Below are 202,903 nucleotides of genomic sequence, written 5' to 3' on the forward strand. Positions count from 1 at the left end.
CCAGACGATTGGATAGAAGTGATAAAGAACTTTAGGCGGCAATATGGTCACTTTGCTGGCAGCGAATACGCGTTGCGGCAATGCGCAAACGACCACGGGCAGTGTTGGCATAAAGGCGTCGGTTAACACACCAAGTAAATACATACCCCAACAGCTTTAGGCTGGCATTGTCATGCCTGCAATTCGACAATTGTGAGTAAATCGGGCATGGGTTACCTTACAAAAAATCAGTTCGAGAAAAACACTAAAACAGAGACCAAGAGAGGGCAGTTAGTAACCAATTGACTCAAGACATTTAGCCGTCTAAATTATGTGGGTGTCTAAAATTAGGTTGTCCCAAAAGTAGTTGTCTAAAATGGCGACGAAGGAGCAAAAGGTAACTGTTTTTTGTCCTTGTTGATTTGCTTAGGCATCAGAGCCTTCCGCTCGTTTTATCGATGACGGTACAATTAATTTATGCATTGGCTCCACGAACAACATATATAACTTACCAAAAAAATTATGAACATGCACTACGGTCGAAATTGAAACTAGATGGGCTTTACCTATCTGAGTATACACGGAAACTTTTACATCTAAGTGTTTATCCGAGTCACCTAATATAATTTCGCTATCACTTAAAAAAAGTAAAGTGAATATTCCAACCCTATCACCAACTTGATATTCATTAATTAATTTATTAGCGTCTAAGTCTCCTAAGTGGCCAATATTTTTTAACCCAAACATTGATACTATTTTATTTCTGCTTGCCATTAAAAAGTTAACCCAAGCAGGTATTTGAGCTGCGTGATCTAACCAAATTTGAAGTGCTACTCGATATTCTTTACTCGAATAAAAAGAATAAGAGTCTGAATAGTAAGAGCCTTTCAGGCTTTTAAATACTTCACTATTTATTGGGACGCTTACTTTCTTAACAGGAAACACAATACTCAAATACTCCGTTGATGCCTCAACGCCAACCTAAATCGCAGCTTACTGGTGCAGGTTTTTGCGCCTTTTGTTTTGCAAAAAATGCGACAGTAAAAGCTGTCGGATTTTAGGTTCTTATTATGTTGCAGGTTGACCACTGCTTTCAAGTACGGGGCTGTAAATACCCCAAATAGCAAATGGAACTAACAATAATGACAACACAAAAAGACAAATTAGTAATTTCATCGACTTACTACTTTTACCTTTACTGACTTTATAAAGAATAAAGGCTGAAATTAAGCCCAATATTCCCCAGTAGCGATAAGTGCCAATTAAGACATAAGTTTGAATTGGCAACTCAGCTTCAAAAGAGTCAAATATTCTTTCGAATTGCTGAATAACTAGAAAAGCTCCATACGCAAACAAACCAAAATAAAGCGTTGAAACAGTAGCTGCTATTATTTGAAAATTACTCTTAATCTGATTCATGAACTCCATCTCCTTGTGCAACATAACAGCATACTATCCAGATTCCGCGATAATCTCGAAATCCAAACGTAAAATTAAAACAAACTCTAAACCTAAAGTCACATTATAACAATGATTTAAAACAAAATTCAGAACAAAACTTCAATAATACTCCCGTGGAGAAATTGCCAGCGGGTTTATTGAGAACGCTGTGCCTGATACACACAGTAAAGACAAATTAACTTGTTTAGTTTCAATGAAATAAAAATAGGCTTCGAGATTGTCAGGAATTATTCTGTCGTGATAATCCCGTAAAGTGTGATAAACCTGCGACACTTCATTACGCCTGTGCAAGTAACCAGTTTACGAAAAGCAAGCTAGAAACTTAAAGTCCTAAATCCTGAGCCCTAAGTCAGAAGTTTGCCATGATTACCTTTGAACTTTCGCGAGCTGCAATACGCTACCAAACCTTACGCTACTAACACCTTACGAGAGAGCTCCCATAAGGTGTTAGTTAAGATTTTACAGCCTAGGGAGTCCTATTACTGAGAACTAAGGAAAAATCTAGAGTATTAATAACTCCATCGCCGTTGACATCGGCACTTGCACAGCTTGGGTTAGTGGCGATATTTTTTCTAAAACATGCTCTGACAGCCATAAAGTCATTCATATCTACGACGTTATCGCCGTTAACATCATAGGGATTTGGGCTAGCACCTCCGGCCTCCAGTTGTTCGATCTTAACTTCGATGCCATCGAGTAGGGTGTTGTAATAAATAAGAGCCTGCTCGAGTAAATTAAGATTGAGCCCCTCGACTGTCAATGCGTCGTTATTTGCCATAGCCGTTGCAACATGGCGTAACTGTCGTAACAAACCAGCGCGACCAAGTGAAATCATATTATCTTCGGCAGCACTATGAATGCCTAAGGCGACACCGTTGGTAAAAGAAGGATTACCAGTGTCAGTACCCAATAGCAGCGCAGGTTTTTCTGTGAATCCGGTTAATTGTGGGCAGGTGAAATCACAGTTATATACATCGGGCAACACGGGATCGATCAAGCAGGTGTTCGTCTCGGGTGCTGGTAAAAGTACAGCGGCACCAAAGGGGGTAACTCCTACGATTGCTGATTGATCAGGCACCGCAGCAAAAAGGAAAGGCAGCGTTTCATTTGGAACACCGGCACCTGAACAATCATAAAGTGGGGCGGTGCCATCACTGAAAATCAAGTCTGTATCAACGGTCGATTTTACTTCAATACTGAGGTAATGAGCCCCATGATTAGCCGATGCATTGGCAGCAACGTTCCAGCTTTGTCCAAGCTGATCGTTAACCGTCAAATCAGTAAAGCGAATTCGGGTATTATTTTCCTTTAATTTGAGACTGTGGTTATTAAAGGATTCGCCATTAACGCAATCGAAGCCGACGCACGCATTTGCAGTTACTGGAGCACAAGTAAACTCACAAACAGTGCCAACACAGCTAGCAATAATAGGCGCAGGAATAACGATGGGGTCTCCTGCTGGGATCAAACCTACAGATTGACTTGGGTCCAGTGGAAAAAATTGCAATGTCGGTGCACTACAATCATAGGCAGGCACAGTGCCATCACTGGTACCAGCCAAAATCAAGTCATCTAAAATCACCTGATCAGCATTACTATTGAACGCGGCTAAAAAACCGATTATCAGCCACAAGTTTATTCTTTTTTTCATGACAATATCTCTACAGTTAAATATGCCTAAGAATTATGGAATTAAATTATCGACGCGAGTGGTTAAATTATCAATGCGTGTACCGATCAGGTTTAATTTTGTTTGAAAATCAACCTGCATCTGATCTAACTGGCTCTTGTTGACAGCGTCGGTGGCGTTGGTGCCATTTGCTACGTGAACAATTTTTCTCTCGATCCCTGGAGCGCCGACAGAGACAGCGTTAGGCTCAATAGCTGAATTTGCCCCCAGCCCAATACCACCAGATTCAGTGGCAGGCAGACTAAGTACTGTGGCACCGTTACCGAACTTAACCACAAAGCGGCTGACATCGTTGACATCGTCTTCAACGCCGGCGCTCCAATCGCTACTGGGAAAACTGGATGTCGAACTGGTATCTTCAAACCTGATCATTGGCGTGTCTGATTTTAGTTTGAGGGTGTCAAACCCAAATTCTTCACCATTGCTACAACCAGCCCCTACGCACTGAGAGCCATCGACGATTAGGTCGTCGAGAATGACCTGGTCTGCAGCAGTGCTAAAGCTAAAAATAAGTGGAAGAATTGCAGCGGTATAGATAAGCTTTTTAAAATGTTTCATTTTATACGTATTCCTATGTCGAAGGGGCAGTTGCACCCCCATAATTAAATTCCCCTGACGCTAATAAGCAGCTAAATATCGCAGATACCCTATTAGGATATTAAAGCGATTACTGCTGTACTCATTAATTCCTTAAAGCGTTTGATTCATCTACTTATTGTTGTCAAGTTTCACTTAAGTTTGTCTGTCATTTATCATGATAAATGACGGATTTTTAATTCAATTATTCTTTCTTTGTCTCGTTAAGCTAATGCCAGCGACTCCTAGCAGGAATAGGGAAAATATTGTCGGCTCGGGTATCCCCGTTGGGTCTCTGACTGTGACCGTGCCTAGCAGTAAAGTTTCAGGCAGGGGAGCTCCCATAAATGCGGTAGCTGCTGTGCCAAATGGCGAGCCTGAGGCTAAAATATCACTGGTTCCTGCCATTAGGGCGGTGAAATCAAGCGAAAAAATGGCTGTAGGTAAGCCGGGTGAGATGCTGAACAGAGACATTAGTTCTATTAAGCCAATAGCGCCACTGCCGGCGCCAAAACCTGGTGCAACGGTAGGTGGGAATACTCCCGCGCCGCCTGGTATTAAAGAAGGTGCTGCGAATGTAAAGAAATCGAAAGTAGATGGGCTGTTGACAGCTAAGGTTGGCAGCCAGGTAGCGCCAATTGGCCCAGCGCCAAGTACAGCTCCCGCATGATTATAAAAGGTCTCTATAAGCAAGGTATCGAAAGTAGCAGGTGAGACTACAAGTCCGTCATCTGCTATCAATACTTCGATGGTGAATGTTGCCCCGGTAGTGACACTAAGTGTGCTCTGAATTCCTGCTGTCGAAGGGTCAAGGTCAACTGATATTATTGGCGATGCTGCTAACGGTAGTGCAGCCAAGGACAATAAGCAGCTTGCTATTAATGCCCTTAATTTAGTTTTAGATCTATTCATTTGTCGTTCTCCCAAAATTAAAATGTTGGGCTCATCGAGTAACTTCTTATTATACGTATAGGCCCAGTGATATCTTGCGAACACAACTAAAGTAGTGCTGATACAACTTTAGCATTGCAAGTACAACTTAAGTGCTGCATATATTGTGCCTACAACCAATATCAATGACTTACACTATGTTTGTTGTTGGTTAAATTATGAGGTGTAAAATAAACTGACATGGATTATAGGACGGTTTAAAAAACAGCTTCATGAGCTTTAATTGTATTGAAATATAAGGATTTTTTAGCGACCTAGCTCTGGACTCGCGCTATGAACGAGTAATATTAAATAGTGCTATGCAAATAATGTTTAACGACAAGCAACACAACCAATAAACACTGCTTATTCCTTGATGGCCGCAGCGTATCGCGTGCTAATAATTACCTCCATTAATCACTCGCTGAGTGATTTGGCTGAAATATTGAACAAGTGTAATCATAGGGCCTCGGCTTTTACGATTGTTTCACTCATGCTGCCACCCCAGTTGTAAATATTTTTGACGTTGGCTTGGCAACGTAGATATTTGCCCCGTTCAATCAGCTCTGAGCAAGAAATATCAAGACTTTCAACTATAATTAATAGGATTCAATCCTGCCTAAGAGCTGATGTGCGATGAAACTAATTCCGCTGTTGATGTCATTATTCTTTTTCCTTGGGGGGTTGGTTTGGGGTAAAGAACTTTCATTTGTTACCCATCCTTTAAGCCCCTTTGTATATCAAGATAATGGCAAGTTAGCTGGTGTTGCGGTTGATCTAGTGCGGTTAATGATGAAAGAGCATAATTACCAGCCATCATTTGTGCTGATGCCATTTCCCCGCGTATTACGCCTAGTGCAAACCCAAACTGATATGGTAGGGTTTATTGTCGCTAGAACTCCAGAACGTGAAGATACTGTAAAATGGGTCGGGCCATTAATTAGTTCGGGCGTATATCTATATAAACGCAAGGGGCATAAAATTTCACAAACGACACTGTCTGAACTTAACGGCAAATACACGATTGGTGTCGCAAAAAGTAATGCCGACCATGCGTATTTAACCAAGTTGAATTTCGAAACAATTTACCCAGTTAGTCACCAGTTGCAAACGCTTAAGATGTTACTGCGAGGGCGGGTAGATCTGATCCCTGTCAGTGAGTTAGTGCTGCCAGCGATGGCTGAAAAAGCAGATATAGATATCAGCGGCATTGAACGTACTTCAATTAAATTATATGACTCTGTTCTGTATTTGGCCTTTTCAAGTAACGTTGACCAAGCCGAGATAGAAAATTGGCAACTTGCCCTTGATAAGTTAAAAGTAACGGGGAAATATCAGAGAATTATCGACAAATATATTTTAAATGACGAGCACACAAAACAATCAACCAAAAGTAAAAATCACGATTAGCACGGTTAGTTACATCGTTTTTAGGGAAATATCAGCGCATACCTAGGCTGTAACGCTTTAACTATTTAGTGTTAGGCCAAGTAAGGGACATAAATCATCGTGACTTTATAGCTTACATCCCAGACACCCGTGGCAGCTTAGGCTAAGTTATCGCTGACAATCTACATCATTACTTAAAATAAGAGCAACAGTAATCTGTCACGCTATGTATCTGTACCTTAAAAGTTTCGTTGGCGGGGACATTAAACGATTGCCCTGCAACAATCTCCTGCCACTTATCTTCACCAGGTAGCAAAACGGTTAGCTTACCCGCTAAGATCTCCATTATCTCTGCTTCAGCAGTGTTAAATTCGTAACTACCTGGCATCATAATACCTAATGTTTTGATGCTCGAATCAGCAAACGTTACGGTTCGGCTAGTTACATGGCCGTCAAAGTAGAAGTTTGCTTTTTTAACTAAGGTTATGTTGTTAAATGTCGACATAAATATTGTTCCTTACTATCAATATAAGCTTAAGTATTCGGTTGTCTAAGTGAAAAGTAGTTAACTACTTTTCCCCTAATTACCTCCCCCCTAATTGTTGCGCCCGGACAAATGCGGCGTTGACGGCGCCACCGACCATAGGAATAAGCCCAGCGTCTGAAAAATAGTTCAACGCGCTTTCGGTGGTGCCTCCTGGCGATGTTATTTGCTGTCTCAGGTGCGACAAACTATTGTCTGAGCTAATGGCGAGTTGAGCTGCACCCAGCGCCGTTTGGCAAGTAAGTCGGTGCGCCTCTTCTTCAGAGAACCCCAGCTCAATTGCCGCTTTAATCATGCCTTCCATCATTAATAAGAAATAAGCAGGGCCACTACCCGATATTGCGGTAATAGCATTGATGCTTTCTTCTTGTGTTACTTCAATACAATCGCCGCAAGACTGGGCGACAGCCATTGCCTGAATCTTTTGCTCGGGGCTGGTATTTTCGTTGGCAAATAACCCCGACATTCCGTAACTAATCATCGCAGGCATGTTTGGCATTAAACGCACCACGGCGCTATTTCCACCTAATTTATTAACCAGTTGAGCGACTGTTACTCCAGCCGCAATAGAGATAAATAGTTTGCCTTGGCTATCACAGTGTTCAGCAATATCTTTAATAACAAGATCGATGACTTGTGGTTTAACAGCGAGAATTACAATGTCTGATTTTTGCACTGCTTCAGCACTGTTGTTGGTGGTTAACACACCAAAGTCAGTATTGAGTCGGGTGGTCGTTTGGGTTGATGGATCTGAAACAATGATGCTGGCGGGCGTCTGACCTTTGGCAATCAGCCCACCAATCATTGCGCTGGCCATGTTACCGCCACCAATAAAGGCAACTGTTGGTAATGTATTACTCATAATATGCCCCGCTAGAATGTTGTAATAACGGTTACACCTGGAATGCCAGGTTGGTCCATGGTGGTCAGTGCATCGATAGACTGCTCAAGGCTAATGGTGCGGCCAAGCAGTTTTTCGGGTTGTAACTTTCCTGACAGCATCATGGCTAACATCGCGTCGTAACGATGCGCTTGCATGCCGTGGCTGCCTATTATTTCTAACTCGTTACCAATCACTTTATCCATCGGGATACGAGGGTTGGCATGATCGGCTAATAACAAGCCAACTTGAATATGCTTGCCACGCTTCCTTAGGCTATTGATTGAATTGACACAGGTCAGCGGGTGGCCTAACGCATCTAAAGATACATGCGCGCCACCGCGAGTAATTTCATGGATTGCTTCGGGAACACTCGCGACATTATTAGCATTAATAGTCGCGACAGCCCCTAACGAGCGCGCTAGCGCAAGTGTGTCGTCTGAAATGTCAATCGCAATTACGTTGGCGCCAATTGCATTAGCAATCATCACGGCAGACAAACCAACCCCGCCACAACCATGGATGGTTACCCATTGACCGGCAGATACCTTGCCTTGGTCAACAATGGCGCGAAACGAGGTAACAAAGCGACAACCCAAACTAGCAGCCGTGGTAAAGTCTAAATCTTGGGGCAGGGTAACTAAGTTAACATCAGCGTGATCAATGGCTACATATTCGGCAAATGATCCCCAATGGGTAAAACCTGGCTGAGTTTGGTCACCACACACCTGATGATTACCAGTATTACACTCAAAGCAAGAGCCACAGCCACTGATAAAAGGAACGGTAACACGGTCGCCTATTTTAAAACGGCTAACGTCGCTACCGATTGCTTCAATAATGCCAGCAAACTCATGGCCAGGAACATGCGGAAGTTCAATGCCTGAATCATGGCCCATCCAGCCGTGCCAGTCGCTGCGACAAACACCGGTAGCCTTAACTTTTATAACCACACCGTGTGATTGTGGGGTCGGATCTGCAACCGTCATGATTTTGGGTGTTTGGGTGAAATTTTCGTAAACTACAGCTTTCATAATGTCAGTGCCTTTAATGTTAGTAATGAATTTACATTAACGAATATCGTACTATTGTGCCTTGGAATTACATTGCTATTTTCAACAGTAATTGTCAGGCATCAGAAATAATCCCCTCAAAGTTGGCTAAATAATGAAATATTCCTGCGGTTAGGCGATAACCACGGTGAGATAAGCTCCGGCAGTAGTTGTATGTCTTCGATTTGGCGTAGCCCCTTAATTTGAAATGAGCTTGCATTGGCGATTGAAACCGCACAAGATTGAAATATAATTTCGATTTTTTACAACAAGTGAGCAGATACCGCCTATGAGTGAGTTAAGCAAGGTAGATATTGATATTTTGGAACGTTTGCAACGAGATGGTCGGCTGACAAATGCCAAGCTTGCCACCGAGCTGTCTTTAAGTGAAACACCTTGCTGGCGCCGGGTTAAAAAACTAGAAGATCAAGGTTATATTGAAAGTTATCAGGCCAATCTTGACCGACGTAAACTGGGTTATGGTGTTATGGCCTTTGTTCAGCTCACTTATATTGAGCATGACGAAGAGACAACCAAAAATTTTGAACAGGTTATTCTTAACTGCGGTAATGTTTTGTCGTGCCACAATACGACGGGCGAAGCCGACTTCTTGTTGCAGGTGGTTGCCAAAGATCTCGATGATTACAGTCGATTTGTTGATCAAGTATTAAGAAAGCTAAGCGGTATTTCAGCAATAAGGTCCAGTATCTCGTTAAGGGAACTAAAATCATCTAGCCGATTGCCTCTGGACTAGTTGCCAGCGATTATAACTAAGCGCAATGTTTGTGGTGAAGAGATCGGAGTGTGAACTTTGCCCCAATCGTTATCATTTGGCGGCACCATTAATTTTAATATCAGTACTACTAGCACCAGCGCCACTGTCGCCTAGTCGCGCGATCAATACTGAGCAACCTTACTTTTGATTATTGCTTATTATATTCTCCCAACTTCAATCAACTTCAAGCTTATGCCTAATTTATAATAGTTGACATCATTGGCTGTCATTGTGCTAATGTATTGTTCTTTAATGTATTTGTTGGTGTGCGTTAAGCGCTGAAATGAAAGTCTAGCTTCGGCTTTGAACTAACTAATGTAAAAAACACCTAGGACCTAATCCGATTTTTGCGTCAAGCTAAAAGCACTGATATGGTGTTACAGATTATTTTTTGAAATCTTTTAAATCTTATAAGGAATATATTTTGATGGATTATAATAAAAATTCAAACTCCATAGCACTGGTTGCTGTCATTGCAGCAGTTACTTCCTTTACTACAATGTCTGCGTTTGCTGCGACTCACCCAGTAACCGGTGAAGCGCTAGCTGCAGATCAAAGTTATAACTACCGCTTACTCGATGGGATCCCCAGCCTTGACCCACAGTTAGTTGAAGCTGTTGAAAGCTCGGTCATCGTAAGAGATCTTTTCGAAGGTCTGTTAAACCAAGATGAACTGGGCAACAATGTGCCTGGCGTCGCGCTGCGGTACGATGTTTCTGATGATAAAAAAACCTATACTTTTCATCTAAGAAAATCTAATTGGTCAAATGGTGAGCCAGTCACCGCGCACGACTTTGTCTATGCGTGGCAGCGTGCTGTCGATCCGGCTACCGCCTCTCCTTATGCGTGGTATATGGAAATGATGGCGATTAAGAATGGTGCCGCGATCATCAAAAAGGGTATGTCACCCAAGAAGTTAGGGGTTGAGGCTGTTGATGATTATACGTTCAAAGTAAGCTTAGAAGCTCCGCTGCCTTATTTCCCGAGCATGGTAACGCATACCACTACGTTCCCTTCACCTAAGGCGGCGGTTGAAAAATTTGGCAAAGACTGGACCCGTCCAGGCAACATCGTCTCAAACGGTGCCTACGTGTTAACGCAATGGACCTTAAAAGAAAAAAATGTGCGCGAGCGCAATACTAACTACTGGAACAACGACCAGACCATTTTAAATAAAGTCACGGCATTGGTGATCAATGATGAAAACCAGGCGCTGATCCGTTTTAAAGCGGGCGATATCGATAAAACAGAGATCCCCGCAGGTCAGTATCCCGCCATGAAAAAGTCTCACCCAGACGAAGCTTACTCTTTCCCACGTTTATGTAATTATTATTACACCTTCAATTTATCGGACTCTGGCCCTGCAGCGTTTAAAGATGTACGAGTTAGAAAAGCGCTGTCGTATGCACTCGATCGCAATATCATCGTTAAAAACGTGCTCAAAGGCGGGCAATTCCCTGCCTATACTTTCACCCCAGGAGCAACAGCGGGCTTTGAAATACCACAAGTAAAATACGCTAATTGGACCCAGAAACAGCGTGACGCTAAGGCCGTAGAGCTGTTAGCTGCTGCTGGATACAGCAAAGCTAATCCGCTTGAGTTTGACATGTTGTACAATACAGACGAAGCACACAAGAAAGTCGCCACGGTTATTTCACAAATGTGGAAACAGAAATTAGGGGTTAAAGCGGTGCTGGCCAATCAAGAGTGGAAAACATTCTTAGAGACCCGTAAAAAGCAAGCGTTCCAACTGGCTCGCGGTGCTTGGTGTGGTGATTACAACGAAGCTTCTACCTTCCTCGACTTAATGACCACTCAAGCGGGCTACAACCATGGCAAGTGGCTCAACAAAGAAGTCGATAGTTTAATGAGCGCGGCTAAAACCAGTGCTACGCCTAATGTAAACTACACCAAAGTAGAGCAGTTGATGGCCGACGAAATGCCGGTTATTCCCGTATATCACTACACCGGTATTTACATGATCAGAAATACCTTAAAGGGCTGGCCGACCAAAAACGTTCAACAAACTATTTATAGCCGGACCTTCTACAAAACGGCCAAATAGAACTTGTTAAAGACTTCGCCCGCAACCGGGCTAAGTCTTTTCGCCATCGCATTTTATGTTTACTAGGTGCTTATCTTGTCTCTATTTTAGTCTTGTGACATCACAACTCAACAATGTTAACGATTGCGACAAGGTAGTTCGCGTTTTTGAGTGATATTGAAGGTTATTTCACATGTTTAGTTTTATTATCCGGCGCAGCTTGTCGTCGATACCAACGATTTTAATTTTAATTGTTATTTCATTTGCCTTAATGCGCTTATCACCAGGCAGTCCATTTTCGACCGATCGGGGCCTACCGCCCGAAGTGCTGGCCAATTTAGAAGCTAAATACGGGCTAAATTTACCTTGGTTTGAACAATTATTTATCTACCTTAAAGGCATAATAATTGATTTCGATTTTGGTCCTTCCTTTAAGTACAAAGACCGATCAGTCAATGATATTTTGGCCCAGGGCTTTCCCGTTACTTTAACTTACGGGATTTGGTCCTTTGTGGTGGCGGTTGCCGTGGGGATCCCACTCGGAATAGCCGCCGCAGTGCGACACAATACTAAGCTTGATTATGCGGCCGTTGGCTTCTCGATTGGCGCGCAAGTTTTACCCAACTTTGTGATGGCGCCTATTTTGGTGATTATCTTCACCCTATGGCTTAATTGGTTACCCGGTGGCGGTTGGAACGGCGGCCAATGGCAGTATGTGATTATGCCAGTTATCGCGTTATCAACCAGCTATATGGCTAGCATTGCACGTATCACTCGTTCTTCGATGTTAGAGGTATTACATGCCAATTATATTCGCACCGCCAAAGCGAAGGGTCTGCCAATGCGCAGCATTATCTTGCGTCATGCACTTAAACCAGCGCTGCTGCCGGTTGTTTCTTATTTAGGGCCAGCTTTCGTCTATATGATCACCGGCTCAGTTATCATTGATATTTATTTCAGTACTGGGGGCATGGGGCAGTTTTTTGTCGATGCTGCACTGAACCGCGATTACTCACTACTGATGGGGGTCACTATTGTGTTTGGCGTGATGACCATTTTGTTTAATACCTTGGTAGATATTACATACGCTTGGCTCGATCCCAAGATTAGACTCTAAGAGAAAGATTAAAATGCTAGTAAACAATAAGAAAATTTCAGGGGTGGTTGAAGCTAGTGCTCACTCTAACCCGATTAAAGGGCGCTCACAGTGGCAAGATGCAATGCGCCGCTTCAAACGTAACAAAGCCGCTTTAATCAGCGTTTTTGTATTAGCCGCGATGATTATAATTTCATTTGTTGGCCCGGCGTTCAGTCAGTGGGACTATGAAACTATCGACTGGAGCCTAATCGGCAATGCCGCTGAAATGGGCGCACCGCAAATTGAAAACGGCCACTTTTTTGGCACCGATGATTTAGGTCGAGATATGTTTTCTCGGGTAATGCAGGGCACGCAAATTTCATTGATGGTGGGCATTATTGGGACCGTAGTAGCGGTGTTGGTCGGGGTGCTTTATGGCGCGACGGCGGGTTACTTTGGTGGTCGTATCGACAATATAATGATGCGTTTTGTCGATATTCTAATGTCTATTCCTTATATGTTCATCCTCATTATTTTATTTGTGATGTTCGGGCGTTCAGTTTACATCCTCTTTATTGGCTTGGGGCTGTTCTCTTGGATGGATATGGCACGGATTGTCCGCGGGCAAACATTGACCCTAAAACACAAAGAGTTTATTGAAGCGGCGGTCGCTGCTGGGGTTTCAGATTTCAAGATAATAGTTCGTCATATCGTGCCAAATTTACTCGGCATTGTGGTGGTTTATACCTCGTTAATGATCCCAAACCTTATCTTATTAGAGAGTTTTATCTCTTTTCTAGGCCTGGGTATTCAGGAGCCTTTAACTTCTTGGGGGGCGCTGATCAGCGATGGTGCTAAAACCATCCAGTACGGTACTCTTTGGCAACTGGCATTTCCGTTGGGCTTCTTTATTACCGGCCTATTTTGTTTCTTCTTTATTGGCGATGGACTGCGTGATGCATTCGATCCTAAAGATCGCTAGGACAAGTATCATGACACTAATCACTAAACCCAGTACTACACCCAATATCACACCCAGTATTACATCGAGCATTAAACCTATTTTTAGGGTCGAAAACCTAAAAATAAGTTTTACGACTCCAGACGGTGACGTTGAAGCCGTTAAAGGGGTCAGTTTTAAGATTAATCCCGGGGAATGTGTTGGCATTGTCGGCGAAAGTGGATCGGGTAAAAGTCAGACCTTTATGGCCGCCATGGGTTTGTTGGCTAGAAATGGCTCGGCCACTGGCAAGATCATTTTTGAAGATCACAACTTGTTGGCATTGAGTACCGAACAACTAAACCTCGTGCGCGGCAAAAACATGTCGATGATTTTTCAAGATCCGTTGACATCGCTGACCCCGCATTTAACCATTTTAGAGCAAATGCGAGAAGTCACTGCGTTACATATGGATTTGAGTCGCGCCGAGACAGATAAGGTTTGTGTTGAGTGGATCGACCGAGTGCGAATAGCTGAAGGTAAACGCCGGTTAAATCAATATCCACACGAGCTTTCAGGAGGAATGCGCCAACGGGTGATGATTGCAATGTCGATGCTGTGTAGCCCGTCACTACTGATTGCCGATGAGCCAACCACGGCGTTAGATGTTACCGTGCAGGCAGAAATTCTCGACTTAATGGACGAACTCAAACGTGAAAAGGGCACGGCCATTGCCTTAATCACGCATGATATGGGCGTAGTAGCACGGATGTGCGACCGTTTGCACGTAATGCGCCATGGTCAGTACGTTGAAGAGGGGCAAGCGGAAGATATTTTCTATCGCCCTCAGCATGATTACACCAAGATGTTACTCGATTCAATGCCGCGCATTGATAATCCTGAACAGACTTCTCACCACAAATTACGACCTATCGCCGACGATGTGAGCGGTGCTGATTTTCTAAAAGTAGATAATCTTAAAGTGCACTTTAACATTAAAGTGGGCGGTAGTATTTGGCCTAAAACGTTGCCGTTAAAGGCCGTAGACGGGGTTAGCTTCGAATTGCGCCCCGGTGAAACACTGGGCATAGTGGGCGAGAGTGGCTGCGGTAAATCGACCTTGGCCCGCGCCGTGTTACAGCTTATTCCACCGACAGCAGGCACTGTGGCTTGGTTGGGCAAACCATTAAGTGGCTTAAATAAACATGAGTTAAAAGACAAACGCAAAGATTTGCAAATAGTGTTCCAAGATCCCCTCGCGAGCTTAGATCCCCGCATGACTATTTCCGATTCTATTATGGAGCCACTGCTGACCTTTGCCAGTGACATGTCACGCACCGCAATGAAAGAGACGGTAATGACGATGATGGATCGAGTAGGCTTAGATCGTAATATGATTAACCGCTATCCCCACGAATTATCCGGCGGGCAGAATCAGCGGGTAGGTATTGCCCGCGCCATGATCATGAAACCTAAGTTAGTGATTTGTGACGAGGCTGTATCGGCACTGGATGTTTCAGTACAAGCACAAATTATTGAATTGTTGATGGACTTACAGCAGGAATTTAAACTATCAATTTTGTTTATCTCGCACGACTTAGCCGTGGTACGTGAAGTATCACACCGTATTATGGTGCTCTATTTGGGCAGGGTGGTCGAACTGGCACCGAGCAAAACCATTTACGCCAATCCCGTGCATCCTTATACCAAACAGCTAATTTCGGCGGTGCCGGTTCCCGACCCAAAAATAGAGCGGGCTCGCAAGTCGATTAAAATTCCGGGTGAGCTTCCCTCGCCAATGGATCCGACGGCGCAACTCAAATTTTTGCCATCTAAATTGGCAGGTGCGACAGGTTACCAACCTAAGTTGCTTGAACACAGCCCTGGGCATTTTGTCGCCGAGCACGATCTATTGGAAGTGCTATTAGCAGTGGACTAATGCATTATCACTCAGATATTGATACATATTACGTAAACTCGCGGTGAATATATCCGTATACGCTCAATTTTTCGTCCATGAAAAATACGGTTTACTCCACATGCACCGATATCTGACAAACACAGGCGTTATACTTTAAACGCTGTTATCGCGAGACAATATTGTGCGATTACCAGCATAAAAAAGCGAAGCTCATTTGAGCTTCGCTTTTTATTTTTACTAGGGCCGTAGCGGTGCATAGCAGCTTAAGTAACTAAACTAGCACTGACATTACTTAAGGTTTTTAAGCGCAGTAACAACAGCTGATGGTTCTTGGCGTGCGGTGTAATCAGCATCTACAAACGCAGTGGCAATTGTACCGTCTTGAGCGATAACAAAGGTTGCTGCCAATGGCAGATCGAACTGACCCGCACCATTGTGTTTTTCGACTTCGATCCCAAAAGATAAGTAAATTGAACGTAACTCTTCAGGCAGAGAAAAAACGATGCCAAGGCTTTTAGCATACTGAGAATTTACGTCAGACAGCACTTCAAACTTTAAGGCATTTTTTTCTGTTGTAGACAATGATGCATCGGGTAATTCAGGGGTGATCGCCACCAATGTTGCATTTTCAGCGGCGATATTAGCAAGCTGATCTTGATAAGCCTTTAACTCCAAATTGCAATACGGACACCATCCACCACGATAAAAAGTCACCACAACAGGGCCTTTGGCCAATAAGTCGCTTAGGTTTACCGTTACGCCATTTTGGTTAGGCAGTGAGAATGTTGGCAGCTGTTCAGCAACTTTTGGCGCTTTATCGACCATGCCTGACTCTGCTAAATTTTTAGTTGCTAACTTCATTAGCTCTTGCACATTGGCGGGTGCTTTTTTGACAAAACCCGCTTTGTAATCGACGATTTGATCTTGTAATGACATAGAAAAACCTTAAAGAATGAATGGGTGTAATTAACTTGAATGTTCATTCAAACAGAACTTGAATGATCATTCAAGTGTTTTTTAATATTGTTTCAATAGTTGCTGTAGCATCAATTACACAAAATTTATGGTCTTGTTGTGCGAAGATAATATTAATTTAGACAAGGCGCTCGATTGATTTCGACCTGAATGTCGACATTAGCTTATGGCTGAGTGTCATTAGAATAATGCAGGAGCAATTATCGAGCAGCTTATTATCAAGAGGCTTATTGCCGAGTAATAGCTAGTTATTAGAAATGAGATAAACGCCGATTAATGGGATTGGTATAACAATGCTGAAGTCGTTATACTTTAGCGAAATGTATTGAACGATAATCAAAGGGTAAAAGAGTTGCTATGGCAAGAGCGCAGTTTGATAAAGAGCAGGTATTGGAAAATGCTGCCAACGCTTTTTGGCGCTTAGGTTATAACGCCACGTCAATGCAAACAGTGTTTGAACAAACGGGCTTAAAACCCGGTAGTATTTATTTGGCATTTGGCAATAAAGAAGGGCTATTCAAAGAGTCTTTAAATTTTTATACCCTGCAATCATTAGAAAAATTAGAATCTACCCTAACTGAGCACCCGACGGTTGAAGAAGCGATTCGACATATACTAATCAGCTTTATTGATGAGTCGTGCCAATCTTCCTACTGCAGCTGCTTCTTAGTTAAAAGTCAGCTAGAGCTGAGCGAACATCAAGCAGAACTTAAAAGTTATGTTTCTGAGCGGCTGCGTAAAGTGGAGTCGCTTTACTGCAAGCACCTGTCAAAGACCAATACCGCAAGTGAAGCCCAAGCAAAGGCTAGCAGTGTCATGTTACATATTTTTGGGATTCGAGTTTACGGCTACCATCGCCATTCGCGAGATCAATTAATAGCCGCGTTACGGCTAGGCCTACCTTGGTTAGCGTGGCCGGCTGATCATTAAATAGTTCTACTTTAAACATATACCTAGCTATCAATAGTCTGTCAGTACTTTTAGCTTATTAAGGTTTAAGGTTTAAGGTTTAAGGTTTAAGGTTTAAGGTAAATTTAAATCATTTCGTTTTATCAAATAATCCTCATTTAATACGCATGAGTCTCAACCGGATATTAACTTGGTAACATTGATAGAAGTAGGGCACTGAGCATTGTTTTAATGAATTGGCCGCTCGAAATTAACCGATCATAATATTGAGAGAGAGAATTTTTAGCAGATTCAATAGGTTATTAAACAGGTTATTCTGTAAGCTATTCAGTAGATTAAGTAGTCTTGTAAAAGAAGGGACTATATCTGGCATAGCCCCTTTAGTTAACAGCCCCGTCAGTCTTGCTTGGTCTTTGTTACTAGTCAGTCAGTTTTTCCAATAAAGCGATTATTTCTGCTTTTAAGTCGAAATCTGGAATTCTTTTACTGCATTTTTTCGCCTTAGTCAAAGAAGCTATTGCACCTGTTTTATCACCCATTTCAAGTTTAAGAGACGCGGTTGAAAAACCAATAGATGACTGAAAGTCTGTTGATTTAATGGCGTCAGCTTTAAGTAGCGCCTTGTCGTAGATGGCGATGGCTAATGTAAGATCTTCAGTAAAATCGGCAAGTGTTTCCCACTGTACAGGATGGTCTTTATCACTATTTTCATGCTCTTCACACACTGCTTTTAAATCATTGTAGTGATTGTCAAACAAGGCTTGATCTTTTTTCTGCACTGCGTTCATTAAGCTTTCAGCTAAGGTATGTACGCGTTTGTAGACTTTTGTGTTCATTGGGTACTCAATTAGGTGTTATAAAAATATAACGAGATTATAATCTTTTTAGGGCAACTAAACAGGTTGTTTGTCATGTAATAACACCAGCGTTGGTTATTCCAGCGAATTGCTTAAGTAAAAGACTCTGTTTGCCGTTAATTTAAGATTAACAGCCTTACTATTGCGCATTCAGCCTATAAAACCTTACTTTTTAATCGGTATGCGAATTTCTTACTGAACACCTGAAGGGACAAACCCGCCAGCCAAGGTCGCTGGCGGTTTATAAAACGTTAGCTTTTAGCGAGAACAGTTGGTTGAGTGATCAAACGATCGATCATCTTTTTAATTGCGACCATTTGTGGAGCCTCCTTGGAATAATACTCATCACCGGTTATTTTTTGGCTACTATAGCCCCAAAAATCCCAGCATCCATTGGGGTTTAGTGGGGTAATCGATTTTTTTACTTGGGGAAATAGCACAATAATGTTGTTAGTGTCGGCTACTTCTAGATAACCAGTCCCTTCAACATAGCCTGTTTTTAGTTGTGAAATACCTTGTTTGCAGCCATGTACAGCGACATGAATTTTACACTGGTCAGTACGACAGTTATTCGGAATATATACAAAAGCCTTATCGTCCATGCTGATTGCTTGATCAAAAAACTCGCTTTGATCAAACTCGATTAATTCACCCGTTAATGTTTGGGCTGCTGGCTTTTGAGCGCCATAAATATGGCTAAGAATATTTTTAGCCTGTGGAATATCACAATTATTAATATAAGGAGGGTTGGTTCTATCGCATTGAGTATCTTGAGTGTTAGTGGTGATGAAGGCGTGGCCGGCATCCGTTGTTTTGTTGTATAAGATCTGGGCTTTGTCTAGCCCGAGCAGACCATAAAATTGCTCGGTAGTGTTGACCACCTTGGTTATAACGGTTTGATCACTGCTGCCAGAGAAAATGTAAACCTTGTCATTCGTTAGGTTGATTAATGGGTCAATAACGCCTGATTTTGCTTTATCATTGGCTACTTTGACTAAGTAATCACTGTTAGGCAACAGGTAGCTCCAGCAAAAAAAACTCGGGATGTATTCGCAAGGATTCATGCAAGTGGTCGTTGCTTTGGTAAGGTTAGCTAAAGTGTTTATGTCTCCTGCACAGTGCCAGGGCCCGCCTGCAACAATGCCTGCACCGACTAAACTTTTAGAGTAGGCAATGTGGAATTGAGCGGCCATAAAAGCCCCTGATGACAATCCAGAAATAGACGTTTGATTTGGCAAAGCATTCAGTGCGGGCAACTCTGCTTGTTGTTGTGTTGTAATCGCAAAAGCGGTTGAGCTAAGTGAAATGAGTAAGAGTGCGACGATAAGTTTTAGTTGTTTTAACATGGGTGCGTCCTAGCAATTGTAACGATAGTAATCGTTATAGTCTTTGGTTTTAGCTCTTCGAAACAGCCCTTAAAAATATCCTTTTGATAGAGTGCTTCGATAGAGCCCTTGGTTTTAGTACTTAGGCTTATGCTTAGTACTTGGAGTTAGTACTTGGGCTTAGTCCGTGGATAATAGCTACCACATGATGAAAAAACACCGCGACAAATTTAAGTAATAATCTTAAGTGATAATTTAAAATGCTAGTTTTAAATAACTATTATTAAATAATAGTTTTGTCGTGACGTCCCTAATCTATGCCGTAACCTGCCTAGAAATAATACAATAATATCGTGAGCTAAGTAAGCAATCTATTGTTAGATATTAGTCTAATGCTAACGATAATCATTATCGTTAGCCCTGTTGTTGGTGGATGGAAAAATACGATGCTGTTATTAATCTTGATTTTTCACCTGATATTTTTATGGATTATCATTTGTTGTGTTATCTATTATGTTCGATTTATCAATTTGTTGTGTAACTTTGTTACGGCGTGGAGTGGTGGGGTTACTAGGTGTTTTTGAATAATTTGATTTGTAACTTTAAAAAGCAAACTAAATTAAAGTTTGACAAACGGTAATGATAATGATTATTATTACCGTGCGTTTCAAGGAACGTATCTCCTGACAAAGACTGTTGATTATCTATTGCGATTAACTTTCAATGTTTGAACAAATGGGAATTTGTTCAGTGCTTGGCAATAACCAAAAATCTATCATTTTAGGTTATTAACAAGTACACACGACTATTGCTCACATTGCTATTTTAAGGCCGCATTTTGCGGCCTCTTTTTTTGCCTATTATTTAGTTTTAGTGTCAATACCATTGTCACTATTATGACGAGCTATTACTCAATGCGAATTAATTCGCGAGAATTAAACTCAACCGGGTCGCCATCAATTTGACCTTCTACATGCACGTCAATTTCGCCGCCAAAAGGCGTAAGAGATACGTCTGTTATCACCCAATCTAAACGATCATTATTATCTTCGTCAATTTCTGAAAATACGATAGCGCCAGCGATATTTATCTCCCAGGTGAAAGCGTCTCCGTCGTTTGGATCGTCAAAGAACAATTGGCCTTGCCCTGACGTATTAAATTCGATTTTAGTGACCTATTCAACGTCGCCATCAAAGATAAACACTTTATTTTGCAGGAAGTCAGTGCTGATTACGGTTGTATTAAGTACGTCGATCACGCCATTAAAGTGCGCTTTAGCTGACTCTGTTGTGACAATATTGCCTGCGCCAATTAGGCGGATAACGTTTGCGTCTTGAACGAAATCATCGATTGGCTGGTCGAAATTGAAGTCTTCCCCCATATCGGCGTCGGCCTCTGTATGCGCCCGCGCTAAAATTTGGATGCCGTCAGTTAAATCGCCTACTTCGTCTAACGATTGCAACAGTTTAAGGATATTAACAACTTTTCGGTTGTTAATATCATCGCTGCCTGCGAGTTCAAATGGTGTAATAAACGTTGCAGCAGGCACAGGATCAAACTTAACATGGCCAATGCTAAAGGTGATGGTTTCACCAGCTAAATAATTGAACTTACCATCGTCGTCTGTAACTCGATCTTTGATCGACTCGGTTTGATACTGAAGATTGCCAACCGGACTGTCTATGATAAATCCGCTGGTATTTTGTCCTGAACTTTTCGCGGTGGTTGAATCATCGGAGCCGCCACATGAAACAAGCTATAGTCCCGCTAAGAGCCTTATATCAATCGAGTATTTAAATAAGTTCAAATTAATATTTGACAAACGCTAATGGTAATGATTATTATTACTGCGCGTTTCAAGGGACGTATCTCCTGACAAAGAAGGTTGATAATCTAGTGATATCAACTTTCAATGTTTGAACAAATGGGAATTTGTTCAGTACTTGGCGATAACCAAGATTTTTATCGGTTTTGTTTATTAAAGGGTACACACGACTATTGCTCACATTGCTATTTTTAAGGCCGCATTTTGCGGCCTATTTTTTTGCCAAAATTTTATCGGGGTAACTTTTATTGTCTTAATGTTTATTACGCATCGGCTGTCTAAAGAACTAAATCTCTAACGACAGTATTTTATTACTTTTAATCCAGTATCGTAATTTACTCGCAAGTTTAGGAAAGCAACTGTCGAGTCGCTGAACCTCCCTAAGTAACTCATTTTGAAGGCTTGGGTTAAATTGATCGTTAACCACAATGCCAATTAACAATGACTTGGAATTATTGAGCTTTTTTAGGGTATTACTTAGCGCTGTGTTAGTGGTTTTTCCGGCTAATACGGTTAATAGTGTGCCATCACAGGCACTTGAGATATATTCAGGGGGTAGGTTAGCACCATTATTGAGACTCATTGGTGAGGTATCGATAAGGACGTTGTCATAATCTTTTAGCCATTGTTCGATGTGAGTTTGCAGCACCCCAGGCTCACGCAATCCTAGTACTAACTTTCGTTCAACGGGCACGGTAATTACCGCTATTTTGTCGTTAATATTACCGTGCTGTAGCGTCGTTGGCAGTGGTAAAACTTTGCTTGAGTGCTCAATGGCATTGGGTTTACTTAATCGGCTTAAATCTGGATTGTAAATATTTAAGTCAACCACAAGAGTTGTTCTAGCGGCTAGGGCGTTTCGCTTTGCTAGTCCGATGATGACCGAGCTAACACCTTCGCCAGGCGAGGTTGAAACCACTGCTAATGATTTGATTCCTCGGGCTAACGTTGCGTTATAAATATGCTCTAATTCAATATAATGCTCCGGAATGTCGATCATGATTTCTCCTTTATAGCAAACCGAGTAACGCGGCTAACGACACCAACTCGAAGAGATCGCGCAGTCCTGAACGCGCCTTAGATAAGCGGCTTTGGCGTTGATCTGGCACATAAATAGTGTCACCTACTCGAATGACCGGCAGCGCGTCAAAGTCGGCAGTTCTTGCAAATTTAGCGAGGTTGAATTCCTGAGCTTGGTTGCGACAGCATGAAAGGTTAACCACCGTTATTTTCTCGATATAGGCGTTACTGTTGGTGCCGCCAGCTTGCGCTAGCAAGTCAAGAATAGTCATGTTATCGCTATAGGTATAACGCCCAGGGTTGTTAACCGCACCTAATACACGGACCGTCATTTCTTTTGATTTGTCTAACCAGTTACGGTCGAGTTCGGGAAAATAAATAGTGTCGCCGGTAGTGATTTTTGGCAATAAGTTTTCGTCTCCCGTTTCAAAATAAAGCGCTAAGTTTAGCTTAGTGACTTTGGCGTATTTACCGTTACGGTGGCTGATACGAATATTGCGGATATCGGCTGCGGCCGTTGGTCCGTCGGCTGCCGCTAGTATGTCGAGAAAATTCATTTTATTAGTAAACATATAACGCCCGGGTGCGCCCACTTGACCAAAAACGTAAATTGATTTTTCAGCAGATTGTCTTACCCATTGTGCTTTGTTGTCACTCGGGTCGCTTGGCAAGTCATGAATGCGAATGGTCGCGCCACCGCGGATCACAGGTAAACTAGATTCATTTTTTCCTTGTTCAATAAAGCTGTCTAAATCAAAAGTATATTGTCTTATGCTGCCTTGAAGATCGCGCGATATAATGTCGATGTTAGCGGTGTCTGCCCGCGAAGTTGGACCGCCGACATGGGCCAGAATATCAAGTAATGACATTTCGTCGGCCCATTCATAGCGACCGGGGCGCACGACTTCACCAATAACCCGTACCGCGCGATTAGGAGAAATATTTAACCATGACTTTTCGTTCATGTCAGTTTTTTCAGGCACAAAAATCGCGTCACCCGCAACAATTCTAGGCAGTGACTTTGAACTGGTTCCATGAGTATAACCAGTGAGATCGAACGATTTAACCTGACCATTGGCTTTTATTATTTTGATCTGGCGTGACTCGGCAAATCGCGTTGGGCCACCCGCGTTAGCCAGAATATCCATAAAGGTGATATCTGATTTTCCTTCGTATGCACCGGGTTTAAATACTTCTCCCATCACATAAACGACATTAGCCCCGGTTTTAATTTGCTCTTCTTGGCGTGGTACAAAGATAGTGGTACCGGGATTGATTTCAGGAAGCAGTGTAATGTCGCCGCTATCGAGGTAGTTTTTTAAATTAAATATGCGTGGCTGACCATTAGTGATCACTCGGATGTGTTCAACACCGGCATAACGGGTGACACCGCCAGCTTTCATCAAAAACTCAATTAAATTTGTGTCTTTGTTAAATGAAAAACTGCCTTGTTGGTGAACTTCGCCAAACACTTTTATCGCCAGCCGATCGGCAGCGTCACCACCTGCGGCCATTTTAGTGGGATCAAACTCAACTTCTATATTGCCAATCATTGGTGAGGCCGGTACAAACAGCGTATCTAATGAGCTAAGGGGCGGTAAAATTGTATGGTCACCGCTGTCGAGGTACTTTTTATAGTTAAACCGTTGGGTGTTGTTTTTGCGGCGCAATTGCAGTTTGTCTAGTTGCGCGCCTGATCTAATGCCACCTGCGGCGAGCAAGGCCATTTGAACATTGGCGGCGGCAGGTAAAAACACCTTACCTGGTTTTTTAACATAACCCATCACATTAATGATTAGCCGCTTTTTGGCAACAAAGACATTAAAACCAGTCATATCTTTAAACACTGGCTTTAATGCCTCGCTTAGCAATTTTTTTAGCGCTATTTCTTGGTGTCCTGCCACTTGAACTATGCCGACTTCTGGCAGATTGATTGCGCCATCAATACCGACGGTAAAGTCTTTATTAAGCGTTGTTTCGCCCGGCAGTGAAATATGAATTTGATCGCCTAATTGAATATGATAGTTGGTATTAGCCTGCATTATTGGGGCATACAACAACAATAACGGCAATATAATTAGATATTTAAGCATGGGGAATACTCCTTATTGTGGCTCGTTCGTGCGCTCAATTAGTTCAACCGTGACTCGGCGGTTGATTAAACGGATCTCTGATTGATTACCAGCAACCAAAGGCTCGTTGCTGCCTAACGTTGCAATGTCGATTCGGTCTTTGTTGATGCCCATAATTTGGATGTAACGGCCTACTTGTTCGGCGCGCTGACGTGAAAGAGTAAGGTTGTCAGCATCATTACCGGTATTGTCGGCATGACCGGTTATTAGTAATCGGTAATCGGTTAACTTTTTAATTAACTCGACCGCCTGACTAAGCCTTATCACGAACTTAGGGTTGAGCGAATATGACCCGATCGCAAACTGATTATCGATATTAAGCAGGCTGGCGATCTTTCTACCGATCTCGCCCGGATTAGTTAATGGTGTTGTTGCAGCTAAAGTGCATGCTTGGTGCTCATTAACATATTGCAGCTGGCGCCCTAACCGAGTTAACAGTCGACGTTGAATAATAATGTCGTTTGCGGCATCAAACAGTAAGCCGCTTTTTATTTCATTGCCAATGCGCAGCTCGCGAGTTTTGGCCTGAACCACGGTGGCAGGAAAACACAACTCAGCGCCTTCTAATACCAAAATGTCTAAATGTTGGGTTAATAACGTATAATCAAACCTTAAACCATGCTCTTGACCCAGCGGCTGATCGGCTGCCACTACATAACGCTGTGCTTGAGCATGACCGCCAAGAGTTGAAATTAAGTTTGCGCATCCTTGAGTCAATGTCAGGCTCATCACGCTGGCTATAATTAGGCACGGTTTCATCATTAACCCTCATTTATTTCGTTAAATGGCTGGTCTGGTTCGGTCGACCAAGTGACTGACATGTTGAGGTGGATCCGCAACATTTTGATTAATGTTTTAGGTTGGCCATGAACGCCAATCAATGACAATGAATAACCACGATTGCGCATTCGTTTGTAGAGAAAAACAATCGCACCAATGCCCGATGAATCAATAAGATCAACATGATGTAGGTCTAACACCATTTGTGGAATTTGTGATTGTTCTAAAGAATCAAATTTGCCCTGAATAGTTTTCACGCCTTGGGCATCCATGTCACCAAAGAAAGTAACGATCAGTTCACGGTTTTGAGCGAGGTGCGTTTGTAATATCATAAGAATTACCTTTAAAGTGAAGAGACGCTAAGGTAATTGCAGAATTTGAGCCAACAATATAACTATCTAAACTAAATTAAATATCAATATGTTAGCGTGGTTATGTTTGCCGGTTGGTAGTTTTTATATTTTAGTTTGTTCGATCGTCGTAATTTGCGATGCAAGATAAAACTAGCAGGGCAAGCGGATATCGATTTAGATATCGACACATAGTAGGTAAATTCGCGGTCAATACAGCTGTACACGCTGTATTGACCGCCGACAAAAAGACGGTTTATTCCAGATGCACCGATATCTTGACCAATATCGGTGTTCTATTTAAAACGCGCTTGCCGTGATACAACTATTGTCGTGATACCGCTACTGCCCGCGACCAGTTATCATCACCACGAATGTTTTTAACATGATGTGAGTGTCCATTTTGAGCCATGCAATGATTGTAAACAAAGATAAGGCGTAACTGTGATCGTAAGCGAGTTTTGTCCGAACATCGTCGATACAGGTATCGTAGCCTTGGTTAATCTGCGCTAGTCCAGTTATACCCGGTTGGATCATGAATGTGCGTTCGGCAAAGAACGGAATTTCGTCTTCAAGTTTTTGATAAAACTCAGGACGCTCTGGCCGAGGGCCAACAATCGACATGTCGCCTCGCAACACATTAATGAGCTGCGGTAATTCATCTAATCTGGCTTTTCTTAAAAAACGGCCTAAAGCAGTAACTCTAACATCGTTGGTCGTTGCCAGAACCGCGCCACTGCTTTGTTCTGCATTCTCAACCATGGTTCTGAACTTGTACATGATAAAAAACTCGACATAATTCGGAGTTGCCAAGCCTATCCGTTGCTGGCAATAAAAAATGTTTCCTCGGGTACTTACCTTAATTGCGCATGCAATAAGGAGCATTAAGGGCAGGCATATAAGTAACAAGCTACCGGCCAAAATCAGATCGATTAGCCGCTTAAAAAACCTAATTTTTGGATTAAATGTTGCTGTCTTTGCAGGCTTAACTGTTTGATTGAATAAAGAGTCAGTAGTTTGTCCTATTATTGACTTTACTGTGTCACTGGTCATGTTTTTTCCCCTAAAAAAATCGATTAATGACGACAATCGTCGTAACAAATGTATTGAATACAACCGATTAAATTGGCGGTATAACCACTAACTAGATAATAAATGGTTTGCCAAATTTTATTCGGATGGGCAGGTTTGACTAGGCGGAAAAGCAGCACTGAGCCATAAATAGAGCTTTGAGACAAAGCGGCTAAGGTAAAGAATATATGAGTGTCGATCAGCATGATGCTGCCAAGCCATGCTTCAATCAAAATCAATGGCATCACAACGCGCAGCGCTTTGCCTGAGGCAAACGCAAAAGCAACCCCTTTATATTTAGGTAACAGCATCGATTTAAAACGAATGAGTTGTTGCAGGTTACCCGCTGCGATGCGGCGTCTGCGGTTTAAATCCATTTGAGATGTTGCACGTTCTAATTCTATCGCATTAATGGCAGCGACATATGTCGCCCGATACCCTTGCTCAACAACCGCCATTGCAATGACAAAATCATCGTTAATGGTGTTGGCCGCCAAAGGCACAAATAGTTCGCGTCTAAATAGATAAAATGCACCATGGGCACCGATGATTGAAGATATCTTCGCCTCACATTGCTTGATGTCACTTTGATACTGCCAGTAGGTTTGTTCGCCATTTGAACCGGGGTTTGCCAGTTGGTAATGGCCGGTCACTAGGCCAACGTTTTGGTCGGTAAATGCGTAATTTGCCTGAGTTAATGCATCAATTGAAATGAGCGCAGAGACATCGCTTAACGCGATAATTTTCTGTGATATTTTCGGCAAAATATCATTAATAACCGCAACTTTTCCGCGGTTGTGTTTAAATTCGATAATCTTGATGTTTACCGCGTCGCAGCCAGGTTCTTTGATGGTTTCACGGGCTATTTTTGCGGTATTATCAGTGCAGCCATCGCACGCAATAATGACTGTTAACAAATGGCTCGGGTAGTCTAGGATCGCCAGGTTACGTATTTTGTCGGCAATGTATTGTTGCTCGTTAAAAGCGGGTATCACCATCGCAATACTGGCCAGCGTTGGCTCGGTGTCGGTCACCGTTAACGAGTCTTTGGATGGAAATGCTTGGTTGGTTAAAAGGCTGGACTTGGCCAGAATTTTTAGCAGCAGTGGATACCCCAGATGATGGTAAACAATCAACAACATGCAGCCTATGGTTAGGATAGTGAACATAATTTCCTCCTTATCTATTTATCAGGCTAACGTTCAATACAACTCTCAATGCCGTCCATGAGCGAGAGTTATGAACAAATGAGTTTGGTATACGCATTGGCCATTCCTTGGACGTTACGGTATTGAGCAATAAATTCGCGCGGGTTGGTTTGTCTGCGGCGCGATAGCATTATTTCAATCGCGCTAACAAGCTGTTCTACATTGTCTCGTTCGACTAACAAACCCGTCGTTTGGCAAATTGCTTCGGCGCAGCCACCAACATTGGTGATTAAGGCTGGGATGCCACAAGCTTGTGCTTCCATCGGTGACAGGGGCAAGCCTTCTTGTCGTGAGGGCAGGCAAAATAGATCTAGTGATTGGTAAAAATTGAGCATATTGTCGAGCGGGCCAAGGAAATGCACTTGCTGCTCAAGATTTAGTTTAGCGACCTGCTGTTTGAGTAACGCTTCGCAACTGCCACCACCGGCTATCGCCAAATGCACGCTTGAAGAGAATTGACTGATCGCACTAATTAATAAGTCTTGGCCTTTGATCGACTCGAGCCGACCAGCATTGCCAATAAGCACCACACCGGTTGGTAAATTCAGTTGGCTGCGGGCATTATTTCGATTGCCAGGCACAAATTTATCGGTGTCGATACCGTTGTGGATCAGGGTTATGTCATGATGATTTAAATATTGTCTAATCTTTTTTGCCACCGCAAACGCGTCGGCAACGACAATAGGTTTTACCAAGCGCAGCAACAATTTCTGTAACGAGCGTTGTTTAAAATTGTTGAGGTGCCACGCGTCGTGTTCGGTATGAATTCGTTTGCTAATATTAGCGAGTCTGGCTGCGATACCCCCATAGAGCAATGGACCAATATGGTGAGTATGAACAGCAGATACCCGGTGCTGTTTAAATAACAGGGATAACTGCCAAATAACTAACGAGCTAAACCCCGGGCGTTTATTTAAAAAAACCAACTGACTGCTGACGTTAGCTAGGCTAGGCCAGCGTGCAATTGCTTCTTCTTTAGTACCTTCAAGGCTAAATATCACGGTTTTAAAGGGTTGATGTTTCATTAGCGCTAACACCATTGTTTCAATACCGCCAGGGCGTAAATGTTGGACAACTTGAGCAACAATCTTGTCGTTTTGATTTTGCATGGTGTTTCTCCTTACGTTAGTGGCGGGATCCGGCTAATAACAGGTACTGATGACAAACGTTCAAGCTGGTCACGACGAAAAATTCGGTTATCGGTCAAGGCAATTAACGTCGCCAGTCCTGACCCCAATAGCATGCCAGCAACTAGGCCCGCGATGACATAGAGCAGCAAAGGGTAATTGCTTGGCCCGGCAGGGGTGTAAGGAAGGTCTATAATTTTAATCCGTTTATTTTGTTCAAAAACCCCTAAAGCTCTGGTCATTTGTGCCATTTCAAATCGATGTAACAGTTCTTCATATAATTGCTGCTTAACGTCTAAATCGCGTTCTAGTTTGCTAAATTGCTGCTGGTTAGCACCGAAGTTGGTAGCCGTTTGCTCAAATTTGGTTATCATCGTGGTTAAAGATATTATTTCTTCAGATAAAAAATCGAGCTTGGAACGGGCATCTTGCAGTTTTTCAAGTTGGGTAATTAATAACGGCTGCGAAGTGGCCCCTTTAGTGACGGACATTGAACTGGCGATGTCCCAAAGTTGGTCTGAATTCAAAGCCTGCTGCTTGTGGTTAAGTAATTGTTGACGTTCTCGTTCTAAACTCTTTAGTTCGCGTAATGTCGCTTGAACTTTTGAATGTTTAGTGGTATATCGGGCTTTGAGCAGTGCTAAATCGCCACGTAATTGAATTATTTTTTCTTCAATTTTACCAATAATCGGGTTGGTTTTTGATAGTTGGATATTCAGTCCGCCGAGACTTTTTTTGACCCCTGACCTTTGGGCTTTTTTCTTGGCTAAATCTAACTTTAGTTTCGCAATTCTACTGATGTTGGCACTGTGCAGTTGCGGTAAGTTTCTGGCGTGCAGGTCTTTAAATTTGGCTAATGCTTGTTCGGCAAGGTGCAGCGCTTGTTGGCGTTGTTTGAGGTATTTTTCCAAAAATATCGCAGAATCTTCCATGCTAGAACGCTCAGGAGCCAGTAGTTGCTCGATAAAATGGCTACTGACTGTTGTTAGCATTTGTTTCATGCCATCGGCTGAACCAGCGGTGTAGTCAATCCTAATAAGATCTTTACCGACCATGGTCATCGACAGCCCGTTTGATAACCGGTCGATGGTACGCTGATATTCTTGAGCCGATGAATTGTCATCGATTAACTGTTGCTCGCGCGCAACAGCGCCGAGAATATGGCGTGAATGCAACAAGGTTTGCAAGGAGTCTAATCGTTCTTTAAGCATCGGTGACACGGCAAAGTCTTCTAAAAATGGATTCATTTTCGCCGTTTCTTGAATCAGCATGCTGGTATGTGATTGATATTGTTTGGCAGTAGTTAAGCCAATGGTTAAACCGACCAAAGGCAAGATGATAAGTGGCGTAACGATTAAATATCGGCGGCGCCATGCTGCAATAAAGATATACAGCAGTTGGTAAGATAAGTCGTTCATAAGTCATCCACCAAGTTGGCGACTTGGGCGGCACGAATTTCCCAGGTTTGATTGATTACGGCTTGGCGCTTTAGAGGATCGAACCCTTGAACGTCACGGGCTCGTTGCAATGCAGCGACCATTTGTTGCGAGTTGGTAACCACGTCAATTAATTGTTGATAAGGGATCAGTGCCGGAAATGGGGTGCTAACTATTGGCCGGCCCGCCGCTAAATATTCCCGTAATTTAAACGGGTTACAGGCTAGTATTTGGCTGTTTATTTGAAATGGCAGTAATGAGACCGTCCAGTGCTGACTGTAACTCGCGAGCTGGTTATGCGGCTTGCTTGAGATAAAGTAAACATTTTTATATTGACATAATACACTGACATCGACTGTGATAGCGCCAACAAATACAAAGTTCCAATCGGGTAATTGGCTGATGGTTTGTTGCAATAATTCCAAATCGATCCAACCAGCGATACTGCCATAGAAACCCGCTGTTGGTTTGTCGTTTTGTGGTAAATCGGTGGCGCGTAACGTTGGCTGTGAAAATAAGTTAAAGTCGACCCCGTGTTCAACGGTTACGACAGTTTTTTGATCAAATTTTACCTTGTGAGAAAATTTAGCGCGTAGGACCTCACTGGCGGTTAAGATTAAGTCGGCGCAATCGGCTAATTGCTGCTCGCGCTGGTTAACGGTGTCGTGATCAACCCCTGCAAGCGCATTAAAATCATCACAGCAGTAATAGACAACGGCGGACTCTGAGAGCTTGCCGACGATATCGACCGCGGTCGGTAATGAAATCCATAATATTGGCGCATTTAACTGCGCCTGCTTGATCGCATGAGTGACTTGGTAAGCGAGTATTTTCGCACTGACATAGCGGGTTATGGCAGCGCGTGGGGCTGGAATGGCTGTGGGATTGATCACCATAAATTGAGGATCAGCATGATGAGTGGATTGATTATCGGTGCGCTCTTGTGCGCTGCATAATACGGCCTTAACTTTGTGCCACATGCGTTTGATGTCATGCCAGCAAAATGTTGGTTGACGCAGACCGATTGAATTGACCCAAATGATTTTGCGATTTCGAGCTAAATGTTTGATCAGTTGCTGCGTGCTGCTGGGCAATGCGCCCCAATCTTCACCGAAAACGACTAAGTCCTTAGCCGTTTTTATAGTAGAGTCTTTAGCTGTTTTTCTATTAGAGTCTTTAACTGTTTTGATAGTAGAGTCGTTAACCGTTTCGATAGGTAAGTCGTTAACCGAGATGTTACTAAGGCCTTTATTACTTTTGTAATAACTCATACTCTTAGCTCCCTAATTACCCGCGCAGGAATGCCAGCCGCAAGCACCCCGGCAGGAATGTCTTTGGTTACGACGCTTGACGCAGCAATGATACTGCCTTTGCCAATTGTCACGCCTGCCATTACAGATACGCCAGTTGCTAACCAAACATCGTCTTCAAGCACAATATTGCCCACTTGGTTGTCTGTTTCAGGCAAGCCTTGAGCGCGTGATTTCGCGTTAATGGGGTGGCCTGGGTAGCCAGCTAAAAATGCTCGGCCTGCAATTCTGACATTATTACCAATGAAAATATGATCGCCGACCGCAATGGTGGTCATCCAGCCGATATCAACATTGTCACCCACGGTTAGGGTTGCTGCTGTTGGGTGAGCCGCGCGGCCGGTGATGGTGGTTTGGCCTGATATTCGACACCGTTCACCAAGGCACACATTTAGTGGACCGGCCATGTAAGGCAAACCACCATAAAGATAAAGTTGCTGACCACAGTGCTTTATTTGACTTTTAAATAGTGGAGTCCAATAAAATACTCGAACCAAATAACCCAAGCTATGACTTACTAGCTGGTGGATAGCGAACAACACTTGGTAAGGAAATTTTGGCAGTGGTAAATCACCGCAGCGCCATATTTTAAGGGTGTTAAAAATACGTTTGACTACCGGTACATTACTGGTTTTTAACCATTGCTTTGTTTGTGCGATAATTGTGAGGTTCATTGGGTTAATCCGCTAGATAATTTCTTATTACATAGCAGTAATGGTGCCAACAATTTTATTGTTAATTATCAGTTTGTTATTGGTTGGTTGGTGTGGGGAGGCTTGAGAGGTTACTTTTAATATGCAAAATGAATTGCATATTGCTATTTTTTCGCTAAATCAACCCAGCGGGCGACCGCCAGAATGAGCGCGGCCAAGATATAAATCGGCCAAGTAAAACCTTGGGTTAAAAATGTACCCGCGACCACCGTGCCAAGAAGCCCAGCAAAAACGGCATTGGCTGTCGCGGTAATCACCGCAGGCGCTTGCGCCATTTTCTCGAGCGAGATGACGCTATTAAATGCCATGCGCATCAGCATAATGATAATGGTGACAAAGACCAGTAAGCCAACAATACCTGTTTCTGCCAAAATTCCGAACCAAGTGCTGTGAACCGCATGATTTAAACCGTCCCAATGTGCACTATAGTAAAAGTAATTTGAATAAAAATTGTCGATGCCGACCCCGGTCAATGGATTATGTAACGCCATACCCCATGCGGCTTCCCAGGCGAATAGCCGCCCTTGTGCGGATGCGTCCATACCATCTTCAGCTGAGCCACCTGAGGAACGATCCGAGATCCCGGCAACCACATATAGCAGTAACCCTGCAGTTAAGCCGATGATCACAAAAAGCAGCCGATTATTGAGTTTGCGATAAAGAAATACGCCAAACACTGCAATAATTCCTAATAGTCCACCGCGACTTTGAGTAGCAAGCACCGCGAAAAATAAAATCGGGACACTAAATATACCTAACCAACGTTGCCAACGTGCTAACTTGGCAGTGGTCATTAGACTCGTCGCAAATGCTGCAGGAAACATTAATACTAATGCCAAATCATTGGGGTCGCCCAATACTGAGCCTAAGGCACGACCAATAGTGACTCTGGTTTCCTCGACGAGCCCAATGCCATTGGCTTTATTACTCAGTGCAACCAAGCTGACCAGACAACCTGAAACGGTTAATAGCGTGCACGCCAGCGAAAAGTCGCGACTGGTTCGTGTTAACCACGTTATGGCATAGGTCATTAAGGCAATTTTCCAGTAAATTCCCTTAAAATATTCGATCGCGACACCGCGGTTGCTGGCCATAACAACCCCGAGGGTCACCAGCATAAAAAAAACGCTAATTAGGATTAATTCACGGTTCCACCACATCTTAACTTTTTGGGTTATCCCTATATGCCAGGCTAAGCCAACAATTGATCCTAAAGAAAGCATGAGTGGGATTTTTAAGGAATAGAGCGCTGGAAACACCTCATGAATACGAAAAAATGAAAAGATCACGAACAGCAGTACCATTTCAAATGGCAGCGACAGCACTAATATTATCGCGATTGGAAATAAAGCAATGATAGGCGCCAGTATTGGGTGCGGAAATCGCCACCATGCAGCCGCTAACAAGGTACAAAGGCATATCGCTAAATAAAAATAATAGCGGTTACTGTTAGCTTCGTCAGATCTTAATTTAGGTTCGACAGACATTGGCTTAGCTAAAGGTTTTGTTAAGCGATAACAAATCGCGCTTAATGGTCGTGATTAATCCGCCAGCTAACAGCGTCAGCGAAATTAACCACGCGTTTAACGTTAACGGGATGAATTGGCTTAACCCTATTAAGCCCAGTGCTAGGCTAATAACAATCGCCAGTTTCAAGCTATCGTAGGGTAATGGTAAATTACGTTGGCTGGCGATATAAAACAATATGGCCTTGGATAAATAGGCAACATTTAGCGCAATAACCACCGCCCAAACCCCCCAATGTACAATGCCATTGTACATAATGGTGAGGCCAATAAATGCACTGACCAGATTAACAAGCAGTTGTTGGTAAGTCGATTTACCACAAAAACAGCCGATATTTACCAGTTCGGCAATTTCCCTAAAAGCCATGGCAAGCACTAGCCATAAAACATAGTTGATCGCTTGATGATATTCAGGCGCCAGCAGCCAATAAATAAGAAATGGCGCCATAAATGACACCACCACGGCAATAGCCATCACTACGATAATGCCAATCATAATGTAATGAGCTGCTTTGGCGATGCCTAGACGTTGCTTTAATATGGCGAATCTTTTAGGCAGCCACCACATCCCAAAAGGCTGCACTAACAGTACTGTCGCCAAAGCAAATTTTGCGGCAATGCCATATATCGCGACATCTGTTAGCGAACTTTGGGCAGCAAGTAACCAGCGGTCAAATCCGGCCAATGAAAATGCAATTAAACCACTGCCGATAATTGGCAGGCTGTAGCGAAGATAATATGTGAACTGTCTGAGGTTACAAGCGAATCCTACGTCTTTTAACATCATGCTTGATAAAATCAATGCTTGAAGACTTGCCGCAATTAAGCAAGCGACTAATACGCCGTTGACACCATGTTGCATTTGTAAAAAGAGCAATATTAATAGCGCTTGAACAACTGTTCTTGAGCAGGTGGCCCAAAAGAATAATAGGACTCGTTCTTGCATTCGAAACCATGCTAACGGAATAGCTACTGCGCCCTCCAGAGAAACAATAATGAGTACTAAACGCAGTTGCTCCACTGAAATGTCGACCGAAATGTTGGCAATAATGCTGGGGGCAACTTGCCAGCCAATGGCAAGGGAAATAGCACCTATAATGAGCGCTAAACTTAAGATGCTGGCAGCACTTTGCTTATTTTCATTAAGATCTTTACTGGCTCCTGCGTAGCGAAACAAGGTACTTTCGAGCCCCAAACCGACTAAAATACTGCAGATAATAGCAATGCTGGTTAATAATTCGAGCTGACCAAATTGGACTGGGCGTAAGTAATAGGCGGTGATTGGCAACATGATTAATGAAACACTTTTCATTAACGCTATGCTCAGTCCATAAATAATTGACTGCTGTACTGCTGTCGGCAATAAGCGGCTTAGTTTACTGAGCATTATTACTCTCCTGTGATTAGTTGGCTGATTTAGTTACAAAACCTTTTTAGCTATTGTTCTACAACTTTTTTTAACACCAGACGGGTCAACTTTTGGTACAACTTGTCAGCTTGATATTGCTTGGAAATTTGCTGACCGTTACTGCCTAACTGCTTAACTTTGTTAATATCACCGCTTAGTGATAACACTATGTTGACCAGATCTTTGACATCATGAGCTTGGTACTTAAGGCAATTTAAACCGTGGGTTAGGGTTTGATCCCAGTGAGCATTGTCCATCGGAATTATTACGCAATGTCCTGCCGCTAACGCTTCAAGAATCGATAATCCAAAAGGCTCATTGGTACTGGTTGAAATGAAAATATTGCAACTAGCCCGGATGGCATCAAGTTGCTCAGGCTGTTCGTGCCAATATAATTTGGGGACTTTAATCGGTGCTTGGCAGATGGCCTGAGTTGTGGCTAACGGTCGAATATAACAGATCTCAGTAATTGGTCGGTACTGACGTGGGATTGCGGCAATAGCTTGGACGAAAAAATCTAAACCTTTCCATTTTAACAACGAGGCTGCCCATAAAATTCGTGGGGTGTGGTATTGGCATTGTGTTGGCCAAGCGCTGTCGAGTAAACCGTTGTGAAGCTCTTGATAGGTATTACTGCTTAACAAAAATAATATTTGCTGTGGGTCGAGTTGTTTGATTAAACACTGTTTTATCGATGGCAAAGTACTTTTAAGGTAAAACACATGACTTGCTCTGGTTAAACAACGAGCGATGGTATTTGAACAGGCGACTGGGCCGTGAATTAACTGCATTATTTCAAATTTAAGCAGCAGTTGGCTTAAATATAGTGACAAGTCTACCCCTGGTCCTGACGCGCCGACGGCGATGTTGATTGGGCCATAGCGTAATCGGGCCATCAGGATATTGAGGGCCAAAATGAAGTGACGTAAAAAATACCATAACCCTTGTTCCTTCGCCGATAACCAAGGCATCTCATAAAGATCGAGAAATTGATACTGACGATCCCAGCACGATTTGTCTTTGGTGATAATGGTTATTTTTATCCCCGGTTGGGCTAATGTTGCGAGAAAAGTATTGGTGGCTACTTTAGAGCCTCCAGCAAAGGCAATGGCATCGATTACTACAATATGTTTGGACGCTTTCATAGAGTTTCCTTAAGTTATGCCAATCCGCATTGATTATTGAGCTGTTATGCTGGATAAATTTATCGAATACTGCTCTTACGATCCTCTCACTAGCTCGCTATTGAGAGGGTCTCAGCTTGAGCAATGTGTGATTTTCTCAACATGATCCCCCTCCAACGCGGATTGGTATCAGTTATGCTTGTGGCGTTGACCGACAAGTCTGCTCATTAAAAATTGGCTAATACTGGTTAATAAAGCTGTTGCTGACCAATGGCTGTGCCAACGCAAGGCGTGACGCTTGTTACTTAGCATCGTTTGGTACACCGACTCGATAGCCTTGACGTTTTTTTCGATTAAAAATAATTGCTCGACTCGTTTTTTAGCCGCTGCGCCCAGTTGGGTACAAAAGGCGGGCTGCAAGTAGAGTAATTCGATTGCTTGGGCTATATGAAGTGGCGCGCGCGGAGGTACCAACAAGCCGCTGTGATTATGGGCGACTACTTCGGGGATACCGTCAACTGCAGGGGCTATCACCGGAATTTGCTGCAACCCAGCTTCTGCTAATACCAGGCCGAAAACTTCCTCAATGGCACCACTAACAAATAAATTAATGCCGCTTTGCAGTAATTGCGGAATATCGGCGCGTTCGCCGAGCATAAAAACGTGGTCGCTGAGATTGGCTAGCGTTATTTGTTGCGCCAATTGCTCCCGACAAGGGCCATCGCCGACAATCACTAATTTAGCCGGTACGCCTTGCTGGCGGACCGATGCTAACGCAGTAATTAGTAAATCCATGCCTTTGCGTTCAATCAATGAGCCGACTGTCATCAGCACAAAATCGTCGCTGGCAAGGCCGAGTAATTGCCGGATATCGTGCGGGTCATTAATAACAAACCGCTGCTGGTCAATGCCATTGGGCACCACACTTATCCGCGCCGTCGCCAGAGAGTCGGCCAGATATTGATCGGCGACAGCATGACTAACGGCGAGTAATTTCGACACATGATGCAGGCCAAACGTTAAACGTTCGCGCAGTGGATAGCGGCAATGCAAATGTGCAATTAGTGGTATCTTGGTTATTCTGGCAACGATATTAAGCCACTGGCAAGGCGCGCCGCTGTTGCTATGGATCAGCGAAATCTGATGGCGGCGTATTAATTGAGTGCCTTGGCTAATTAAGTTGAAAAAACCCTTAAAATCATAATGTGGCGTTCTAGCACCAAATAATAATGGAAAAAATTGACAGGTGACGTCTATCTGTAATTGCTGAACTTGCTCAGCCATCAGCTGGCTATTACACCAAACAATCGGGGTGAATTTTTCACGGTCAAGATGGTTAAGCAAGTCTAATAAACAGCGTTCGCTGCCTCGAATCCAGTCACTGCCATAATGGACAAATAAAATGGTTGTTTTGCGATTATTCGACACCATGACTTTGCTCCTTGTTGGCGTTAAGTATTAACGTGTTGGAGGAATTGTTGTTGCGCAAAGCTTTGTTATAACAAGAGATAATTATTGGCATTGCAGCGATATCGCTAAAGTTGACAATCACTCGCTTTCTGGCGCTGCGAGAACGTGCAAATTTGCACTTTAGTGAACTGCTAAGCCATTGAGAAATAGCATGGCGCAACCGAGGTAAATCGCCAGCTGGCGCTAACCAGCCGTTGTCAGTATTGATTAGCCGATCAAGCGAACCCACATTAAACGCACAAACCGGAATACCATGGGCCATCGCTTCGAGCGCCGCGAGCGGTAAACCTTCTTGACGAGATGGCATCACCAATAAGCCGATATGCTGCCATTGCTGATCCATATTGCTTTGATGACCATGAAAGACCAGATTATTGCCCGCTTGCTGTTCTAGCTCGTTGCGCATAGGGCCGTCACCGTAAACATGAAACAGTCGTTGGGTAAAACAAGTTGATAGTTGTAGAAATAGGTCGGGGCCTTTTTCATAACTAAGCCGGCCAACAAAGGCAATTTGTTCGCCAGGGAATGCTTGTTGCTCGATAGCGACAAAGTTGTCTACTACGGTGCATCTATGCTTAAGCCGAGTATTGATTGGACTGCTCACGGCAATCAAGGCATGTGACAGACAAGAACTGATGCGATCGGCAAAGTCATAAAGTGCCAACTTACCACTTAAAATTTCGCCTGCGTGAAAGGTACTTACCAAAGTGGTTGCACATAATAAACTCGCCAGTCGGGCATAAATGCCAGCTTTATAACCGTGGGTATGGACCAGCAGGGGTTGTTGCTGTTTAAACGCCTTAATCAGTGATACCAACCCAAACTTGAGTACCCTAAAACTAATGTTGTGCTGTTGCAGCAAGGGCATAATAGGGTGGGAGCCATAATCGGATAAAAATACCACTTCGACCAACATTTTATGCTTGGCTAAGCTTCTGGCTAACTGTAAAACATGGGTTTCTATGCCGCCAAATTTACTGCTATCGAGTAGTAGCCATATTTTTCCATCGGTCGTCATCTTTTTATACTCACATTAATCGATTGATACTTAGACTTAGCAAACATGATGCCAAAAGTATTAATGATATTATTCAGTTGGTTATGTTTAATGCCTGCAAACTTAGCCACGTTATTTTTAATTAGCATTGCAAAATGCAACCAAGGGTGAGTTATTTGAAAGTACTAGACAAGGCGATGATAATTCGCCAATAATCTACTAACGGTTTTTTATTAATGGATTAAATGAGGAAGCATGATGAAAGCAATACAGCAACTTTTAATCGCGACACTGCTTGGCCTAACTGGTAGCACTCAGGCGCTAGAGAAATCCACTTACCAAATCATTCTCGATGCCGACTTTAGCGGCACCAAGGTCTCATCGGTATCGATTGAGCGTGGTATTCGCACTGCATTGGCCGAGCACAATAATAGAGCTGGTGGCTTTGGGTTTGAATTAGTGCGAAAAAATCATCATGGCAGCACCCCTCGCAGTAAAAAGAATCTGCAACAGGTGCTTAAAAATCCGCAAGCATTAGCTGTGTTCTCAGGTCTGCATTCACCGCCATTGTTGGCCAATAGAAGCTTTATCAATAACAACCAAATATTACTGCTCGACCCGTGGGCTGCTGCAAGTCCGATAACGCGAGGAAAAGATCCCCAAAACTGGATCTTTAGATTATCGGTTGATGACGCTAAAGCAGGTTATGTTATTGCAAATTCGGCGATAAAAGAGGGGTTTAAAAAACCTTATCTGTTGTTAGAAAAAACTGGCTGGGGCAAAGCGAACAATAAAACCATGGTTAAGGCCTTAAAAGAATTGGGGATTGAACCGGTCGGGGTTTCTTGGTTTAACTGGGGGCTTGGTATTCATGGCGCCAAAATAAACCTGCGTAATATCCATAACTCTGGTGCGGATGTCATATTTTTAGTCGCTAACGCCGCCGAGGGCAAAACATTCGCCGATGCTATTTTAGCGCTTGAGCCCGAAATTAGGTTGCCAATCCGTAGTCATTGGGGCATTACCGGTGGCGATTTTGTCAATCATATCGACGACTTTTTAAAAGCGCCGCAGTATTTACAGTTTATTCAGACTAAATTTTCATTTATTTCTCAATCGCCATCACCATTAGCGGTTGAGGTGCTTGAACGCGCGCAGGGCTTATTTAGTGACATTAAAGGGCCGTCAGATATCAAAGCTCAGACTGGTTTTGTCCATGCCTACGATTTAACAAAAATATTGATTAGTGCCATTAATCAAGCGCAATTAACCGGTGAGGTCGTTGCTGACCGACGGGCGATTCATCAGGCATTAGAGAATTTAAAAAATCCGGTAGACGGATTGATAAAGACCTATAAACGACCTTTTTCCCCAGTAACAGCGTCGAATCAAGATGGTCATGAGGCGTTATCGCAACCTGACTATTTAATGGGGTATTATGGCCTCAATAATGACGTTATTTTGATAAAATAAGCGCGTGTAAAGATGAAAAAAATCAATATATCCTACGCATTAGCACGATTTGTATTCATCAGTTTGCTGATCTTAGGCTTATTAAGCACCGTGTTGGTGATTAATCGGGTGATAGATTCAATGCAAAGGCAGCAAGAACAGCTGGTTGAAGGAGAAACTAGTGCTATTAGTGATACTTTTTTGCTGTTTCTTAATCAGCATATGGCGGTATTAAAAGATCAGGCAGCGGGGCCTGTGATTATTCAAAGCCTAATGCAGCCAGAGGAAAATCGCGGTATTATTATTGATCATCTTGCGTCGTTAACTATGCTGGGGCAAAAATACCAGCAGAGTTTACTCGATTTTTCGGGTGATATTGTTTACATCACTCAGTCATCGCTTACCGGTGCATGGCAACAACAAGCTTGGGTCGAATTGATTTTAGCAGGCCAGTTAAATCAACATATTTCGGTCACACAGATTGACCACGCCCATTATTGGTTATTGGCGGCTCCTGTCGCTTATAACAACCAGGTTGAAGGTATTGTCATTACCTTTATTCCGATTGCTGATATTGCCAGTCATTTAAGTTTTGCTAATTATTCGAATAATCTTGGTTTGAGCTTATTGAGAAATAAGCAAATATTGTTAACCGTAGGTGAGGCAATTGAAGGGCGTAAGCATAATATACAATGGCCCGATACCGGTATTTCGTTACAGTTTACGGTTAATGAATCGGCGATAAATAACGAGGTTTATGAAATTGTTATTGAGCTTATTTCGTTGATTGTCTTTTCAATTTTAGTGTCGACCGCGATCGCTTATTTCTATGGCAGCAAGTTATTTGTGCGGCCGTTAAAGTTGCTATCGCTGGCGACCGATAATATATCGCAAGACAATAGCTATGAAAATCTTAATGAGCAATTAGAAATATCTGAATTTTCTAATCTTTTTCATAATTTCAATACCATGGCTAAGCAAGTGAAAAGTCGTGAAACTGAGTTGCGAGACTCATTTGTTGAGTTGTCTAAGGTGCATGAAGACTTGCGGCTGAGTCAGGCTCAGGTGATTCAATCTGAAAAATTAGCCAGCTTAGGGGTGCTGTCAGCTGGGGTTGCGCATGAAATTAATAATCCTATTTCTTATATCAAATGTAATCTTGAGGTATTGCAAGATTATCTAGAACAGGTCGAGCAATTTATTAACGAAATATCGAATCACAGTAGTGTCGATCCAGATAAGTTTGAGCAACTATTAGTTAAATATGACATCAAGTATATTCTAAGTGATGTAACGCAATTAACGTCGTCGGGCATTGAAGGGGTTGAGCGGGTTGCTACTATCGTGCAAGGGCTAAAAACCTTTGCCCGTAAAGATCTGCCCGATCCACAAATCATTAATATTAATGAAGGCATTGAGGCGACTCTGATTGTGGTTGAAAATGAGTTGAAATATGTTGCCGATATCAAGATAGAGTTGGGGATGTTACCTGACATTGAAGGGTATCCTGGGCAAATTAATCAGGTGATCTTAAATCTGTTGGTTAATGCGAGTCAGGCGATTAATGAGCGCGGCGAAATCACCATTCGCAGCTTCGTTAGCGGGTCACACATTGTGGTTGAAGTTGAAGATACTGGCATGGGCATGGAGAAGGATCAATTAGATCAAATATTTACCCCGTTTTATACCACCAAAGCGCCAGGCCAAGGAACTGGGCTTGGTTTAGCGATTAGCTATAGTATTATTGAACGCCATCACGGTTATATTAGTGTGCGTTCTGAGATTGATCAGGGCAGCTGTTTTTCGATATATCTACCGATTAGCCAACCGGAAGCTTAGGCAGTCTCAAAGACTGCTGGTGGTACGGTCCGTTGGTAGTATGGTCTATTGTTCCCAGCTTTGTTTTTTTCGGTAAATTGTTGAGGGACTCACCTCTAACAAGGCAGCTGCTTGTGGCACGTTGCCTTGGCAGTAAGATATAGCCTGTTCAATCGCCAGTTTTTCAACTAACCACAGCGGGGAAATACCATGACTTGTTGGTAACGGGTGGTCTTGCTGCTCTGCTAGACGGTGTTCTGGTTGCTGATGTGCTGGCTGAAAGTGCTCTGGTTGATGTCGTTGCGGCAGCTGTTGATCGTAGCTCGGCGCTTGGTAGGGCGACTTTGTCTCGCGCAACGCCGCCAACATTTGCTGGTTCTCTAGCGTGCAAATGGTGGTCGATAAGGCATTAATGATCATTTGCGAGTTGATTTTAAGCCCATTATTTAAAATGATAATACCGTGAATAACATTCTCTAGCTGGCGCACATTACCAGGCCACTGATATTGATCTATTATTTTTTGACAGCCTTTAGAAAATCCTAAAAAATCCTTTTTTTCGATGGCCGAATATTTTTTTAAGTAATGGCGCGCAATTAACAGCTTGTCGCTGCCGCGGTCTCTTAACGCTGGCAAACTAAAAGTAATAATGTTGAGTCGATAAAATAAGTCTTCGCGAAATTCGCCATTAACTACCGCATCACGTATCGAGTTTGAGGATGCCGAGATCAGTTTAGCGTGAAATTTTTCAACTTTAGTGCTGCCCAACGGGATAAACTCGCGCTCTTGCACCACTCGTAATAACTTTGCTTGCAATGGTTTTGATAAAGTGGTGATTTCGTCTAAAAACAAGGTGCCATTTTTAGCCGCTGCCAATACTCCTTCGTGAGCGGTTGCGGCACCGGTAAATGCGCCTCTGACATGACCAAATAATTGCGACTCCATCAGTTCTTCGGTGAAGTTAGCGCAATTAACGGCAAGAAAGGGTTGCTGTTGATGAAAACCCTCTTCATGGCAAGCTTTCGCGACCAGTTCTTTGCCCGTTCCTGTTTCACCGGTAATAAATATCGGGGCGTTGGAGCTTGCTGCCTGCTCAATGCTGGTAAATAACGTCTTCATCGCGGGATCACCCGCAAGCATTGAATGGAAAGTAACAGGGCTAAGGTCTAACTGCTGCTGTTGCGTTCTATTGATTGCGTTTTCATCGGGCAGGGTCGCGAGTGCTTTGTTAACGATGAATTTTAATTCCTGATTATCCCAAGGCTTGCTGATGTAGCGGTCGATAGCGCCGGAGTTAAACCCGCTTGATACATTTTTAAAATCTTGATAGGCCGATAAAATGATTCTTATTGACTGTGGCCATAACGCCTGTATTTTACTCAGCAATTCACAACCTGCCAACTCGGGCATTTGTTGATCAGATATCACGACGGTAGGAGGGGTTTGTTGACAAAATTCGAGTGCAGCAATCGGCGATTGATAGCTTACGATGGTTGCATTAACGCCTCTTAATGTCCTTTTTAATGCGTCGAGCACGTTTTTATCATCATCTACCAGTAATAATACCGGTGGCTGTTGTGCCTCGAACGATGGTGAGCCTAGCATAAAAAACCTCCTGTTAATTTGCCTTCATCTCTAGTCTAAACGATTAAGTAAGGTGAATAAACAAAATATTAACGACGGATTTTTATTATTAATTCAAGCAGCAGTCGTTGATTATCTGTCGTAGAAGTTATTCAAACCGTTATTTTGTATGTTATAAATAGATTAAACCGTTACGATTGATAACTAGGGAATGCTATGAATAAAACATCGCTATTAATCTTGGATGATGAACCGGAAGTGTTAAATGCACTAAGAAGAATACTTAGAACCCAGTTCGAGTTATTTTTGTTTAGTGAACCGGTTAAGGCGTTAGAGTTTTATCGTGAGAATCCTGTGCCATTAGTCTTGTCTGACATGCGCATGCCGGTGATGGATGGTGCAACTTTTTTGACCCTAATTTCAAAGATAAACCCGCGTAGTCGGCGGTTTTTATTGACTGGACATTCGGATATCGACCTTACTGTGGCCGCTGTAAACGATGGGAAAATTAGTCATTATTTTGCAAAACCCTGGGACAACAAAGATTTAATCAGCCAATTGCATGCGGCAGAAAAATCTTATCAAGATGAAATTAAGTCACTGCGCTTATTAAAAGTTAATCATATAAAAAATGTTGAACTTAGTCAGAAAAATGCGTCGATGGTGGCTGATGTTAACAAGCAACAACGCCAGCTGCTGCGCTTGAAGAAAAATTTTAATGTCTTCATTGAAATTTACGCCGACAGCATTGCAATGCATACCCAAGATCGCACAGGCCATAATTATCGGGTTGGCGCTCAGGCGCGTTACTTAGCGTTAAAAATTGGTTGCGATCCGCTTACCGCCTATCAAATTTATGTGGCTGGCTTATTGTACGAAACAGGAAAACTAGCGCTGCCGCAGCAGGTACTCGAACAGCCTTATGATCAGCTGTCGCCGCATCAACAGACCAGCCTAAATCATTTTTTTGAACAGTCTGTCACCATGCTGTCCAAGATCAGCCAATTAGTTGATGTTGTGAAAATCATAAAACACATAGCTCAACCATTTAATAATTTAACCGAACCAAATCACAGCGCCGAATCGGTGCCACTGGGATCGAAAATATTAGCGGTTGTTATCGCATTTGATAACTTAGTGCTTGGTCGACAAACTAAGGCGCATATTTCGGTTGAACGTGCCAAGCAACTTATCGCGGCCCAAGTGAATAACACGTTGGATAAGACCGTCGTTGAGCTGTTTCTTAAGATGATGGCTGTGCTGCCTGCCACTGAAGATGAGTTTTTGGAGTTTGCCGCCGATTTGACGGGGTTAGGCACCGACTGGGTCTTAACCAAAGATCTGGAAAATAGTAAACATGGCATCTTATTAACGCAAGGCACGGTATTAAAGCAAGGTTATATTGATAAGTTATCAAAAGTAGCGAATGAGCAAGAGCAGCCTTTGCTATTATTTATTCGAAAACCTGCCGCCGTCGTGGAATCTGACATCGCTTAATGTTATCAAAGACGCGCCGTTGGCACAGGCGCGTCTTTGATTGCTTGGTTTACGACTTGTTAATACTGAGAGGGATCGTGATACCCCGAAAAACTAATACCGGCGAGTTTTGCCATTTCGTGGTGCCAAGTTGCTAGGTCATTTTTGTTAAAATCACTGAGCCGGTGGTGACCGCAAGCGCGTGCCATCACCTGCATGAGTTCGGTTGATGCGAGAAAAAAATTCTTCAATTTAAGCGCCGCATCATCGACATTAAGCCGTTGTCTTAATTCTGGGTTTTGCGTCGCAATGCCCGCCGGGCAATTGTTGGTGTTGCACATGCGGGCACCCACACAGCCAATGGCTTGCATCGCACTATTGGAAATTGCCACGCCGTCAGCTCCTAGCGCCAGTGCTTTAACGAAATCAATTGGGGTGCGCAGGCCGCCGGTAATAATTAAAGTCACTTGGCCTGAGACCCCTTGTTGATCTAAGTAACGTCTGGCACGGGCGAGTGCGGGAATGGTCGGCACACTGATATGATCTCTAAATATTTCAGGCGCTGCCCCAGTGCCACCGCCACGACCATCTAAAATGATATAATCGGCGCTTGCCTCAAGCGCAAATGCAATGTCTTGTTCAATATGATTAGCACTTAGTTTAAAGCCAATCGGTACGCCGCCACTGATTTTTCGAACTTTGTCGGCAAAGGCTTTAAAATCGCTCGCGCTGTGTAAATCGACAAAAGTTGGCGGTGATACGGCGGCGGTGCCTGGGGTTAATCCGCGGACCTCTGAAATTAAACCAATATTTTTATTGGCGGGCAAATGGCCACCTGTACCCGTTTTAGCGCCTTGACCACCTTTAAAATGAAAGGCCTGAATGTTTTTCATCAGTTGATCCTTATAACCAAATTTTGCACTGGCAAGTTCATAGAAATAACGAGAGTTACTTTGATGCTCTTGCGCTAACATGCCGCCTTCACCAGAGCAAATGCCGGTACCAGCCAGCTGTGCCCCACGGGCTAAGGCGATTTTGGCTTCTTGTGATAACGCGCCAAAACTCATGTCAGAGACAAATAATGGAATGTCGAGATGCAGTGGTTTTTCTGCATTGGGGCCGATAATTAGTTCGGTAGTAACCCGTTGATCTTCTTGTAGTGGTTTGGTGGCCATCTGCGCCACCATGACTTGGATGTCGTCCCAGTGGGGCAATAAGTTTCGAGGCACGCCCATTGAAGTCATGGGGCCATGGTGACCGACTTTAGTTAGGCCATTGTTAGCTAATTCATGAATATAAGCTACAGTAGGCTCTTCAATGGTGGGGCTGGCTACGGGCATTTTACTGGCCTGAACCTCAATGCCAGGGCCTTCTTTTCCGACTTGTTCACCCGTGAATTTTTTATGGCTGCCATCGCAAAAAGGTATATTATTACTGTGTTTGCAGGCACATAAATAGGCGGTGCCATTATCATCGGCGGTGAATTGTTTTGGGGTAAAGCTGGTACCTGTGTGCGAGCCGTCACAAAATGGTTGTGACGCCGATTTACCGCAGCTACAGAAGTAATATTGATCGCCTTTTATCAGGTCAACCGCGATAGGTTTATTGTCTGCTATTATTGGATTGCTCATTTCATTACCTTTTATTAGTAATAATCAACCCACAAAACTTACACCGCATGTACACGACATCTACACCACATATGGGTTACATTATTTTTGAACTTTATTATTATTTAAGATTAAGTATACGACTAAATTTTTTGTCTGCTTAACTTACGATTTAGGACGTAACTGTTGTTTATTTTCGGCTCCTGTTGCTGAGTAAATTCGGTGGTTATTCTTAAGGTATTAGTTGACGTGCGCTACTTTGGCACGTCTATAATTAACACTTCAGCATCTGTTAACGCGATAATACCAAGCTGCTGTTGGGCTGTTATCTCGGCGCCATCGCCTTGTTCTAACACAACACGTTGCTGATTATCTATTAGCTCAATGCTGCCTTGCGACGCCAACACATAAGCCTGATCTGTTATTTTATGGTTTATTGTTGCGCCACTTTTAAGCTTGCCACCAAAAATTCGTGCCTGTTGGTGAATAAACAATGCTTGGTCTTTGTCTTCACTAAAGCCCGACACCAATAATGGCAAATGCTCCGTATTTTGTTGCTGCGGGAACGCCTTGCTGTCCCACCTGGGTTTGACATTGTACTTGTTCGGTTCAATCCAAATTTGATATAAGGTTAATGGTTCTTTACTTAAGTTATATTCAGAATGGGTGATGCCGCTGCCAGCACTCATTACTTGCACTTCACCTGCTGGCGTTATGCCTTTGTTGCCTTGGTTGTCCTGATGCGCTATTTCACCGGTACGAACAAAGGTAATTATTTCCATATTTTGATGCGAGTGTGGCGCAAAGCCCTGACCAGCTGCAACCCAATCATCGTTAATCACCCGTAATGTCCCAAAGTCCATTCTGCGAGGGTTGTAGTAATGAGCAAAGCTAAAGTGGTGATTGGCTTTAAGCCAGCCATGATTTGCTTTACCTAATTGCCCAAACGGATAGTGTTTTATCATGATTGGCTCCTGTTTGACTCAATGACTGCAAGTTGCGCTCGGTTATGCGGGGCATTAAAATTATGGCTTGGGCCGCGCGGTACAATTAAGGTTGGGTTGATGGTGCTATGGCTCGCGTAATAATGAATTTTACTATAGTCCAAATCAACCGTTTGGGCGACGCCCTTGATTTGATAGAGCTCGCGCACATAGTTACTAATGTGGTGAAACTCACGTAGCTGGTTGCGATTACACTTAAAGTGGCCATGATATATTGCATCAAAGCGAATTAAGGTGGTAAATAATCGCCAATCGGCTTCGGTTATTTTATCACCGACCAAATATCTGCTCGTTCCTAGCAACTGCTCTAACCAGTCTAGACTTGAGAAGAGCGCTTCAAAGGCTTCGTTATATGCTAATTGACTGGTCGCAAAACCTGCCCGATAAACCCCATTGTTAATTGAGTGGTAAACTTTATCGTTTATTTTATCGATATCTGCTTGCAGATTTTCCGGGTAATAATCATCACGATTGTTGGTGAGCTGATTAAACGCGCTGTTAAATATTCGAATAATGTCACTGGATTCATTATTGACTATTGTTTGCGTTTTTTTGTCCCACAGCACGGGTACTGTTACTCGCCCTTGATAATCAGGGGCAGCTTTAAGATATAGCTGATATAGATAATCTTGCTGATACAGCGGGTCGCCATGTTCGCCGAACTGCCAGCCATTTTCGAGCATTTCAGGTTGCACGACACTGACCGAAATAACATCTTCGAGCTGCTTTAAACGTCTAAATATTAAAGTACGATGGGCCCATGGACAGGCTAATGATACATACAGGTGGTAGCGCCCAGCCTCAACGGGATAACGACTGTTTTTGTCACTTGAAATTTGGTGTCTAAAGCGACTGTCTTGACGTTCAAACTGACCATTAGTCTGATCGCTATCGTACCACTGGTCGACCCATTGGCCATTGATAATTAATCCCATGTTATACCTCGCTTTAAACTGTGATGGCTGAGCGCCTAAAGTTAGACGCTAGCTTAAATTGTCGTATGGTTACTGTTTTAACTTGCTTGCAACTAGGTTATCGATTGAAAACTTACCGCCACCTTGAACCGCTAACGCCGCTGTTATCGCGAGTAATGCCAGCGCAAACTCAAAACCGTTGTTGCTCATAAATAGGCCGTTAGAAATGTGGGTACTAAAGATAGCAACAATCATGGTTACTGCTAATACGACAGCGGTAGGGCGTGTGAGCAAACCGACAATCAGTAATAAACCACCAAAAAATTCAGCGCTGCCAGCCATTAAAGCCATTAAGTAACCGGGTGCTAAACCAATAGATTCCATCCATTGGCCAGTGCCATCTAAGCCGTAACCGCCAAACCAAGAAAATAATTTTTGGCTGCCGTGAGCGGTGAAAATAATACCGGCGATTAATCGTAGCGGTAGGGTTGCGCTGCTGTCAGTTGAAGTTAGGATGTTTTTAAGAGTTGATATATTCATAGGTTGCTCGCTTTAATTGGGTTAAGAATGATGTTGTTTCGATATGCAGCTATTGTATTGCACACTTGTTATTGGAATAACCCATGATTTTTGTTTAGTATGTTCAAAATATTTGAACAATTAATGGTGAAGATATGCTCAGCTCTCCTATTACCCTTGAAGCGCTATTAGTGCTCGACGCAATCGACAGTCGCGGCAGTTTTGCCGCGGCGGCCGCGCAGTTAAATAAAGTGCCATCAGCACTGTCCTATATTGTGCAGAAATTAGAACAGCAGCTCTCTGTTACTTTGTTCGTGCGACAGGGACGCCGCTCGGTATTAACCCCTGCTGGGCGGCATTTGTTGGTCGAAGGGCGCAAAGTACTGGGTGCTATGAGCAAAATTACTGAACAAACTCAAACGATAGCGCATGGCTGGGAGCCGAAAATAAGAATTGGTTATGATTCGATCATTGACGTTGATCAGTTGTTACCGGTGTTGGCGCAGTTTTTAAATCAACACCCCAATATTGAAATTGATCTGAGTGAAGAAGTCATGAACGGTGCTTGGGAGGCGCTGAATGACGATCGGGTCGATTTACTGGTTGGCGGGCCTTCACCGGTACCTAATCAACAGGGCATCAGAACAGAACCCTATTGTCAGCTCAGTGAAACGTTAATAGTACCTGCGGGCCATCAGCTAGCTAGCTTGGCACAACCGATTAGCCATAACGAAATTGAAGATTATCGCACAGTTATCGTTCATGATTCTGCTCAGCATGAGGCGCCTTGGTCCATTAATGTTATTGAGCAAAGCAGACACTTCTACGTTGGCACGGTGCACGATAAAATTAAAGCAATTATCGCGGGCATTGGCATTGGTTTTTTACCGATAGCACGAGTGGAAACTTACCTTAAAGATGGCCGTTTAGTTGCCTTAGAGGTGCAAGAAACTAGGCAGCCGTTTTCCACGTTTATTGCTTGGAAGTTAGTTAACCGTGGCAAAGGACTGCAACGATTACGGCAGATGATATTAGCGCATCAAGCGGCTTTAATGGCTATTGATGACTAACCAGTTAAGCACGCTGTTAAATCAATAATTGAGTGGTAGGAAATGTTTCCAGAATATAGATCCGAGAGTGTTGAGCAGAGCAGAGCAAAGAGTATAGCTATGGCCACATAGTTGTGGTTATTCAATATCTTTTGCTAATATCAACGTCGATACTATATCAATCATGAGCAATCATGATCAATCATGTAAGTACTCGCGCGCGCACTTACATCTCGCGCGAACTTACAATAGTACTGTGCGTTAGTCATTACCCCAGCCGACTATTTATCAGCGGGGTTATTTTAATATAAAGAGGTCTAGTTAACTTATGATTAAATTTATTCCACTTGGCATTGTATTTCTTTCTGCTGCCTTTTTTATCGACGCTAAGCAAGATTTGGTCAGTTATCAAAGTTCGTATTCTGTCCAAGAGACGGCTAACCGGTTCGAGGCTATCGCCAAAAGCAAAGGCATCACTATTTTTGCTCGAATTGATCATCAAAAAAATGCGGCTGGCATCAATTTAGCGTTAAGACCAACCCAGTTAATTATTTTTGGTAACCCTAAAATTGGTACACCATTGATGCTGTGCGCTCAAAATATCGCGATTGACCTGCCGCAAAAAATCTTAATAAAAGAAGACGAAAGCAGCAACGTTTGGCTGTCTTATAATAACCCAGCTTACCTCAAGCAACGCCACAATATTAATGGTTGCGATGGTGTGTTAACAAAAGTCACTGCAGTGCTTAAGAAATTAGCCACAGCGACGGTTGCCAAGTAACGGTTCGGGTTAGCCAAATTAGCTTGGATTAGACCTTAACAATAGCTTTGCCGGTGTTTTTACCTTCAAACAGGCCTGCTAGTGTTTGTGGTAGCTGCTCGAAACCATCAACGATGGTGGTTTTGAATTCGATTTCGCCCGCGGCGACCCATGGCGCAACGTGACTGACCATTTCGTTCATGCGATGGCTGTAGTCGCGCGCTAAAACCCCAGTGATAGTGGCGCGTTTATATAACATGTGGTGTAAGAATCTTGGGCCAAGTTCCGGGGTATCTAAGCCGCCATCATATTGTGAAATTTGACCACAAATTACCACGCGAGCGCGTAGGTTAAGGCTGACCATTACGGCATCGGTGATCAATCCGCCGACGTTATCAAAGTAAACATCGACCCCACCAAGTTCGGTTAATCGCTGTGCCAGTGCCGCGGCATCGGCAAAGTCTTTGTAGTTTAAACTATGGTGCACGCCTAAGTTAGTTAGCCACTGACACTTTTGTTCAGTCCCCGCCAATGCAATGACCTTACAACCACTTTTTAGTGCAAATTGAGCAACTAATGACCCTACCGCGCCAGCGGCGCCAGATACCACAACCGTTTCACCAGCGCGAGGTTTACCCGCTTCCATTAGGCCAAACCAAGCCGTGCGACCGGGCATGCCTAACACGCCGAGAGCGGTAGTTAAGTCAAACGTATCTGATTCAATTTTTTGAATTTCGCTGCCATGAACTTTGGCATGCGTTTGCCAACCGGTATAACCCACCACATAGTCGCCAAGGGCAAATGCACTGTTGTTAGTTTCGATAATTCTCGAAACGGTAGCAGCGCCTTGAGCCGTGTTTAGTGGGTGAGGCTGCTCCCAAGTAGGTTTGGCTGCTTGTTGAATACGCATGTAGGGATCAACAGAAATGTAGGTAGTTTCTAACAGCACTTCATTATCACTAAGCTCTGGTGAAAATTCTGTTTGCTGTAATTGATAATGTTCAGGGCCAACCCGGCCCTGTGGGCGCTCGGTATAGATCCATTGTTTTAGTTGATAACTGCTCATTTCGGTTGCTCGACAAATGTAATTGTCACTATTGTGCCGCGCCGAGACCGCGAAATAAATCGATTAGTAGTTAACAACCAGTTCCTTTTTGGATATGATTTGGCTTGTTTTAGGTTCTGGTGGTAATTGATGGCGGATATAAAAAATGGATATTGAAGATTTACGTAAATTTATTTTAGTGGCACAGCGTAACAATTTACAGCTGGCCGCCAAAGAGTTACATCAGACCGCTGGCGCATTGTCCAAGGTAATAAAACGCTTAGAGCAGCGGTTAAACACCCAGCTATTTGACCGAACCGGGCGTAATATTGTGCTAAACAGTCACGGCGAAAAATTCCGTCAATACGCGAAAAGCATTGTGCATGAGGCTGATCAGGCACTAAGTGAATTTGGCGGCAGAAAAAATACGTTTAAAGTCAATATTGCTGGCCCTTCGGTTTTGATTCAACACTGGTTACCGAAAATTATCGACAAACTGGATCAAAAAAAGCTCGAAATTGCGATTAACGTTAAATGGGAAAGCGAAGCAGTTAATTTATTGGCTAGCGGTAACGCGCATTTGGCATTGGTGACCGACACGGCACTTGAGCGCAGTAATCAACTGGGTGATTACCACAGTATTGCATTGGGCTCGACCCTGTTTAAAGTTGTGGCCAGTGCCAAGCATCCGTTATTGGTCAAGCAGCCGTTGGCTCGAGTTAGTCGTGAGCAACTGCTTGAATATCCGTTTGCCTGTCCTAGTGTGTCGCCATTTTGTGGGATCAGCCGCGGCATTAGTTCTGACGGTTGGCGTGATGACAAAATTGCTCGCACCATAGGTTTTCGTTGTAATGATTTTGGTGTCTTAATGTCGCTGGTGCAGCAAGGCCGTGCATTGGCCTATGTGCCTGACTTTATTGCACAGCAATATGATTTAACCGTGATTGACGTTGCCGATTGCGATTATTCTTGCCAAGAAAACATAAAATTAGTGTACCAACCTAGCTTGGCCGATGGCTGGCTTAACCAGTTGATTGCTAATTTTAATTAACTCTGAAAACGTTGCCTAAAGGCGCTCGGTGTTAAACCCATTGTGCGCACGAACAGTTTGCGGCAGCCGCTAACATCTTCATAACCTACCTGATGGGCAATTGATTCAAATGAGCTTTGGCTGGTCTCTAACAAATCACAGGCTTTTTGGATCCGCAATTTTTGGAGGTATTGATTGGGTTTTAATTGGGTGGCTTTGACAAAACGGCGTAAAAAAGTTCGTTCACTTAAATGATGCTGCTTGGCCAAATCGGCAATGGTTATGGTTTGGGTATATGTGCTTTGCAAGTGACGTTGTGCGGTTAAAATAATTACATCGCCATGATTTAAGATTGGACTAAATTGCTGATAAAACCGCTGTTCTCTGGTGCCAGTATCAACCACTAAATGTTTTCCCAATTGGCGCATCACACTCGATTGGCTAAATACCGTGACTAACTCCAAGCCTAAATCTAACCATGACATCATGCCGCCAGCGGTGATCAGATCGATGTCATTGACGATAATTTTGTCAATGGTTAAGTCGACCGCCGGGAATTGTTGCGCAAAGGTATTCGCCAAGCCCCAATGGGTGGTGGCAGGTTTATGGTTAAGCAAGTTGGTGGCAGCCACAATAAAAGTGCCAGCACAGGCACTGGCGATAATAGCGCCGTTAGCATGGTGGTGTCGTAGTGCATTTAGTAACAACTCAGGGGGCTGGAGATAAAAATCACTGGCATTGCTTGGCGGTAAAATGATTGCGTTATAATCAATGTTTTTACTTTCTGCCAACGAATTAACCGAGTGTTTATGGCACCTAAATTGATAATCTAAGCCTTGCTCAAGACAAATGGCGCTGGCCATCTCGAACATTTCTTCTAATCCATACACCGCCGATTGCAAACTGCGCGGGTAGTTGATAATCGCAATATCTCGGATCATATTTAGTCTCAACTTAATAATTTACAGGCTTGTCTGTTTTGGCCTTTATAATGTCATTTTGGTCACTATTGGGGCAAGTGATTTGTGCAGATAATAGCGGGGTAAATAAAAATCACCTTAAGTTCAGCCTAATTTGGAGTATGTTATGAATAAAAAAGCACTGTTGGTTATCGACTTACAAAATGATTATTTTAGTGACGGAAAATTCCCACTTTATAATACCGAGCAAACACTCATCGAGGTTAAGCGTGCAATAGCACTAGCGCATACCAATAACGTTGCGGTTATTCATGTGCAGCATATCGCGGACGCTGCGATGGGGCTTGCGCCATTCTTTAACCAAGGTACTCAAGGGGCTGATATTCATCCTGATATTTTGGCCGCAGCGCCCAATGCTCCGATTGTTGTTAAGTCTTTTGCCGACAGTTTCGAGCAAACGACGCTCAGCGAAGAGCTGGCTAAACTTGGCTGTAATGAGCTAGTGTTGTGCGGCATGATGACTCAAAACTGTATTACGCATACGGCGATATCAAAAGCAGCCGAGTCTTTTGATGTTTCAGTATTAAGTGATGCGACGACCACGACCGATCAAATGATCCATAATATTGCGCTGCATGGCTTGTCGACTCGCGTAAGCTTAACGAGCGCAGAGCATGCGTTGAGTTAATTTAGTTTGGGCTAGTCAGCTTTGGCTAGTCCTAAGTTTCTAAAAGCTAGCCCTTAGTATCTAAAGGGCATCCGTAGTAACTAAACTAGCTGGCGAGATTTACTCTACCACCACACCTAACCGATTTTATGAGATTGTGACCAAATGCGTAAGTCATCTAATAGCCCGAGCGCGGTTTTGCCAAAGTCGGTCAATTCATAGGTGACAGCAATAGGGCGCTCGCTAATCACTTTTCGTATTACCATGCCTTCTGCTTCTAATTCTTTAAGCCGCTGATCGACCATTTTCTTGCTCGCGCCACCTAACATTCGGGTTAAATCATTAAATCGAACCGGCTCATCTTTTAGGTGATAAATGATCGAACCTTTCCACTTGCCGCCAATTAGGCGCATGCCTTTTTCGATAGCACAGGGCTCAGTACAGGCATTTAAAACTTTTTTACGACCTTTACTGTCTGTTTCTACGGTGCTTTTCACTTTTTATCTCCAATATTAAACCAGGTTACTAAAAGTATACTGATTGATTATATTTCACAGGTAACTAAAATATACCACAAGCTCGAGTTGAGCGAAATATTTTTTGTTTTATTACTATCTGTGGAGATACCCATGAGCAACGTTTTAATTATTAACGCCCACCAATTTTACGAATTTTCACCAGGCAAGCTAAATGCCACCCTAGTAGACCAAGCAGCAACCATGCTAGCTGTCAAAGGGCATACGACGCGTATCGTTACGATGTCGGAGACTGTTGATGTTGAACAGGAACTGGCTAATCACCAATGGGCCGATATTATCTTGTTACAATCACCAAGTAATTGGATGGGTGTGCCATGGTCATTTAAAAAATATATCGATGAGGTATATACTGCGGGTATGGGCGGTGCTCTATGTGTTGGCGATGGTCGTAACGAGCAAGAACCACAGAAAAACTACGGCACTGGCGGCACCATGACTGGCAAAAAATATATGCTGTCACTGACCTTTAATGCGCCAGCACAAGCCTTTAACGATGAGCAAGAATTTTTTGAAGGCAACAGTGTTGATGACCTAATGTTGCCAACGCATATGAACTTCAAGTTCTTTGGCATGCAGCCGCTTGACACTTTTGTTTGTTTTGATGTGATGAAAAATGCCGATGTTGAAAGTGACTTTAAGCGATTTGAAGCGCACATTAACGCCAACTTTTAGGAGCAACAGATGATTGCACCACTTAGCTATACCAACAAACTGCAGCCAGGCAGTGATTTTCCTGCATTAACTGTCAACTTGTTATCGGGTGAAACCGCGACATTAGGCCAGCCAAAACAAGGGGCCGATTGGCAATTAGTGGTGGTTTATCGTGGCGCCCATTGCCCGATGTGCACACGTTACCTTAATCAAGTAGAGCAATTTAAAGCCGATTTGTTGGCAATTGGGATCGATGTTTTGGCGGTATCGGCCGATAGTAAAGCGCAGTTACTTGAGCATAAAACCCAGTTGAATGTCAGTTTTCCGTTAGCTTATGGTTTGAGCGAGCAACAAATGGCGACATTGGGCCTTTATATGTCCGATCCGCGCTCAGCACAAGAAACGGATCACCGATTCCCAGAACCTGCGATGTTTGTGGTTAATCGCGCGGGGCAGATCCAAGTGATAGACATTTCGAACAACCCTTTTGTCAGGCCTGAGCTGCAAACCTTAGTAAATGGTCTTGGTTGGATTAGAAACCCTGCCAATAATTATCCCGTGCGCGGCATGCATAAGTTAGGGTAACTATGAAAAATCTATTAGTGGCAGGCCTGGCAATGTTGGCAAGTCATGTCGCATTAGCGGATCAAACCGCTGCCGTGCCAGCTCACTAGGCATCACCGGATATTTATCAAGTATTATTGGAAAATGAACAAGTTTTGGTGCTTAAGATGACGTTGCAACCAGGGCAACAAGATAACTGGCATCGGCATCACGGCGAAACCGTTTATTTTGAACAGGGCGGCCGCGTTGAGATAACCACGCAAACTGGCGAAGTATTAGCGTTAGAGATAGCCGACGGATATGTGATGTGGCACGACCAATGGCAGCATCAGGTGACTAATACCGGTGATACGGTGTTAACAGCGCTGATTGTGGAACAAAAACAACTAAAGGCAAAGACTAAAAGTTAACGGCGCTTAGCACGTCCAATAGCGACTAAATTCACCGCAGCACAAAGTGATGTCTCAAGCTACAGCATCACTTTGTTAACATCTTTGTATTTATACGCTTGCACCCAAATCGGTTGGTTCCCAGTAAGGTCTGTTAAGCTTGCAATAGAACATGGATTTGTTGCTATGTAGATTTCCCAGCTGTTAGATTGACAACTAACAGCAACTGGCGTGATCTAGGTTCATGATAGTATTGAATATGTCTGGAGTGTTCGGGGCAGCCGCAGCGCTATAGTTAGCCAAATAAGCACGAAAAATACAAATCTAGCCAAATCAAATGGCCGAAAAAGAGTTTGGCCATCGTCAGTTTTATCAGTATTGGCGATCTCGCTATTCCAATAGCAATCTTATTCCAGCACAGGTATGATAAAATAATACCCCTAAATAGAGTTATTCTTAATGACAGATAATTTAGAGAAGACCGCATCAGAGCTACAGGAACGACGTCGTTCATTACGCTTAGATATGGAAAGTGAATTAGTTGCTATTTCACTCAAAAATGCCAGCGGTATAGTTAAAACGAAGCTGGTTGATTGTGATAATATCAGTCAAACTGGGCTTTCGTATATTAATGATGAGCCAATAGCGATTGGTGAAATAGTTGAGGTTCAAACTAATCCCAAAGATCAATCTTGCCCAACCCTAAGAGCGACGGTATTACGCTGCGATGTTCAGCAATCAGGTTGGTATAACATAGGCTTGTTCTTTCAAATTTGCGATGAAAAAACGGAGTCAATATGATATTGCTAGTAGGTGGAGAAAAAGGTGGTAGCGGGAAGAGCTGTTTGGCACAAAACTTAGCGGTGTATTTTTCACTTCATCGTGAGGCTAGTGTATTAATGGTTGATTGTGACCCCCAACGTACCACATCAGATTGGATTCAGGCGCGTAATACTGACGAGAGTCTACCGCAGATCAACTGTATTCAATTATATGGCAAGATCCGCAATGACTTGCTGAGCCTCGCGAACAATTATGACTATTTGATTGTTGATTGTGGTGGCCAAGATAATCTTGCGCTACGTGCCGCAATGTCGGTTGCCGATCAAGTACTAATTCCATTACGCCCTAAACGACGAGACGTTAAAACCGTACCACATATGGAAGATATCTTATCGACGTGTAAGATGGTCAACCCTAAGATGAATGCCTCTTTTGTGATGACTCAATGTCCATCACTGCCAAACCAAGCCAACCGAATCATAGAAGCGAAAGAAGTCTGCAGATCTTATGGGATCAATGTATTAGACGCCATCACCTATAGTCGTAACATTTATGACGATAGTGAAGAAGATGGTAAGTCGGTAATGGAAATAGATCCAAAAGGAAAAGCAGCCCTAGAAATTATTGCTATTGCGAAAGAGCTGTTGGCGATGAAACCGGATGATCGTTATGAGTTTAGCTGATCTAAAAAAGAAGCAAGGCAAGCGGCCACACAAGAAGCTGAGTGTAGAAGAGTTTATCGAAGATGCCACGGCCTATAGCCAAGGGAAATCGGTACTCTCTAATTCCACCAAGCGATTAGTCATACAACATAAGCGCAAACAAGCAGTTAAATCGACGCGCTTTAAGCATGCGACTTTTTCGTTGAGCAACGAGTGTATTGTTCAGCTCAATCAGCTTACTCAAGAAACAGGCATCAATAAATCAAAGCTAATTAGATTGTTAGTTGATAGTGTCGACGCCGAGAGTATTAACTCGCTGACAATAGATGAAGCGGACCATACTTGTGATCCATTAGACAAGAAATAGTGTTTACCTTGCTAAAGTAAGAGTGAAAAGAAGCTGTATTTCAGAACCACCGATAGGGGGCTATGATACATCTGACGGACTCTATCTAAGCGACTACCGTTAAAACATTAAGTTGTTGAATGGTATCAATAGCGCTAACTATTAGGTCTTGCGGCACTATCGTTAGTGAATTTGAAATTCTCCCTCCTAAGTTTGATAATGACACATCAATATCGCCGTGCATTCTGCGAGCTGCTGCTCCGGCAATGGGTAGACCAAGTCTTAACCCCGCTCTTGCTGCTGGTACTTTATGCTAAACACGCGAATGGGATTAAATAAGTTAGCTGTTAACAGCTGCAACACGATAACCATGTTGCGGCTTTTTTGTTGTAACCATTAACCATTAACCATTAACCATTAACCATTAACCATTAACCATTAACCATTAACCATTAACCATTAACCATTATCGATTAGCCGACTAGCCGATTAAGTGATTTAAGGCTATTAATCCATTAAATCACTAATGAATCGATGTTGATTCATCGGCTATAAAATAAAGGGGCTTCCCTAATGCTGTGGGCGAAACAATGAGTATCCGCGTCGTTACAGCTCGAATAATACGTCGGTTCTAACAATATATTTGGTGCCGCTCAGGATAGGTTGTGAGCTGTGCAAGCAATGCATCGGATGCTGGCCATGGGGAAATGCTAACACACTGCCTTTGGGCGTTCTGATGTTCACTTTTTTGACATCAGCGGTTAATCTCGCCGGTAAGCTCGGATTGTCCTTGTGGACCCAAAACTGGGTTTCGCCGCCGTCAAAGTCATCAGTCAAAAAGATTAAAAACGTCATTTCGCTCCAGCGATCATCATAAGCTTGACCCACTAACTTACGATTAATAACGCGGCTGCCTGGCCATGAACCGTCACTGTGTGGCTTAAAAAAATCTCCGGCTTGGTAGCGATAAAATCTAAATCGGGCGTTAAGGCCTAAAGCTTGTCGTCCTTGAAAATTGTCGTCACCCAGTAAAAACAATGCCGCGACTCGTTGCCAAATTAACTCATCGGTTACTGGGTCAACTACCATGGTGACATTGTCGTTATGGCGGACATTTCGTGGCAGTGAAACGGGGGCGTCGGGCAAATAACCAAGCGATTCGGTTAGTGCCACTAAGCGCTCACATTCTGCGGCTGATAACACATTAAGCAATTGAAATGCGCCAGGTACTTGCGGCAAGTCTTTGCGCGTTACTTCATTTGTATGACTGGTGGCCAACTCAATGGGATTGCTAGTTGTTGGAGTCCAAGTTGGTAAACTTGGGTTTTCGGCGCCGGGTTCTCTTGCAACCACATAAAATGGTGCCGCGTTGGTTTCACTAGCAACACTCATTTGGTTAATACCTTAACTTGGGCAAATTGCCGGTGACCTTCCACTGAACCGCGGTAACCAAAACCACTTTGCTTGGCGCCAACCCATGGACTGTCACCCTCGCCACCAACGCCTTGGTTTACGCCAACCATGCCTGCTTCAAGTTGATTGGCAACATCGAGGGCACCTTGCTGACCAAATACGACTGCGCCTAAACCATATTCGGAATCATTAGCGCGGCTAATCGCTTGATCAATATCACTGAATCGGGCAATCGCGACGACTGGGCCAAAGGTTTCTTGCTGTTCGATCAACATCTGTGGCGTAATATCTGAGATGACCGTTGGGTGAATAAAAGGTGATTGTGCCGCGCCGCCTGTTAATAATTTGGCACCTTTGTCGAGCGCATCACTGATATGCAATTTAACTTGGTCATATTGGCGGGCATTGACCAAAGGACCAATGTTGGCACTGGCATCATCCCAGGCGCCGGTTCGGTATCTGTTGGCGATAGCGACCACAGTGGCTTCAAAGCGATCAGCAATTTTTTCATCAACATAAACGCGTTCGGTTGCGACACACATTTGTCCGGCGTTTTCAAAACTGCAACCGACGGCAAAACCTGCAGCGGCTTCAATATCGGCATTGGCCATCACGATCATTGGGTCATTACCGCCTAGCTCCATGATTAAGCGTTTCAACCCTGAGCTGGCGCGGGCCATAATATCTTTACCAGCGATGCGAGAACCGGTAAAGGCGACTAAATTGACATCGGATTCAACCAACTTTTGGCCCAGTTCTTTACGTCCATGCACGATTTGTAGCAGGTTATGTGGTAAATTCTCGTTTAAAGCAGCGACCATTTCGTCGGCCACTAACGGTGTTTCTTCTGACGGTTTAAATACCACGGCGTTACCAGCGACCAAGGCTGGAATAATTAAGTTTGCGGCCATCGCCAACGGGTAGTTCCACGGCGAGATGACAGCGGCAACACCTAAGGGTAAATAATGAATTTGGGTCCGGTTGCTGGTATTGGTCGGTTTTAAGGCTAAAGCAACGCCTTGTGCAATATATTCAGCGCTATGGATAACGCCGGATACTTCGCCCATTGAACGATTGCCGTCTTTACCCATTTCCATGCTGATTAGTTTGGCTAAATCGCGGTGCATCGGCGCTAAAGATTCAAAGGCATTGGCAACAATTTGTGCGCGTTGCTCGACAGGTGTCTTGCGCCATTGTTGGAAAGCGAGCCGCGAATTTGCCACTATTGCTGTTAAGTCTTGTGACTTGGTCATGGTTACTTGCCCGATCAATTGACCGTTGCTAGGGTTGGTTGAACTTATATAATTTGTCATTGGCTCGCCATTGTGTGATCAGTTAATTGATCAAATTGGTATTAAAGTTAACAGTGCCAAATAAATGCAAGTTTGGTACTTATATCGGCAGAGAGTAAATCAAATTAGCGACAAAATAAAACAATCAATCGTTGTTATAGTTACAATAAATTTTGGTATCATAGGTGAAATAATATAAAGCAAGGGCAGGGCGATGGCAGGTATTAATCGGCTCGACATTAAACAGCTTCGGGTATTACAACTGTTATTGCAAGAGCGTAATTTGTCGAAAGTAGCTAAGCAGATGGGCCTAACTCAGCAAGCAATTAGTGAGCAATTACGAAAAATTCGTAATTCCTTTGATGACGACATGTTTATCCGAACCAACAATGGGGTTATTCCGACCGCATTTGCGCAAGCGATGGAAAATCAAGTTAATGATATCCTCAATCAGATTGATGATTTGATCAGTCCTAAATGCTTCGATCCCTCTACTGTCGATACTACGTTGCAAATAAGTGCAACTGATTATGCTTTAATCACGGTGTTGCCGTTATTGCTCAATAGAATCAGTGCGCAAGCGCCAAAACTCAAAGTGGTGATCAGGGGATTCGAGACTGACAACTTAAGCCAGCTGATGGTGACAGGTGATCTCGATTTGGTAATTACTTTTCCCGAGTTTATTCCACCGAATTACCCGAATATGCTGCTATTTAAGGATCACCACGTGTGTGTGACGGGGCTAAATTCGCCTTACTCGGGCAAGCGATATACGCTGAGTGAGCTGGCAATATTACCACAAATTATTGTGTCGCCATCACGCGCTAACCTTAAAGGCTCTCACGATGCCTGGTTTGCTAGCATGGGGTTAAGTCGCAATATTGTGATGTCAGTTCCTAGTTTTGCCGCCGCTGCACCTATTATTGAGGCGACCAATAGTGTGTGTTTTTTACCGTCGCGGTTATTGCCCGACCCACGAGTAGTAGCGCTCGACATCGCTGAGCAGCCACCGAGTTTTGACGTGATTGTCGCGTGGCATGCCCGTTCAAGCAATAACCCGTTACATCTGTGGTTGTTAGGTTTGTTTGAGCAAATTTTTGCTAATGAAATACCGCAATAGTCAATGACGATAAAAATAGCGCGGTCGGTTGCAGATAGTGCGTTGTAGGCTCGAGAATTTCAGCCAAATAGAGTATGCTACTGATCATTGTCTTTGTTGTATTTGTTGTCGTTGTTTATGCCGATTGAAGTAAAAAATATCCCCGTTGTCGAAATTACATGTGCCAATTGTCAGGCATGTTGTTGCAGTGCTGAAGTCATGATTATGTCAGAAACAGGCGTGCCTAGTCGGCATATTTATGTGGATGAGAACGGCAGTGAGTCGATGTTGCGGTTAGACGATGGTTGGTGCTCAGCCTTAGATCGGGATACCTTAATGTGTTCTATTTATGAAAATAGACCTTGGATTTGCCGCGAGTTTGAAATGGGATCTTATGAGTGTGCCGATGAACGCAATGAAAAAATGTAGCCATTTATTAATGCCGACAACACTATTTATTGGTTGTCGAGCCTGACCTATTATTTAGAATTAAATCCTAATGTGTAGATCCTAGCAGCAGCGCAGCCCTGCTGCATTGACAACCACAGCCAGTTATTAGGCTAGCATCCCAAAATACGTAGTGAGCGCGAATTAATAGCGCTATTGATTACAATCGTTCTCTGATTATCAGTGCCCTCACACATGGGTTAAGTTGGTTTGCTATTAAACAAACCAACTTAACCCAGCCTCATTACAACAACTTAATGGTTACTTCAATATTGCCACGAGTGGCATTAGAGTAAGGGCAGACTTGGTGAGCAGCATCGACTAAAGCCTGTGCCTGTGTTTTATCCATATCGCCTAAAGAAATATTTAACTGTGCTGCGATGCCAAATCCGTTCTCGATCGGGCCAATACTGACCTTGGCGTTAACAGAGGTATCTGCAGGTAGTTTGATGCTCATTTTACCAGCGACAACTTGCATTGCGCCAATGAAACAGGCTGCATAACCTGCGCCAAATAGTTGCTCAGGATTAGTGCCTTCACCACCTAAGCCACCGAGTCCAACCGGGGTCGACAGTTTTACATCTAGGTTGTTATCATCTGATTGCGCGCTGCCTTGGCGACCGCCTGTTGAGGTGACATCTGCTGTATATAGAACACTTTGTAGTTTATTCATTGTTTATCTCTAGTAAGTTAGTTTGTATGCAAACTATGTTAAGTTTATTTATCTGTCCTTGCAAGTACTTTGTGTGCAAAGTATAATTGAGCTCAAATATAGGAGAGAAAATGAACAGCGATCACTTGCTACTTGAGGCGCAAATTTGCCATCGGGTTTATGTATTATCAAATGCCATAACCAGAGCTTATAGACCATTATTGAACGAGTTAGATATTACTTATCCGCAATATGTAGTGATGATGGCGCTGTGGGAGTTTGATGACATTGTGATTAATCAACTGTTGGAAAAAACCTTGATTGATCCCGGCGCGATGAGCTTGATATTGAAGAAGCTTCAAGCAAAAGAGCTATTAACGCTTAATAGTTCACCGACTGATAAAAGAATTAAAGTAGTACGGCTAACACCACAAGGGCAATCACTCAAGCAGCGAGCACTTGATATTCCCGCACAATTAAAATGTCGCGCGCCATCGTTAACCGATGAGGAAATTAGCACGTTTACCCGCTTAGCAGACAAACTCAATAGCGACTTGTTGGGTGATTAAACATCGTGTCAGATAAAATAATTATTGGTTTATTTTACCTGACAATACGGCTTACTAACTGGCTCAATATTTAGCAGCGGGGTACATGGCGCTCCCTTACGCGTAAATAATAAAGCCATCATGGCTAGGCACGATATTGCGCCTAGCAATAGTCAGAGTTGTACTTAGTCAGAGTTATACCTTATGAGGTCCTGAAATTTGCTCCATTAATTGGTTATTCCACTGCCCCTCAACTTTAACGTGAGCGGCAGCGCCCAGCAGAATAGCTTCGGTAAGGTTATGATTTACATAGGCGTAAGTGCCAGGTTGACGAAAGGTGTACATTGCCGCAGCGGCACTACCACCGGCAACAAACCATGTTTCAAGATTGGTCATTGGTTTATTGGCAAATGATCCTCGCTCCCAAACTAAATCGCCATGTCCGCCAATTAGGTGAGGGCGTGTATCACGATTGGCTTGTGAATGAATAAATAGTACGGTTTCGCCAACATTTGCGGTCATCGAATTTTCGCCAGTGATCGCGCCTTTAGCACCATTAAAGACAATATGGGTTGGCACCAAGCCTTTCATCACTTGCATTGTGTCATTAAAACCGGCGAGTGCGCTATCGTAGTGCTTATAGTTGCCCTTGTTATCTTGCGGAATATAGAAGTCCTGTTCACCGATATAATAGGCTTTATCATAAGGTGCTGAGTTACCTATTTCATCAGTTAAGCCTTCACGCGGTAAGACCATCATGGCCCCATTCATGCCAGATACCACATGCCATGGGATCATCATGCCACCTGGGGCACAGTGATAAACAAAAACACCGGCTTTGATACAACGGAACCGCACCGTTGCTTCTTCACCAGGATTAACGTGAGTTAGGTCGCCCGCCCCCATTGCCCCAGTTGCTGAATGCAGATCAATATTATGCATCAACGAATTAGATTTAGGATTTACTAACGTAAGTTCCAAATAATCATATTGATGCACCACAATCATTGGGCCAGGCACCGAGCCGTTAAAAGTCATCGCCCACGTTTTAACCCCAGGCTCTAGCTCAATAAGTTTTTCTTCAATCACTAAACGAACCTTAACCACCTTTGGCTTGCCCTTGGCAATTTGGTCGTGTTTAGGCAGTAAAGGAGGTTGAACCATTTGTTGCTCGATAACATCGAGTTGGTTCGCTTTATATTTCATCAAATCATCGTTTGATTTACTCGCTGACTTTTTAGTTTGAGCTGTTGCTGGGGCAGAAATCATGCTGGCGACCGCAGCAGCGGTTGCTGTTACTGCCGCGCCTTTGAAAAGTTTACGGCGGTCGATATTTATTTTAGGTTGGATAGACATAGTTAATCACTCTCTTGTTATATTTTCTAATTTAGATACAGCGGTCAAACATACGATAAAGATTGTGTTGCTGATCTATGTCGACAATGTAAGCACCTTGGCGCAATAGACTGTAAGTTCGATGCTGCCTGCTACGACTGATTGCTCAATTCCAATCAGGCCTGTATTAAATTAGTTGCTAATGAATGTAATCAAAACTCAGTAACTGCCTTGATGTAATTAACTTTATTCCTTATTCAGTGACATCAAATTGACAAAAATCAACCAATTGCGGCGCTGGTTGGGCTCAAGCCAAGGGTTTGCTTTTAATTCATTTAATTCAATAGCTTAAATGTGTTTGTGTTTTTTGCTGACAAATCTATTTAACCAAAGTTTGTTTCAAATCAACTATGACAAATTTGGATGTTGTTTTTGTTTATTGGCGGCAAACAGCTGTCGTGTAATTCTACTCTGGCGTTAGGTTAGCTAAATAATCAGGTGGTATCTTGGGGGGACTTTAGGTATGGAATTACGATGAAACAGTCAGGTGAGTCTTGTGATTACGATGGAGGAACGAGGATCAAAATTGAAGCACAGTTATTAAATCATCCCGCTATATAAATTATCTAGCCGCAATAACGGTCAATAAGTAAATAATCAGCAGTGCCACAACTCTAGTATTTTATGACAGTGTCGCAACACTAGTTTATGACAGTACCACAGGGCTAGTAACAGCGTTGTTGGCTAAATTTATCGGTTAGCAGCCAATATGCAGGCTGCTCTTATCAGTCTAAATGCTTTGCCCTAAAATGCCATTCACCTTGGGCCATATCATTTTTTATCGCCTGTTTTATTGAGCTATCAATTTCAGGAGAGTCAAGCGCGTAAAGGCCACAAAACGAAAATGCTTTTTTTAAGTTGATCGTCAGTCCTAAATACTCATAAACCACCCGAGTACAGCTCGGCATGCGCTCGCCGCTGCCACTGACGCCAATTTTTAAGCCCCTTAATTGTGAAATACGGTTTTTAAAGGTAGGAAACAGGATCGTTTGAGAAATTTCATGGGCTGTTAGCGATTCGTAATCAACCATAAAAATCCGGTCGACCAAAAAATTAACCATGCCTAAATAAATGCCATGATATGCCTTTTTGTGCGGTGGTTCGACAATGCGTTCGGTTCGCTGGTAATAGACCTTTCCGCCTTTTTTTTCAAAACATACTAGGGTTCTCAGAATTTTACCAGGATGGGCCAGAGACATGTAATATTCAAAATAATAACCGAGGTATTTATCAAGTTCACTGGTACTCGATTGTTCTAATTTTAGTAAATGGCTAGTCTCATGCGCCGTTGTTGTTTGATCATGCTGCGGGCGCGGCCTTACTTCAATTAATAATTTAAATTGACTGTGAGGCATCATAATTTCGAACTCTTCAACCCCGAAAAATTCACAAATTCGTAGCATGGTATTGGCGCTTGGCTTATGCCTGCCATTGAGATAGCGATTAAATTGGGCGCGATTAATTTCTAAGCGGCGGCACACTTGGGCAATTGATTTATAGTAATTGCACAGTAGCTGCAGGTTATTGGAAAAATTTGAATTGATTGGCACCGATTTTCCTAGGTCACGAGTGAGTTGAGCATTCAACAAATAGCGCCATCATACGTTTGTTAGCTTGTTTAAACAATGATCCGAAAGATGCGTAACGACGCATAAAGCGCATCAACTAGCACCAATGTAAGCTAGAGTGTCAAATCGTGGTTACCTAACAATTTTGTTTTAATAGCACCAATATTTAGAGCACTAATAAACAAGGGTAACAGCAATGAAGACGCGTATTGAGCACGATTTACTTGGCACCATGGAACTATCTAACAATCTTTGGTATGGCATTCAAACACAGCGCGCGGTAGATAATTTTTCTATAACCGGCACCCCAATTGGCCACTATCCTGAATTGATTCAAGGTCTAGCAATGGTTAAAGCGGCGGCGGCTCATGCTAATGAACAACTTGGTTTGTTACCATCAGACAAGGCGCAGGCGATTGAGGCTGTTTGTGGCGAGATCATCGCTGGCAACTACCATCAAGCATTTGTGGTGGATGTTATTCAAGGTGGGGCAGGCACGTCGACCAATATGAATGCCAATGAAGTGATTGCAAATTTAGCCTTGGTCAAACTAGGCTATAACAAAGGCCAGTACCAGTATTTACACCCAAATGATGATGTCAATCGCTGTCAATCAACCAATGACGCTTACCCGACAGCTGCTCGCGTTGGCATTCAATTGGCGGGCGATACGTTATTAGCCGCGATTAAACAATTAAAAATTGCCTTTGAACAAAAGTCGTTTGAGTTTGCACCAGTGATAAAAATGGCCAGAACTCAGCTCCAAGATGCCGTGCCAATGTCGCTTGGGCAAGAGTTTAAAGCCTTTGCAGTCACAATTGGTGAGGAGCTTAGCCGGATAGAAGAAGCGGGTAAATTACTTTGTGAAGTTAACTTAGGCGGTACTGCAATAGGTACCGGCATTAACAGCCATAAAGATTACGGCACTCTTGCTATTGCCCATTTAGCAAAGCTGTCAAATAAACCAGTGGTGCAGGCGGGTAACTTAGTTGAAGCGACTTCAGACATGGGCGCGTTTGTTTATTACTCGGGTATTTTAAAACGCCTAGCGGTTAAATTGAGTAAAATTTGTAATGACTTACGCTTGTTGTCTAGTGGACCACGCACCGGTTTTGGTGAAATATCTTTGCCAGCAGTACAACCGGGATCAAGCATTATGCCGGGTAAAGTTAATCCGGTTATTCCTGAAGCGGTTAATCAAACAGCGTATCAAGTGATTGGTAATGATTTAGCGGTAACCTTAGCAGCAGAAGCGGGGCAGCTTCAGCTTAACGCAATGGAACCTTTAATCATTTATAACCTACTTAATTCAATAAAAATGATGACTTCAAGCTGTAATATGCTTAACGAAAAATGTATTACTGGCATTACGGCCAATGTAAGTCGTTGCCAAGAACATGTCACTAATAGCATTGGCACCATCACAGCGTTAGTGCCAGTGCTTGGTTATAGCAATGCCTCAGCCATTGCGTCGCAAGCGCTGAGAGAAAATAAAACGATTAGTGAGTTGGTCCTGAGCCATGGCTACTTAAACCAAGAACAATTAGACACCTTATTAAATCCTCTCGCTATGCTTGAGGTCGGCTAATGACTACCAAACAGCCTAAAATATTATTGCTTTACACGGGTGGTACTGTGGGTATGGAGCCTTCACCTGAGGGTTATGTGCCGATGGCTAACTTTGATAACTTACTTAAAGACCGGCTCGAAGACAAGCTAGTGGCGCAAGTGAATCCGCAGTTACCAAAATATGATTTTGTTAGTCTTGATGTCTTGATTGATAGTGCTAATTTAGTGCCACAAAACTGGACTGGCTTAGGTCAAAGATTGTTGGATAACTGGGACCAATATGATGGTTTTGTGGTGTTACATGGTACTGATACCATGGCTTATACAGCATCTGCATTATCTTTTATGTTTCAGGGGTTAACCAAAGCGATTGTGGTAACCGGTTCGCAGATCCCGTTAGCGGTCGGTGGCAGTGATGCCTTAGGTAATATCGAGCAGGCCATGTTATTAGCGGCGTCGAACGAATTGCCAGAAGTGTGCATTTGTTTTAACGGCAGCATTTTACGTGGCAATAGAAGTTCGAAGTTTAAGGCAACGGAGTTCGATGCGTTTAATTCGCCCAATTACCCGAATCTTGGGCAAGTAACCAAACAAATTAGTCTGAAGAATGATTTGCTCCTTAAAACTGAGCCGCGCTCGTTTTTAGTGCCAAAATTCAAATGCAATGCGGTGTTGGTATTACAAGTTTATCCGGGAATTTCAACTTTAATTCTTGACTCTATTTTTGCTCATAATGAGTTTAAAGCGGTGATCATTCAAACTTACGGGATGGGCAATACCCCGAGCATGGACAGCTCTTTAATTAGATTGTTAGAACAAGCTTATCAGCAAGATATCGTGGTATTAAATATCACCCAATGTGTGATTGGTAGTGTTAATCAAGGGATTTATTCAACCGGCGAAACAATGAATAAATTAGGTGTCGTTGCCGGACGAGATATGACATTAGAAGCAGCTTTTGCGAAATTACATTTTCTAATTGCCTCGGGTTTAACGCCAAGTCATGTTCGAAGAGAACTCAGCGTTAATCTGTGTGGTGAATTTAGTTGATCACTCACGCCATTTTGTTCAATAAGGTGGCGTAGATATTTGATGGTGAAATTGCTTATCTTGATGATGTTTATGTAAGATTTTGGTCGAAATTAATGTTTTAAATTCGGGCTTACACTGTGCAGGGCTGATGGTATTGACGCTACGGGACAAATTACTGTGAATTTTTGATCCGCACTGCGGTTGAGAACATTGATTGTCCTGCTGTTTTTACATTCGTTTTTCAGTGACATGTTAAAGTAATTTTTTTTTGTGCCGATAGACTTATAAGGAACGATAATTACATTTTTTTGGGGATTTTAGATGGAACTTTTATCAGCCAGCCAAGCTAGTGTTGGTGCTACCACCCGTGTGCAATCGCAAGTCCAGCCAGCCGAAGAGCAAACAAACGCACAGCAACAGACATCGGCTGGTGTTACTGTCTCGATATCCCAAGCGGGGCGAGAAAAGCAAGAGAGTGAGCAGGAACAAACTATAGCTGAGGTGAATAAAAAAGCCAGCGAGCAGCTGCAACAAGGCAGCGTAAAAGCGGATAAAAAAGAGCAGACTCCAGTAGAGAAAATAGAACAACGTATTGAGGAAGTGAAACAAAAAATCCAAGAACTCAATAAACAAATCCAGGCATTACGCGGCAATGACAGTGAGCAAGCGCAACAAGAACTAAAATTGCTTGAGGGGCAAATGCAGGGGTTATTAAGTGAGTTAAACGGTTTGGTGGAGCAAAAACTCGAATTAGAGAAACAATAAAAGCGTTAAACTGAACGGTGGCGCTACTTTAGCTGTTTCTCACATTGACTGGGCGTTTGGTTGAATTTGTATAAGACTGACAGTAATTGGTTGATATAGATCGCACCGCGACTGACTTTGTTTGTCCCCTTATCATATGATAAAGCCACTATAACTTTTTCTGACGACACCAGCGTTATTTTATAACCCCACTTTGTCAATGATGACTTCGGCTTAGCTTATATTTGTTGAGTCTATTTTGTCTTTGCTTTGGATAAACTGATGCAACCTTTGGAGCAGATAATCTATTACCTGGATCGCGTCAGAATCGGTACTAAGGGTTAATATATAGCTAAAAACTTCATCGTATATACAGCGTCCGGTCGCATTTTCGCGTGATAGAAAACGGGTGATTTCTCGTTGCCAGTGTGTAACATCATTGATAAAAGTTTCACCAGTAAGGCTAAGCAGTTGCTCTGGCAACACAAAATTAGGGACCTGAATTGCAATGGATCTTTTTGTCTTGATGAGTTGTTCAATGGTGAGATGCTGTGCGACTGGTTTTTCTAATATATTGTCGGCGCCGGTTAAAATACAAAAATCTAAAAGCGAGTTAACCGAACTTGCAGTGTAAGCATAAATTGTTGTTGCGGTATTAAGCCCAAATAACCGGCATCGAGTGATGAAATCATATCCTTGCTCACCGTCAAACAGTTTCAAATCAACCAAGATCAAACTAAAGCTGGTGGCCTTGGCTGCTGACATTGCATCATGAATATTATCAGTAACTAGAATGGTGTAATCAAGGCCAGCCATTTGGCGAATTGGCAAGGTATTGCTTGGGGTATCGTCTAGTAATAAGACATTACCCTGATAATGATGTTGGTTAGGCAAGTCACCAATAAGTTGTCTAATAATGTCAGGGGTTAGCTGAGTTATATTTGATTGTTCATACTGTGGTAGCGTTTCAAAAGCTGTTGGATTAGACAGCTCGATTAATTTGACGTCTGACTGTGAGGCAACTTCCTTTACCTGAGTACTAAAGCGGTTGAATGTACCGTGGCTAACGATTAAATCGTAGCTCGGTTGTTCGAGGCTCAGGTGTTCTAAAAAACTGTATTCATCGACAAAAGAATCAATAAAAGTACCGTCGCCGCAAGATTGTGACAATGCGAGCCGGATCGGGCTTTTGTTGCCGATAAATGCGATGCTAGCACCAGTAATTTCAGCAATTTTTTCGTTGGTGTTTTTAGTTTGGCATTGCATTCTTACTTCAAAAATGGAACCTTGCGGGATCGCATCATAGACATTAATTGAGGCACCAAGCGCGTTGCATATATTACATACAATATGCAGGCCTAAACCTATGCCCTCATACTCTTTGTTCTCATCAAGACAACCGCGCTCAAAGGCATTAAATATTTTTTCCTTAGTGTCTTGTGCTATTCCTTTGCCATAATCGCGGACTGTTAGGCTTAAATTGTCTGTTCTAGCAGGATCTACCGTAATGTCTAAATGAATGAAATTGCCGCCATATTTCATTGCATTGGTCAGTAAATTGATACAAATTTGCTTGATCCGAAGAGGATCAGTTAAACACTCTAATTGAGCCGTGTTGTATGTTAATACCATATCACGCGCATTAGAATTATGTGAAGTCGCTATATCGATAGCTTCTTGTGCAACGACACTTAAATTACACCAGGTTTTGTTGACACTGAAACTGCCGCTGTCACTTTTAGCCAATTCGATAAAATCGTCTAAAAACGAGCTTAAAAGTTGTTTGTTTTTAGTGATTTTTGAGCCGTGAATTTTCAGTTTTTGTGGATCGGCTACTTTAGTGAGCAGGGCATAAAGCGACGTCAGCGGGGTTTTGATTTCGTGGCAAAGGTCAGCCACAAATAAGCTTTTTCCGGCGCGTTGTTGTTTAATTCTTTGTGCTAACGCATCTTGTTCGTGGTTTAAATTGGTGATTGCTGCATTGAGCTTATTATTTTCGAGTTTAAGACTGTTATATTTATCGGTTAACTCACTTTTATGCTTGTTTAATCCGCTGAGCGATCCCATTAAACGGTTGCGTTGTTGATCCAGAGTATTGAATTGGCGTTCGTGGGCGTTAGTGAGAGATTTTCGGTTTAACATATATAAAACGAAGTATGTGAGAAGCATCAACAGTGCCCACAAGTAAATGGGATTGATTAACTCGATATTTTTAAAGGTTATTGTCACACTTAGGTTATCTTGTTTAACTTCACCAAACGCCCACAGATCTGTTTCTGGTTTTATCACGATTGACAGGGTGGTCTGTTGTTGCAGATCTGTGTTTAGCTCGGCCGCCTGCGGCTTGTTAAACATTAATACCGTGCCAAACTTGTCTGTTACTTGCCACAAGTCAATAGTTTGAATACTGTGTAATTCCAGCGTGTTTTTAAGGCCGTTAAGATCTTGATATGTTGCGTAAGCAAGGGTCTGTAATATAATATTTTTATTGGTTTCTAACACGGAACCTTGCTGCTGGCGCCATTTTTCGTGGGCCAAGAGAATAACGATAAGCCCGGTTACAAAAAAAACAATCAGTAAACTATGGTATTTAAAATTTTTCAACTTTACCTCGTTAGAGTCTAAAAAATAAACAAACTAAATATATAATTGACTTTTATTACTTCTGCACTAAAATGCAATTTTTATCACAAAGTTGTATCAATGTATTTAATTTCTTTGGCTTATGTTACATTTTTTTCACTAAGCCAACTAAAGTGTTCAATCTTTAAACTAAGCTGTACTTTTGTTGTGTTAGTAGCACTGTTGTGGTTAGAAGGCGCAATAGCGTGGCAAATCCCAGTTATTGTACTGTTATTAAACGGGTTTTATTTTCTAACAAGTGAAACTAGTTACTTTAAGAATCAATATGTAACCATTTTAACTGATAGTGTCGTCTTTTTCACTGCGGCCGCCTTATTTTTACACCTGATCCCAGGATTTAACAATGTATTGGTCATTGATAACTTGAGTATTGGCGCTACCAGTTCAATTCCTTATTCAATGTATATTAATTACGATAAAGCATTAGCTGGGTTAATCGTTTTGTTACATGTTGCAAAAAATAAGCAAGTGATCGGCAATGTTAGCTCACATTCACTTATTTTTACGTTATTGGCCGCGTTTAGCATTGTGGCATTGGCATGTTTTAGTTTGAATTTAGCGTTTGATCCTAAATGGCTCGGCAACGCCTCAATACTGTTTGTATTGGTGAAATCCTTTTCGACGGCTTTTGCCGAAGAAATAGTTTTTAGAGGTATGATTCAAGCTAAATTGGCCCAATGGTTTTCGCCAACATCGGGCTGGATATTAGCGTCGTTGTTCTTTGGCGCGGTACATGCAGGGGCTGGCACTAGTTATATGTTAACGGCGTTTGGTGCTGGGCTGATGTATGGTTATATTTTTAAAAAATACCAAAGTATTTTATTAGCGAGCTTATGCCATTGTTTAGTGAATATTATTCACTTTAGTTTATTAACCTATCCGATGTAGAAATTCCATGAAAAAAATAATAATAGCTCAACTGGCTTTAGCGGTAAGTGTTAATCTGCAAGCGCAAGATTTATGGCAGGATGTAGAACAAAGCGATGCGGGCCCGATATTTGAAAAGAGTGTGCTTGATAACCCGGTGCCGGTGTCGGTTATCACCGCTGAGGATATTGCAGCTTTTGGTATTGAATCGATAGTTGATGCTATTGCGTTATTTCCTGGCGTATCAATGGCACGTAATGAATATTTTGAGATTTCGTTTGGCTATCATGAACTGTCACCTATATCGCCTCGGCGGATGTTGGTATTGATTGATAATACAACGGTATTACAATCGGGGCTGGGCAGTGTGTCGTGGTGGAATTTACCGATTTCTATTGATGATGTTGAGACAATTGAATTGACCAGGGCCCCTGATGCCACTAATTATGGTTCTAATTCATTTAACGGCACCCTTCATATCAAAACTAAGCGCAAAACTGAGCGGCGCATTGCCTCAGCTAAATATTACATTGATGGGTTGAGCGAGCGGTATACAGCACGGTATCAAGATAAGTTTGGTGATTCTTTAGTTGCTGTGACTGCGAGTAAACTGCAGTCAACTGGTTTTAACAATTTTAGCGATGATAGTGACAATACCGCTATTTCTTTATCGTACGATTACTCAAAGCAAGCTCTCGGATTGGGTGCGACCTTTAAACGTTCGCAAGGAACAAAACAGGGGCGCGCTGGTGAATACTCAGCAATGCCAGGTAAAACCAGTCAAGACATCACCCTATACGGTTTGTCGGCCGAGTATGCATTGAATAAGCAGCATAAAGTTCAACTATCTGTCAATATTAGTCAATGGCATCAATATGAAGAGCTAAATATAGTTTTTCCGTTGGTGGTATTGTCACCTGCCTTAGGTGATTTGTACGCATTAGATAGTCAAACTGCAACCGCTATTGTTTATAATGGTTATCGCCCAAGTGCCGATTATCGTTATTACTCATTATACCAAACCGTACTGCAAGAAGGAGCCGCTACGGGCTTGTTTGCTGGTGAAGTTTATAAAATGAACGTGCCAGTTGAGGTCGATGAACAACGGAAATCACTGCAGGCTTCTTATTATTTTGACAATGATACTTGGGCTTGGTCTTTAGGGTATAGCGTAGTCAAAGACACCATTTTCTCTCCGGTCTACTCACTTGATTTTAACCGACATCACTTAACCACTCGGCAGGCATTTTCCAGTGTCTCTTACTCAGTAGGTGATACGACCCTGTCGAGCAGTTTTATGAATGAAACGACTTCGTTGCTCACTGAAAAAAAGAACAATCAGGCGCGGATCTCTGGTTTGCACCGAATCGGAGATTCATCATCGATTCGAGCTAGTGCTTCTTATTCGTTCCGTCGCCCAAGTTTATGGGAACAAGAGGGTGGTTTTCGTTACTTTGTTGATGTTGAAGAAAATGATTATGATATCGAATCAGGTATCTGGTTTCAGGGGAAAACATCTCCTGGTGGATTAAAACATGAACAAAATACTTACGCTGAACTAGGTTTTCATTACGCCAGTTTAGTCGCGCGGACCGAGTTTGACCTTAGTCTGTTTTTCTCTCGTTATGAGGGACTAATTGTCGAAGAAAAGACCGTTGAGGTGTTTAACCCCCAGAATAAGCATTTTGTTGATTTATATGGCGTTGAAGCTGAACTTACCACGAAAGTTGCGGGTCATAACTTCAAAGTTTTTGCCAGTATCGCTGACAGTACAGTCAAGCAAGGCCCGGCTGTTATTGATCAATCTCGTGGCTTTTCATTAGAAAATGCCGGTTTTACACCGCAATTAAAACTTAATCTTTTACATTCATATCAAGTCAACGACTTGTTAAGCCTTAATTCTGAAGTTGGCATTACTCACGGTGTTTCTGATCTCAATAGCCATTTCGTTAAAATTGGTTTTTCTAAAGCCCTAAAAATATGTGGTCAAAGCCAAATAAAGACGGCAGGTTTTGTACGATATACCGACCAATTACTTATTGGTTCGCCATATATAAGAGGGCTGATTAAGTCGTCGAATAATCTAACGCTTGGTGGGTCGGTTAAAATTAGCTTTTAAGGAAAAAAGCGCATGAGGTTGATGTATATTTTAGTGTTTTTCAGCAGTATCACCTTCGCTAACAATCAGGTATTTGATGTTAGTGAAGGTAAAACAATTCAAAAAGTTATTATTGGTTACCTTAAAGTTAATGCGAAATTAATGATGCAGCGTAGCGGTATTAATGACTTAAAGGTGGTGCCTTGTCACTATGATAATACTGTTAAAGTCATTCGAATTTGTGCTGAACATCACTTAAATAAACATCGAAATGGTATGTTGGTTTATAGTGTGCAACTACCGAGTTACGCTTACTTAATTAGTAAAGTATTACCCAAAGTAAAGCGGGTCTTAGTCATTAACCAGTCACACAGTCAATTATCAGCTATTTTAAATGGCTTAGATATCATGACGACGTCAATCGATCAGGGCGATATGCGCAGCTTGGTCAAAGCAATGGACTTACCGGGACATTTTGACGCGGTGGTATTGGGAGTCAACCATGGTTTAACTAAAGAGCAATTGACCGCTAGTCTAACTTTTTTTGCGAAGCAGCGGTTGATTGTGTTTAGTGCTGACCCGACATATTTATCTTTAGGGGCCACTATTGCCATTGCGCCATCACAAGATGAAATATTAGCGTCTTTTACTGGTATGCTGCAGTTTTACAAGCTAACCGGGTTGCTAAAAAATACGCCACCAGTATGTGTTGGATCAGTTAGAGTCAATAAACGAGCGGCCAGAGCCTTGAACTTAGATCTGTCATCATCGAGATTAGCCACGTTGCACCAGCAAATAAATACGGCTTGCCAATAGCTATTATCTAGGCGTTAATTAGCAGCCGTTGCTGATAACTTCGTAGGTTGGAGGCGTTGACAAATTTTGTGCTTGGGTATATTTAACAAAGCAATTACCGGACTTAACGTTGTTATCATCGTTCCAGTCGTAGCCAATATAGGTGTAATCAATGCCTTCTTCTTCAATAGAGAACTCACTTGGGATATCTATTCGTTTGTAAATATCAGTATTGTCTAAATAGCGATACTTAAGCCTGACATCGACCCCATTTAGATCGTAAATACCGTCTCGATCCATATCAATATCGATCAAATCGTCCCTATTTGTTACACCGCGCGCTGAATAGCTGGGCATATAAGATTTTAATCTTAGCAAGTCGTTAGCCGACTTTATTGACGTTGATAATTGAGTCAATACGCTTATTCTGGCGTCGCTCGATAAATTAATAAATTTTGGAACGGCAGCAACCGCTAATAGGCCAATAATTTCAGTCTATTAGTGTATTAGTATGTTTTAAACTAGGGAATGAGCTCCTTAAGTTGATGCGAGCCCCATTTACTAACGTATCGAATGTACTACCGTATCCGAATGTACTACAACGGTAGTGGCTTAGCATATAAATAGCCTTGCGCGTATGGGCATGCGAGTTCGATAAGTATGCTCGCTATCTCTTGTGTTTCTACACCTTCGGCGATAACACCGAGGCTTAATGCCTTACCTAAGGCGATAATGGCAGTACACAGTGCGAGATCTTCTTTAGAAGTTAATATATTTTGGGTAATTGATTTATCAATTTTTATTGTTGCCATTGGAAAAGCGCGTAAATAAGAGATAGATGAATGGCCAATGCCAAAGTCATCGACAGAAAAGGTGAATCCTAATGCGGCTAATTTTTGCAGCCTATTTATGGTTGTTGTTGATACCACTAAAGGCTTGCGCTCTGTCAGTTCAAAGGTTATTTGTTGCGCTATATTAGGCGTCGCTTTGAGATGTTTGATGACGAGTTCGCTAAAATCGTCAGTTTCAAACTGGTTTGCTGAGACATTGATTGAAAGGTGACGATCATCGATTCCTTGTTCTGACCACAGTTTAAGCTGCAGACAGGCGTGTTGGAAAACCCAATCGCCTATTTGTAGAATTAAACTGCTCTCTTCAGCGATTTCAATAAATTCTTCGGTATTGCGAAAGCCCCCTTGATGGTCCGGCCACCTTAGCAACGCTTCATAGGAACTGATTTTGGTCGTTGCTAATGAAACAATGGGTTGATAATACAACAGCAATAGGTTGTTATTAATCGCATCATTGAGTTCGACTTCCAATTGATGCTTAGTGATAGCCTCTTGATGTAATTGTTGATTATAAAAACTATACGTGTTGCGGCCGAGTGATTTAGCCTGATACATCGCTCTATCACTATGGTCTATTAATTCATTGGCTTTTTTCGTATCATCGGGATAAATGGCAATGCCAGCGCTGGTTGTCACTGAGACTGATTTACTATCGATTTGAATCGGTGCTTGGAAAAGTGCCATGATATTTTCGATTAACATCACGAAGTCAGAGTTGCTTTTTACATCTTTTAATAATAACGAAAATTCATCACCGCCAATCCTTGCCACGATGTCTGAACTGCGAGTCGAGTGCTTTAGTCGACGGGCAATCTTGGTTAATAGTTGGTCGCCAGCTGGGTGGCCATAATGATCATTAATGAATTTGAAATTGTCTAAATCCAAGGTGACCAGTGCAAATTTATTGCCTGAACGCTCACTGTGATGGATAGATTTAATCAGTAATTCATTAAATATACTGCGATTATATAAGCCAGTTAAACCATCAAAATGCGCCAGCTTAGCCAATTTAGTTTCATAATCTTTACTTTTTAACGAATAGCGAAATGTTCTTTCAAGCAAGTGCGGAGTTAGTTCGCTTTTTATTAAATAATCATCGGCCCCTTTCTCCATTGCATCGAGATCAGTTTGGTAATCATTGACACCAGATAACATGACAATGGGTGGAGCTGTTTCATAGCGTTGCTTTATTTCGACAATTAATTCTAAGCCAAGCTCAGCACCTAAATGATTGTCTAAGAAATAAAAATCGAATTGCTCCGAGGCAATTTTTTGTTGCGCCGACTTGAAATCTTCAGCCCAATCAATAGCGCCAATATCACCAACCGTCTCGACTAAAAGTTCTTTTAATAAGATGTAATCATCTTCGTCATCTTCAATGATTAGAATGCTAAAATTCGAATATTTACCCATATTTATCAGTTACTCTTTTGGTAGCGAGACTAAATGAAACCAATAGTCAGTCACGGACTTGACCATGTCGACTAAGCTTTCAAACGACACTGGTTTCATAATAAAAGAGTTAACCCCCATGTCGTAAGTTCGTGCAATATCAGCTTCTGCTTTCGAGGTAGTCAACACAATGATTGGAATAGAGCGAAATCTTTCATGTTGCTTAATTTTAGCTAATACTTCTCGCCCATCCATTATTGGCATGTTCAAATCCAACAGAATTAATCCTGGCAATGGCTGATCAACCAAGTGGCTATATTTCCCCTCACGGTTTAAATACTGAAATAGCTCTTTACCATTATTGGTAAAGTCTATCGGATTACCTAAGCGGGCTTCCTCTAAAGCATCACTGACCAATAATTGGTCGTCGGGATCATCATCACACATGTGTATTCTTATTGGGGCTACTTTGTCACTCATTATATTGCTCCGATACAATTATGCTTCGAACAGCAAGATAAAGGATGTGCCTTTATCTAATACCGATTCCACGTAAATTTTACCATTGTGCTTTTCAACAATTCGTTTACAAATAGCTAGGCCAATGCCGGTGCCCTGGTATTGGCTACGGCCATGTAAACGCTGAAATATTTCAAATATTTTTTCAGCGTATTGTTGTTCAAAACCAATACCATTATCTTGCACTGTGATTTGCCAGTACTGGATCTTATCCCTTACTATCTGTTGGCTGGTGACGTTAATAATGGGTGGTTGGTTGGGCTTGGAAAACTTAAGTCCATTGGATAATAGGTTTAAAAAAACCTGATATAACTTGTTATGCTCACCTGAGATCGTGGGTAAGTGGCCGATGTTTATCTGCGCTGATTTTTCATCAATACTGATGTGCAAATCGTCAATAGCAGTTTTTAACACTTCATTAAGGTCGGTCTGTTTAAGAATGTAATCGTCACTACCGACCTGAGAGAATCTCAACAAGTCATCGATTAAGCTGCGCATTCGGGTTGCCGAATTTTGCATTCTGTTGATGTAGTCGACGGATTTCTCGTCATCACTATGCTCAATACGCTTATGCAGGCGGTCGCCAAATGCTTGAATTTTACGCAGCGGTTCTTGTAAATCATGCGAGGCGATGTAGGCGAATTTTTCTAATTCGGCATTCGATTGGGTTAATTGGTTATTAATTTTGTCTAACTCAAATGCCTTAGTGTTCAGTGTCTGGTGGGCTGCCATTAATTGTTCATGATGACGTTTTTGATTTTTATAGGTTTGCACATAGTCTAATACCAGCCCAACCAAGGGGATTACGTAAGCAATGATTTTTAAAAAATGAGCGATATTAAAATCGCTATCAAATAGTCGTTGCGAGCCAAAAGCCATGTGCAATTCGACCGCTACTTCGGGCAAGGCACTCAATAATAACGCGGTCGCAAAAATACTCGGGTAACGTTTGGCAAAGAGGGGATAAACAACTAAGCCAGCCAGTAAAAACAATACCAACGGCACTATGTCATAAGGACGGCGAATAATGGCGTCAGGAAATTGAGTTTGCGGTAAGTTATGGCTGGTTGCAGAAAAGTAAATCAGTAAATAGCCGATTGATGCAAAGATCAGGCTGGTTATAACAATAAACTGAAGGCCACTTTGAGGCTTTATTTTTCTTCCCGATAAAAAAACCCCAACCCCAGCAATCATAATAATTGCATTGAAAACTCTGGATAGGGCCCACGTAAACGGGATTAAATCGGTATTTGGGGCTACAGCACTGATTAACCTTGTTGCGGCTAGGGTGTGAAAAGCGTCCATCGCACCAGCGCAAAATAAAGCGACCCCAATCACAGGTGTCGTTATATCGTTAGTGATTGAGTAATGACAAAAAGCCAATAGCACGACGAAGATTGCAGCACTAAATGCTGTCCATTCAAGCAGAGCATGAGTAAAGCCGCCTGATAAACGATAAAACATCTCATCAGTTGTTATCTGGCTAAGTTCTGGCGCTTGACTAGAGGTAGCAACGGCAACTGAATTGCCAAAATCGATGCCGAGTAACTGTAACAGGAAAGGAACAATACAAAGCGCAATAACGGCGAACACGATAGTGCTTGGTAACCGAAATTGTTCTTCAATAGAAAATAGTTTAATCATACTAAAGGGGCTTTTAGTGATGAACAGTACTAATTAAGTATAATGCACGATATTATATTTGGGAGTCTATTTATTGCGCGTTGATGTCGGTGCATAGTCAGTAGTAATGATTAACTTCTAACGCACTAATAAATATAATATTCAATAGTACGATTTTATTGATCAATGTGGCGCGAACCTTTGGTGCGCTAAAGATATTCAGTAGATGATTAGCAAATACAGCGCACTCATTAGCGCGAGATTAATTGAGTGATTGATTGAATGAGTACTTTGACCGTTTGGTAATAATGAACACCGAATGACCTAAATATCGTTGCTGCATAAAAGCAGTAGACGCTAGGCAATAATCCCGTGATAGTGACGCCAATGCTTAATATTGCTAGTGAAGTTCTGGTAGCCCATCTATGGATATGAGGTTGTTTTTAATTAGTTGTCAGTACAATTTGGAACTTGCAGCGGTGATTGTCAGACAACACCCAAATAAGCGCATAACAATCTAGAGTAGCGCGCTACTCTAGATTGTTTGAGTGCTACTGCTCTCCTAAGAAATCCCCACTTTGGTGTGCCCACAGCTGAGCATAAACCCCTTTTTTAGCAAGCAGTTGTGCGTGGCTTCCTTGTTCTATAATTTGTCCCTTATCAATGACGACTAAACGATCCATAGCGGCAATTGTCGATAAGCGGTGAGCGATAGCAATTACAGTTTTGTTTTGCATTAACTGCTCTAAATGTTGCTGGATAGCGGCTTCGACTTCAGAGTCTAGTGCCGATGTCGCCTCATCTAATAGTAATATTGGCGCATCTTTCAATAGTACCCTAGCAATAGCAATGCGTTGACGTTGACCACCGGAGAGTTTAATTCCGCGTTCACCTACTTGCGCGTTATAGCCTAAGCCGCCGTTGTTATCGTCAAGCTCTTGGATAAAATCATGCGCTTGCGCTTGGATACACGCTTGGCGCATTTCCTCTTCACTGGCATCGGGGCGACCGTAAATAATATTGTCTCTTACGCTTCGGTGCAGCAGTGAGGTATCTTGTGTCACCATACCTATTTGGGCGCGCAAGCTCTCTTGTGTGACGCTTTTAATGTCGGTGTCATCGATGAGTATTTGACCAGATCCTAAATCGTAAAAGCGCATTAACAAATTTATTAAGGTAGATTTACCCGCGCCAGATCGGCCAACAAGGCCTACTTTCTCGCCAGCTTTGATCTGCAAGTTAAGATTGGTAATGAGCGGTAGTTGCTCACTAAAGTTAAAATTAACCTGATTGAATTCAATTTTACCTTGTCCGACGACAAGCGGTTGGGCATTTTCATTATCTTTTACTGAGTGAGGTTTTGATAGGCTGTTCATGCCATCGATCACAGTGCCGATATTTTCAAACAGCGAGCTCATCTCCCACATGATCCACTGCGACATGCCGTTTAAACGCAATGACAAACTAACGGCGATTGCGATGCCCCCAGCTGAAACAGCTCCGTCTAGCCATAAATAGATTGATAAAGCACAGACATTAAAAACTAAAATCAGGTTATTGTATTGGACAAAAAAACCGAGTTTGGTCACCAATCGCATTTGCATGTAGACGGTTTCTAAAAAACTTTGCATGCTGTTTTTTGCGTAAGCTTCTTCACGATCAGTATGCGAGAAGAGTTTAACCGTCGCTATGTTGGTATAACTATCAACCACTGCGCCGGTCATTTCTGCACGTGCATCAGCCTGTTTGGTCGACACTTTTTTTAATTGTGGAATATAGTGCAACTGAATGAAAATGTAACACGCTAACCATAGGCATAATGGGATTAAGAATAGGGTATCGCCTTGTGCGATTAAAAACAAAAGTGAGACGAAGTAGACAATAATATAGACAAATACATCGAGTAACTTGGTGGAAGCTTCACGAATCGACAAGGACGTTTGCATTACCTTGGTGGCGAGCCGGCCGGCAAAATCATCTTGATAAAATGCCATGCTTTGCTTGAGAAGATAGCGATGCATGCTCCAGCGAATAGCCATTGGGTAATTACCCAAAATTGTTTGATGTATCAATGCTGTGTGTAACAAAATAATGCAGGGCATACCGATTAATACCAGTAAACCCATCATGAGAAAATAGCTGCCGTGCTCTTCAAGCAACGCTTGGTCGGGTTTGCCACTCAGCCAGTCGACTAATTCGCCCATAAAGCTAAAAAGATAAACTTCACCCATGGCTAAAATGGCGGTCATTAATGACATCATAATTAGGTACTTTTCAATACCTTTATTATAGTGTCTGAAAAAAGCAAATAAGGTGTTAGGCGGTTGCGAAATAGAAGTCTGTGGAAATGGCTTGATGAGACTCTCAAAAAAATTAAACATGCTAGTCCTAGATAAATAACAAATAAAATACAGAGTAAGGGCAGCAGTTTATCACCGAATGTGAGGTGCTGTAACTGTTCTAATGATTGCTTTTAAAACTTGGGTCAAGAAAGCTGGAATAAAGTGCTTTAGCGCTGCGATTTTATAAATTTCTGATTTTAATGTGGTAGATAGGGGGTCTCAAAGGCCAGTATAGAATTGAGCCAATTTTCACTCGCCTATTGATCTTATCCACTAACGCGTTCCAAATGTTTGGTCTAGATACCAAGCAATCTAAAAAATACGCACTAACAAGTGTGAATCTAGCATCTGTGCAGGGGTTGAGCTTTTAAGCTAATGGAGTTGTGTACATTGAGCTTAACTCTAAAGGTACATAGCCACTAAATAGGCTAACAGAACTAAGCCAATATAATTCAGTATATTAGTGTATTGTTTAAGCTCGCCGAGTACCAAGACTAAATTGAGTAAGGACTAAAATGATCCGTAAAAGCTACCCGATAAACAGCACAACAATGTCACCTGTTAATAACCTGATAGATTTTCGCAGTGATACTGTGACTCGGCCCAGCAGTGAGATGCGTGCCGTGATGGCCAATGCCCCGGTTGGCGATGATGTTTATGGTGAAGATCCGACCGTTATTGCGTTGCAAGAGAAGGTCGCGACCTTGCTTAATAAAGAAGCGAGCTTGTTTGTACCATCGGGCACCATGAGCAACCTTATTGCCACGATGGCACATTGCCAGCGCGGCCAAGAGATTATTATCGGCGACCAATACCATATCGCCAGTCACGAAGCGGGCGGGGCGTCGGTACTGGGCAGTATCGTGTTGCAACAAATATCAACGACGGCCAAAGGGTATATCAGTGCAGCGCAGGTTGAACAGGCTATTCGACCTAATGATCCACACTTTGCCGTTAGCCGCTTAGTTTGTCTTGAGAATACCGTGTCGGGTTTTGTCCAGCCGCAAGCCGAGCTTGACAATATTTGCACCCTAGCGCGCGATAACAAACTACAAGTTCATTTGGACGGCGCGAGATTAATGCATGCGGTGGTGCAATCGGGCGTGAGTGCCGCTGATTTATGTGCCAATGTTGACTCGGTATCTTTATGCTTGTCCAAAGGGTTAGGCGCGCCAGCAGGATCGGTACTTAGTGGTAGCAAGGAATTTATTGATAGGGCGATTCGCTTAAGGAAAATGCTTGGCGGGGGCATGCGCCAAGCTGGCATCATCGCAGCGGCAGGTATTTATGCGTTGGACAATAATATTGCACGCTTGCAACAAGATCATCAGTTAACGGGTTATTTTGCCAAGTCATTACAACAAATGGATCAAGTAGAGGTCGATTTAAGTGCGGTGGAAACTAATATGATCTTCCCGACTTTTTCACACGCGCAGGGCGCTAATCGTGGCCAAGATTTAGCAAGTTATCTACAACTACATGGCATAAATATTGGTAATGCAGTCAACCGTCGCTTAGTTGTTCATTTAGATATTAGTAAACGAGATATTGATCAGACACTCGCGTTAATCAACTCATATTACGCAGACTAGTTTATTTTTACGGTTACTATAATCTAGTTAAAATATTGACTGTTCAATTAACCGTCTAGGGAGTCATATGGCCGCACTGTTATTAAAAAATATTAAAACTTTGCTGCTAGGGATATCTGCGGTTGGTTGTGTCTCGACTGTACCGCCAATTCCACAGTCAATAGTACCGCCAAAAGCACAGAAAAGTGCGAAAATACCAGCGCCACTTAACTATATGCCATGCACAGGGCCGTGGTTTTCTGCTGTTAACCACCACTTAGCTGTCTTAGACCAGCAAGGCCATGGTCCTGATAATGGTTCGGCCGAATGGCGCTCGGTGGTTGAATTTAAGCTTGAACTTAAGGACAAGCCAAATAGACCCGAACTATTGTCTAACTTATTGTCGAATGCATGGTGTGATTATATTCAAACAGTGCTTAAAGGGTAATGGATGGGCGTTAATTAGTGCTAGCGGGTACTAGCGAAATTTTGAGCTATATTTAATCACGTTAGCAGCTTTAGTTTTTGATTATTAAGTTGTTTAACATCGTTGAATTTAAACTAAATACTTAAGTTACTGGGTGGTTAACATTAAAGATCGCTCAACACTTGAGGTTAGCATGATAAAACATCAAAAAGATTAATATGCAAGCGCAATATACCGCACCAATTACCCCTAAAACCCTGTTAGCTCCGTCTGAATTCAGTCAATTTAGACGGATGAATCGGCGCTGGTACCTGCTACTGAATTTAATACTAATCGCAATTATTGTCACGGTTGCCGTGGCAATGAACGATAAAATAGTTGATTTAGCGATGTTTATTGGTGGGTTACTCTTCGTTTACTGCGTGCCTTTAGGGATTTTAGTGGCCAAAAATAATGGAATGTATTTTTATGGGTAATATTAATGATCCTATCGACGCCAGTATTAGGATTTGTATTGTCGCACGTGTTAATGACTCGGCTTGGTTTTAAAAATGAATGGCTTTAAAAATGAATGGCTATAGGCAGCATAATATCAATTACATCTATGGTGTTGGTTTAACGCCCATGTTCAAATAGATAACAATTAGGGAGAAGCTAATGGCTGGTGGATGGTCCCGTGATGGCGCGGTGCAAGACCAAATTGATGCAAGTGTTGCTGATGCGGTCAAATTAGCGCGCAGTCGACTTCATCAAGGAGAAAGCTGCAGCCATTGCCTTGAGTGTGATTGCGTTATTCCACTTGCCCGGCGTGACGCTATCGTAGGCATTGAACTTTGTGTCTCTTGTCAGACAGCGCTAGAGTCAGAGCAGGCTGTTACCAGTGGCATTAACCGCCGTGGCAGCAAAGATAGCCAATTAAGGTAGCATATCAGGGTGTTGATGGAGTTATTCGATTAAGAAAGCCAATTAACATAGTTAGCAAACTGATTGTTTAGAATAATAATGGATAAATTTTAAAGGAATAAACTGTGTTTAAACAATTAGGTCAAAGAATAATGGGAGTTAGGGATGGTTTATCAACGGTAGATAATCACCCAATTGGTAAAACGGTATTAATGATTGTGCTGTTGCTCGATTTGTTTATCTTAATCTCGATATTTGACGGCTTAGCTGATCATACTCAGCAATTAGGCAGTCCTTATCAACAGATCCCGATGTCTTGTCGCAATATTTTGATCGCACAGCAGTGGCATAGTGACAATAGACTACAGCGGACCGCTAACATCATTGCGGGATATAATCGCAGTTATTCACCTAACAATGATTTAGCCAAGATTGAGCAATTACATCCCATTTGCCAGCGCATTGCGCTACCACTGCAATTAATTGATAAAAATGAAGCGCTGGTGGTTCAATTAAACGCTTGGCTCGAGCTTAGAGAGAAAAGTGACCAAGTTACCCTTGAACTATCACGTTTTCGCGGCGCTTATGACACCTCACTGCTAGAAAAAATTGCCGAGATAGAGCATAACATCAGTGATCAAAATATGTTCAAGAAAAAAGTCGCGCAACTAACGAGCCAAATTAACAGCTTAGCCAGCCAACAATCACTCGCGCAGGATGCGCTAAACTCGCACCAATTGATCCGTCAACTATTTAGTGCCATTGTTGCTATTGATCAGCCACAACGGCAACTGTTGATAACGGAGGTCGATCAATTAACCTTTTGGTTTCCGGTCAAACGTTTGGCGATGGAAATGTTGTTTTTATTACCTTTGATGCTGTTGTTTTATTGGTGGCACCACCAGAGCACAAAGGCTGAACGGCCGTATCAAAGCCTTGTATCATCACACTTGTTGGTGATTGTTTTTATTCCTGTTATTTTTAAAGTGTCAGAATTAGTTTACGACATTGTGCCTAAAAAACTGCTAAGACAGGTTTTTGAATTACTCGAAAGCTTAAACTTGGTGGCAATTTGGCATTACTTAATGATGGTAGTCGCGATAGTTACGGCGTTAATCCTGATTTATGTGATGCAAAAGAAGATCTTTTCACCAGAAAAACTCAGTCAAAAACGGATTGCGAAGGGCTTGTGTCAAGATTGTGGAATAGGTATTGCTACTACAAATCTTGCCTGTTCTAGTTGTGGATTCAAACAATTTAGACAATGCCAACATTGTGATAGCAATACCTACGTTAAAGGTAAGTTTTGCCGCGCCTGTGGCCGGGATTAATAACAATAGCGGCAGTGGCTTTATCGACTTGATTAATATTTGTACGCCAAGAGGGTTTTTTGTTGATAAATTATGGGATTTCCCTTTTTTATCATTGACTAAACTAAAGTAGCGCCATAAAATACTAGCGTTGTTAAGGCAGTCTCTTGCATAACAGATTGCATAACAACAGGTAATTATTTGGGGCTATAGCTCAGCTGGGAGAGCGCTTCGCTGGCAGCGAAGAGGTCTGCGGTTCGATCCCGCATAGCTCCACCAAATAATTTACCTGTGTGTCCCCTTCGTCTAGTGGCCTAGGACACCGCCCTTTCACGGCGGTAACAGGGGTTCGAAACCCCTAGGGGACGCCAACATTTCTTTGGTTTAAACACCTATCTAGAAAATCTTAACTATTCACAATCTTAATACCCTATTCAAAAACTAAAATAGCTGACGGATTCATTGCCACTGTTGCCACACTTTGTGTTAATTTTACTGTTAGTATTTGATGCCAGTAATGACCGGGGTGAACTCGCTTTATTATTGCTTTTATATCAATAAACGAGGAACATCTATGGAACAATTTCAAATTATAGGTTTTGTACTTATAGCAACGCTACTAGTCATTTCACCAGGCCCTAATGGCTTGCTTATTGCAAAAACGGTTGCAACTAGCGGTAAAAAAGCCGGTTTTGCTAATATCGCAGGTTTTTTGGCGGCTTTTTATCTGCACGGAAGCTTGTCTGTGTTGGGGATTTCGGTATTGTTAACCAAATCTGCTGACGCATTTATGGTGGTCAAAGTCCTAGGCGCTGTATATTTAGGCTGGATTGGGGTTAAATCTTTGCTTAGTGCGTTTCGTACGACTGACAATCAACAAGTAACACTCACAAAAAATAGCAGTCAAAGCGTGATCAAATCATTTAGCGAGGGTTTGTTAACCAATGCCTTGAACCCTAAGGTATCTATGTTTTATTTGGCTGCTTTTCCTCAGTTTATCCCAGTAGGTCAGCACAGCGTAACTTATGCGTTTGTGTTAGTGAGCTTGCATGCCTTGATTAATGTTATGTGGTTTTCTTCGATGGTGGTTTTATTCTCACGGTTTAAAACTATTGGTCAGAGCCATACCGCCCAGCGGATCCTTAAAACAATAACAGGCTTGGCCTTTATTGGCTTTGGTGGGAAATTGTTAGCATTAGAGTCCAAATAACTAAAACCTGAGATTGGTGTTAATTCAAATATCAATTCAGGTTCGTCATTGGCATAAAAAAGGCTGTTCACTTGCGTGAACAGCCTTTTTTGATCGGTCATTAAATCGCTGTTTAAACAACGATTTATCCGAGCCTCAGATTACTTAACGCGCATGCCTGGTTGTGCGCCTTCTTCTGGGTTTAATATCCACAGCTCTTCACCGCCAGGGCCTGCGGCTAATACCATGCCTTCTGACATGCCAAAGCGCATTTTACGGGGTGCTAAGTTAGCGACCATCACGGTTAACTTGCCTTCAAGTTGTTCCGGTTGATAGGCTGATTTTATGCCTGCGAACACCTGACGACTTTCGCCACCTAAGTCTAACTCTAGGCGTAACAACTTATCTGCGCCCTTAACGTGTTCAGCTTTGATTATTTTGACGATGCGAAGATCGATTTTAGCAAAATCTTCAAAGCTGATGGTATCGCTGATTGGATCTTTAGCGAGCGGTGAGTTTGGATCTAATACCGGAACCTGAACCGCTGGTGTTGCCAATAGGTTGTCTTTTGAGTCTTCAACCATTGCGTTTACTTTGTCCATATCAACACGTTGCATCATGGCTTTAAACTTGTTGATTTTGTGGCTTGTCAACGGCTGGCTCACACCTTGCCACGTTAGTTCGTGATTTAGGAATGCTTCAACTTGCTGAGCCAATTCTGGCACAATCGGCTTAAGGTAAGTCATTAGGATTTTAAATAAATTAATACCCAGAGAACAAACTTGCTGCACTTCATTGCTGTTTGCCGGATCTTTAACTAATTGCCACGGTTCTTTATCTGCAATGTATTGGTTAGCTTTATCAGCGAGCGCCATAATAATGCGGATTGCTTTGCTAAAGTCACGGTTCTCAAAATGGGTGGCAATGTCTGATTCTGCCGCGATAAATTCAGCGATTAGTTCAGGCTCGCTAATTTCACTGGCCATTTCGCCGTCAAATTTCTTGACGATAAAACCGGCACAGCGGCTGGCGATATTAATGACCTTGCCCACTAAGTCTGCATTAACACGTTGTGCAAAATCTTCTAGGTTTAAATCTAGATCGTCAATTTTACTGGTTAATTTAGCACCGTAATAATAACGCAAGTATTCAGGGTTTAAATGCTCTAAGTAAGTGCGTGCCTTAATAAAGGTGCCCTTAGATTTAGACATTTTTGCGCCATTGACCGTCACGAAACCGTGAGCGAATACACTGGTTGGTTTACGGAAACCAGCGCCTTCAAGCATCGCTGGCCAAAACAAGCTATGGAAGTAGATAATGTCTTTGCCAATGAAGTGATATAACTCAGCGGTTGAATCTTTGTTCCAAAAGCTGTCGAAATCAATTTCAGGTCTTTTATTACATAGGTTTTTAAAGCTGCCCATGTAACCAATTGGCGCATCAAGCCACACGTAGAAAAACTTGTCGGTAGTACCTGGAATATTAAAGCCAAAATACGGCGCATCGCGACTGATATCCCAGTCACGTAAACCGTCTTCAAACCACTCGGCCAATTTGTTGGCCATCTCTGTTTGCAATGAACCACTGCGAGTCCATTCTTTGAGCATTTGTTCAAATTTTGGCAATTGGAAGAAATAATGCTCAGACTCTTTTAGCACTGGGGTGGCACCCGACACGACAGAACGTGGGTTTTTTAGCTCAGTTGGGCTGTAAGTAGCGCCACAAGCATCACAGTTGTCGCCATTTTGGTCTTCGCTACCACAACTTGGGCAGTCACCTTTGACGAAACGATCGGGTAAAAACATCTGTTTTTCGGGATCAAAAAGCTGCTCAATTACCTTGGTAGAAATTGAGCCACCGTCTTTCAATTTATTATAAATAAGCTCGGCGTAATGGCGGTTTTCGTCAGAGTGCGTTGAGTGGAAATTATCAAAACCGACCCCAAATTCAGAAAAATCTTGTTGGTGTTCTTTATTAACTTGATCAATCATTTGCTCTGGAGTTACGCCAAGCTGTTGAGCTTTAAGCATAATTGGTGTGCCATGCGCGTCATCAGCACAAACGTAATAACATTCGTGACCACGCATTTTTTGAAATCTTACCCAGATATCAGTTTGGATATATTCAAGCATATGTCCCAAGTGAATTGGGCCATTGGCATAAGGGAGCGCACTAGTTACTAAGATTTTTCTAGTGTTGTTTGCAATTTTCGTCACCGTGAAATACGCCTTTCGATAAAATTTTAGATAGTAAATTGGCGCTTATCTTAAACTAAAAGGAAATTAAGTTCACTGAAAATGGGTCTTGAAGCAGGTTTTTTTATATAAGAAATGATAGAAGTTAGGTACAATAGCGCCCAGATTAACGGGCGAGTCAGTTGGAGCATTCATGGGTCTGTTTGGAAAACGCGATAAAACACTGGTAAATGATATAAAACAACGCTTAGCCAAGGAAAATTTCCCAGGCACAAGTACCGCATTATTGGCGTTGTGTGATGTCGTTGATGCCAGTGTTAAAAAAGATACGTTACGCATTAATTTGACGATGAGTATCGCGTGTAAAGACCATTTGGCACTGTTAAATCAACGTTTAACACAAGTGTTAAGCGATGTGTGTCATTTTAGTCAACTTGAATTAGCGATGACGACTGACATTAAACAACTCAATCGCAGCGATAAACTCGTTGGAGTCAAACAAATCATCTTGGTGGCCTCAGGAAAAGGCGGGGTTGGCAAGTCGACGACCTCGGTCAATCTGGCACTGGCTTTGGCAAGTGCTGGCGCGACGGTTGGTTTGCTTGATGCCGATGTTTTTGGTCCTTCAATTCCAATGATGTTAAATGGTGTTGGCATTAAACCGCAAAGTCATGATGGCAAGTTAATGGAGCCCGTTGAACTGGGCGGCCTATTTACGATGTCGTTAGGCTTTTTGGTTGATGCTGACGACGCAGCAGTGTGGCGTGGTCCGATGGCGTCGCGTGCTGTGGCTCAGCTGATGTTTGAAACCAATTGGCCAAATCTTGATTACCTCGTGGTTGATATGCCACCGGGTACTGGCGATATTCAGTTAACAATGACCCAGCAAGTGCCGGTGTCAGGGGCTATTATTGTGACGACACCGCAAAACGTTGCGCTGGCCGATGCCCAAAAAGGCATTGCGATGTTTAACAAAGTAAATACGCCGGTGTTAGGGGTGATTGAAAACATGAGCTATCACCAGTGCCAGCAATGTGGTCATCAAGAACATATCTTTGGTCAAGACGGTGGACAAAAAATGGCGGCGGCAAATAAGGTGACGTTGTTGGGGCATATTCCACTGCAAAGCCAAATTCGTTCAAACATTGATATAGGTCAGCCAAGTGTCCTGAGTGAGCCAAACTCTGATACGTCCGTTATGTATAAAAATATTGCGCTTAATGTCGCTATTGCTCTCAATAAAACTGATTTATCAATCCCATCGATTGTATTAAATCAGCAATAACAGTTCTAGGAAAACCATGAAAGATTGTATATTTATTGCCATTGTCGGCGCTTCAGCGTCTGGCAAAAGTTTATTAGCTCGTACTATTGTTGAAGAGCTAATAGATGAAGTGGGCAGCGATGAAATTGGCGTAATCAATGAAGATTATTATTACCGTAGCCAAGATCACTTGTCGATGGATGAGCGCGTTAAAACCAATTACGATCACCCAAGTTCGCTAGAGCATGAATTATTGCTTGAACAATTGTCATTGTTGCAACAGGGCGCTAGCGTTGAATTACCACAATACTGCTACAACACACATACACGATTGACTGAAACTAAGGCAATGGGTTCGAAACGCGTGATTGTGCTTGAGGGTATTTTATTGTTAACCAACCCTGAGTTACGTAAGTTTTTTCATGCGTCGATCTACATGGATGCACCACTTGATATCTGTTTAATCCGCCGTTTATTACGTGACGTTGAAGAACGTGGCCGTACCATGGATTCAGTACTTGATCAGTATCAGGCGACTGTACGCCCAATGTTTCGCCAATTTATTGAACCATCAAAGCAATATGCCGATATTATCGTGCCGCGCGGTGGCAAAAATCGCATTGCGATTGAAATGCTTAAATCAGAAATTAATCGTTTATTAAAACGCTAATAGAATACTAAAAGGATCCCCGTTAATGCGTCTGAGTGATGTCGATATAAAAAAACATTTACTGGAAGGTAAAATTAAAATTGTTCCCGCGCCCGATCCACTCAGTATTTGTGGGGTAACGGTAGATATCCGTTTGGGTAACAAATTTCGAGTATTTGAAGGTCATAATGCCCCTTTTATCGACATTAGTGGCCCTAAGGCCGAGGTTCAAAAAGCACTCGATAAAGTAATGAGTGACGAAATTGTGTTAGAAAACGATGATCCTTTCATTTTACATCCGGGTGAATTAGCTTTGGCCATGACGATGGAATCGGTGACCCTGCCGGACAATATTGTCGGTTGGCTCGACGGCCGTTCTTCATTGGCACGCCTTGGTTTAATGGTTCATGTTACCGCACATCGGATTGATCCTGGCTGGTCTGGCAATATCGTTTTGGAATTCATCAATGCCGGCAAGCTACCGCTGGCGTTGCGTGCTGGCATGCCAATTGGTGCGCTTAATTTTGAAACCTTGTCTAGCTCTGCTGAGTTTCCTTATAACAAGCGGGCCAACGCTAAATACAAAGATCAAACTGGCGCGGTTGCAAGCCGGATAGGTGACGACTAATCATGAGTCAAGGAAGTGTCACGACATGGATTAATGGTCAAGCGGGCAATCAAGTGGCGGTTACTGACCGCGGCTTAAACTACGGTGATGGTATTTTTACCACCATCTTAGTGACCCAAGGCCAATGTCAAGATCTTGTTGCCCATCTGGCGCGGTTGCAACAAGGCCTCAAACTGCTCAATATCGCTACTGTTGATTACGTGGCATTAGCAGCTCAATTAACCGAGATTGCCAAAGCACAAGCAATGGCGGTGATCAAAGTATTGATTTCTCGTGGCCAAGGCACTCGCGGTTATAGCTGTGTTGGCTGTGATACGCCGTTAGTGGTCGTTACCACGAGTGATTACCCCGCGCATTATCACACGCTACGTCAGCAAGGGATAAGTTTGGGTGTAAGTACAATAGCACTGGGGCTTAATCCACTGCTTGCTGGTATTAAACATCTTAATCGCTTAGAGCAAGTATTGGTGCGCCAGCAGATTGATGACAGTGATTATCAAGATGCCGTGGTGCTCGACTGTCAAGGCTTTATCGTAGAAACTGGCATTGCCAATATCTTTTGGGTTAAAGACAATGTTGTATATAGCCCGAGTCTTGAGTTGGCAGGCGTTAAAGGCATAATGCGCGCTAAGGTCATCACTTGGTTGACCGAGGCCGGTTACCAAGTCGACACTGATCGTTACCGCTTATCGAGTATCATGAGCGCTGATGAAGTATTTATTACCAACTGTTTAATGACAGTGGTCCGAGTTAATAACATTGAACAGACGCACTTTGATCAGCGCGAGATCTTTGAGCTGATTGAGGCAAAACTACAACATGACTGAGACAGTAAGCGAGTCACTACCACCTATGCAAGCTCAAAACGACGCTAACACGGACAATACACCACCGATTAAGTCTCAGGTTAAATCTAAGTGGCGTTGGTTGACGCGAATTGTACGATTAATGGTGGTCTTATTGGTACTGGGTATGTTGGCAGCCGGTGGCGGGGCGTGGTGGTTACTGCAGTGGTTTAATGCGCCAATTACCCAGCTGCAGTCGCAACAGTTTAATGTGGTTAAAGGCGACACCGTCGCCAGCGTAAGCCGACGAATTCAGCGAGCGGGGCAATTTCCGGTGGTTTGGCCAATGCGCTTATTGGTGCTAAAAGAACCTCAGTTAGCCAAATTACGTGTTGGTACTTTCCAGCTTGACGCTAGCTTGAGTCCGCGGGCGCTATTTACTGAATTAACCAGCGGCAAAGAAATTCAATTTTCAGTCACTTTTGTTGAAGGCACCACCTTTAAACAGTGGCAACAGCAACTTAAAAATGCTCCACAGCTAAACTTTTCGGCTGAGCAAATTAGCCAGTTTAAACAACAGCAAAGTAAAAAACATTCCTACTTTGTGAAGGGTTACGATAATAGTGCAATAGAAGGGCGCTTATACCCAGATACCTACAGTTATACGGTGGGGGCGTCAGCAAGTTCCATTTTAAACCAAGCGGCTAACAAGCTCGAGCAAGAATTAGCAATAGCTTGGAAACAACGTGCTAAGGGACTGCCTTTTACCACGCCTTATCAAGCGTTAATCTTGGCCTCGATCATTGAAAAAGAAACCGGTACCAGCAGTGAACGCAGTACTATTGCTTCGGTCTTTATTAATCGAATCAACAGAAAAATGCGCTTGCAAACGGATCCTACAGTGATCTATGGCGTTGGAATAGATTATCGTGGCGATATCACTCGGGCCCATCTGCGTCATAAAAACCCATACAATACCTATGTGATCAACGGACTGCCGCCGACCCCTATTGCGATGCCTGGTCGGGCTGCAATTTGGGCTGCGCTGCACCCTGAAACTACTAAATATCTTTACTTTGTTGCCCAAGGAGATGGTAGTCACTATTTCTCACGCTCTTTGCGCGAACATAACAAGGCGGTAAGACGTTACTTACGCTCGCAAAGGAATAAATAATCTCTGATGGCTAAATTTATCGTAATTGAAGGCCTAGAAGGCGCCGGAAAATCTACCGCAATTGCAACAATCAAACAAACGTTGACCGATCACCACATTAGTGATTTTGTGGCAACGCGTGAACCCGGTGGTACGCCTTTGGCCGAAGCAATGCGTTGTTTGGTTAAGGAATCACATCCGACTGAAGAATTAACCCAAATCAGCGAATTGTTAATAATGTATGCCGCACGCAGCCAATTGGTGGAAGGGGTGATTAAACCAGCACTGGCTAATGGCCAATGGGTTGTTGGCGATCGCCATGACTTATCGTCACAAGCTTATCAAGGCGGTGGGCGTGAATTAGCATCGGTGATAGCACCGATAAAGCAGGTAGTGTTGGGGGATTTTAAACCTGACCTAACGATTTATCTCGATATTGATCCTAAGTTAGGATTGTCACGGGCCCGTGCTCGTGGTGAGCTTGATCGGATCGAACAAAACGCTTTATCATTTTTTGAACGTGCACGCGCAGTCTACCTTGAGCACGCGGCCAATGATGAAACGATTATGACGGTTGACGCCTCGCAGAGTTTGGACCAAGTACAGCAAGACATTAAAATCATCGTTAGTCAGTTTATCGAGCGTAACCTTTAATCATGTCACAATTGTCACAAAGCAGCGGTTTGTACCCGTGGTTAAAACCACTTTATCAACAGTTAACCAGCGGGTTTACTGCGGGTAAATTACACCATGCCATGTTAATTCATGGCGTTAGTGGCCTTGGCAAGCGACAACTGAGCCAGTATTTAGCGCAATTTTTTCAATGTCGCAGTCCGCAAGCACATAACAGCTGTGGCCAATGCCAAAGCTGTCTGTTGCATAGCGCAGCCACTCACCCTGATTGTTACTTTATTGAGACAGCCGCGGACAAATCGTCCATTAGTATTGAACAGATCCGAAAAGTTCAAGCGTCAATTATCAATACCGGCTTAACCAATCCCATTCGGGTGGTGGTGATTAATGACGCGCATCAAATGACCACGTCGGCGGCTAATGCTTTATTAAAGGTATTAGAAGAGCCACCAAAACATGTCTATTTCGTGCTTACTTGCTCGCAACGTAGTTTGTTACCAGCAACAGTAATTAGTCGCTGTTTGGCGCTTAATGCAGCAAGTGCGCCAGCAGAAAAGTTAGCCAGTTGGGTCAGCCAACAAGCGGGACTGACGTTAACCGCCAATCAGCTGGCTTTATTTAGTTACTCCCCCCTTGATGCACTCGCTGGGGTAACCAATGGGCAACTGGCCTATATTGAGCAGCTACGCTTGGCGGTGATTGACGTTATTCTGGCAAATAGTGGTGTAACGACAGCACTTTATCCGTTAATTGATGTGGTGAAAACCAGTGATGTCAGCGCCGAACGCAGTTTAACCTTAATCCATTTGTTGCTGATCGATTGCGTCAAAATTGCCAGTGGTCTTAGCAGTAAAACTGCGTTTGAATTAACAGCGGCCGATCGGCATGCAATAAGCCTGTTGTCACCACAGCGTTTATTGGGCTTTGAACAATCGCTCAATCAACTCAAGCAATTGTGTGTAAGTCAGCCAAGTACAAATAAAGTATTACAACTGCAACGTCTTATAGTAGAATTTATGGTTGAACCTTAATATAAAGGATTGTTGATGTTAGAGTTAGTTGCAGAATATGAAAACGTAAACCAGTTATATCGCGCTTACATGCCTTTTGTGACTCATGGTGGTGTTTTCATATCTACACGCGTTGAAATTAATATTGGCGAGCCAGTTAAAGTGGCGCTAACACTACCTGATGACCTAGAACCAACGGTATTTGAGTCTAAAGTTGTGTGGCTAAATCCGGCGGGTGTGCAAGGGGCAAGGCCGATTGGTGTCGGTGTCAGTTTACCCAGTGATAATATCAAAATTAAAACGCTGATTGAGCAAGTATTAAATACCAAACTCAACGCGGTTGAAATTACAGCAACAATGTAATCGCTATAATTACCGCTTACATTTACTGCTTATCAGCACCAGAACCCCTCGACACAACAATCTCCGTATCTTTTTATCAAGCTGGCATTGGTTTTGACCAAGGCGGGTTTTACAAGTTTAGGTAGTCGCGATCGCAATGGCGCCGCGCTAAAAAATTATTATGCTTATAGATTCACATTGTCACCTTGACCGCCTCGATTTATCGCTTTATGACGGTAAACTATCGAACGTAATTGCAAATGCTAGTGCCAACGATGTTAGCGAAATGCTTTGTGTCAGCGTGACGTTACAAACCTTTAGCGCGATGCTCGAGACCATTAAACCTTTCCCGTCAGTATATGCAAGTTGCGGCCAGCATCCGCTTAATCAAGAAGATGGCTTTAATATTGAGTTATTACGACAACTGGCCAACGATCCACGAGTGATCGCAATTGGTGAAACAGGACTTGATAACTTCTATGCCCCACAAACCCATGATATCCAACGCGCGAGCTTTATTGATCATGTTACGGTCGCAAACGAGCTCAATAAACCACTAATCATCCATACCCGTGATGCGCGTGATGAAACCATCGCGATCTTAAAAGAAGGCCAAGCAGACAAAGTCGGCGGGGTATTACATTGCTTTACCGAAAGTTTAGCCATGGCCGAACAAGCGATGGACATGGGTTTTTATATTTCGATTTCTGGCATTGTAACCTTTAACAATGCGGGTGAATTACGCGAGGTGGTTAAAGCCTTACCGTTAGAGCGACTATTGGTTGAAACTGATTCTCCGTATTTGGCGCCGGCACCACATCGCGGCAAGCAAAATCAGCCAGCCTATGTGCGTGACGTCGCCCAATTCATTGCCGATTTAAAACAAGTGAGCTTAGAAGAGCTGGCCGAAGTAACCAGCAATAACTTTAGAAAATTATTTTTAGCGAAATAAGCGCAGCAGGATAACGCGCTTGTTCGCACGCTAATCTCGAATGATTTGACTAAAAAGTTTAAACCCACTTGCATTACTGTACGACTATACAGTAAAATCGGTTTATAATGACTAACGGAGCATTGCTATGATCGAAATAGAATATATTGTTAAAGACCACAAAGGGGTAGAAAAATTGCGTACCGCAGATAAAAAAGCCGCCGATGCCTATGACAAAGCCTTAGATAATGCTGACATTTTACAGCAGTTATTTCGCCATGATCAGGTTTTACCGTCTTTATCTGATGATGATTTAGAAAGCCTAACAGTCTACCTTGCACTAAATGCTAAAAATGTTGAACGAGCGCTCAAGGGTAAAGAGCCTGAGTACGATAGCGCAGATGAGACCAGCAACGTTGCTGAGATTGCTGCAGTTAGCTAATAATTAAATTGAAACCATTAAAATGAATGAACAACAGAGCGACTTGACAGCCCCGACCATCATTAAGCAGTGCCAAAAATGGGTCGAGTCGGTGATTATCCGATTTAATATTTGCCCCTTTGCCAAAGCTGAAATTGAACAGCAAACTGTCGATTACCATGTCGTAAAACAGGGCTCGCTTGAGAGCTACGTTAGTGCGTTGCTTGAGCAATGCCAGCGACTTGATCAACAATCAGAGATATCGACTTCATTGGTGATTTACCCCGATCCTGAACTTGATTTCGACAGTTACCTTGAATTGCTTATGATCAGTGAACATGTGATGGCTGATGCCGGATATGACGGTATTTACCAACTGGCCAGTTTTCACCCTGATTATTGTTTTGAACAAGCAGATCAAGATGATGCCGCCAATTATACCAACCGGGCGCCATACCCTATATTGCATTTAATTCGCGAAGATCACATCACCAAGGTGCTAGCCGACTTCTTAAAACCAGAGCAGATCCCGCAACGTAACATCGACTTTACCCGCCGCAAAGGGCTAGAGCAGATGACCGCAGCGCTGGCGCAGTGTTACAAGGTATAAACATCTAGTCACTTACTTAGCTAGCTCGGCACTTATTTCATCTCTGGGCTCGTTAGGTATCAAAATTCGCTATTGAGTATGACTTTTATAAATCGATAGCGTAAAATCTGCCAATTATTTTGACGATCAGTTATTCACAATAAAATATTGTGGTTTAAATTTTAGGGAATTTGTATGAAAGCTCAATTAGTCCAAATGTTCACCATGCAGGACAAGCTAAATGCTGCCATTAATCCGTCTTGGATTACCGATGACAGCCAAGACTGGTTTTGTGCTGTATTGGTTGAGGGCAGCGAAATGATCGATCATTACGGCTGGAAATGGTGGAAACATCAAACGCCTGATCTTGATCAAGTAAAATTAGAGCTGGTTGATATTTGGCATTTTCTAATGAGTGCTGAAATTAAGCAGCAATCAGGTGCAACTACTGCTGCCTCAATTGACGCTGCAGCGGCTAAATGGCAACTGGTATTTGAACAAGCAACAGACAAACAAGCTTTCTTAGCCTTGGCTAAGCAGCTAGTTGGTAAGTCGGCGTTGGGTGAGATCCCATATCAGGAATTCTGCGCGCTGATGACCAGTGTCGATTTTGACTTTTCTGACCTGTACAAATGGTATATCGGTAAAAATGTTTTAAACTATTTCCGTCAAGATCATGGTTACAAAGACGGTAGTTACCTTAAAGTATGGCAAGGTCGTGAAGATAACGAGTACTTGGCCGATGCGTTAAGCGAACTTGATTGTGATGAGCAACTTGGTGATAAAATTTACCAATACCTCGCACAAGCTTACCCACAATAATAACCACGAATAGCGATTATATAAGATAGCGGGGTTGCCAATATCCTAATCCAGTGATAAAAAAGTTAACGCTTATTACTGTTTTAGGATCCCGCATGTTAGATTTACTCCCCGATTTATGTGACAACTTTCCCAGCCAAGTTAAATTATTCCAACCTATTTTTAAGTCCTATGGTGGCCGAACCATTTTTAGTGGCGAGATAGTGACGGTTAAATGTTTTGAAGATAACTCCTTAGTAAAAGAACTGGTTAATCAACCGGGTCATGGCCGCGTTATGGTCGTTGATGGGGGCGGATCGCTGCGTAAAGCTTTATTAGGCGATATGTTGGCTGCTGCAGCAGTAGATAATGATTGGGCAGGCTTGGTTATTTTTGGGGTGATCCGTGATGTCGGCACGATTGCGACTTTAGATCTTGGTGTTCAGGCCTTGGGCACTTGCCCGGTTAAAACCGCAAAGCTTGGGGTTGGCCAGCTCAATGTCGAGCTTGAATTTGCTGGGCAAGTGATAAAGCCGGGGCAGTATGTCTATGCAGATCTCAATGGGGTTTTAGTATCAGAGAAAGCGTTAAGTCTTTATTAGCCGATATTAATAGTATTGGCCTTGTTGTATTAAAGTGTTGCCATTTGAGCAGCAAGTCGCCGTAAATCCTTCCATGGAGGCTCTGGCGCAGCATCCATGCTGCACAAGCTTGCTTTATCAAACACCAACACTTTCAATGTATTACGAAGCTAGTTACATTTAAGATGAACTGAGCCGATATTATTGGAGCTCACAAGGATTAATCGATGGTTAATTGCAAACCAGCTTGCTCGGCAAGCGCGACGATATTATTAAATCCTAGGGTTGCGTATGTCAGTGGATCAGCAATCGCAGGATCTTGCTCAGCTTCTACCACTAACCAACCGCTGTATTCCAATTTGCTCAGCGCTGCAAAGATCGCATTATAGTCAATGCCACCATCGCCAGTTACGGTAAATACACCATTTAATACTGAATCTAAGAAGCTTAGATTACGATTTTTAGCGTCTTTTAACACCGCTAGTCTCACGTCTTTAGTGTGGACATGCGCGATGCGTGAACCGTGTTTTTCGATAGTGGCTAATGGATCGCCGCCAGCATAAATAAGGTGACCACTGTCGAGCAGTAAACCCAGCGAATTGCCAGTGTGCTGCATGAGCAAGTCAATTTCATCGCTCGTTTCAACCACGGTGCCCATATGGTGGTGATAAGCAAGGCGCACGCCCTGACTTAAGCAATAGTCAGCTACCTGAGTTAAACGTTGGCCGAACTCTTGCCATTGATCCGCTGCCAGCTTCGGTCGTTGAGTTAACGGCGTATCTTGTTCACCATGAATAGCACCAGTGACTTCGCAATATACCATTACTGTTGAGCCGCCTTGTTTGAGCAGCTGCAAATGATCTTCAATCGCGACTAGTTCTTCTTCAACACTGCGCTCAAGCAACTGACCACTAAACCAACCAGAAATTAATGCCAAATCATGTTCAGCTAACACGGCATTAAGCTGTTCGCTTTGGCGTGGAAATTTGTTACCAAGTTCAAAACCAGCAAAACCCGCTTGGCGGCCTTCGCTTAGGCACTGTTCTAATGGAGTATCGGCACCTAACGACGGTAAATCATCATTGGTCCAGGTTAGGGGATTGATCCCAACGCGTACTGTCATAATATGTTTTCCAGATCAGGTGATGGTAGCGGCACATGACCGCTATCATCAAAAATTAATAAGGTTGATTGTTTTTATGCTGTTGGTAATTCTGTTGTTGCGTTGCTACTTTGTCACTAACAGATACTTCTGGAATAGCAACATCCCACCATGAGTCACCATTATCGGTCAGAATATAAGGGTCGGTATCAATCGCAATTAGGTAGCTGCGATCTGCTGACTTAGCTCGCTTAATTGCTTGTTCTAATTGCGCGATTGAACTAACCGATTCAGCGAGCGCGCCCATTGCTTTAGCGTGCGCGGCGAAATCGAGTTTTGGTGCGCCTTGTTCAGCGGTATAGCAATCTTCTAACAAGTTATTGAAAGGTTCATTGCCCGTTTCCATTTGCAGACGATTAATACAGCCATAGCCACGATTGTCGAGTGCGATGATGATAATTTTTTGACCCATCATGACTGATGTCGCAATTTCAGAGTTCATCATCATGTACGAACCGTCACCAACGACAACGAAAACGTCACGATCTGGACTGGCCATTTTAACCCCAAGACCACCGGCTATTTCATAACCCATGCAAGAGAAGCCATATTCGACATGGTAACTTTTACTGTCATCACAACGCCATAGACGGTGCAATTCGCCCGGTAAACCACCGGCGGCGCATACCACGACATCACGTGGATCCGATTGACGTTTAACCGCGCCTAATACCTGAGCGTCACTTGGTAGCAGGGCATCAGAAGTGGCGGTAGCCACTTCATAAACGCCACGCCACAGTTGATTAACGTGATCAATTCGCTCGCTCCACTGTGGCGCTGACTCCCAGCCCTTTAACCCCGCTGAAAGTTGCTGCAATGCAGTTTTTGCATCGGCTTGCAGTGGCATTGCATTGTGCTTGTTGGCGTCAAACTGGCCAACATTAATTTGAACCAACTTATTTGGTTTATCGTTAATAAAGGTTCGTGATTGGGTGGTGAAATCTTGTAATCTAGAACCAATAGCGATAATTAAATCAGCTTCTGCAGCCAACGTATTGGCTGCCTGACTACCTGTAACACCGATGCCGCCAACAGCATAAGGGTTGGTCCAATTAAGACTACCTTTGCCAGCCTGAGTTTCGGCAACGGGGATTTTATGGGTCGTTGCAAATTCTGCCAACACCTCGGTGGCCAGTGAGTACTGAACACCACCGCCTGCGATAATCAGTGGTTTGGTCGATTGACGTAATAAAGCAATAACTTGCTCGAGTTCAACGGCGTCAATACCAGGACGACGAATGCGATGAACACGTTTTTCAAACATCTCAACCGGATAATCAAATGCCATCGCCTGAACATCTTGCGGCATTGCTAAGGTAACCGGGCCACAATTTACAGGATCGAGTAACGTCTGCATCACCACTGGTAAGCTATTGATTAACTGCTCAGGGCGATTAATGCGATCGAAATAACGGCTGACTGGCTTAAAACAATCATTGACCGAAACTGTCGGGTCGCCAAAACATTCGATCTGCTGCAATACCGGATCAGGCGTGCGGTTGGCAAATGTATCACCCGGTACAAATAACACCGGTAAACGATTTACATGCGCTAAGCCTGCTGCGGTTACCATATTGGTGGCACCTGGGCCGATTGATGTCGTACACATCATCATTTTCTGGCGGTTATGCTGTTTGGCAAATGCAATGGCAGCATGGGCCATACCTTGTTCGTTGTGCGCTCGGTATGTTGGGAAGGTTTCACGTTCCTGATATAATGCCTCACCAAGACCTGCAACATTACCATGGCCAAAGATTGCAAAAGCGCCGCTGAAAATTGCATCAACTTGGCCATCTGTTGCTAAGTACTGCTGTTGCAAGTACTTAATTAACGCTTGAGCGGCTGTTAAACGTATAGTCGTCATCGTACTTCCTTCCTTATGCTTTACGGTTGTGCCAAGCATTAACCAGGCGCAAATAATTGTGCTTCACTTGAGCAATAAACTCATTGTCATCGATATCGCCTTTGAGCCAATCTTTACTTGGGCTACTGAAAATTGAGCGACCCACTGCGAAACCCTTGCAAATTGGGAAGTCAGCGCTGGCTTTAAATGCCGCTTCAAGCTCGCTTAATGGCGCGTCTAATCCCAGTAATATCACACCACGACAGTGCGGAGCACGCTGCTCGATTAGATTTGTTATGTGTTGCCATGCCGAAGTGGTTGGCGCTGGTAATTTCCACCAATCGGGTTGAACACCTAAATTATAAAAGCGTTCCATGCCAAGCAATACGGTGCTGTCGTCTTGCGACATGTCTGCTGGCGGAATAATTTCAAGTAATAACTCATGACCACTAATACAACACGCTTTATATAATTCAATCACTTGGCGTTCTTGTGCTAAGCGCAGGTTGATTTCGTCTGCAGGGTGAAAGAACACTAAACATTTAACAATGTGTTCTTTAGGCCAGCTTTTAAGACGGCTACCAATTGAACGACCACCTTCAAGTTCGATTGGACGTGAACTAGGCTGTTCAACCGGGCGACCGATCCACCAATTGCGACCCGTAACTTGGTTAAGCGCATCTTGACCGTACGTATCATCGATAAGTACACCGGCTTGGTAGTTATTAAAATCAGCACTTTGTGAGCCTTGTGTTGCGGCCGTTACTAAAAGCTGTTTTAGTTTACTGATCCGGGTAGGATCTGCATTAACTTCGCGTGCCATATCATAAAATTGCTTACGATGATCAAAGGCTAAAATACACAGTTCATCCCAGCGGGCAGGTGTTCTAGTGGTCACGCGATGCAAGTGATTAAGCTCAGGGTCTAAATCAGGGCGGGCAATCGTATGCTGACGTGCTAGATAATTGTCTAATTCTTCAGCTGATGGAATAGCCGGTGCACAGCCATGGCGTGATACGACCAAGGCACCACAAGCGTTGGCATAAGCACAACATTTTTCGTAACTTTCATCACGTAACCAACCACGTAAGAAGCCACTTAAAAATGCATCGCCAGCGCCAAGCACATTAAGTACATCGACTTGCACGCCGTAGGTTGTATGCCCTTCATCTAGCGTATCAGGAATAGCAGCATCGAATACCGAACAACCTAATGCGCCACGTTTAACGACTATTTCAGCATTACTTATTTCACGAATTTTTCGTAAACAGGCAATGGTATCGGTACTGCCAGCCGCGATATGAATTTCTTCTTCAGTACCAACAATTAAGTCACATAAAGGTAAAATTGACAATAAATGCTGGGTAACCGAGTCGTTAGATACGAAGCGGTTATCACCTTCGCCTAAGCCAGTTAAGCCCCAAAGTACCGGGCGATAATCGATATCTAAAATGACCTTAGTACCTGCAGCTCTGGCGTATTCAATTGCTTTTAAGCTGGTTGCATTGGTTTGCTCGGTCGAAAAATGAGTACCGGTAATGAGTAATGATTTGCTTGATGCAATATATTCAGGGCTAAAATCGCTGGCATCAACCGCCATGTCAGCACAGTCATTACGATAAAATAATAACGGAAAGCTGTCGTTATCTTTAATCGACAACAAAACCAGACCCGTTAAGCGCTTAGGATCTGTTACCACGTGGCTAACATCACAGCCTACGCGTGCTAATTCTTCGCGCACGAAGTTACCCATCTGCTCGTCACCAACGCGCGTTAACATCGCTGATTTTAAACCCAAGCGCGCGGTACCAAATGCAATATTGCCTGACGAACCACCTAATGATTTGCTAAACGATGAAATATCTTCAAGTTTACTGCCTATTTGTTCACCATAAAGGTCAACAGCGGCACGGCCCAGACAAATGACATCTAAATGTTTTTCAGTTTGCATAAAATATAAATTCCTTCTGAGATTTAATTAAGCGTTCACAAATCAATTAGTAAGCTTTGATCGTCAACTGAACTAACTATTCACGTTATCGCAATCATAGAATGTGTATTCCAGAAAAGCAACGTTTAGAATGTATATATTTGGTTAGGGGATTGTTTAATTTATCATTAAGGCCTAATTGTGCAGCGCCTGTGACGCTCAACAACACATTATCACGGCGATTGTTTTAACGCGAAATAATTAAATTATTCGTATAAACAATTAGTTGTAGTAGTGAGTGCTAGGGTGTAAATAAAAAAGTTAATGGCTGTCGAATTGTATTTTGATTAATAACGCGATGCCAAAAACATCGCGATAAATTGGAATATAGTCGCTTAATATATTTAAGCGTCGGTTATTTTATTGCAAAAATGGGTCTGAGCGGGCCGAATCATCGTCGTTTAAGATGCGACGTTCGCACAATCAATTTACCCGGCGCAATATATTTATCGTGATCTTGCTCGTCATTTTCGAGTCGACGAATAGCTTCAGCGGCCAATTGTGCGATGGGTTGCTGATAGGTCGAAAGGTTGTAGCTAGTCGACGCGCCAAGCTCGATACCATCGAAACCGACAATGGCGATATCAACTGGCTGCTCACAGTGACGAATCGCGTCAATTGAACCTACCGCAAGATTATCATTTTCACAAAACATCGCGTCAATCGTTGAGCCATGATCTGAACTTGTCAGATGATTAGTTAAGGTGTCGAAACCCGCTTGGCGTTGATAAGAACCAGCGTGTAATACCAAATCAAGCTGAAAACCATGGCGGGTAAGACCATCTCTAAAGCCGTCAATGCGTTCTAAATGCGTCGAGTCACTTGGCGGGCCTTGCATATAAGCAAATGTTTGGTGTCCCTGGCGTACTAACAATTCGGCAATTTCTTTGCCGCCTCGATAATCATCGGTATTGACCACTTGAATGCCGGCAATACCACTGTCGCGATACAACACGATGAGTGGGATATGACGAAGGTCTTTGACGGTATGGACAAAAGCTTCTGGCAGGTTTGCGCCCAAAAAAATCACCCCATCAACCTGAAACTGATCAGCGAGCATTAACGCAGCATCATAGCTGTGATCAGCATTGATATTAATCAGCATGGTTATGTAACCTTTACGCTGAAGCTGACTCGTGACTTCATTTAGCACCAACAGTATGTTGGGATTAGTAAACTCATCAACCACTAAACCAACAATGTTAGAACGCTTTTGGGTCAGGCTACGGGCAAGTAGGTTAGGGCGATAACCGAGTTCTTGTGCGGCTTTTTTTACCCGCTTTAGACTTGCAGGCGAGATTGATGCCCCCGAGGTAAAAGCACGCGACACTGTCCATTTTGAAACCCCAGCAAGCAGTGCAACATCGCTAGCAGTGACCTTGTTAGCACTCTTTGCGGGCATGGTATTTACTGCATTCGTTACATTTGTGGTATTGGTTTTTTTAGCCATAAAGTTGTTTATTACTTGCCGTTTTACTGAGTTGTTTTCTATTCTAATTGCAATTAACACTAAATACATCTTTTTATTGTTTATGCTCCCGGTTGCAAGCTATTTAAGCTTAGGTAGCGTTAGCAATGATCGTAATCGTTATAAATATTAAGCTTAATAAATAAGATGATTTTGTTGCTACGAACAAGGAACTTAGAGAACGCCATATTATTGTATTTATCTTAGTATCAGTGGCTTGTAGGTGTGTCTTGTTTTTAAGTGTCTAGATAATAAGCACGTTGATGTGGGTCTTAGCCACAGATTAAAGGCTAATTTATTTTCTAAATATTAGATTGACACATTGTGCACCCGAGTGCATTATTAGCTCAAATTGCAACCGGGTGCATAAAAATTACAACCAATAAAAGTATAAACTTTGTGGTTTTAACCAGCTGAATATAAGGCATTTGTTCAAGGTTGGTAACAGAAATGGTCAACATGGCATTGGCTGGCATTACACCATTAGTTTGTGACGGTGTACGTAGTCAAAAACTAAAACATAAAGCAATCACGTTAGATAACACTAAGGAAAGAAATGAACACAATTAATAATTCAACCCAACCATTTACACTGGCGGTTTGTGCCGAAATGATTTTTCGTGATTATCCAGTTTTAGAGCGCATTAAACGTCTAGATCAACTTGGATTCGAAGTCGAAATCTGGGATTGGACTAAGCATGATATTAAAGCGCTGGCGGGTAGCGGTGCTACTTTCTCGTCAATGACAGGTTACGTCACCGGAACACTCGCCGATGATGCAGGTGCCGATGAACTGTTACGGACAGCGAAACTGTCAATTCCAGTTGCCAAAGAGTTGGCTATTCCTCGGTTGAACCTGCACGGAACTGGATTGGACAATAAGGGGTTACCTGTGCAGCCAATGCATGAAATGACTGGTGCGATGTGGATAAAGGCAAACGATACGCTTAATCGACTCGCTGATTTTGCTGAAAAACACGATGTAACATTTGTACTTGAAAACCTCAATACTGCTGTTGATCACCCTGGAGTACCGTTTGCTAAAGCACAAGATACGCTGGATTTAGTGGCGGGCGTTAATCGACCACAAATTCGGATGATGCTTGACTTATATCATGCTCAGATTGGCGAAGGTAATCTGATTGAGTTAATCGCGCGTTGTGCCCCGTATATCGGCGAAATTCAAGTGGCTGATGTACCTGGTCGCTGCGAACCTGGTACCGGTGAAATCAATTACCCAGCAATAGCGAAAGCACTGTTTGACGTTGGTTACCGCGGCAATATCGGCCTGGAAGGTTGGGCATCTGGTGATGATGAACAAGCGTTAACGCGTTTCCGTAATGCATTCACTTTATCTAATACGTTATAAAACTAGATTTATTAATAACGCCTGACGACAAAGTTTGGCAATAAAGTCTAGTCATCAAATATAGCAATAAAAAAACAATAAAAATTATTGAATTGGAGAACTCATGAACACTAAAAAAATCATCAATGTTGGCTTAATCGGAGCTGGACGCATTGGTTCATTCCATGCTGAAACCATTGCTCGTCGCTTAGTCCAGGCTAATCTAGCGGCAATAGCTGACCCTTCACCGGGCGCGGCACAAGCACTCGCACAAAAATTAAATTGCCCGATAGCAACTACCGATCCAATGGAATTGCTGAGTAATCCAGACATTGATGCGGTGATTATTGCAACGCCAGCACGTTTTCATACCAATTTAGTCAAAGCAGCTGCTGAAGCTGGCAAAGCCGTGTTCTGTGAAAAGCCAATGGCGCTGACACTCGAAGAGGCAGACAGTGCGATTGAAGCGGTTGAAAAAGCCGGTGTTATTTTACAAGTCGGTTTCAACCGCCGTTGGGATCAATCTTTTGCCGAAGGTTATGCCGCGATTGTTGATGGTAAAATTGGCACACCGCAGTTACTGCGCTCGGTAACGCGCGATCCGGGTCCCTTTAATGGCGACCCCGCAAAAATTCCAAATTGGACCATTTTTTATGAAACGCTGATCCATGATTTCGACACCTTATTATGGTTAAACCGTGGTGCCAAGCCAATTGAAGTACATGCGATGGCTGATGCGCTGATCCGTCCTGACTTTAAAGAGCAGGGCCACTTAGATACCGCTGTGGTGACTGTACGTTTCGACAATGGTGCTATTGCGGTCGCTGAAGCAAATTTCAGTGCACTTTATGGTTATGACATTAGAGGAGAAGCATTTGGCTCTAAAGGCATGGTTAAAATGGGCGATGTACGTCGTTCAAGCATGACCCTCTATAATGCCGAAGGGGTTTCAAATGATACATGGCGTTTAGACGCTGATCATTTCATCGGCGCGTACACGGCGCAGTTGGCTAATTTTGTTGACTCGGTAGGTGGTACTCAAGACAAAGGTGCAACGGGTGCAGATGCGAAAGCGGCGCTTGAAATTGCGTTAGCGTGTATTGAGTCAGTAAAAAGTGGACAAACAGTTCGCCTAGGTTAACAGATCGATTTTTAGTAAAAGTTATAACGTGTATATAATAATCACAATAAAGGAAGACTAAAATGAAAACTAAAATCAAAATCAAAACTAAAATTAACACCACAATGAAAAAAGTCCTGCCTGCATTACTTACTACAATGATCACAGCAAGCCCAGTAATGGCAGATGAGTTAAGAATTGGGGTTGCGATGGCAACCTTTGATGATAACTTTATGACCTTGCTGCGAACCGGTATTTCAAAGTATGGTAAAGAAGCTGGAATTGAATTACAGATAGAAGACGGTAAAAATGAGGTTGGCACCCAGTTTAACCAAGTGCAGAATTTTATTGCTTCAGAGGTCGACGCAATCATTGTTAGCCCGGTAGACACCGATGCGACTGTTTCTATCAGTGAATCTGCTGCCGCTGCTAATATTCCATTGGTATATCTAAATCGTCAGCCGATTAATGTCGATTTCTTACCGGATAATCAGGCCTTTATCGCGTCTAATGAGGTTGATTCTGGCACAATGCAAACTAAAGAAGTTTGTCGATTACTAAAAGGTAAAGGCAATATCTTGGTATTGATGGGCGCTTTAACCGATCAATCTGGCCTGCAACGTACTAAAGATATTCACGATGTAATCGCATTGCCAGAATGTTCTGGGATGAAAATTGTTGGTGAAGAAAGTGCTAAATGGCAACGGACCCAAGCCAGTAATATCATGACCAACTGGTTGTCATCTGGCGTCCAGTTCGATGCTGTTATCGCCAATAACGATGAAATGGCGATTGGCGCAATTCAGGCCATTAAAGCGACTGGCCGTAGCATGGACGATGTGATTATTGCTGGGATTGATGCAACAGCAGATGCTTTAGCGGCAATGAAAGCGGGTGACCTTGACGTAACAGTATTTCAAGATGCAGCAGGTCAGGGCGCTGGCGCTGTTGATGCCGCGATTAAGCTTGCTACGGGTAAAGCGGTTGACCAAAAAGTGTGGATCCCGTTTGAGCTTGTTACGCCAAGCAATTACAAAAGCTACTTGAATAAAAACTAATTAGCGATATTTATTGGTTAAACAACCTAGGTGCTAAGCTCGTCTTGGCGCCTATTAAAGCACCATGCATAGCAACAAGCTACTGAGAGTAAGGTGGCTGTAATCTAAGATCTTTTTGAACGTTCACTAAATGCTAAATCTTAAATACTCTCTTAAAATACTCTCTAAAAATACATTCTAAAAATACTTTTTTAAAACACATTGTTAAAACATTTTGTTAAAACATTTTGTTAAATCTTGTTGTTAACCTCATTTCGCCAAGCCATTGTTATTTTACCTGCTTACATCACAATTAATGCTCAAATTTAGCGCTAACTTGTCAGTCTTAACAGGCTGTTGTGGCGTGAATTACCCGACTACATGTGGATCAATTATTGATTCTACTACGCTATTTTTTCTGCTTGTTGAATATAACAAACAAAAAACAAGCCAATAAAATTTAATTCAGAATATTAATTCCATGTGTTGATTCTCTGGGTTTTATATTCTATATTGATGGTGAGAGATAAAGTTAGGGCCTCAATTATGGTCGGTAAAACAGTCAGTAGTATGCTTATACACCACGCATTAAAAATTGTTTTATGACCTGTTGTCGGCGCTAAATTTTTTAGTATGGCACGAATATTAGGTATGTAATTAACTTTCAATAATAATCAAAATAGAGGAAGACTAGCATGAAAAAATTGATCCCAGCATTGCTTACTACATTAATAACTACCACTCCAGTAATGGCTGAAGAGTTAAGAATTGGTGTAGCGATGGCTACTTTTGATGATAATTTTATGACATTACTGCGAACCGGCATTTCACAATATGCTAAAGAAGCGGGTATCGAGCTGCAGATAGAAGACGGTAAAAACGAGGTTGGTACTCAGTTTAATCAAGTCCAAAACTTTGTTGCCTCAGAGGTCGATGCAATTATTGTCAGCGCCGTAGATACTGATGCTACTGTTTCTATTAGTGAATCCGCTGCAGCGGCTAATATTCCGTTAGTTTATTTAAATCGTCAGCCAATCAATGTCGATTTCCTACCTGATAACCAAGCCTTTATCGCGTCTAATGAAGTTGATTCGGGCACAATGCAAACTAAAGAAGTCTGTCGATTACTAAAAGGTAAAGGCAATATTTTAGTCTTAATGGGCGCTTTAACCGATCAAACTGGCCTGCAACGTACTAAAGATATTCACGATGTCATCGCATTACCAGAATGTTCTGGGATGAAAATTGTTGGTGAAGAAAGTGCTAAATGGCAACGGACCGAAGCGAACAATATCATGACCAACTGGTTGTCATCTGGCGTGCAATTCGATGCTGTTATCGCCAACAACGATGAAATGGCGATTGGCGCAATTCAGGCCATTAAAGCAACTGGCCGTAGCATGGATGATGTGATTATTGCAGGTGTTGATGCGACGGCTGATGCATTAGCGGCAATGAAAGCCGGTGATCTTGACGTTACTGTATTCCAAGACGCTGCTGGGCAAGGCTCTGGTGCTGTTGATGCTGCAATTAAGCTAGCAATGGGCAAAGCGGTTGACCAAAAGGTTTGGATCCCGTTTGAACTTGTCACGCCAGGTAATTACACAAGTTACCTAAATAGAAACTAAATCTATAATAATGCTTATACCACGAGATACAGAGTAATAGCCCTGTATCTCGTGTGCCCCTTCATTGCCGTTTTATCTTGCTTATGTTAACTCAAACTCGATTCTTTTACTTGTCGATCATTTATAGCAAAAACGCGAGCCCTTATCCGCAAGCACTAATATACGACAGCATTACGCCTAGCTAAATTAATCCCAGAATAACTAGCAGTCATACTAGCCGTGTCCTAATAACAGCCGACTAACATGTTGAGTTTTGTGCTGTTAAACCTTTATCCAGTATTAAGATTAACTCACTTGGCAAATTTGCAAGAAGGCATCCGCTTTGAGCGAGGCGCCACCAATTAAGCCACCATCAATATCATTTTGAGACAACAAATCGTGCGCGTTGTTGGCATTGACACTGCCCCCGTATAGAATCTGCAAGCCGTTGGCAATATCAGGACTATGCTTGGCTAGTTGGGCACGGATTTGCGCGTGCACTTGCTGAGCTTGTTCTGGGGTGGCTGTTTTGCCGGTACCGATAGCCCAAACTGGCTCATAAGCAATGACGGCATCGGCAAATCGAGCTGCACCAACGCGATCAATGATGACCTGTATTTGGCTTGATACTACAGCTTGTGTTGCACCAGCCTCGTACTGCGCTAGTGTTTCGCCGACACATAACACGGGGATTAATCCAGCATCGAGCGCCGCTTTAAACTTAGCGGCAACTTGTTCATTGTCTTCTAACAAGATGCTACGACGTTCACTATGTCCGACCAGTACATAGCTGCATTCTAAGTCTGTTAACATAGTGGTTGAAATTTCTCCGGTATATGCACCCGCCTTAGCAGCACATACATTCTGAGCACCAATTTTTATCTTGCTCGATGACAATTGCTGACTGACTTGGCTTAAATAAGTGAAAGGCGGACAAACCACCACATCGACATGCTCCATCTTGCTCGTTTCGTTGAGTAGTTGACTTAACAGCGCGCTATTTTGGGTCAAGCAGCCATTCATTTTCCAGTTACCAATAATTAAACGCTGTCGCATTAGCTATATTCCTTTTGGCCAAATATTTCGGTACGGCCTTGATAAATGGCATTAGTGGCGAGTTGTTGCTCGATGCGTAATAAACGATTGTATTTGGCGACCCGATCGGAGCGGGATAACGAACCTGTTTTAATTTGCCCCGCGCACGTTGCTACGGCTAAATCTGCAATGGTGGTATCTTCAGTTTCACCTGAACGGTGTGATATGATCACCGCATAACCTGCATCTTGCGCCATCCTGATCGCCGCAAAGGTTTCGGTTAAGGTACCAATTTGGTTAAATTTAATTAACACGCTATTAGCTATGTTTTGATCTATGCCTTGTTTGAGTATTTTTGTGTTGGTGACAAAAAGATCATCCCCGACTAACTGAATTTCATCACCTAATTTTTGGGTTAAAATATCCCATCCTTGCCAATCATTTTCATCCATGCCATCTTCAATCGAGACAATAGGATACTTTTCGCACAGCTGAGCTAAATAGTCAGTAAAAGCGGTTGAATCGTAGCTTTTACCTTCCCCTGCCAACACATATTTTCCGTCGCGGTAAAATTCGCTGGCGGCACAATCTAATGCGAGCGTAAAGTCTTTGCCTAATTGATATCCCGCTTGCTCGACGGCTGCTTTAATTACAATCAGCGCCTCTTCGTTCGATGCGAGATCTGGTGCAAAGCCACCTTCATCGCCCACAGCGGTGTTTAATCCTCGAGTTCTAAGCACATTTCTTAACTGATGAAATACCTCGGCACCCATGCGCAGTGCTTCGTTAAAGCTGGTCGCACCGACCGGTTGAATCATAAACTCTTGAATATCGATGTTGTTGTCGGCATGCTCGCCACCGTTGATGATATTCATCATGGGTAAGGGCAGGGATAGTTGATTATCGTTGCCGTATAGATTGGCCAGATGTTGATAAAGCGGCAGTTCGGTGGTTAATGCGGCCGCTTTGGCAACGGCCAGTGATACCGCAATAATGGCATTGGCCCCTAACGTCGCTTTATTATCGGTGCCATCAAGTTCAATCATCGTTTGATCGATAGCTTGTTGATTTAAAGGATCCATGCCTTGCAGTTTTGCATTTATGATGCCATTGATGAATGCTACTGCATTTAATACACCTTTGCCATTATAGCGTGAAGCATCGCCATCTCGAAGTTCTAGCGCTTCTCGAGAGCCTGTGGATGCACCTGATGGCGCGCAAGCCGTCCCCATAATGCCAGACTTGAGCAATACGTCGGCTTGAACGGTCGGATTACCACGTGAATCTAATATTTCTCTGGCAATAATTTGATTAATTGTATCCATGTAGATTTCCCATATTTAAGGTTATTTTTAATAAACTTCGTACTGAACCTGTTCTGTAATTCTGGTCCTGTTAATAACTCGTTTGCTTACGGTTTATTCGGGCCGACGCTTAAGTTGTTTTATTTAGGTATTAGTGGCATCACATTGAGCACTATTTGTTGTTCTGTTAAACAAATAGCACTGCTTTTTTATTGCTGATGGATATTTTTTGGAATGAAAGTGGAATATATGTTTATATAATGACGCATATGGAATAAATTTTCCATTTATAAGTTGATTGAATATTTAGTCTGACTTTATATATTCGGTTGTGAACTGTTACGTGACCACTATTAAGTTAGATAGTACTGCCAAGCTTTGACTGTAAAGCTGTGATTAGCCTATGAAATACCAACAAAAGGAGCTTTAACAAGCTCTAATTACAAAGAAAGGTTATTAGTGTTGTTTAAATGGCTATTTTGTTTCACTTGCGCTTGATAAACTAAGATAAAAGTTTGATTTATGAGAACTACCTCACCTTTTTGTCCCTGTTTGTGGCTGCAAAAGTGGTTGACAAAGAGCTTTATAAAGTACAGAGTGGAATTATAATTCCATTTGAGGTTTATTTGGAAGTAAAATTCCATGTCGAGTTGGCAGATACAGGAAAGTAGCTAGGATTAGCTGCAATTTTAGTAAGTTCGTGACAGCTAGCTCGATAAATCAAATCGCCAGCACGGGGTTTGGCTTCATTAACTAATTTAGGGTCCGTCAATACTCATTTTTTAGGATAAAGAACTGAGCGTAATAGACAATTATTCTAATTTTGTTACAGGTTTTATGATGGCTGAATAATTCTCAATTTAGCAGCTATTAATGTTAGCACGTATGTAAATGACATTTTCAAGCTTAAGAAATTAAAGTTATTCAAGATCAAAGGTTAAACAAAAAAGTTTTAAGCGCTTCGGATTAATGATTCCTGTAATTTTTACAGTAATTTGAAGTGAAATAGAATCTTAATTTATTAACGCTTAAATGGGAGGTTACATCATGATTAGCGGATCGGAAGTGCAAGCGATGTCAAAAAATACAGATAAGCCCTATGAGTATGTGCTTGAAATTGTCAATGCACGCAAGGAATTTCCGGGGGTGGTGGCTTTAGATGATATCTGTTTGAAAGTACGCCCTGGCACCGTACATGCGCTTATGGGCGAAAATGGTGCCGGAAAATCTACTTTGATGAAAGTAATCGCCGGAATCTATCAACCTGATGCCGGCGAAATAAAACTGCGGGGTGAAACGGTTACTATGTTGACGCCACTGGACGCTCAAAATGCGGGTGTCGCGATGATTCATCAAGAATTATTACTAATGAACTCAATGACCGTGGCCGAAAATATTTGGATCCGCCGCGAGCCCGTTAACCGCTTTGGGCTAATCGATCATGCTGTGATGCGTCAACAAACGGTTGATTTATTTCAACTGCTTAATATTAAGCTAGATCCTGATGCTGAAATCTGTGAGCTCTCAGTTGCCAATCGACAAATGGTCGAAATTGCCAAAGCGGTGTCTTTTAATGCTGACGTTTTGATTATGGATGAACCAACGTCGGCCATTACAGAAGCTGAAGTTGGCCATTTATTTGAAATAATCCGCGATCTTCGCCAACAAGGCATCGGCATAATCTACATTACGCATAAGATGGATGAACTATACGAAATAGCTGATGAATTCTCAGTGTTTCGTGACGGTCATTACATAGGGACTTACGCTTCATCAGAGGTAACCCGAGATGAAATCATTAAAATGATGGTGGGTCGTGAAATAACCCAAATGTTCCCTAAAGAAGAGGTTGAGCTGGGGGATACGTTAATCTCGGTTAAAAATTTGTCATTAGAAGGCAAGTTTCATGATATTAGCTTCGATGTCCGTGCTGGGGAAATATTTGGTATCGCGGGATTAGTTGGTTCGGGTCGCTCTAATGTTGCTGAAACAATTTTTGGTGTTACTCAGGCTACCTCAGGCACGATAGAAATTGCCGGCGAGCAGGTCAATATTACTGCCTCTCATGACGCCATTGCGCTTGGTATGGCATTTTTGACTGAAGATCGTAAGGAAACAGGCTGCTTTTTAGCACTTAATATTCAGGAAAATGCTCAACTTGCTGCCATTCACGATAACTATGTGACAGGGGCTGGTTTTGTTAAAGAAAAAGAACTTGAAGAAATGTGCGAACAGCTGTGCAAAACCCTACGGGTTAAAACGCCTAATATGTGGGAATGCATCGAAAATTTGTCCGGTGGTAATCAACAAAAAGTTTTGATTGCGCGTTGGTTACTGACCAACCCAAGGATCCTTATTCTTGACGAGCCAACCCGCGGCATTGATGTGGGTGCCAAAGCTGAAATTCACGGTTTAATTACTCAATTAGCCCATAAAGGCGTTGCCGTGATTATGATTTCTTCAGAACTGCCTGAAGTGCTGGGAATGAGTGACCGCGTTATGGTTATGCATGACGGTCATATGACCGGAATTCTTGATCGCGCAGATGCCACACCACAAAAAGTGATGGACTTGGCAGCCCAGTAGTAACCAATCGCTGTGTTATCACGACGATTATAAAAATAATATTAGAAAAATAAATTGGCTAAGTTAGCTACAAGACTAATTGGCCTTAATATTGATGTGGTTTAAAAGCACTTGTGTGCTGATAAATCCAACTTTGAGATGAATTATAATGACTATAAATACGGAAAATTTAACCATAGCTCCCGATCTACCGGACCAAGCAGCGGTCAGAAAAAAACGTTACCCACCTGAAGTTAACATCTTATTAGTATTAGTAGGCATCGCAGCATTATTTGAACTATTAGGCTGGTTTATCGTTGGTCAAAGTTTCCTTGCTAATACCAGCAGACTGCAAATTATTATTCTCCAGGTTTCAATCATTGGTATTATCGCTGTTGGGGTAACTCAGGTCATAATTACTGGCGGTATCGATTTGTCGTCTGGCTCTGTGGTCGCGATGAGTGCGATGATTGCTGCGACTTTTGCACAAGACGCTAATTGGCCTAAGATTATTAGTCCAGCATTGGTTGATTTACCTTTCGTTGTTCCATTAATTGTTGGTTTGGTTGTTGGCACGGCGGCTGGATTTATTAACGGTTGGTTTATCGCTCGCACTAATATTCCACCATTTATAGCAACATTGGGCATGATGCTATCGGCTCGTGGTGTCGCGCGCTGGTATACTGATGGTAGCCCGGTTTCTGGTTTTACTGAAAGTTTTGCGATGATTGGCAATGGTATGAACCGGTGGGCGCCAGTGGTTATTTTTCTTGTTGTTGCGGTCGTCTTTCATATTGTGATGCGTTATACCCGCTTTGGTAAATTTACCTATGCAATAGGCTCTAACCCACAAGCGGCCAAGGTCTCTGGTATTAATATTGGCGCTCATTTAATCAAAGTTTATATGATCGCTGGTTTGCTTGCTGGTTTGGCAGCAATGGTAGCGATAGCTCGGATTAAGACTGCCCAGGCAGGTATGGGCATGATGTACGAGCTTGACGCTATTGCGGCAGCTGTAATTGGTGGTGTATCGTTATCTGGTGGCCGAGGCAGTATTCTGGGTACAGTCATTGGAGCATTGATTTTGGGCATTATGTTATCAGGATTCACCTTTTTACGAATTGATGCCTATTATCAAGACATCATTAAGGGCGCGATTATTGTCTTAGCGGTAGTTGTTGATCAACATCGCCAAAGCAAAAGAGGTAAAGGTGCATAATTAGCGCAGCTGGTTTAGATTGTGATAAAAAGGGGCAGTAATACTGCTCCTTTTTAGTTAAAGAGAATACTTTCATTACGAGCGCTAACGGCTACTACGATATACAGTGACTTGTGGTGGGAACTCGTTTACCAAGATAAGAAAAAAACACCAATCTATCCTGATTATTAGTAATACCAATTGGTATAATATATTTCACGATTAAAGTATAAGCTCAAGCTTAAAGAGAATAACTGATGAAACAACAAGATATTATATTTTTTGAACCGTTATGGCGCCGAATCGCAGTAACCGCATTTTGTCTGCTATGGTCAGTGTTTGAATGGTTAAATGACGAATCATTTTGGGGAATGATTAGCGGAGGATTTGCGATATATTGTTACTGGTCATTCTTTAGAGATGGCATTGATCAAGACCAAGTTAACGCTTCACGCCCTGAGGATTGAATCAACTCAATAAAGGTGAACCACGCTTTTTTAATGCGTTGAGGTATTTCACTTCATCATAGGGTTTTCGGTCTTTCCAGCATCGGTAAACTATCCTGATCCATTTGAACGCTAAAGCCCTTACTGCAGCCTGATGTGAGGAGCCTGATTCGCGTTTTTTTTGATAAAAAATGTTGGCCCAATAAGAACTGTAAATTGAATGGGCTGCCCATTCAACAAAGGTTTGACGTAAAAATTTTGAGCATTGCCAACGCCAGTGAACCCAACATTTATTGCCGCTGCGTTCTGTGACTGGTGCAATACCAGAGTATTGCTGTACCTCGTTAGCAGAAGAAAATCGATCCCGTTGTTCACCAAAGGCTACGAGTAAACGCGCAGCATAGCAAACACCTGCCCCAGGTAAATTTTCAAACAAATTAGCATCTGGTAATATTTTCATTAACTCTGCAATCTTTTTATCAAAACATTTTATGTGTTTCATTAGAATGGAAATTATTTCCACTAAAGCCAAAACAATCATGGAATGTGTCTCAATTACAGCTTCATCATCGGTTAATGGTAATGCGCTTTTAACCTCATTGATGCGCTCTTTAACTTTATTATGGCTACGGATATGGTTGTCATTAAAAAAGGATTTTAACGTCGCTCTACGAGCTTTTTGTGCTTGTTGAAGGGTTGGCCATCGCGATATAAAGTTACAAAAAATATTAGTCTCCTTTTTAGGAAACCAGTCGATTGCTTGCGGATAATACTGCTTTAAATTATTGATAATTTGATTAACGAAACGTTGTTTGTCGTTAACTAATTTCTTTCTCTTTTCAACGAGGTACATTAGTTTTCGTATATTTAAACTCTGGATTTTTAATGGAGTAAATATTTCTGGATATCTGAGCATTAATTCAAGAGCAATCTCGGCGTCGGTCGGATCGTCCTTGGCTTTACTAGGCTTAAAAGCGCTTCGATATTTAGATAAAGTCGTAGGATTTATCGGTACAATAACCAAAAATTCATACCGTTGTAGAGCATAGATGATTGGCCCTTTTGTTAGCTCCACAGCAACTGCGATTAAACCACCAAAGCGTTTTTTCAGGTAAGAGCCCATGTTTCAATATCTTCAACATTATGCTTTATAATAGAAAACTCTCGCTTGTTATTGATCGGATCTTGTAAACAAATATCATGTTTATCATTCGCCCAATCTATACCGACAAAAGCACTGTATTGATTTGTTTCTAGATGAGAAGCCATAAAACCTCCAATATTAAGTGATTGAGGCATGTCTTTTCAGATCCTTCGAAGGCAATATAAAGAGCACTGTAGGCAAGCCCTGAGTATTCGTTAGTGAATCTGAGGTACTCATTTTGTCGAAAGCAAAGCGTAAATCATCTAATGTTTAGGGGCACGATTCGTACAAAATGAGCACATGCCTACTTGCTAGTATCAGCTATTTTGTAGACAAGAGATATTATAAAGGGGCAAGACAGTGTTCAAGAGAAAGTGCAGGGAAATGTTCAAGATAAAGAAAAAGTTGAACACAAATAATCTAGCCGACTTACCTTAAGATCACAGCCCTAGCATAGCAATGGTATTAGAGACGTCAGAATTTTAGAGATTTAGTGCTGATAATCCCATGATTAGTGGCGTAATTTACGCCACTAATCTCTAGGTAATTTACATCGTTTTAAAACAAAAACATCAGTTCAATCATCTTTGCTTTGCAGTGCCATTAGCGTGGTGAGTGTCTGTGCGATACACATCGATGATGTTAACGAGCGGAAACTATGAACCTCGGCATCAAGTACTTCAAAGTAAATCTTAGCGCCTGTTGCGATTGGGCTAAGTTTACTGTCTGAAATGACTATCACGGGTACATTCATTTTTCTCGCATTTTCCACTACTTTGACCGTTTCTGGTGAATAAGGCGGGAATGAGATTGCAATCAAAACATCGTTAGCCCGCATGTTATTGGCGACTTCAAACAGCATGCCCCCGGTACTACTGAGCAGATGAGTCCGGTAGTTAGCATGATTTAATGCATAATTGAGATAGTTTGCGACCGCAAATGAACGACGTTGCGCCATGATATAAATATTATCCGCACCCTGGAGCAACTCGATAGCTTGCTCTAGACTTTGTGGAGTGATATTTTTTTCTAGCTCTTGCAACGAAATTATATTTGACTGGCAATATTGCTGCAACAGCGAATGATGGGCGTTAGTATCACTTATTGCACCGTTATCAACCGTTCTCAGCCGCTCTTTATAACTGGCTGAACGTTCGACTACTCGCGATTGAAAGGCCTTTTGCATTTCACTAAAGCCCGAATATCCAAATATTTTTGCAAAACGGATCAGTGAAGACGGCTGAACTTCTGCGCGTTTAGAGATCACTGCGACCGTTTCAATTGCCATATCGGTCGGGTGTTCAAGCGAAAATCTAGCGATGACCTGAAGTCTTTGACTAAGCGTGTTATAGCGAGAGGAAATTTCTTCGCGCAGGGTTTCGAAATCTTGTGCAACATTGCCAGACATAGTTTATCCAATAATAAGAGGGGGGTAGCGACGGGTAGGTGAAACAACGTCCTGTCACAGTAACCTACTAAAGAATGGAATTTACATTCTACTCGTAGAATATATTAATAGTCTTTTTAAGACTAGTTTTATTTAATATTGTTATATCAAATGCATATTGGTTTTGATTGAAGAGAACAAATTAGAGCGCGCGGGATTAACTGGTGTTGTAAGTGGCTTAAATGTCGGTGAAAGCATTGTTAATATTGTGCCAACATTGCTATTTTTAGGCGTCTAACTTTGCATGTCTTAGTGTATTTGGAGACACAGCACTATATTAGTACGACTAATCAAATGTGAACCGTTAAAATTAAATGCTATTTTTAGATTATTACTTTGCATAATAGTTTACAATTTTATCGTTAAATCAACGTTTAAAGGGATCTGGAATGAAAACATTTTTTAAGGTATTAGCGGCATTCGTGGTGCTGTTAATTCTCGCTGTCGTCGCCGTGGTAATGGTGGTTGACCCAAATGAATATAAACCGCAAATACAAGCGCAAGTAAAGCAAGCTGTTAATCGTGACTTGTTATTAAATGGTAATATTGGCTGGAGTATCTTTCCTACGCTGGGAGTGACAACCAGTGAAGTTTATCTCCAGAACCCCCAAGGTTTTAATCGCGATAATTTACTCGAAATTAAACAAGTGTCAGTCGCGCTTGAGTTGCTACCTTTATTGTCTGGCCAAATCAAGATCGGCTTGGTTACGCTCGACGGTTTTCGTCTTAATATGATCACCAAGGTTAATGGGCGCACAAACTTAGACGGCATGTCGGCTAAATCAGCACAAACCGAGTCTAGTGTTCAACCAACGGATAACGAAACTGACCCTAGCGGCCCTAAACAATTGAGTCTTGGCGGCGTAGCCATTACTAACGCCGTGATTGAAATTCAAGATCTCGCTGCGAAGACTCAAACGTTAGCGACGATCAAACAATTAACGCTCGGCGAATTTGTGCTTGGCCAACCAACCGAGTTATCGATGTTGATTGAACTGGCTTTGGCTGACCAGTTGGCAGGTACAGTGAGCTTAGACGCTAGTTTGCTTGTTGATCAGGCAATCAGCATAGTTAAACTCAATAACATGAAACTTAACGCCGACTTTAGTGGTGCCAGCTTACCTAATCAGGCGATATCTGCTGCATTAAACGCTAATGTTAGTTATACCTTGGCCAGCGGCTTGGCAAAATTATCTGAGCTAGAGTTTAAACTTGACCAACTTGAATTAGCCGGTTGGGCCAGTGTTGTACCAGCAAAAACAACTAAGATACGCTTTGACTTAGTGGGTAATGTTTGGGATCTGCAACCTTACCTTGGTGACGAATCAGCTACAACTGCTGACGATACATCGACCAGCAATACCAACACGGGTGATGCTGGCAATGCTGAACCAGATCTTAGTGCATTATTAGGTCTTGATGTTAAAGGCACATTCGCTTTAGCCGGTCTTAAAGCTTCGGGCTTAACGCTAAATAAAATAACCAGCAAGATTATTGTTGCCAATGGTAAAGCGCAACTGTCGCCATTGACGGCTAATTTGTATCAGGGTCAAATTAAGGTCACCGCATTAGTTGACCACGCCAACGGCCGTAATAAATATAAGGTGACTAAAAAAATATCAGGCATTCAAATTTTGCCTTTGATGAAAGATATGGCGCAATTGGAAATTGTTAGTGGGGTAACGGCACTTAATCTGACGGCACAAGGCGCTGGATTATCTCCAAATAAACTAAAAACAGGTCTAGTGGCTGCCGGTGAGTTTAGCATTAGCGATGGCGCGTTATATGGGATTAATATTGCGCAAAAAATTCGGTCGGCCAAAGCGACTCTTACTGGTAAGTCTGACAGTAATCAGGCTGACGAACAAAAGACTGATTTTTCTTCGTTAACCGGTACCTTTAAAATCAACAAAGGTGTATTTAACAATACCCGTTTAACGATGTTGTCGCCGTTATTACGCTTAAAAGGTGCTGGCACAGCAAACATTATTAAAGAAACCATTAATTATAAACTTGGTGTCACTGTTGTCGGCTCGCTGAAAGGTCAAGGTGGCGCGACTGATGATCAATTATCTGGCTTAAATATTCCATTGAAAGTGACAGGTACCTTTGCTAAGCCCAAGTTCGGGTTAGACACCAGTGGGGCGCTTAAATCTAAACTCGATGCCGAAAAGAAAAAATTAAAACAAAAAGCGAAAGACAAACTTAAAGAAAAACTTGAAGGCAAGCTCGGAGATAAACTTGGAGACAAGCTTAAAGGCAAGTTAGGTAGCTTATTCGGATAACTCATGGCCATTAGCACTAAGCACTGCTTGGTGCTAATAATTATTTATTGATGACGAGGGAAACATGATGAAAATTGCATTTATTGGTTTAGGGGTCATGGGATATCCAATGGCCGGCTATCTTAAACAAGCGGGTCATGACGTTTGTGTCTACAACCGCACGGGCAGTAAAGCGGAACAGTGGCGAATTCAATATCAAGGCCGGGTGGGTAAAACGCCATGTGATGCTGCCGCAGATGCTGAAGTGGTGTTTGTTTGTGTCGGCAATGACGACGATTTACGTTCAGTAGTGCTGGGCGAATCTGGCGCGCTTGCCGGCATGGTCCAAGGCAGTATTTTGGTTGATCATACAACGGCATCGGCCGATGTTGCGCGTGAACTGGCGTTAGTTTGTGCGCAGCAGGGTGTAGATTTCCTTGACGCACCGGTTTCTGGTGGTCAAGCTGGGGCCGAAAATGGGGTGTTAACTATTATGATTGGTGGTGAACATAGCGTTTTTCAACGCGTTAAGCCAATTATTGGCGCATACGCCCGTTGTGCCGAGCGGATCGGCGAAGTTGGCAGTGGTCAGTTGGCTAAGATGGTCAATCAAATTTGTATCGCGGGTGTGGTGCAAGGGCTTGCTGAAGCCGTTCATTTTGCTAAATGTGCCGATCTCGATGTTAATAAGGTGATTGATGTCATTTCTAAAGGCGCTGCGCAATCGTGGCAAATGGACAACCGCCATCAGGCAATGATTGATAATAGCTATGAATTTGGCTTTGCTGTGGATTGGATGCGTAAAGATTTAGCCATTACGCTCGATGAAGCGCGTCGTAACCAGGCTAAATTACCGGTCACTGCCTTAGTCGATCAGTTTTACAGTGAAGTGCAGGGCATTGGCGGTAATCGCTGGGACACCTCGAGTTTGCATGCACGGTTACAAAAATTCGATTGTAATAACCCTAAAAAATAATTGGCTCAGGCTGTCGGCTTAGCAAAAAAATGACAGCCTAACCACGACCGATCTTAACCGGTTATTTATGTGCTATTTCGCCAGTGTCAGCATCGCAATATTGATGATGCAATGCCTTAATAATAGCGGTGACTTCAGCGCTATCTAATGAATAATAAATTGTTTGTGAATCGCGCCGAGTAGTAACAAAGCCTTCGCGGCGTAACCAAGCTAAGTGTTGTGATAGCGATGATTGTGCCACAGGGATTAACTCATTAAGTTGCGAGACCGATAACTCTTTATCCAATAACATACACAAAATCATCAAGCGATGATTATTGGCCATTGCTTTAAGCAGTGTCACGGCCTGATCAATGTTTTCTTGCATTTGAGAAAAATCGAGCTTCATCATTTAACCTTAAATTATAATAATATTTTTTAGCTGAGAATAATCGCTAACACAGCCCGAAGCTAGTGATTAATCATTGTTTTGCAACGAATGACAATTTTTGATGCAAATCGATTGTTAGTTGCACTGTTTTGGTGTTTTTCAGCGTTCAAATGCTACCACCTACGAATAATATTATCATGAAATTGGCTAACTCTCAGGATTATCGAGCAAGCTACTCGCGTGTAGCTTAGGTTTTGCACGGCTATATATCTGTTTTATTTCCTTAGTAGTCACTCCATTAGTTCAGTTCATCTTAAATGTAGCTAGGGTCACAATTGATTTAAAGTGTTGGTGTTTAATAAAGCGCCCTCTGATGGGGTTACCCTGTCTTACTGTTGAGTCAATTACTGCATAGTTAGCCGATTATCTACGACCGTAACAGTCTGCTGATGGGGCTGTTGACCATCATAGCGCCAGATTTCAATTAAATACTCACCTTGCTGTTGTAAACCAATAAATGAATGGTTAATTTTACCATCGGTTAGCGCACTTGCGAGGATCCTACTTGCCGGATCGGGATAATATTGTCCCGAATCGAGTAATTGGTAACTGCGATATATATTGAGGTAGGCACGCTGATCGCTGTATTGCGCAAGATCAATTTCAACCTCAATGGTGCTTTTTGTCGTGAAAGAGAAATCATTGGCGGCAACTAATTGATTAATGTCTAGCACAGCATCGGCAGACTGCTCAGCGCTGCTAGAATTAGCAGCGCTGTCGTCCGAGCCGCCACAGCTAATTAAGCTCAATGTCGTTAAGCCAGCAATTATAAAAAACAATGTTGATCTAGGTTGATGTTGCTTAGTCATGGTATAGGCTCCCGCTAGTCGATATTATTCAAATAGGTGCTGGTTAATAGCCTGATTGAGTTGAAACCAATCGCTATATTGTGAGCCGTGTGATTGCACAAACTCGGCAAATTTTGGGTATGCGGTAAGCAAGGGTTTTCGTTCACTGGGCCAGTGCCAGGCATCGTTTATTTCTAATGCCCAAGGCAGATTATTACTGGTTCTGAAATAGCGGCCAGTTCCCGGATCGCTGGTATCGTCAGCTAAGCCTAAAAAGGCCGTATTAAATTTTGTCGTTGGCGCGTGGTCAGCTAAGTGAATTTCTAAACTGCGCCCCGGGTGAGTACCAAATATCTCGCCATGGTAAAGACCTTCTGTGCCAAAGATAAAGGGATCATACGGCGCCGCTGGCGTCTCACTTAGTGCTATCGGATTAATTAACGGGATGCTGAGCTCAAAAGTAAATACCGCCGATTGAGAACAGCCGGGTTCACTGCGGTAATGGATGCAAACACTTGTGACGTGCTTCCACAAGTCTTGGCTAACAACCACGACGGCATGTTCGTTACCACTTTCAAGGATCTCATACTCAGTAGCACCGTTAACCCCACTAAATTGCTGTTTCACATTGTTGTGCATTAAACGCAATGTTTGGCTGTTAACGTTCCTTTCATCAATATTTTCTAGCTGAACGGCAAAACCGCTGTGATGATAACCCCCTAATGCCTGTAACTCGCCTTCGATGTCTATTCTAACAATCATGTTATCCTTAATGACCTCAATTGTGCGGTAATGCAACACCACATCATTCATATCGTAATCTTCACTTTCTGGCCATTTGTCTTCATAAGCCAAAGTAACCCAACCATTTTGTGCTGGGTAGTAGCGATAACTTAGGTCAGTTGCAGAAATATTGATCGGGTGGTCTTCGACTTCGCCGCTAGTACTGCCGCCGCTATAACTCAGGCTTGTTTGCTCACTAAAACGAAAGCGACTCCAGCTTGAACCAACAGCGGCGTCAGGTGGCACTCGAATAGCCACTACATTAAGACCGGGGGTTAACACGACATCGATGATGCCTTGCTCGTTGGCATCGCTAAAATCACCGTCTCGATTCCAGTCAAACCATGCACTTAGTACCCCTGAACCCGACGCATAAACACTGACTACACTGTCGAGGCCTGCTTCGAGTGCGGTAACAAAATTAACGCCGTCTTCATCGTCATAACTTGTTGAGTTGACCAAGGTATTGTCATCCGACTCATTGCCCCCATAGCCATCATAATCACCATCGGGTTGGTTTAAGCCTAAAAATATTGCAGAGTTTATTAAATGGCGAGCGCCATTATCGGCTAAGGTTGTGCCATAGCTGGCTGGTGCGTCGCCAAAATCTATCGTCGATGGGGTGTCTTCATCAATCAGTGGGGCACTAGCACACCGGGCGCCGTCATTTTGACTAGAGCTGGGACCATCGGCAAATTTTACTGCAGTAACGTCCAGATTGATTAATTGAGTGTCAGTTGTGCTAGCGGTTAAGCTGGACAGATTAATCCGATAAATTTGGCCGTCTTGATTACGTGAAAGGTAAAAATAACCATTTACGTCAAAATACATCGCACCAAAAGTACCGGTTTGTCCGGTATTGCCCATCTCTAGTGTTACACCGGAGTCGGGATCGAATTGGTATAAAATACCACTGGCATTATCGACCCCAAATAATTTTTTACTGTTCGGATGAAAAGCAAAATCAGTTAAACCGACGGCGGTATTACTCGTGATGAGTTGTGCGGTTAACGAGGCGTTAGCGTCTTGGTCTAAAGGTGAGAGATCAACCTTATAAAACCCAACATTACGACGATATAAATAATAATAATGCTGAGCGACATCACCGACATAAAAAGTTTTGTTAGCAGGCAAACCCGTTAAATTAAGTGTTTGCACCTGAAAGTCGCTGCCCATTCGCACCATTTCAAAGTGGCTGGTATTATAGCCATAAAGATACTTGTCTTGCTCATTGAAGCCTAAACCATTGATGTTTGCGTTTATACCGGGGTCATCTTCAAGCAAGGTATAGTTGCCTGTCACCAGATTGATCCCATAAGTTGATACAGGGTTGCCTTGAAATAAAAAGGCCTTGCTTGGGCAGTTAGTAAATGGAGCGCCATTGCTAGAATTACTGATAAAAACTAGACCGATAAAGCAGAAAATATTTAATATGGTGCCGTAACGCTTGACGTAATAATTACTGAAGGTGTGTGTTGATCCTGTCATGACTATGCTCCCTATGTTTAAATATAGTTAATCAAACATCATGCCATCGGCGTCACTTGTTAATATTTATGTTTAAAAACAATAGGTAATTAATATTTTGGTCGTGGAATTTCACTCAGGTTGGTATTGGTACGGTGATGATATTGCAATTTGCAATGCAACATCATAACCGTGGTGTAGCAGCAGGCTTAGTGGCTAAGTCTGCGTTAAAATTGCGTGTTAACGCTTTTAAAACTAGTTATAAACTAGCGCCGTATTCAAATAACGCTTTTAAAATTGATAACTTGCGTTGATCATTTGGGTTTTCAATTGCTAAGCTCTCAAGCAATAAACCGTAACTTTCGCCGTCAAGTACATTGCGACGATAGTCATTCCATTGTTGGTGCTCGTCTACTGACAAGGTCAGCGGGAAGTTTCTGGCACGAAACCTAAACAACATTTCTTTTAGTCGCGGATCGTCAAATTGCAACTCAAGGCTCGCCAATTGTTCTGGCTCAGTTTGGCTAATACGCTCAATCGCAGCTTTGTCGGATCCACTAAAAAAGCCACCACTATAGAGCATTAAATCTGGATCGGTTTCTGGTGCGCGATCGCTCTCTATCTCAAATACGGCCGCTACTTTTTCACGTAATTGTGGTTGCTGTTTTAATAAATCAAGATTTTTACGGCACAGTGCGCGGTCAATCCCGTGTCGATCTGCCGCCTCGGGCGTTAGGGTTTTTGCCGGTGCAATAACGGGACATTTATTAATATGAATCAGTTTTATTGGCACCGGTAAATCATCACCAAGCTCGCTGCGTTTAGTATACATCCGCTGTGCAAGTTGCGCCGCATCCAGCTCTAATAATGGGGTTAAATCCATATTAAGGTTAATACAGACGATCGCGTTTTTGTTGCTTGGGTGATAAGCCAAAGGCGTAATATAGGTACAACAGCCTTGGCTTGCCGGGATCTTTGATGTGACATGAACCAAGGGAGTCAGATTGACCAAATCTAAATACTTTGAGACTTGTTGTTTACGGCGTAAATCGAAAATAAATTGGTATAGCTTTGGCTGTTTCTGTTTGATAAGTTTGGCCAATTCAATTGTCGCTATTACATCTGAAACTGCGTCGTGGGCACCTTCGTGTTTGATATTATTGGCCTTAGTGAGCAACTCAAGCCGGAAACTAACAATACCGTCATCATTTTCTGGCCAGTTAATGCCTTCAGGGCGCAGCGCATAACAGGCACGGACTAAATCAATAATATCCCAGCGTGAGCAACCATTTTGCCATTCTCGGGCGTAGGGATCTAAAAAGTTTCGATACAGCGACTGACGAGTAATTTCATCATCGAACCGAATACTGTTATATCCGGCGACGACGGTGTTAGGCACTGAAAAAATATCATTTATTTTTTCAATAAAATGGGCTTCTGGTATGCCGAGTCGGTTTACTTTTTGTGGGGTTAAGCCAGTAATGAAACAGGCTTGTGGCTGCGGCAGATAGTCATTGGCGAGTTGGCAGTATATTTCGACCGGGTCGTCGATAATATTTAAATCAAGATCGGTACGGATCCCGGCAAATTGGGCAGGGCGGTCGCGCCGGGTATCTGCTCCCCAGGTTTCATAATCGTGCCAGAAGATAGTTTGCTGGTTACTGGTGTTATTTTTTTGATTCATGTTGTTCCATAAGCCCATATACGATGGGGTGGTCATTGTGTTGTGTGGCGACTCCGGTCAGTTTGCTACAGAGCTTTTAGCGGTTGGTCTATTTATGACCGAGCAATTTATGACCGGGCAATCCAGAATTCAAATACAGACATCGCTACAGTATATACTCAAGCCAATACAATACCTAAAAAAAGCAATACCTAAACAAAGCCGTTTACCGAAATAGATGCCAGTTTATGCGCGTTATAAAATGGAACTCTTTTTTGGTCAATCGGGATAAAGAGTATTTTTTCAGAATAACTGTTTATCAGTTTAAAAGTCCTATATGATAATGGTTATCATTACGATGCAATGTTATTTCCAATACTCTCTATTATTCAGGAGCACTATGACATGACCGACGTCACACATGAAATTAAACTATGGCACGAGCTAGGTACTGTCATTAGAAAGGCATTACATCCTGAACGAAGTGATGCCTTTGTTGCCTATTTTACGCTCGGCGAGCAAATATCAACTACCTTGCCTATCGATAAACAATGGCAACTTTACCTCAGCCAACTGCACTTATTGCTAACGACCATCGAGGATCCTAAGGTGCCAGCTCACTGGCGCCGGATGTGTTTTGAATGTGTGCATCGGCCGCTATTGTCGCTAAAAAAAATCAGTAACGAGTATGCCCATGGTTCGAAAATTCGCGATTTGTATATCGCGGTAAACCAGCAGTTAAATACGGCATTTACTCAAACACCATTTTAATATTACAGGCTAACCCAACTGGTTAGCTACTTTGCAAGGTATGAAGCTAATGACCAATTTTAGAATCGAACAAGATAGCATGGGCGAACTGCAAGTGCCGGTTAACGCACTTTACGGTGCTCAAACCCAGCGGGCGATTAATAACTTCCCGATCAGCGGTCAAGTAATGCCCAAGAGTTTCATTAGCGCGCTATTAAAAATAAAAATGGCTGCCGCTAATGCCAACAAAGAATTAGCGGTGATATCGCCTGAAATTGCCGATGCAATAGTCGCGGCGATAGCCAAGTTGCTTAAAGATCCAAACATGATGACTCACTTCCCAGTTGATGTATTTCAAACTGGCTCGGGCACCAGTACTAATATGAATGCTAACGAGGTTATTTCACACATAGCTTCACAAGACAGTGGCTTAACGATCAGCCCTAATGATCATGTAAATTACGGTCAAAGTAGTAATGATGTTATCCCAAGTACCATTCATGTCAGTGCGGCGTTAGAGCTGCAACATCAATTGTTGCCAGCCCTTAAACACCTGACCGCGGTAATTGATATTAAGGCCAAATCTATTGACCATCATATTAAAACTGGCCGTACGCATTTAATGGACGCAATGCCAGTCAGAATGAGTCAAAGTTTATATAGTTGGAGCAGTCAAATTAAGCAAAACATTGCGAACTTGCAAGCGCTACAACCGGTTATTCAAACGTTAGCGCAAGGCGGCACAGCTGTTGGCACCGGCATTAATGCTCACCCAGAATTTGCCCACTTATTTAATCAAAAGTTATCTATTATTACCGAGGTTAATTTCATAGCCAGTGAAAACTTCTTTGCACTTATTGGCTCCCAAGATACTGCTGTGGCGCTGTCGGGCCAATTGAAAACAACGGCTGTTTCGCTGATGAAAATAGCCAATGATTTACGTTGGATGAACTCTGGGCCATTATCTGGGTTAGGTGAAATAGCACTAGAAGCCTTGCAACCGGGGTCGTCGATTATGCCCGGCAAAGTAAACCCGGTTATTCCAGAAGCTACCGCAATGGCTGCGGCGCAAGTAATAGGTAATGATGCTGCTATTACTATCGGCGGCCAATCGGGTAACTTTGAACTTAATGTGATGCTGCCGATGATAAGTAATAACTTACTGAGCAGCATTGAACTATTGACTAACAGCTCGCAATTACTAGCAGACAAAGCAATTGCAACGTTTGAAGTCAACAGCGACAATATTAAACAAGCCTTGTATAAAAACCCAATTTTGGTAACGGCGCTTAATTCGATTATTGGTTACGAGAAAGCGTCAAAAATAGCTAAAATTGCGTATAAAGAACAACGCGCGATTATTGATGTTGCATTAGAACATACCGAACTTTCTCGCGATAAACTGCAACAATTATTAGACCCGGCCAAACTAACTCTCAATGGTGGCGAGTAATTCTCCTTGCGTTCCCCTTGTGAAAATATATCGTTAACATCGGCCAAATTTCACAAGGAGACCTTGCTATCGTGTCGGTTAAGAACGATCGACATGCGAGTATGGCCTGATTTTCGTGTTATAACTTGACGTGCGTGCACGATTTAACTGCATGTCATCGCTATTGCAATCTCTGCCCACTTATTGGACGCACGGTGCTTGCTGTTGACTGCGTAAAAAGCTGGCTGTGGATGGCGCGGTGCCTAACCCCGTTGTGACTGATTGGCCTAAATATTTTGCAATAGCCGCCATTAACGCTAAATGATGCGTTAGGTGGCTCGAGGCAAAGCACAGTTCTCGGCTTAACGATGAATAACATTGCACACTTTGCACACTGTAAATCGACACTTCGCCGCGTATGCTCAGTGATTGACCTAAAGTGCTGACATCGAGTTGTAATAACCTATTTCGGATCAATTGCAGTTCATTAATCCCTTCAATTTTGACCCTTTCTAAGGCCAGACCTCGGCGACGAATATCGTAATCAATGGTATGGGCTTGAGTTGGATTTATCAGTGCCATATACAGGTCAAGAATATGGCGCAAGTGTTGGCCGATTGAACTATCAAACAGCGGAGCAGGTGATTGCTGATAACAGTCATCGCTTAGCCCATCAATAAATTCGATCATTTGATCGAGCGACTCAACGCAGCCTTTTATAATTACGTTCATTTAGATAATCCGTTTATCGTGCGTTGGCACATAGTTAATTGAGTCAGAGCCTGACAGTTGCGTTAGGTGTTTTGTGGTAACTGGAGTGGGGCCGTAAAGCGCGTACAATAATCCGGCTGGCGCTAACAGCCAATACAGCGCAGGTAAGTCAGCAACGGTAGCATCGCCAAAGAACAATACTGTGGCAAGTACAGCGAAGAAAATCACAATAGCCCCTTGAGATAAATAGCTTTTTAACCAGATAATATTGAGAGCATCTAGTTGATTAGCATGATCGAAAAATCGTTTATTAAAACTAAGGCGAAAAAAGGAGGTTAAAAACGCAATCAGCAAGATCAATAGGTAAAGAGACACACCTTCAATCTCAACCGTCAGCATGCCACGTAATGCACAGGATAAGGCGTATAAAACAACCGCGCTATAAAAAACATAATGTTGGTTTAAGCGGTCAATGGTGTTCTTTATTACCATAAAAATAAGACTTAATACCAGCGTTAATGCCACTAGCATCAAGCCAAGTTCAAACACATTGCCGCGGCTGATAAAAAATAGGCTTAAGACCCAAAAATAGCTTTCAAAAAACAGAAATACGCCATCTATTGCGAACACCAGTTTATTGCGCTTGCTTAATGGTTTAGCTTGCTTGCGTTCAATTTTAGGATCATTGTCTGCACGTAATAAGACTAAGATTGCCAGTAATGATAAAAAGAAGCTGGTGCCAAATAATAGTTCAAAGTGCTGATTTTCTTGAAGGTAAGCGCCAATTAAAATACCAAGTTTAAGTAAGAACACCACCAATATTTGAAAGTTACCGTATTGCCTGCCGGTTTTATTACTTGTTTTTTTTGAACGATTTTGATTCGTCATGGCACTGAACATAACTCGCTGGGTGGTCCAATAAAAACAGTTATACATGCCATTGAGCAGCGCACCACCGATTAACAGCACGGTGTTGTCAGCGCTGATAATAACCGCAATTAAGCCAAGTTCTGCGATAAATGAGAGTGCCAGAATTTGGCGCCATTGCGATCGTTGATACAATGATTGCCACCAACGCAGTGACACCATAAACCCCAATCCTGTGATGGCAACAAACAGACTAATTTGAGCCAGCCCAAAGCCTTGTTGCCACAAAATTACCGGGATAAAAAACGGCAGCAGCCCAATCAATAATGAATGGACGGCGCAAAACCGGTAAAAACTGGCCGTGTTCGTGGTCATTAGAATAGATCAGCTTGCGCTATATCTAACTGGTCAAGCTGGCTAAAATAAGGGCTTAGGTCTTCTTTTTCACCATAACGTGGATAATCGTGCATTTTGAGGTACGGGCGTGAATTCACTTCCAAAAAGATACATTTTTGCTTGGTATATTCTTGGCTGATATCGTGTTCAAAAATAACATCTATCCCTAAAATATTGGCGTCAAACATTTGCAGCACATCGAGAAAAAGTTGGTTATTGAGCGCAGGAATGCTTTGTTTGTCGATGGTGCGTACCACACCGCCTGGCGCTAACGAAATGCGGTAAAATAACGTCACAATAGCGCCAGGGGCAGGGATGTTATTTAAGCTCAATTGTTGTTTTTTTAAGAAATCGACTGTGGTGGAATTTTTAGTTAGCCGATACATGCAGGGAAACAAGCCCATTTGTTGGCGAATAGCATTTTCTTGGTCAATCAGCTCACTAATGCTGTGCTGGCCGTCACCAGTAACGAATGGCGCATAACGCTCAATCACCGACATTATTTGGCCTTTGATCACGACCACGCGGTAATTTTTTCCTAACAAGAACTGTTCTACTACCGTGGTCGGCCACCATAATTTTGCGAGGAATATCGCCTTCCATAACTGTCGGTAGTTATTAATGGGGAAATGACTGCCGCGCGAAAAACCACTGACATTGGGCTTAATCACTAAAGGAAATCCATGTTGTTTAGCAAACCGGTGCGCAACCAACGGGTTTAAGAAAATTTCACCTTTGGCATGTGGCACATTGCCTTGTTCAAAAACTTGGCGCGCTTGTTCTTTCGATCGGCAACCTCTGCGTGTTTCAAGGCTGTTATAACTGCTACACCCGCCCATGAATTTTTTACTTATCCAGGCATAAATATATTTCTTAATGGCTTTCATTGCCGACCTCATTGCTAACAAGATGTTTGGCCTGACGCATCCGACCGAGTTTTTGGAAAAAAACCGCAGTGCGCGGTTGATCTTTGGGTATAACCTTGGTGACTTTGGCCAGTGCCAACATCGCATTAAACACAAAACTGATTTTGTCTTTAAGCGCGGTGTTCGAGCTTAATAAAACCAGTGGCATTGGCACAAAGAGGTTAATTTCGATGACTTGGAAATTGCCATTAATTAACTGTTCAAGCGAATCGGCGCGCACGCCAACCCGTGAAATTTTAAACGGGCCCATTTGACTAATATGCTCAGCTAATGCATTGCGTTGCATTGACGTTAAGCGAGGGGTGATATCTTGATAATGCGTATTATCGTTATAAATACCGTTAATTGGGTAAGCCTCTTGGCTTGAGTTGCTGACCTGAGTAACGGATAAAATAGCCGATTGACTGAGATTTTGATGATCTAAAATACTAAACATTTCAAACTCGATTGCGCCTAACGCTGCTTCTTGGACCAGATATTCCATATCAGTGGCGGTGCGCAAACGACGTAACCGTTGCAGCTGCGCTATATTATCTGCTCGGCCAATACCTTGAGAATTTTGTCCCCACTCAGGTTTAACAAAAACCGGAAAGCGTTGCGGTTGACGGCAGGGATCATCAATCCACTGAGACAAGCGCCAGTGGGCAGGAATTAATCGGTCAATGTCGAGCTTTGAGAATAAGCCTTTATTTTGATTAAAATAGTCACCGTTGAGCCTAAAGTAATGCCAAGGTTTAACCCATAACTTAATGCACCAAAATATATAACTTAGTACCAGTAAAATTCGAATTAACATGAGAATAGATTCACCCTTGTTTTACGTAAAAGTAATAGGTCACAATCGATCCCATTCAATGCTTGGTTTGACGGTTATTAATCACCGCCAAGAGCAAGCCTAAGATCAAAATTGAAACCGCGGCATAAAATAACGAACCACCATCACTGACACCGTTGTGTAATACCTCAACCCCGAGCGGAGTCGCTAAATGAAAAAATACTGCGCCAGACATCACGGCTGCTGATAACAGACCACCGGCCGTGTGGATCAATGCCCGTGAAGGTGATTGCTCGATGATATTTAGCTTCTTGGCTGCCCACAGCAGTGCTGGCAACAGTAATATCAGCGCTGCTAACAATTCAACCAGTCCGACAGCGACAGCGCCATTAGCGACAAACCATTGGCCTAAAGTTACGTTAAAGCTATCTTGGATCCATAATCCGATAGTGCCAAATATATGCTGGGTATCGGGATGGCCGGTAAACTTATAAGGTAATGAAGATAAAAATACTTTGCAAATCCAAACGACAGCCAGCCAGCTAAATATTGTGGTGATACGGTTTTTCATGATGTTCTCGATAGTTAATTTAATGGTAGCGCTACATTAGTTGATGACGCCAGGCCAGTTTTGGTCAGCTTGCAAGATCAATTTTTGCGAGTCTTTAAGCCACTTATTCTGAATATCAAAATTGTAATTTAGATAGAGCTTGTCATCGACTATTTTCCATGCTTTGGGATCTGAACTGGCCGTATCACCTTGTGAAACAGCCCAAGCACAATAGCCACCGTACTGAGGTGCATATTTGGTCGGCGCTTGAGCAAAAAGGGCTAAATTTTCTTGGCTACTAAATTGCCAAGTCGCCCCTTGATATTGGGTTGTAAAATCACTGCTGCCTTTGACGGGTTTAGCTTGGGTAAAATAAGCAACCGTGTCGTAACCCGATACGGCTAAATCACTAAAAAAAGCGGTATACGTTTTTGAACCAGCATTACTGGTTGCTGAAAAAATCAGGATAAGACAACTCATTACAAGATTAATTACAGTTTTGTTGTTAAGCATAATGAATACTCGTGTATTTGGGGCCACTGTGATGAATGTGGCTAACATTTACTGGATGTATCTAATAAGAACCGTGTTTTTGATATTTTATTTCAATTTATTTTGATTATTTTTTAATTTGTAGGAATAAGACTTGGTCACAACATCAGCGATAGACAAATAATAAGGCCGTTAACAGCACGCTAACGGCCCTGGCATTTGATTTTTAGGTTTTAGATATTAAGTGAACTTGCTCGCTCACTAACTAATTTAGTCTAACGGGATCTCAAACGGATACATCACTGTGCTCGAACTAAAGAGAGCCAAACCATTGTCTAAGGTTAAATCACCTTGGACAATGGCCTGCACCGTGGCGTCAAATCCGGTTAATTACTTAAAATCAAGCAATGTTAAGTAGCCATCGGCAATGGCGATCACTATTTCACTACTGACAGCGCTAGGTAAGGTTGGCAGCACATAATTGTTTACTGTCGCCGCCATAAATATATTCCAGCTTGCTCCGGTAAAATCTAGCTCAAGGTTGAAGCCATCAACCGCGGACTATCGCTCGCCTGCCAAGAAAAATGATTGCCATCGTATTAATATTGGCCGCGCTAAACTCTGGCAGGTTAAACACCAGCCCTGAGGTTGGCAATTGGGTTTCAACCCAAGACTGTATATACCGGTGTATCATTGGTCCCATTATCGACCTGCGCTTCCAAGTAGAAATAATACGACGACGCAATGTAATAAATAGAGAACGAGTTATTCATCGGTTCAGCTAGGGTCATGATTGCGGTTTGGTGAAGCTCTCACCAGTCATTGCATAAGGGCTAATGGTCAATTGACTATTATTTACCACCGGAATGAGAATCGGGGTATTGGTCATATCTAGTACCAAGCTGCTCCCCACATTACCGGTCTGTATTGCTTGCGAGTGTGCGATGGCCTGTGTTTGAGCGTTTGTGCTATCAATGCCATTTGCGATTAGGTAGTAATCGTCATGGTTAAGCAGTGCATTACAAAACTTGACTGCCACTGAGTCGTTTTGTGACGTTGGTTTTGGAATTGAATCACCCAAGGTATTGTTATAGTAACCAAAGGGAATAACGTTAGCTGACACGTTAATACATTGAACCTCGACACTGCTTTACTCCGATTCGTTACAAAATGCCTTGTTCTAATTTGACTTGACCCGACAATTACGCTGTAGTTTGTGCTGGTGTTTGCTCTTTTTGGGTGGTGCTGGTCGTGGTGGCTGTGTCATCACTGCTGCTGCCGCAACTGGCGATTAAAAGTATTGAAGCAGTGACGAGTAAACAACGCAGGGCGCGTTGGGGTAGGCGAGTTGTAATCATTTTAATCCCTTAAAATATTGTTAGTAGCAAACAGCATAGTCCAGCATTAAAATATAGTAATAATAAAACGATGGTATTTTTTACAGATTATAAAAGTGTGACTAATGTAACTGCCATAGCGTTGTTTTTGCAGTTAAGACAAGTGGAATTAGCCTATCAATAATTGATTAATACGAGGGGAAACGGATGTTATTTATCACCAATAGAACGCCGCAAGGCTCGATTGAAACGACATTAAACCGAGCTTATCAATTTGATCTTAATATTAATGCACCGGCTAACTCAGCGTTTTACTGTCAGCGGTATGGCCATGATGACTATCGTGAAATAGGTTCTGTCGCGTTAATGAATGCGCTAAAAAAGTCGGCTGCTAAACAGTTACTTTTTTATATTCATGGGTCGGCTTGCATGCCCGAACCCGATGTTTTTGAGCGCGCACAATTACTGCAGCAGTCATTTAATCAGTATAAAGAGGGCATGGTTGAGGTGATCCCGCTAATTTGGCCTTGTGATAATGACTTTGGCATGATTAAAGATTATTGGGACGATCAAAAGTCTGCCGACTTAAGTGGTTATTCCTTTGCCCGGGTATTGCAAAAATTTATCCACTGGCGTCACCTGGCGACTGATGAGGCGCCATGCCTTAAGCGGATCAATGTGTTAGCCCATTCAATGGGTAATCGGGTGTTACGCGAAACACTCAGTACTTGGGATCACTACGATTTGGCCAATGGGGTGCCGCTATTATTTAGAAATACCTTTATGGTCGCGGCCGATGTGGTCAATGAAGCACTTGAAAAACAACAATCTGGTCGGTTGATAAGTGAGTCGTCGCGCAATGTAAGCGTTTATTATGCGGCCGATGATTTGGCCTTACAAGCGAGTAAAATATCTAACCTAAAAAACAGAGTGGCTTCGCGGCGCTTAGGCCATACCGGGCCAGAAGATATGGCGAAGGTTCAAGCTAACGTATTTGCAATAGATTGCGATAACGTAAACTCACAGTACGATTGGCCAATTGGGCACAGCTATTTCGTCGCTGACGATGATGCGAATGCTGGTGCTGTGTTTGAACACATTTGCCAATCAATTGATACGGGGCGAGTGGTTGTTAATGATGCTGCCAATCGCCGCCACCAATTATAGTTTGGCTAAAATAGTTTGGCTGAGATAATTTGAATAACATAGTTTGATTAAGCTAGCTGTTTATCTGGGTATAAGCGGTGGCGCAGCAGATCATAAACCCAATTAAATCCCATGGTATAAAGAGTGAAGAAAATTGCAGCGCCGATATCCATTAACAGAGCACTGATAAAGTCGAGATCTAATGCCCACATAATGAGTGGGGTAGTCACCACTAATAAACCAAATTCGAAAAATAAGGCATGAGCAGCACGAATTTTAATTGTGCGCTTTATTCTATCTTGACCAAAGAAACGGTCAAAGATCAGATTGTAAAAATAATTCCAGACCATCGCGATGACAGAAAAAGCAATGCCGAGACTCGCTAATAGGCTTTTATCATGTTGTAAAAACAATGCCGCCAGCGTTACGCCAATAATTAACGCCAATGCTTCATATAAAATGCTGTGAAAAATACGTTCAGCCGTGCCCATAGTTAGGTTTCCTGTGAGAATAAATGGACTAAAAATTATTGTTGTATAATATCAGTATTTAATATCTTTAGAAGTTAGTAACCATCAGGAAAAGTGATATGTATAATTTAGACCATCTCAGAATGTTTGTAACTGTGGTCGAAACGGGTTCCTTTTCTGCCTGTGCGCGAAAACTCAGTAAAGCACAATCGGCTGTTAGTCAGGGTATTGCGAACTTGGAAGTGGACTTGGCCACGCTATTATTTGACCGCTCAACCCGTAAACCTACTTTAACGGTAAAAGGCCAGCAGTTATTGTCACATGCTCAAGCAGTATTAAAACAAGCTCACGAGATGGAAACGGTCGCCTTAGCGCTCGATAACAATGAAGAAGCAGGTTTGGTGATAGCGCTTGATGACGCATTGTTGATACCGCAACTTCAACAGTTGTTAAGCGATTTTTCGTTACGTTTTTGTGCAACGACATTGACCATTAAAACGACCACTAGTCAAAATGTGGCCACGTTAATTCAAGCACAACAAGCCGACATTGGTCTGATGTTTAGCGACCTTTCTTTTCCGCAAGCGCTTGATTTATGCTACCTCGGTGGCGTCGATTTTGTCGCTGTGGTCAGTCGCAATCATCCATTGGCCGCCAATGAGACAATCTCTACAGCAGACTTGATCGGTCATCGTCAGTTGGTGATAAGTGGCTTAGGGCAAAACGATCTTCATCAACTGCCGCCAATGAGCGCTAATCTTTGGTATTGCGATTCGTTTAATGCGCTTTATTGCTTAATGTTGCAAGGCTTAGGCTGGAGTTACTTACCAAGTCATCTGGTTAAAGCGGCTGTTACATTGGGGCAGGTGAAAGTCCTGATGACTACCTTTGACCACAAAGCGTGGCATGTACCGGTTGATTTGGTGATGGCGAAAAATCAATGCGTTGGTCCGGCGCTAGCTTGGCTGCGTGATAAAATGAAACCACTTTTTTAATTCAAGCACAGATGATCATTGAATTAATGAGATTGGGATTAAATATTGATAAAAGTCATTGAATTTACTAACCTGTCAGGTCTTCGACTAATGCGTGGCGTTAGCATTGGCTAATTTGTTATAACTAAGGATTAAATGTGGAAAGTTTTGGCATAATCAATTACTTAACCTATGTTTTGGGGGCGGTGTTGATCATCTTATTACCAGGGCCTAACTCTATTTACGTGCTGTCACTGGCTGCACAACAAGGCACGCGCAGTGGCTGGGCGGCAGTAGCTGGGGTATTTGTCGGCGATAGCTTGTTGATGATTGCGACAGCCTTGGGCGCGATTTCAATTTTGACTGCTTACCCTGCCGTGTTCATGGTGGTTAAGTATGCCGGTGCAGCCTATCTGATATACATTGGTATTACTCTGATTGGTGGGGCGATATCAACGTGGAAAACATTAGATGACAATGGGTTAGATGATAAAATATCACTAAAGAAAACGACGGGTACCAAAGCGTTTAATAAAGCGTTGTTGGTGAGCATCTTAAATCCTAAAGCGATATTATTTTTCTTGTCATTTTTTGTGCAGTTTGTTGATCCAAATTATCCATCGCCGGCAGTGCCTTTTTTTATCTTAGCCCTGACGTTACAATTTTTTAGTTTGGTGTATTTAGCCGTGTTAATTTATGCGGGTTCGACGCTGGCTGCAGCGTTTAAAAAGCGTAAAAAAGTCACGGCTATATCGGGCGGTGGTGTTGGTTCGTTATTTGTATTCTTTGCGGTTAAACTGGCATTTGCCAGCGTTTAAGTTCGCCCATTCGTAATTGTTATCGCTCAGTTGATTCAGATCATGATTGAGCGGTAACTAGCACAATATAATCATCTTAATTTAATAATATAGCTTAAGAAGATTATGATCCCGCAAATAAAAACAATCCTTTACGTGTCTGATATTGAAGATGGTTCGCGACCTGCTTTTCGCATGGCTGTTAGTTTAGCCAAGCAATATGATGCTAAAATTATCTTTTTACATGTGATTGCCCCAATGCCTGATTCGGTGCGAGTAACGTTAGAGTCGACATTGTCAGCGCCGCAATACCGTAAAATCCGTCAAGACGGTTTAATGCATTTGCGTGAGACGATTGGTCAACGTATTGATAACTTTTGCACCAGTGAACTGGCGTCGATGGAGTGGCACCCCCACGTTGAATCGTTATTATTAGAAGGCAGCGTTCATCAAATCATTGTCGAAGCCGCCAAAATAAAATCAGCAGAATTGATCGTGATGGGCACTCGAACGCACAGTGCGACCAAACAGTTTTTTATGGGATCAACAGCCAACAAAGTGATGCACCACAGTGATATTCCGGTGTTGGTTGTGCCTTTGCATTAATGAGACTTTGCTGGAATTAATTTAGATTTGGATTAACTTAGCTTTGAATTATCTTAGATATTAAAAAGCCGCGCAGTAATTACTTACTGCGCGGCTTTTTTAGTGACAAAGAATGTCAGCAGGGCATATTACGCTGCTTTTTCACTTTGTACTGGCTCTTGAGGTGTTAGCGATGAAACATCGCCCGTGTTTAATGCACCTTCAGATTTAGCCACAATGGTATTTACCGCTGTATCACCCACTACGTTAGCAGCAGTACAGAACATGTCATTAATACGGTCAACCGCAGCAATGATAGCTAATGCTTCAATTGGTAGTCCTAGTTGATGTAATAAAACACCAATCATTACTACGCCGCCACCAGGAACACCACCGGCACCGATTGATAGTAGTAAAACAGTAATACCGATAGAGAATAAGTCTGCAGTTGCAATCGGCATACCGTACGCATTGGCGGCAAAGATAGTCGCTAGTGCGATGTAGATTGAAACACCAGACATATTCATGGTGGCACCTAATGGCACACCAAAACCAGCCACTGAACGAGAAACACCGATTTTCTCTGTCAAGGTACGCATCGTTACCGGAATCGTTGCGTTCGAGCTAGCAGTCGATAAAGCAAACAGAATTTGCTCGCGAGTATGACGACGGAACTCACTAGGCTTAATACCAGTGAAAGCCCAAACAACCAGTGGGTAAACAGCGAAAATCCAGAAAATTAACATGGCGACAACGAGGCCGACATAGCCAGCGACCGAGCCTAAGGTTGCAACATCTAATGTGCCACCTAATTGGATCATTAACGCAAAGACACCGTAAGGCGCTAATTTCATGATAAGCGTTACTAGCTTCATCATTACTTCGTTAGCCACTTTAAAAGTACGAACAGCTGGGCCGCCACGTGACTCAAGTGCTTGGATAGCAAGACCGGTAATGATCGCCATAAAGATGATTTGTAACATGTCACCACTAGCAAATGCCTGAACAGGGTTGCTTGGTACAATGTTGATAATTAACTGTGCCAAATCTGGCGTTTCAGTTGCTGCTAGTTTCATTACATCACCAGTTACGGCAAGATTAGCACCAGCACCTGGCTGAACTAGCATGCCAACAGTTAAAGCGACTGTAATAGCAAGCAGAGTATTAACAATATAGAAAGCAAATGTTTTGCCACCAAGGCGACCAAAAGATTTGATGTCTTTTAATTCACAAACACCACAAACAATTGAAATAAATACTAATGGTACAACCATTAACTTGATTAGCGAGACGAACATGCCGCCAGCTGCTTCAGCGGTGCCAACAATGTAGGTATCTAAAAAACCAATAGTTGGAAATGCATACTGTATTAGCGTACCTAAAAGCAAACCGGCAAATAAACCGATAAAAATCTTGCCGGATAAAGACTGACCCATCACGGACTCCTTAAGATGTTGTATATTGTGGATGTATATTGTTTGGTACGGCTATTAATCTGCCGTTAACAATGAGCGACCGAATCTTACATGGCTGCAACAATATTTATAGAGTGCAATAAGACCTAAAGCTTAAAAGTGTGATGTGCGTCACGCTTCGATCGTTTAGTTGTTGTAAAAGTGGGCGCTTGATGTTGCCACTTTTAAAATGGATCGCCAGAAAAAGCAATGATAGTGGGGTGTAGCAAGACAGCACGTATTACTATTTAAAGTGCTAACTAGATCGCTGACCCAAGTTTTGTGATGGGTTATAGCGTTTATGTGGTGGTGGGTTGCGTTTACAAGCTATTGCTAGCAGTTGATTAAAATTAGATCTTAAGATTTACTGGTAAGGCTATTTACTGAGCTCAATTTCAACGGACTCAACAAATTTTTGTTGCCACTGCTGAGTTAGCAGGCTATATGATTGTTCACCAGTAACGGCCTCGCTAAAATAAAACCCTTGGATGTATTCACATTGTTGTTGCTGGAAAAAACTGAGCTGTTCAGCGGTCTCAACGCCTTCGGCGACGACTTTTAATTTAAGACTGTGAGCCATAGAGACAATCGCGCGAGCGATCGCGGCACTATTATCTTGGTCTAATTCTCGGACAAAAGATTGATCCACTTTTAATACATCGACCGGTAATTTACGTAAATAGCATAATGATGAATAGCCTGTTCCAAAATCATCGATCGAAAGACTAACGCCTAAGTTTTTTATTACGTCCAGCATTAAGGTGGTCTTTTCAGGGTTTTCCATCACGATAGACTCAGTTAGCTCCAGTTCAATATATCGCGGATCGATTGCTATTTCTTTGATGATTTTTGCAATTTCAAGTGGGTAGTCTGATAATTGGAATTCTCGCGCCGATACGTTGATCGCAATTTGCAAATCGTTAAACCCGCGACTGTGCCACTCTTTAAGTTGCAGGCAGGCAGTCGTGAAAATGAACTGCCCCAATTCTTTAATTAAACCAGCGTCTTCTGCAACGGGGATAAATTCAGAGGGGGGCACGTTGCCAAGTACCGGATGGCTCCAGCGGGCGAGGGCTTCAAAACCCAAAATTTTGAAGTTATTGGTATCAACTTTTGGTTGATAGTAGACGGATATTTGTTGTCGTTCCAGGGCGTAATGCAGCTCATGTTCGATTAAGTTTCGGCGCTCTGCTTGCACGTTCATCGCTTGATCAAAAAAGTGAAAGTTATTTCTGCCATTGCTTTTTGCATAATACATTGCGGTATCCGATTGCTTTAGCAATTCTTCAGTGCTATTCGCGTCGTTGGGAAAGGTACTAATGCCAATGCTAGTACCAATATGGGTACATTGCTTCTTAAGCGTAAATGGCTGCTGAAAGTCTTGTAGAATTTTACGTGCCACGGTTTCTGCTTGGCGTAAATTCGTGATATTTTCTAGTATGATGGTAAATTCATCCCCAGAGAGGCGTGCCAGCAGATCGGTGTCTCGCAGATGCAACTTCATTCGATGAGCGGCTTGAATTAATAACTCATCGCCCGCGTCGTGACCTAATGTGTCATTAACTTGTTTAAATTTGTCTAAATCAATAAATAGCAACGCAATAATCTTATTATGGCGTTTAGCACTGGCGAGCGATTTTGCAAAATAATCGTGAAACATCGCCCTATTTGGCAGTTTGGTTAGCGGATCGAAGTTGGCCATGAAATATAATTCATTTTCATTTCTCTTGCGCTCGGTAATGTCGGAGAAAACGGCTACTACATAGTTATAATTCTCATACTCGGTATGTTTAACAGCGTTTAACGCCAGTTCTAACATGTAAGCAGAGCCATCTTTTCGTTGATCCGTAAGCTCCCCACTCCAACTACCTTGGCTTGATAATGCCGTTTCAATTTGGCTGAAATTATCAATTTTATCTATAACAGACAACTGTTTATGATGCATTTCGTTGGCTTCAAATTGAGTTATGTTACTAAACGCTTGATTTGCCGCGATCACACGTAATTGGTCATCTAAAATAACAATTGCATCGCTGGTATTGTCAAAAACCGAGGCATAGAGTTTTATTTGCTCTTCAGCAAGATGTTGCTTGGTGATATCTTGCAAGGTTCCGGTCATGCGTAAAGCAACGTTGTTTTGGTCAAACTGGGTCACTTTGCCGGTCAGTTTTAACCATAGCCAATTTGATTCACAACAAACTCGAAATTCAATATTATACTGTTCGATCTGCTGCGTGATGTAATACTGCGAATAAAATCTAAATCGCTTGCGATCATCCGGATGGATCATTTTATGCCAGTTGGCATTAGATAATAGCGTTTCGTCTTTATTTATCCCGAGAATTTTGCAGCTGTGCTTATCTAAGTAAAGCTGTTGCTGCAACAGATCCAGATCCCATAACCCTTCGCCACCACCAAGCAGGGCAAGAGATAAGCGTTGTTGGCTTTTTTTTAGTGCCTGCTCGGCATCGGATAATTGTTCGAGCATGCCATTAAAACCGTCGACTAATGTATTTAACTCTAAAACGGGGGTTGGCTGTGCTCGCAATGAAAAGTCGTGCTGATTGCCTATTTTTTTAAAAAGCAGCACTAAGGTAGAAATGGGGTTTATGATGGTCTTAATTTTTTTGCGAGTGATCACTATCGTCGATGTTAATGCCGCAACAAAAATGGTGAAGACTACGATGGCTAATTCTAATTGTCGGGTTCGTAACCGTTCAACATCAGATAGTAAATATATTTGACCAATAGTTACGCCATTTTTAACAATTGGCTGCGAGACTTCAATAAAATCATCGGTCATTAAAATATGCTGTGTTAAGACTCTTGGATTGATTTCTTTCGTCCAATTATTGTGGTATTGCGATAAAATTTCACCTGCTGAATTAAGCACAGCACCATAGCGAATTTGCGGGTAGTGTTGTAATGAAGTGAAAGTTTGGTTATCGCCGGGATCATGGTCAAATGAAAACGCTGGTTGTGAATTACTTGCCGTGTCTAATGCAATAGCATTAACTTGATGTGCTAAATCTTTTTTAAAACTAATTTGATCGTAAATGAGAAAAGAGCCAAAGGAGAGAATTAACGCAACGATGCTAGTTAAAAGGATAACCTTAGACAAACTGTCTTGTAACGAATTAGTCGGCAGTAATTTATCTGCTAATGTTCGCGCCTTTAAAGCCGGTTTGACCACAATTCAATCCTTGAATGTAAGCATATAATGAGCATCGTCTTATATATCTAACATAACGGAATACGAGAATAATTACTAACGTTTATCTTGCTGGATCCTGAAAAAACCTATATAAAGCGGCAATAAAAAAGCCAACGAGAATACCTCGCTGGCTAAATCTGGATGTTGTAATTAAACGGCAAAGTTATTAACGAGAACTTTCAACTTAGACGACATGACAGCTAAATCGTCACTGGCGGTGGAGGTTTCTTGCGCGCCGATTGCTGTTTGCGATGACATCTCATTAATATCGATAATATTTTTACTTATTTGCTCACTGACTATACCTTGGTCGGTAGCCGCGATAGCAATTTTCTCGCACATCGTACTTATCTGATTGACCGAGGCTGATATTAGGGTGAAAGCTTCACCAGATTTCTTCGCACATTCAACAGCAGTGTTTGTTTGGTTGCGGCTTTTTTGCATCATGGTAACTGCGTCACTGGTCCCAATTTGCAGTTTCTCGATCATCGAATTAATCTCTTTAGTCGATTCTTGGGTTCTAACCGCTAAGGTGCGGACCTCATCGGCGACCACCGCGAATCCACGGCCTTGCTCACCAGCTCGGGCAGCTTCAATGGCTGCGTTTAGCGCCAATAAGTTCGTTTGTTCTGCAATGCCTTTTATCACATCCATTACTGAATTAATTCGGCCACTGTGCTGCTCTAGCTGCTCAATTGTTACGGATGCTAGATCAATTTGGTCGGATAGTTTATTGATTTCAGCGACGGCTGTATCAACGATCTGGCGACCTTCAACTGTTTGATTGGTTGCCTCAACCGCATGGTTGGCTGTTTGGGTGATAATATCAGATACCTCGCGCGAGGTTGAGGTCATTTGATCCATCGCGCTAGAGACTAATTGGGTTTCATTGCGTTGTTGGTCAATGATTAAACTTGTTTGGCTGGTCACCTCTGACATCACTTGCGATGCACTTGATAGTTGACCTGTCACACTGGTGATGTCACCGATCATTGTTCTTAATTTATCGCGCATCGCTTTCATGGCCGATAACAATTGGCCTACTTCATCTTTACTTGTAACGGTTATTTCTTGGGTAAGATCACCAGACGCAGTCACTATTGCGGTATTGATGCCTGTTACAATAAACCGGCTTAACAGTAGACTAAGTATTGTGCCCACAACTAAACTAAAAACACCGATGATTAACAATGTCGTTATAGCCTGTTTTTCGTGAGTTTGTGCGGCTATGGCGCTGTCTTGAGTAAATGATTGGATATTTAATAAAAGAGCTTCACTTGTTTTATCGAGGGTTTCTTCTTCTTCTACCACCTTTTCAATCAAAATATCAGCAGCAGCAGCATCATCTTTGCCTTTGGCCAGTAAAGCAAAGGTTTGATGAACATGTTCAACGTAGCTGTCATGGTCGTGCTCAATTTGTTTAAGCTGTTTTTTAACTTCTGCAAATTTATTGATTAGCGCAATATCGTTGCTCGACTGTGCATGCTGGGTAAATGCTATTGCCTTGGTAATAGCATTTTCTATCACTTTCGTTCCGTGATCAAAATGAGAAATAGTTGTCTTGAATTTTTCCTGGCCATGCTTGTCATTCAACTTGGATCCGTAATGCAGTGAGCGTTCAAAAGATACGGCTTGTTCAAGTTGAGTGACCGTCATTAATGAAATCAGCTTGGTCAATGGAATATCTTCTTCAACAATAGTGGTTAGCTCTTCACCAATTTTTGCCAAAGAGTAGGTGGCATAGCCAAAACTCAGCGTAATTAGTAATAGCATAACCGCGGTATAGCCGAGTAATTTTAATTTTAAAGGCAGGTCTCTAAAGAAATTTTTCATTGATAAATCCTTGGGGAAAAACAATTTAAGTGATAAATACAAATCTACGCAGTTGGGCAAACTCTGAATGTGAGTTAAACCCTGATTGATCTTGGTCGCTAATAAGCAGCGTAAATACACTGATGGCGTTGGTCTTGAAACTAGCGCCAGTTTGTTTAGAATAACGGCAGGGAGATAGTGTGGTACTAATCATACGTAATCCTTTAGTTATCTTTAAACTCATTAGTTTGCACGTTTCAGCTATAACCAGTGTATCAACTGATGAAGGTTGCCGCTGTATAAAATCATCTACTAAACAATAAGATAATGGATATTTCATTTTAATACAAGATTGAGTACGTGAAAATTAGTATCGAAAATTCACATAGACGATAGTTTAAACTTAGCTATATCTCAAAGGCTTAGTTTATTCTGAGTTTCATCATCGCTCACGGATAATTTTGTGAGAGTTGATGCAAAGGCTGATACTGAAATGCTCAACAAATACCATTACTATGGTGGATTGTTGAGCTTAGCCGTTTTAATTATGAAGAAAAAACAAACTGAAGTCTTTTTGCGGTGCTGACATGGTTAAATAAAGAGTACTGTTATATTCGCCCTGAAAATCAGCATTACATGGCTCGATAATTGGCGGATCTAACAACGTCTGATTTTCACCATTGCTAACCAACGCATTGCCAAGAATAATGTTCAGAAATTCACTGACAGCATCAACGTAGACATCTTCCTGATCTGTTACATCAATGCCAAGGAAGTTATTCGCGACTTGCTCCATTAAATCTTTTTCCATGATCCAGCCAACTTTAAGCGGCTCTGGCACATGCATAGTCTGAGAAATAATAAAGCTAGCATTAGGTGGGGTTGGTTTTTGAGTTTCGATCTGCGCTATTTGCAAAGGTATTTTGGGTATGCGGGTAAAATTCTTAATAATAGCATCTAAGGTGTCAGTTATTTGTTGGCAATATTTATGCTCTTTTATTTTACTATCGACCTCTGTTATTGAGGTTTGTTTAAGTTCTGCATGTTCCGCCAGTTCTTGTTGCAATATAGCTTCAGTGATATAGCTTTGTTCGACTAATATTTCACCAAAGAACTTTTTAATTTCTTTTTGAACATGAAATAGCATCGATACTTGCTCTTCAGTCATAAAACCCATCGAGATAGCTAAATCACCAAAGCGGCTATCTGTGCGTTGCTGCTCCATATTTATTTGAACAGCCGCGGCATCACTGATGAATCCTTCTTTGATTGCCAGTTGACCAATCGGAGGGTTTGCTTCTTTCTGAAGTTCGATAGCATTGAGCAGTTGTTTACTGTTTAGCAAGCCTTTTTCCAGTAAGAATTGTCCAAAAAATTTATTTGACATATCTAAATACCTTACGCTTGTTGTTCGGTGGGTAGGGGGAGACTCGCGAAGGCATTCTTGATGCCTTCAATCTCATAAGGTTTTTGCAAGTAAAATTTTGCGCCTTCTCGCAAACAAAATTCTATATCGCCTTGCGAACCTAGAGAGCTACAGATTATTATATTAGCTAGAGGGTCTAACTGAATAAGCTTGGTGAGGGTTTTTTTACCGTCGAACCGAGGCATAACAAGATCGAGTAGTACCACATCAGGTTTTAATTCAACATACCTTTTCAGGGCTACTTTACCATCTTCTGCATCAGCGACAACTTCATGGCCTAAGCTAGTGACTAGGCTTTTAGCAATAATTCGCATGCTCCGCGAATCATCGACTATCAAGATGCGTAATGATGTACTCATATATTTCTCCTTAAATATCGCGCACTAATTCCTTTTATCGAGATAAATATCATATAACAGCGTAAAGAAAAAAGTCTAGTTTATTCTCTATTTAACATTAAATTGACCTGGATCAACTTGGTTTGGGCTAAATTGTGCATTACTAATTTAGTGAGCTTAGATTCAATTGTGGAGCGAATTTAGCGGAAATATTATCATTGTCTTGCTAATATAACTGCCACATGGCTATGATAGCATTACTTTAGTTAAGGGTTTGACACAGGACGCCTTAACAGAGAAAAATTATAATCAAGGACCCTGTTTCTTATGGATAAGAATAAGTCGCTTAACATCTTAATTTGTGATGACTCGCTGACTAACTGCATGATTTTATCAGCGTTGGTTCAAGATAATTTCAAGGCGAATGTTTCGATGGTCACAGATCCTCGCCAAGTTGAAAGCAAGCTTAAATCTGATAACATCTCCTTATTATTCCTCGATATTGAAATGCCATATTTAACCGGCCTCGAAGTGATTGCATTGGTGCGAAAAGAACACAGTGCCGATGTGTTACCCATAGTGATTATCTCTGGTAAAGAGGGGCCTAAAGTTCGCAACGATGCTTTGTCTAGTGGAGCAAACGATTTTATTCGCAAGCCGTTTGATCCGGAAGAAGTCATCTTACGTACGCAAAATATTATTGCAGCTTATCAACATGCTGAACAATTGGCCCAAATAAATGAAAAACTCGAAGAGTTAGTGGTTGAACGGACCCAAGAATTGGCTTTAGCCAATGAAATGCTGATTGAGTCACTGGCTAGAGCCGGGGAATTACGTGATGACAATACTGGCTATCATGTCGTCAGAGTCGGGCTTTATGCTAAAGTCATTGCTCTTGCCTTAAATTTACCAACTGAATTAGTTCATTTGATCGCGATAGCGACCCCACTACATGATATCGGGAAAATTGGTATATCAGACAATATTCTATTAAAACCGGGTCTATTAACTTCCGATGAGCGAAAAATTATGGAATCGCATACCTACCGTGGTGTGCACCTAATTGAAGGCAATGATTCAGCGGTAATGCAAGTTGCCCGTAGCATTATTATTAGTCATCATGAAAAATGGGACGGTACGGGTTATCCCGAAGGGTTTGTCGGCGCAAACATCCCAATTGAAGGGCGGATTGTTGCTGTGGCGGATGTTTTTGATGCGTTAACCACTGTCAGACCTTATAAAAAAGCCTGGACGAATCAAGCCGCAATTGAACTGATTGTCGGTGAATCTGGCAAAGCATTTGATCCAACTATTGTTGAACTATTTATTAAGAATTTTGACCAGATAGAAAAAATTCAAACTAATTTCTCAGACCGAGGTAGCAATGGCTATGAGGTAAGCGGACAAAACACTGAGCAAGTTATGTAATTTATCTTGTATTCTCGCGCTGCGTTAAGCACATGTTGATAAGTGCTTAGCGTGAAAGACCTACCATTACAGCGTAACCCTATCGCTACCCTGGCTGGCTGCTGATGAGATCAGGGGGTGCCTTAGTATACCAAGCGCTAATCCGCGCAATTAATGACGTACCTAACTGTACTCTTATCAAGGAGTCAGGTTATATAGCTAGGTAACCGATTAATGATATATCTCGTAACCGATGAAAATGATAGCTGATCCGTTAATATTGCTTAGCGTTGGGCTTGTACTTAACCATAACTCGATGACATGCCACTATAATTGGAGGCTGTGCTGGCACATAGGCCAAATATAGTGTTTTGGTTCGATACCTGTTGAGCGACTAGCAATGGTTTATTCCACGACGCAGGCAGGCTCTGATAGTACGACTTTATCCCTGCCTGTTTCCTTAGCATGATACAAAGCCTGATCGGCCAGTTTAACTAAATCGTTAATATCTTTACTGTCGTTATCAAACATTGCGACACCGATTGAAGCCGTAATAGGGCCGATATTCATGCCGTTGTTCGAAATTTTTAATTCTTTAATTTTTATCCGTAGATTATTGGCAAACTCAACCGCTTTCGTTGTGGTGGTATCTGAGAGTAAAATGACAAACTCTTCGCCGCCCATGCGGCAGGCAACATGCTCGGTGAGGGTGAGCTTAGCCAACAGAGCACCAAATGTTTTTAAGGCGGCATCACCGGCATCATGTCCATAGCTGTCGTTTAGTTTTTTAAAAAAATCAATATCTATCATTAAAATTGCCATCGGCGAATTTTGCTTGATTGCTCGCGCCAATTCTTTGTCAGCTGTTTCAGAGAAATAACGTCGATTGAACAAGCCAGTTAGAGAATCTTTAATGGCTTGGTTACGTAAATTATCACGCAACTGGAGGTTGGCTATGGCTAACGCGACAGGCTCTGCCAGAGACGTCGCCATTTGACGGTCGTTATCGCTAAATTCATCATTAGGGTTTTCTCGCTTAATATGCATTACACCAAGCGTTTCACCTTGAGCAACTAATGGAATGCAAATGGTGTTAATGTCTGCTAATGATTGAATATCGTGGGTACATTGAATCAACTTGTCATAGGGGCCTTGTGGATGAATATATCCTTTGCGCAGAGCCCAGCAGTCATCTAGTGGGTAGTGACCCAATTCAATCCAATCCTTTTGGCCCCAGGCCATTTTTATTTCAGCGAGATTACGTGAAGAACGGATGACCGATATGCGACCAGCATCGTGATACAACAGCATTTGTGAAAACTTGCCTAATACTTGTTCAATGTCTAAAAATGATTTCGACAAGGTTAACAAGGTCCCGAACTCTTGCAGCAGTAATAACTCAGAGGTTTGCGCTTGTACTTGTTGCTTAAGTAGTTGATAGCGTAATTTCAATCTATTGTTAAGCCAGGTTATAAAGAAAAACCCGCTAATACTGGTAAGCAAGAACAAGGCTATAAAGGTTGGTATGTAATTAATTCTTTGATTTGTTATTTCTTGTTTTTCAAATTTGTCATTTATGCCAACCCGTAATATATAGCCTTGTAAATTAATGGCGACATAGCGCATCTTTTGCGAGATAACTGGATTAAATCGGTTAATGGTACCCCTACCGTCTTTTATTGCTTGCGCTATTTCTGGCTGATCTATTTCATTAGGCGTATTGGTAATTGAGTAACCCGACGCAAGGTTGTCCGCAATAAGCGTACCGTCTGTTGAAAAGACTGAAACGTGGGACAAATCGTTGCTGGTTAAGTTGTCAACTAAACGGTCAAAGTCTGATTTTATCAGTGGAACTTTATTCTCATTAACATAGTTAAGCGCCTGGCTAAGGTATTTAGCTTTATAGCTCAATTCATTAATTGCATTATGGCGCGCATTGGCCGCAATCTGATACTCGTTGATTAAAGAGACCAACATAAATAGTGGTAACGAGATCAGCGCTGGTAAATAGACCACGTACCAACCGCGCTTTATTGCTGCAGCCATTTCACAATTCCATTTGCTTAATATAATTCCAATATAGCAACAAACACAATCGAATAACAACATTTGCACCGGAGAATACTGCCATCAAAGCGAATGATCTTGGTAATAAACTCAGCCGTGTTATGACTAGGAGATTAATATACTTTGCGATGACTATTTTCATTGCGTTAATCTAAACGTAATAAGCATGGCTTAAGTCAGTTTTTCTTTGCATCAGCTTCGTTAAGTTGTTTATGATAGAGCCAATTGATTTTACGCTGTATTAGTTAAGGGAAAGTTTGATGGCACAAGGTAGTTTACTCCCGCTTATTTCGATGTTTTATATCGGAATGTTGTTCTTGATCGCCTGGTTAGGAGACCGCTATTTTGGGCTATTTAAACAGGGCGTGCGAAATACGATTTATGGTTTATCGTTAGCTGTTTATTGTTCGTCTTGGAGCTTTTTAGGCACGGTTGGTATGTCGGCTAATAATTTGTGGTCGTATATCCCTATTTATGCGGCGCCAATTTTATTATTTATCTTTGCTTTTCCACTGTTGACTCGCATTATAAAAATAACTCATGAACTTAAGATCACCTCGTTGGCTGACTTTATTGCTTCTCGTTATGGAAAATCACAAGCATTAGCAGCGACCATCACCTTAATTGCGGTGTTTGGTACCTTGCCATACTTTGCGTTGCAACTGCAGGCGATAGTCAATAGCTTTCAAATCTTTGTCACTCACGACGATGTGCCTACTGGCGTATTGGGTTTTTCAGTGGCCATGATTTTAGCGCTATTTACGGCACTATTTGGTACTCGCAAGCTCGATGCTACAGAACACCACCCTGGTTTGATGTTAGCTATCGCCTTTGAGTCGTTAATTAAGCTTTTTGCCCTGTTAGCCATTGGCGCTGTCGTTACTTGGGGTTATTTCGATGGCTTTAGTGATATTTGGCAACAAGCTGAGCAACGCAATTTATTGGCAAATGATCAAAGCCTCGCTAACTGGATGGGCATTGTTTCACAAACATTAGTGATGATGGCGGCTTTTCTTTGTATGCCGCGTGAGTTTCATAACATGATGGTTGAATGCGACGATCCCGAGCAATTAACGCAAAGTCGTTGGATCTTTCCGGGTTATTTGGTGTTGGCTGGTTTGTTTGTCTTGCCGATAGCGTTGGCAGGTAAGTTGGTGTTAGACCCGTCGATTTCAGCAGATACTTACGTTATCGCGTTACCACTGGCATTAGGTTACGACTCGCTCGCACTGTTTGGTTTTTTGGGCGCGGTGTCTGCGGCTACTGGCATGGTTATCGTCGCGGCATTAACTATCTCTTTTATGGTCAGCAACGAGTGGGTGATGCCGGTATTATTACGCACAGGCTATATTGAGCGCCGTGATTTTTCCCAGTTTAGTCAAAGTATTTTGTTTATTCGCAGGATTGTGATATTCGCGATGCTGGCATTAAGTTGGTTATTCTATTGGCGAGTTTCATCGGGGGGATCGCTGGCTAATTTAGGCCAAATAGCCTTTGGAGTATTCACTCAAATATTACCTGGTCTTATTGGTGCGGTTTATTGGAAGCATGGCAACCGAAAAGGCGTGTTTATTGGCTTAATCGCGGGATTGTCTCTGTGGTTTTATGCATTGTTACGACCTGTCAATGGTCAGTTTGAATCGTTGAATTCGGTGATATTAAACGACAGTCTTGAGCTAAATTATAACTGGATGCTGGCTAGTCTTATTATTAACATGCTGTGCTACATTTGGGGATCCTTGATATTTCGCTCTGGCGTTCGTGAGCGAATGCAAGCTGGTTTGTTTGTCGACCGATTAAATCGGCGCAAGGCGATTAAGGGAGCTGCGGTTTCGCAACAAGAATTGCTGATGTTAGCGGGGCGTTTTATTGGGCCAGAAAAAGCGTTTGACAGTTTTATTGACTTTGACTCAGAATTTATTGCCCACAATAATTGGGACAAAGCGGCTAAAACCCCACTAATTGTCCACACTGAATTGTTATTGTCTTCAGTGATAGGTACGTCGTCCGCATCATTAGTCATGCACTCGGTGCTTGAAGGTCGCGATATGCCGTTGGATGACTTAGTTAACTTAATTGATGATGCGTCATCGAAAATATTGGTTAGTCAAAAGTTAATGCAAGGCGCCATTGAACATGCTAGCGAAGGCATGAGTGTTATCGATGATCGTTTTAACTTGATGGCGTGGAACCAAAGATATGTTGAATTATTTAATTACCCGCCAGGTTTTTTGAACGTAGGCAAACCAATTGTCGAGCTAATTCGATTTAATGCTTTGCGTGGTTTTTGCGGCCCAGGAGATGTTGACGCCCATGTTGTTCGACGAATGGAGCGGGTGAAGCAAGGGGTATCCTATTATTTTGAACGAACTCGTCCTGACGGTAAAGTGATCAAAATGCAAGGTAACCCGATGCCGGATGGTGGCTTTGTTACCACATTTTCTGACATCACCCAGTATCGTGAAGTTGAGCGTGAATTAATGCGGGCAAAGTCAGAGCTTGAAGCGCGTGTTTTGGCTCGAACCATGGAATTGTCGATGGCTAATGAGCGGTTAATTGAAGCTAAAAATAATGTTGATCAAGTTAATTTAAGTAAAACACGGTTTATGGCGGCCATTGGCCACGATTTAATGCAACCACTTAATGCCGCACGTTTGTTTACCGCGTCATTGTTGCAACAAGAACATAGCGATCCGAAAACACGCGAAACAGTGAGCCATATTGCTGACTCATTAAAAGCGTCGGGTCAATTGTTGGCCGATTTGCTCGATATTTCAAAATTAGAATCGGGGGCCATTGAAGTCAATAAATCGAGTTTTGCTATTTCGCAATTGCTTAATAACTTTAATGCCGAGTTTGGTGCGATGGCCGCCGATTACTCGGTCACCTTTAAAACGGTTAATTCTTCATTAGTGGTTCACAGTGATATCAATCTACTGCGCCGGATAGTCCAAAACTTTCTAACCAATGCGTTTCGCTATGGCTGTGGCGCGAAAGTGTTATTAGGCTGTCGGCGTATTGGTGAAAATGTAAAAATTGAAGTTTGGGACCAAGGCAAAGGTATTCCAACTGATCAGGTCGAAGATATCTTTGTTGCATTTAAACGGCTTGAAAATAGCTCAATTTATGACAAAAATGGTTTGGGTTTAGGCTTGGCTATTGTCGACAAAATAAGCAAGGTATTGGAGCATCCGATTGGCCTAGTCTCTGAAGTTGACCGTGGTTCGGTGTTTAGCATTACGGTGCCCTTAGTCAGAAATTTTGTGCCGCAGGTTGTCACTCCGATGCCTAGCATTGGTAATTCTGGCCTGTCTGGGGTTCGAGTGTTATGCATTGATAATGAAGAAAAAATATTAGTCGGTTTAGAATTGTTACTTGAACGCTGGCAATGCGAAGTGCTGTTAGCCAAAAGTTTAGAGGAGGCGATTGAGCTGCTTGATAATAGTGAACAATTGCCTGATATTATGCTTGCCGATTACCATTTAGATGACCAAGCTTCAGGATTAGATGCGATGGATGCGTTACGTCAACGTTACAATTTTGAAATTCCAGGGGTATTGATCACCGCTGATACCCGAAAGCAATTAGTGGAAGAAGTCGAAGGTAAAAACTATCGCTATATGGCGAAAATGGTCCGTCCTGCCGCATTAAGAGCGGTGATTTCGAGCTTGGTTAATAACTGATAAAACGACAAACGCCTCAATAATGAGGCGTTTGCAACAACAAGCTGCTAGTTGATTAAATAAAGCGGTAAAATAGACTTGTGTTATTTAATCGGTAGGCTACTGACTTCTAGTTGTTGTAATGCAATAACTGCTTGGGTACGGTTACGCACGTCTAGCTTTCTAAAGATAGCCGTTGCATGCGCCTTGATAGTCGCTTCTGACACGCCTAAATCATAAGCGATTTGTTTATTCAACAAACCTTCGCCAAACATTTGCAGTACTTTATATTGCTGTGGGGTTAAATCAGCCAGCTTATTACCAAAACAGTTGTTATCATCAATGATTATATCGCTTGGTTTGATACCTTCTGGTAGCCATACTTCACCAAGCAATACTTGCTCAAGCGCCGTTGATAAGCTGTCTAATGATGCCGATTTTGGGATAAAACCGCAGCTACCGTAGTGCATCGCTTTAGCAATTGTTTCATTGTCTTCGTGGGCAGAAATAACCACCACTGGGATCGCTGGGAAATGGCTGCGTAAATGAATCAGAGTTGAGTAACCGTGTGAGCCAGGCATTTCTAAATCTAAAATCACAAGATCGATCAAATCATTTTCGGTGATTGCATGCTGTAACGAGGCGGCCGACTCAGCTTCTAACCATTTAGCACTAGGGTAAGATGCCTCTAAGGCTTGCCTTAAAGCATTTCTGAATAAAGGATGATCATCGGCAATTAAAATTGTAAGATTGTCTGACATTGCGTACTACCTATTATTGTATTAGTTTTTAGTCACCCCTCCTTTATAACAAGATCTCAGCTAAACATGAATATATATTATGGTTATTTTAATATTTATTGTGTAAAAATAGCATGATAGCTAGATATGTTGGTAATAGCAGACAAAAATTATGAAAATAGCGGCGATTCGCTTATAATCTCTCGAATTATTATTGTAAAGACCTGCCTAGGTAGAGAAGTTGATGTCAGACATGCCAACGATTATGGATTTAAGTTATCCTTTTCCCGCAAAACCAGTGCCATTAAGCAATGCGCAAAAAGAAAATCATAAAGTTAATATTAAACGTTTGCTAAAAGAGCAAAACGCCGCGTTGATTGCACACTATTATACCGATCCCGAAATTCAAGCCTTGGCAGAAGAAACGGGCGGTTGTGTTTCTGATTCGCTTGAAATGGCACGATTTGGCGCTGAACATCCAGCAAAAAAATTAATCGTCGCTGGCGTTAAATTCATGGGCGAAACGTCTAAAATCCTCAGTCCTGAAAAAACAGTATTAATGCCGACGCTTGAAGCGACTTGCTCGCTAGATGTTGGCTGCCCAATTGATGAATTTAGTGCCTTTTGTGATCAACACCCCGACCGTGTCGTGGTGGTGTATGCAAATACTTCAGCCGCTGTTAAAAAGCGCGCTGATTGGATTGTTACTTCAAGCATTGCATTAGAAATTGTTGAACATTTAGATGATCTAGGCAAAAAGATAATTTGGGGACCTGACCGCCATTTAGGGGGTTACATTCAGCGTGAAACCGGTGCCGACATGTTGTTATGGCAAGGTGACTGCATTGTTCATGACGAATTTAAAGCCAAAGCGCTAAAAGACATGAAAGCGGTTTATCCCGAGGCGGCAATATTGGTGCATCCAGAATCACCAGAAAATATTGTGGCGCTTGGTGATGCAGTTGGCTCAACGAGCCAGTTAATTAAAGCCGCGCAAGACATGCCCAATGACACATTTATTGTCGCGACAGACCGCGGTATTTTTTACAAAATGCAGCAGTTAATGCCTAATAAAACATTCATCGCGGCACCAACAGCAGGTGAGGGCGCAACGTGTCGCTCATGTGCTAATTGTCCTTGGATGGCCATGAACGGTTTGGCGGCAATTGAAAATGCGCTAACGGCCAATGAGCTATCGCAGCATGAAATTTTTGTTGATGAATCTCTACGTGAAGGCGCATTAATACCACTGCGCCGGATGCTTGATTTTGCGGCCGAGTTAAAGTTAAAAGTGAAAGGAAATGCTTGATTTGTAGTCACTTGAGCTTACAAGCATTGCTTTAGTTCAGTGATTACCATATTATAGCGCCACTTCGCAAAGCTAAGTTTACTTGGCATGCCACAAATTATTTGGTGAGTTGTCCGAGTGGCCGAAGGAGCACGCCTGGAAAGCGTGTATACGGTAACGTATCGTGGGTTCGACTCCCACACTCACCGCCATATTAAATGAAGGCAAATCAATTAGTTAAGTTGGTTTGCCTTTTTATTTGGATCGCTATTGGATCGGTCGTAACTAACGTCAATCAGATTTGAGACCCGCTTCGACATATCAGGTACTTCTTCTGTCATCCATTTGCCATAGTGTTTTTCTATCATCTTGATAGATGTATGTCCCATTTGCGTGGCTATCCAACGCTCATTAACCCCTGCGGTCAAAAGTTGGCTAGCGAATGTATGGCGAGCTTGACTTGGACCTCGGTATCTTACTTTGGCTTTTCTTAAGTGACTGCTAAAAAACCTATCTCTAAACGTTCCTTCATTTGCGTGAGCTTTAAAATTGTTGCTGTTAAGGAACACTATTTTCACTGATTCTTTTTTTAGTGTCTTGTTGTCGCGTTGTAATACTTTAATTTCGGTTGATGCCGCCATATATGAATGTTGCATTTGAGCCTTCAAAATATCGATGGCTGGATCTAATAGTTCAATCCAGCGTGTACTCCCGTTGTTCTTTGTTTCTTTGTATTTTCCTTTTACACTGGCTCTGTTGATTTTTATCCGCCACTTAATTATGTCAACGTCTTCCCATGCTAAGGCTAATAACTCTGATGATCTTAAACCTGACCAACAGTTAAAAATAAATGCATTTACTTCCTGTACGCGGTGGGTAGGGGTAGCAGAAATTAGTTTTATTTCTTCTTTTGTAAAGGGATCTGGCTCGCTTGTGATTACAGGTTTGTTGTCGACGAAATTAAGCGGATTATGATCTATAATTCTGTCATTAAAGGCATCGTTAAAGATACCTCTCAGAGGGATTAAAATTTCATTTATAGTTTTATTTCTTAAGTTAGCAAGATCTACAGTTGTCCATATTTTAATTTCAGTTTGTTTTATAACGTCAAGCTTCCTATCCCCCCACTTGGGGCGAATATGACACTTGACGTTAGACTTGTAACTTACATAGGTGCTGTGAGCTGTTTCTTTTTCTTTTATCAATAACCATGCATCTAACGCTTCATTGATGGTTGGAATTGTGCTGCATTGCCCTGAAAAAATCCGAGCCTTCTTACTTCCACTAAAGTGATTTGCATAGTTAAATTTATTAGTAGCTATCTCATGTAAAATAACGGTGCGTTTGTTGCTCGCAAACTTTATATTATTTTTAGAAGGTATAATCCCCTTTAGGGCTTCAAAGCAGCGCACCCCGCGGTAATAAAAACTTATGCGTATGCGTTTCCCATGAATGCTCACCCCCTCAAATTCTTGAGCATATTCTTCTAATGTTGTTAGTTTATTCATAGCCATGCTCCAAAAATTCATCTAATCGCTCGTAGTTGAAATAAATTACGTTATCAGGGGCTTTACGCCAGTGTACGCCTTCGACTAATACACCACGCTCTCTTTTCTTTTTAAGCGCACCAACAGTTATCCCTTTTAGGTCTTCGATTTTTTTGGCTTTGACCCAGCCTAGTTTTATAAAATTCATATAGGCTCTCCCTTGGGACAAGTAACGGGAAATGATGGTCTTAGCGGTGTTATATTTTTTGTGTTTTTAACATGTCTCAAGTAAATAACATCTGACTTTGAATTGCCAGGCGACAGTATTTGTTTTTGTTTTATATTTTTCATATCCAAACCTTTTTATAATTTTTATATAGGAAGGGACAGAGCAATATTTAATTGATTGTCACCTTCCTGCTTTGCTTATTTTTTTGATTTGTAAAAGCTCTCACTTTTCCAATTCCTTTTTGTTCTGTTATAAGTTGTTGTTTAATATTAATTTTTATGTAGCTTTGCTTCCTCCCGTTCTAAATTGTTAATAGCTATGCTATTAACTTGTTTTTAATGATCTTCAATATCTATGAAGTTATGCTCTCTTAACCATTTCAAAGCTCTATCTTGCGAAGCATTGCTGTAATCAGGTTCTTGACATATAAATAACAATCTAATGATAAGTTTTTTGTTGCTCATATCTAAGCCACTAGATCCTTCAAGCAAACTCACGCCATAGAAGGTGTTGCACGCTGAAGCTAAGCCATTTGCTAGAGTGCGACTGCCACTTTTTTCTATTTTTTTTATTACTTCATCTATTAACAGCATTTTTTTTCTCCTTTTTTAAGCTGGCATATTTAGTAAAAAATTAATTTTTGTTTCAATTTTAGATTTCGAACAGGAATGAAATCTTTTATTAAAAAAAATGTAATACCGTTTGCATTTTGCTATATGGATAAGTGTCTTTTTATTTGGACATACGTCAGGTTTAAAGACGTATCCTTCATAGATGGATAAACCACATAACAATTCTGTTTTTGATTTAGTATCAACACATGCCACGCCGTTTACACGGCGCAAATATGGTGAGTCGATGCTGATGCTCTGTAACGCCCGATCAGAAGTGTTTTCTCGTGTGAAAGCTTTAAATAATTTGATTGTATTGTTCATAATGTTTCCTTATTTTTAGATGTAGAAGTTTGTCCTAACTGAATAGGATATTTTTTAAATTAGAATTAAGTGAGTCAATTAAGACTCGGAAATTAGCTAGAAGCTAAATTAATTAGTGATTTTTTAGACTGGTGGTTCTGGCATTTTATTTTCCTTCTTTTTGTTTTTATCTGGTGAAGGTGAGCAACCAGATTTAATTCTAGTTTTTCACCACTGTTTTATATTTTTATTTGAGACAAACATCTTATTTAGCTCAACAAACCAATTGGTTAACATTTAAACTTAAAAATATTACCTGTTATGCTTGACAACGGGGATAAGTATATCAGTTGAAATAAAAAAAGGAATTTACAAACTTTCTAATTTGTGGTACGGGGTGAAATAAATTTTAACACACTGAAATTTAAGGGAATATATTTTGAAAAACTTTTGAGGATGGGGGTTGCGGTATGTTTTAACAGTTTTAAAATGAAAATTTCATTATTTTTTTATCATTTGCCCTTGAATGTTTTTCAAGGAGTGGTAAATAATACTTATGAGTAATCATCAATTGATGATTGGAAACAGGTTTTCCTATTCTGTGAACTATGCGTCCCTTGCTATATAGGCAAGTGCCTCGAATCATAGCAGAGTAGCTCTAGGGCAAGATTGAATACAGACAAAGCTCAGGGTAGGGAAGAGTAGATTTGGTATCGCTAGTAACCCATAAACGGGTAAAAGCAGCCAGAGATACAACGGGACACCCGTCTGTGTGAGCATAATCTCACGAACCCGTTTACCTGTCATTGTTATGAGATGCAGGTCAAGAACTCTTTAGGATTAACCAGTACTATCTTATGCTGGTTTACCTCTGGGAAGATTGCGAGCTTTTGATATAAAAAACTTAATTATATTTAAAAAAAGAAAATATAATAAAGAAAACTTTTTTTCTCAAAATCTTTTTAATCAAATCTATTTTAAACACTAAGGACCCTACGAACCGTCCTGCGGACCCTCCTTCGGGTCGTCCTTCGGACTTGGCTGATTGAAAAATGACAGTAAGTATCTTGTAGTTTTTGTTGTTGTTCTTTTCGATAGAAAACCAGTGGATAATCCTGAAGCTATGAAATAGAGCAAGGTTGTCCTATCTGGAAAATGTCACTAACTTATTAATTTGACATTAATTTAACATTAATTTGACATTAATTTTTCGTGTGATACAGATGTAAGTATCACTAACAGGAATTAAAGGAAATGAAAAATTGGATAGTAATATCAAAGCCCGTCAAACAGCAATTTAAAGGGCTTAGTCGTTATCTCGCGTACCTCACTTCTGAGTCTCACAAAAATCACATTGGGAATACCACCATTATCCCGATAGTTGGGAGTGCAATTCAGGTTCAACGTAATATCAATAATGCAGTTATCCAACGAGATTATGAACGGGCTAAATCACGAAAAGGCGGTCGAAGCATTTCTTCATATGCACAATCATTCGTCCTATCCTTGCCTAAGTCAATTGAGCCAAGGCCAGATATTGAGGTTTGGAAAAAAATTAGTAAAGAGCTTGTGAGGACTATTTCATATTATACAACTGATAATATTTCTGATTTAAAAAACAACATTTTTATAAATTTGCATGATCAAGACAATCCTCATTTGAATATCGTAGTTTCAAAAGTCATTGACGGGAACGTCATAAAAGCGATTCAACAAAAAAGTATCGTAAATGCACTCAAAAAGACATTTAACTTTGCGATATTAAAGCACTTAGGGCTATCTCCCTCTGATTACAAACCCAAGACAAAGCGGGGTAAACGGTATAACACTGATTTTTATATGAAGCATCGTTCAGTCATCAATGCTATTGCTGAAAATCCTGCCCCTCAACTGGATTTTAAGATCCAAAAGTCAAAAAGCACAAAATTAAGACGCAGAGGTTATAGTTATTAGTAATTTTAATTATATACAAAAAATAGCTGAACAAATTTCTGATGAAATGGGAATGAACAATGTCGAAGATTGGCTAATCAAGGCCGTTTCTCTGTTGTTGGCTAGTTATCCTCTCCTTGTTGATTTTATCGCTTCTAAGGCTGGTTCTATTCCCTTATTAGACATCATTCAGTTGTTCTTCGAAGAAGAGGGTAGAAGACAAGGCTTGAACCAGCGAAAAGCATTGAGTTATTTAAGATCGCTTGGTTGGGAAGATCTTCAGAAACCAAACTTGGAACATTATTTGTTGGCTGGTCTAGCCATGTACATCGCGCTTAATTATTGCTTCAACCATAAGTACAACAAAAAAGAATATATACGTTGGGATATTGATTACACAGATGCATACAGAGCTTACTTACTGAGAGAATACCAATTAGGGCAAATCGATGATAAAACACCTCCGAAAACTGAAAGAATAAAACCTAACCTAGTATTTAATCTAAAATAATTTGATTTTTTGACTACCACTCTGGGTTTGTTTGAAAGGGATAAGTTCAGGTTGTTTTCATTCACTAACTCATATTTTGATTTAGATCAAAAACAGCCACTATCTTCCTTTTAAAAATGTTGTCACTTAAAGTATCTTGCTGTTAAATCGAACATATTAATTAATTATGGGTTGTTTTTTAGTCTTTTGCCCTAATTAATAATATTGTGATTAAAAATGATAAGGGATTATGCTGTGGCTATTTTAAAAAAAGAATTTGATACGTTTCATACTACAATTAAGCTAGGAAAGTATGAGGAGAATAAATCTCTTAGAGATAAAAGGGATTTATTGATTGATGAGTTAACCGAAGCTTTGAAAGATGAAAAGGTTCCTAATACAGATAAAAAGTTGACGTTCACTAAGTTCGATCAAGGCTCATACGCAATGAACACAGGCATCAAGCCGTATGATGATGACTACGATATTGATGTAGGTATTATTTTCGACATTACAAATGATGAATACGACTCGAACAAACTAAAAAAATTAATTTATGACAAGTTGAATAAACAACACAACAGAACTGTTGAATTCAACACACCATGTATTACTGTAAAATATGCAGATGGGTATCATGTTGATCTTGCTTTGTATGCTGATAATGACGCTGATTATCATATCGCGTGGGGTAAAGAGCATTCAAAAAAAAATAAGTGTTGGTACAAGTCAGAACCTAAGAAATTGACGAAATGGGTCAAAGATGTCTCTGCCGTCAGCAAAGAGTCTGAGCAGTTTAGAAGGGCTGTACGATATCTAAAGAAGTGGAAGGAAAAACACTTCGATAACAACGGGAATGTAGCTCCGCCCTCAATTGGTTTAACCATTCAGTCTAGAAATGCTTTTCATGATACATCTGGCTATCGAGAAGACAAAGAGTTAGATGCATTGATTAACATCGTAATTCAAATGAAAAACTCATTTACCTCTACGTTTCAGTTGGACACGATGTCTTTTAAAAACACGGTCACGGTGAATTTACCTGTAGAGCCGTATAAAGATGTTTATTATAAAATGACATTGAATCAGCTAGATAATTATTACCAAAAACTCGAAAATTTGTTAGAAGCACTTGAATCAGCCCAAACTGAAGAATCGGACTATCAAGCAAGTCTAATTCTTAGAAAAATTTTTGGTGATGATTTCCCATTGGCTGAAGATGCTAAAAAAACAGAAACTAAACCAGTTACTACAACTGGCAATAATGCATGACCAAATGCCAATTGGACAAGGTGATTCAAGAAGTTGAATCACCACTTGTACTTAATAGTACCAAAGTGGAAGATAGAGTTTATGATTTTGAACTGCAAGGGAAGGGGCGTTGCTGGAATGTTAGAGTAGACTGCTCATATGGATTTCCTTTTAAATTACCTACTGCGACCCTTCTAAATAAAGAAGTTATAGGCTCCATACCTCATGTTAATTTTGAAGGTCTAATTTGCGTAGAAGAAAATGACACTATATTGATCGACTACAATAGACCAATTGATTTAATGAGTTATTTTTTAACCGAAGTAGCTCAATTACTTAATCGAGCTTGCCTCAAAATATTTCAAGATGAGTTAACTGATGAATATGAAGGTTATTTTCAATCTTCAATATCATCAATCAATTCGTTTTATTTTGCGAATGATATTGCTGAAGTTATCAATCTGAGAATTGCTTATCGTAATAATTATCGAATGCGCTTTGCTGAGCCTATCTTACTATATGGGAATAACCCCTCACTTCCTAGACCATATAGTAATATTAGTGAGATGCAGTGCCAGTGTATCAATATTATTCATGTTCCTTTATCTAAATCTGTCCTTCCACCTAGTGCAAATAGTCCTATAACTTCAGAATATATTTTTCATATTTTCAAAAATGTTTCTGACTTGAATCAAGTTAGGTTAAAAAAATTATTGCATGGAGAAAAATCAAAAAAGCAGTTTTTCGTATTGTTTAGTATGCCGCGAAAATCTGGTGAAAGAAGTCAGTTGTTAATCAGGTTCACAATTAAACAACAATCAAATCACCCGTTAGTGCAGTTATCAGGCGAATGGACTACAAAAGTTTACTTGCTTAATAGAAACAATAAGTCGTATTTATTGGAGAGAGGTGGTGCTGAAAATGCCTTAACTTCGAAGAAAGTCGTTGTTATTGGATGTGGTTCTGTAGGAAGTGAAATCACGCTTATGCTTGCTAAAGCAGGAGTGGGTGAATTGATGTTAATTGATTATGATGCTTTGGAGCCAGATAATATCTACAGGCATAGACTCGGAGGTTCCTCTTTAAATTATATTCCAGAAAAGTCTTCTACAGTAGTCAAAATAAATTATAAAGTTACTGCTTTGGCATCGTTGTTGACAAGAGACTTTCCTTATATAAAGGTTAATGTGAAACCGAAGACATACAAAAAACTGATAAAAGATACGGACTTTATTAATGCCGATATTATAGTTGTTGCTGTCGGAGCACCCTCGGTAAGCTTACAAATTAATAAGACTCTGAAAGAGAATAATTTTAAAAAAGTAGTCTTTTGCTGGAATGAAGCTGCTGGGCTAGGTGGACATTCTGTTTCACTAGACCTAACTGAATCATGTCTTGAATGTTTGTACTCAAATCAGATTAGTTTTTCAATGAGTTGTTATTTAAGCTTGCTTGAACCTGGGCAAAACATTTCGAAAAACTTAACTGGATGTGCAGGAGTCTTTACTCCTTTTTCATATTTAGACTCGTCACAAACGGCAGTTATAGCAGCTAAACAGTGTATTAATATGCTACTTTACAATGAAAAATCTATTGCGTCATCTTGGAAAGGAGAAAATAAGTCTAACCTTAAAGTAACTCCTAGGTATCATTCAATGTCGCTCAACGAATCCATCAAATTGACAAACCAATGCGGATGTAAGGTTTGTAATGGATAAAGAGTGGAAGATTGAAATACCAAATTTTGGGTGTCTTAGAATTTGCCCTAGATTGCTAACAAATCTACGAAAATATAGACAGTTGCTTCCCTGTTCTCCTGAATCTGGGGGAGTGTTGGTAGGAAAGTTTTTGAATTCTGGAGGATCGTTATTGATAAATGACTTCACCCCACCTCAAAAATCAGATAAACAAAAAAGGTGTTTATATTATCGTTCAGATGCCCATAACAAATTAGTTCAGCAAATTTGGACTGATTCAGACCACTATTCTACGTATGTTGGGCTGTGGCACACTCATCCAGAAGGTGTTCCTAATTACTCTTCAGTCGACAGGCGCGATTGGATGAACGCCTTAAATAATTCTAAGTATGAAGGTAACAAACTATATTTTTTCATTGTCGGTCAAACACATATAAGGAGTTGGGTAGGAACGAAAAAGAGATTTAATAGTACAATAAATTTACTAGGAGAATATAAGTTTGAAAAATAATGCATGGGAAAGGTTAAAGTGGCTATGGCTTAGCTATTTGGAAATGAGAAAGAAAGCATACCCCTTAGCGACTCTAGGAACTAAACTGATTATTGCTTCATTGAGTGTTGTATCTATTTTTAATTTGGCAATTAGGGCAACCATTCCTGAAGGTTATATTATTAATGATGTGACTTATTCGACAGGTGAAATTTCTCTATATTCGATGCTGTTAGGTTTTATTACACTGATTGTTGGTGTCATGCTAATTCACGCGGACATCCGAAATTTGGCTCGAAACACAGCTAAGGTACTTATAACTGGTATGAAAGGAACCTCAGTCCGATTTCCTTCTGAATTACTTTCAAAATCTGAAAAACGTGACTCTAGAGAGACAGTACAGTTAAGCATTTCTGAATCTGATAGCTCCTCCTTGGAAGATCAAATTTCATTATATAACTCTGAATTGGCTGTAGGGTTATATAGTCGTTTTATACTACATAATGATTGTAATAGAGTTTACCTTGGCGGTCTTGCCAGAGTACCTTTTTTAGTTGCTTATGGTGCTTGTTTCAGAGCTGTTAGTACTAAAGTAATTTATTTTGACAAATTCCATCGGAATAGTGAATGGAAGCTTCTCAATGATGAAAGCGATCAATTAACTTTTGATAGTTACGATATAAGAAATATAAAACCAAACTTAAATGGTGATATAGGTATAGCTCTAAGTTTTAGTAATGAAATAAAAAGTTTCCATTTGCCTGAGTCTATCCGAGAAAACACAATAATGATGACTTCGGGAAATAAAGTTGAAAAAAACTTAATTAAAAATCAAGAAAATTTGCATAGTCTTACCGAATCGCTCAAAGCAATTATTGATAATCTTTCTATACTCGAAGGTTGTAAAAAAATTCACTTATTTTTGGCTGTACAGTCTACATTTGCTTTAGACATTGGTAGACGATATCAAGAAGGTACTCACAAAAATTGGGTGATTCATAATTTCAATGCCGCCGAAGGGAAGTACGAATGGGCAATTGAAATTTCAAAAACTGGTATAACTCAATATAATCATTAAGAGTTAGAAGCTTAATATATTGGTTAAAATCTACTTATATTCTGATAAAGGGATAAATCTATTTTGGATCTATTTTGGATCTGTTTGTAGTCCTTATGAGTCCCTTTTAGTACTTCGCTTATTTACAGAGCGTAGACTATACGGGACTTGGTGTTCCTCATAGCCCCGCTTCTAGGGTTCGACTCCCACACTCACCGCCACTTTCGTAAAGCCCTGATTTAATAGAGATATTAATTCGGGGCTTTTCATTTTAGTCATATTCTAGTCATTCTTCACCGGTGTGCGCATGCAAGCCCTCTGTAATCCCCCCGTAAATTAACAACAGCTAAGATTTATTCCTCTGGAGGTCTAAAATAGTTATCTCAATTACACTTGAATAATATTTGTCCACCAATAATATTGATTAAAAATTAGTATAACATCGTAGTAGCAAAGCCTCAGTCCCCGCGATGGGCGAAGCCTATGGGATGAAAATTCTCGTTGATGATGCCCTGTTAGTCACTGATCCTGTTTATATTTAAGCTGGTGATCACCGCCATTTAATTATGCTGTACCACAAGCAATACGCGCTAAGCAAATTGAAATATCTAGATTACCGAGAAGACAGCAACGTGATTGGCGTCTGTAATACTGATATTATATCGGTTGTATTAATCTAGTGATAATTGTTAGGTCTATTTCTAATGTATCGGCTATTTTTTAGTTACACAAGATTGGCCAAGCGTCGAATGATTGATTTGGGTTGTTACTCACTCTTTACGGTTGAATTTAATGCAGAGATGAAGGCTTTCAATTTACTTTGCATTAACTGAACAAAAAACACATATTTACCTTTACCATTTTTGTAGTAAAGAAAAATTAACAGCGCTCGAGATCATAAAGAGTACGTGCTTAGTAAAGTTAAAATTTGTTAATCTTGTTTTTATTTTCTACTCTTGGCTCATGATCTATTTTTACACGATTTTCTCTTCTAAAATCGCGTAGGATAGCTTCTTGTTTCTTCTCTTCGACACCAGCTGTTATGAGTGCAATTCCTGCCAATTCTAAACTGGCTTCTAAAGATTCAGATATAGTCCCAGTTGCTCCAAGTTTTTTCAATTCATAGCAATGTTCTATGCTATGACAACAGACATAAATATTTTTCTCTGGATGTGCTTTTCGAAGTGATGAAACCACTATTTCAGTAATATATCGGTCATTAAGTGCAACTATAATTATCTCGGCATTACTTGCACCGACGGAGGTAAATATCTCAGGCTTGAGTACATCACCGTAAAAAACATGATGACCGTTTGTTTGCGCTTTGTTAACGATTAATGCATCGGAGTCTAATGCGACAAAAGGTATGTTTGCAATTGATAATATTTCAGCTATTTTCGAACCCTTACGTCCAAATCCGGCAAGTATTACTGGGACTACGTCCGGTTTGTTTTTACTAATCATTCCAGTAACAGCCTTCACATTAGTAATAAGATGAGCGAAATAAACTAATAATGGTGTAGTAAGCATACTGAGAAGAACAATAAGTAATAGTTGTTGAAATAATTCACTAGTTAAAAGTTGAGATTGGTGGGCTAAGGAAAAAATAACTAAGGCAAATTCGCCACTTTGTGAAAGAGTAAGTGCAATGGCGAAACTATTTCTTGCTTTAAATTTAAACAGGTAAGCTATAGGGAAAAGTACTCCTGATTTTATAATTATTAATAAGCACATTACTCCAAGTATGGGTATTGGGTACTCAAGTAATAAATTGACATTAAACAACATCCCCATAGACATAAAAAATAGTCCTAGTAGTAACCCACGAAAAGGCTGTATTTCTGCCTTTATTTGATGCTTGTAAGATGAATCAGAAATAAACAATCCCGCTAGAAATGCCCCCATAGCCATAGAAAGTCCAGCATACTCAGTGACGAGAGCTGTACCAAGTACCAAGAGAACAGCAGATGCGGTAAAAACTTCTGAGTTACCTGACAGAGCAATGCGATGAAGAATGGGGTGTAATAAATAACGACCCAATACAATAACTAGCCCAAGGATCAGTAAAGATTCGACCAACGCAAGTCCAATATCTTTGCCAATACTAAATTCTGCCATCGCTAATAATGGCACCAAAGCTAAAAGAGGAACTACTGCAAGATCTTGAAGTAATAATATTGCAATGGAAGTTCGCCCATATACCGACCTAAGTGATTTTTTCTCAGAGAGTAGTTGAAGTACAAATGCTGTTGAAGAAAGTGCTAGAGCAGGGCCCAATATGATCGCTGCTTCCAATGGGAGATCAAATAAAAGATATCCTACGCCAGCGATCAAGGAACCAGTAACAGAAACTTGAAGAGCACCCAAACCAAAGACTAAGCGCCTCATTTGCCATAGGCGTGTTGGTTTGAGTTCAATGCCTATGAAAAATAGGAGGAAGACAACACCTATTTCTGAAAGGTTTCCTATTTCACTGATGTTACTAATCAGACCGAGTCCATATGGGCCGACGATTATACCAGCGATTAGAAACCCCGGAACAGCACCTAGTTTTACGGCTTGAAAAAAAGGAACAGTAACCACAGCGGCTATTAATAAATATATGATATCAATGAGATAGGCAGTTATCATAGTTGCAACTTCGAATGGTCAAGAAATTGTTGTTATCGAATCATAGTTCTTTCCTACTCGCGCCGCAAATTAGTCTACTGTTTTGTCCCTTGACCCAAATTTTAATTATTATGTTCGCTTTCGGCATTTTAGTTTAGCAGATCAAAACTACTGCCCCTGTAGACCTGTTGAATATATTGGCTATATTAGAAAAAACCACCTTACAACAGCTTTTAAGATTGTAATCACAAAATACCCTAAAAGCTGTCGTTTGTTTATCGAGTAAACAGTTTTGGAAGTTCTTAAAAAGTTGCTAATGGCTATGACGATTTAAGTTTTAATAAATTGTCTTACTTGAGTTCATTTATTAAAGTGGTATTGAAATTTGGATAAATTAGTGTCTGAGGTTGCTCTTGAATTACTGGATGTGAACGTTGGATGTGGATGTTATTTGCTAGGGTGCTTGCACCAGCTATACCGTGTTTATGGGATAAACTCACGACAAATATGAGGTGTTGCCAGCAAGCTCGCTTTTGTTTAATCCTATTATTTTTAGCGCAATACACAGGTTTAGTAGGCAGCTAAAATCACCCAATACGAGTTGGTTTTAGCTGCCTGTTCCCTGAACGATTATTGCTAATTAAGGTTACGATTAACCGTATAATTTCCCTCGCAATAATCGTTTTTATCCGTTAAATTTGACTATTATTCATTCGATCTAACAAACGAATGTTTTGCACCAAATCTTGTCTAGATGGGTTACGTTTTAGCGCTTTCCTCAACAAATCAGCCGCTTTTTGGTAATTTTTTAACTCGATATAAACTTGAGCATGACCGACATAAGCGCGTTCGGCAAAGGCTCTTAAAGTGGCGGCTCGTACAAATAACAATTGGGCCTGAGTATAATTTTTGTGCTGTTGATAATGTTCAGCTAAAGCAATTAAAGCGCGTCCGTTGGTTGGTGCTAATTTGATCGCTGCTTCATATAATTTGGTGATTTGGCGCTTACTTTTACCAGGTATACTGGCTTGATGTAATTTCAGTTGACTTCTTTGAACCTGGGTTAAGTATTTAGCGTATTTGGCACTATGCTTTAACATTTTCTTCGCTTCTGACCAGTGTTTTTCATAGATCAACCAGCTAAGAATTGATTCGATAGCCTCGAAATTCTCACGATTTTTACGACGATTACTTGAGGGTTTTTTTAACAATTGACTCATTAAATCGGCGGCACGACTGACGCTACCATGGTTTAGGTGTAATTGTGCAGTGGCAATTAAATTGTCGGGATCTTTGTTGCCTAATCTAATCGCCATTTCCATGCTGGTTAGTGCTTCTAGCGGGGTGTTGTCATCAAGGGCTATTCGGCTTAGTTGTAACCACAGACGCGTGTTATTTGGCGTTTGTTGCAACATTTGGTTGATCATGGCTTTGGCTGCATGGTTGTCTTTAGCCGTGATAAAACTGTACAGTAAGCCTTGTTGCCATTGCTTATTGTCGGGTTCAAGTAGTAAGGCTTGTTTATAGCCTGCAATTGCTGACCAAGGTGTACTTAGTTGTAGATTAATATAGGCCAGATAACCATATAGCTGCGCATCCCCTTCACCTAAAGTGATAGTTTTTATCAAGTGTTTTCGCGCAGCTTTATAGTTTTTTTGTTGAATGTAAATAACGGCTAGGCTTTTATGAGCCCGAATGAAATCGGGTAGCTTGGCAATGGCTGCTAAAAAACTCTTTTTAGCACTATTATTTTGCTTTAATGATAATTGTATTTGTCCTTTAACTTGTAATAATGCAGGGCTTAATGACAGTAGCGGCTCTGGTTGATAATCAGGTTGTGTTGATTGCTTAATCGCCCTTAATGCGCCGGTATAGTCTTTTTTATTGAGCAGCGGTTGTAATATTAAGGCTAAATTTTGCTCTGCTGGTAATAACTTGGCATCACGTTGTAACAGCGGGTTATTACCAGTGGTCATGGTCCAAACAGGCGCTAATTGCTTTATTTTTATGTTATTTATTTGCAGTGGCTTTCTTAGTGGCTGGCTACTTAATTGAGCATTAGCAACCATTGGACAGCTAGCCAATGTAAGTAAGGCGATCAACACTGAACGTTGCCATACTACGATCGCAAACGTTGATATTAGGTTATTTTTCATCATTTTTTAAACTCCACAGGCCAAACAAAACGTGCGCGCACGGGTTGACCATTTTTTGTCGGCACTGAAAAACGTGATTTTCGAATTAGTTTATGAATTGAATTAAGTAATGCCTTATAAGGCATTTCTTTAATGTTAATTAAGGTGATATTGCCTTGCTCATCGATAAAGACATCAAGGGCGACTATCACTTGTTTTATCCCTTTGCGCGCTAAACTACGCGGAAATGTTGTCTTAACTTTCGTGAGTAATACCGGCATAGTGTCCAATTCACCCAGACCGAATGCTTGCCAGTCAATGGCTAAATCTAAATTGAGATCACTGGGCGCATGGTTAAAGTCGGGCGGTGATATCATCGGGTTAGGCGGTTGTTTGATGGTCAGCTTGGTTAAGTCGATAGCCGGACCTTTACCTGCCGCGTTTAACTCGATGGTGGGTTGGTTTTGCTTGGTTGGTTGGCTAATGGGTTTTGGTGGCGGTGGTGGCGGGGTAAATGCTTGCGTGATATTACGCACCATCACTTTTGGCTCGTATTCACTCGCAAACCAATCACCAGCGAAAATACCCAGTATTGCCAGCGCCATCAAGCTGCAACTCGCGATAAAGGCTAAAATATGACAACGATTTAGTTTACTTGTCCTTGGCTGTGTCATATTAAATCGCCGTGGCAATATTGACTGAACTCGCGCCAGCGAGCTTAGCTTCATCAATGACTTGAACCAATAGTTCAGTCATCACTTGCTTGTCAGCCTGAATAACAACAGCACGTTTTCTTACTTTGAGCAGTTGCTCAATAGTATTACGCACGCCAGCGACCCCAATTGAGGTGCTGTCATATACGACATCACCTTTGCTGGTTATGGCGATCATGATGACCGTATTTTCAAGACGTTGCGCCGAGACTGCCTGCGGTTTATCGATTTCAACACCGGTTTCTTTGACAAACACCGAGGTTACAATAAAGAAGATTAACAGAATAAAAACCACGTCAAGTAATGGTGATAAATCGATGCCATTGTGCGTTTGCTCTAATCTTTGCTGTAAACTAGCTCGCATGGACGACTCCTTGCTTAGAGATTAAATGTTTAACATGGCCCAAGAGTAGCCAAGCAGGGATCGCGACCACTAAACCGAGTTGAGTGGTCCATAACGCATCGGCAATACCTTGACTTAAAGCGCCTGATTGATCCAAAGTACCGCCTAATGACATGGCATGGAAAGTATCAAGTAAACCACTAATCGTCCCCAACAATCCCAGCAGTGGTAGTGCGCCAATGAATATTTCGGTTGAACCAATCCATGAGGCATCTTTAAGTTGGTAGCCCCCTGAATACACGCGAATAATGTAATAGGTCAGTAACTGATAGCACACAAAGCCTAACGCTAAGATGCTCCATACAATTGGGTTATCAAAAGAATGAAATGACATGATCTATTTCTCGATTGCTAGTTGACTTAAATTCACACCACATGACTCTAATTCGCCGTAGTACGTTTTAACGCGTCGAGTGAGTAATGCATGAAGTAATAATGCTGGTATCGCTACTACTAATCCTAACTCTGTGGTTACTAACGCTTGTGAGATCCCGCCAGAAACGGCTGCAGGATCACCCGCGCCAAACAGGGTCATTAATTTAAATGTTTCAATCATGCCGCTGACCGTACCGAGCAGACCTAACAAGGGCGAGACCGCAGCGGTGATAGCGATGGCGCCAAGCCAATAATCGAGTTTGTGTTTATTACCCAGTAAATTGGCGAATAAGCGATCATCTCGTATTTGACCAATCTCACAGTGGCGTGCTATTTCGACTAACTGTGCTTGCATTCCTTTAGCTTGTGCTAGTAATGATTGGATTGCGGCCGCTTTATCATCAGCTTTGGTGATTTTTTCAAGCTGCGCAAAACGTTCGTTAAATGCGGGGATCAACTTAGGCAAACGGATAAATTGAATGGTTTTGGCTAGTGCAATAATTAATGCGAAAACACCAAAGAATAAAATCGGAAATATCCATATTCCGCCTTTACCGACGTGATCAATAATTGATTCTTGCTGGCTATTAATTTTAAACGCACGAGTCAGGGTTGGATCAAAAGAAATCATCCCAGTACCGGTATTCATTAACTCGATTAAACCAGCGCTATCTTGCGTTGATAAGGTAAGTTCTGCTTTATATAAGTTGTCCGCGCTGGTGTCGTCACTTTCAATTTGACTAATAAAGCCTGCATTTTTTGCTTCATTGTCGACATACCAAGTAACAGGGCCTAACGCTAAAATTTTAGCTGATTGCAACTTACCCGTTGGCATAACAATGCGCTTAGTTTGCCAAGTTGGTGCAATTTTATGGTTAATTGTTACCAAGTGCTCCGATAACCAAGCTAATTTTTCTGCTGCTGGTACTTTTGGTGAGAAAGGCTGCTTTGAGATGTTGTGATTAAAGCGACTTAAAATATTCTGCTGATATTGGTTTTGTTCATTCCAGCTTTTTAGGCGCGCTTGTAATTGTTGCAAGCTTAAGGTTTTTTCATCTTGCAGACGCTGCGAAACTTCAGCTTGATTTCTTAACTTGATGACTTTTTGTTCTTGAGCTCGTAGTTTTCTTGCCAATGTTGAGCGAACTTTAGCGAGCTTATTTTGGCTAGTCACTAGTTTTTTTTGTGCCACTTTTATATCTTTTAACAGCCCGTTGATTACTCTACTGTTGCTAACTGCAGCATGACTGGAGAAGCTAACACTTGAAAAGCAAATGAAAGAAACAATAATAATAGCTAACTTAATCATTTATTTGCCACCTGATAATGAAATAGGTAATTCTAAGAATTTCGCTTCGGTTTTGCGGTCAATCATTGCAATGGCACTCAATATTGTTTCATCATCAACGGTGTCATCGCTTAGCCATTGCCAGCCTGAAGGGGTCGGTTGTCCACGTCCCACTAGGCGGCCATCAAGCGATACATACCAAGCTTGCGCTAAACCGAGATAGAGCTGATGAACCATAATTTCGGTGTCGCCATCATTGGTTGGCAAAATTAATGCTGATTGGACATGACTAATCCGTTGGTCAAAATCATGCAGTTTGTCCAATAGCTCTAATAGGGTGCTAAGGCGCGCTGTAGTATCAGCGGTTGAGAACTCTGCTTGTGATAGTTTGTTGTGCCATGCTTTGCGTAACGGTGGGGGCAGTTGCGGTTGCAGTTCGGCAATCAACTGATAATAATCGACCAATGAGGTTTCTAATAAACCGTGCTGTGCTTCCATTTCATTTTGAGACTGCAGCAGTTGAGAACGTTTTTGTTCAACGTCAGAATCACTGACGCTGGCGCTACTTAAATCTTGTTCAAGTTGCCTTTGTTCTTGTTTTAATAACGTTAGCCTTTGTTTTAATAAAGGTTGCTCTTGATGCCAGTCGTTGAGCATTGCATTGCGTTGCTGCTCTAAGGATACCCATTCTTTAATTAAGCTATCTGCTTGTTGTACGTTGTTTGTTTTAGCAGCAACACTGCCAGAAGATATTAATAAACCCAACGCTGCGGCGACAACGCTACGAGTTAAATTCCTTCTTTTTTTCATGACTATCCCTTCAATTAGTTAACTAACACTGCTCTGACTATTATGATTCAGTGTGGGCGAAATTTGCGAGGATTGTAATACGAATGATTTGGCTTCACAATGATTTGCGTGTTTATTAATCTCTAAGCCTGATTAATAAACACGAGACAAGATTTTCGTGTCGTATAACAATCTGTTTTTAATATAAAACGTATTGCTTAGGGATAAGTTTAAAGAAAAAACATAATCAAAGTCATAAAGAGGAATAATTAAGCATATTTAGTATTTTTTAACTAATTGACGTTGAATTTATAACTGCCGTTATTAAATATTTAATGCTTGGCTTCGTCATTAGTAAGACCAACAACTTTATTAGAGGGAAGTGTGCTTTCATATTCGATTAAGCAATCAATGGATAATGGTCACTTAACTGGAGTTTTGGTGCCGCTTGAGCCGGAAAAACAACCACTCGAATAAAAAAATCAGCAATTGGAAAACAGGTATAACAGTTTATGGAACAAGCGTTAGTTTTAGATAAATCGATTGCAGTCGATCCCGAGTATCCCAGTGTTTTAGATAATGACAGCATTGAAGCTGGCTTGCGAGCCGTCGAGCTTACACAGGCGATGGTGCGTTTTCCTTCTATCACTCCTGACGATGCGGGTTGTTTTGAATATTTACAAACCTTGTTAGAGGGGCTGCATTTTGTGATTGAAGAGGTGACGGTTAATGGGGTAAGAAACTTAATAGCCAAACGAATTTTTGGACAAGGTAAGCGTTTTGCATTTGCCGGTCACATTGATGTCGTACCGGCTCATCATCAGGAACATTGGAGTGCGGCCCCTTTTGCTGCCGCGATTGTTGACGGTAAGTTGATTGGCCGTGGTGTGGTTGATATGAAAGGCGCCATAGGTTGTTTTATTGCCGCACTCGAGTCAGTAAGCGAAAAACTAAACAGTGGTGTACTCTATTTTTTATTAACTTGTGATGAAGAGGGCGAGGCCGAGTTCGGTACTCGGGTGATGGTTGATACTTTGAATGAGCGCCATGAACAGCTTGATATGTGTTTAATTGGTGAGCCAACAGGTAAAGATAAGGTTGGCGACATTATCAAGGTAGGACGTAGAGGGGCAGTATCAGCTCGGGTTTTTTTTACGGGTAAAGAAGGTCATGTTGCATACCCTCATCAGGCGATCAATGCGGTGCACATTGCGGTAAAATTCTCTGTATTATTAAGTGAATTATCCTGGGATAAAGGCACGGAAGAAATCCCGGGAACTAGCCTGCAAATAACCTATATTCAGTCCAGTGATTTTTCAGATAATATTGTGCCAGGTGAATGTGAAGTTAGGTTTAATATCAGGTATAGCCATAAATATTCACAAGGTGATTTAGAAAAGATAGTTGCTCAGCTGTTAGCGAAAATGAATAGCTCTGCGGATGTAACATGGGAACGCCCCTGTATTCCTTATCATACTCAGGGCACCGAACTGATCGATATTATCAGCCAAGTGGTGTATGACGAATGTTTGAACTTGCCGCTACAATCTGCCAGCGGCGGCACTTCTGATGGACGCTTTATTGCCAATAGCCATACCCAAGTTGTTGAAATGGGTTTAACAAACGGAACTATCCACCAGGTGAATGAGGGAGTTGATTTAACGGAGTTTTATACCTTAACTCGCTTGTATGAGAAAATAATTTTAAAAATTCATACTGCTGGCTAATATCGTCTTTTAATCATTAGTCCGACCCTAAGAAACCAAGATGCTTGATTAGTACTGCTAAATCGAATTTTGAATTGTTGTTATAATGATTGCATCGGCGATAATAGCTTATCTATCTCAGCATCAGTAATTGGTATTATCAGCCCTAACATACTAATAGGGCTGATAAGTTATAAATGTGACAATTAAACTAAGTTCGATTGTTACAAGTTATAATTAAACTGCAACGAGACAACATAGGCGTTAATGTTGTAGTCGGCCTGATAATAGTTGTTAAATAAAGCGACGTTTTGCACATTATACTCATTATCATGCACAGACGACTCTTTCATAAACATTACGCCGGTCGCAAAATCGATACTCCATGTGTCATTTGCTTGGTAATGACCGCCCACGGTTAACCAAGTGCGGTCATTGGCCGGAATTCGCGCGCTGCGATACTTATTGTTAACCGGTGAAAAGTCTTTTGCTATTCCGCTTTTTAAGGTCCAACGTTGATCGAGCTGATAGGTAATACCCAAAGCGAATGCCCAAGAGTCTTCCCAATATTCTGGAATGTATCCAATGTAACCAGTACTGTTAAGGTTCTGTGCTTGCTCTGTGCTGGCACTAATGCTCGAACCTGTATCCGTAGAAATAATGGAAATATCAGTAAACTCGCTCCATTGCGTCCATGTAGTCGTGAACTGGATAGATAACTCAGGGTTTATTTGTTTATCAAGGCTAAATACAATACTGGCTGGCGTATCAAGGCCCAAGGCCGATTCTTCAGTTTTTAGTGAGGTTACTGACGGTACGCCAGGGCTGTTGTATACCAAACCGGTACTATTGGTCACAGGAGTGTTGGTAATGGTTGAATCACCTTCAAGCGTGTAACTTACCGCCGAATGATAACTCAAGGCAACAGCTAAACTATCATCAGATTGATAATGGATGCCAAAGGTATAACTGGGTTGGATATCGCTGCCTGATACTTCATAAAAACTGTCACAGAAGCTATCAAATATAGCATTGGCTTCACACAAGCCACTGTGATCTTTATATTTACTTAAAGTACCACTGGCAAAGTTCACCCCGATAGCACCGCCTAACGACAACTTATCATTTAACTTCCAACTAACAGCAGGTTGTAGCGTAATGACTTTTAATTCAGTTTGCTGAGCAAAATAGCGGCCGACGAAATCATCGTCATATTCACTGCTGGTGGCATAAGGCACTGCAACGGAAAGACCAAAACCTAGTGTATCGCTTAGAGGTTGGTAATAATGAAAATGTGGAATGAGAGACACACTGCCCAAATCCTCTTGATAGTCACCAGTAACAGCGGCCCCGTTAGCACTGGCCGCACTGGCGTTGGTTAACTCACCGTCTACTGCAATGACATTAAGTCCGACCACATATTGGGCTTGACCTAATTTAATTAAAGCGGCTGGATTAGTAAAACCAACACTGGCATCAGTGATTTGGGCACCACGACCAGCATAGGCATTACCCATGGCGCTGGTAGATTGTTCAAACAATTTGAAACCAGCCGCATTGACGGGGTTAGCCGCTGACATTATTGCTAAAGTGATAAGAGAATACTGTAAAGTCTTTTGCATACATCTACTCATTGGAGTAATTACTCAAGGTGGCAGAATATAGCGAATCCTTAGGCCAAAGTAAAAACAAATTAAACACTTGTATTAAAAATGTTAAATGTAATCACATATGTGGACCAACATAAGCAGGAATTTGAATGTAGATTATTGCTGGGGTGTAATCCTACGCTCAATTCTAAACATACTCTGCTGTATAATTATTAGAACAGAAAAGCACAGCACAGCAGTGCTGAGGTAGTTAACAGAACTATGTATTCTAATCGATAGTCTACACTTTCGAATCCAAGATCTTTGAACCGGATGATTATTTATAAAAAGTGATAATTGGGTCGTATTTGTTATTATTAAGTTACCAGATCTGACTCATTCTAATTATTTAGGTCCTTATTTACTCTAACGGGATGTAATGTTACTGAGTGATAGCGGTGTTTTTCAATGTAGTTATAACGGCTCAAAGGGGAACAACATGCGATATGTGTTTTTGTTGGTTATATTAGTATTTTCAATATCAACCATTGCTAAGCCGGTTATTATTATCCATAGCTACCACGTCGATTTTCCATGGGTTCAGCAATATCGAGCTGGTTTTTTTCAACAGATATCCACTACTGATGTCCTTGAGTATGAGATGGATACTAAACGCCAGCCATCTGAAAAGTTTACTGCAATTGCCAAAGGGGCTTGGCAATTCATTAAACAAAATAAACCTGCTGTTGTGGTCTTAGCAGATGACAATGCCTTAAGAATGTTAGGGCCGAAACTAATTCGGCATAATATACCGTTAGTCTTCCTCGGCATAAATGAGAACCCACGTCGCTATATTTCACTCTTAGGTGATGTCTCGGGAGTACTCGAACGCCCTTTATTAAAACGCTCGGTTGCTATGCTTAAAAAAATTGATTCAAGATATAGAAAGATTAAAATTTTGATGGACAAGAGTTATACATCTCTGGCAATTCTAGAAACATCGTTAAATAACCGTCGCTCACAACGAATATTAGGCATTGAGGTTGATACAAAAATTGTCGATAGTGCTCAACAGTGGCGACAAGAAGTATTAAAGAGCAAGGCTCAAGGGTATCAGGCAGTTATTGTTGCTGTATATGCTGCCTTAACAGATAGCACTGGGGCGACATTGTCAACGGATAGGTTAAGTGAGTGGTCAAGCAAGTACTCGCCAGTACCGTTATTTGCATTTTGGTCGTTTTCTGTGGCTAAAGGCAAAGCAATTGGCGGTCTAACTATCAGCGGAAAAGACCAAGGGTCTGAAGCGGCCAAAAAAGTTAATCATTATATTAATCATGGTGAATTCACCAAAATAGTAACCGGAAAACGCGGCAATTTTCTATTTAGTAAGTACGAACTAAAACGATGGAATATTAAATTGTCAGCTGCGATACGTCAGCAGGCAACGTTTGTAGACTAATTGGATCATGACGCTATTGCTAATGAAAATAATAGTTTAGAAAATTGATCAATGTTAATAGTTTAAACATATTATTTAAATAACAGAGGTATTGGGTAGAAGCTGAGTGTTGCGCAATCTAATTTTTCCATAGGCTGCGACAACATCCCTGTTGTCGCAGCCTATATTGTTACTAAGCCTTGAAGCGGCGAACGCTTAATAACATCATCCCTAATCCAAACAATGCAATGCTTGTTGGTTCAGGCACCGTGGTTAAACGCTCCGTGGAAATGGTAAAACCAAATGGAATAACATTTGACTGTTGTTCGACAGTGGTTAAGCCGATACAACCAGACGCTGCGCCAGCGGCAGCACAAATATTATCATCAAGAATACTCAAAGCATTATCATCGGTGATAAATACATTAACAAAATAATCTAACTCACCGTCGCTGTCACCCGCGTCATAAGAAAAATTAAAGTTAGGTAAACCACCAATTAATACGAAAATATCATTACAAGGTGTGGGGCTTGAAGCATCGGCGCAGGTACCACTATTGAGTGTTTCAGCAAATAGAATATCAAAAGCAAATGATTGATCGCCTAACGCTGGATTATTAGGCGAAGCAGGCTTCAAACCAATTGTTGTTTGCATCGTGGCACCCGTTAAGGATGTGCCGGTAATTGGGTTATTATTATGGGATAGATCAAGCGATGTACCGATAAATGCAGCGGATGGGGTACCGCCACCATAATAGGTATCAACTTGGCCAGATGCATTGCTATTGTCGATAACTAAGCTGCTTTGGCCTGTTCCTGTGGTCGTCCCCCATGCTAGGTTAGTCGCTGAGGTTGTTGCGCCGCCACCGGTAAACGACGAGTTAGTAAATTCACCTACTATATTGTAATCCCACGTGATTACGCCTGCTTGGGTTGAGGCAGTAGCGACTGCCATTGCTGTACAAAGCAGCATAACTTTGGCGCTTTTGGGTAAAAATGTACTATTTTTGATTAAATTCATAATATCTTCCCTAACTTATGGTTAATGTGTTTGCGCTCAATGACATCTAACTAAAGAACGAATTCAAATATTTTGTAATTTCCATTAAGCATAATTGGGGCCAAGTAATAATTACGATAAATTTCAATGTGTTAAGTTTTGAGGTGTTAAGTTTTTTCAGAAAAAATTTAGTAAGTGTAAAAAAAACAGACAGTTTCGCTATCGAATTTAACGAAATCCTTTAACGTTAACTTTGTCTGATTTTGGTTTTAAGCTAAAATGTAGCGCATAGATAGCTAATAACTTTGTTTTTAGCGTTAGAGTTTGAGGATATTGATGAGTAAATTTGTTGCGTTAATTTGTCTGTTATGCAGTTTTTTCGTTAAGGCGCAAACTTTTGTTATTAATAGTGCGGTGATTGAGAGCCATCAGACGCCTAAGTCAAAATACGCTCAATTAATGTTGAAAGAGGCTTTTCATTCGCTCAACATTGACGTTGAATTTCGCTATCGACCAGACAAACGTTCGATTGTTGAAACTAATAATGGTCATGCTGATGGAGAGTTTGCGCGAATAGCTACTATTGTTGACGACTACCCTAATTTGGTTGTGGTTCCAGAATCACTTGCACAAATGGATATCGTTGCGTTCACAGCGCAACCTAGCATTAATCTTGCGGGTTATAAAATCGAGCAGCATAATTATAGCATTGGTTACTTGTCTGGCTGGAAGAACCTAACGGACATATTAGTTAACTATCCTAATAAGAAAGCGATTGGTGAATATAAAACGTTGTTTAGACTGTTGGCACGTCAGCGGATCGATGTCTTATTATTTACCAAAAATGCAGGAGAACAAATACTTGATGCAATGGCTCCTTTACCCTATCAACGTTCGCCGGTGTTGTTTACCTATCCTGTTTATTTAGTGATTCACAAAAAACATGTAGATTTAGTACCCCAGTTAGCAACTAGTTTACGGCGACTTAAACTTAAATATTCTACTAACAGATGACTAAGCTAGCCTGAACGAATGTTGTTTTGGTCCCTTGGACGTTACTTATAACAATTTAAAATAGATTATTTCCGCACTGTTATTCTATTTTTTTTGTGATCAGACCAGATCAAAAAACACTTAACACTTATTGATTATTTCACTTGCTATTTCTCGATTTTCCTAAGGTAAACTCAGCTCTGTGTTGTATATTTTAAAAAATATTAAGCCGAATAATCCATTCCATTTTTAATTTAGTACGACATAGTAGAACTCTAAATTTAGTCGTTTTGTTCTATATTTTTGATGCCAAATAGAACATGGCTCACTTTCGATTTTCATTTCCTGCCTTGTTTTATATTTAGCCTACCCTTAATGCGATAATTATAATATTGGAGATTTACAATGAGTTTGACAGTGAAAGTTCTTATAGGAATGGCGCTCGGTATTGTCGTAGGTTTAGGCATTAATTTAACGGGGCTAAATGCAGAAGGCGGTTTTATTGATGAGTTTGTCGTCAATGGTCTGTTTCATGTTATTGGGAAAATGTTTGTTAATGCACTGAAAATGTTGGTTGTACCGTTGGTTTTATTTTCGCTGATTGGTGGTGTGTGCGGAATTGGCGATATAAAACTGCTAGGGCGTATTGGCAGCCGCTCATTCGGCTTGTACATGTTAACTACAGCTATTGCTATTGCAACTGCGATTGTCATTGCCGCAGGATTAGGCATCGGCAAAGGCATGAATGCTACAACGACAGCAGAATTTACGGGTAAAGATTCACCGCCACTGACCCAGGTATTAATCGATATCATTCCGACCAACCCAATTGATGCAATGTCACAAGGTGAAATGTTATCAATTATCTTCTTTGCGATTATGTTCGGCTGTAGTTTGCTGATGGTCGGAAAAAAAGGAGCTGGAGTTATTAGCTTTATTGAAACACTTAATGATGTAATGATGAAGATGGTTAGCATCATCATGTTAATGTCACCGATTGCTGTTTTTTGTCTAATAGCCAAGGCAATGGCAAATTTAGGCATGGATCTACTGTTCCAGCTAGTTAGTTACGTGCTGGTATTAATCGGTGCTTTGTTGTTCCATTTATTTGTGACGCTGCAAGTCGTGCTAAAAGGCTTTTCGGGCTTGAGCCCGGCTATTTTCTTAAAGAAAATTCGTAATGCTCAGGTATTTGCTTTTAGTACATCAAGCTCAAATGCGACTATTCCAGTGACACTGCGTACGGTTACTGAAAGAATGGGCGTTGATAATTCGGTTGCATCATTTACGGTTCCTTTTGGGGCCACCATAAATATGGACGGTACCGCGATAATGCAGGGCGTTGCGACGGTATTTATTGCCAACGTTTATAATGTTGAGCTTGGCGTTGCTGGTTACCTTACGGTCATAATGATGTCGGTTCTTGCTTCAATTGGTACTGCTGGCGTACCTGGCGTAGGTCTGATTATGTTGTCGATGGTCTTTGCACAAGTGGGGTTACCCATGGAAGGCATTGGTCTTATTCTAGGGGTTGACCGTTTGCTCGATATGGTTAGAACTGCGGTTAATGTTTCTGGCGATGCTGTCGTATCAACAATCGTAGCAAAAACTGAAGGAAAATTAGACCTTGATGTTTTCAACGATCCTAGTGCCGGCACTGTCGATAGTAGTGAGCCTATACTCGTAAAACCAACACCTGCATAATTAATGTAGGTTTGAACTACGCTTTAAAATAAAATGAAGGAACTCGCATGCGAGTCCCTTCATTTTATTCATCGTGATAAACACGGCAGCTAACTTCATACCGAGCATGCTAAAATCAAAGTTGATAGGTGTATAACTGAGACTGTAGAGGTCTATTACGTCACGTTAAATTTGGGGTTGTTTCGTTATTTTTTGTGCTGCCGGTAACGGCCAAACTTTTGTGCTAAATAATATTGTGAGCAGCTACACCTGATGCTAAAGTTTGTTGATTAAACAACAATAAATTAGAGATTAATGACATCGAATAATCAAGGAAATCAATTTAAGCCCAACGGCACAGGTCCACTGCGGATTATTAAGGCCTTTCGTTGTTCGATGTTAGGATTTAAAGCTTGTTATCAACATGAATCGGCGTTTAGGCAAGAGTTATTGCTTTGTGCTGGATTGCTGCCTTTTAGTTTTATCATTAGTACGACGTTAACGATGTGGACGGTCTTAATAGTGAGTATGTTGTTTTTGTTGTTTGCTGAAGTCATAAACTCAGCGATTGAGGCGTTAGCCGATCAAATATCGACAGATCATCATGAATTAATTGGTCGCGCGAAAGACTTGGGTTCGCTAGCCGTGCTGCTAGCGATGACTATTTTAATCTTAGTATGGGCTAACGCGGCTTATCAATTTATTGTGGCTTAGGTCCACGAGTAGGGCCTAAGCCGCAATCGTGGCGAAACCATTTAAGGCCCGCTACTATTGGGTGCTAACCTGCCAGCGTTTCTCATAGTCAATACTGTTATTTGAGCTGTTAGTGGTACTTACTCGCAAGGTAATCAAACACAGCTCTAATGGCAAAAGCTTCGCCACCAATTGGTCTGCCAGGTAAATGACGGACATTAAATGCCATAATGTCGAAGTGGAGCCAGTCGGTCTCTGGTTGAACAAACTCTTGTAAATAAAGCGCCGCGGTAATTGCTCCGCCAAAAGGCCCAGAGGCACAATTGGTTATATCTGCAATTTGGCTATTGAGTAAATTACGGTACGGCTGATAGATAGGCATGCGCCACACTGGGTCATTTATTTTAGCGCCAGCTTGGGTAATGTCAGCGGCTATTTGATCGTTAGTAGAGAAGAAGCCGGGTAGTTCAGTGCCTAATGCAACTCGCATTGCACCGGTTAATGTTGCAAAATCAATTAACAAATCAGGGTTGTCATTTTCAGCTTCGCTCAGCGCATCACACAATACCAAGCGACCTTCGGCATCGGTATTGTCAATTTCAACGGTGATGCCTTTGCGAGTGGTAATCACGTCGCCAGGTCGTAGGGCATTACTTGATACCGCATTTTCGACCGCAGGAATTAATACCCGTAAATTAATTGGTAACTGATGTGACATGATTAATTGTGCTAGGCCTAAAACATGAGCCGAGCCCCCCATATCTTTTTTCATGTTACGCATGCCAGCTGCAGGTTTTAAGTCGAGCCCACCGCTGTCAAAGCATACACCTTTACCGACTAAAGTGACTTTCGGGTGATTTTTGTTACCCCAAGTAAGATCAATTAATCGTGGCTGATGCGCACTGGCACGGCCCACAGCATGAATCGTTGGATAATTTTGTTGTAGTAAATCATCACCAATAATTTGTGTTAACGACCCGTTAAATTGCTGCGCTAAGTCGCTAGCGACCTGTGCTAAGTGTTCGGGCATCATATCGGCAGCCGGTGTATTAACGAGATCTCGCACCAACGCGGTGGCCTGCGCGTACCTTATTGCTTTATCAACAATGGCTTGATCTGGTACCGATAATGAAGGTAAGTCATTGCTCTTGTTGGTGTAGCGATTAAACTGATAGCTACCACTTAACCAAGAAAAACACACTGCATCTAAATACTTGGCGTGTGTTTGCAATGCATATTGACCAACAGGCAGCAGATTAATTAATTGTCCACAGCTAAAGTAATGCTCGAGATCTGCACTGACAAAAAGGGCTTGTGATAGCTCTCCTTGATTGCTGGGAATGAGTGATAAACCATCACCCGTGAAATTGGTTTGTTGCAACCAGGTTTTTAGCTGGTCAGTTTGTTGTGCTAACCACTGATCAAACTGGGATATATCTAACACTATTAAAGGAATGCCGTGGCTGCCAACGTTAATAAATTGCTTCATTTGTTATCTCGGTGTCGTGGTTTACTGTCGTAAAATTAATATATTAGAAGTCATACTAGCATGTTGCCGTTATATGCAGACCGTTTAAAATGTATTTCTCAGTACCAAGATGATGAGGTGGTTTTTGAACATAATAAACGGTGCGCAGTTACAAAGTTTACGATAGGATAGTTTATTGGTGGCTAGGGATTGGCTGCTAATTTACAAGTTTTATAGCAAAAATCGGCAATGTAGATTAACGAGAATTAGTTATCGATTTAGCTATAACACCATGATAGCATGGTTTTATTATATAAAAATAAGATTGAATAAGGACATTCATAGTGAAAACTAACAGTTCATCGCCGATTAAGCGCCGTATTGACCAGCCTGTATTTAGAAGTCTTTTTAGTATCATCTTGTTCCCCGCAGTAGCACTGATAGCTGCCTCTTTAATATTTTCCTACTATATAAAGCTCTCGTTGGAGCAAACCGCACTACTTGTTTCGATGATTGCGATATCATTTTCAATAAGTTGTTATCAATATTGGCACAAAATATATAAGGGCATGGCAAGCTTATTTATCCATGTTGAGCAAATAAAAAAATCCGAACATGTCGACGTTATCAACCGGTTTAGTACCAGTGATTCCGGCGATTTTAATATGGTATTCGACGTTTTAAATAAACGGCGAGAAAAAACCGACATATTACTCAGTGCTTTGTATGCATCATCAGCTCGGTTACAACCGATGGCTGAAGAGTTAGGCAACTCTTATAGTACTATGATGCAAAAAGCAGCCTTACAAGACAGTTTAGGCAAAACTATTCATGGCGCATTATCGTCAGTAGATGCCGCCTCTCATGAAATATTTGTCGATTTAGAATTATTAGTTGTTGAAGCCAATGCTGCTAATTCGGCGGCAGAACAAGCACACGATGCATCAGCCAGTACTCAAAGCAGTCTCGATAATTTGCGGGTGCAGATGGATCATGGTGCGGACGAAATTGCGATCCTTAAAAAGGACAGCGCAGAGATTAATAGCATCATTGAGGTGATTAATTCAATTGCTGAGCAAACTAATTTGTTAGCACTCAACGCGGCCATCGAAGCGGCTCGCGCCGGAGAACAAGGTCGAGGTTTTGCTGTTGTTGCTGATGAAGTACGTACTTTAGCTGAACGAACGGCAAAATCAACCGCCGAAGTCCGTGATATCGTCAGCCGAATTAGTCATGGTACCACCAATGTTTTTGACTCAATGCAACTTGGTTTAACGGCCACTGAAGAGTCGCTGACGTTGTCAAATCATGCATCACAAGCCTTAGATAGCATCATCAAATCAATCCAAACCATTCACACATTGTCCGAACAAATGAAGTTTTCTTCAAAAAATCAGCAAGAAGTATCAGTTGAAACAATGCTGTCGATACAAAATATGGTTAAACTCAACGAAGACGTGCTGGCGCAATCTAAAGATCGAGAATTAACCTCAACCGATTTAAGCCGTTTATCCGACACGCTTAAAGGCGTGCTCGACAAATTTTCCTTTAACGATGCGATTTGGGATAATAACTACCGACCTAAAAAGGAAGTGGTCATGTCAGCTGTCGTAGCAGTTGTGGAAGAGGACGAGGTGGAATTGTTTTAATCATCAATGGCTTGATCAATACTCAAGCCATTATAATTTTGCTGTTACATCACCGTTTTCTTGTGGCTATAGGCAAAGCAGTTTGCTCTTTAAAGGTTCTAATCGCAAAATTAGAGTTAATATCTTTGACCATGGGAATGGTGCGCAATTGGTGCATAAACCCCTCATAAGCAATTAAGTCTGCACAGACAACTTCCAATAAATAATCATATTGGCCCGAGACAACATGGCCATTTATCACCTGTTCCAGGATCGATATTTGTTGTTCAAACTGATCAAGTTCAGTGGCTTGGTGGCTGTTTAAATTAACATGGACAAAAACAGTCATCCCTAAATTAACACTATAACGCGAAATCCTCGCTTGATAACCGACAATAACCTGTTCTTGTTCTAGTCGTTTAATTCGCCTTGCGCAGGGCGACGGTGACAGGTTTACCGCCTCGGCAATTTCTGCGGTGCTAAGTCGGCCATCCTTTTGTAACAGTTCTAAAATACGTTGATCTATCTTGTCCATGATGTTTTCCACTAATAATTAGTCGATTATTGAGTTAATCAGCTAAATATAGCATTTTTATTGTCATAAAAAGCATAAAAACGGCGTGTTATTTTAACCATAATATCCCCTTACTTTATGGAGAGTTTATGATGGTTAGTTTAGTCGCGAAACGGATTGGTATAACAACGGGCAACACAGGTTGGCTCGCATTGCTGGCGACATTAATTATTTGGTCGTCATATTTCATTGTCTTGCGCAGCGGCGCTCAATCGTCGCTCACAAGTTTTGATATGATGGGCTTGCGTTTTTTGCTGCCTGGCATGCTATTAGCACCGTTGTTATATTACCGACGTGCCAAAATATTAGCGGTTAAAAAAAGGTACCTTGTCGGCATTATGTTTGGCGCAGGTTTACCTTTTTTCTTGGTTTGTGTGCTGGCTTCAGGTCAAGTACAAGCCGTGGTCGGTAGCTTATTAGTGCCCGGGGTGGCACCGGTTTTTGTGACATTAATTGCCGTTGTTTGTTATCGGGAAACGTTGGCTAAACGACGCATAATTGGCCTAGCTATCGTCATTTTAGGCATTAGTACTCTAGTAGTGGATCACCTCCGCTCAGGCAATAATCAAGCATATGTTGGCTCATTACTGTACATCATGGCCGCTGCCTGTTGGGCCATCTACACCGTGAGTGTCAAACTCTCAAAATTGGCAGGTTTAGAGATAGCCGCGCTGCTCAATACCACCGCTGCTGCATTATTATTAGTTTTGATCCCGTGTAATATTTTTGAATCGAACATTACGCTGCTTTCTTGGCAACAAGTTATGCCACAACTGGTCGTGATGGGGATTTTTTCTGGCTTGGTCTCGGTAATAACCTATGGTCACGCGATTAAGCAACTAGGCGCGGAGTTATCTGCGTGCTGGGGAGCAACAACGCCGGTATTAGTTGCTATTTTGGCTTATTTGGTTTTAGGGGAGAGCCTTAATATCGCGACTGTTATCGCCATGGTAGTGATTATACTCGGGGTAGTGTGTGCAAATTACAAATCACAGCGCTGAGTATTATTGAAAATATGCTATACCATTGACCTTGAGCACAGTATGCTAGATTTTTTATCCTGTGCTTAAAAGTTTAAGATGATCCTGCCACTAATTACTCACCCGCATTATAGTTATGATTTCCAGAGTAAACATCGATTTCCGATGCAAAAATTTAGACTATTACACCAATATTTAAAAGAGCAGGGCATTGCTCAAGCCACTAATACTTATCGCCCCGGCACTGCAAAATTGAAATTATTAGAGGCCGCCCATTGCCCCGAGTATCTAAATCGTTTTATTAACAATCAAATGGACAGCAAAGAGTTACGCCGGATGGGCTTGCCTTGGAGCGAAGGTTTGCTACGGCGTAGTTTGATTTCACCCGTGGGTACGTTGTTAACTTGTCAGCTGGCGTTAAAACATAAAATTGCTTGCCATCTTGCCGGCGGTACTCATCATGCACATTATGATTTTGCTTCGGGCTTTTGTATTTTTAATGATTTAGCCATTGCGGCGAATAGTTTGATTGCACATGGCAAAGTAAAGAAAGTGCTAATATTCGATGTTGACGTGCATCAGGGTGATGGCAGTGCGCGAATTTTAGCCAATCAACCTCAAGTATTTACTTGCTCGGTTCATTGTGAAAAAAACTTCCCCGTGCGCAAAGCCAACAGTGATTTAGACATTAATGTTCCAGTGGGTGCGACCGATGATCTTTATCTGCAAATGATGATCGATGGTTTTGAGCAGGCTCTCGCGTTGAGCAAGCCCGACTTTATTATTTATGATGCTGGGGTCGATGTGTTTGTTGACGACCCATTAGGGTTAATAAACCTCACATTGCAAGGGATCCGCCAGCGTGATCATTACGTGTTAAAGCGTTGCCTTGAACTAAATATTCCGGTGGCAACAGTGATTGGTGGTGGTTATGATAAAAACGAGCTGGCGTTGGCTAAGCGTCATGCCATTGCGGTTGAAGAAGCTGATAAATTGTTAAGAGCTTTTACTTAGGAGCTTTTACTAAAAATATTTGCCTTAATGAGAGGCCTAAGTGTAAAGGCTATCTCGAAAGCATATCTCAATAGACAATCTCAATTAATTATCCCAATAGAGATAATTACAATTTTGATCTAAATAAGCGTTTAAAAAATAGCTTAAACAAGAGTAAGATAGCTAGTGTTGTTGCTCGGAAGCAATGATTTCGATCATAAATCAGGGAGTGTTATATGAGGTCATTGACGGTCGCAGCAGCTTTTTATTTGGCCATTTTAAATGGCTCATTACTGACCAGCGGCGCACTGTTTGCTGCTGATAACATTACTAATCAGTTAATCGCTACTTCAGTCACGACACAATCGGTACAGTCGCTGGTTTTTTATCCTTCAAGAAATGCCCCTGCGAGCACTCAAGCTCTAAATCATAGTCAAGTACCGGCCCAAATAGACGCATTAGTTAACGCAATGTTAGTCCGGGTCGGTGATAAGGTGACTAAAGGCCAGCAATTGGCATTGTTAGATTGCACGCAAGCAACCCTCAATGTAAATGCTCAGCAGGCACAATACCAACAACATAAAATCAATTATCAATTTCAACAACGCCAACTTAAACGTGGCAATAATTTGGCCAAGCGAAAAATAATTGGTGAAGTTGAATTAGACCAAATCAATACCAGCATGTTAAGTGCACGCGCATTGCTGTCGGCTCAACAGTCGCGAGTTGATCAAGCACTGCTTAATCAAACACGTTGTAAAATTATTGCGCCTTTTAATGGCATGGTGACCAAAAGATTGGTTAATGAAGGCGAAATGGTCGCGCCTGGTCGGTCGATAATATTATTAGTCCAACTTGATAATGTTGAAGTAACGGCTAATGTCGCGTTAAACGATACGCAGTCTTTTACCCAAGCCAAATCATTCTATTTTGAAAGTTCGGATCAACAGTACCCATTAACCCGTCGGATATTGTTGCCCTTGGTGCTCGACCAAACCCGTAGCCGCCAAGCTCGCTTGAACTTTTCAAAGCAATCGGCGATGCCGGGATTGACCGGCCGATTAATTTGGGTCGCCGCCACCGCGCATTTACCGGCCAATATGTTGCAACAACGCGGCGATCACTATGGGGTATTTGTTGTGATCGACCAACACGTTAAGTTTATCGCGCTTGCTGACGCCCAAGCAGGGCGGCCAATCGCAATTAACATTGGCCACCAGTGGACCGATTATCCCTTAGCTATCGAAGGTCGGCACGGCTTACTTGATGGCCAAGCCGTGAGCATAAAAACCCTAGACGTCACACCCAATAACAACAACGTAAGCACTAACCGTCAAACAGGAGCATCAGACTAATGTGGCTACGGCGATTAATTGCAAATCACGTATTAACCAATTTAATATTTGTGCTGGTATTAGCGGTCGGGGCCGTGGTTTATTTGGGTTTACCACGCGAGCAAGATCCGGCGATTAATTTTAATTGGGTTCAAATAACGACGTTTTTACCCGGTGCTTCAGCGCAAGATGTCGAACGTAAAATCACTGATGTGTTAGAGGAATCACTCGAGAAAATAAAGGACATTAAATTTGTTTCAAGTACCTCGCGCGAAGCTATCTCGAGTGTATTGGTACGGTTTAATGACATAGGCAGCGAAAAATTTAGTCAGCGTATTGCTGATTTACGCCGTGAAGTAAATAACGCAGAAGCGAAATTACCAGCAGAGGCCCAACGACCCGAAATTTTTGAAGTCACTACAGCTAACGCCTTTCCTACCGCGATTGTCGTGGTGAGTGGTCCGGCCAATAACGAAAACTTACGTCGTCAAGGCCGGCAATTAGAAAAAGATTTGGCCCGGATCAAAGGGGTCGATCGGGTTCAGCCCACGGGTTTATTGGATCCTGAAATACAAGTCCAATTCGATATTTCGAAAATTCAACAGCTAGGAATTTCGCCTGTCACCATTGCTAACTCGATTAGGGGTTTTTTTCAGGATACCTCAGCCGGAACCACCAGAATTGCACAAGATCAATGGCTGATCCGTGTTCAAGGCACGACAGCTGATCCCGAATTATTGGCTCAGATCCCAATTTTAAGTGCGCAAGCAAGCTACAGTGAAGTACAACTGGGCGAGGTAGCAAAAGTTGTGCGTACGCGTGCTAAAGCATCGCGCTTGGTACGTTACCAAGGACAACCCGCGATATTATTTTCGGTAATGAAACAACAAAGCAGCAATACCTTAGCGCTGGTTGCTCGCATAGATCAATTCATTAATAACAAACATAAATTTGAATCGCAACTAGGGGTCAAGTTTACCCTGATTGATGATCAAACATTAATTACCCGCAATGCCCTCAACATCATGCAGACCAACGCCATTTATGGTTTATTGATGGTGATGGTCGTGACCTGGTTATTCTTAGGCACAAAAATAAGCATGTTAGTGACTATTGGCATTCCATTTACGTTAGCAGGTACTTTTATAGGGCTTTATTTATTGGGCCAGACTTTAAATACTCAGGTTTTATTAGCGGTGGTCATTGCGCTTGGCATGTTGGTTGATGATGCAGTGGTCGTGGTGGAGTCGATTAATCACCAGTTACAAAAAGGCCTTAAAGGTATTGATGCTGCATGGCAAGGATTGACCGACGTTATTAGCCCAGTAACCGCGTCGGTATTGACTACGATGGCGGCCTTTTTACCGCTAATGTTGCTACCTGGTATTTTAGGCAAGTTTATGATGGTGATCCCTTTAGTGGTTACCTTAGCATTAGCGCTGAGCCTAGTAGAGGCGTACTGGATGCTGCCAGGTCATATCATTGCTGCTAACGTTAACTTTGAACAGCCATCTAAAAGCGAGCGAATTCGCCGTCGAGTGCTGCATAAATTAAAAGTTAAATACGGCTTTGCGCTGATTAAAGTGATGCGTTCTCCTAAACGAACCTTAGCTGCGTTGTTTGGGCTGTTTTTGTTATCTATTGGCGCAGTGGCCAGTGGTGCGATTAAAATGGATTTTTTTGCGTCGGACAATATCAGGCTTTTTTATATTAACGTTGAAATGCCAGCCTCGAGTTCACTCGATCAAAGCATGAACAAAGTATTGCAAGTCGAAGCAGTTGCTAGCAAGTTATTACAGGCGCATGAAGTGCGTTCAATCGTCAGTTACGCGGGCCAAATGTTTACCGAAACGGAGCCGTTGTTTGCGCCCAATATTGGCCAGGTTTTGGTTAGTCTCAATGCTCGCGACGAAGAAATGCGCAGTGTGGTTGAAATTATCGATGACTTAAGGGGGCAAGTTACTAGCGTTGTTGGCCCAACCAATATCTCATTTCTAAAGCTCGCTGGTGGTCCGCCAACGACTAAAGCCATTAGCGTAAAAGTACGCGGCGATGACTATCAGCAATTACGCGCGGCGACTACGGCGCTAAGTTCAATATTAAAGTCGCATCCACAGCAGCATTATCTTGATATTAGTGATGACGACAGTAAAGGGCGGCTTGGTTTAACCTTGACACTTAACGCTGATGCGATTAATCGCTCAGGCATTGCGCCAACAGATGTTTATCGCTCGCTTAAAATGTTGGTTGATGGCGAAATTATTAGTTATATCCAAAGTGAGGGCGATCGAATTGCGCTGCGGCTTAAATCATCAGCAGCGGTTAATAATGCTTTTGACAATATCGACGCGGTATTAGATCTCGCATTGCCAACCCCTGAGGGCATCTTGGTACCTTTAAGCTCTTTAGTGCACACCAAAGTAGAACAAGTAAAAGGTAATTTTAGGCATTATGATTTCAGACGGACCATTACCCTCGACGCTGATATTGATAAAACAAAAACCGATACGGTAGCGGCCAATGACCAGCTTAAGGCTTATTGGGCGACAATCGCCCATCAGCACCCCAATGTTTCGCTTGATTTTACTGGTGTACTAGACGACATCAATGAAAGCATTAGTGCGATGGGTGGACTATTTTTGTTTGGCATTGGCTTAATGTACATTATTTTAAGTACTCAATTTCAAAGCTATTTTCAGCCGGCGATGATTTTATTTACGGTGCCAATGGCGTTTATTGGGGTTATTCTTGGTTTGGCTGTGTCGGGCAACCCGCTAAGTTTGTACACTTTATACGGAATTGTCGCGTTAGCAGGCATGGCGGTAAACGCATCTATCGTATTAATTTCAAAAGCCAACGATAACCTCACAAGCGGCATGAGCTTGATGCACTCAACATTTTATGCCGCCAGACGGCGGATGATGCCCATTGTGATCACCACAATGACCACTGTAGCTGGGTTATTTTCTTTGGCCATGGGCTTAGGAGGGCACTCGTTAGTGTGGGCGCCAGTTGCGATCTCTATTGTGTGGGGCTTGATTTTTTCTTCGCTATTGACGCTATTTGTGGTGCCCGTGTTATACCAAACCTTTATGAAACGTTCCAAGCGCGCGACTAATCCGGTGCACACCGAATCAGCTGTAGCCAAGTAAGCACTGATTAAATAAATTCAGGTTTAGCAGAGCCCTGATGCCAGGATTATCGCTGCCATTGTTAGCGCTTATTTTACCCGGTAATGGCCATCTAACCAACAGTTTGGCAGTGCTTCGCCTGATGGGAAGCACAGCTTGGCTTTGTCGATCATTTCAGGATCAATCAAATCTTCACCACATTGAAATTGCACTAACAGAGCGGTTTTAAACGGATTTGACAAATCGTGGGTATCAAAAACTTCGACTAAATCGCCAGATTTTATTTCAGATAAAAACATAATAACTCCAGTTTTCATTAAGAACAGATATAAAGCCTCGCCCAGTATCGTTCATTTATCCATCGATTCCAAGTGTCGCCGCTAGCTGTGATTGCGTTTAATTATTAATCAAACTGACTATTCTATTAGCTCGATTCTACTTACGCTGGATTAACTGCGATTAAAATATTTTTGATCAAGTAAGGTCGGCAAATAAATACATTGCGGATATTTGGCGTTGTTATTTGTTGGCTCGGCTGTTTGTTGACGATCTGTTTTTTAATCGTATCAGACAATTAGTCAATATTTTTTGACCTAGCATCATTTATCACTATTGCGGGGCCTGCGGTGATGGTTTTGTTTATCCTCCCGAGTGAGCCACTTGATAACCGGGTAAATAGCTGTTTTTAAGGCATTTTTATCAGCGCTGTTTAGCATGTTATTTCTTAATTCGGTAGGGGCAACAGCCAAGCAATAAATGCGATTGCAGCAAATTGATCTTGATCAATTAATATAAACGTTCTAAACTTTCAGAAATTATTGAAACTTCAGAATATTCATTATGGAAATCTCAGAAAAAAATCAATCCTTTGTTTATCACTTTGGTGAAATGGGCAGTAAATGGGGCTTTAATCGCACTGTCGGCCAAATGTATGCATTGTTAGTGATTTCGGAAAATCCGCTGACCGCCAATGAGCTGGCCAGTGGATTAAGTATCTCGCGCGGCAATGTCAGCATGGGCATTAAAGAGCTGCAATCTTGGCAGCTGGTTCAGGTTTGTCATGTACCTGGCGATCGCAAAGAATATTATCGGTCGATTGGCAGTGTATGGGACATGGCCAACACCGTATTTGAAGAGCGGCGAAAACGAGAAGTAGACCCGACCTTGTCGGTGTTACGGAATCTGTTATTAGAAGCACCTAAAGGTGAGAGTGAAGTTTACGCCCAGCAACAGATGCAAGACATTCATGATTTGCTCGAAATGCTCACCCAATGGGCCGCTGAGTTACAGCGCCTTAGCCCTGAGCAATTAGGCACCTTAATGAAATTAGGCGCTGGGGTGTCCAAGATGCTGTCGGTTAAACAGCAATTGTTCTCTAAAACAAAAGATAAAAAATTAGATTAAAACGAGTACCAACGAACAAAATTTAGTACCGAAACTAACATCAAAGCTAGTAATCGCTGTACTTGCAGTTAAACCAATACTAATACTAATACTGATAGCGCGGCAACTAATATGACTGCCGCAGGAGCCTAATCACCATGATGAAAATATTATGATAAACGAAACCTTAGTCGAGTTATCGCGCTGGCAATTTGCCGTGACCGCGCTTTTTCACTTTTTGTTTGTGCCATTAACCATCGGCATGACTTGGATTTTATTCATCATGGAAGCGGTTTTTGTGATGACAGGCCGCGAAATTTACCGTGACATGACCAAATTTTGGGGCAAATTATTCGGGATTAATTTCGCGATTGGTGTCGCGACTGGTCTAACGATGGAGTTCGAGTTTGGCACCAACTGGTCCTATTATTCGCATTATGTTGGTGATGTTTTTGGCGCGCCCTTGGCGATTGAAGGCTTAATGGCATTCTTTTTAGAATCGACCTTCGTTGGCATGTTTTTTCTTGGTTGGGACAGATTAAGCCGGCGCCAACATCTCGCGGGCACGTTTTTAATGGCGTTAGGCACCAACTTTTCGGCGTTGTGGATCTTAATTGCCAACGGCTGGATGCAAAACCCGGTCGGCAGTGAATTTAACTATGTCACAATGCGTATGGAATTGGTGAGCTTTTCCGAGATTATTTTTAACCCAGTTGCTCAGGTTAAATTTATTCATACCGTGGCTGCGGGTTATGTTGCAGGCTCAATGTTTGTGTTAAGCATTAGCAGTTATTACTTGCTTAAGGGCCGTGATATTGCGTTTGCAAAGCGATCATTTTCGGTTGCGGCAGGTTTCGGCATTGCGGCTATTTTCTCGGTTATTTTACTTGGCGATGAGTCCGGTTATGAAGTGGGCGAGGTACAACGGGTTAAACTCGCGGCCATAGAAGCTGAATATCATACCGAACCGGCCCCCGCGGCATTTACCCTCATTGGCTTGCCCGATGATGAAGCGATGGAAACCCATTACGCGGTCAAAATCCCTTATGCGCTAGGCATTATCGCGACCAGATCTCTAGATGAAGAGGTAATAGGGCTACGCGATTTACAAAAAATGCATGAGCCACGGATCCGTAATGGCATGATAGCTTACGGTTATTTAGTGAAATTACGTAATGGTGAAGAAACACCTGAGAATATTGCAGGGTTTAATCAAACTAAGCAAGATCTTGGTTATGGTCTACTCCTAAAACGTTATACCGATAACGTCGTTGATGCCACCGAAGTACAAATTCAACAAGCGGTAAAAGATTCGATTCCACAAGTAGCGCCCGTATTTTGGGCCTTTCGAATGATGGTCGCCTCTGGAGTGGTGATGTTAGTGCTGTTCGGTTTGGCCTTTTATTATAATGCTCGGCGCCAAATTGAGACCAAACGCTGGTTGTTGCGGGCTATATTATGGGCCTTGCCTTTACCTTGGGTAGCGATAGAAACTGGCTGGTTTGTCGCTGAATTTGGTCGTCAGCCTTGGGCGATCAGTGAAATATTGCCAACCTTTCTAGCGACCTCTGATTTAGCCGTTAACGATGTTTTATTTTCTCTGGTTGCTTTTATCATCGTGTACACGCTGTTATTCATTATAGAAATGTGGCTAATGATCCGCTTTGCTAAAATGGGGCCAAGTGCCTTGCATACCGGCCGTTACCACTTTGAACAAAGCCCCCCAGTCAATACTGGTTTACGCCACGATAACGCTTAGGAAAAGAGTATGTTTGATTACGAAACACTAAAATTATTATGGTGGGCAATCATCGGTTTTCTGTTGATTGGATTTGCAATTACCGACGGCATGGACATGGGCGTAGGTGGCCTGTTGCCCTTTGTTGCCGAGGCAGATGTTGAACGTCGGGTGGTGATTAATACGGTTGGCGCTCATTGGGATGGCAACCAAGTGTGGTTTATCACCGCCGGTGCGTCGCTATTTGCGGCGTGGCCGATGGTTTATGGTGCGGCATTTAGTGGCTTTTATTTTGCGATGATGCTGACCTTGTTTTGTTTGTTTTTAAGACCTTTGGCCTTTGACTATCGCAGTAAAATTGAATCAGCGCGCTGGCGTAGTAACTGGGATTGGGCATTATTTGTCGGCTCAATGGTGCCACCACTGGTGTTTGGCATTGCGTTTGGCAACTTACTGCAAGGGGTGCCATTTCAGTTCGATCAGTTGATGCGTGTCACTTATACCGGCACATTTTTAGCCTTGTTTAACCCATTTGCATTGCTCAGTGGGGTGGTAAGCCTGGCGATGGTATTAATGCATGGCACTACTTGGTTGGTCATGCGAACCGATCAGCAGGTCGCATCACGCGCTGCCCGTATTGGTAGCATAGTGCCTTTGGTATTAATTGTTAGTTTCGTCGGTGCTGGTTTAATGATTTGGCAAACGGTTGATGGTTATGTTGTGACCAGTACGTTAGACAAAATGGCCCAAGCCCAACCCACAACTAAACAGGTCGAGATTGTGGCCCAAGCTTGGCTCAATAACTATTATGCAAACCCCTTGTTGTGGTTAATCCCGCTTGCAGTAATAGCAATGTCACTAGTGGTGGTCTTATTAATGCGACTTAAAGTCAAAACGACCATGACTAAAGTCGCTGCGTTTATTGCCAGCTCAGTAGCAACCGCGGGCATAATTTTAACCGCTGGTGTTGCGATGTTTCCTTTTGTAATGCCATCGAGCAGCGTGCCTGATCACAGCTTGTTAATGTGGGACACGGTATCGAGTGAGCAAACGTTAGGCTTAATGTTTGTGGTAGTGGCGGTATTTATCCCGATCATTCTTGCTTATACCATTTGGTGTTATAGCAAAATGTGGCGCACGGTGACCATTGCCGAAATTGAACAAAACAGCCACTCGGCTTACTAAAACTCGGCTTATTTAAAAGGAATAAATTATGTGGTATTTCAGTTGGTTGTTAGGGGTGCTGTTAGCGGTTTCCTTAGGCATTATAAATGTAATGTGGTACGAAATGGAGCAACATGTTGATAATGTTGCCAAAGATCAAGACGCTGACGAGTCGTAATTAACAGCATGAAGCAAACACCAAATAGCCAAGAGGTAACCGATCAAAAAACGTTAACCACTTGGCTTAAATCCCAAAAAGCACAATCACAAGGTCGTTTGAGCAAAGCCATTGCCTTAGGCTCGCTCAATGGTATTTTAATGATCGGCCAAACGGCACTGCTGGCTTATATTATTAATGAAATGGTGTTCAATAACGCGCTGGTGAAAAATCAATTACTTAATGACAATGGCTTTTACGCGGTGCTTGATTTAGACGTGCTAGGTCTAGAGGTAATAGGCCTCGTCGTGGTTATCTTGCTGCGGGCGCTGCTGGCTTATTTTAGCGAATGTTATAGCCGCCGTGGCGCCATCGCGATTAAAAGCCATTTACGATCACAATTACTCAAACGATTATTTGTACTTGGCCCTGCGTATACCCAGCATCAGGGCAGTGCCAAACTCGCCCATTTAGTGCAACAAGGTGTCGACTCGTTAGAAGATTACTTTGCCGGCTATTTACCCGTTGTTGCTTATTGCAGTGTCATCCCGCTGGCTATTTTAATGGCGGTGTTCCCGATTGATTGGAAATCAGGGTTAATCTTGTTATTAACCGCGCCGATGGTGCCTTTTTTTATGATCTTAATTGGTCATAAAGCGCAAAAACTTAACCAGCAGCATTGGTCAAAGTTACTGCGAATGAGCAGTCACTTTCTCGATATTATCGAGGGTCTAACCCAGTTGAAAATATTTAATGCGTCGCGTCGTGAAATAGCCGCGGTTAAAAAGATCAGTGACGATTTTGGTGACCAAACCATGGCAATTTTGAAGGTCGCATTTTTGTCATCATTTTTTTTGGAATTTCTCGCCTCAATTTCAATCGCGTTAGTCGCCGTCATTTTGGGCTTTCGACTTTATTATGGCCATGTTGATTATCTGCTCGCCTTGTGGGTGTTGTTGTTAGCGCCAGAATTTTACTTGCCTTTTCGCCAGCTAGGCGCTCAGTATCACGCAAAAATGACAGGCGTGAGCGCCGCGGCTGACATGGTTGAATTATTACAGCACCCCGTACCTAATGAACAAACAAAGCAACATTTTAGCCAACCCTTCACCCTCGAGTTTTCAAAATTACATTTTAGTTATCCTGACCGAGCACCCGCGCTCAGCGAGATTAATTTAAGCTTAAGTGGGCCAGGACTTTATGCGGTGATTGGTGAAAGTGGCGCCGGAAAATCGACCTTAATCGATATTATATTAGGCTTTATCAGTGCTAGCGATGGCGAGTTTCGGGTCAACAATCAACGGCTAGACGCCGCCAATCGTGATAGCTGGTTGCAACATTGTGGTTGGATTGCCCAGCAGGGGCATGTCTTTTACGGCACCTTAGGTTTCAATGTTGCAATGGCCGATGACTTTGAACCCAATCGGGTTATCGATGCATTAACACAAGCGGGATTGAGTCAATTTGTTGCCCAACTAGCACATGGCATTAATAGCCATGTTGGCGAGGGTGGTGCTGGGCTTTCGGGGGGGCAGGCACAGCGATTGGCCTTAGCTCGGGCATTTTATAATCAACCTGGGGTGTTAATTCTCGATGAGCCGACCAGCAACCTCGACCAAGCTACCGAGCAATTGGTTAGCGCGGCGATTGCCAAATATGCCCAACACCATTTAGTGATTGTCATTGCTCATCGGCTTAGCACCGTTGTCGATGCCAAAGAAATAATCGTGCTCGGGCAAGGGCAGGTTATTGAACGGGGCAATCATCAACAATTGCTTAACCGTGCGGGTTATTATGCCAGTTTACTGCAGCAAT

General features: G+C 42.0%; 178 protein-coding genes, 3 tRNA genes and 3 pseudogenes. 90 read left to right on the top strand and 94 right to left on the bottom strand.

The window, feature by feature from the left end:
• The 6 genes from HRU23_07400 to HRU23_07425 form a co-directional block, all read right to left on the bottom strand.
• Positions 1–144 (bottom strand): hypothetical protein (locus tag HRU23_07400; protein NRA53956.1); only part of this gene is annotated, 144 nt, incomplete at its 3' end.
• A gap of 261 nt (positions 145–405) precedes the next feature.
• A complete protein-coding gene (locus HRU23_07405) occupies positions 406–927 on the bottom strand; it encodes a DUF2867 domain-containing protein (GenBank protein NRA53957.1) in 522 nt (173 codons plus the stop codon).
• 120 nt (positions 928–1,047) lie between these two features.
• Positions 1,048–1,398 (bottom strand): hypothetical protein, encoded by a 351-nt coding sequence (locus tag HRU23_07410; GenBank protein NRA53958.1) that lies wholly within the window; start codon positions 1,396–1,398, stop codon positions 1,048–1,050.
• 508 nt (positions 1,399–1,906) lie between these two features.
• The gene (locus HRU23_07415; protein ID NRA53959.1) at positions 1,907–3,091 is read right to left on the bottom strand and encodes a hypothetical protein; all 1,185 of its coding nucleotides are present in this window, start codon (positions 3,089–3,091) and stop codon (positions 1,907–1,909) included.
• A gap of 33 nt (positions 3,092–3,124) precedes the next feature.
• Positions 3,125–3,730: a hypothetical protein gene (locus tag HRU23_07420; protein NRA53960.1), complete on the bottom strand. Its 606-nt coding sequence runs from the start codon at positions 3,728–3,730 to the stop codon at positions 3,125–3,127.
• A gap of 177 nt (positions 3,731–3,907) precedes the next feature.
• Positions 3,908–4,618, bottom strand: coding sequence for a PEP-CTERM sorting domain-containing protein (locus HRU23_07425; GenBank protein NRA53961.1), 711 nt, complete (start codon positions 4,616–4,618; stop codon positions 3,908–3,910).
• Between the two features lie 654 nt (positions 4,619–5,272).
• On the opposite strand from HRU23_07425, the gene HRU23_07430 reads away from it, so the two are divergent.
• Positions 5,273–6,046: a transporter substrate-binding domain-containing protein gene (locus HRU23_07430; protein ID NRA53962.1), complete on the top strand. Its 774-nt coding sequence runs from the start codon at positions 5,273–5,275 to the stop codon at positions 6,044–6,046.
• Between the two features lie 169 nt (positions 6,047–6,215).
• On the opposite strand, the gene HRU23_07435 is transcribed toward HRU23_07430, so the two are convergent.
• The 3 genes from HRU23_07435 to HRU23_07445 all read right to left on the bottom strand — a co-directional run bounded on the left by HRU23_07435 (position 6,216) and on the right by HRU23_07445 (position 8,483).
• On the bottom strand, positions 6,216–6,530 hold the full coding sequence (locus HRU23_07435) for a pyrimidine/purine nucleoside phosphorylase (GenBank protein NRA53963.1): 315 nt from the start codon (positions 6,528–6,530) through the stop codon (positions 6,216–6,218).
• Between the two features lie 79 nt (positions 6,531–6,609).
• Positions 6,610–7,431 (bottom strand): pyrroline-5-carboxylate reductase, encoded by an 822-nt coding sequence (locus HRU23_07440; protein NRA53964.1) that lies wholly within the window; start codon positions 7,429–7,431, stop codon positions 6,610–6,612.
• An 11-nt stretch (positions 7,432–7,442) separates the two neighbouring features.
• Complete coding sequence (locus HRU23_07445) at positions 7,443–8,483, bottom strand: zinc-dependent alcohol dehydrogenase family protein (GenBank protein NRA53965.1); 1,041 nt, start codon at positions 8,481–8,483, stop codon at positions 7,443–7,445.
• A 307-nt stretch (positions 8,484–8,790) separates the two neighbouring features.
• Between HRU23_07445 and HRU23_07450 the strand changes: the two genes are divergently transcribed.
• The 5 genes from HRU23_07450 (at position 8,791) to HRU23_07470 (ending at position 15,277) form a co-directional block, all read left to right on the top strand.
• Positions 8,791–9,255 (top strand): Lrp/AsnC family transcriptional regulator, encoded by a 465-nt coding sequence (locus tag HRU23_07450; GenBank protein ID NRA53966.1) that lies wholly within the window; start codon positions 8,791–8,793, stop codon positions 9,253–9,255.
• Positions 9,256–9,703: 448 nt separating this feature from the next.
• Entirely contained in the window at positions 9,704–11,341 is a 1,638-nt protein-coding gene (locus tag HRU23_07455; protein NRA53967.1) for a peptide ABC transporter substrate-binding protein, read from the top strand.
• A gap of 172 nt (positions 11,342–11,513) precedes the next feature.
• Positions 11,514–12,437: an oligopeptide ABC transporter permease OppB gene (oppB, locus tag HRU23_07460; GenBank protein ID NRA53968.1), complete on the top strand. Its 924-nt coding sequence runs from the start codon at positions 11,514–11,516 to the stop codon at positions 12,435–12,437.
• Between the two features lie 13 nt (positions 12,438–12,450).
• Entirely contained in the window at positions 12,451–13,380 is a 930-nt protein-coding gene (locus HRU23_07465; GenBank protein NRA53969.1) for an ABC transporter permease subunit, read from the top strand.
• A gap of 10 nt (positions 13,381–13,390) precedes the next feature.
• Positions 13,391–15,277 carry an ABC transporter ATP-binding protein gene (locus HRU23_07470; protein ID NRA53970.1) on the top strand — a complete coding sequence of 629 codons (1,887 nt, stop codon included), beginning with the start codon at positions 13,391–13,393 and terminating at the stop codon, positions 15,275–15,277.
• A gap of 270 nt (positions 15,278–15,547) precedes the next feature.
• Here HRU23_07470 and HRU23_07475 read toward each other — a convergent pair whose 3' ends face one another.
• Positions 15,548–16,195: an AhpC/TSA family protein gene (locus HRU23_07475; protein ID NRA53971.1), complete on the bottom strand. Its 648-nt coding sequence runs from the start codon at positions 16,193–16,195 to the stop codon at positions 15,548–15,550.
• A gap of 396 nt (positions 16,196–16,591) precedes the next feature.
• Here HRU23_07475 and HRU23_07480 point away from each other — a divergent pair, with 396 nt between their 5' ends.
• A complete protein-coding gene (locus HRU23_07480) occupies positions 16,592–17,164 on the top strand; it encodes a TetR/AcrR family transcriptional regulator (protein NRA53972.1) in 573 nt (190 codons plus the stop codon).
• A gap of 398 nt (positions 17,165–17,562) precedes the next feature.
• On the opposite strand, the gene HRU23_07485 is transcribed toward HRU23_07480, so the two are convergent.
• The 19 genes from HRU23_07485 to HRU23_07575 all read right to left on the bottom strand — a co-directional run bounded on the left by HRU23_07485 (position 17,563) and on the right by HRU23_07575 (position 38,843).
• Complete coding sequence (locus HRU23_07485; GenBank protein ID NRA53973.1) at positions 17,563–17,979, bottom strand: tetratricopeptide repeat protein; 417 nt, start codon at positions 17,977–17,979, stop codon at positions 17,563–17,565.
• A 272-nt stretch (positions 17,980–18,251) separates the two neighbouring features.
• Positions 18,252–19,346, bottom strand: a complete 1,095-nt coding sequence (locus HRU23_07490) for a poly(3-hydroxybutyrate) depolymerase (protein ID NRA53974.1) — start codon at positions 19,344–19,346, stop codon at positions 18,252–18,254.
• Positions 19,347–20,232: 886 nt separating this feature from the next.
• Positions 20,233–20,460, bottom strand: a complete 228-nt coding sequence (locus HRU23_07495; protein NRA53975.1) for a hypothetical protein — start codon at positions 20,458–20,460, stop codon at positions 20,233–20,235.
• Positions 20,461–20,499: 39 nt separating this feature from the next.
• Positions 20,500–20,874: a hypothetical protein gene (locus tag HRU23_07500; protein ID NRA53976.1), complete on the bottom strand. Its 375-nt coding sequence runs from the start codon at positions 20,872–20,874 to the stop codon at positions 20,500–20,502.
• A 562-nt stretch (positions 20,875–21,436) separates the two neighbouring features.
• Positions 21,437–22,150: a protein SypD gene (locus tag HRU23_07505; protein ID NRA53977.1), complete on the bottom strand. Its 714-nt coding sequence runs from the start codon at positions 22,148–22,150 to the stop codon at positions 21,437–21,439.
• A gap of 10 nt (positions 22,151–22,160) precedes the next feature.
• Entirely contained in the window at positions 22,161–24,263 is a 2,103-nt protein-coding gene (locus HRU23_07510; GenBank protein NRA53978.1) for an SLBB domain-containing protein, read from the bottom strand.
• Positions 24,264–24,275: 12 nt separating this feature from the next.
• Complete coding sequence (locus HRU23_07515; GenBank protein NRA53979.1) at positions 24,276–25,064, bottom strand: OmpA family protein; 789 nt, start codon at positions 25,062–25,064, stop codon at positions 24,276–24,278.
• Positions 25,064–25,414 (bottom strand): STAS domain-containing protein, encoded by a 351-nt coding sequence (locus HRU23_07520; protein NRA53980.1) that lies wholly within the window; start codon positions 25,412–25,414, stop codon positions 25,064–25,066. The genes HRU23_07515 and HRU23_07520 overlap by 1 nt, the downstream gene beginning before the upstream one ends.
• A 360-nt stretch (positions 25,415–25,774) precedes the next feature.
• Positions 25,775–26,485, bottom strand: a complete 711-nt coding sequence (locus HRU23_07525; protein NRA53981.1) for a sugar transferase — start codon at positions 26,483–26,485, stop codon at positions 25,775–25,777.
• 23 nt (positions 26,486–26,508) lie between these two features.
• A complete protein-coding gene (locus HRU23_07530) occupies positions 26,509–27,672 on the bottom strand; it encodes a glycosyltransferase family 2 protein (protein NRA53982.1) in 1,164 nt (387 codons plus the stop codon).
• 68 nt (positions 27,673–27,740) lie between these two features.
• Positions 27,741–28,820 (bottom strand): glycosyltransferase, encoded by a 1,080-nt coding sequence (locus tag HRU23_07535; GenBank protein NRA53983.1) that lies wholly within the window; start codon positions 28,818–28,820, stop codon positions 27,741–27,743.
• A gap of 11 nt (positions 28,821–28,831) precedes the next feature.
• On the bottom strand, positions 28,832–30,256 hold the full coding sequence (locus HRU23_07540; GenBank protein ID NRA53984.1) for a chain-length determining protein: 1,425 nt from the start codon (positions 30,254–30,256) through the stop codon (positions 28,832–28,834).
• The gene (locus HRU23_07545; protein ID NRA53985.1) at positions 30,253–31,416 is read right to left on the bottom strand and encodes a glycosyltransferase family 1 protein; all 1,164 of its coding nucleotides are present in this window, start codon (positions 31,414–31,416) and stop codon (positions 30,253–30,255) included. Before HRU23_07545 ends, HRU23_07540 begins: the two co-directional genes overlap by 4 nt.
• Before the next feature lie 125 nt (positions 31,417–31,541).
• On the bottom strand, positions 31,542–32,258 hold the full coding sequence (locus HRU23_07550; protein ID NRA53986.1) for an acyltransferase: 717 nt from the start codon (positions 32,256–32,258) through the stop codon (positions 31,542–31,544).
• 143 nt (positions 32,259–32,401) lie between these two features.
• Positions 32,402–33,784 (bottom strand): O-antigen ligase family protein, encoded by a 1,383-nt coding sequence (locus tag HRU23_07555; protein ID NRA53987.1) that lies wholly within the window; start codon positions 33,782–33,784, stop codon positions 32,402–32,404.
• 4 nt (positions 33,785–33,788) lie between these two features.
• Positions 33,789–35,210, bottom strand: coding sequence for an oligosaccharide flippase family protein (locus HRU23_07560; GenBank protein ID NRA53988.1), 1,422 nt, complete (start codon positions 35,208–35,210; stop codon positions 33,789–33,791).
• A gap of 50 nt (positions 35,211–35,260) precedes the next feature.
• Positions 35,261–36,376: a glycosyltransferase family 4 protein gene (locus HRU23_07565; protein ID NRA53989.1), complete on the bottom strand. Its 1,116-nt coding sequence runs from the start codon at positions 36,374–36,376 to the stop codon at positions 35,261–35,263.
• A gap of 168 nt (positions 36,377–36,544) precedes the next feature.
• Positions 36,545–37,786, bottom strand: a complete 1,242-nt coding sequence (locus tag HRU23_07570) for a glycosyltransferase family 4 protein (GenBank protein ID NRA53990.1) — start codon at positions 37,784–37,786, stop codon at positions 36,545–36,547.
• The gene (locus HRU23_07575; GenBank protein NRA53991.1) at positions 37,773–38,843 is read right to left on the bottom strand and encodes a glycosyltransferase family 4 protein; all 1,071 of its coding nucleotides are present in this window, start codon (positions 38,841–38,843) and stop codon (positions 37,773–37,775) included. The genes HRU23_07570 and HRU23_07575 overlap by 14 nt, the downstream gene beginning before the upstream one ends.
• A 234-nt stretch (positions 38,844–39,077) precedes the next feature.
• On the opposite strand from HRU23_07575, the gene HRU23_07580 reads away from it, so the two are divergent.
• Positions 39,078–40,295, top strand: coding sequence for an ABC transporter substrate-binding protein (locus HRU23_07580; protein ID NRA53992.1), 1,218 nt, complete (start codon positions 39,078–39,080; stop codon positions 40,293–40,295).
• A 12-nt stretch (positions 40,296–40,307) separates the two neighbouring features.
• Positions 40,308–42,113 (top strand): two-component sensor histidine kinase, encoded by a 1,806-nt coding sequence (locus tag HRU23_07585; GenBank protein NRA53993.1) that lies wholly within the window; start codon positions 40,308–40,310, stop codon positions 42,111–42,113.
• Positions 42,114–42,158: 45 nt separating this feature from the next.
• On the opposite strand, the gene HRU23_07590 is transcribed toward HRU23_07585, so the two are convergent.
• Positions 42,159–43,697: a sigma-54-dependent Fis family transcriptional regulator gene (locus HRU23_07590; GenBank protein NRA53994.1), complete on the bottom strand. Its 1,539-nt coding sequence runs from the start codon at positions 43,695–43,697 to the stop codon at positions 42,159–42,161.
• 195 nt (positions 43,698–43,892) lie between these two features.
• Here HRU23_07590 and HRU23_07595 point away from each other — a divergent pair, with 195 nt between their 5' ends.
• The gene (locus HRU23_07595) at positions 43,893–45,173 is read left to right on the top strand and encodes a response regulator (protein ID NRA53995.1); all 1,281 of its coding nucleotides are present in this window, start codon (positions 43,893–43,895) and stop codon (positions 45,171–45,173) included.
• 59 nt (positions 45,174–45,232) lie between these two features.
• Here the strand turns inward: HRU23_07595 and HRU23_07600 are convergent, their stop codons facing one another.
• From HRU23_07600 to HRU23_07615, 4 genes are all read right to left on the bottom strand, one after another.
• Entirely contained in the window at positions 45,233–46,783 is a 1,551-nt protein-coding gene (locus tag HRU23_07600) for a CDGSH iron-sulfur domain-containing protein (GenBank protein ID NRA53996.1), read from the bottom strand.
• Positions 46,784–47,016: 233 nt separating this feature from the next.
• Positions 47,017–47,727: a pirin family protein gene (locus tag HRU23_07605; GenBank protein NRA53997.1), complete on the bottom strand. Its 711-nt coding sequence runs from the start codon at positions 47,725–47,727 to the stop codon at positions 47,017–47,019.
• Complete coding sequence (locus HRU23_07610) at positions 47,724–48,701, bottom strand: glutathione S-transferase family protein (GenBank protein ID NRA53998.1); 978 nt, start codon at positions 48,699–48,701, stop codon at positions 47,724–47,726. Before HRU23_07610 ends, HRU23_07605 begins: the two co-directional genes overlap by 4 nt.
• A 69-nt stretch (positions 48,702–48,770) precedes the next feature.
• Positions 48,771–49,220: a DoxX family protein gene (locus HRU23_07615; GenBank protein ID NRA53999.1), complete on the bottom strand. Its 450-nt coding sequence runs from the start codon at positions 49,218–49,220 to the stop codon at positions 48,771–48,773.
• A gap of 134 nt (positions 49,221–49,354) precedes the next feature.
• Here HRU23_07615 and HRU23_07620 point away from each other — a divergent pair, with 134 nt between their 5' ends.
• On the top strand, positions 49,355–50,269 hold the full coding sequence (locus tag HRU23_07620) for a LysR family transcriptional regulator (protein NRA54000.1): 915 nt from the start codon (positions 49,355–49,357) through the stop codon (positions 50,267–50,269).
• Between the two features lie 307 nt (positions 50,270–50,576).
• Positions 50,577–51,029 (top strand): DUF302 domain-containing protein, encoded by a 453-nt coding sequence (locus tag HRU23_07625; GenBank protein ID NRA54001.1) that lies wholly within the window; start codon positions 50,577–50,579, stop codon positions 51,027–51,029.
• Positions 51,030–51,057: 28 nt separating this feature from the next.
• Here HRU23_07625 and HRU23_07630 read toward each other — a convergent pair whose 3' ends face one another.
• On the bottom strand, positions 51,058–52,074 hold the full coding sequence (locus HRU23_07630; GenBank protein ID NRA54002.1) for an NADP-dependent oxidoreductase: 1,017 nt from the start codon (positions 52,072–52,074) through the stop codon (positions 51,058–51,060).
• 145 nt (positions 52,075–52,219) lie between these two features.
• Here HRU23_07630 and HRU23_07635 point away from each other — a divergent pair, with 145 nt between their 5' ends.
• A complete protein-coding gene (locus tag HRU23_07635) occupies positions 52,220–53,104 on the top strand; it encodes a LysR family transcriptional regulator (protein ID NRA54003.1) in 885 nt (294 codons plus the stop codon).
• On the opposite strand, the gene HRU23_07640 is transcribed toward HRU23_07635, so the two are convergent.
• Positions 53,101–54,024, bottom strand: coding sequence for a helix-turn-helix domain-containing protein (locus tag HRU23_07640; GenBank protein ID NRA54004.1), 924 nt, complete (start codon positions 54,022–54,024; stop codon positions 53,101–53,103). The two genes, HRU23_07635 and HRU23_07640, sit on opposite strands and share 4 nt — an antisense overlap.
• A gap of 145 nt (positions 54,025–54,169) precedes the next feature.
• Between HRU23_07640 and HRU23_07645 the strand changes: the two genes are divergently transcribed.
• Positions 54,170–54,691: a cysteine hydrolase gene (locus HRU23_07645; GenBank protein ID NRA54005.1), complete on the top strand. Its 522-nt coding sequence runs from the start codon at positions 54,170–54,172 to the stop codon at positions 54,689–54,691.
• A gap of 116 nt (positions 54,692–54,807) precedes the next feature.
• On the opposite strand, the gene HRU23_07650 is transcribed toward HRU23_07645, so the two are convergent.
• Positions 54,808–55,167: a helix-turn-helix transcriptional regulator gene (locus HRU23_07650; GenBank protein ID NRA54006.1), complete on the bottom strand. Its 360-nt coding sequence runs from the start codon at positions 55,165–55,167 to the stop codon at positions 54,808–54,810.
• A 132-nt stretch (positions 55,168–55,299) separates the two neighbouring features.
• On the opposite strand from HRU23_07650, the gene HRU23_07655 reads away from it, so the two are divergent.
• The 6 genes and pseudogenes from HRU23_07655 (at position 55,300) to HRU23_07680 (ending at position 58,625) form a co-directional block, all read left to right on the top strand.
• Positions 55,300–55,881: an NAD(P)H-dependent oxidoreductase gene (locus HRU23_07655; GenBank protein ID NRA54007.1), complete on the top strand. Its 582-nt coding sequence runs from the start codon at positions 55,300–55,302 to the stop codon at positions 55,879–55,881.
• Between the two features lie 9 nt (positions 55,882–55,890).
• Positions 55,891–56,445 carry an AhpC/TSA family protein gene (locus tag HRU23_07660; GenBank protein ID NRA54008.1) on the top strand — a complete coding sequence of 185 codons (555 nt, stop codon included), beginning with the start codon at positions 55,891–55,893 and terminating at the stop codon, positions 56,443–56,445.
• A gap of 2 nt (positions 56,446–56,447) precedes the next feature.
• Positions 56,448–56,834 (top strand): annotated as a pseudogene (locus HRU23_07665) (hypothetical protein).
• A 438-nt stretch (positions 56,835–57,272) separates the two neighbouring features.
• Positions 57,273–57,614, top strand: a complete 342-nt coding sequence (locus HRU23_07670; protein ID NRA54009.1) for a PilZ domain-containing protein — start codon at positions 57,273–57,275, stop codon at positions 57,612–57,614.
• Positions 57,611–58,279 (top strand): AAA family ATPase, encoded by a 669-nt coding sequence (locus tag HRU23_07675; GenBank protein NRA54010.1) that lies wholly within the window; start codon positions 57,611–57,613, stop codon positions 58,277–58,279. The genes HRU23_07670 and HRU23_07675 overlap by 4 nt, the downstream gene beginning before the upstream one ends.
• Positions 58,266–58,625 carry a replication protein RepA gene (locus HRU23_07680; protein ID NRA54011.1) on the top strand — a complete coding sequence of 120 codons (360 nt, stop codon included), beginning with the start codon at positions 58,266–58,268 and terminating at the stop codon, positions 58,623–58,625. Before HRU23_07675 ends, HRU23_07680 begins: the two co-directional genes overlap by 14 nt.
• Positions 58,626–59,210: 585 nt before the next feature.
• Here HRU23_07680 and HRU23_07685 read toward each other — a convergent pair.
• Together HRU23_07685 and HRU23_07690 are read right to left on the bottom strand one after the other, a co-directional pair.
• Complete coding sequence (locus HRU23_07685; GenBank protein ID NRA54012.1) at positions 59,211–59,996, bottom strand: 2OG-Fe(II) oxygenase; 786 nt, start codon at positions 59,994–59,996, stop codon at positions 59,211–59,213.
• Complete coding sequence (locus HRU23_07690) at positions 59,993–61,330, bottom strand: aldehyde dehydrogenase (protein NRA54013.1); 1,338 nt, start codon at positions 61,328–61,330, stop codon at positions 59,993–59,995. Before HRU23_07690 ends, HRU23_07685 begins: the two co-directional genes overlap by 4 nt.
• Positions 61,331–61,523: 193 nt before the next feature.
• On the opposite strand from HRU23_07690, the gene HRU23_07695 reads away from it, so the two are divergent.
• Entirely contained in the window at positions 61,524–62,429 is a 906-nt protein-coding gene (locus HRU23_07695; protein NRA54014.1) for a LysR family transcriptional regulator, read from the top strand.
• Positions 62,430–62,546: 117 nt separating this feature from the next.
• Positions 62,547–62,837: a YkgJ family cysteine cluster protein gene (locus tag HRU23_07700; GenBank protein ID NRA54015.1), complete on the top strand. Its 291-nt coding sequence runs from the start codon at positions 62,547–62,549 to the stop codon at positions 62,835–62,837.
• Between the two features lie 262 nt (positions 62,838–63,099).
• Here HRU23_07700 and HRU23_07705 read toward each other — a convergent pair whose 3' ends face one another.
• Complete coding sequence (locus tag HRU23_07705) at positions 63,100–63,528, bottom strand: organic hydroperoxide resistance protein (protein NRA54016.1); 429 nt, start codon at positions 63,526–63,528, stop codon at positions 63,100–63,102.
• A 110-nt stretch (positions 63,529–63,638) separates the two neighbouring features.
• On the opposite strand from HRU23_07705, the gene HRU23_07710 reads away from it, so the two are divergent.
• On the top strand, positions 63,639–64,076 hold the full coding sequence (locus HRU23_07710) for a MarR family transcriptional regulator (protein ID NRA54017.1): 438 nt from the start codon (positions 63,639–63,641) through the stop codon (positions 64,074–64,076).
• A 174-nt stretch (positions 64,077–64,250) separates the two neighbouring features.
• Here HRU23_07710 and nirK read toward each other — a convergent pair whose 3' ends face one another.
• Entirely contained in the window at positions 64,251–65,411 is a 1,161-nt protein-coding gene (gene nirK, locus HRU23_07715; GenBank protein NRA54018.1) for a nitrite reductase, copper-containing, read from the bottom strand.
• Positions 65,412–66,175: 764 nt separating this feature from the next.
• Positions 66,176–66,994 (bottom strand): helix-turn-helix transcriptional regulator, encoded by an 819-nt coding sequence (locus HRU23_07720; protein ID NRA54019.1) that lies wholly within the window; start codon positions 66,992–66,994, stop codon positions 66,176–66,178.
• Between the two features lie 220 nt (positions 66,995–67,214).
• Between HRU23_07720 and HRU23_07725 the strand changes: the two genes are divergently transcribed.
• The 3 genes from HRU23_07725 to HRU23_07735 all read left to right on the top strand — a co-directional run bounded on the left by HRU23_07725 (position 67,215) and on the right by HRU23_07735 (position 70,384).
• Positions 67,215–68,606 carry an aspartate ammonia-lyase gene (locus HRU23_07725; protein NRA54020.1) on the top strand — a complete coding sequence of 464 codons (1,392 nt, stop codon included), beginning with the start codon at positions 67,215–67,217 and terminating at the stop codon, positions 68,604–68,606.
• Complete coding sequence (locus HRU23_07730; GenBank protein ID NRA54021.1) at positions 68,606–69,637, top strand: asparaginase; 1,032 nt, start codon at positions 68,606–68,608, stop codon at positions 69,635–69,637. Before HRU23_07725 ends, HRU23_07730 begins: the two co-directional genes overlap by 1 nt.
• A gap of 303 nt (positions 69,638–69,940) precedes the next feature.
• Positions 69,941–70,384 carry a hypothetical protein gene (locus HRU23_07735; protein ID NRA54022.1) on the top strand — a complete coding sequence of 148 codons (444 nt, stop codon included), beginning with the start codon at positions 69,941–69,943 and terminating at the stop codon, positions 70,382–70,384.
• Positions 70,385–70,597: 213 nt separating this feature from the next.
• Here HRU23_07735 and HRU23_07740 read toward each other — a convergent pair whose 3' ends face one another.
• Positions 70,598–72,967: a response regulator gene (locus HRU23_07740; protein NRA54023.1), complete on the bottom strand. Its 2,370-nt coding sequence runs from the start codon at positions 72,965–72,967 to the stop codon at positions 70,598–70,600.
• Positions 72,968–73,066: 99 nt separating this feature from the next.
• Here HRU23_07740 and HRU23_07745 point away from each other — a divergent pair, with 99 nt between their 5' ends.
• From HRU23_07745 to HRU23_07755, 3 genes are read left to right on the top strand one after another with little or no spacing between them, the layout of a single operon-like run.
• Positions 73,067–73,894, top strand: a complete 828-nt coding sequence (locus tag HRU23_07745) for a CPBP family intramembrane metalloprotease (protein NRA54024.1) — start codon at positions 73,067–73,069, stop codon at positions 73,892–73,894.
• Positions 73,895–73,901: 7 nt separating this feature from the next.
• Positions 73,902–75,992, top strand: coding sequence for a TonB-dependent receptor plug domain-containing protein (locus tag HRU23_07750; GenBank protein NRA54025.1), 2,091 nt, complete (start codon positions 73,902–73,904; stop codon positions 75,990–75,992).
• Positions 75,993–76,004: 12 nt separating this feature from the next.
• Positions 76,005–76,787 (top strand): hypothetical protein, encoded by a 783-nt coding sequence (locus HRU23_07755; protein NRA54026.1) that lies wholly within the window; start codon positions 76,005–76,007, stop codon positions 76,785–76,787.
• An 18-nt stretch (positions 76,788–76,805) separates the two neighbouring features.
• On the opposite strand, the gene HRU23_07760 is transcribed toward HRU23_07755, so the two are convergent.
• From HRU23_07760 to HRU23_07780, 5 genes are all read right to left on the bottom strand, one after another.
• Positions 76,806–77,255, bottom strand: coding sequence for a pilus assembly protein PilD (locus HRU23_07760; protein ID NRA54027.1), 450 nt, complete (start codon positions 77,253–77,255; stop codon positions 76,806–76,808).
• Positions 77,256–77,362: 107 nt separating this feature from the next.
• A complete protein-coding gene (locus HRU23_07765) occupies positions 77,363–79,030 on the bottom strand; it encodes a GGDEF domain-containing response regulator (protein ID NRA54028.1) in 1,668 nt (555 codons plus the stop codon).
• Positions 79,031–79,039: 9 nt separating this feature from the next.
• Positions 79,040–79,489, bottom strand: a complete 450-nt coding sequence (locus HRU23_07770) for a response regulator (GenBank protein ID NRA54029.1) — start codon at positions 79,487–79,489, stop codon at positions 79,040–79,042.
• An 18-nt stretch (positions 79,490–79,507) separates the two neighbouring features.
• Positions 79,508–81,172, bottom strand: coding sequence for a hypothetical protein (locus tag HRU23_07775; protein NRA54030.1), 1,665 nt, complete (start codon positions 81,170–81,172; stop codon positions 79,508–79,510).
• Between the two features lie 530 nt (positions 81,173–81,702).
• Positions 81,703–83,532, bottom strand: a complete 1,830-nt coding sequence (locus HRU23_07780) for an ABC transporter ATP-binding protein (GenBank protein NRA54031.1) — start codon at positions 83,530–83,532, stop codon at positions 81,703–81,705.
• 512 nt (positions 83,533–84,044) lie between these two features.
• On the opposite strand from HRU23_07780, the gene ltaE reads away from it, so the two are divergent.
• The 8 genes and pseudogenes from ltaE (at position 84,045) to HRU23_07820 (ending at position 88,914) form a co-directional block, all read left to right on the top strand.
• Positions 84,045–85,085, top strand: a complete 1,041-nt coding sequence (gene ltaE / locus HRU23_07785; GenBank protein NRA54032.1) for a low-specificity L-threonine aldolase — start codon at positions 84,045–84,047, stop codon at positions 85,083–85,085.
• A 67-nt stretch (positions 85,086–85,152) separates the two neighbouring features.
• Positions 85,153–85,512, top strand: coding sequence for a hypothetical protein (locus HRU23_07790; protein NRA54033.1), 360 nt, complete (start codon positions 85,153–85,155; stop codon positions 85,510–85,512).
• Positions 85,513–85,709: 197 nt separating this feature from the next.
• Positions 85,710–86,056 (top strand): annotated as a pseudogene (locus HRU23_07795) (hypothetical protein).
• A gap of 92 nt (positions 86,057–86,148) precedes the next feature.
• Positions 86,149–86,415, top strand: a complete 267-nt coding sequence (locus HRU23_07800) for a DksA/TraR family C4-type zinc finger protein (GenBank protein ID NRA54034.1) — start codon at positions 86,149–86,151, stop codon at positions 86,413–86,415.
• Between the two features lie 104 nt (positions 86,416–86,519).
• A complete protein-coding gene (locus tag HRU23_07805) occupies positions 86,520–87,725 on the top strand; it encodes a hypothetical protein (protein ID NRA54035.1) in 1,206 nt (401 codons plus the stop codon).
• Between the two features lie 182 nt (positions 87,726–87,907).
• A tRNA-Ala gene (locus HRU23_07810) sits at positions 87,908–87,983 on the top strand.
• A gap of 16 nt (positions 87,984–87,999) precedes the next feature.
• Positions 88,000–88,075, top strand: a tRNA-Glu gene (locus HRU23_07815).
• Between the two features lie 203 nt (positions 88,076–88,278).
• The gene (locus HRU23_07820; protein ID NRA54036.1) at positions 88,279–88,914 is read left to right on the top strand and encodes a LysE family translocator; all 636 of its coding nucleotides are present in this window, start codon (positions 88,279–88,281) and stop codon (positions 88,912–88,914) included.
• Positions 88,915–89,054: 140 nt separating this feature from the next.
• Here HRU23_07820 and metG read toward each other — a convergent pair whose 3' ends face one another.
• The gene (metG, locus tag HRU23_07825; GenBank protein NRA54037.1) at positions 89,055–91,109 is read right to left on the bottom strand and encodes a methionine--tRNA ligase; all 2,055 of its coding nucleotides are present in this window, start codon (positions 91,107–91,109) and stop codon (positions 89,055–89,057) included.
• Positions 91,110–91,281: 172 nt separating this feature from the next.
• On the opposite strand from metG, the gene apbC reads away from it, so the two are divergent.
• From apbC to HRU23_07890, 13 genes are all read left to right on the top strand, one after another.
• A complete protein-coding gene (gene apbC / locus HRU23_07830; protein ID NRA54038.1) occupies positions 91,282–92,373 on the top strand; it encodes an iron-sulfur cluster carrier protein ApbC in 1,092 nt (363 codons plus the stop codon).
• A 16-nt stretch (positions 92,374–92,389) separates the two neighbouring features.
• Complete coding sequence (gene udk / locus HRU23_07835) at positions 92,390–93,022, top strand: uridine kinase (protein ID NRA54039.1); 633 nt, start codon at positions 92,390–92,392, stop codon at positions 93,020–93,022.
• Positions 93,023–93,047: 25 nt separating this feature from the next.
• Complete coding sequence (dcd, locus tag HRU23_07840; protein ID NRA54040.1) at positions 93,048–93,629, top strand: dCTP deaminase; 582 nt, start codon at positions 93,048–93,050, stop codon at positions 93,627–93,629.
• A 2-nt stretch (positions 93,630–93,631) separates the two neighbouring features.
• On the top strand, positions 93,632–94,456 hold the full coding sequence (gene pabC / locus HRU23_07845) for an aminodeoxychorismate lyase (GenBank protein ID NRA54041.1): 825 nt from the start codon (positions 93,632–93,634) through the stop codon (positions 94,454–94,456).
• On the top strand, positions 94,449–95,588 hold the full coding sequence (gene mltG / locus HRU23_07850; protein NRA54042.1) for an endolytic transglycosylase MltG: 1,140 nt from the start codon (positions 94,449–94,451) through the stop codon (positions 95,586–95,588). Before pabC ends, mltG begins: the two co-directional genes overlap by 8 nt.
• Before the next feature lie 6 nt (positions 95,589–95,594).
• Entirely contained in the window at positions 95,595–96,221 is a 627-nt protein-coding gene (locus tag HRU23_07855; protein ID NRA54043.1) for a dTMP kinase, read from the top strand.
• Positions 96,222–96,223: 2 nt separating this feature from the next.
• Entirely contained in the window at positions 96,224–97,231 is a 1,008-nt protein-coding gene (locus HRU23_07860; protein ID NRA54044.1) for a hypothetical protein, read from the top strand.
• A 15-nt stretch (positions 97,232–97,246) separates the two neighbouring features.
• Entirely contained in the window at positions 97,247–97,573 is a 327-nt protein-coding gene (locus HRU23_07865) for a PilZ domain-containing protein (GenBank protein NRA54045.1), read from the top strand.
• Positions 97,574–97,730: 157 nt separating this feature from the next.
• Positions 97,731–98,504, top strand: a complete 774-nt coding sequence (locus HRU23_07870) for a YchF/TatD family DNA exonuclease (GenBank protein NRA54046.1) — start codon at positions 97,731–97,733, stop codon at positions 98,502–98,504.
• Between the two features lie 127 nt (positions 98,505–98,631).
• On the top strand, positions 98,632–98,925 hold the full coding sequence (locus HRU23_07875) for a YebG family protein (GenBank protein ID NRA54047.1): 294 nt from the start codon (positions 98,632–98,634) through the stop codon (positions 98,923–98,925).
• A 22-nt stretch (positions 98,926–98,947) separates the two neighbouring features.
• Positions 98,948–99,514: a DUF1415 domain-containing protein gene (locus HRU23_07880; protein NRA54048.1), complete on the top strand. Its 567-nt coding sequence runs from the start codon at positions 98,948–98,950 to the stop codon at positions 99,512–99,514.
• A 174-nt stretch (positions 99,515–99,688) separates the two neighbouring features.
• Positions 99,689–100,315, top strand: coding sequence for a dUTP diphosphatase (locus HRU23_07885; protein NRA54049.1), 627 nt, complete (start codon positions 99,689–99,691; stop codon positions 100,313–100,315).
• A 95-nt stretch (positions 100,316–100,410) separates the two neighbouring features.
• Positions 100,411–100,896 (top strand): putative 4-hydroxy-4-methyl-2-oxoglutarate aldolase, encoded by a 486-nt coding sequence (locus HRU23_07890; protein NRA54050.1) that lies wholly within the window; start codon positions 100,411–100,413, stop codon positions 100,894–100,896.
• Positions 100,897–101,095: 199 nt separating this feature from the next.
• Here HRU23_07890 and iolE read toward each other — a convergent pair whose 3' ends face one another.
• From iolE to HRU23_07910, 4 genes are all read right to left on the bottom strand, one after another.
• Positions 101,096–101,998: a myo-inosose-2 dehydratase gene (gene iolE / locus HRU23_07895; GenBank protein ID NRA54051.1), complete on the bottom strand. Its 903-nt coding sequence runs from the start codon at positions 101,996–101,998 to the stop codon at positions 101,096–101,098.
• 55 nt (positions 101,999–102,053) lie between these two features.
• Complete coding sequence (gene iolD / locus HRU23_07900) at positions 102,054–103,901, bottom strand: 3D-(3,5/4)-trihydroxycyclohexane-1,2-dione acylhydrolase (decyclizing) (protein ID NRA54052.1); 1,848 nt, start codon at positions 103,899–103,901, stop codon at positions 102,054–102,056.
• Positions 103,902–103,914: 13 nt separating this feature from the next.
• Positions 103,915–105,831, bottom strand: a complete 1,917-nt coding sequence (gene iolC / locus HRU23_07905; protein ID NRA54053.1) for a 5-dehydro-2-deoxygluconokinase — start codon at positions 105,829–105,831, stop codon at positions 103,915–103,917.
• Between the two features lie 430 nt (positions 105,832–106,261).
• Positions 106,262–107,272, bottom strand: a complete 1,011-nt coding sequence (locus HRU23_07910) for a LacI family DNA-binding transcriptional regulator (protein ID NRA54054.1) — start codon at positions 107,270–107,272, stop codon at positions 106,262–106,264.
• 622 nt (positions 107,273–107,894) lie between these two features.
• Here HRU23_07910 and HRU23_07915 point away from each other — a divergent pair.
• From HRU23_07915 to HRU23_07930, 4 genes are all read left to right on the top strand, one after another.
• A complete protein-coding gene (locus HRU23_07915; GenBank protein NRA54055.1) occupies positions 107,895–108,707 on the top strand; it encodes a TIM barrel protein in 813 nt (270 codons plus the stop codon).
• Positions 108,708–108,810: 103 nt separating this feature from the next.
• Positions 108,811–109,827 carry a Gfo/Idh/MocA family oxidoreductase gene (locus HRU23_07920; GenBank protein ID NRA54056.1) on the top strand — a complete coding sequence of 339 codons (1,017 nt, stop codon included), beginning with the start codon at positions 108,811–108,813 and terminating at the stop codon, positions 109,825–109,827.
• A 104-nt stretch (positions 109,828–109,931) separates the two neighbouring features.
• Positions 109,932–110,864 (top strand): sugar ABC transporter substrate-binding protein, encoded by a 933-nt coding sequence (locus HRU23_07925; protein ID NRA54057.1) that lies wholly within the window; start codon positions 109,932–109,934, stop codon positions 110,862–110,864.
• A 674-nt stretch (positions 110,865–111,538) separates the two neighbouring features.
• Entirely contained in the window at positions 111,539–112,471 is a 933-nt protein-coding gene (locus tag HRU23_07930) for a sugar ABC transporter substrate-binding protein (protein NRA54058.1), read from the top strand.
• 285 nt (positions 112,472–112,756) lie between these two features.
• On the opposite strand, the gene HRU23_07935 is transcribed toward HRU23_07930, so the two are convergent.
• Entirely contained in the window at positions 112,757–113,506 is a 750-nt protein-coding gene (locus HRU23_07935; GenBank protein NRA54059.1) for a triose-phosphate isomerase, read from the bottom strand.
• Positions 113,506–114,810, bottom strand: coding sequence for a phosphopyruvate hydratase (eno, locus tag HRU23_07940; GenBank protein NRA54060.1), 1,305 nt, complete (start codon positions 114,808–114,810; stop codon positions 113,506–113,508). Before eno ends, HRU23_07935 begins: the two co-directional genes overlap by 1 nt.
• Positions 114,811–115,836: 1,026 nt before the next feature.
• On the opposite strand from eno, the gene HRU23_07945 reads away from it, so the two are divergent.
• From HRU23_07945 to HRU23_07955, 3 genes are all read left to right on the top strand, one after another.
• Positions 115,837–117,375: a sugar ABC transporter ATP-binding protein gene (locus HRU23_07945; GenBank protein NRA54061.1), complete on the top strand. Its 1,539-nt coding sequence runs from the start codon at positions 115,837–115,839 to the stop codon at positions 117,373–117,375.
• Positions 117,376–117,523: 148 nt separating this feature from the next.
• Positions 117,524–118,573, top strand: a complete 1,050-nt coding sequence (locus tag HRU23_07950; protein ID NRA54062.1) for an ABC transporter permease — start codon at positions 117,524–117,526, stop codon at positions 118,571–118,573.
• A 236-nt stretch (positions 118,574–118,809) separates the two neighbouring features.
• On the top strand, positions 118,810–119,019 hold the full coding sequence (locus tag HRU23_07955) for a hypothetical protein (protein NRA54063.1): 210 nt from the start codon (positions 118,810–118,812) through the stop codon (positions 119,017–119,019).
• A 1-nt stretch (position 119,020) separates the two neighbouring features.
• On the opposite strand, the pseudogene HRU23_07960 reads toward HRU23_07955, so the two are convergent.
• Together HRU23_07960 and HRU23_07965 are read right to left on the bottom strand one after the other, a co-directional pair.
• Positions 119,021–120,267: pseudogene (locus HRU23_07960) on the bottom strand (IS110 family transposase).
• A gap of 452 nt (positions 120,268–120,719) precedes the next feature.
• On the bottom strand, positions 120,720–121,550 hold the full coding sequence (locus tag HRU23_07965) for a MurR/RpiR family transcriptional regulator (protein NRA54064.1): 831 nt from the start codon (positions 121,548–121,550) through the stop codon (positions 120,720–120,722).
• Positions 121,551–121,978: 428 nt separating this feature from the next.
• Between HRU23_07965 and HRU23_07970 the strand changes: the two genes are divergently transcribed.
• Positions 121,979–123,874 carry an AsmA family protein gene (locus tag HRU23_07970; protein NRA54065.1) on the top strand — a complete coding sequence of 632 codons (1,896 nt, stop codon included), beginning with the start codon at positions 121,979–121,981 and terminating at the stop codon, positions 123,872–123,874.
• A gap of 64 nt (positions 123,875–123,938) precedes the next feature.
• Positions 123,939–124,829 carry an NAD(P)-dependent oxidoreductase gene (locus tag HRU23_07975; GenBank protein NRA54066.1) on the top strand — a complete coding sequence of 297 codons (891 nt, stop codon included), beginning with the start codon at positions 123,939–123,941 and terminating at the stop codon, positions 124,827–124,829.
• Positions 124,830–124,890: 61 nt separating this feature from the next.
• On the opposite strand, the gene HRU23_07980 is transcribed toward HRU23_07975, so the two are convergent.
• From HRU23_07980 to sbcB, 4 genes are all read right to left on the bottom strand, one after another.
• Positions 124,891–125,220, bottom strand: coding sequence for a winged helix-turn-helix transcriptional regulator (locus HRU23_07980; GenBank protein NRA54067.1), 330 nt, complete (start codon positions 125,218–125,220; stop codon positions 124,891–124,893).
• 383 nt (positions 125,221–125,603) lie between these two features.
• Positions 125,604–126,068: a hypothetical protein gene (locus HRU23_07985; GenBank protein NRA54068.1), complete on the bottom strand. Its 465-nt coding sequence runs from the start codon at positions 126,066–126,068 to the stop codon at positions 125,604–125,606.
• A 24-nt stretch (positions 126,069–126,092) separates the two neighbouring features.
• Positions 126,093–128,318 carry an LruC domain-containing protein gene (locus tag HRU23_07990; protein ID NRA54069.1) on the bottom strand — a complete coding sequence of 742 codons (2,226 nt, stop codon included), beginning with the start codon at positions 128,316–128,318 and terminating at the stop codon, positions 126,093–126,095.
• 238 nt (positions 128,319–128,556) lie between these two features.
• A complete protein-coding gene (sbcB, locus tag HRU23_07995; protein ID NRA54070.1) occupies positions 128,557–129,981 on the bottom strand; it encodes an exodeoxyribonuclease I in 1,425 nt (474 codons plus the stop codon).
• Positions 129,982–130,365: 384 nt separating this feature from the next.
• On the opposite strand from sbcB, the gene HRU23_08000 reads away from it, so the two are divergent.
• Both HRU23_08000 and HRU23_08005 read left to right on the top strand, forming a co-directional pair.
• Positions 130,366–130,731: a hypothetical protein gene (locus tag HRU23_08000; protein ID NRA54071.1), complete on the top strand. Its 366-nt coding sequence runs from the start codon at positions 130,366–130,368 to the stop codon at positions 130,729–130,731.
• A 49-nt stretch (positions 130,732–130,780) separates the two neighbouring features.
• Positions 130,781–132,163, top strand: coding sequence for a class II fumarate hydratase (locus HRU23_08005; protein ID NRA54072.1), 1,383 nt, complete (start codon positions 130,781–130,783; stop codon positions 132,161–132,163).
• A gap of 180 nt (positions 132,164–132,343) precedes the next feature.
• Here HRU23_08005 and HRU23_08010 read toward each other — a convergent pair whose 3' ends face one another.
• The 8 genes from HRU23_08010 to HRU23_08045 all read right to left on the bottom strand — a co-directional run bounded on the left by HRU23_08010 (position 132,344) and on the right by HRU23_08045 (position 138,217).
• Entirely contained in the window at positions 132,344–132,874 is a 531-nt protein-coding gene (locus tag HRU23_08010) for a DinB family protein (protein ID NRA54073.1), read from the bottom strand.
• On the bottom strand, positions 132,875–134,095 hold the full coding sequence (locus tag HRU23_08015; protein NRA54074.1) for an MFS transporter: 1,221 nt from the start codon (positions 134,093–134,095) through the stop codon (positions 132,875–132,877).
• Positions 134,095–135,003, bottom strand: coding sequence for a cyanophycin synthetase (locus HRU23_08020; protein NRA54075.1), 909 nt, complete (start codon positions 135,001–135,003; stop codon positions 134,095–134,097). The genes HRU23_08015 and HRU23_08020 overlap by 1 nt, the downstream gene beginning before the upstream one ends.
• The gene (locus HRU23_08025) at positions 134,990–135,838 is read right to left on the bottom strand and encodes a hypothetical protein (protein ID NRA54076.1); all 849 of its coding nucleotides are present in this window, start codon (positions 135,836–135,838) and stop codon (positions 134,990–134,992) included. The genes HRU23_08020 and HRU23_08025 overlap by 14 nt, the downstream gene beginning before the upstream one ends.
• Before the next feature lie 55 nt (positions 135,839–135,893).
• Complete coding sequence (locus HRU23_08030) at positions 135,894–136,388, bottom strand: hypothetical protein (GenBank protein NRA54077.1); 495 nt, start codon at positions 136,386–136,388, stop codon at positions 135,894–135,896.
• A 36-nt stretch (positions 136,389–136,424) separates the two neighbouring features.
• Positions 136,425–136,880: a YHS domain-containing protein gene (locus tag HRU23_08035; GenBank protein ID NRA54078.1), complete on the bottom strand. Its 456-nt coding sequence runs from the start codon at positions 136,878–136,880 to the stop codon at positions 136,425–136,427.
• 766 nt (positions 136,881–137,646) lie between these two features.
• Positions 137,647–137,982, bottom strand: coding sequence for a hypothetical protein (locus HRU23_08040; protein NRA54079.1), 336 nt, complete (start codon positions 137,980–137,982; stop codon positions 137,647–137,649).
• Positions 137,983–138,061: 79 nt separating this feature from the next.
• The gene (locus HRU23_08045) at positions 138,062–138,217 is read right to left on the bottom strand and encodes a hypothetical protein (GenBank protein ID NRA54080.1); all 156 of its coding nucleotides are present in this window, start codon (positions 138,215–138,217) and stop codon (positions 138,062–138,064) included.
• Between the two features lie 186 nt (positions 138,218–138,403).
• Here HRU23_08045 and HRU23_08050 point away from each other — a divergent pair, with 186 nt between their 5' ends.
• Positions 138,404–139,363, top strand: coding sequence for an alpha/beta hydrolase (locus HRU23_08050; protein ID NRA54081.1), 960 nt, complete (start codon positions 138,404–138,406; stop codon positions 139,361–139,363).
• 47 nt (positions 139,364–139,410) lie between these two features.
• On the opposite strand, the gene HRU23_08055 is transcribed toward HRU23_08050, so the two are convergent.
• Positions 139,411–139,833, bottom strand: a complete 423-nt coding sequence (locus tag HRU23_08055; protein NRA54082.1) for a PACE efflux transporter — start codon at positions 139,831–139,833, stop codon at positions 139,411–139,413.
• A 98-nt stretch (positions 139,834–139,931) separates the two neighbouring features.
• On the opposite strand from HRU23_08055, the gene HRU23_08060 reads away from it, so the two are divergent.
• From HRU23_08060 to HRU23_08070, 3 genes are all read left to right on the top strand, one after another.
• Positions 139,932–140,807 carry a LysR family transcriptional regulator gene (locus HRU23_08060; protein NRA54083.1) on the top strand — a complete coding sequence of 292 codons (876 nt, stop codon included), beginning with the start codon at positions 139,932–139,934 and terminating at the stop codon, positions 140,805–140,807.
• A gap of 137 nt (positions 140,808–140,944) precedes the next feature.
• On the top strand, positions 140,945–141,604 hold the full coding sequence (leuE, locus tag HRU23_08065; protein ID NRA54084.1) for a leucine efflux protein LeuE: 660 nt from the start codon (positions 140,945–140,947) through the stop codon (positions 141,602–141,604).
• A gap of 105 nt (positions 141,605–141,709) precedes the next feature.
• Entirely contained in the window at positions 141,710–142,189 is a 480-nt protein-coding gene (locus tag HRU23_08070; GenBank protein ID NRA54085.1) for a universal stress protein, read from the top strand.
• Between the two features lie 128 nt (positions 142,190–142,317).
• On the opposite strand, the gene HRU23_08075 is transcribed toward HRU23_08070, so the two are convergent.
• From HRU23_08075 to HRU23_08100, 6 genes are all read right to left on the bottom strand, one after another.
• Entirely contained in the window at positions 142,318–143,604 is a 1,287-nt protein-coding gene (locus tag HRU23_08075) for a dicarboxylate/amino acid:cation symporter (GenBank protein ID NRA54086.1), read from the bottom strand.
• A 394-nt stretch (positions 143,605–143,998) separates the two neighbouring features.
• Positions 143,999–146,815, bottom strand: a complete 2,817-nt coding sequence (locus HRU23_08080) for an EAL domain-containing protein (GenBank protein ID NRA54087.1) — start codon at positions 146,813–146,815, stop codon at positions 143,999–144,001.
• A 171-nt stretch (positions 146,816–146,986) separates the two neighbouring features.
• Positions 146,987–148,669, bottom strand: coding sequence for a methyl-accepting chemotaxis protein (locus HRU23_08085; GenBank protein NRA54088.1), 1,683 nt, complete (start codon positions 148,667–148,669; stop codon positions 146,987–146,989).
• 25 nt (positions 148,670–148,694) lie between these two features.
• A complete protein-coding gene (locus HRU23_08090; protein NRA54089.1) occupies positions 148,695–148,862 on the bottom strand; it encodes a hypothetical protein in 168 nt (55 codons plus the stop codon).
• 327 nt (positions 148,863–149,189) lie between these two features.
• Positions 149,190–150,035, bottom strand: a complete 846-nt coding sequence (locus tag HRU23_08095) for a chemotaxis protein CheX (protein ID NRA54090.1) — start codon at positions 150,033–150,035, stop codon at positions 149,190–149,192.
• Between the two features lie 11 nt (positions 150,036–150,046).
• Positions 150,047–150,433: a response regulator gene (locus HRU23_08100; protein NRA54091.1), complete on the bottom strand. Its 387-nt coding sequence runs from the start codon at positions 150,431–150,433 to the stop codon at positions 150,047–150,049.
• Between the two features lie 306 nt (positions 150,434–150,739).
• On the opposite strand from HRU23_08100, the gene HRU23_08105 reads away from it, so the two are divergent.
• A complete protein-coding gene (locus HRU23_08105; GenBank protein ID NRA54092.1) occupies positions 150,740–151,840 on the top strand; it encodes a response regulator in 1,101 nt (366 codons plus the stop codon).
• A 384-nt stretch (positions 151,841–152,224) separates the two neighbouring features.
• Here the strand turns inward: HRU23_08105 and HRU23_08110 are convergent, their stop codons facing one another.
• The gene (locus HRU23_08110; protein NRA54093.1) at positions 152,225–153,865 is read right to left on the bottom strand and encodes a diguanylate cyclase; all 1,641 of its coding nucleotides are present in this window, start codon (positions 153,863–153,865) and stop codon (positions 152,225–152,227) included.
• Between the two features lie 281 nt (positions 153,866–154,146).
• On the opposite strand from HRU23_08110, the gene HRU23_08115 reads away from it, so the two are divergent.
• Positions 154,147–157,569: a PAS-domain containing protein gene (locus tag HRU23_08115; GenBank protein ID NRA54094.1), complete on the top strand. Its 3,423-nt coding sequence runs from the start codon at positions 154,147–154,149 to the stop codon at positions 157,567–157,569.
• Between the two features lie 83 nt (positions 157,570–157,652).
• Here the strand turns inward: HRU23_08115 and HRU23_08120 are convergent, their stop codons facing one another.
• The gene (locus HRU23_08120; protein ID NRA54095.1) at positions 157,653–158,309 is read right to left on the bottom strand and encodes a response regulator transcription factor; all 657 of its coding nucleotides are present in this window, start codon (positions 158,307–158,309) and stop codon (positions 157,653–157,655) included.
• Positions 158,310–158,532: 223 nt separating this feature from the next.
• On the opposite strand from HRU23_08120, the gene nadA reads away from it, so the two are divergent.
• Complete coding sequence (gene nadA, locus HRU23_08125; GenBank protein NRA54096.1) at positions 158,533–159,597, top strand: quinolinate synthase NadA; 1,065 nt, start codon at positions 158,533–158,535, stop codon at positions 159,595–159,597.
• A gap of 103 nt (positions 159,598–159,700) precedes the next feature.
• Positions 159,701–159,788 (top strand) — tRNA-Ser (locus HRU23_08130).
• A gap of 21 nt (positions 159,789–159,809) precedes the next feature.
• Here the strand turns inward: HRU23_08130 and HRU23_08135 are convergent.
• The 4 genes from HRU23_08135 to HRU23_08150 all read right to left on the bottom strand — a co-directional run bounded on the left by HRU23_08135 (position 159,810) and on the right by HRU23_08150 (position 162,227).
• Positions 159,810–161,084 carry a tyrosine-type recombinase/integrase gene (locus HRU23_08135; protein NRA54097.1) on the bottom strand — a complete coding sequence of 425 codons (1,275 nt, stop codon included), beginning with the start codon at positions 161,082–161,084 and terminating at the stop codon, positions 159,810–159,812.
• Positions 161,077–161,271 (bottom strand): hypothetical protein, encoded by a 195-nt coding sequence (locus HRU23_08140; protein ID NRA54098.1) that lies wholly within the window; start codon positions 161,269–161,271, stop codon positions 161,077–161,079. The genes HRU23_08135 and HRU23_08140 overlap by 8 nt, the downstream gene beginning before the upstream one ends.
• 356 nt (positions 161,272–161,627) lie before the next feature.
• Positions 161,628–161,885 (bottom strand): hypothetical protein, encoded by a 258-nt coding sequence (locus HRU23_08145; GenBank protein ID NRA54099.1) that lies wholly within the window; start codon positions 161,883–161,885, stop codon positions 161,628–161,630.
• A gap of 15 nt (positions 161,886–161,900) precedes the next feature.
• Complete coding sequence (locus tag HRU23_08150; GenBank protein ID NRA54100.1) at positions 161,901–162,227, bottom strand: hypothetical protein; 327 nt, start codon at positions 162,225–162,227, stop codon at positions 161,901–161,903.
• Positions 162,228–163,460: 1,233 nt separating this feature from the next.
• On the opposite strand from HRU23_08150, the gene HRU23_08155 reads away from it, so the two are divergent.
• The 6 genes from HRU23_08155 (at position 163,461) to HRU23_08180 (ending at position 169,144) form a co-directional block, all read left to right on the top strand.
• The gene (locus HRU23_08155; GenBank protein ID NRA54101.1) at positions 163,461–164,159 is read left to right on the top strand and encodes a hypothetical protein; all 699 of its coding nucleotides are present in this window, start codon (positions 163,461–163,463) and stop codon (positions 164,157–164,159) included.
• A 52-nt stretch (positions 164,160–164,211) separates the two neighbouring features.
• Complete coding sequence (locus HRU23_08160; protein NRA54102.1) at positions 164,212–164,649, top strand: hypothetical protein; 438 nt, start codon at positions 164,212–164,214, stop codon at positions 164,647–164,649.
• A gap of 234 nt (positions 164,650–164,883) precedes the next feature.
• Positions 164,884–165,900: a nucleotidyltransferase gene (locus HRU23_08165; protein NRA54103.1), complete on the top strand. Its 1,017-nt coding sequence runs from the start codon at positions 164,884–164,886 to the stop codon at positions 165,898–165,900.
• Positions 165,897–167,597, top strand: coding sequence for a ThiF family adenylyltransferase (locus HRU23_08170; GenBank protein ID NRA54104.1), 1,701 nt, complete (start codon positions 165,897–165,899; stop codon positions 167,595–167,597). The genes HRU23_08165 and HRU23_08170 overlap by 4 nt, the downstream gene beginning before the upstream one ends.
• Positions 167,590–168,087, top strand: a complete 498-nt coding sequence (locus HRU23_08175; protein ID NRA54105.1) for a Mov34/MPN/PAD-1 family protein — start codon at positions 167,590–167,592, stop codon at positions 168,085–168,087. The genes HRU23_08170 and HRU23_08175 overlap by 8 nt, the downstream gene beginning before the upstream one ends.
• On the top strand, positions 168,077–169,144 hold the full coding sequence (locus HRU23_08180) for an SAVED domain-containing protein (protein NRA54106.1): 1,068 nt from the start codon (positions 168,077–168,079) through the stop codon (positions 169,142–169,144). Before HRU23_08175 ends, HRU23_08180 begins: the two co-directional genes overlap by 11 nt.
• 900 nt (positions 169,145–170,044) lie before the next feature.
• Here HRU23_08180 and HRU23_08185 read toward each other — a convergent pair.
• From HRU23_08185 to HRU23_08215, 7 genes are all read right to left on the bottom strand, one after another.
• A complete protein-coding gene (locus HRU23_08185; protein ID NRA54107.1) occupies positions 170,045–171,754 on the bottom strand; it encodes a cation:proton antiporter in 1,710 nt (569 codons plus the stop codon).
• A gap of 671 nt (positions 171,755–172,425) precedes the next feature.
• Positions 172,426–173,892: a tetratricopeptide repeat protein gene (locus tag HRU23_08190; GenBank protein ID NRA54108.1), complete on the bottom strand. Its 1,467-nt coding sequence runs from the start codon at positions 173,890–173,892 to the stop codon at positions 172,426–172,428.
• Positions 173,889–174,542: an energy transducer TonB gene (locus tag HRU23_08195; GenBank protein NRA54109.1), complete on the bottom strand. Its 654-nt coding sequence runs from the start codon at positions 174,540–174,542 to the stop codon at positions 173,889–173,891. The genes HRU23_08190 and HRU23_08195 overlap by 4 nt, the downstream gene beginning before the upstream one ends.
• Position 174,543: 1 nt before the next feature.
• Positions 174,544–174,945 carry a biopolymer transporter ExbD gene (locus HRU23_08200; GenBank protein NRA54110.1) on the bottom strand — a complete coding sequence of 134 codons (402 nt, stop codon included), beginning with the start codon at positions 174,943–174,945 and terminating at the stop codon, positions 174,544–174,546.
• Positions 174,935–175,318 carry a MotA/TolQ/ExbB proton channel family protein gene (locus tag HRU23_08205; GenBank protein NRA54111.1) on the bottom strand — a complete coding sequence of 128 codons (384 nt, stop codon included), beginning with the start codon at positions 175,316–175,318 and terminating at the stop codon, positions 174,935–174,937. The genes HRU23_08200 and HRU23_08205 overlap by 11 nt, the downstream gene beginning before the upstream one ends.
• Before the next feature lie 3 nt (positions 175,319–175,321).
• Positions 175,322–176,668 (bottom strand): MotA/TolQ/ExbB proton channel family protein, encoded by a 1,347-nt coding sequence (locus HRU23_08210; protein ID NRA54112.1) that lies wholly within the window; start codon positions 176,666–176,668, stop codon positions 175,322–175,324.
• Positions 176,669–177,457 (bottom strand): DUF3450 family protein, encoded by a 789-nt coding sequence (locus tag HRU23_08215; protein NRA54113.1) that lies wholly within the window; start codon positions 177,455–177,457, stop codon positions 176,669–176,671. It abuts the gene before it with no gap.
• A gap of 491 nt (positions 177,458–177,948) precedes the next feature.
• On the opposite strand from HRU23_08215, the gene dapE reads away from it, so the two are divergent.
• Positions 177,949–179,163 carry a succinyl-diaminopimelate desuccinylase gene (gene dapE, locus HRU23_08220; GenBank protein NRA54114.1) on the top strand — a complete coding sequence of 405 codons (1,215 nt, stop codon included), beginning with the start codon at positions 177,949–177,951 and terminating at the stop codon, positions 179,161–179,163.
• Between the two features lie 203 nt (positions 179,164–179,366).
• Here the strand turns inward: dapE and HRU23_08225 are convergent, their stop codons facing one another.
• Positions 179,367–180,764 (bottom strand): outer membrane protein transport protein, encoded by a 1,398-nt coding sequence (locus HRU23_08225; GenBank protein ID NRA54115.1) that lies wholly within the window; start codon positions 180,762–180,764, stop codon positions 179,367–179,369.
• 628 nt (positions 180,765–181,392) lie between these two features.
• Here HRU23_08225 and HRU23_08230 point away from each other — a divergent pair.
• Entirely contained in the window at positions 181,393–182,190 is a 798-nt protein-coding gene (locus tag HRU23_08230) for a hypothetical protein (GenBank protein NRA54116.1), read from the top strand.
• A 172-nt stretch (positions 182,191–182,362) separates the two neighbouring features.
• Here HRU23_08230 and HRU23_08235 read toward each other — a convergent pair whose 3' ends face one another.
• Positions 182,363–183,190: a PEP-CTERM sorting domain-containing protein gene (locus tag HRU23_08235; GenBank protein ID NRA54117.1), complete on the bottom strand. Its 828-nt coding sequence runs from the start codon at positions 183,188–183,190 to the stop codon at positions 182,363–182,365.
• Positions 183,191–183,505: 315 nt separating this feature from the next.
• On the opposite strand from HRU23_08235, the gene HRU23_08240 reads away from it, so the two are divergent.
• From HRU23_08240 to HRU23_08250, 3 genes are all read left to right on the top strand, one after another.
• The gene (locus HRU23_08240) at positions 183,506–184,183 is read left to right on the top strand and encodes a hypothetical protein (GenBank protein NRA54118.1); all 678 of its coding nucleotides are present in this window, start codon (positions 183,506–183,508) and stop codon (positions 184,181–184,183) included.
• 384 nt (positions 184,184–184,567) lie between these two features.
• Complete coding sequence (locus tag HRU23_08245; protein NRA54119.1) at positions 184,568–185,866, top strand: dicarboxylate/amino acid:cation symporter; 1,299 nt, start codon at positions 184,568–184,570, stop codon at positions 185,864–185,866.
• Positions 185,867–186,160: 294 nt separating this feature from the next.
• The gene (locus HRU23_08250) at positions 186,161–186,559 is read left to right on the top strand and encodes a diacylglycerol kinase (GenBank protein NRA54120.1); all 399 of its coding nucleotides are present in this window, start codon (positions 186,161–186,163) and stop codon (positions 186,557–186,559) included.
• 109 nt (positions 186,560–186,668) lie between these two features.
• Here HRU23_08250 and HRU23_08255 read toward each other — a convergent pair whose 3' ends face one another.
• Positions 186,669–188,027 (bottom strand): leucyl aminopeptidase family protein, encoded by a 1,359-nt coding sequence (locus HRU23_08255; protein NRA54121.1) that lies wholly within the window; start codon positions 188,025–188,027, stop codon positions 186,669–186,671.
• A 488-nt stretch (positions 188,028–188,515) separates the two neighbouring features.
• Between HRU23_08255 and HRU23_08260 the strand changes: the two genes are divergently transcribed.
• Positions 188,516–189,655 (top strand): methyl-accepting chemotaxis protein, encoded by a 1,140-nt coding sequence (locus HRU23_08260; GenBank protein ID NRA54122.1) that lies wholly within the window; start codon positions 188,516–188,518, stop codon positions 189,653–189,655.
• 49 nt (positions 189,656–189,704) lie between these two features.
• On the opposite strand, the gene HRU23_08265 is transcribed toward HRU23_08260, so the two are convergent.
• Entirely contained in the window at positions 189,705–190,169 is a 465-nt protein-coding gene (locus HRU23_08265; GenBank protein ID NRA54123.1) for an Lrp/AsnC family transcriptional regulator, read from the bottom strand.
• A gap of 131 nt (positions 190,170–190,300) precedes the next feature.
• Between HRU23_08265 and HRU23_08270 the strand changes: the two genes are divergently transcribed.
• The 4 genes from HRU23_08270 to HRU23_08285 all read left to right on the top strand — a co-directional run bounded on the left by HRU23_08270 (position 190,301) and on the right by HRU23_08285 (position 196,667).
• Positions 190,301–191,209, top strand: a complete 909-nt coding sequence (locus HRU23_08270) for a DMT family transporter (protein NRA54124.1) — start codon at positions 190,301–190,303, stop codon at positions 191,207–191,209.
• A 78-nt stretch (positions 191,210–191,287) separates the two neighbouring features.
• Positions 191,288–192,202: a histone deacetylase gene (locus HRU23_08275; protein ID NRA54125.1), complete on the top strand. Its 915-nt coding sequence runs from the start codon at positions 191,288–191,290 to the stop codon at positions 192,200–192,202.
• A gap of 215 nt (positions 192,203–192,417) precedes the next feature.
• Positions 192,418–193,536, top strand: a complete 1,119-nt coding sequence (locus HRU23_08280; protein NRA54126.1) for an efflux RND transporter periplasmic adaptor subunit — start codon at positions 192,418–192,420, stop codon at positions 193,534–193,536.
• Positions 193,536–196,667: an efflux RND transporter permease subunit gene (locus tag HRU23_08285; protein NRA54127.1), complete on the top strand. Its 3,132-nt coding sequence runs from the start codon at positions 193,536–193,538 to the stop codon at positions 196,665–196,667. Before HRU23_08280 ends, HRU23_08285 begins: the two co-directional genes overlap by 1 nt.
• 68 nt (positions 196,668–196,735) lie before the next feature.
• Here the strand turns inward: HRU23_08285 and HRU23_08290 are convergent, their stop codons facing one another.
• Positions 196,736–196,945 (bottom strand): acetyltransferase, encoded by a 210-nt coding sequence (locus tag HRU23_08290; protein ID NRA54128.1) that lies wholly within the window; start codon positions 196,943–196,945, stop codon positions 196,736–196,738.
• 541 nt (positions 196,946–197,486) lie between these two features.
• Between HRU23_08290 and HRU23_08295 the strand changes: the two genes are divergently transcribed.
• From HRU23_08295 to cydD, 5 genes are all read left to right on the top strand, one after another.
• Entirely contained in the window at positions 197,487–198,050 is a 564-nt protein-coding gene (locus HRU23_08295; GenBank protein ID NRA54129.1) for a MarR family transcriptional regulator, read from the top strand.
• 151 nt (positions 198,051–198,201) lie between these two features.
• The gene (locus HRU23_08300; protein ID NRA54130.1) at positions 198,202–199,788 is read left to right on the top strand and encodes a cytochrome ubiquinol oxidase subunit I; all 1,587 of its coding nucleotides are present in this window, start codon (positions 198,202–198,204) and stop codon (positions 199,786–199,788) included.
• 9 nt (positions 199,789–199,797) lie between these two features.
• The gene (gene cydB, locus HRU23_08305; GenBank protein ID NRA54131.1) at positions 199,798–200,952 is read left to right on the top strand and encodes a cytochrome d ubiquinol oxidase subunit II; all 1,155 of its coding nucleotides are present in this window, start codon (positions 199,798–199,800) and stop codon (positions 200,950–200,952) included.
• A gap of 28 nt (positions 200,953–200,980) precedes the next feature.
• The gene (gene cydX / locus HRU23_08310) at positions 200,981–201,109 is read left to right on the top strand and encodes a cytochrome bd-I oxidase subunit CydX (GenBank protein NRA54132.1); all 129 of its coding nucleotides are present in this window, start codon (positions 200,981–200,983) and stop codon (positions 201,107–201,109) included.
• A gap of 8 nt (positions 201,110–201,117) precedes the next feature.
• On the top strand, positions 201,118–202,903 hold a 1,786-nt coding region (gene cydD / locus HRU23_08315; protein NRA54133.1), incomplete at its 3' end, for a thiol reductant ABC exporter subunit CydD.

Source organism: Gammaproteobacteria bacterium (assembly GCA_013214945.1).
GTDB lineage: Bacteria > Pseudomonadota > Gammaproteobacteria > Enterobacterales > Psychrobiaceae > Psychrobium.

What these genes read in the sequence shown, in the direction of transcription:
- HRU23_07410 (NRA53958.1), bottom strand. Translation starts at nt 1,398, where the DNA reads ATGAATCAGATTAAGAGTAATTTTCAAATAATAGCAGCTACTGTTTCA.
- HRU23_07415 (NRA53959.1), bottom strand. Translation starts at nt 3,091, where the DNA reads ATGAAAAAAAGAATAAACTTGTGGCTGATAATCGGTTTTTTAGCCGCG.
- HRU23_07420 (NRA53960.1), bottom strand. Translation starts at nt 3,730, where the DNA reads ATGGGGGTGCAACTGCCCCTTCGACATAGGAATACGTATAAAATGAAA.
- HRU23_07425 (NRA53961.1), bottom strand. Translation starts at nt 4,618, where the DNA reads ATGAATAGATCTAAAACTAAATTAAGGGCATTAATAGCAAGCTGCTTA.
- HRU23_07430 (NRA53962.1), top strand. Translation starts at nt 5,273, where the DNA reads ATGAAACTAATTCCGCTGTTGATGTCATTATTCTTTTTCCTTGGGGGG.
- HRU23_07435 (NRA53963.1), bottom strand. Translation starts at nt 6,530, where the DNA reads ATGTCGACATTTAACAACATAACCTTAGTTAAAAAAGCAAACTTCTAC.
- HRU23_07440 (NRA53964.1), bottom strand. Translation starts at nt 7,431, where the DNA reads ATGAGTAATACATTACCAACAGTTGCCTTTATTGGTGGCGGTAACATG.
- HRU23_07445 (NRA53965.1), bottom strand. Translation starts at nt 8,483, where the DNA reads ATGAAAGCTGTAGTTTACGAAAATTTCACCCAAACACCCAAAATCATG.
- HRU23_07450 (NRA53966.1), top strand. Translation starts at nt 8,791, where the DNA reads ATGAGTGAGTTAAGCAAGGTAGATATTGATATTTTGGAACGTTTGCAA.
- HRU23_07455 (NRA53967.1), top strand. Translation starts at nt 9,704, where the DNA reads ATGGATTATAATAAAAATTCAAACTCCATAGCACTGGTTGCTGTCATT.
- oppB (NRA53968.1), top strand. Translation starts at nt 11,514, where the DNA reads ATGTTTAGTTTTATTATCCGGCGCAGCTTGTCGTCGATACCAACGATT.
- HRU23_07465 (NRA53969.1), top strand. Translation starts at nt 12,451, where the DNA reads ATGCTAGTAAACAATAAGAAAATTTCAGGGGTGGTTGAAGCTAGTGCT.
- HRU23_07470 (NRA53970.1), top strand. Translation starts at nt 13,391, where the DNA reads ATGACACTAATCACTAAACCCAGTACTACACCCAATATCACACCCAGT.
- HRU23_07475 (NRA53971.1), bottom strand. Translation starts at nt 16,195, where the DNA reads ATGTCATTACAAGATCAAATCGTCGATTACAAAGCGGGTTTTGTCAAA.
- HRU23_07480 (NRA53972.1), top strand. Translation starts at nt 16,592, where the DNA reads ATGGCAAGAGCGCAGTTTGATAAAGAGCAGGTATTGGAAAATGCTGCC.
- HRU23_07485 (NRA53973.1), bottom strand. Translation starts at nt 17,979, where the DNA reads ATGAACACAAAAGTCTACAAACGCGTACATACCTTAGCTGAAAGCTTA.
- HRU23_07490 (NRA53974.1), bottom strand. Translation starts at nt 19,346, where the DNA reads ATGTTAAAACAACTAAAACTTATCGTCGCACTCTTACTCATTTCACTT.
- HRU23_07505 (NRA53977.1), bottom strand. Translation starts at nt 22,150, where the DNA reads ATGATCGACATTCCGGAGCATTATATTGAATTAGAGCATATTTATAAC.
- HRU23_07510 (NRA53978.1), bottom strand. Translation starts at nt 24,263, where the DNA reads ATGCTTAAATATCTAATTATATTGCCGTTATTGTTGTTGTATGCCCCA.
- HRU23_07515 (NRA53979.1), bottom strand. Translation starts at nt 25,064, where the DNA reads ATGATGAAACCGTGCCTAATTATAGCCAGCGTGATGAGCCTGACATTG.
- HRU23_07520 (NRA53980.1), bottom strand. Translation starts at nt 25,414, where the DNA reads ATGATATTACAAACGCACCTCGCTCAAAACCGTGAACTGATCGTTACT.
- HRU23_07525 (NRA53981.1), bottom strand. Translation starts at nt 26,485, where the DNA reads ATGACCAGTGACACAGTAAAGTCAATAATAGGACAAACTACTGACTCT.
- HRU23_07530 (NRA53982.1), bottom strand. Translation starts at nt 27,672, where the DNA reads ATGTTCACTATCCTAACCATAGGCTGCATGTTGTTGATTGTTTACCAT.
- HRU23_07535 (NRA53983.1), bottom strand. Translation starts at nt 28,820, where the DNA reads ATGCAAAATCAAAACGACAAGATTGTTGCTCAAGTTGTCCAACATTTA.
- HRU23_07540 (NRA53984.1), bottom strand. Translation starts at nt 30,256, where the DNA reads ATGAACGACTTATCTTACCAACTGCTGTATATCTTTATTGCAGCATGG.
- HRU23_07550 (NRA53986.1), bottom strand. Translation starts at nt 32,258, where the DNA reads ATGAACCTCACAATTATCGCACAAACAAAGCAATGGTTAAAAACCAGT.
- HRU23_07555 (NRA53987.1), bottom strand. Translation starts at nt 33,784, where the DNA reads ATGTCTGTCGAACCTAAATTAAGATCTGACGAAGCTAACAGTAACCGC.
- HRU23_07560 (NRA53988.1), bottom strand. Translation starts at nt 35,210, where the DNA reads ATGCTCAGTAAACTAAGCCGCTTATTGCCGACAGCAGTACAGCAGTCA.
- HRU23_07565 (NRA53989.1), bottom strand. Translation starts at nt 36,376, where the DNA reads ATGAAAGCGTCCAAACATATTGTAGTAATCGATGCCATTGCCTTTGCT.
- HRU23_07570 (NRA53990.1), bottom strand. Translation starts at nt 37,786, where the DNA reads ATGGTGTCGAATAATCGCAAAACAACCATTTTATTTGTCCATTATGGC.
- HRU23_07575 (NRA53991.1), bottom strand. Translation starts at nt 38,843, where the DNA reads ATGACGACCGATGGAAAAATATGGCTACTACTCGATAGCAGTAAATTT.
- HRU23_07580 (NRA53992.1), top strand. Translation starts at nt 39,078, where the DNA reads ATGATGAAAGCAATACAGCAACTTTTAATCGCGACACTGCTTGGCCTA.
- HRU23_07585 (NRA53993.1), top strand. Translation starts at nt 40,308, where the DNA reads ATGAAAAAAATCAATATATCCTACGCATTAGCACGATTTGTATTCATC.
- HRU23_07590 (NRA53994.1), bottom strand. Translation starts at nt 43,697, where the DNA reads ATGCTAGGCTCACCATCGTTCGAGGCACAACAGCCACCGGTATTATTA.
- HRU23_07595 (NRA53995.1), top strand. Translation starts at nt 43,893, where the DNA reads ATGAATAAAACATCGCTATTAATCTTGGATGATGAACCGGAAGTGTTA.
- HRU23_07600 (NRA53996.1), bottom strand. Translation starts at nt 46,783, where the DNA reads ATGAGCAATCCAATAATAGCAGACAATAAACCTATCGCGGTTGACCTG.
- HRU23_07605 (NRA53997.1), bottom strand. Translation starts at nt 47,727, where the DNA reads ATGATAAAACACTATCCGTTTGGGCAATTAGGTAAAGCAAATCATGGC.
- HRU23_07610 (NRA53998.1), bottom strand. Translation starts at nt 48,701, where the DNA reads ATGGGATTAATTATCAATGGCCAATGGGTCGACCAGTGGTACGATAGC.
- HRU23_07615 (NRA53999.1), bottom strand. Translation starts at nt 49,220, where the DNA reads ATGAATATATCAACTCTTAAAAACATCCTAACTTCAACTGACAGCAGC.
- HRU23_07620 (NRA54000.1), top strand. Translation starts at nt 49,355, where the DNA reads ATGCTCAGCTCTCCTATTACCCTTGAAGCGCTATTAGTGCTCGACGCA.
- HRU23_07625 (NRA54001.1), top strand. Translation starts at nt 50,577, where the DNA reads ATGATTAAATTTATTCCACTTGGCATTGTATTTCTTTCTGCTGCCTTT.
- HRU23_07630 (NRA54002.1), bottom strand. Translation starts at nt 52,074, where the DNA reads ATGAGCAGTTATCAACTAAAACAATGGATCTATACCGAGCGCCCACAG.
- HRU23_07635 (NRA54003.1), top strand. Translation starts at nt 52,220, where the DNA reads ATGGATATTGAAGATTTACGTAAATTTATTTTAGTGGCACAGCGTAAC.
- HRU23_07640 (NRA54004.1), bottom strand. Translation starts at nt 54,024, where the DNA reads ATGATCCGAGATATTGCGATTATCAACTACCCGCGCAGTTTGCAATCG.
- HRU23_07645 (NRA54005.1), top strand. Translation starts at nt 54,170, where the DNA reads ATGAATAAAAAAGCACTGTTGGTTATCGACTTACAAAATGATTATTTT.
- HRU23_07655 (NRA54007.1), top strand. Translation starts at nt 55,300, where the DNA reads ATGAGCAACGTTTTAATTATTAACGCCCACCAATTTTACGAATTTTCA.
- HRU23_07660 (NRA54008.1), top strand. Translation starts at nt 55,891, where the DNA reads ATGATTGCACCACTTAGCTATACCAACAAACTGCAGCCAGGCAGTGAT.
- HRU23_07670 (NRA54009.1), top strand. Translation starts at nt 57,273, where the DNA reads ATGACAGATAATTTAGAGAAGACCGCATCAGAGCTACAGGAACGACGT.
- HRU23_07675 (NRA54010.1), top strand. Translation starts at nt 57,611, where the DNA reads ATGATATTGCTAGTAGGTGGAGAAAAAGGTGGTAGCGGGAAGAGCTGT.
- HRU23_07680 (NRA54011.1), top strand. Translation starts at nt 58,266, where the DNA reads ATGAGTTTAGCTGATCTAAAAAAGAAGCAAGGCAAGCGGCCACACAAG.
- HRU23_07685 (NRA54012.1), bottom strand. Translation starts at nt 59,996, where the DNA reads ATGAGTGTTGCTAGTGAAACCAACGCGGCACCATTTTATGTGGTTGCA.
- HRU23_07690 (NRA54013.1), bottom strand. Translation starts at nt 61,330, where the DNA reads ATGACAAATTATATAAGTTCAACCAACCCTAGCAACGGTCAATTGATC.
- HRU23_07695 (NRA54014.1), top strand. Translation starts at nt 61,524, where the DNA reads ATGGCAGGTATTAATCGGCTCGACATTAAACAGCTTCGGGTATTACAA.
- HRU23_07700 (NRA54015.1), top strand. Translation starts at nt 62,547, where the DNA reads ATGCCGATTGAAGTAAAAAATATCCCCGTTGTCGAAATTACATGTGCC.
- HRU23_07705 (NRA54016.1), bottom strand. Translation starts at nt 63,528, where the DNA reads ATGAATAAACTACAAAGTGTTCTATATACAGCAGATGTCACCTCAACA.
- HRU23_07710 (NRA54017.1), top strand. Translation starts at nt 63,639, where the DNA reads ATGAACAGCGATCACTTGCTACTTGAGGCGCAAATTTGCCATCGGGTT.
- nirK (NRA54018.1), bottom strand. Translation starts at nt 65,411, where the DNA reads ATGTCTATCCAACCTAAAATAAATATCGACCGCCGTAAACTTTTCAAA.
- HRU23_07725 (NRA54020.1), top strand. Translation starts at nt 67,215, where the DNA reads ATGAAGACGCGTATTGAGCACGATTTACTTGGCACCATGGAACTATCT.
- HRU23_07730 (NRA54021.1), top strand. Translation starts at nt 68,606, where the DNA reads ATGACTACCAAACAGCCTAAAATATTATTGCTTTACACGGGTGGTACT.
- HRU23_07735 (NRA54022.1), top strand. Translation starts at nt 69,941, where the DNA reads ATGGAACTTTTATCAGCCAGCCAAGCTAGTGTTGGTGCTACCACCCGT.
- HRU23_07745 (NRA54024.1), top strand. Translation starts at nt 73,067, where the DNA reads ATGTATTTAATTTCTTTGGCTTATGTTACATTTTTTTCACTAAGCCAA.
- HRU23_07750 (NRA54025.1), top strand. Translation starts at nt 73,902, where the DNA reads ATGAAAAAAATAATAATAGCTCAACTGGCTTTAGCGGTAAGTGTTAAT.
- HRU23_07755 (NRA54026.1), top strand. Translation starts at nt 76,005, where the DNA reads ATGAGGTTGATGTATATTTTAGTGTTTTTCAGCAGTATCACCTTCGCT.
- HRU23_07765 (NRA54028.1), bottom strand. Translation starts at nt 79,030, where the DNA reads ATGGGTAAATATTCGAATTTTAGCATTCTAATCATTGAAGATGACGAA.
- HRU23_07770 (NRA54029.1), bottom strand. Translation starts at nt 79,489, where the DNA reads ATGAGTGACAAAGTAGCCCCAATAAGAATACACATGTGTGATGATGAT.
- HRU23_07775 (NRA54030.1), bottom strand. Translation starts at nt 81,172, where the DNA reads ATGATTAAACTATTTTCTATTGAAGAACAATTTCGGTTACCAAGCACT.
- HRU23_07780 (NRA54031.1), bottom strand. Translation starts at nt 83,532, where the DNA reads ATGTTTAATTTTTTTGAGAGTCTCATCAAGCCATTTCCACAGACTTCT.
- ltaE (NRA54032.1), top strand. Translation starts at nt 84,045, where the DNA reads ATGTCACCTGTTAATAACCTGATAGATTTTCGCAGTGATACTGTGACT.
- HRU23_07790 (NRA54033.1), top strand. Translation starts at nt 85,153, where the DNA reads ATGGCCGCACTGTTATTAAAAAATATTAAAACTTTGCTGCTAGGGATA.
- HRU23_07800 (NRA54034.1), top strand. Translation starts at nt 86,149, where the DNA reads ATGGCTGGTGGATGGTCCCGTGATGGCGCGGTGCAAGACCAAATTGAT.
- HRU23_07820 (NRA54036.1), top strand. Translation starts at nt 88,279, where the DNA reads ATGGAACAATTTCAAATTATAGGTTTTGTACTTATAGCAACGCTACTA.
- apbC (NRA54038.1), top strand. Translation starts at nt 91,282, where the DNA reads ATGGGTCTGTTTGGAAAACGCGATAAAACACTGGTAAATGATATAAAA.
- udk (NRA54039.1), top strand. Translation starts at nt 92,390, where the DNA reads ATGAAAGATTGTATATTTATTGCCATTGTCGGCGCTTCAGCGTCTGGC.
- dcd (NRA54040.1), top strand. Translation starts at nt 93,048, where the DNA reads ATGCGTCTGAGTGATGTCGATATAAAAAAACATTTACTGGAAGGTAAA.
- pabC (NRA54041.1), top strand. Translation starts at nt 93,632, where the DNA reads ATGAGTCAAGGAAGTGTCACGACATGGATTAATGGTCAAGCGGGCAAT.
- mltG (NRA54042.1), top strand. Translation starts at nt 94,449, where the DNA reads ATGACTGAGACAGTAAGCGAGTCACTACCACCTATGCAAGCTCAAAAC.
- HRU23_07855 (NRA54043.1), top strand. Translation starts at nt 95,595, where the DNA reads ATGGCTAAATTTATCGTAATTGAAGGCCTAGAAGGCGCCGGAAAATCT.
- HRU23_07860 (NRA54044.1), top strand. Translation starts at nt 96,224, where the DNA reads ATGTCACAATTGTCACAAAGCAGCGGTTTGTACCCGTGGTTAAAACCA.
- HRU23_07865 (NRA54045.1), top strand. Translation starts at nt 97,247, where the DNA reads ATGTTAGAGTTAGTTGCAGAATATGAAAACGTAAACCAGTTATATCGC.
- HRU23_07875 (NRA54047.1), top strand. Translation starts at nt 98,632, where the DNA reads ATGATCGAAATAGAATATATTGTTAAAGACCACAAAGGGGTAGAAAAA.
- HRU23_07880 (NRA54048.1), top strand. Translation starts at nt 98,948, where the DNA reads ATGAATGAACAACAGAGCGACTTGACAGCCCCGACCATCATTAAGCAG.
- HRU23_07885 (NRA54049.1), top strand. Translation starts at nt 99,689, where the DNA reads ATGAAAGCTCAATTAGTCCAAATGTTCACCATGCAGGACAAGCTAAAT.
- HRU23_07890 (NRA54050.1), top strand. Translation starts at nt 100,411, where the DNA reads ATGTTAGATTTACTCCCCGATTTATGTGACAACTTTCCCAGCCAAGTT.
- iolE (NRA54051.1), bottom strand. Translation starts at nt 101,998, where the DNA reads ATGACAGTACGCGTTGGGATCAATCCCCTAACCTGGACCAATGATGAT.
- iolD (NRA54052.1), bottom strand. Translation starts at nt 103,901, where the DNA reads ATGACGACTATACGTTTAACAGCCGCTCAAGCGTTAATTAAGTACTTG.
- iolC (NRA54053.1), bottom strand. Translation starts at nt 105,831, where the DNA reads ATGCAAACTGAAAAACATTTAGATGTCATTTGTCTGGGCCGTGCCGCT.
- HRU23_07910 (NRA54054.1), bottom strand. Translation starts at nt 107,272, where the DNA reads ATGCCCGCAAAGAGTGCTAACAAGGTCACTGCTAGCGATGTTGCACTG.
- HRU23_07915 (NRA54055.1), top strand. Translation starts at nt 107,895, where the DNA reads ATGAACACAATTAATAATTCAACCCAACCATTTACACTGGCGGTTTGT.
- HRU23_07920 (NRA54056.1), top strand. Translation starts at nt 108,811, where the DNA reads ATGAACACTAAAAAAATCATCAATGTTGGCTTAATCGGAGCTGGACGC.
- HRU23_07925 (NRA54057.1), top strand. Translation starts at nt 109,932, where the DNA reads ATGAAAAAAGTCCTGCCTGCATTACTTACTACAATGATCACAGCAAGC.
- HRU23_07930 (NRA54058.1), top strand. Translation starts at nt 111,539, where the DNA reads ATGAAAAAATTGATCCCAGCATTGCTTACTACATTAATAACTACCACT.
- HRU23_07935 (NRA54059.1), bottom strand. Translation starts at nt 113,506, where the DNA reads ATGCGACAGCGTTTAATTATTGGTAACTGGAAAATGAATGGCTGCTTG.
- eno (NRA54060.1), bottom strand. Translation starts at nt 114,810, where the DNA reads ATGGATACAATTAATCAAATTATTGCCAGAGAAATATTAGATTCACGT.
- HRU23_07945 (NRA54061.1), top strand. Translation starts at nt 115,837, where the DNA reads ATGATTAGCGGATCGGAAGTGCAAGCGATGTCAAAAAATACAGATAAG.
- HRU23_07950 (NRA54062.1), top strand. Translation starts at nt 117,524, where the DNA reads ATGACTATAAATACGGAAAATTTAACCATAGCTCCCGATCTACCGGAC.
- HRU23_07955 (NRA54063.1), top strand. Translation starts at nt 118,810, where the DNA reads ATGAAACAACAAGATATTATATTTTTTGAACCGTTATGGCGCCGAATC.
- HRU23_07965 (NRA54064.1), bottom strand. Translation starts at nt 121,550, where the DNA reads ATGTCTGGCAATGTTGCACAAGATTTCGAAACCCTGCGCGAAGAAATT.
- HRU23_07970 (NRA54065.1), top strand. Translation starts at nt 121,979, where the DNA reads ATGAAAACATTTTTTAAGGTATTAGCGGCATTCGTGGTGCTGTTAATT.
- HRU23_07975 (NRA54066.1), top strand. Translation starts at nt 123,939, where the DNA reads ATGATGAAAATTGCATTTATTGGTTTAGGGGTCATGGGATATCCAATG.
- HRU23_07980 (NRA54067.1), bottom strand. Translation starts at nt 125,220, where the DNA reads ATGATGAAGCTCGATTTTTCTCAAATGCAAGAAAACATTGATCAGGCC.
- HRU23_07985 (NRA54068.1), bottom strand. Translation starts at nt 126,068, where the DNA reads ATGACTAAGCAACATCAACCTAGATCAACATTGTTTTTTATAATTGCT.
- HRU23_07990 (NRA54069.1), bottom strand. Translation starts at nt 128,318, where the DNA reads ATGACAGGATCAACACACACCTTCAGTAATTATTACGTCAAGCGTTAC.
- sbcB (NRA54070.1), bottom strand. Translation starts at nt 129,981, where the DNA reads ATGAATCAAAAAAATAACACCAGTAACCAGCAAACTATCTTCTGGCAC.
- HRU23_08000 (NRA54071.1), top strand. Translation starts at nt 130,366, where the DNA reads ATGACCGACGTCACACATGAAATTAAACTATGGCACGAGCTAGGTACT.
- HRU23_08005 (NRA54072.1), top strand. Translation starts at nt 130,781, where the DNA reads ATGACCAATTTTAGAATCGAACAAGATAGCATGGGCGAACTGCAAGTG.
- HRU23_08010 (NRA54073.1), bottom strand. Translation starts at nt 132,874, where the DNA reads ATGAACGTAATTATAAAAGGCTGCGTTGAGTCGCTCGATCAAATGATC.
- HRU23_08015 (NRA54074.1), bottom strand. Translation starts at nt 134,095, where the DNA reads ATGACCACGAACACGGCCAGTTTTTACCGGTTTTGCGCCGTCCATTCA.
- HRU23_08020 (NRA54075.1), bottom strand. Translation starts at nt 135,003, where the DNA reads ATGAAAGCCATTAAGAAATATATTTATGCCTGGATAAGTAAAAAATTC.
- HRU23_08025 (NRA54076.1), bottom strand. Translation starts at nt 135,838, where the DNA reads ATGTTAATTCGAATTTTACTGGTACTAAGTTATATATTTTGGTGCATT.
- HRU23_08030 (NRA54077.1), bottom strand. Translation starts at nt 136,388, where the DNA reads ATGAAAAACCGTATCACCACAATATTTAGCTGGCTGGCTGTCGTTTGG.
- HRU23_08035 (NRA54078.1), bottom strand. Translation starts at nt 136,880, where the DNA reads ATGCTTAACAACAAAACTGTAATTAATCTTGTAATGAGTTGTCTTATC.
- HRU23_08045 (NRA54080.1), bottom strand. Translation starts at nt 138,217, where the DNA reads ATGATTACAACTCGCCTACCCCAACGCGCCCTGCGTTGTTTACTCGTC.
- HRU23_08050 (NRA54081.1), top strand. Translation starts at nt 138,404, where the DNA reads ATGTTATTTATCACCAATAGAACGCCGCAAGGCTCGATTGAAACGACA.
- HRU23_08055 (NRA54082.1), bottom strand. Translation starts at nt 139,833, where the DNA reads ATGGGCACGGCTGAACGTATTTTTCACAGCATTTTATATGAAGCATTG.
- HRU23_08060 (NRA54083.1), top strand. Translation starts at nt 139,932, where the DNA reads ATGTATAATTTAGACCATCTCAGAATGTTTGTAACTGTGGTCGAAACG.
- HRU23_08070 (NRA54085.1), top strand. Translation starts at nt 141,710, where the DNA reads ATGATCCCGCAAATAAAAACAATCCTTTACGTGTCTGATATTGAAGAT.
- HRU23_08075 (NRA54086.1), bottom strand. Translation starts at nt 143,604, where the DNA reads ATGGGTCAGTCTTTATCCGGCAAGATTTTTATCGGTTTATTTGCCGGT.
- HRU23_08085 (NRA54088.1), bottom strand. Translation starts at nt 148,669, where the DNA reads ATGAAAAATTTCTTTAGAGACCTGCCTTTAAAATTAAAATTACTCGGC.
- HRU23_08090 (NRA54089.1), bottom strand. Translation starts at nt 148,862, where the DNA reads ATGATTAGTACCACACTATCTCCCTGCCGTTATTCTAAACAAACTGGC.
- HRU23_08095 (NRA54090.1), bottom strand. Translation starts at nt 150,035, where the DNA reads ATGTCAAATAAATTTTTTGGACAATTCTTACTGGAAAAAGGCTTGCTA.
- HRU23_08100 (NRA54091.1), bottom strand. Translation starts at nt 150,433, where the DNA reads ATGAGTACATCATTACGCATCTTGATAGTCGATGATTCGCGGAGCATG.
- HRU23_08105 (NRA54092.1), top strand. Translation starts at nt 150,740, where the DNA reads ATGGATAAGAATAAGTCGCTTAACATCTTAATTTGTGATGACTCGCTG.
- HRU23_08110 (NRA54093.1), bottom strand. Translation starts at nt 153,865, where the DNA reads ATGGCTGCAGCAATAAAGCGCGGTTGGTACGTGGTCTATTTACCAGCG.
- HRU23_08115 (NRA54094.1), top strand. Translation starts at nt 154,147, where the DNA reads ATGGCACAAGGTAGTTTACTCCCGCTTATTTCGATGTTTTATATCGGA.
- HRU23_08120 (NRA54095.1), bottom strand. Translation starts at nt 158,309, where the DNA reads ATGTCAGACAATCTTACAATTTTAATTGCCGATGATCATCCTTTATTC.
- nadA (NRA54096.1), top strand. Translation starts at nt 158,533, where the DNA reads ATGTCAGACATGCCAACGATTATGGATTTAAGTTATCCTTTTCCCGCA.
- HRU23_08135 (NRA54097.1), bottom strand. Translation starts at nt 161,084, where the DNA reads ATGAATAAACTAACAACATTAGAAGAATATGCTCAAGAATTTGAGGGG.
- HRU23_08140 (NRA54098.1), bottom strand. Translation starts at nt 161,271, where the DNA reads ATGAATTTTATAAAACTAGGCTGGGTCAAAGCCAAAAAAATCGAAGAC.
- HRU23_08145 (NRA54099.1), bottom strand. Translation starts at nt 161,885, where the DNA reads ATGCTGTTAATAGATGAAGTAATAAAAAAAATAGAAAAAAGTGGCAGT.
- HRU23_08150 (NRA54100.1), bottom strand. Translation starts at nt 162,227, where the DNA reads ATGAACAATACAATCAAATTATTTAAAGCTTTCACACGAGAAAACACT.
- HRU23_08155 (NRA54101.1), top strand. Translation starts at nt 163,461, where the DNA reads ATGAAAAATTGGATAGTAATATCAAAGCCCGTCAAACAGCAATTTAAA.
- HRU23_08160 (NRA54102.1), top strand. Translation starts at nt 164,212, where the DNA reads ATGAACAATGTCGAAGATTGGCTAATCAAGGCCGTTTCTCTGTTGTTG.
- HRU23_08170 (NRA54104.1), top strand. Translation starts at nt 165,897, where the DNA reads ATGACCAAATGCCAATTGGACAAGGTGATTCAAGAAGTTGAATCACCA.
- HRU23_08175 (NRA54105.1), top strand. Translation starts at nt 167,590, where the DNA reads ATGGATAAAGAGTGGAAGATTGAAATACCAAATTTTGGGTGTCTTAGA.
- HRU23_08185 (NRA54107.1), bottom strand. Translation starts at nt 171,754, where the DNA reads ATGATAACTGCCTATCTCATTGATATCATATATTTATTAATAGCCGCT.
- HRU23_08190 (NRA54108.1), bottom strand. Translation starts at nt 173,892, where the DNA reads ATGATGAAAAATAACCTAATATCAACGTTTGCGATCGTAGTATGGCAA.
- HRU23_08195 (NRA54109.1), bottom strand. Translation starts at nt 174,542, where the DNA reads ATGACACAGCCAAGGACAAGTAAACTAAATCGTTGTCATATTTTAGCC.
- HRU23_08200 (NRA54110.1), bottom strand. Translation starts at nt 174,945, where the DNA reads ATGCGAGCTAGTTTACAGCAAAGATTAGAGCAAACGCACAATGGCATC.
- HRU23_08205 (NRA54111.1), bottom strand. Translation starts at nt 175,318, where the DNA reads ATGTCATTTCATTCTTTTGATAACCCAATTGTATGGAGCATCTTAGCG.
- HRU23_08210 (NRA54112.1), bottom strand. Translation starts at nt 176,668, where the DNA reads ATGATTAAGTTAGCTATTATTATTGTTTCTTTCATTTGCTTTTCAAGT.
- HRU23_08215 (NRA54113.1), bottom strand. Translation starts at nt 177,457, where the DNA reads ATGAAAAAAAGAAGGAATTTAACTCGTAGCGTTGTCGCCGCAGCGTTG.
- dapE (NRA54114.1), top strand. Translation starts at nt 177,949, where the DNA reads ATGGAACAAGCGTTAGTTTTAGATAAATCGATTGCAGTCGATCCCGAG.
- HRU23_08225 (NRA54115.1), bottom strand. Translation starts at nt 180,764, where the DNA reads ATGCAAAAGACTTTACAGTATTCTCTTATCACTTTAGCAATAATGTCA.
- HRU23_08230 (NRA54116.1), top strand. Translation starts at nt 181,393, where the DNA reads ATGGATACTAAACGCCAGCCATCTGAAAAGTTTACTGCAATTGCCAAA.
- HRU23_08235 (NRA54117.1), bottom strand. Translation starts at nt 183,190, where the DNA reads ATGAATTTAATCAAAAATAGTACATTTTTACCCAAAAGCGCCAAAGTT.
- HRU23_08240 (NRA54118.1), top strand. Translation starts at nt 183,506, where the DNA reads ATGAGTAAATTTGTTGCGTTAATTTGTCTGTTATGCAGTTTTTTCGTT.
- HRU23_08245 (NRA54119.1), top strand. Translation starts at nt 184,568, where the DNA reads ATGAGTTTGACAGTGAAAGTTCTTATAGGAATGGCGCTCGGTATTGTC.
- HRU23_08250 (NRA54120.1), top strand. Translation starts at nt 186,161, where the DNA reads ATGACATCGAATAATCAAGGAAATCAATTTAAGCCCAACGGCACAGGT.
- HRU23_08255 (NRA54121.1), bottom strand. Translation starts at nt 188,027, where the DNA reads ATGAAGCAATTTATTAACGTTGGCAGCCACGGCATTCCTTTAATAGTG.
- HRU23_08260 (NRA54122.1), top strand. Translation starts at nt 188,516, where the DNA reads ATGATTGCGATATCATTTTCAATAAGTTGTTATCAATATTGGCACAAA.
- HRU23_08265 (NRA54123.1), bottom strand. Translation starts at nt 190,169, where the DNA reads ATGGACAAGATAGATCAACGTATTTTAGAACTGTTACAAAAGGATGGC.
- HRU23_08270 (NRA54124.1), top strand. Translation starts at nt 190,301, where the DNA reads ATGGTTAGTTTAGTCGCGAAACGGATTGGTATAACAACGGGCAACACA.
- HRU23_08275 (NRA54125.1), top strand. Translation starts at nt 191,288, where the DNA reads ATGATCCTGCCACTAATTACTCACCCGCATTATAGTTATGATTTCCAG.
- HRU23_08280 (NRA54126.1), top strand. Translation starts at nt 192,418, where the DNA reads ATGAGGTCATTGACGGTCGCAGCAGCTTTTTATTTGGCCATTTTAAAT.
- HRU23_08285 (NRA54127.1), top strand. Translation starts at nt 193,536, where the DNA reads ATGTGGCTACGGCGATTAATTGCAAATCACGTATTAACCAATTTAATA.
- HRU23_08290 (NRA54128.1), bottom strand. Translation starts at nt 196,945, where the DNA reads ATGTTTTTATCTGAAATAAAATCTGGCGATTTAGTCGAAGTTTTTGAT.
- HRU23_08295 (NRA54129.1), top strand. Translation starts at nt 197,487, where the DNA reads ATGGAAATCTCAGAAAAAAATCAATCCTTTGTTTATCACTTTGGTGAA.
- HRU23_08300 (NRA54130.1), top strand. Translation starts at nt 198,202, where the DNA reads ATGATAAACGAAACCTTAGTCGAGTTATCGCGCTGGCAATTTGCCGTG.
- cydB (NRA54131.1), top strand. Translation starts at nt 199,798, where the DNA reads ATGTTTGATTACGAAACACTAAAATTATTATGGTGGGCAATCATCGGT.
- cydX (NRA54132.1), top strand. Translation starts at nt 200,981, where the DNA reads ATGTGGTATTTCAGTTGGTTGTTAGGGGTGCTGTTAGCGGTTTCCTTA.